Source organism: bacterium (assembly GCA_024742285.1).
GTDB lineage: Bacteria > Myxococcota_A > UBA9160 > UBA9160 > UBA4427 > UBA4427.
On sequence record JANSYR010000004.1, the window covers coordinates 114,432 to 344,234 of the forward strand.

Sequence of the window (229,803 nt, forward strand, 5' to 3'; positions counted from 1 at the left end):
CGAGCGGAACGGCGTGAATCCGCCGAAGTAGTCGATGGTCGAGACGCGCCCTTCGATCTGTCGCTTCTGCCATGCGAACTGCGGGATTCTCGTCGACGTCGAGGAGGGGCGGCCGGTTCGGGTGACCGGGGACCGCGCGAACCCGGCCTATCACGGCTTCACCTGTGCGAAGGGCCGGTCCCTCCCGGATCAGCACGCGCATCCGGACCGTCTGCTCGCGTCCCAGAAGCGCGGCGTCGACGGGACCTACTCGTCGATCTCGAGCGATCGAGCGATGGACGAGATCGCGCGCCGCGTCCGTGAGATCGTCGATCAGCACGGACCGCGGTCGGTGGCCCTCTACCCCGGCACGTACTCGGGGCCGCACCCGGCGTCGATCCCGTCCGGTGTCGGCTGGATGATCGGCCTCGGCTCGCGGATGGTCTTCACCTCCGCCGCGATCGATCAACCGGGCAAGCACGTGGCGAACGCGATCCACGGTCGCTGGCTCGGCGGCTCCCATGTCTTCGACGAATCCGACGTCTGGCTCCTCGTCGGGAACAACCCGCTGATCTCGATGTCCGGCGGGATCCCACCGTCGAACCCCGGCCGCCGCCTGCGCGAGGCGAAAGCGCGCGGGATGAAGCTGATCGTGATCGATCCGCGCAAGACCGAGGTCGCCCGCTTCGCCGACCTCCACCTCCAGCCGAAGGCCGGGGAGGATCCGACGGTCCTCTCGGCGATGCTCCACCTGATCCTGCGCGAGCACCGCTACGACGAGGCCTTCTGCGAAGCGCACGTCGCCGGACTCGACGCCCTCGCCGAACGCGTCGCGGACTTCGACCCCGAATACGCCGCCGAGCGCGCGGGGCTCACCGTCGACGAGATCGTCGCTGCCGCCCGGATGTTCGCCGGGGCCCCTCGCGAGGGCGAGACGCCTCGCGGCTGCGGCGTCGCGGGGACGGGGCCCAACATGGCGCCTCACGGCAACCTGACCGAGTACCTGCTGCTCGCGCTGAACACGGTCTGCGGACGCTGGCGCAAGGAGGGCGAGGTCGTCCCGAATCCCGGCGCACTCCTCCCCGAAGCGCAGGCGAAAGCGCAGGCGCTTCCGCCCCGCGCCGGCTGGGGCAAGGGCGAGCACCTGCTCTCGCGGGACCTGTCGAACTCCGCCGCCGGACTCCCGACCGGCGCGCTGGCCGACGAGATCCTCTACCGGGGCGAAGGCCGGATCCGCGCCCTCTTCTGTATCGGCAGCAACCCCGTCTCGGCCTGGCCCGATCAGCTCAAGACGATCGAGGCGATGGAGTCGCTCGACCTGCTCGTGACCCTCGACATGAAGATGTCCGCCACCTCCCGCTTCGCCGACTACGTGATCGCCCCGAAGCTCTCCCTCGAAGTCCCGGGCATCTCGGTCTCGAGCGAAGCCATCGAGCAGACCTACGTCGCCCATGGCTATCCCGAGCCCTACGCCCAGTACACCCCTGCGATCGTCGACCCGCCCGAAGGCGCCGACGTGATCGAGGAGTGGGAGTTCTTCTACGGCCTCTCGAAGCGCATGGGCATCGACCTCGTCGCCTATCCGATCCGCGCCGAAACCGGTGCCCTGCGCGGTCGGCGTGAAGCCTTCGCCTTCGACATGGAGCAGAAGCCCACGACCGACGAGGTCCTCGACGGACTGATGAACGGCTCGCGCATCCCGCTCGACCGTGTCCGCGCCGAGCCCCACGGCGCGATCTTCGACGACGTCGAGATCCGGGTGGCCCCCGCCGATCCGGATTGCGAGGACCGCCTCGACGTCGGGAACGTGGACATGATGAGCGAGCTCGCCGACGTTCGAGACGAGAATCCCGCCGGCGAGGCCGCCTATCCCTTCCGGCTGATCTCGCGGCGACTCCCGAACGTCTACAACTCGAGCGGCCGGGACATCGATCGTCTGAACGGGCGGAAGCCGTGGAACCCCGCGTTCCTCCACCCGGACGACGTCGCGCGTCTCGGCCTCGCGAAGGGCGATCTCGTCGAGATCCGCTCCCCGCGCGCTTCGATCATCGGGATCGTCGAGCCGGCCCGGGACGTCCGGCCCGGGGTGGTCTCGATGGCGCATTGCTTCGGAGAGACCCCGACGGAAGAGGAGGCGGTCGACGATGCGGCCCGCGCGCTCGGCGCGAACACGAGCCGGCTCGTCGACAACGAGGACGTGTTCGATCCACATACGGGCATCCCGCGCATGAGCGCGATCCCCGTCGCAGTGGAGCGCCACGGGTGAGCCTGCGCCCTGCGATCCTCCTCAGCCTCGCGTTCCTCGCCCTCGCCTTCACCGGCGTCGCCTGTTCGACCCTCCCCGGCCGTTCCGAGTCCCGCGGAGCGGACACGCGCCACCGCTACGCCCTGGCCGGCGACGAAGGGCCCGTCGTGGTCTTTGAGAACGGCCTCGGCAACTCGATGCGCGTCTGGACCCCGGTCTTCGAGCCGGTCTCGGGCTTCGCGCGCGCCTTCGCCTACGACCGGGCCGGCGTCGGCGGAAGCCGCTCCGAGACGGCGACCCGGGACGGCGCGACGATCGTGCGCGAGCTCCGCGCGCTGCTCCAGTCCCTCGAGCTCGAGCCGCCCTACGTCCTCGTGGGCCACTCCCTGGGCGGCCAGTTCGTCGAGCTCTACGCGCGGACCCATCCCGAGGAGGTCGCGGCCGTCGTCTTCGTCGACGCGCGGCACGCGGAGTTCGGAACCCGGTGTCTCGAGGCGCAGGCGGAGCGGTGCGCCGTTCCCTGGTACGCGCGGCTGCTCATGCCGAGCGGACCGCGGGCCGAGCTCGATGCCGCCGATGCGACGACCCGGGCGATTCGCGACGCGGGCCCCTTTCCGCCGATTCCGGTTCGCGTACTGACCGGCCGAGGGCAGCCACCCGAGATGCCGAACCTGCGGCGCGCCTGGGCCGAGTCCCAGGCGGATCTCGTGCGGCTCTCGCCGCTGGGCACGCAGGAGATCTGCGAAGACTGCGGCCACTACGTCCAACGCGACGCGCCGGAGCGGGTGATCGGCGCGATCCGGGCCCTCGTCGAATGATCCGTCGGGCGCTCGCCACGCTCACGCTCGCGGCGACCCTGCTCGTCCCCCTCGCCACCGCCGCCGCGACCTGCCCCCCTCCGCCCGGCTTCGAGGCGGCGCTCGCCCGCGCGATTCCCGAAATCGTCTCGGGTCGGCTCGACAACGGCCTCCGCTTCGTCCTCGTTCCCCGGGCGCACGATCCGGCGCTGTCGATTCGCGTCGCCTATGACGTGGGCGCGCGCGACGAGGCGATTGGACGCGAGGGCGTCGCCCACCTCTTCGAGCACATGATGTTCAAGGGCGGCGGACGTGTCCCCGACGGCGGTCATTTCCGCGTGATTCGCGACGTCGGCGGCTACACGAACGCGATCACCGACTACGACACGACCCAGTACTGGCAGAACGTCCCGCGCGCCGCCCTCGAACGAACGCTCTTCCTCGAAGCCGAACGAATGCGCGGGCTCCGGCTGAGCGAAGCGAACCTCGCGAACCAGCGCGCGGCGATCCGCGAAGAAGGCCTGGGGCTCGAAAACCAGCCCTATGTGAACGCGGCCCTCGCCTTCGGGCTCTCGCTCTTCGAGGGCACGCCCTACGCCCACAGTCCGCTGGGCACGCCGGAATCCCTCGCCTCGATGAGCGCCCCGGAGGCCGAGGCGTTCCAACGGCAGTGGTACGCCCCCTCGAACGCCGTCGTCGTCCTCGTCGGCGGCTTCGAGACCGAGGAGGCGCGCGCGATCCTCGAACGGACCCTCGGTGCCGTCCCCGCGCGTCCGGCGCCGCCCGAACGCGAGCGTTCGACGCTCGAGGGAACGCCGCGCAACGTCGTCGCGGAGGACCCCCTCGCCCCCTTCCCCATTCTGGCGACCGTCTGGAACGGCGTCGCCGCGGACGATCCCGACCTTCCGGCCATCGCCGTCCTCGACGACGTCCTGCTCGGCCATCCGGACGCCCGCCTCGTCCGCACGCTCACCCGGGACAACGCCCTCGAAGCGTTCTCGCTTCCGCTCGCGTTCCGCGACCTCGGCCTGTTGGCCTGGGCCTTCGTCCCCCGGACCTTCGTTTCGACGGCGACGCTGCGTGCGCGCATCCAAGAAGAGACCCGACGACTGCTCGATCGACCGCCGGACTCGGAGGAGACCTGCCACTCGGTGCAGCGGGTGCTCCGCGCGCGCCTCGCCCTCGTCGCGGATGCGGAAGGCGTCGGGGCCGCGCTCGCCCGCGCCGCGCTCTTCCAGGGCGATCCACGCGCCTTCGAGCAGGAGCTGTCCGCGATCGCACGGGTCGAGCCGGACCAGCTCGCGCGCGTGGCCGAACGGGTCTTCGAAGGACCGATGCACACGCTCGAAGTGGAGCCCGTCGGCCTCATGCGCTTCGTGAAGCGCCTGCTCGAGTGGCTGCCCGATGGCGTCGGCGCCTCGCTCGAGGGGACGCTCCTTTGATCCGCGGACGGGGGCGGTCTCGGGCAGCGTCGAGCGTCGTCTCGCTGCTCGTTGCGTGTGTGCGACCTCCGACGCCCGTCGAGCCCACGGCGCCGATCGTCGACATCGACCTCGCACCCCGTTGCCTCGAGATCGCGGATCTCCCGACCCTCTCGCGCGACCTTGGCGAGCGCGTGCCGACCGAGCTCGCGGCGCACATGCCATCGCCGGAGGGCGACGCGGCGATCTGGGTCGACGCCGACACCGCGTCGCCTTTCGCGCGGATCGCGATCGGCGTCCCCTGGCCCCGCGTCGAAGCGGACGACGCCGCGATCGCGGGACTCCTGCTCTCGGAAGGCTGGACCGCGCGAGATCCGGAAGGATTCCGGGCGCGCGCCGCCCGACGCGGGGCGCAGGTGCGCGTCGACACGACCGGGGATCGTCTCTGGCTCGCGGCTTCGGCACCCACGACGGAGGCGGCCGTACTGACCGATCTCCTCGACGAAGTCGTCGCGTTCGCCTCCGTGGACGAGGAAACCTTCGCCCATGCACGTCGACGCGCGCGCCTCGCCCGCCTGGCGGCCGCCGCCCTTCCTGCGACGGTCGCGCGTGATCGCCTCGATCGACTGAGAAGCGATCCGGCCAAGGGCGCCGCGAAGCCGCCCCGCGACCGGGCCGCGCTGCGAGCGACCCTGCGCACCCGATTCGTCGAGGCGCTCGATCGCACCCTCGTCTTCCAGGGATTCGCGAAGGACCGGGTCGCGGCGCTCGGTGAGTGGACCCGGGCTCGCGCCGGGTCGGCTCCCGACCGAGCCGACCCGGCGGAGCGCGTCGCGAGGGAGAGCGAAGGCGCCCTCGATCTCGCGCCGACCGACGTCCTCGTCGTCGGCCGAAGAGGCGCGCCCCAGGTCGAAATCCTCCTGGCGATTCCGAACGCGCCGGGCGGGCGCGACGATGCGCCGCTCCTCGAGGTCCTCGCGAGCGCCGTCGGCGGCAACGTCGGGGGCCGACTCTTCGCCGATCTGCGCGAGCGCCAGGGACTCGTCTACACGATCGATGCCGCACAGGATCCCGACGGTCTCTTCTTCGTCACGACCCGCGCCCGCGCCCCGCGCGTACCCGCCGTCGTCGCCGGTGTCGAAGCCCATCTCCGCGCCCTCGTCGACGTTCCCTTCCTCGACTGCGAGGTCGCGACCCTCGCGCAGCGGATGCGCGGTGAAGATCTGCTCGAACGTGCGGACGCGGACGCTCGCTATGCCGCGCTCCGCACGTGGCTCTCGCACCGGAGACGTCCGGCGGGGGTCGAGCTCCCCGCCCACCCGATCGGGTCGATCACGTCCGAGGCCCTCCGCGCCGTCGCCCATCGACACCTGAACGAAGCCCCGATCGTCGTGCTGGTCGGCGACGCCGATGCGATCGAGCGAGCCTTCGAGACCGTCGCGCCGGAACGCCGGCTCCGGACGATCGATGACGAGGGGCGGATCGACTGAGGCGAACGGCTTCGCCTAACGGTCGCGCCCCGTGCAGTCGATCCCGTCGAGGAAGGCGAGCGCCGTCTCGGAGACCGGATCGCCCTCCAGACTCATCGAGACGAGGATGCGTTGGTGGTTCTGGCCCGCGACCTCGTGGCGCTTCGAGGCCGGCGCGAGCGGCGAGACGACCTCGTAGAGCCGGTTCGACTGTCGCTCGAAGGTCGGTCCCTCGCCCTCCGCCGTCAGCAGGAGCGCCGGCGGCGTCGGCGGGTCGACGTTCGTCACGACCGAGGCCCGGGCCTCCCAATCGCCTTCGCCCCCGAAACGCTGCTCGAAGTAGGCGCGGCTCGCTCCCGCCTCGTAGGTCGCTTCGTCGGCCAGGTCGTAGCCCGCGCCGCTCACGAGGACGAGACCGCAGAGCCCGCGGCGATCCGTGCCGTGACGCGCGAGAGGCGCATCGTCGAGGCCGACGCGCGCGGCAAGCCAGGCGCCTGCCGAATGCCCGCCGAGGGCGATCGCCTCCGGGTCTCCGCCGTAGCGAGCGACGTTCTCGCGCGCCCAGGCGACCGCCGCCGCGACGTCGTCGACCTGAGCGGACCAGTCGACGCCGGGTTGCAGGCGATAGCTCGGCACGACGACGCCATAACCGCGCGCGGCGTAGAAGCGACCCAGGTTCCGGATCGGTTCGACCCCGAACGCGCCGAGGCGACGATCGCCGTGGGTCCAGCCGCCGCCGTGCACGAAGACGAGCGTCGGCCAGCCGGTCCTGCCTTCGGCGGGGAGGAAGAGATCGAGACGATGCTTCTCGTCGTCGAAGTCCGCGCCATCGCGATAGGCGAGGTCGAGCCGGACCCGCTCGCTCGGCCAGTCGGCCCCGCGATAGGCCATCGCCGCGCCCAGGGTCTCGCGCTGGGCCGCACAGCCCGTCAGGACGAGCAGACCCGCGACGACCAGCAGGACCGTCGAAGCGTTCTTTACCGTCACCTTCACCGCCACCGTCGCGGACGCCCCCATCTCAGACGCCCGGGATCGTGAACTGGACCGAGCCGACGGCGGCCTCGAAGTCGCGGACGAAGCGATCGAAGTAGTACTCCTCGGGCGCCATGAACTCGAAGCGGTAGAGCCAGTCACCCACCGGACAGCCGTATTCGAGGGTCCGCTTCTCGAGGCCGATCGCATTGCGGTGGCGGTAGTCGAGGCGGAAGCAGGTCTGGCCGCCGATCGTCGCCGGCCGATTCGACACGACCTCGAAGTTCCCGGTCCCGTCGTCGAGGCGACGACTGTCGAGGGAGATCTCGGAGATCTCCTGGACGGTGAGCGACCCGGCCGTGTTCCGGCCCGTCCCCTTCACGATCGCGCTCTTCGGGAAGCGCCGGACCCAGAACTCCTCGAGCTCGCTGCCGTGGACCGTGAAGAAGAAATAGCCGCCGACCGGCGCATAGTAGGACGACATCCAGCCCATCGGCATGTTCATGCGGATCTGCACGGGGGTCATGTCGAAGGGGCGCGGCGTCGTCTCGTCGATCGGCACCCAGGGCGGCGCACAGGCCATGAGCGAGAGGAGCACCACGAGGAGCGTCCCCAGGGCGAGCCCGCGCGCGATCGTTCCCGAAATCAGCCGGCCCATCATCGGCCTCCTTCCGAGAGCTCCCGGATGTAGCTCTCGACGTATCCCCGATCCTTGGCATTCGGATCCATCCGCAGGTAGCGACGGAAGCGGTCGAGCGCCTGCTTCGAATCCTCGTCGCTCCGACTCGTCCCGTTCGTCTTGTAGTAGGACATCGCCAGCTCGCGAACCGCCACTGCGCTCTCTCGATCCCGGCGAAGCGCTTCCTCGAAGGCCTCGCGGACCTGCGTGATCGAGGGCGTCGGTCGGTTCGGGATCGGCTTCGTTCGTTGCCCCGAGAGTGCGCGCCCCAGCAGGATCCAGGGCTTCGGGTCCCGCGTGTCGCTCTCGGTCGCGCGACGCGCCGTCTTCTCGGCGGAGAGGAAGAGCCCGGCCGCCAGCTCGAGCTCCGCCTGGCGGATCGTGACGGGATGGATTCGCCGCTCGAAGGCGGACGGATCGAGGAGCGGCGAACGCGTCGCCTGCTGGTCCGGATACTTCGTCTGGATCAGCGTCTTCATGCCCTGGACGCGCGCGACCACCGGGGCCGGCGGCACGAAGGGCACCCAGCCCCAGACGCCCTGCGCGTGGACCTCGCCGATATAGGCGATCGTCGTCTCGTAGAGGCGCGGCGTGTCGCCGACGGCGTAGCCGGCCTCGTCGAGAAACTCGAGACCGCGCTCGTCCGCGATCGTCTCGATCGTGTGGTGGAAGTTGACGGCGCTCGTCATCTGCGCGGCCTGCACGAGAAGCTTCGCGTTTCCGCCGCCCTCGACCATCGACGAGCCCACCCCGATCCACGCCATCGTGTCCGCGTTGCGTCGCTTCTCCCGCTTCGCCCGCAGCGCGTTCCGGTTCACGATGTGCGCCATCTCGCGGGTCAGCATCGTGGCGAGCATCGTCTCGTCGGTCATCTGCGCGAGCAACGCCGTGTGGATGTAGATCACGCCGTTCGCGAACGAGTAGCCGTCGATGTTGATGTCGGAGATCACCTCGATCCGCGGCTCGAGTCCCGCCTGCTTCATGCGGGCCGGGGTCGAGCGTTCGAGGACCTGCGCCAGGTAGGCGTCGACCGCGGCGTTCTCGAAGTGGAGGCCGGCGGATTCGATCTCGTACTGGATCGCCCGTGACTCCTTCCAGAGCGCCTGCTCGTCGGGATCGAGCTGCATGGTCGTCCGGTCGGCTCCCATCGGCGGGAGCGGCGGCGTCGCGCAACCGCCGGCGCCGAGCAGGACGAGCACGGCGAGAGAGAGAAGACCCCGTCGCGCCCTCATCGTTCGATCCCCTTGAGCGCCAGCTCGACCAGCGCCTTGTTGCCCGCCGGATCCCGCAGGTCCGCCAGCGGCATCGAGACCTTGTTGAAGAAGAGGATGTCCCCGGTCCGGGCTTCGACGAGAGCGACGAAGAGCTCCGCCGGCGTGGCTCCCGGACCGCCGTAGGCTCCGGTCACGAGGGTCGCCGCCGCTCCGACCGCCACCAGCGCCTGGCGCTCGCCGGTCGGCACGTAGTCCGTCGCGATCATCAGCACGTACGCGTCCGCACGCGTTCCGTCGAGGAGCACGCTCGACTTCGGCCCGAGCGTGTAGTCGAAGCGCTCCATCTGCGCGGGGAAGAGCTGCGTCATGTCATAGGTGTGCCGAAGGATCGATTCCTTCGCGGACTCCCAGAGGAGCCACGCCTGTTCGCCGTCGCTGACCGCAGGCTTCGCGTTCGGGTTCTCGACGCCCAACCGGAAATCCGGTCGCGGCGGATGGGTTCCCGCGTAGGGGACGAAGGTCTTGCCCGCGCGCTCGACGATCTCGCGCACCGCCGTCTGGGCGTGCTCGTTGGCCGCGTCGCTCCAGTCCTGCACTTCTTCTTCGATGTCACCGGAGGACATCGAGTAGACCGAGACGAGCGGCGGGATCAGCGTGATGCGGTCGAGATCGGCGAAGCGCACGCCGTAGTTCGCGGGCCCGCGATAGGGCGGCGGAACGGCGCAGGCGGCGGTCGACAGGACGACCAGGCACACGCCGAGCATTGCGCCCCGGGCGCTTCTCGTGCGGATTCGGATGGGCAAAGCGCAGGCTCTCCTCGAGCAACCGGGCCCGGGGGGCGTGGGACACGCGGTGTGCGACGACTATAGGGCAGTCGTCGCGCAAAGGATGCGCGAGGGCGGCGGGGCGGCGGGGCGGCGATCGATGGGGAGGGCCGCGGGCGCGCGATCGGTTCCGCGCGATCGCGCGCCGCGGAGCCGGACTCGGGGCGTCCCGTCGATCAGGCCGCGGCGATCATCCGGCCGAGCCGTCGCAGATGATGCGTCGAGCCTCCGAGGATCAGCTCGATGTGGCGGGCGTGGACGTAGTAGCGGTGGACGGGGTACTCGCGGTCGACCCCGATCCCGCCGTGGATGTGCTGGGCGGCGAAGGTCACGCGGAAGCCCGCCTCGCTCGCGAGGTGTTTGGCAATCGCGACCTCTTCGTCGGCCTCGCGACCGACGGCGATCCGCCAGGCCACCTCGAGCGCGGAGAGCCGCACGGTCTGCGTGTCGATGTACGCGTCGCTCTCGCGATGGGACACCGATTGGAACATCGCGATCGGCTGGTCGAACTGCTTCCGCGTCTTCGAGTACTCGGCCGTCATCTCGAGCGCGGCCTCGAGGCAACCGAGCAGCTCGTTGCAGAGGGCGGCGTTCGCACGCAGGTCGATCCACTCGATGATCTCGCGGCCCTGCGTGAGGCCGCCGAGGAGCGCATCGCCGGCGACTTCCACACCGTCGAGGGTCAGCTTCGCCTCGGGCCGATAGCTCGTCGTCTCGAGCGACTCGATCCTCACGCCGTCCGCCTTCGGATCGACGAGGAAGACCGCGGGCCCCTCGTCGGTCGCAGCGGAGACCAGGACGAGGTCCGCGATCTGGCCCGCCGGCACGTAGGACTTCACGCCGCGAAGCCGGAAGCCCGACTCCGTCGCCGTCGCCTCGACGCCGGGTCGCTCGATCTCGCCCTCTGGCTCGACGAGCGCGGCGGTCAGGATCTTCCGTCCCGCCGCGACCTCCGGCAGGATCGACTTCTTCTGCTCCTCGGTCCCGAACGCGGCGATCGGGAGCGCACCCAGCACGGCGGTCTCGAAGTAGGGGATGGCCGCCGTGGTCCGACCCACGTGTTCGAGGACCCCGCAGACCTCGAGGAACGAGAGACCGCCGCCGTCGTACTCGGACGGGACGGCGACGCCGACGAGCCCGGCTTCGCCGACGGTCGCCCAGAGGTCGGCGTCGAAGCGCGGACCGTCGCCGCGCTCGAGGGCCAGGAGCTTCTCTGCCGGGGAGCCTTCGGAGAGGATCTGCGACGCGAGGTCGAAGATCGCCTGCTGTTCTTCGCTGTAGCTGAAGTCCATGTTCGTCTCGCTCTCTATTCTCGTCTTCTACTACATGCGCGGGATGCGCGGCAGACCGAGGCCGAAGAGACCGATCAGGTCGCGCTGGATCTCGTTGGTGCCGCCACCGAAGGTCAGGATCAGGAGGCTGCGATAGAGCATCTCGACCATGCCGTCCGCGACCAGCTCGTCGGCCTTGCCGTCGGGCCGCAGATAGGCGCGCTGGCCCATCACCTCCATCATGAGCCGGAAGGCTTCGAGGAAGAACTCGGTCCCGTAGACCTTGATCGTCGACGCGTCGGCCGGGTTCAGCTTCCGCCCCTCGGCCGCCGTCCAGGCCACCTTCCAGTTGAGCAGCCGAAGCGCGTGCAGCCCCGCCTTCACCTTGGCGAGATTGACCTGGACCCACTCGTCGTCGATCACCCGGCCACCGTCCGGCCGCTTCGTGTCCTTCGCCCACTGGACGACGGCGTCGTAGGCGCCCTCGATCATCCCGGGCGCGCAGAGGGTCACGCGTTCGTGGTTCAGCTGGCCGGTGATCAGCTTCCAGCCCTGGTTGAGGCCTCCGACGAGGTTCTCCGCCTGGACGCGCACGTCGTCGTAGAAGACTGCCGCGATGTCGTGGCTCGAGAGCAGGTCGAGCGTGTCGACGCGGATGCCCGGCGTCTTCATGTCGACGAGGAACATCGACAGGCCGCCGTGCTTGTCGGCCTTCTGGTCCGTCCGAACCGCGAGCCAGCAGTAGTCGGCGTCGGAGGCGAGGCTCGTCCAGAGCTTCTGCCCGTTGATGATGTAGTCGCCACTCCCGTCGTCGGCGAGATCGGCGCGGGTCTGGAGCGCGGCGAGATCCGTACCCGCCTGCGGCTCGGAGTAGCCGATGCAGAAGTGGATCTCGCCCGCGAGGATCTTCGGCAGGAAGCGCTTCTTCTGCTCCTCGTTTCCGTTCACCATCAGCGTCGGCCCGACGGTGTTCACCGTCAGCATCGGCACCGGCGCCCGCGCCCGCATCGACTCGTCGAAGAAGACGAACTGCTCGATCTCGCTCCGCCCCTGGCCGCCGAACTCCTTCGGCCAACCGATCCCGAGCCAGCCGTCCTTGCCCATCTGGCGCGTGATCTCGCGCGTCGTCGGACCGATGCCGTGCTCCTTGGCGAGCTCGGCCTTGATCTCGGGCGTCAAGAGGCGGCTGTAGTAGGCGCGCAGCTCCTGGCGCAGCGCCTCCTGCTCTTCGTTGTATCCGATGTACATGGCGTTTCTCCAGCGAGAGCTGGAGGATCAGCGAAGCGTGCCCGGGGCGCCAGCGCGGCGACCGGCGAGCCACGGCTCGCGCGACTCAGTCGCTACGCGGGCGCGCGGCGCCCATCGCGACCAGCCCCAGCCCGAGCAGGAGCGCTATCGAGGGCTCCGGGATGACGAAGAGCACGTCGAGGCCCTGCGGGTTACCGCGGGTCCAGGGTTGCCGGATCGTGAAGTCATACCGCCCGGGCTGGAGTACGCCCTCACGGCGGATCGATTGATATCCGGCCGGCGCCCGTAGGCCGAAGATCGATTCGAAGTCATTGATCGGGAAGTTGGGATTCCGAAGAAGACCAATCCGGCCGTCGCCGGGGCCCGGCGGCGGCCGATTCACGCTCGTCACGTCGATCATGTACGGCGTCGGCTGGTCGATCTGGAGGACTGCGCGCAGCCAGGAGCGTCCGTTCCCGCCGGTTCGCTCGATCGTGAAGTAGTTCCAGTCGACGAGGTCGGGATCAGCGACGCCGACCGAGGAATCCTCTCCGATGCCCGTCACGCGCGTCGAGAACGCGATCCGCGTGGGCGTCACCTCCGACTCGAGCGCGATTCGACCGTAGCCGTCCGCCACGCGCTCGCTTCCCGCCATCCGTTCTTCGAGCGTGGGATTCCAGACTCCGAAGTCCTCGGATTCAGCCTGATGGGGCGAGAAGTCCGTGACGAACCCCCAATAGGGTTCGTATGTGTAGGACGCGAAGACCTCGATCTCGCGCCGCACCTCGACGATCGAGGCCGACGCCGGGCCGGACGCCAGAATGGCGATCGCCACCATCGTGCAACGGATCCACGCGCGGCCTCGAGACATGATTCTCCTCTGCTGGAGAGGAGTGGTCCCGAGGGGCCGATTGTGGGGAGGAAGTTCGCGGGCGCGCTCACGAATTCGCGATCGGCAATCTCTTCACGCCTCGCCGATCGCTCGACCTCCTCTTCACGCGTCGGGCAGCGGCCCCGTCCACTGCGCCCGTTGCGAGATCTCGAGCAGGTTCCCGTCCGGATCACGGACCATCGCCATCCGCGCCACCTCGCCGAGATTCATCGGGCGGACGACGACCTCACCCCCGGCTTCCTCGACCCGCGCCGTCTCGGCGTCGCAGTCGCGGATCTGGACCGTCAGGTAGAGCCACCCGCGCTGGGCCTGCGCGAATCCGCTCGGCGCGTCGTCGCGCTCCTCGAAGAGCAGGACCGAGTCGCCGCACCGCACGCGATCGCGCGCCTCCTCCGTGAAGCCCAGCACGTCCCGGTAGTACGCCATCGTCCGGGCGAGGTCGCGGACCGCGATGCGAACACCGATCTGTGTCACCCCCTCGGTCCCGGTCGGTACGAAGACGACGCGATTGCCGTCCGGATCCGCCATCTCGCGCGGGGCATCGAGCTCGTCCCGCGCGATCAGCAGCGCCTGAATCCCCGAGCGCTGGTCCCCCGTGAGCGCTTTGCGGACGTTCACCTTCACGACCGTCCCGCGTTCGTCGAAGCGGTACTGGACCTGATCCTTCACGACCGGGATCGAGTGGTCGAAGACGAGCCCCGCCTCGTCCCGCCAGAAGTCCACGACGGCGGGATCCTCGCTCACGAGGCCCACGTCGAGCTGGCTCTTCACGACCTCGATCACGCACTCTCCTCCGCGAGCGCCGCGTCGACCGCCTTCGCCAGGTCGGCCTGCGTCCACGGGCCGTCTTCCGGCGCTCTCGCCCCGACCGGCTTCTCCTGCACGATCGGGAAGAGGCCGACGTAGGGGCCGGAGGCAGTGAAGATCCGGCCGTTGACGTGCTTCGCCGCGTCGCTCAGCAGGTACGCGTAGATCGGCGCGCACTCTTCGGGCGGCGGCGAATTCAGGCTGATCTCGGCGAGCCCGTCCGACAGGATCCCCCGCGCCTCGAGCCCGCGGATCATCTCCTCGTAGTCGGGCCCGGTCGACAGACGGGTCTTCGCGCCGGGGCAGACCGCGTTGCAGCGGATCCCGACCTCGGCGAGATCCGTCGCCATGCACCAGGTGAGCGAGTTGATGCCGCCCTTGGCCGCGGGGTAGGCGCTTCCGCCGTACATGCCGAGGAAGCCGTGGCTGCTCGTGTTCACGATCACGCCGCCGCCTGCCTCCCGCAGATGCGGAATCGCGGCGCGGGAGCAGAGGAAGGTGCCGTCGAGGTGGACGGAGACGACTCGGGACCAATCGTCGATCTCGATCTCCTGGATCCCGTTCGCCGGCTTCCCGGGGATTCCGGCGCAGTTCACCAGTCCGTCGAGGCCGCCCCAGGTGTCGACCGCGGTCCGCATGATCGCCTCCGCCGCCGAGGGCTCCGCGACGGACCCCACGCAGGCGGCGCCCTGGCCTCCCGCCGCGACGAGCTCGTCGACGAGCCCGGCGAGTCGCGCCTCGGCCGCCGCACGGCCGCCTTCGCCCCCTCCGGACGCGTTCACGACGACCCGTGCGCCCTCGCTCGCCAGGCACAGGGCGATCGCCCTTCCAATGCCTTCGCTCGAGCCCGTCACCACGATTCGAAGCCCTTCGAGGACCCGCGTCATGAGTCGATTCCTTTCTCTATGATGGGCGCGCACCGTCGACCGGCGACGCAGCTCCGCGCGCCAATGAAACCCCAGGAATCCAGACCATGCCCATGCCCAGCGACATCCCGATCATCGACTGCATGATCGGCTTTCCCGCCAACGATTTCTCCCAGTACGAGTTCATCCGCAAGCAGCTGAAGGATTCGCAGTCGCGGGACTCGTTCGACTTTCCCGTCGAGTACATGTTCAAGAACGTGCCCAAGGAGCTCTACGGGACCGAGAACCCGATCGACGTGACGCTCCACGAGATGGACCGCTTCGGCGTCGAGAGGGGGCTGATCGGCGTGGGCGGCGACGTCTCGGCTAAGGCCTTGAAGGACCACCCGGATCGCTTCATCGCGAGCGGCTCCGTCGACCCGAACGAGGGCATGGACGGCATCCGCAAGATGGTCCAGCAGTACGAGGAATTCGGGGTCCGCGCGTTCGGCGCCTTCCCCGCCGGCTGCAACCCGCAGGTCGCGATCGATGCGCCGCAGTTCTATCCGATCTACGCGAAGTGCGTGGAGCTCGGCGTCCCGATCTTCGTCTGCGCCGGCGTGCCCGGACCGCGCTTCCCGATGGACTGCCAGCACGTCGAAAAGATCGACCGCGTCATGTACGACTTCCCCGAGCTCGTCTTCGTGACGCGCCACGGCTGCGAGCCGTGGGAGAAGCTCGCCATGAAGCTGATGCTCAAGTGGCCGAACCTCTACTACTCGACGTCCGCGTTCGCGCCCAAGCACTACCCGGACGAGATCGTGAACTACGCGAACACCCGCGGCGCGGACAAGATCATCTACGCCGGCTACTTCCCGATGGGCCTCTCCCTCGAGCGGATCATGACGGACATGCCGAGCGTGCCCTTCCGCGATCACGTGTGGCCGAAGTTCCTCCGAGAGAACGCCGCGAAGGTGCTGAAGCTCGACCAGTAGACGAGTCGCTCCGTCTTTCTTCACGCCCCCGCCCTACGCGATCCGCCCCGAGAATCCATGGACCGAACCGAACCCGACTACGACGCCCTCGAAGGCGCCGTCGGCGCCGTGCGCCGCCTGATCACCCATCTCCGCAAGACGACGGCCGATCCCGACGTGCTGCGCCGGATCGAGAAGGAGGCGAACGGCTTCGCCGACGAGCTGGCGCCCTTCGACCACGCCGGACCGTTTCAGCAGCGGAAGCTGATCCTCCGGGACGACGAAGACGGCAAGACCCCGCCGGAGACGAAGGACGCCGCCGAGTACTTCCCCTACAGCCCGGTCGTCGGCCCCCTCAATCCGATCGCCCCGAAGATCGAGTTCGAGCTCGTCGGCCGCGAGTACCACGCGACCCACGTCTTCGAGCCCCAGTACAACGGTCCGCCGACCGCCGTCCACGGCGGCGTCGTGGCCCTCGTCTTCGACGAGCTGCTCGGCGCCCTCGGCGCGATCCTCGAGGTCGGCGGCTTCACCGGCACGCTCGAGGTCGTCTACCGCTCGCTCACCCCGCTCCACCAGCCCGTGCGCATGCGCAGCTGGATCGACGGGGAGGAAGGCGTGAAGACCTTCATCAAGGGCACGATGCACACGACGGACCCGGACGGGACGGAGCGGCTGTGCGCCGAGGCGAAGGGCATCTTCATCCGCCCGAAGACCTCGTTCCTCGAGCACGCCCTCGCCCGCAGCAGCGCCGCGAAGGGCTAGACCCGCCCGGAGCCCACCGGGCGATTCGTCAGGAGCTCGCCGGCTCCGCGACCGTGAGCGCGCCCCACAGGTTGCGCCACGAAATGAGCCGGACGTAGCGCATCGGGCCGGGCTCGAAGCCCTTCTCTTCGAGGACCCCCGCGACGCCGGGCATGTGCATCGCGCCCCAGGGTACGACGACCACGCGATGCGTCTCGAGCTCGCGACCGATCGTGCGGAGCAGATGCTCGTTGCGGTACTGGACGATGTCGGACATCACGACCTGCATCAGCTGGGGCGACGACAGGTGCTGCTGGTAGAGGGAGAGCAGCACGCTCAGGGACGAGTCGGTTTCGTAGAGACGACCGACCCCGCCGATCCAGTCAACCGTCACTTCGCCGAAGTCGGATACGTCGACATCGGCATGAAGGAACTCCGGCAGAGACCCCGGCTCCTCGTTTCGCTCCACCGACTCCCACACGTAGCGCTCGATCGGCTGTTGCTGCTCGAGCCCGAGAACGGCCGCGACCCCCTCGTAGTCGAGCTCGCCTTCGAGCAGTCCCTGCTCGTCGGTCACGCCTTCGGTCAGGACGACCACGGAGTGATCGGAGCGGGTGAGGCCTTCGAAGATCGCGTCGTAACCCTCGCGCTCCCCGATATGCATCATGCCGATCAGGTGGACCCTTCGATCCCCTGCGTGATAGACGCGGTTCCCGATGAGTACGCCTCGCCCGTCGAAGCGGACGAAGTCGTCGGTGAGACGGGTGAGCGATGAGACGACGATGGTCAGCGAGAACGCGATGAACGCCAGGAGCGCGTAGGCGATCATGCTCGTTCCGACCAGGAAGAAACGCGGAATCGAAACCCCCGGCTTCTCGAACCACCCGCGATCGAAGAGCAAGCGCCCGCCGCCGCGCACGGCCCAGACCACCGAGTGCGCGTAGACGGCGATTCCCATCTGGACGCAAGCGGCCGGGATGCCGATGGCCGCGGTCGTGCCGAACACGTCGGCGAACGAGGCGACGAGGACGAAGCCCGTCGCGGAGACGATGATCGGTAGAAAGATGCGGAGCGGCAGCCTCCGGTCGAGGCTGACGAGCGGGATCGCGAGGACGCTGAGCCCGAGCGCGAGGTTCGCGAGATGGAAGCGAGGGGTCTCCAGGGCCGTCCAGCGGGTCAGCTCATGGACGAGGGAGACGGCCCCGTCGACGGTGTACGCCAGGAGGACCGCGTTCGCGAAGATCTGCAGGAGGCGAGGGGGCACGCGCTCAGCATAGGGCCCCCGCGATCCGCGCGCCTAACGTGGATCCAGCCGATAGACCCAGACCGTCCGCTCGGGATCGCGGTCCGCGACCGCGATGTCGTAGCGGGCTTCGATCGCCCGGCGCGCGGTCTCGTATTCCGCCCCGCCGTAGGGGAGCCGAAGCGCGCGGCGTTCGAAGACCTGGTCGCCGAGACGGATCCGCACCCGGTCGTCGTCGCTCACGTGGGCGACCCAGCTCCGGCCGGTCGGATCCTTCGGACCCAGGATCATCGACGTCGGCACGTAGAGCTTCCCGCCGACCGCGCCCCACCAGGTGTTGACCGAGTGGGGGTCGCCCGGGCGCGTCTCGAGCTGGGCGTTCTCGACCGCGTCCGCGAAGGACCAGTCGGCGACGACCGCGGGGCCGACTTCGCCGTCCAGGGCGCCCCCCGGAATCGGGCCGATCGGACCGCAGCCCGCGAACACGAAGGCGATGACGACCGCCCATTTCACGACCCAGAGCACCGCCGCCCCCGCCAGGCCCTGCCGGCCGCGACGACCGAGTCGGCCTTGCAGTCGCTCTCGCAGTCGGTCTCGCCACGTCTTCGCTTCGTCCATGCCACCCTCTCTTCGCCGATCCCGGGGCGCGGTGTCCGACGCCCGGCCGGGGCCCGCTTTGGACGCGGGAGCCGCTCGGGTGTGCCGATGGTGCCGCGTTCGGTTCCCGCATGCCCACGCCGCGGGGTAGGATTCGCGCCGACGAGCGAATCGACGAACGCGCGGGGAGCTCGGAAGAGCTAAGAGGAGTCCGGAGAGCGGGATGCGGGTCATGATGACGGGAGGGACGGGCTTCGCGGGCTCCCACACGGTCCGCCGATACGTCGAGGCCGGGCATGACGTCCGGCTCCTCGTTCGCGATCGCGAGAAGGTCCGAAAGGTCTTCGATCCGCAGGGAATCACCATTCCCGAAGCGGACGTGATCGAGGGCGACATCGCCGATCTCCCCTCCGTAGAGCGCGCCATGGAGGGCTGCGACGCCGTCTACCACGGCGCCGCCCTCGTCGACATGCGACGCAAGATGGCGGACCGCGTCCTCGAGACGAACGCGCGCGGCGTCGCGAACGTCGTCGGCCACGCGGTCAAGCGTGGCCTCCCGCGGATCGTCTACGTCTCGAGCGCGAGCATCTTCTTCCTGCCCGGCTCGGGCCCGATCCATCTCGACATGGCGATCCAACCCGGCACGACCGCCTACGCGAAGAGCAAGGCCCAGGCCGAGCAGGTGATCCGTACGCTGCAGGACACGGGCGCGCCGATTCGCGTGTCCTACCCCACCGGCATCGTCGGCCCCGACGATCCGGGCCTCTCCGACGCGAACGAAGCGGTGTACATCTTCTTCAAACAGACCGGCGTGACGACGTCGAGCGGCTTCCAGATCGTCGACGTGCGCGACCTCGCGAACGTCCACCTCCGACTGCTCGAGCGCGAGGGCGGCGCGGCCCGCGCCCTCGCGGCGGGACCGATGCTCGACTGGGCGTCGACGTACCGGATCCTCGACGAAGTGACGGGGACCCGTCTCTGGCGATTCCCCTTTCCGGGGGGACCCCTGCGCTTCCTCGGCAGTGTCGGTGACGTGCTCAAGCGCTTCGTCTACGACTTCCGATTTCCGCTCACCCGGGACGCGATGGAGTACGCGACGCAGTGGCCGGGGGCCAGCGGCGACGAAGCGGCGCGCGAGTTCGACGTGACGTTCCGGAGCGCGCGCGAGACGTATACCGACACGGTCCGCTGGCTCTACGAAGCGGGCCACCTCGAGGAGCGGCACGTCGGCAAGCTCGCCGAGGGGGGACGCGGAGCTTCCGCCTAACGTCCAGGAACGTGCTTCGAGAACTCGCCGGCGAGGTGGACCCAATCGCCGTTCGGCTTCTTCTCGAGGAGCACGCAGCCGAGATAGTCCATCGAGAGGCCGGCGACGTGCCGTACGTCGATCGCCCCGAGGACGACCGCGGCGTGCCGTAGACATCCGCTGTGCGCGACGAAGAGGCGTGCGACGTCCCGGGGATCGTCGTCCGGAATGGAATCGATGCTCGCCGCCACGCGCGACGCGACCCGGGCGCCCGCCTGCATGAGCGACTCCGCCCCGGGCAGCGGTAGTCGGAACTCGGGCATTCGACGCCAGCCCTCGGGCAGCGGTCCGAGGCGAGGATCCGTTCCGAGAAGCTCTGCGATCTCGGCGAAGGTCAGGTTGGCCGCGCTGCCGAGACCGCGCTCGATCAGCTCGTCGCGTTGGATCACGTGATGACTTCGGCCGGTCTCCGGCGCCAGCTCGGAGGCGAGCACCATCGCCGTCTGCCATGCGCGGAGCAGCTGCGAGGCCTCGATCCGCTCGTCGATCGTGAGCCCGTGATCGCGACAGAGTCCAGCGATCCTGGCCGCAGCCGCCCGCGCCTGCGCGTGGCCCAGCTGCGAGAGGGCGCGCGGCGAATGGGCGCTCGCCGTGTTCTCCGGTCGATTGAAGTCGCCGTGTCGAACGAAGGCCGCGATCCGCCGACCGCACCGAGTCTCGTTTTCCATACGTGCCTCTCGTCCTCGAGCCACCCGAGATTACACGGGCCCCCGCTTCTCTTCATCGGCCGAATGGTTCGAAGTACCTGAGATCGACGCGACTGCCGGTCGCTCTGGGCTTCGTGTCACATGGCACGATTGCGACACACTTGCACCCGAGGTGCTCATCTCCCGCGGGCGAGGCGTTCGAGTGCGCGCCGTCGCCGCCACACCGACAATCGCCTCGCCATCCGCTCGAGCCAGGGCAACCGGCGAGTCTCTCGCAACACACCCTTTGCGTGAACCTCGATCCGTTCCCCTTCGACCCGTTGCTCGATCCCGTCGGCGAGCAGGACCCGGAAGGGGCGATCGGGATTCTCGAGATCGGCGGTGTCGGTGATCCGAACCGGCATCTGACTGCGGTAGCGCTCGGCGATCGCCTGGAGCGCGGGCGAGGTGTCGAACGCGCCGGGGCGGACTTCGCGAATGGAGAGCTGGACCGCAGCACCCACCGCTTCGAGGTCGACGATTCCGCCGGTGCGGTCCGGACGCTCGTCGTCCTCGAGTCCGCCCTGCAGCCAGAGACAGTGGTAGCGGCGGCAGATCGACGGGCGCGTCTCGTGGATGCCGCAGCCGCCGCCCGTTCGCTGGTGCTCGCAGTCGAGGCCCGCCGGCTTCGCGAGCTCGTCGACCCGCAGCACGTGACAGCATGCCGAGCAGGGTCCGCAGCTGCGCTCGGCGGCACGCTCGAGGTCGGCAGAAAGCTGGGCCAAGGCGGGTGGACCGTTCCGCTACGCGCGGCTCAGAGGTCCGCGCCCGATGGACCGCCCGTGCCGAAGAAGACCAGGAGCGAGAGATCCTCGGTGATCTCGCTGAACTCGTGCTCGGTATCCGCGGGGACATAGAGGATCGAGCCCTGCCCGATCTCCTGGGGCTGACCGCTCAGGGTGATGCGGCCGCGGCCCTTGAGGACGAAGTAGACCTCGTCCTCGTCGTGGGTGGTCTGCGTATCCGTCGCGCCGGCTTTGAGGGTGTAGATTCCCGCCGACAGGGTCGGTACGCGCAGGAACTCGAGGTAGGGCGCGTCCTGCTGCTCCGCCATCGAGACGACCTTCGCCAGATCGAATGCTTTCCACGCCGCTTCTTCGCTCATTCGCGATCTCCGCCACCGCGACCGGATTCCGACCGAGGGGCTCACGGCGGAAAAGCTAGCTCTCGGCGATCCCCGTCGCACCGCGCAGCTCCTGTGCAGCCCGTACGCGCCCGGTTCCGGGACACATGGCCCCCCGCGCGAAGCCGAGGCATCCTCTGCTCGTGTCGCCTGATCGCAGCCACCCGACCTCGAACGTCCTGCTCGCGATGGCCTCGATCGTGGTCATCGTCGCCGGCCTCAAGGCCGCAAGCTCCCTCCTCGTGCCCTTCTTGTTGGCGGGCTTCATCGGACTCCTCTGCGCGCCCCTCCTTTTCTGGCTGCGCGACCGAGGTGTCCCCAATCCGATCGCGCTGATCATCGTCCTGCTGGGGCTCTTCGGAATCGGGGCCGTCTTCGGCGGACTGATGAGCACGTCGATCAACGAGTTCACCCGGCTGCTGCCGTCCTATCAGGAGCGCTTCGGCTCCCTCGTCGTGTCGCTGACCGCCACGCTCAAGCAATACGGGATCGACTTCGGCTCGAATCCCGAGGCGGCCAACCCCTTCGACCCTCAGGCGGCCCTCGGCATGGTCGGCGGGCTCGCGGGCAACCTGGGTTCGCTCCTCAACAACGCGTTCCTGCTCTTCTTGATCGTCTGCTTCATCCTGCTCGAAGCCGCGAGCATCCCGCGCAAGGTCCGCGACGCCTTCGGCGACTCCCCGGAGATGGAGACGCGGATGAACGAGATCGGCACGTCGATCCGCCGCTATCTCGGCATCAAGACGCTCACCAGCATGCTCACCGGGGTGCTCATCTACTGGTCGCTGTTCCTGCTCGAGGTCAAGTTCGCGCCACTCTGGGGGCTGGTCGCGTTCCTGCTGAACTTCGTTCCGGCGATCGGCTCGGTGATGGCGGCAATCCCCGCCGTCGCCCTCGCCATGGTCGACAACAGTCTCCAGACCGCCGCGGTGGTGACGGCAATCTACCTGACGGTCAACATCTCGATCGGCAACTTCCTCGAGCCGCGCGCACTCGGTGAAGGGATGGGGCTCTCGCCGCTGATCGTCGTCACGTCCCTGATCTTCTGGGGCTGGGTCCTCGGACCGGTCGGGATGGTTCTTGCGGTCCCGCTGACGGTCATCCTCCGGATCACGCTCGACAGCCAACCGCAGACCCAATGGGTCGCCGTGCTTCTCGGACCCGCTTTCCCCGTGCCGGCCTTCGGGATCGCCGCGAAGAAGAAGCGCTCTCTCGCCCAGGAGAAAGCAAAGGAAACGGAGGCCTCCGCATGAGCGGCCGAGAAGACACCCACTCCCTCGCGGTCGGCTACGTCCTCTGGATCTTCGGATTCACCGGCGCCCATCGCTTCTACTTCGGGAAGCCGATCTCCGGCACGATCTACCTGCTGACCGCCGGGATCTTCCTGATCGGCTGGATCATCGACCTCTTCCTGATGCCGCGGCTCGAACGTTCGGCGGAGCTGCGCTTCAACGAAGGGCCGCTCGACTACACGATCGGTTGGGTGCTCCTCACGTTCGTCGGCGTCTTCGGGATCCACCGCTTCTATCTCGGCAAGTGGGTGACCGGCCTGCTCTACCTCCTGACCGGTGGCCTGCTCTTCCTCGGCGTCGTCTACGACTTCTGGACGCTCAACGACCAGATCAGCGAGGAGAACGCGCACCGGGGCTAGACGCGATCCCTCATCTCTCGTCCGCGTCCCGAGGAGGCGAGCCCACGAAGCTCCACGCTCCGCTCGCGAGCCCGCCCGTCGCCCTCGGAGCCGAGCATCCGCCGGCGACGAACGAGTCGCTAGCTCGCCGCGGCGATCGTTGCGAAGGCCTGGATGACCTCGTCGGGGGCCTGGACCAGCTCGACGAGGACGCCCTCGGAGCCGATCGGGAAATCGTCGTTGCCCTTCGGATGGATGAAGCAGACGTCGTAGCCCGCGGCGCCCTTGCGGATGCCCCCCGGCGTGAACCGCACGCCCTGTCCTTCGAGCCATTCGACGGCGGTCCGCAGATCGTCGATCCAGAGCCCGATGTGATTCAGCGCCGGGTCGTGAACCTTCGGGCGCTTCTCGGGATCGATCGGCTGCATCAGGTCGACCTCGACCTTGAATGCGCCCGCGCCCGTCTCGCAGATGTCCTCGTCGACGTTCTCGCTCTCGCTCTTGTAGGAGTGCCCGTAGGTCAGTCCCATGATGTCGACCCAGAACTTCTTGAGCTTGTTCTTGTCGAGGCCACCGATGGCGACCTGCTGGACGCCGAGGACGTTGAAGGGGCGGGAATCGGACATGGGGGGTCTCCTGACTGGGGACGCGACGAGACGGACGCCGCTCGAGGGGCGCCGAGTCTAACGGATCCGCCACGGGGGCTCACGCACACGGCTCGCTACTCTGGCGGGAAGGAGTCGGCCATGACGCGACCCGCCCGCGACGACGCTCCGCCCGCACGCGCCGGCCTGCCTGGCGGCTGGCGGCGCATGCGGGCCGGCGCGGCGGGCCTCGCGCTCGGCCTGCTCGCGGCCTGCGGAATCGGACCCGGGGACCACGGCGGAGACGCGAAGTCCGAAGACGAGCCCCTCGCGGCGCTGCGCGCACGAATGGTCGAGGAGCAGGTCGCCGCACGCGGACTCCGGGACGAGCGCGTGCTGGCGGCGCTGCAGACCGTGCGACGCCATCGCTACGCAGGGGACACCGATCCGCGTCGTGCCTACGCGGACACCCCGCACCCCATCGGCCTCGGGCAGACCATCAGCCAGCCCTACATCGTGGCGCTGATGAGCGACCTCGCCGGGATCGAGCCGCCCTGCCGCGTGCTCGAGGTCGGCACCGGATCCGGCTACCAGGCCGCCGTGCTCGCCGAGATGGGCTGCGAAGTCTGGTCGATCGAAATCATCGAGGCTCTCGCGGAACGGGCGCGCGCGACCCTCCGGGCCGAGGGGTACGGTGATCGCGTGCACGTCCGCGCGGGCGATGGCTATCGCGGCTGGCCGGAGGAGGCGCCTTTCGATGCGATCCTCGTGACCGCCGCCGCGCCCCGGGTACCCGAGCCGCTCCTCGAACAGCTGCGGATCGGCGGGCGCCTCGTCGTTCCCGTCGGCGAGCCCTGGCAGATGCTCGAGATCCACCTCCGGACCGAAGACGGCTTCGAGAAGAAGGCGGATACGGCGGTGCGCTTCGTGCCGATGACCGGGGAGATCCGGGACGGGCGTTAGGTGAGGCGATCCGGGCGTGGGTCGCTCCGGTCGTTCGGCGGGCGCTTCCTCCGCTCGCCCTCTTCCCGGGTTCGCGTCCCCGCGTACCGTCGATCAGTGGCTCCCCGGGGTCTGGTCCCCTGCCGAGAGGACGATGTTAGAGTCCGGACGGGACTTCGAGAGTGTCGGATCACGCAGTGGCGCTCGGCCGACACGCACGCGGCCGCCTTCGCGCTCGGGACCCGCAGGTTCGTCGAGGGAGCGACTTCGCGCCGATTGGTGCGCGAGGACGTCGCGATCGACTGGTAGCGGACAGTCCAACGAATCGATCCCGGTACGCAGGTCGGGATTCGGGAGGGAACGTGCCATTGGAGAATGACGAGGGCGCCTGGTCCATCCATCCGACCTACGGGCAGATCCGAGCCGTCCTGGACACGCTCAATGCCGGCGTGCTGGTCCGCACCGTCGCAGGTCGGATCCTCTTCGCGAACGATCGGATGCTCCACTGGCTCGGCTACGCCGCCGCGGAGCTCGACGGCCAGGACTTCCGCATTCTCGTCCCTCCCGAGCTCAGGGAACCCCTCGAGGCCGAGCTCCAGGACATCCATTCCGGAGACGAGCGACTCCGCGTGACCATCATGCAACGCAAGGACGGTCGGACGCTGCCCATCGTTTCCTGCCCACACGTTCTCCGGAACGACGACGAGATCCTCGGCGTCGTGACCGTGGTGATGGACCTCGGCGAGGTGCAGACGGCTCGACACGTCGACACCGCCCGTCCGACCGGGCTCGTGGCGAGCCTGCGCCGGATCGCGGACGAGCTCCATACGATCAGCCTCTTCGCCGGCGGCGCGGCCGTGGGCGACGTTCCTCACGACCATCCCGATCTGGCGCTTCTGACGCCGCGAGAGCGTGAGATCCTGACCGAACTCCTCTCGGGATCACGCGTTCCCGCGATCGCGAGGAAGCTCTTCATCAGCCCCCATACCGTCCGCAACCACCTGAAGTCGATGTATCGGAAATTCGAGGTCGCGGACCAGGCGTCGCTGATCGATCGCATCCGCGCGCTCCAGAAAGGCTCCTAGACCGATCGATCGTCCCGCGATGGCCAATCGATTGGACCATCGCGGTCATCGTGGGAAATGAACGGAGTGCGAAGCTCCCGCCCGCCGTTCCCGTGGACCGCACGAGAGGGACGACGAGGAGACCTCGCCATGCATCAGCCGGACCGACACCGCGACTTCGACCGCCTCTCGCGCAGCGAGCAGGAACGACTCTTCCTGGACGTTCTCGCCAAGCCCGCGCACGCGACGAGCGGAACCTGGAGCGAGTGGTTCCACGCCTGGCTCGAGGACCAGTCTGCCGAGGGGCGACCGCTCGGCGAGATCGCAAAGCGGTTCGACCTGCCCCCGTACGACGACGGGAACGGTGACGCCTGGGAGCTACTGGTTCGACACGTGCGATGGATGGTCGCGTCCGGCCACGCCCGCGTGGTGCGGATCGAGGTCGTCGACTGATCGAGACACGGCGAGGACGAGGCGTCAGACGAGCCAACGAAGGAGCGCGGCGAGGGCGACGAGCACCAGCCAGACGCCCGATCCGAAGATCACCCCGAACACGAGACCTCGCATCGGGGAGGCCACCGGCCGGCAAGGGCGGATCTCGTCCGCAGACCGATCGTTCGTCGGGGTTCCCATCACGTGGGAAGCGTACGAGATACGACGGGAAGTCCGATGACCGACATGGGTCGTTCGCATGGCCGGGCTGGACCAATCCCGGCGCGACCGACACGGGCTCGCGGAAGACGCCAATGCGACCGACGTCGGAACCAGGAGGCTACTGCGTGCCGTCCACTTCGCGCCGAAGGATCTTCATCCGCTCGCCACCCTCGTAGATCTCGTGACCGAGGAGCCCGTTGATCAGCGCCGTCTCGGCGGGAGACCAGAGCGTCCCGGTCCGCGCGCCGAAGGTCGTGACGTCTTCGCCGCTCCGCGCGAGCTCGATCCGGAGGCGGTTCGTGCGGATCTCGGCCCGTCGGGCGGGATCGAGAGGCCCGAAGCTGCGCGTAGACAGCAGGATCGGCGGCGCATAGCGATTGCCCGCCGCGACCGGGCTCGCGCCGACGATCCGCCACGTCGACTCCGCGAAGGGGAAGAACGTCACGAGCGCTTCGACCTTGCCGCCGACGGGACCCGCGTGGATCGAGTAGCGGATGCCCTCGATCTCCCCGAGGCGGACCTTGTTCTTCTGCCGCACCTCGATGGAGACATCCTGGGAGAGCTCTTCCACGAAGTCGTCCGCGATCTCGACCAGGTCGCCCTTGGGCAGGTCCGAGGTGAGAAACACGACCGCGTCGCGGCGTGGAGACTGCGCACCGACGGCCTGGGCCGTGTTCTGGGTCGACCATCCGGGCGGGAAGCGCATCTGGAAGTCGAGCCCCGGGTGCAGGAAGTAGTCGCCGATGAAGACGCCGGTCTCCGGGCGCTCCCCGATCACCATTCCGTCGATCCGGTCGAGCAGCCGTTTGCGGGTGTCGCCGAGGGACGGGTCCGGTGACCAACGAAGCTCCCGGGAACGCATCGCGTTCATCGAGGCACGCTCGCGGGAACCGGGATGGGTGTCGTAGAAGGTGGGGTTGCGCGGTGCCCCGATCAGCAGCCGCTCCCGCTGGTCGAGGCGGCGCATGAACGTGGACATGCCCATCGGGTCGTAGCCCGCCGCCGCGGCGAGGCGCTGACCCAGCTCGTCCGCCTCCCGCTCCATGTCGCGCCCGTAGGCCGCGAGCGTTTTCGCCCGCGTCCAGGGCATCGAGAGTTTCGGCAGGCTCCTGGCCACGGCCTGCTGCTGTTGCGAATGCCGGCGCGCCGCGTGGATGATCTCGTGCCCGATGACGTTGGCGAGCTCGTCCTCGGTGTTCGCGAGAGCGAGGAGACCACGCGAGACGAAGACGTAGCCGCCGGGGAGCGCGAAGGCGTTCGGCTCCATCTGGTCCACGATCGCGAACTTGTAGGCGAAGTCTCGGTACGGCAGGCCACGCAGGAGCTTCTTGCCGATCCGCTCGACGTAGGCGACGAGCTCCGGGTCGTCGAGCGTGCCGATCTGCGCGGCGACCTGCTCCGCCCCTTCGCGGCCGACCCGGACGTTGTCCTGGGTCGTCATGATCACCGTCCGCCGACGTTCCTTGGCGCGCTCGTCGGCGGCTTCCTTGTTCCGCGAGCCCGACGACGCGCAACCGAAGCACGCCAGCAGAAGCGCGACGAGCACGACACCGACGAGGCGAGTCGACCTGCGAGAAGACCTCACGGCATCTCCGAGAGCCAGTCGCCCGCGCTCATCCAGTGCATCTTCAGCTGCATCAGCTCGCCCGTGTACTCGAGCGTGTTGAGGTAGTTCTGGACGAGGTTCGCGAAGAGCGGCGAATTCGGAGGGAGCGCCACCCCGAGTGGCTCGGTCGTGAACGGGGCCGGCAGGGACGCCAGTCCGAGCCCCGGATGTCGGGCGAGCTGGAACTGCACGAAGGGGACGTCGGCGAAGAGACCGTCGATCTCTCCCGAGCTGATCTGCGCGACCGCCGCCCCCGCGTCCTCGAGCGGTATGTAGGTGGCGAGGGGAAAGAGATCGAGGATCAGCGCCTCGCCGGTCGAGCCTCGGAGCGCCGCCCAGCTTCTCTCCGCGGCGTTCATCGCCGAAGCATCTGCCAGGGAGTCGACGAGGTCGGCGCGAGAGAGGAGCGAAGAGCCCGAGATCATGTACGGCCCCGCGAACGCGACGCGGGCGTTGCGGGCCGGCGTGATCGTCAGGCTCGAGATCACGAGGTCGATCCGACCTGCTTCGAGGTTCGGGAGCAGCTCGGCGAAGGGCGTCTCCACCAGCTCGAGGTCGACCTGCATCGCGTCGGCGAGGGCCTGGGCGAGCTCGATGTCGAGCCCGATCAGATCCCCCCGTTGGTTCTTCATCGTGAGCGGGGGCTGGGTTCCCGACGTGCCGACGCGAAGCGTGCCTCGATCGATGATGTCGTGCAGGGCCTCGCGGTTCGCGGCGTCGGTCCCGAGGATCGAACCCGCCCCATTGCAGCCGAGCACGACGAGGAGAAGGGCGAGGAGCACGACGGGCAGTCGTGCGATCCGTCGCAACGGCGATCGGGAGTTCGGGTTCATGGTCGAGCTTTCTCCGGGTGTTTCGCGGACGAATAGTGAATGGACGGTGCGACGACCTCAGGAGGGCGAGGACACCCGAACCTGGATCGTTCGGAGGACGGGGACCAGGCCCAGCGTGAGCACCGTAGCGAAGGCGAGACGGCCCGCGATCGGGACGGCCATAGCGTCGTAGAGGGGACCACGCGAGCGGCAGTCATGCGCGGGGTCCACTTTGTCGGTCGGGATCGGAGCCATCACTCCGGACCACGCGCGCCCGGCAGACCCTCGCGGATTCGGCGGGAGAAATCGAGTGCGTCCCCCGCCGCGCGGGCCCGCTCCCCGATCTCACTGCGCGCCCGCAGCTCTTCGAAGGGCAGACGGGTGTCGAGATTCCCGCGCTCGTACCCCATCTCGTCGATGTAGCCGTTCACCAGCAGACGCCAGTCGAGGGGATTGCCCCGGGCGACGTGCTGGACGTGGTGCCGGATCGTCGTCGTGCAGTTGTGCGAGGCCGCGTTGTACCAGACCGGCTCCGTGCCGAGCGCGTTGATCTCCTCGAAGTAGTCGAGCAGGATCGCACGCGCGACGTCGGCGCGAACCGTCAGGCGGTAGAGATAGACCGTCTCTCCCCGATGGTTGGTCCTCAGGCCGACCAGGTCCCGCTCGTCCGCCACCACGTAGTAGACCTCGAACTGGCGGAAGAAGCCGAGCACCGCCGAGTAGGCTTCCCCCACTTCCTTTCGCGTCTCGATCGAGATCGCGAGGGGGCGCCCGTCTCCGAAGTCCCAGCTCGCGATCGTATGCGCGATGTGCGGCGAGCCCCAATAGGACAGGAACAGGTCGACGCCCTGGAGCTTCGAGAGGTCGTACTCCCGGGTCTCCCAGCGCTCCGTGTAGTCCTCCTCGGAGCGGTACTCGAAGTTGCGTACGTTGTGGACGACGAGCCGGTCACCGTCGATCTCGGCACGCGGCAGCTTTGCCACGTCCCGCAGCCATTCCCGGTCGTTGCTGGGCGCGAGAGAGAGCCACCACGCCACCACCACGACGAAGGGCACTCCGCTCAGCAGGACCCGTCGAACCGGTCCCCGGCCGAGTCTCGCCGCACCCGCAGCGGCGACGCCGTAGACCACGATCGACAGGACGGCTGCCGCTCGATTCGTAGGCCCGTCGATCCAGATCGCTGCCACGCTCCAGAGATGAACGAGGAGCATTCCCGGAGCGAGCAAAAGCGCGAGGAAGTTCCTCACGGGAGGTTGAGCTCTTCCGGTCCGCGCCGTTCGAGACCCACGTGCGACAGCAGGATCCGCCGCAGCTCACCGATCGTCCACGGATGATTCAGGCAGGAATGACCGCTCGGCACGACGAGCTGAGACGACACGCCGTCGATCCGCGCGCTCTCGTACATCACGACGCCGTCGGAGGCCTTCCTTCGATCGCCCGCGTCCTCGAGGTCTGGATCGCCCCGTACCGCGATGATCGAATGGCTCGTGATCTGCGGAACGACCGGCTGCTCGACCAGCGCGGCGAGGAAGTCGTTCCCCGGCGACATGTTGTCGATCGAGCCCGAGGTGCGCGCGAGCTCGCGGCGCGACTGTGCCTCGGCGTCGTCCGTCGCGAGTTCGACGACCGCGTCGGCGACGGCGATCGGACTCCGCGCGAAACGACCGATCCATTTCGCGATGCTGCGATTCGCCATGTAGCTCCCGCGATGGGGCGTCGCGATGAAGACGACGCGCTCGACCATGGGCAGCGGATCGACCAGGAGCGAGCCTTCGAGGATCTCGCGACTCTCCGGGTCCAGCTCGGCCTCCGCGGGCGGCTTGTCGCTGAGGAGTTGCCAGAGCGAGAGGCCCGCATCCACCGCCATCAGCTTGGTCAACAGGCCACCCTGGCTGTGACCGACGACGATCGTGCGTTGGAGTGCCGGATCGAGGCCATCGGGATCGAGGCTCGTGACCAGGTCGTCGATCGCGCGGCGAAGCAGCCAGGCCGAGTAGGCGACCGGATTGCCCGTGTTGTAGTCGAAGACCCAGAACTGGAACCGACTGCGGATCTCCGGATCGTTCGTCAGGTCGTTCACGACCTCCGCCCAGGTGTAGGCGCTCGAGAACGTGCCGTGCACCAGGACGACCGGAATCCGGCCCGGTCGATAGGGATCGAGCGAGACGAGTCCGTCCCGTGCCTGGGCGAGATCGCCGGCGAAGAAACGCTTCAGGTCCCTCCAGAGCGGATTGCGATCCGTCATCATCGACGCGATGGACGACGTGGGCTCCATCTCCAGCGGAACGGTACGCCCTTCGATCTCGACCGTCTCGCCGTCCGGTGCCGCGTGGATCTCGAGTCGTGCGCGGACCACGCCAGTCTCGATCATCTCCTCGTTGCGCTCGAAACGAAGCAGCGCAGCGACGGGCAGGCGCAGACGCGGGCTCAGGTAGGCATCGCGACGATCATCGGGCGCGACCGGCTCGAGCACGGCAGCGAAAGGCGCGCCGAGGCCGCGCCAGCGATAGCGATTGCGAAGCCCGCGGACTTCGAGCTCGGACACGGGAACGAAGTCGACCAGCTTGCGATCACCCCAGACGAGACTCGACTCGTCCAGCGAGATCTCGAGCTCCCCGACCGGAAGCGGGATCGTCTCCGCCTCGAGGCGTACCTTGTCCGAGATCTGATCTACGAAAGCGAGCGTCACGCTCCGGTTGTAGAGATCAGCGGCGAGGCGCAATCGCGGATCGAAAGGATCGGGAGCCACGGCAGCGTTATTCGGAAAGAGGAAGAGCCAGGCGTAGAACGCGGCGGCAAGGAAATAGCGGCGGTCCCTGGTCTTCTCCGCGTGAGAAAAGCTCAGCTCCGCGAGGGAGATCAGGGTGCGCGCCGAGACGACTTCGCCCCGTTGGGCGTCTTCCAGAAGCAGTCGGTGCACGAGCTCGATCACGTCCGCGGGCCGCTTCGAGAAATCCGACTCGAGGTTGGCGAGACGCAGCACGTTCCGGGTCGGGTCGCTGAGATCCCTCGAATTCAGGATGCTCTGCGTGAGCTCGCGCTGGACGACGCGCGAATCCACGCGCTTGACGCCGATCGGCGAGGCGCAGGCGGAAGCGAAGAGCGCCACGACGAGGAGCAGGGCTGCGAACCGAACGGCCGGGACGGAGATGGATCGGGAACGCATGAGGCCTCGCTGTCCAGAGTCGCGCCGGGTGTCGGATGACCGCGAAGCACTGACCGCCCGATCTCCGACGGGTAGATTCTACCCTTCGCGATCGAACCCACCACGAGACGGAGGCGACCCGCGCTCTCGGTTGGCGCACGCGTTCGGGACATCCTCCCCTGACGATCGGCGTGACCGAGTGCCTCCTCTTCGTCCCGTTGCTGATCTACGGGATCGCGCACCCTCGCCCGGTCGCCGAGGGGAAGCGCTTCTTCGCCGTCGCGAACGGGCGCCTGCCCTTCGCCGTCACGATCCTGGTCGCGACGAAGGCTTCGATCGGGAACGGCTACCCGTTCCTCGCGACGTGCACGACGGCGCCCGGTTTCGACCAGGCCATGTGACGTGCGAGGCGCCAAACGTCACGAAACCGCGCTCTCGGATTCACCGTCCGCGCGCAGCCAGGCGAGAAGCAGGTCGTTCACGAGCACCACGACGATTGCACCGGTGAAGAGGCCGAGAAACCCACTCGCCGCGAAGCCGCCGAGGGCTCCGATGAAGATCACGAGCATCGGGGCTTCGACGCCACGACCCATCAACAGAGGCTTGAGCACGTTGTCGGCCAGCATGACCGGCACCATGTACGCCGCGAGCAGGCCGGCCTCGAGCACGGGCATGGCGGAGAACTGGTAGATCACGATCGGGATGACCACGATGCCCATGGGCAGCTGGATGATGCCCAGGATCAGGCAGACGAGAGCCCAGACGCCGGCGAAGGGGACGTCCGCGACGAGCAGCCCGAGCCCCACCAGGACGGACTGGATGATCGCGACGCCGACCACGCCGGCGGCGACGCCGCGGACCGTCTGCTCGCTGAGCAGGAGCAGGCGTTCGCCCGATTGGGGCGCCAGCCGATCGAAGAGAGCCCTCGCGAACCCGGTCGTCCGCTCCCGCTGGGCGAGCAGGAAGCCGGCCAGGATCAGGGAGCCCGCGAACTCGAGGAGCGCCAGCACGGCCGCGCCGGCCGCGCGCACCAGACTGGCGCCCAGCTCGACCAGGCGATTCGATGAGCGTTTCAGTACCGCATCGACGTTGGTCGAGGCCTGACTCCACGTATCGAAGACGCGCTCGCCGACCACGGGCCATTCCTTCACCGAAGCGGGCGGCGGCGGGATCTCGATCTCGCCGTCGGCGACCTCCTGGGCCACTTCGTACGCCGTCGTGCCGAGCGCGTCACCGAGCAGGAAGCTGGGCACCACGATGAAGAGCAGCGCACCGAGGGTGAGCACCGCGGCGGCTCGCCCGGCCGCGTCGCCCAGGCGCTGCTTCAACCAGAGATGGGCGGGACCGAGCGCGACCGCCAGGATGATGCCCCAGACGAGGATCTCGAGGAACGGCGCGATCGCACGGATCGTCATGTAGAGCAGGACGCCGAGCACGCCGAGTCGGATCACGATCTCGAAGAGCCGATGGGATTCGAATTCTCTCTCGGGCATGATCGGATTCCTCCGTAGGGTCGGCCTCGACCGACTCGTCCTCTCTCTTCTCTATATCGCGTTCAGAAGACCAGGCTGAGACCCACCGTCAACCGGAAGTCATTTCGATTCGGGCGCTGCCCGTCTTCGTCGCGCTCGGGCTCCTCGACTCGATCCGGATATCCGCCGACAGCCAGGTGGATGTCCTGGGGGAAGTCGAACCGGGTCCATGCTCGGTGGTTGTTCGCGGTGCCGTCTCCCTCCGTCTTGCTGAAGGCTCCGTTGGACCTCGTCGTCCACCGCGTGAAGGCGGTGCGCCGGTCCAGCTTCGCGCTGGCCGTCGAGGCTGCCTGGTCCGTTTTGCCCGAGCGAGCAGCGGGATTGGCCCGACCTGTATACGCCAGTCTCTCCGCTCCTCCTCCGAGGTGTAGTCGATGCTGCGAAGCTCGTCCGCCGAGAATTCGAGCGGCCCGTCCTGAGGCGTGACGACCCGAACGGTGCCGTCCCGCAGCTCGCCCGTCCCGGCGTAGATCCGGTCTCCCTCGATACGAAAGACCCGCGGTCGCGCGAGGCGCAGCTCGATGACGTTCTCCTCGACGGATCCCATGAGAGTCTTTCTGCGCCCCGAAGCGACGCCCGATACGAGGAAGCCAACGCTGGGTTCTCCGATCCCCGGACCGCAGGGAGTCGAGATGACCTCGACCTCCCGGTGGCCGACGGGAACTCTCGCGAACCAGACCTCGACGGCAACGCCTGTGTCCACCGGACCCCTCGGACAGCATGGCGTCCCATCCGATCGTCGAGGGCCCAGCTGCCACCAAAGCAAGGCGGGGGGACCACGGTCCCACGACCTCCAGGGTCGCGGAGCTATGCTGCTCGCGAGATGGCGATTATCCCTCCTTCGTCCGACCTGCTCCCCGCCCGAGCCGCCGTCCGCGGCCCGAACGCCACGCGACGCGCCGTCCTTCTCCTCGTCGGCGGTCTGGCGACCACGCTCGCCGGTTGCTCGGAGACCGACGTCATTGCCGACCCCGTCGTCCGGCCCGTCCTCGTCCATCCGGTCGCGCCCGGATCCGACGTGACGGAACGGCGCTTCCCCGCCCGCGCACGGGCTGGCAGCGAATCCGAGTTGAGCTTCAAAGTGGCGGGACAGATCCGCGAGCTCTTCGTCTCCGTGGGCGAGACCGTGCGCCAGGGTCAAGTCATCGCAGCGCTCGACGACAGCGATCTCAAGCTGGAGCTGCGCCAGGCGGAGGCCGGCTACGCCGAGGCCAGCGCCCGCGACCGCAACGCGCAGGCGGAGTACGAACGGACGAAGGTGCTCCATGATCGAGACGCGACCTCGGACAACCAGCTGGAGGCCGCGGAAACCGAGGCCGTGTCGGCCCGAGCCCACCTGCAGGCCCAGGCCCAGGCCGTCGCGCTCGCCCGCTCGAGGTTGGGCTACGCCGAGCTGCACGCGCCGACGGACGGCTTGATCGCTTCGGCGCCGGTCGAGCGCAACGAGAACGTGAACATCGGCACGCCGATCGTCATCCTCAACGCCGGAGGACGTCCCGAGCTCGCATTCACCGTACCCGAGAGCGTGGTCGGCTCCGTGGAGCGCGGGATGCCCGCCACGGTCCGCTTCACGACCCTCCCGGACACGGTCTTCCCCGCCGAGATCGTCGAGATCGGCGTCAGCTCGGGGCGTGTTGCCTTTCCCGTGACCGCGCGCCTTCTGAACGGAGACGAGCGCATCCGCTCGGGCATGGTGGCCGAAGTGACCATGCGATTCTCGCGTGAACGCGGCGAAGGTCCCCCCAAGCTGATGGTGCCGAGCTTCGCGGTCGCCGAGGACGCAGCGGGCCGGTTCGTCTACGTCGCCGAGCCGACCGAGGGCGAGCTCGCCCGTACGGAGCGTCGCGAGGTCGAGATCGGCGAGCTCACCACCGAGGGACTCGAGATCGAGAAGGGTCTCGAGGCAGGAGACCAGGTCGTGATCGCCGGGCTCCGCTTCGTCGAGCCCGGACTGACCGTCCGCATCATGTACCGCGAATAGCGGAGCGAGACCGCGTGGACCTCACACGACTCGCCATCGAGAAGAACCGCGTCACGATCGCCCTGCTCGCGGTCGCACTCCTCGGCGGACTGATCGCGTTCAATGGCCTGCCCCGCGCCGAGGACCCGGGCTTCGTGATCCGCACCGCGCAGGTGATCACCCGATTCCCCGGCGCAAGTCCGGAGCGCGTCGAAGACCTGGTCACCCACAACCTGGAGCGTGCGATCCGGGAGATCCCCGAGCTCGAGAGCGTCGAGAGCACCTCGAAGACCGGCGTCTCGATCATCACGGTCAACATCCAGGAGAAGTACAAGGAGATGCGTCCCATCTGGGACTCGCTCCGACGGAAGATCGAGCGCGAGGCACCGCAGCTGCCCAGGGGCGCGCTCGATCCGATCGTGAACGACGAGTTCGGCGACGTCTTCGGCATCGTGATGGCGCTGACCGGCGACGGCTTCAGCTACGCCGAGCTCAAGGAGGTCGCGGACGCGACCCGCGACCGTTTTCTCCAGCTTCCCGACGTCGCGAAAGTCGAGATCCTCGGCGTGCAGGAGGAGCGGATCTTCATCGAGTACGAGAACGCTCGACTCGCGGAGCTCGGTCTCGCCCCGACCGAGCTGTCCGACATCCTCGAGGCGCAAAACATCGTGACGCCGGGCGGCAGCATCCGACTCGGGCCCGAGCGCATCGTGATCGAGCCCTCGGGCAGCTTCGAATCCCTCGAGGACGTACGCCGAGCGATTCTCCAGCTTCGCGACAGCGACGAGGTCCTCTATCTCGAGGACATCGTCGAGATCCGACGCGACTACATCGACCCGCCCGTGGAACGCGTGCATACCGGACGAGGCGCCGTACTCTACCACGCGCTGGAGCCCACGTTCCCCGTCGACGACCCCAAGACCGCGGCGCTCGTCATCGCGGTCTCGATGCGCGAGGGGGGACGGCTCACGGCGCTGGGCGACCAGGTCGAGGACCTGATCCGCTTCTTCAACGAGATCTACCCGATCGGACTCCAGCTCGATCCGATCATCTTCCAGCCCGACGACGTCCGACAGGTGATCGACAGCTTCGTGTCCAATCTGGTGCAGGCGGTCGTCGTGGTGATGGCCGCGATGCTCGTCTTCCTCGGGCTGCGCACTGGCCTCGTGATATCGGCGCTGATCCCGATGGCCATGATGACGACGCTCCTCGTCATGCAGCTCACGGGGATCGGCCTCGACCAGATCTCCCTGGCGGCGCTGATCATCGCGCTGGGCATGCTCGTCGACAACGGCGTCGTCGTGGCGGAGTCGATCGTCGTCGGCATGCAGAGCGGCGAGAACGGAAAGGACGCGGCGATCCGATCCGCGAAGGAGCTCCGCGTCCCCTTGTTGACCGCGTCGCTCACGACCAGCGCCGCGTTCCTGCCGATCTACCTCGCGGAATCCGCCACCGGGGAGTACACCGCCTCGCTCTTCACCGTCGTCACGATCGCGCTCCTCGCTTCCTGGATCCTGGCGCTCACGATGACGCCGATGCTCTGCGCGACCCTGCTCCGCGCACCCGCGGACGAGACCGGACCGAAACGGTCGGGGGCCTTCTATCGGGCCTACCGCACGGTCCTGACGAACCTCCTGCGGCATCGAGCGCTCACGATCGCGGTCGTCGTGCTCGCGTTCGTCGCCTCGGTCTGGGGAGCGCGCTTCGTGCCGGCGCTCTTCTTTCCTCCCTCGGATCGACCGAGTCTGGAGGTCGAGATCGAGCTGCCGCCTGGCACCGACATCGAGTACACACGACACGTCGTCGAAGGCCTCGAGGCCCATCTCGTCGAGCATCAGCTCGTCGGCGAAGATCGAGACGAGGGCATTCTCGACTGGGGCAGCTTCATCGGGCGCGGCGGACCGCGGTACTACCTGAGCTACGGGCCCGAGCCCCAGAACCCCGCCTACGCGATCATGCTGGTGAGCACGACGTCCCACGAGGCGCGCGACGCCGCGATCGCCGACATCCGCGACTACTTCTGGACGCGACACCCGGAAGTCCTGGCCAACGTCCACCCCCGACGCCTCGGTCCCCCGGTGAGCCACCCGATCCAGATCCGGATCACCGAGGGAGGCTACGGCGCGACGACGCTCTTCGAGACCGTCGAAGAGGTGAAGGCGCATCTGCGGACCCTCCCCACCGCGCGCAACGTCGGCGACGACTGGGGCCTGCGCACGAAGAAGATCCTCATCACCGTCGACCAGGTGCGCGCCCGCAACGTCGGGGCGACGAGCCAGGACGTCGCCCTGTCGCTCCAGACCCTCTTCACCGGGCTCGAGGTCACGCAGTACCGCGAGGCGGAGAAGGTGATCCCGGTGACGATGCGCTCGAACGAGGAGGGTCGCCTCAGCCTGGACGCCCTGTCCGCCGCGAACATCTACGTCCAGGGCACGGGCCAGACCGTCGCGCTCAGCGAGATCGCGACCGCCGAGATCGTGTGGGAGCCCTCGAAGATCCTCCGCCGGAACGGGTCGCGCTCCGTCTCCGTCCTGTCGGACGTCGCGCCGGGCACCCTCGCCTCGGGGGTCACGGCGGAGATCGTGCCGTGGCTCGAGGAGACCTCGAAGCGCTGGCCCCTCGGCACGACCTGGGAGCTGGGCGGCGAGGACGAAGCCTCGTCCAAGGCGAACGCTTCGATCGGCGCCAAGTTGCCCCTCGGTGCCGGCATCATCCTGCTGCTGCTCGTCACGCAGTTCAACTCGTTCCGCAAACCGCTCATCGTGCTGCTCACGGTTCCGCTCGGACTGATCGGCGTCGTGCTCGGGCTCCTCGTAGCACGGTCGTATTTCGGCTTCATGACCTTCCTGGGTGTGATCTCGCTCTTCGGCATCGTGATCAACAACGCCATCGTCCTGCTCGACCGCATCCAGATCGAGATCGACGAGAACGGGCGCACGCCGGCGGAAGCGATCCCCCTTGCGGCCGAAGCGCGGCTGCGGCCGATCCTGCTCACGACCGCTACGACGATTCTCGGTCTCGTCCCGCTCTATCTCGGCGGCGGTCCGATGTGGGAGCCGATGGCGATCGCGATCATCTTCGGACTCGCCTTCTCGACGGTCCTGACCCTCGGCGTCGTGCCCGTGCTCTACGCGATCTTCTTCCGCGTGCGCACCGGGTGAGCCGCGCTCACTCCTCGAACGACTCGTCCTGTTCGTCGAGCTCGTCGACGCTCCGATCGAACCGGGGCGTCGTCGAAGACGAGCCTCCAAGCGTCTCCGCCAGCTCCGTCGAGCGACCACGAACGACCTTCGCCGTGTCGCCGCCCGGGATTCGAGCGAAGAGTGGCTTCCTGATCCGTTCGGGCAGCGTCGACTGCAGGTATTCCAGGGCGGTTCCGCGCGCATTCGGGTCGCCGAAGTAGATCGCGCGGAGCGTCGACGCCATCAGTTCGTGGCCGAAGAGCGCCGCCAGGGCGGTGAAGACGAGCTCCAGGTTTCGGTCGATGTGGACGAGCTCCTTCGCTTCGAGCAGCACCGACTCGTCGCGGGTCTGTCCACGGCGCCGCCCTCGCTGGTCCCATTTCCAGGGATCGACGGCGAGGGTCCGCTCGACCACCTCGAAGACGTCCTCACGGTCCGGCGTCTGTTCGGTGGCTTCGACCACGCGAAGGGCCGAACGGACGCACTCGAGCTCGACGTCGAAGTCCGGATCGCCGAAGCCGAGCGAAAGGCCCAGAAGCACACGCTCCCCAGGCGACGCCTCCAGAACGCCCGGAATCCGGCGACGAACCAGCGCCTCCTGCTCGGCGTCGAGCAACGCATCGACGAGCTGGCCCGTGATCCGATCGCCGAAGCCACGAAGAAACGACAGGGCCTCCTCGGCGACCGTGGGCCGACCCAGCATGGGGATGACGAGCGGCACCAGCTCGACGCGCGCTTCCGCCTCGGAGAGCGCCGCCCGAATCCGTTCCGGATCCGCGGACTCGAGCTCGCTGACCAGGGGCGCGACCGGGTCCCCCCTCCGCGTCTCCGACTCCGACGCACCGTCGACCCCGTCGCGAGCCGCCTCCTTGGCCAGATCGAGCTCGTGCAGACGCGCGATCAGCTCGGCTCGATCGATCGTCACGCGACTGTCGACGAGCGTATCCGGCTCTCTCGGCAACGGCGCTCCGAACTCGTCGCCGACCCGCCCGCCTTCGCGGAGATTCGTGGCGAGCTGCGACACGTAGCCAGCGTGCAACCGCAGGACGAGCAACAACGAAACCAGCGAGAGCGCGGCAGCGAGGGACAGCATCACCGACGTCGGCGCATCGCTGATCCAGGCGACCAGGAAGAGCACGAGACCGCTGCCGATCAGCTCCCCCAGACCGCTGGCGCCGACGTCGACGTAGATCTTCGCTCGGCGCTTGTCCTGTGCCGGCACCGGCGTCCAGAGAAGTTCGAAGCTCGCCTTGAAGAGGGACGTTCCCAGCACGCTGGTCGAAGCCCGTGCGAGGGTCGCGGTCGCGAGTTGATGGAACGCCGCAGCGCCCGCGCTCGTCGCGGCGACCAGTGCAGGAGCCAGTGCGAGGGTTCCCCCGACGCCGAGCTTGCGGAGCAGCTTCGGACCGACGCTCGTCTGAAGGACGAAGGCCGTCACGTTCGCGACCGTGTAGAAGACTGCGAAGAAGCGGACGAGGTCCGTCTCGCTCGCATAGGCATCGGCCGCCGCGGCCTTGAACGCGTAGTCGATCAGCTTCTCCGTCCCCTCGATCGCAGCGACGAGCATCGCCATCCGCAGAATCAGCGCGTTGGACCGCCATCCGCGCGAGTCCTCGTCGCGATCGTCCGTCTCGGCCGAGGGAGCGGGGGCCCCGAGCATCGGCCGCCCCAGACGGAAGATCACGAAGGCGGCCAGCAGGTGGAACACCGCGAAGCCAGTGAGCATCTGCTCGATGCCCACCCGGGGCGCGATCTCGGCCGCGACCGTGCCTCCGAGTACGCCTCCCAGGGCACCGAAACCGCTGATCCGAGGCACGATCGCCTTCGCCGTGTAGGGGTCGAAGCGCTCATTCACGAGGGACCAGAAGCCGCTGAAGAGAACGAGGGAGAGCGACGTCAGATGGAGGTAGACGGCGATCGCGCCGAGCCCCGGCGACGCGCGCACGAGCAGCCACTCGCCGAAGAGCAATCCCGCCGAAAGCGAGACCGTGAGGGGGACCGTTCGCGCGGGGCTGAAACGGGAGAGGAAACGGGAAACGGCGATCGCCGCGAGGAGCGAAGCCGCCGAGCCCGCGATCATCATCTTCGGCAGGTCGGTGACTTCGAAGCTCGAAAGGAAGAGCGTGTCGCGTACGGCCTTGCCCGCGACGTGCACGGCCACCAGAACGAGGGCTCCTGCCGCCGCGAGAATGGCGCCGCTCTCTCCCCGTGATGTCGGCATGGCACGAGCCTACCCCGGCCCGCTCGATCTCACGAGGCGGGGGTCCGCTCCGCGAGCTCGATCCCGGTAGGCAACGTTCCCGTGCTCGTCCCCGTCTCGCGTTCGATCCGCTTGGCCGCTTCCCGCTCCTTCCAGACCTGCCACCAGAGGCGAGCGTCCTCTGAGGTCCAGTCTTCGAGGACGACACACTCCTTGAAGCGAGCAAGGAGAACTCCCGCGTCCGACGGACGACGCTCCGGCTCCTTCGCGAGGCAATCGAGGATCAGCTTCTCGAGCGAGGACGACACGGTTCGACCGAGCGCCTCCGAGGGCGGGCGAGGCGTCTCGTGGACGTGCTTGATCATCACCTCCATCGGCGACTCCGCGGATAAAGGCGGCGTACCCGTGAGCAGCGTGTACGCGACGAGTCCCAGCTGATAGACGTCCGAACGTGTATCGAATGCCTCGGAAGATCGTACGGCCTCGGGCGGCATGAAGAGGGGCGTACCCGTGAGCGCGGTCGCATCGGTCAGCGCCGCATCCTTCGGCTGCTCGATCGGACGAACGAGCCCGAAGTCGAGCACCTTCGCGAAGTCGTGGAGTCCACCCCGAACGCAGAGCATCACGTTCGATGGTTTGATGTCCCGATGGATCAGGCCCGCGGCGTGTGCCTCGGCAATCGAACCGCAGATCTGCTCCATTACGTGCAGGACGCGCCTCTCGGGAAGGGGACCCTCCTGCTTCGAGATCTCGGCGAGGGTGCATCCTTCGACGTACTCCATCGCGTAGTAGAAGGTGCCGTCCGACGCGTGACCGTAGTCGTAGATCTCGATCGTGTTCGGATGCATCAGGGCCGCCGAGGTGCGCACTTCGCGTTTGAAGCGCTCTATTCCGTCCTTTCCCGCCCGCTCCGTATTCAACACCTTGATGGCGGTCGGACGTCGGAGCAGGGAGTGGCGGGCGAGGTACACCGTGCCCATTCCACCCTTCCCGATCCGGGACTCGATCTCGAAGCGTCCCAGACGACGGACTGCATCGGCCTCGCGACCCAGACGGCGACCCCACATCGCGTAGAAGAAGAGCGCCGTCGAAGAGAGGAGCAGGAGCCCCATCACTGCGACGAAGGATCGACGGACCGCGAGCACCGAGGCGTACGCCTCGTTCCAGTCGACCTCGCTCGCGAGGCCGAAGCCGAGACTCGGGAGCCACGTCCAGGCGCCCACGACTTCGACGCCGCGGTAGTCGCGATATCCGTCCGTGTCCACGCCGCTCTCGCCAGCGATCGCGCCTGCGGCGGACTTCGTGAAGGGCCGCGCGGCGACGGACCGTTCGGGAACGAACCCATCCGTCAGGTCGCCGCCGGGATCGCGGACCTGCACGTTCATGACCGAGGGCCGACCTTGTTCGAGCAGCCCCAGCCCGTAGAGCGCTTCCTCGAAGCGGCTGGGCGTCAGGAGCTGCCCGTCGCGGTCGAAGACGTAGGTCTCGCCCGATCCCGCCAGGCGTGCCGTCCGAAAGAGTTGATCGAACTCGGCGCCAGGATCGATCCGGTATCCGATCGCGCCGACGACGTTCCCCGCGTCGTCGCGAATCGGCGCGCCTGCGAGCATCGAGCGTCCCAGCCGCTTCGGCAACAACTCGTCGTCGTCGGTTTCGTCACTCGGAGGAAGAGGCGCGTCGACCTCGATCAGCACGGGGCGGGTCAGGATCGTCCGTCCCTGGAAGATCGGGGCGACGATCGGGGGCAGTCCCGGATCGAACGAGCCGACCCAGTCCGTCTCGTCGTGGGCGACGAAACGGCCGTCGAGACCGACGACGGCGTAGCCGGGGTGATCCCGACGCGGGTTGGAAGAACGCAGCTCGGCGGCCAGGACGGCCTGCGCCGGCGACGACAGCAACGCCCGACGAGCATCCGGCCCCGTTCGTCCGATCCGCAGGAGCTCGACCGCCGCTTCTCGTACGACGGGCTGGTCCACGAGCAGCTCGACGTAGATCTTCTTCTCTTCTGCCCAGATCTCGAGGGCGTACGCCGTGGTATCGCGGCTCGCGACGAGCTTGGATTCGAGCTCCTCCATCTCGGTGGTCCAGAGGCCGCGAAAGATCAGGTAGCCCGAGCCGCCGAGGAGCAGCGCGAACGAGAGGGGCAGAATCCATGCGTGGCGAAGCAGTAGGCGAGACATGGGACCGCAAAGTCTAGCCGCTGCGAGGTGGAACCGATCGGGAGATGCCAGCAGATGCGCTGCTAGCTTTCGCTGCATGGAAACCGTGCGCGCTTTCCTCGAGGGAAATCCCGTCGGGCTGCTCTTCCTCGTGATCGGCCAGCACTGGTGGTCCTTCTCGGGCGAGAGCAACCTCGACATCGACACACCGCTTGGATCGGTCAGCATCGATCGGCCCGGCGTCAACCTGACCGACGTACAGCCGGTCATCCGGTATCGACTCTCCCCCAAGACGAACATCGGGATGGCGCCCAACTGGCGGTACAACTGGAAGACCGAGCAACTGAGCCTGCCGATCGGAATCGGCGGCGACTCGCTGTTCATGATCGGGCCTCTGCCGGTCAAGCTCGGCGTCGAGACCTACTACTACGCCGTGACCGACGACGACTTCGGGCCGCGATGGCAGGTGCGCTTCCTCATCATTCCCGTATTCCCGTCGCCGGAGTGGTCGAGGAAGCCGATCTTCTGATCCTCGGCGCCCGAAGGAGACCGCCGCTGCGGAACGCTACCGCTGCGCCTCCGGGTAGTAGCGATTCAGATCGTAGATCCCGGCGTGGATCCCGTTGGCCTCGTCGGCGCGCGCCTGGAACCAGTCGTAGAGGGACCAGAAGCGCGGATCCGCGCGGCTCACCCCGAAGCGATCGAACTTCTTTCGGTACGCCTCGGAACCGTCGAAGTTCGCGAGCACGTCGAAGAAGTCGGGCAGGTGCTCGGCGGACACGTCGAGGAAGTAGTTCGGGTAGGACCCGATCGGTCCCGCGTGGAAGTCCATCGTGTCCTTCGAAGCGTCGAGGAAGAAGTTCTCGAGGAAGAGCGAGCTCACGTTGTCGTGCCAGCGGTTGATCACGATCGAGATGAACCGGTCCGATCCGCGGTAGTCGCGAACCCGCACCCACAGCACGTTCGCTTCCGACTCGTTCACCTCGCGAATGAAGCCCGTGCCGGGCGCGGTCAACGCCCGGAAGCCGTCGAGGACGTCCTCGTGGGTCTCGAAGGCGGTCGGCATCGGGACCGTCCCTCCGTGCCGCCGGTAGTTGAGCGGGTCGAATTCGATCCCCAGCGAGTCGAGGAGATGATCGTCGACCAGGCGTTCGACGAGCTCACGCTTGGGTTCGTCCGTTTCGTAGCCGACGCGCGTGGGTCGCCGCGCGTTCAGGATCTCCTGCGCTCGGGTCTCCTCCAGATCGTCGTCGCCGACGTACCAGGATCGGATCATCGGCTCGCGGACCGGCTGCGGGAGCAGCTGCACGAAGTTGAGCTCCCCTTCGACGCGGAGGAAGTCCATGTAGCGGCGGACGTTCACCTGGTGCGCGACGTTTCCGTAGACGTCGAACCCGGCGACCAGCGCGTAGTAGATCCGCTCGAGCTGGGTGAAGTCGATCACCCAGAGCGTGCGGGGCAGATCGCCGAGCGGCCCGCGATGGAGCGAAGCGCTGTCGAAGTGCCGGTAGACCGTGAGCAGCGGACTGTCCTCGGGCACACGTCCGCGCCACACCGAATCGATCGCCAGACCCTCCGGGCGCTGCTCGTCGTAGAGCCGCATCTTGGCGTCGTAGAACGCGCGATAGCGCTCGCGGTAGTCGTCGCTGAAGGTCTCGACGATCCGGCCCTCGCTGCCGAACTCGTTCGGCAGTCGTAGATTGCCCGCCTGCTCGGCCAGGAACGCCGGGTTCTGGACGACGAGGTCGGCGTCCGGGTCCATGAAGAAGACCCAGAAGTGGTCGTGGATGACGTTCAGCGCGACCTGTCCCTTGCAGACCGGCCCCTGCATGAAGCTCTGGATGAAGTACTGCGCGTGGTCCAGCAGGAAGGCGTAGCGGGAACGCGGCGGGATCTGCGCATAGACGACGAAGGGATTCGCGTCGACGACTTCCGAGTGCGGCAACACACGCGGCGGCGCGAGCCATTCCGGCTCGATGAACAGCTCGCGGTATCGAGCCAGCCGCGCTTCGTCGAGCTCCACGACCATGTGCGTCTTGTGGACGAGGGTCGAATGGATCTTCCGGAAGCGGTAGAAGACGCGGTCGACGCCCGGATCGTCGTAGGGTCGTACGCTCGCGATGACGGCGATCGGCTCGCCCGGACCGGACGTCGAGCGAACGATCTCGTAGAAGTCCTCGGAGTCCGAGTCGGCGAAGCGAAGGTGCGCCAGGAAGAGGTGCTCGTAGAGATAGCGAGCCGTCATCACGTGCTTGGCGTCGGGCCGATTGAGGAACGACTCCCACTCCGTGATCGCGCGCGCGTCCGCGGCGCCCGGCGTCACGAGCGCGACCTGCTCCTGCGGCGTCGGACCCGGCGTCCCCTGCGCCACCCAGGACGCGAGCACGCCGTACTCTTCGTCCGACAGCGCGGGGAAGCCGAAGGGCATCCCGCGGTCGGGGTGGAGCGCCAGGAAGACCCCCGCCTCCCGCGGACTCGACGGGCACGAGAGATCCGAGGCCTCGGGCCGGTACTCGCCGCGGGGAACGGGATCGCGGCGCTTCGCCTCGAGGAACATGAAGAGGAGCGCGTCGTTTCGCGGACCCTGAGCGCGATTCTGGAGCACGCTGTGGAAGCCTCTCGCGCGCCAGGCGTCCGTGGTCGGGGCGTCCGTGAACAGTCGCGTCGGTTCCGCCCGCCCGAGGCGCGAGCTCGAGTAGACCTTTTCCTTGGTTCCCCCGCGCTCCGCTCCCTCGAAGGAGCTCAGCTTGAGCTGGCAGGCCGCGTTGTAGCAGGAGTGGCAGACGACGCAGCGGGTGTCGAGCACCGGCTTCACGTCGTCGAGAAAAGTGACCGGACGCGCGAGCTGGGCGGGCTCGGGAAGGCCTTCGGGAGACGGTACGCAGGCGAGTCCGAGCAGAAACGAGCAGGCGAGGGCGATGACGATTCTCAGCATGATTCTCCCGGCTGACCCGCCGCCTTCTCAGCGACCGGCGATCGCCTCGCGCGCTCGTTCGAGCTCGGCGACGAGCTCCTGGCGGAGGAGCTTGCGGCCGATCGACCGCTTGGCCCCACCCCCGATGCCGGTCACCTGGGCCGTGTAGGTGTGATTCGTATAGAAGATCGCGGACCACGTCTCCGGCGTCGGGAGGACACCCACCACGATCTGAAGGGCGTCGTAGTCATGGCCGGAGTAAAAGCGCCGCTCGACGACGATCTCGCCCGCCCCCGCCTCCAGATAGAAGATCCGGTGGATCAGGACCGGCGCAGCGAAGTCGCGTCCCTTCGAGACGGCCCAGGACAGCACGTGACGAGCCTTGCCAGGACTCTTCGACGGAATCGTTTCGAGCTCGGCGTCGAAGACGGGATCGCGGGTCAGCTCGCGGATCGCCGCGTTCGCGTGCGCGAGGTCGAGCTTCGGAGAGCGATCGCTGCCCGCATAGGATTCGATTCCCGAGAGTCCTCGCTTCCAGTAGGCGGCGGCCCGCTCCGCGAGGGCACTTCGATAGGCGTCGAGCGCCGCCTCCGCCCCTCGTTCGGCGGCCGCCTCGATCCGGCGCGCCTCCGCCTCCGAGAGATGGAACGTATCTGCAGGCCGTCGAACCAGCTTCGCGAGGCTTTCGTCGGGAAGCTCCAGGTTCGCGAGCGAAGGACGCGCGGGATCGATCGTTCCGCTCGACAGCGTGAAGGTCTGGACCTCGGCCATGCGCTTCGCGTCGAGGAACTCGGTGACCGCACCGACGGGCGCGTCGAGCCGAGCGACCAGCGCCAACGCCAGGTCTTTCTCGCTGGATGCCGCCAGCTCCTCGGCGACGATCTCGCCGGCGATCACGCGTTCGATCGCCGCCGTCGAGAGCCCGATTTCCTGCGCGAGCTGCCCGGCGCTTCGTGGCTCCGCTTGCGACGACCCGACCACGGCCGGGGACAGCAGACACGCGATGAAGAGGGATCGGGCGAAGGTCTTCACGCAGCCAATCTAGCAGCCGTGTCCGTCCGTCGATCGCCTGAACGCGAAGAGCAGCCCGACGGACAGGGCGATCGGCGTCGCTCCCGTGGGCTCCGGAATCGACAGCGTCCCGATCGCGATATTGCGTCCGCGCGTCGGCGTGCACGGCACCGTGGGTGGCCCCGTCGCGCCCGCGCCCGAGCAGACGGGATCGAGCAGCGCGGACGCGAGCTCGCCGCCGTCGCGAAGCGGGTCGACGACGAGCCGGTCGGGCGATTCTGCACCGCAGCTGCGCCCTCGGGAATGCCGGGGTGCATCGGTCGCCGCTTCGCGTCAGCCCCGGAAGCCGCGCGCCACGAGGTACTTCTCCGTACTCCCCTTGCGCGTCGACTGGAGCTTCACGGTCTTCGCCTTCGCGAACGAGTCCTGGACGCGCTTCACGATCGTCTGGGCCTCGGGCCCTTCGAGCACCTTGACGACGAAGGACCCGCCCGGGGCGAGGACCTTCGGAAGCAGCGACTCGATCGCCTCGAGCAGGCGCTCCTCGTTCGCCCGATCCGTCTCGCGCACGCCCGTGAGCTTCGGCGCCGCGTCCGAGAGCACGACGTCGGCGGGCTCGCCGCCGATCGCTTCGAGCAGGCGCGCCGGCGTGTCCTCGGCTTCGAGGTCGCCGACGAGCGCCTTGGCGTTCGGCTGCGGGAGCGGAGGGTCGACCTCCGCGAGGTCGATGCCCACGACGACGCCGTTCCCGCCGACGAGCCGGACCGCGACCTCCATCCATCCGCCCGGCCAGCAGCCGAGATCCAGCACGCGATGGCCCTTCTCGAGGATCCGGAACTGCTTCTGGATCTCCTCGAGCTTGTAGGCGGCGCGCGAGCGCAGTCCCTCCTTCTTGGCCTTCTGGTGGAGGTGGTCTTTGCGTTGGTAGCGGGCCATGGGCGGCGGGAGGCTATCGGATCAAGCCCGCGGAATCAGCTTCTTCCGCTGCATCCACTCGATCCACCCGACGAGCATGTCTTCGGAGTCGAGACACTCGTCGAAGCCGGCCTGACGCAGCTTGATGGTCGAGAGCATGTTGGGTGGCGCCGGGTGTTCGCGACCGAAGCCGAAGTGGAGGTCGGCATAGACGAACGAGTCGCCGACGAACTCCATGAGTCCCGGCGCGCGCAGCCCGTGCTTCGCGACGATCGCGTCCCACACGTCCGCCTTCGCGGGCATCGTCTCCGCGAGCTTCTCCGGCGACGGCTCGCCGACCTCCATGCCGAAGGCCTCCGCGAGTCGCGCCCACACGTTCTCCCAGACGAACACGTCGCCGTTCGAGACGTTGAACACTTCGTTTCGCGCCGCTTCGTTCGAAGCGCCCCACTCGAGCGCCCGCGCGAGGAGCCGCGCATCCATCGCATCGACGGGTCCAGTCCGTCCCCCCGGCCAGCACAGCCCGCGCCCTTCGTGCTTCGCGATCGCGGCGAAGGTCGCGAGCGGTGCAATCGGATTCATGGGGGCACCGAACGCGTGGCCGTAGATGACCGGCGGGCGCCAGACCGTCCATGCATACCCCGCAGCGGCCGCCCGCTCCCGCAACAGGTCCTCCTGCAGCCAGTAGAAATTGGCGTGCTCGTGTCGCGGCTCGCGCTCGCGACCGGGCACGCGCATGCCTCCCACGTGCGCGCCATACGCCTTCGTGCCCTGCAGGAGCGAAACGTGCTCGAGGCCCCCGCCGGCTTCGACCCCGGCGAGCAGGTTCTCGAGCATTCGTCGGTTGATCTCCATCTGGTCCGGATCGAACCAACCTCCGACCAATCCCTCCTTCTCCTGGAGCGCCGCGAAGACGACGTGGGTGATCGGCGGAAGCGCGGCCAGGCCTTCGCGACAGGCCGCTTCGTCCAGAAGATCGAGCGGGACGTGGCGGCCGACCGAGAGATCCGGTGCGCGGCGCGATACGCCGTACGCCTCCCATCCCGCCGTCGCGAAGTGTTCAAACGCGGCGCGCCCGACGATTCCGCTGGCCCCGACGACGAGGACGCGTCGCGGCCGGCTCAAGGCGCCGGCGCCCCGAAGCGCTCGCGAAAATCGGTGAGCACGATCTCGTACTCCTCCGCCGCCATGAAGTCCTCGTCGCTCATGCCCTTCTGCTCGTGATCGCGGTACCACGCCACGTAGTCGGGCATCTCGCTCGCGTGCTTCCCGTAATGGGTCGAATACGTCCGCATCGCGATCGTCGGCGGATCGACCGTCGTGTCGAACTCGAGGAGTCGCAGCCAGCCGTCCCCGAGACCGACCGGCCCACCCCGCTGCGGATCCCGCGGCTGACCCGCGTCGAGGCCGACCTGCCCCCGATCCTGGTAGTCGGCCAGGACCGTGTGCACGTCGAATCCCGCGACGTTGGCCTCGCGGAGATACGCCTGCCCGTGGTAGTGGCCGCAGAGCACGAGGAAGATCTGCGACTCGAGCGCGATCAGCTTCTCGAACATCTGCTGCGGCGTGTTGTGGTTCTCCGCGTCCACGAGCGTGAAGTCGAGGAAGCCGCCGGAGATCCGGGTGGCTTTCGGACTCAGGTAGTCGTGGGTCGATACGATGGTCGGAATACCCGGGTAGTCGGCGATCACGCGCCGCGCCCAGGCCAGCACGTCGTCGCCGGCCTGCATCTCGAGCGCCAGGTGGAGGAAGCGATAGCCGCCGGCCTCGAAGATCTGCGCGCTGCTCGTCCCGCCTTCGAATGCAGCGACGTACCAGGGCGCATCTCTGAAGAAGGGAGAGGTCGCTCCGAAGGCGCCGACGAAGCCGCCGAGACCACCCACGTGCAGGAGCCCCAGGTCCTCGACCGTGAACGTGATCTCCTCCGGCGGCTTCGACAGGTTCGGCGGGTGGGTGTTCACGTTGTACATCGCGTCGTAGTCGTGGTTGCCCGGCGGCACGCCGAAGGGCAGTCCGGCGTCGGCGACCTGCTGGTAGCCCGCGATCGCCGTCGGGATCTCGACCTTCGCGACCTTCTCGCTCGGCGTGAAGTGGGCGTCGAAGTAGGGGTTCGGGACCCGCGAGTAGCCCATCGCGGCGTGCTCTTCGTCGATCGACTCGGTCGGGTGCTGCCAGGTGTCGCCGACGCTGGCAACGAAGACGATGTCGCCGCCCCGCGTGCGCGCGTTGTCCGCGACCCAGGACATCTGTTCCAGAAAGAGCGTCGAGGCGTCGATCGCGAAGCCCTCGGCCGTCTGGTGGGTGTAGTCGGTGTAGTTCTGGGTGTCGGGGATCATCGCGATCGTGAACCGATCGCCGCCGCTCCCCGCGCCCAGTCCTGCACAGCCGAGGGCGACGAGCACCCCGACGAGTCCGATCCATGCTCCGTAGCGCCGCATCCGTTTCCCTCCTCGCCGCGAGACCCGCCGCGGCCCGCGAAACGATCGCAGACCCCGGGTTTCGTGGCAGCGGTCCCAGAATCTGGCACGATTGGTGCCAATACCTGCGCCCCCGACGGAGGACCCCCGATGGCCATCGAAGCCCTGCGCACGCCGGACGAGCGCTTCGCGTTCCTGCCCGCCTTTCCGTACGCGCCGAACTACGTCGAAGACCTGCCGGGCTACGAAGGCCTGCGCATGGCCTGGTACGACGAGGGCCCTGCGGACGCCGAGACGACCTTCCTCTGTCTGCACGGCGAGCCGAGCTGGTCCTACCTCTACCGCCACATGCTGAAGGAGTTCGTCGACGCCGGACACCGGGTCGTCGCCCCGGACCTCTTCGGCTTCGGCCGCTCCGACAAGCCGGTGAACGACGCCGACTACTCGATCGACTTCCACCGCGGGAGCCTGCTCGCCCTGATCGAGCGTCTCGACCTCACCAACGTCACCCTCGTCTGCCAGGACTGGGGCGGGCTGCTCGGCCTGACCCTCCCGATGGATTGCGGCGATCGGTTCACGCGCCTGCTCGTCATGAACACCGCGATGCCGATCGGCGAGTTCGTCTCCCAGGGATTCCTGAACTGGCGGACCCTCGCGGCGACGGTGCCGGACATCCCTGTCGCCGGACTGATCGCGAGCGACGTGAAGGGCGACTTCTCGCCCCTCGACGCCATCGCCTACGACGCGCCCTACCCCGACGACACCTACAAGGCCGGCGTTCGCCGCTTCCCTGAGCTCGTGCCCGTCGAACCGGGCATGGCCGGCATCGAACTGTACGTGCGCGCCCGCGCCTTCTGGTCGACCGAGTGGACCGGCGAGAGCTTCATGGCGATCGGCCTGCGCGACGGCGTCCTCGGCAAGGACGTGATGGAGGAGCTGCGCAGCATGATCAAGGGCTGCCCGGAGGCCCTCGACGTGCCCGAGGCCGGCCACTTCATCCAGGAGTACGGCGGCCCGATCGCGAAGGCCGCCCTCGCCCACTTCGGACTGGACTGACGACCCTTGGACATCCAGGAAGCCCCCGACGCCGCCGTCCGCGCGCTCCCGGACTATCCGTTCGAGAGCCACTACGCGGCGGTTCCGCGCGAGCCCGGCTCCGCCGAGACGCTCCGGGTCCACTACGTCGACGAGGGGCCGCGGGACGGGCGCCCGGTCGTCTTCCTCCACGGCAACCCGGGCTGGACCTACATCTGGCGCGAACCCGTGAAGGCCGCCGCGGCCGCGGGCTTCCGCGCGATCGCCGTCGACCACGTCGGCATGGGCCTGTCGGACCGCCCGACCGAACTCGACGACTACACCGTCACGCGTCACGTCGAGTGGCTGCGCGCCGCCCTCTTCGACGTGCTCGACCTGCGCGACTTCGTCTTCGTCCTCCAGGATTGGGGCGGAATCCTCGGCTGCCGTCTGCTCGCCCTCGCGCCCGATCGCGTCGCCGGCGTCTGCTGCACGAATACCGGCTTCCCGGAGCGCGACCCCTCCATTCCGCTCCCCGACGACATCGAAGCCTCCGGCCCCTTCGTCGCCTTCCAGGCGATGGCGGCCGCCGCGCCGGTCTGGGAGCCCTGGAAGCTGCTCCCGATGGTCACGGTCACGCCGCTCTCGGAGGACGTCGTCGCCGGCTATCGCGCGCCCTACGCCGAGTCGCCCGCGCGCGGCAGCCAGGCCTATCCGGCGCTGCTGCCCACGCGACCGGACAATCCGATGCTCCCGGACAATTTCGAGGCGTGGAAGGTCGTCGAGACCTTCGACCGACCCTTCGTCACGATCTTCAGCGACCAGGACCAGATCGCACCCGACGGCTGGAAGCCGCTCGTCGCGCGGATCCCCGGCGCGAAGGACCAGCCCCACCAGATCCTCGAAGGCGGTGGCCACTTCCTCCAGGAAGACATCCCCGAGGCGTATACGAAGGCCGTCGTCGATTGGCTGACGACGACCTTCGCCTAGCATTCTCCTCTCGACCCGAACGGACACGACGACCCATGATCTACGTCAAGCAGAGCTACAACATCGACCCCGCTGCCCCCTCGACTCGCGATCGCGTGGTCGACGTCGTCGAGAAGTACGTCGTCCCCGCGAACGAGCGGTACGGCGCGCGGCTCGTCGGCGCCTTCTTCGCCCACGAAGAGTGGTACAGCCAGGTGATCCACCTGACGGAGTTCGACGACTTCGCCGCCTACCAGGCCTACCGAACGTCCGCCGCGACCGACGGAGACGCCAACGAGGGCGTGGCGCAGATGACGAATCTGGCCCCCGAACAACGGGTCGAGATCCTCGAGCCCCTCGGTCCGGTCGCCCCCGACGAGCTCCGGCAGGCGATCGCGGATTCGCTCGAGAAGCCGGTCGGCGTCTACACCTTCGCGATCCTCGACGTCACGCCGTCGAAGATCGAGCCCTTCACCGCGATGCTCAGCGCCGCCGCGAGCAATCTCCCGATCATCGCCGCCCTGCGCGACGTCTCCGGCAACCCCTACCGCGTGACCGATCTCTGGGCGACGGATACCGGCAAGCCCGGATACGCGCCCAACGACGATCAGCAGGAGTCCTTCTTCGGACCCCTCCGACAGGTGGCGCCGCGTGAGAAGATGATGCGGCTCCACGTCATGCCCTACTCGCCGCTTCGTTAGGTCGAGCCATGCCGAGCGCTCGACCCGACGACGCAACAGGAGACCCGCGGACATGAACGGCTTCGTGATCTGGGGCGGCGCGCTCCTCCTCTATCTCGGCTTCCGGGCCTGGTACGAAGGGCTGCGAAGGCGCCCGCTCACTGCGGCGGAGATCGATTCGCTCATGAAGCAGGCGGAGCGCTCGAGCATCAGCGAGGCAAGCTCGCTCGAGGAGATGCGCGACTTCCTCGAAGCGGACGACGGGAAGGAGTTCGTGATGCTCAACCTGGTGAAGCTCCACCCGGAGCCGGTCCCCCACCCCGACACCGGCGTCCCGACGAAGGCGCGCGCGATTCTCCAGGAATACATGGCTGACTTCCTGCCGACGCTCCTCAGGACCGGCGGACTCCCGCTCATGCAGGCGCGCAAGGTCGGACCCTACGTGGATTCCTGGAACGTCGAGCCCGACCCCGACTGGACGATCGTCGGCTACATGCGTTACCGGAGCCGGCGCGACCTGATGAAGCTGGCCGTGGACCCGCGCTTCCAGGGCGGTCACGGCTACAAGTTCGCCGCGATCCCGAAGACGCTCTCGTTCCCGACCCAGCCGAGCCCGATCGGATTCATGGGTCCGCGAGTCTGGGTCGCGCTCGTGCTCGCGCTGATCGCCGCGCTGCTCCACCTCGCGATCTCGTAGACACCGAGCGCTAGCGGAGACCCCGGGCCCAGCTTCGCGCCCAGCCGTCGAGGGGCAGCAGGTGCTCCGAGAGCGCGTGGGCCTGCTCGGTCAGGACGTAGCCCTCGCCTTCGCTCCGATCGACGAGGTTCGCGTCGCGAAGGGCACGCAGCCGCTCGTTCAGCACGCTCGGCGAGACGTCCTCCATCGCATCCCGCAGCTGCCGGAAGGTCATCGGCCCGGCCCGCAGCTCCCAGAGAAGGCGAAGCGTCCAGCGGCGACCGAGCAGGTCGAAGAGGACCATGATCGGTCGCCCGGTCCGGCTTCCGCGGACCGCCTTCGTCTTCTTCGCCGCCCTACCGGTGCTCTTCGCCGTCTTCGCCCGGGCTCTCGCTGCCATCCCGACTCCCCGTCCTTGCGCTTCGAAAAACGTAGCGTATGATCGCCGACGAAAACGCTACTGATTTCGTAGCGCGCCCGATCGACATCCCACGGAGACCGCGACCATGGCTCGAATCGAACCGCTTGCCCCGCCCTACTCCCCCGAGACCCAGGCACTCTTCGACCTCGCGATGCCGGAAGGGATGGCGCCCCTGGCCCTCTTCCGGGTGCTCGCCCGGAACGAGCGCCTGCTCCCGCGCTTCATGCGCTCGGGCGTGCTCGACCGCGGCCCGGTCCCGATCCGGGATCGCGAGATCGTGATCCACCGGACGACCGCGCGCTGCGGCGCGGAGTACGAGTGGGGCGTGCACGTGAACGGGTTCGGCCGGCCCCTCGAGCTGGGCGACGAGGTCTTGCGCGCGACGGTCGACGGAGACGCCGACGATCCCGCCTTCGACCCGCGCCAGGCACTGCTCGTGCGGATGGTCGACGAGCTGCACGACGACGCGACGGTCTCCGATGGGACCTGGCGGGCGCTCCGCGACGAGTACGACGAGCTCCAGCTCCAGGAGCTCATCTACACCGTCGGCTTCTACCACACGGTCAGCTTCCTCTGTAACGGACTCGCCCTCGAGAACGAGCCGTTCGGGGCGACCTTCGAAGAGCTGCGCGCGGGCCGCTGAACGAAGAAAGGCCACCGGGTCGCCCCGGTGGCCTTCTCCAGTATCCACTCGCGTGAAACGGGGCGCCGACGTTATTCGGCGGCCTCCTCCGCGGGGGCTTCGGCGTCGTCGCCGCCCACCTTCTGGCCGGGCGGGGTGCCGAGACCCTGGTCGCCCTTCTTGATGGCGGTGCGGATCTTGACGAGGCCGTTCTTGTGTCCGGGGACGGCGCCGCGCACGAGCAGGAGGTTGCGGTCGCTGTCCACGCGAATCACCTCGAGGTTCTGCGTGGTCACGCGGGCGTTGCCGTGCTGACCGGCCATCTTGAGACCCTTGATGACCTTGCCCGGGTCCGCGCCGGCGCCGATCGAGCCGCCGTGTCGGAAGAACTCGTGGGTACCGTGGCTGCGCTTCTTGATCGCGAAGCCGTGACGCTTGACGACGCCCGTCATACCGCGGCCCTTCGAGGTGCCGATGGCGTCGACGCGCTGGCCGGGGCCGAAGATGTCGACGGTGATCTCCATCCCTTCTTCGAGGGCTTCCGCTTCTTCCTCGGTCAGGCGGCACTCGGAGAGATGACGCTTCGGGGCGTCGACGCCGTGCTTCTCGAAGTGCGTCTTCTCGGCCTTGGAGAAGAGGCTCTCGCGGCGCTCGCCGAAGGCGAGCTGGACGGCGGTGTAGCCGTCCTTGTCGGCCGTCTTCTTCTGGACGACGACGTTGGGTCCCGCCTCGAGGACGGTCACGGGGACGGCTTCGCCGGAGTCGACGAAGACCTGGGTCATGCCGAGCTTCTTGCACAGCAGTTCGATGGCCATGGGATGGTTCTCCTCGTCCGGATTGGAACGCGCGTTCGTTGCTGCGTTCGTCGCGGGCGATGCTTCCCTGGTCGACTCACCCAGCGCTCGTCGCGGGGATCCTCTGGCGGGAGGGAAGGCGGGCCGAAGGCCGCGCCGCATCTTCGGTTTTCAGCGCTCGGGGACCACGCCGGAGAGCCCGTCGGGTCGCGAGAGCGCGGCAACTTACCACAGGGGATCGGGTGGGGCGACTTCGCTCCGAATACGACAAGAAAGCCAATTTGCGTCGCATTGCGTCGCCAGCGAGGTGTGTGCCTCCCTAGAGCGAGAGCGCGACGCGGACCAGCAGCGCGAAGAGCGTTGCCGACGCGAGCGCGAAGACGCTGAAGCGGACCATGATCGGGTTCTTCGTCGCCTGGATCAGCGAGTGCACGACCCGCAGCCCGACGTACGCCCAGGCCAGTCCGACCGACAGCCCATCGGTCGCGCCCGCGAGCTGCCCGCACAGCGCGACCGCGTAGAAGAGCGTGGGCTGCTCGTGCAGATGGTTGTAGTTGTCCGCGACGCGAGCGACCTCGGGCGGGAGCACGAGCGGCGCGCCGGTTCGCGACAACTCTTCCACGTCGATGTCGGCGCGCTGCATGGCGGGCACGCGCGTGACGTACATCCACACCCAGAGCACGAAGGTCCAGCCCACCAGGGCGAGGACCGGAGCAAGCATTCCGGCATCATTCATCTTCGATTCTCCTCGAGTCGACGGGGCGTCAGATCCGAACACACTGAATAACACCCGGGCGTCGATCACACCCTCGCTCTCGAAACCCGCCGAGGCTCCGAGTGGATCCCTCACCCGATCGACGGGGTCGATCGGCTAGGATCAAGCAACGCGTGGCGGGCCCTTCCCGCCGCTTCCCCGCCGAGAACCGCTCGGCCGAGAACCCCCGTGTCCCAGCCCGCAGCGCCCTCGCCTCCTCGATCCGAGATCGCCGATCGGCCCCTCCGGCCGGTCCTCGTCCTCGCCCTCGACGGCGCGACCTTCGACGTGATCGAGCCGATGGTCGCCGACGGCGAGCTCCCGAACCTGGCCGCGTGGATGAAGGAGGGCGGGTACGCCTCCCTTCCCTCGACGATTCCGCCGGTCACCTTCCCCGCCTGGTCTTCTTTCATGACCGGTCTCGAGCCCGCGGAGCACGGGATCTTCGACTTCACCCAGAAGCGCGAGGGCCAGTACCGCCTCCAGTTCGTGAACGCGACGGACCGCGCCGCTCCCTCGATCTTCGCGCGGGTGTCCGACGCGGGGGGCGATGTCCTCGTCCTCGGCATGCCCGCGACCCATCCGCCGGAGCCGCTCGCCGGACTGCTCGTCTGCGGATTCGATGCGCCGGTCTCGACGGGAACGGACGAGCGAAGCGCCTCGGACCCCGAGCTCTACCGCGCGATCGCCGACGAGGTCGGGCCCTGGATGCGGCCGGAGCTCGACGAGACCGCGAAGGCCGACGACTTCCACGAGCGCGCGGTCGGCACCCTCCTCTCGCGGATCGATCGCAAGTGCGACTTCGCCCTCGAGGCGATCGCGCAGATGCGGCAGCGGAAGGGCGGCGCGCTGCCGACGCTCACGATGGTCGTCTTCTCCGAGAGCGACACCGCCGGCCACCACTACTTCCGGGATCACGATCCGAGGTCGCCACGGCACGACCCCGACGCCGGACCCGCGAGACGCGAGGCGCTTCGCGACGTCTACCGGCGGCTCGACGACGCCTGCGGCGAGCTCCGCGCGGCGGCGCCGGAGGCGCTCTGCGTCGTCGTCTCCGACCACGGGATGGGCACGGCGACGGACAAGGTCGTCCACCTGAACCGCCACCTCGCCGAACGCGGTCTCCTCTTCCGGCGCGAGGGGGTCGGCCGCTTCGTCGACCGGCTCGCGCGGCGCGCTCGGGACACCGCCCTCGCCTGGCTGCCCGCGGTGATCGCCCAGGCCCTCTTCCGCCGGGCGCGCGCCGCCGCCGCGGAGCTCGAGAGTCGGGCCCGCTTCGGCGGGATCGACTGGCGCCGCACGGTCGCGTTCTCCGAGGAAGCGAACACGAATCCGGGCGTCTGGATCAACCTGGCGGGCCGAGAGGCCCGGGGATGCGTCCCGCCAGAGGAATACGAACACGTTCGCAATTCGGTGATCGAAGCCCTTCTCGACTGGAAGCTGCCCTCCGGCGCGCCGGTCGTGCGCCGCGCGCTCAAGCGGGAAGAAGTCCACCGCGGTCCCTTCGCGACCCGCGCGCCGGACATCGTCGTCGAGCTCGCCCTCGAGAACGGCCATGGCCTCTCCCTCGTCCCGACCCCGTGGTCCGAGGGCGAGCGACACGGCGAGGGCATTCCGAGCGTCCGGGTCCTCGAGGCCGACGACCACGGCGGCGGCCGCGGGCGCGGCATGAACGGCACCCATCGCGGGAACGGGATCTGGATCAGCGAGACGCGCGAGGGCGTCACGCCGCCCGCGCCGCCGACCCGGCTCTCGGCGGTCGCCCCTTGGCTGGCGAGGGCGATGGGCCTAGCCTGGGAGGGTGCCGCGGCGGGGGATGACGCGGTCGCGACGGGTCCCCGCCAGGCCTACGAGCCGGACGAGGAAGACATGGTCGCGGAGCGCCTTCGCGCGCTGGGGTACCTCGAATGAGCGCGCCGCTCGCGCTTGGCGCCGACACGCCCCAGCTCTCTCTCGTCTTCCCCGCCTTCAACGAGGCGGAGAACCTGCCGACGCTGCTCGAGAGCGCGACGAAGATCGGGGACCAGCTCGGCGTGGTCTTCGAGATCGTGATCGTCGACGACGGATCCGAGGACGAGAGCGCGACGGTGCTCGACCGTTGGATGGGCCGCGATCCGCGCATCCGGGGCGTTCATCACGGAACCAATCTCGGCTACGGCGCGGCACTCCGGGCCGGACTCCGCGAGGCGCGGGGCGACCTGGTCTTCTTCAGCGATGCCGATCTCCAATTCGACCTGCGCGAGATCGCCGACCTCCTGGTCCACGCCCACGACGTCGAGATCGTCGCCGGCTACCGCGCCCCGCGCCGGGATCCGTGGCTCCGCCGGGTGATCGCCCGGGTCTGGGGCGACCTCGTCCGCGCCCTCTTCGATCTCCCGGTCCGCGACATCGATTGCGCCTTCAAGATCTTCCGGCGGGAGGTCCTCGATGCGATCCCGATCGAATCGATCGGCGCCTTCGTGAACACCGAGATCCTGGTCCGGGCCCGGGCCGCCGGATTCCGGATTCGCCAGGTCCCGGTCACCCACCTGCCGCGCCAGTCCGGACGCCAGACCGGCGCCCATCCCCGCGTCATCTTCCGTGCGCTCGCGGAGCTGGTCCAGCTCTACGGTGCCCTCGGCAAGGCGACCCGCTCGCCGCATCGCCCCTGACCCGGGCGCCCACGATGCGGCTGCTTCTCGTCGGCGCCTTCCCCTACCCGCATCACCAGGGCTCCCAGGTCTACTTCCAGGAGCAGGCGATCGCGCTCCGCGCCGCGGGGGCGGAGGTCGAGCTGCTGACCTACGGGCGACGCGACGACGCGCCCCCGGAAGACCCGGAACGCTGGCGCGCGCTCGACGGCTTCGTCCACCACACGATTCCCCGGAGCGCCCGCCCTCGGTCTTCGGCTTCGGGGCCTTCGTTCGCGAAGCCTCGCGCCGACCAGGCCCTGCGCCGCGCCCTGCATGACGCGATTGCGTCAAGAATCGAATCCGACGCGTCATTCGATGCGTTGTTGACGCACAATGTCGAAGCCTGCGTCATTTCCCTGTCGGCGCGCGTCATGCGTTCGCAACCGCCGCCTCCGATCCTCTACTGCGTTCACACCCTCCTGCGTCACGAGCTGTCCGCGTACATCAAGCTCATTAAAAACAGGGACTTGAGCGGCTCCGAGACCCGCGTCATGAATTGGACGCGAAGCGTCAAGAACCTCGTCGACGGCGTCGGCTCGAGCCTCGATCGCTTTCTGGCCAGGCGGGCTGACGGATGGATCGCATTGACGCAATCCGCGTCACGCGTCATGCGACAGTACAGCGACCGCCCAGGCGCGATCATCGCGCCGCCCCTGCCGGACCCCCGACATCGCTTCTTCGACCACGATCCGGCGCCTTCGTCGCCCAGCGGGCCTTTCTTCCTGTACTCCGGCAACCTCGATCCGTACCAGGAGCTCCCACTGCTCGAGGGCGCCGCACGCCGTCTCGCGAGTCGTGGAGGACCCGTTCCCCGGATCGTCGTCGCGAGCTTCGACTCGAGCGTCGACGCACCGGGACGATCCTGGGCGCCCGGGATCGAGCCCCGCCACGTGACGAGCGAGGCCGAGATGCAGGCGCTGACGGCCGCCGCTCGCGCGACGCTCGTGCCTCGGCGCGCGGTCGGCGGGTTCCCGATCAAGCTGGCCAACAGCCTCGCGAACGGCACACCGGCCATCACCTTCCACGACCGCGAATGGGGCCTCGAGGACGGTCGGAACGTCCGCGTCGCGGACCGGGCGCGTCCGGTCGACGGACTCGCGGAGGCGATCGCCCGGCTCGCGGACGACCCGGAGCAGGCACGCGAAATGGGGGTCAATGCCCGCGCTCGCTACGAGGCCGCGCACCTCCCGGCGGTCACGGCGGATCAGACCCTGGGCCTGATCGAAGAGGTCCGGATCGCGGCTCGGCGACCCTGACCCGACCCGCTGGAAGAGAGAAACAGCAGGTCGACCGCCAGGGCCCTCGCTGGGGGGCGAGGTTCAGAGGCCGAGCCCGATCCGGTGCGGCGCGACCACGAGCGCCACCACCGAGATCAGTGCGAGACCGAAGACGATCAGCTCCGGCGGGAGTCCCGCCGAGGCGTTTCGGGCTTCGTCGGCATCGATGCTCGTCGTAGACGTGGTGGCCATGATCGCGTCCCCTCTCTGACCGGGCGGTGCGTCCCTTCCGCCCGATGGAGACAGGATCGCCGCGATCGGGGCGCCGCTCCGTGAAGGGCTTCACACAAGGGTCGATTCCGGGGCCCGGACGGTCGATCCGTCGAATGGCCGATCCGGCCGGAACATCCGGATTCCGCCGGCACACCCGTGCCAATCCCGGCGGGATCCCTACACTGCGGCGCGCCCGGTCCCCCCATTCGAGGGGAACCGGGCTTTCGGCGTTTCGCACCGCCCGGGATCCGGGTCCGGGCGATCGCCATCACGATCAGCAGCAGGACGACCGAGGACGACTCGCCGGGAATGAGTGCGGACGCGAAGACAGAAGCCGACGAGACGGCGGGGCCCGCGAAGGTCAAGCGCCGGCGTTCGCCCAAACGCGGCGACACGCCCTTCGACCGGTTCGTCCGCGAGACCGGGACCGACGCGCTCCGCCGCCTGACCGGCCTGCGTGGCGCCGCCGGCCGCGTGGCGGCCAGCCACCTGATCCGTGCCGCTGGCGAGGGCCCGGTCCTCTACGTGACGCCCCATTCCCGCGCGGCGGACGCCGCGATCCTGGCGCTTCGCAGCCTCCTCGGCGAGCGCGAGGACGAGAGTCGGATCCGCGCCTTCCCGCGCCACGACACCCTCCCCTTCGACCGCTTCTCGCCCCAGCCCTTCCTCGTCAGCCAGCGGATGGAGGTGCTGCACCGTCTCGAAGAGGCCGGGAGCGCAGACGCGACCGAGCCGCCGCCGATCGTCGTCGCTCCGCGCTCGGCCCTGTCCCTTCGCGTGCCTTCCCGTGCGCTCCTGCGCCGTTCGACCGTCCGCGTCTCCGTCGGTCAGGAGATCGACCGCGACGAGCTGCTCATCCAGCTCGTCGCCCTCGGCTACCAGCGCATGGCCCTCGTCGAAGAGCCCGGCGAGGTCGCGGTCCGCGGTGACATCGTCGACGTCTTCCCGCCGCAGCTCGTCACCCCGGTCCGGATCGAGCTCTGGGGCGAGGAGGTCGATTCGATCCGGAGCTTCGACCCCGCGAGCCAACGCTCCCAGACGAAGGCCTCGACCGCGCTGCTGCCCCCGCCGCGCGAGCTGATCTTCGACCGGGACGCCGTCATCGAGCGGTCCGACGCGCTCCGCGCGGAGGCCGCGGCGCAGTCCATCCCGGAGACGGAGGTCGACGAGCTGGTCGACGCGATGCTCCGCGGACACGTGCCCCCGGGCGCCGAGTCCCTGGCGCCGCTCCTCCAGCCCGAGCGCGAGCGTTTCTTCGACTATCTGCCGGAGAACACGCTCGTGCTGGTCGAGGAGCCGGAGGAGGGCGCAGCCCGCTTCGAGCAGGTCTTCGGCGAGATCGAAGCGAACCACGCCGCGGCGGTCGGCGAACGCCTGACCGTTCCGCTCGAAGATCTGCTGCTCGGGCCGGAGGCCGTGTGCGAGGCCCTCGAGGCACGCGGGCCGACGAGCTTCGAACGACTCGACGTCCTCGACGAGCAGGGCGAGGCCGGCCGCCACCTCGTCGACACCCGGACCCAGGACGATCTCCGTCGCGCCCTCGCGACGACACGGAGCCACGACCGCGCGCTCGCCCCCCTGGTCGACCAGGTGAACGCGTGGCTCGCGGACAAGTGGCGCGTCGTGATCGCGTGCTCGTCGCTCTCGTCCGCCGATCGCCTGAAGACGCTTCTCTTCGAATACGAACTCGAGGGACAGGTCGCGACGGACCCGCGCCCGATCTGGCACTGGTCGCTGCCGGGACGTCTCGAGTTCCGGGTCGCCCCGATCTCCGAAGGCTTCGTGTGGCCGGACCAGGCGCTCGCGATCGTGACCGACGAAGAGATCTTCGGCGTCCGGCAGAAGAAGCGGAACCGGACCGGATGGCGGGAAGGCCAGAGCCTCGACGGGATCGCCCAGCTCGCCCCGGGCGACTTCCTCGTCCACCACGACCACGGCATCGGGATCTACAAGGGCCTTCACGAGCTGTCCGCCGGCGGACGCAGCAACGAGCTCCTCGCGATCGAGTACCTCGGCGGCGACAAGCTCTTCCTGCCGGTCGATCGTCTCTCCCGCGTCCAGCGCTACGGCGCCGCGGACGGCGTGAAGCCGCGGATCGACAAGCTCGGCGGCGAGACCTGGGAGAAGGTCCGCGGCAAGGTCAAGGCGAGCCTCCGCAACATGGCGGGGGAGCTGCTCTCGCTCCACGCGGCCCGCGAGCTCGCACCGGGCTTCGCCTTCGCCGGACGCGACACCGCCCTCGAAGAGTTCGAAGCGGGCTTCGCCTTCGACGAGACCCCGGACCAGATGGCCGCGATCGACGAGGTGATCGGCGACATGCAGCAGGCGAAGCCGATGGATCGGCTCGTGTGCGGCGACGTCGGCTACGGCAAGACCGAGGTCGCGATCCGGGCGGCCTTCCGCGCCGCGCAGGACGGCAAGCAGGTCGTCGTGTTGACGCCGACGACCGTCCTCTGCCAGCAGCACTTCGAGAATTTCCAGAAGCGCTTCGAAGATCACCCGATCCGCGTCGACATGCTCTCTCGCTTCTGCACGACGAAGGAAGCGAAGAACACCCTCGAAGGCCTCGCGACCGGCCAGGTCGACATCGTCGTCGCGACCCACCGCATCCTCGCGAAGAACGTCCAGTGGAAGGACCTCGGCCTCCTGGTCGTCGACGAGGAGCAGCGCTTCGGCGTGTCGCACAAGGAACGGATCAAGAAGCTCAAGAAGACCGTCGACGTCCTGACCCTGACCGCGACGCCGATCCCGCGCACGCTCCAGATGGCGTTCACCGGGATCCGCGACCTCTCCGTGATCGAGACGCCGCCGGTCGATCGCCTCGCGATCCGGACCCAGGTCTGCAAGTTCGACGAGGGGCTGATCCGCGAGGCGATCCTCCGCGAGATCCGCCGCGGCGGGCAGGTCTTCTTCCTGCACAACCGGGTGCAGACGATCGAGGCGATGCGGGAAACTCTCGAACGCATCGTCCCGGAAGTCTCGATCATGATCGCCCACGGGCAGATGAAGGAGCGCCAGCTCGAGGACAAGATCCACGCGTTCATGCGCAAGGAAGCCGACGTCCTCCTCTGCACGACGATCATCGAGAGCGGCATCGACATGCCGAACGTGAACACGATCCTCGTGAATCGCGCGGACGCGCTCGGCCTCGCGCAGCTCTACCAGATCCGCGGACGCGTCGGCCGGAGCACCCGACGCGCCTACGCCTATCTGCTCGTCCCCACCCAGGTCGGCTCGCTCTCGGGCGATGCGCAGAAGCGCCTCGAGGCGATCCAGGACCTGAGCGAGCTCGGCGCCGGGTTCCGGCTCGCGAACCTCGACCTCGAGATCCGGGGCGCCGGTGACCTGCTCGGCTCCGAGCAGTCCGGGAACCTGCGCAGCGTCGGCTACGAGACCTACATGGAGATGCTCGAAGAGACCATCGACGAGCTCCGCGGCACGGCCCACGAAGAGTGGCTCGATCCCGAGATCAAGCTGCCGGTCGTCGGTCGCCTCCCCGACGACTACGTGGCCGACGTGTCGCAGCGCCTGGTCTTCTACAAGCGCTTGTCGTCGGCGCGGGACGAGAACGAGGTGGCGCTGATCCGGGACGAGCTGCTCGATCGCTACGGCCGGATGCCCTCCGAAGCGGAGAATCTGCTCGAAGTCATCCGGCTCAAGATTCTCGCGCGAAGGCTGGGCATCCTGCGGATCGAGACCCAGCGCGGCGAGCTCGTCCTGCAGGCCGCGGCGCAGAGTCGGATCGATCCGGACCGATTGATCCAGCTCCTGACCCATGCGCGATCGGGATTGCGCGTCACGCCGGACCAGAAGATCGTCGCGAAGGCGCCGGGGCCCGAAGGCGGACCGCCGGCGCTCTTCGACGCGACCCGTCAGCTACTCGGGCAGCTGTCGACGGCGTAGGCCCGCGAGCGAAGCGAGAACGCCCACCGTCAGTGCACTCGCCACTCCGGGTTCGGGAACCGCGAGTCGAATGCGCGCGTTCGTCGCGCCTTCCGAGACCGGCACCCCGAACTGACCGAGGATGACCCCGCCCAGGTCGTCTCCGGTCCCGATCGTGATCTCGGTGATCCCGTCGGAGAGGCCTTCGAAGGTCACGCTCGCATGGGCGTCACCACCTCCGAGCACGCCGTCGAGGCCGAAGTCGTCCGGCCCGCCGTCGGTCCCGACGACCGTGCTGACGTGTTGCCAGACGAAGAACGCGCGCACCCGCGGCTCGCCGACGAGCGGTACGCCGGGGAAGACGGTGTCTTCCACCAGCGTCCGGTTCGGACCCGGCAGGGCAGAGCCCGCGTAGTTCGGGAGGTCGTCCGCGCACGTCGGCGGTGGCCCGGCGAAGAAGCAGAAATTCGAGAAGATCTGCGAGACCGCCTGACCCCCGACGAAGCCGAGGCGCGCCCCGTCGTAGCCGTAGTAGGAGATTCCGAAACCGCTCCACACGCTGGCCGTCGGATCGCCGAGGCGGATGTCGACCGTGACCGTCTCGCCGACCGGCAGAAGCACGAGGTCGCCCTGGACGGAACCGCCCGACACGCTCAGATCCTCGATCGACACCTCGATCGCCTGCGCACTTGCCGCGAAGAGCATCGCCGTCGTGAGAAGGAGCGTCGCGGCCACTCGCTTCCCTTCGGCTCGCATGCCCATCACTGCCCCTGCGTCCGGATGCCGGTGAAGAGCTGTTCCCAGATCGCGAGGTCGCCGAGGGTGAGCTGTCCGTCGCCGTCGTGGTCGTAGATCAGCGCGGAGCCGACGAGCGGACCCTCTCCCTCGATGACCAGAGCCAACAGCGGCCCGTAGTCGCCGGTCGTGACGCTGCCGTCCTGGTTGTAGTCCGCATCGCACGCGTTCCCGATTCCGTCGAGGTCCGTATCGACCTGGTCGGACAGCTCGGCGGAGCCGTTGGGCGTGAGCGGGCAGTTGTCGCTTCCGTCCGGCACGCCGTCGCCGTCGGTCCCGGCGACCGCGACGGACGCGGTCAAGCCGACGATCGCCGCGACGGCGATCGCTCCGTGCCTCAGGAGAGTTCTCGGATTCGTCATCACACCGCTCCTCGTGGTTGGACTCGACCGCGAGTCTATGGCGGAAGCGGAATCGCATGCGAAAAAAGACCGGGGCACGCGCGGATCGGCGTCGAATCCGAGACGAGGCGGCGCTCGGCGGATTCGGACGGTGCCTCAGATCTCGCGGGGTCCGTTCGCTATCGAAGGCGCGCTCCGAGCGCGGGGTGGAGGCGAACGAGGGTGTCGACCACACCGTCCCGCCCGGCGCGGGACGGATCGTCGAGCCACCAGAGGATCGTGCCGACCTCCATCGCGAGATAGGCGCGCGCCGCGAGGTCCGGATCGAGGGCCGGGTCGACGCGACCTGCGGCCTGGAGGCGGCGGAGCCCGTCTGCGGTCGGCCGGGTCGACTCGGACACGACCGGCCCATGGGCCGTGGCTCCAGCACGCTCGCGGCCGAAGGTCACGCGATACGCCTGGGCATGCGACTCGGCGAAGGCGACGGCGGCCCCCGCCGATGCCCGCACCTGGGCTTCCGGATCGGTCCCGGCGCCGCGCGTCGCCTCGACCCGCGCGGCGCGCAGCGCGCCGACCGTCCGGTTCTGGATCTCCCGGAGGAGGGCGTGCTTGTCAGGGAAGTGGTTGTAGAAGGTGCCGACCGCCAGCTGGGCGCGTTTTGCGATCGCGTTCGTATTGACCCGCTCGGTCCCACGCCGGGCGAAGAGATTCAGCCCTGCGGCGAGCAGGCGGTCTTCGGCGTCTTCGATGCGGGGTCTCGGCATGCCTGAATCCTAATCGATTGATCTCTCATTATCGATCGACTCGGATTCGGTCGGGTGTTCTTTGGATCGATGCGCCCGAGCTCCTATATGATTCACCTCTCATAAACTGACTTCGCCTCCGAGTGTGCGAAGGCCGGCGCTCCAAGCGCGCTCGATCCATATCGATTGATTCCTCATTAACTTCTCGACCCGCTCAGTTCGATCTCACGCTCTCCGACACGAAAGTGCACAGTTTCTGCCGGCGTTCTGCCGATCAATCCGTGGCGGAATCTTCGGCTGCGACTTCGCGCCGGGAAGAGGGCGGAACGGGACTTGGGCAAGACGATCGGCATCATCCAGGCGCGAATGGGTTCGGAGCGCCTGCCCGGGAAGATCCTGGCGCCGCTCCAGGGGCGACCGGTCCTCGGACTGGTCGCGGACCGCCTCCGCGCCGCCCGCGTCGACGAGTGGTGGCTCGCCACGAGCGAAGGCCCCGCGGACGACGTGACCGAGGCCTGGGGCTTCGAGCTCGGGCTTCGGGTGTTCCGCGGCCACCGCACCGAGGTCCTCTCCCGCTTCGTCGCCATCGCCGAGGAGACGGACGCCGAATGGCTCGTCCGCGTGACGGCCGACAACCCCTTCGTCGACGCCCGCTGCGTCGACCTCCTCGTCGATGCCCGCGACGCGAGCGAGTGCGCCAAGCGGGCGGATCTCCTGAAGCTCCACGGCGGCCTTCCGCTCGAGAGCGAAGGCGGTGTCGAGACGACGCCGCGGTTGCCCGTCGGCTATGGCGTCGAGCTCGTGCGTCGCGATGCCCTGGTCGTCGCGGACCGCGAGATCCCGGCGAGCGAGCCCTATCACCGCACCCACGTCACGTCCTGGCTCGGCGCGAACGCGAACCACCACGCGGTCCCGACGCCCTTCGATTGGCCGGACCGACCCGACTGGCGCTGGACCGTCGACACCTACGAGGACCTCGCGATGGCACGGAGTGCCTTCCGGCTCTTCGGACCGACTGCTTCGACGATCGACTACCCGACGATGGTCGAACGTCTCGACCGCCATCCCGAGATCACGGCGATGAATCGACACGTCGAGCAGAAGAAGCTGGAGGAGGGATGACCTCGCGAGCGAGCCACTCCACCCTCGCGAACGACGCGCTCACCGGTCTCGGAATCGGCGTGAGCGGGGGTGGGACCCATCTCGGTCGCGCGATCGCACTCGCGCTGGCCGCGGCCGGCGCCGAGGTCGTCGTCTTCGGCCGGCGAGCCGAACCCCTCGAAGAGACACACGCCCTCGCCCGCGACCTCTCCGGCCACGTCCATGCCGAGATCGCCGACCAACATCTCGACGAGGATCTCACGCGCGTCTTCGATCGGATCGACAAGGAAGCCGGCTGCGTGCATGGGTGGGTGAACAACGCCTGTGGCGTCGCCGCCCACAGTCAGGGCGGCCCGGTCACGCTCGATCGCCTCGAACGCCAGGCCGTCGAGAACACCCTCGAATCGACCCTCTCCGACGTGATCCTGGCGACCGAGGCCGCCGCCGAGCGAATGCGGCGCTCTGGAGCCGGGCAGGGCGGTGCGATCGTGAACGTATCCTCGATGTACGGACTCGTGTCGCCGCAGCCCGCGACCTACGACGCACATCCGGGCTTCCACAGCCCGCCCGCGTACGGCGCCGCGAAGGCCGGTGTCGTCCAGTTCACACGTTATGCGGCCTGCCACTACGCCGGCGACGGGATCCGCGTGAACAGCGTGAGCCCGGGCCCCTTCCCGAGCGAAGCGGTCCAGCGCGACGCCGCCTTCCTCGCGCAGCTCGAAGCGCGCGTGCCGCTCCGACGGATCGGCGACGCGCACGAGATCGCCGGCCCCGTCGCCTTCCTGCTCTCGCCCCTCGCCAGCTACGTGACCGGACACGACCTCGTCGTCGACGGAGGATGGACTTCTTGGTGACCATGGACCTGACGACCTGGCAGGGGATGCGCGCTCGCGACCCCCGAAGACTGACCCTCGGTAGCGCCCAGTGGGGCATGCCGTACGGCATCGCCAATCACGCCGGACCGCCCGACGACGACGCACTCCGCGCCATGCTCTCGCGCGCACGAGACGCGGGTGTCCGCGCGATCGACACCGCCCGCGCCTACGGCGAGAGCGAGGCACGGATCGGGACGACGCTCCGGGACGTGCCCTCGAACGAGGGCTGGCGCGTCGTGACGAAGCTCGCCCCCGACGTCCACGAGACCGGGGTCGGCATCGCCGAATGCCTGGAACGCGTCTCGCAGAGCCTCTCCGAGAGCCGGATCGCTCTCGGCCAGGACGCGCTCCCCGTCGTCCTCCTCCACCGCTTCGCCCATCGCCACGCCTGCGGCGGGAAGCTCTGGCGCACCCTGCTCGCGGAACGCGATGCGGGCCGGATCGGCCAGCTCGGCGTCTCCGCTGCGACCCCGGAGGAGGCGTGGTCCGCCCTCGACGATCCCGACCTCGAGGTCCTGCAGGTCGCATCGAGCCTGCTCGACCTGCGCCTGCTCCGTCAGGGGTTCTTTCCTCGGGCCCGGGAGCTCGGACGCACGATCTACGTCCGCAGCGTCTTCCTGCAGGGGGTGGCCCACCTCGATCCGACGACCCTTCCCCGATTCCTGGATCCCGCGGCCGAAGCGCTCCGGACGATCCATGCCGCTGCCGCCCAGCTGAGCGTGACGCCGCGGGCGCTCTTCCTGGGCTTCGCCCGGGAATTCCTGCCGGGCGCGCATCCGATCGTCGGCTGCGAGACTGACGCGCAGCTGAGCGAGCTGCTCGACGATTGGTCCGACGAGCGGATCGATGTGGGTGGCCTGGCCGCGCTGGTGGACCGGCTGCCGACCCTGGAAGCCGACGTCGTGGATCCCTCCCGCTGGCCGACCGCGGGTTCGGAGCCGCGTACGAACCAGACGACCCCGCGGAGCGTCGCTACCATCCCGCGCTGATGCGGCCCCGGGGCCGCGCCCCGGAGGTTTCGTGCGCTTCCTTTCTCGTCCTCTGCTTCTGCTCTCGTCCCTGACCCACTCCCGTGCGCTCGGGGCGGTCACCGGACTCGCGCTCGTGCTCGCGTCCCCGGCCGTCGCCGAGGAGCAGCTCGTCGAGGGCATCGCCGCTCAGGTCGGCAACGAGATCGTCCTCGCCTCCGAGGTGATCGAGATCTCGCGTAGCGTCGAGGAGCGCATGCGCGCCGCCGGGGTGCCGCCGGCGGAGATCCTGAAAATGCGGCGCGATGCCCTCGAGCGGCTGATCGACAACAAGCTCCTGGCCTCGGTCGTCGAGCGCCTCGAGCTGACCGCGGATCGCGAGGAGGTCGACGGCGCGATCGAAGCGATCGCCGGCGAGAACGGCCTTTCCCTCGAGCAGCTGCTCTCGAGCGTGACGAGCCACGGGCTCTCCGTCGAGGAGTATCGGGCCAAGATCAAGGGCGAAATCGAACGGGGCAAGGTCGTGAACGCGATGGTCCGCTCGCGCGTCTCTCTCGAAGAGGAAGAGGTTCGCGCGCTCTTCGACCAGCGCTTCGGGGACCAGCCGAGTGGCGGCGAAGAAGTCTACGTACGGCACATCGTCGTGATGCCCGACGGTCGCGCAGCACGGAGCGCCGACGAGGCTTGCTCGCTCGTCGGCGACGCCCGCGCGCGAATCGAGCGCGGAGAGATCGACTTCGCCACCGCGGCACGCGAGATCTCCGACACCAACGTCGAGCGCGGTGGCGATCTCGGCTGGCTCCACACGAAGGACCTCGCAGGCTGGATGGGCCGCCCGCTGTCTTCGCTCCAGCCCGGTCAGCTCTCCGAGCCGATCTCGATGCCCTTCGGCTGCAACCTCCTCCATCTCGTCGATCGTCGGACCTTCACGCCCATCACCTACGAACAGGCCGCTCCCCAGCTCCAGCAGTTCCTGCTCGGTCAGAAGACCGAAGAGCAGTACATCGAGTGGATGGAAGTCCTCCGCAGCCAGACCTACATCGACCGCAAGGGCGCGTTCGGTGGCTAGCGGCCGACGTTAGTCCGCGTCGCGATGGCCGAAGGAAGCACGAACGCCGACGCCGCGGCGAGCCTGGTTCGCGACGCGACACCGGAGAGTGTCGTTGCCGCAGGCTGGGCGACGGGACCGGATCGACTCGCCGGGGACTTCGCGACGATCGCCGCGCTCGCGGAGAAGGGCGACCCCCAGGAGATCGCGATCCTCGGGGCGCGAACCCACAATCTCCGGAACGTCGACCTGCGGATCCCGCGCGGACGTTTCGTGGTCGTGACCGGCCCCTCGGGCTCCGGCAAGTCGAGTCTCGCCTTCGACACCCTCTACGCCGAAGGTCAGCGTCGCTACGTCGAGAGCCTGTCGACCTATGCGCGCCAGTTCCTCGACCAGCTCTCGCGTCCGGACGTCGACGAGATCGAGGGGCTCTCTCCCGCCGTCGCGATCGAACAGAAGAGCGTCGGCCGGAGTCCGCGCTCGACGGTCGGCACGATCACCGAGATCGCCGACCACCTCCGGCTCCTCTACGCCCGCGCCGGGACCGCCTACTGCTGGGAATGCGATACCCCGATCACGAGCCAGGGTCTCGAGGAGATGGTCGATCGCGTGATGTCCCTCGAGGCGGGCACGAAGATCCAGGTCCTCGCGCCGGTCGTGCGCGGGCGGAAGGGGCAGTACAAGAAGGAGCTCGACCAGTTCCGCCGGGACGGCTTCGTGCGCGCCCGGATCGACGGCGAGATCCACGACCTCTCGGAGGAGATCCCGCTCGCCCGCGGCGCCCGCCACGACATCGAGATCGTCGTCGATCGGCTGGTCCTCAAGGAGTCGATCCGCGCGCGTCTCTCCGAGTCCCTCTCGACGGCCCTCCGCCTGGCCGACGACCTCGCGATCATCGACGTCGTCGGGGACGAGCCCTGGTGGCTCTCCCGGAGCGGCGCCTGCCCGACCTGCGAGAACTCCTTCCCGGAGATCTCGCCCCGGCTCTTCTCCTTCAACAACCCGTTCGGCGCCTGCGACGGCTGCAACGGGTTGGGACAGGTGTCCGAGTTCGATCCGAAGCGCATCGTCCCCGACGAATCCGTCTCCCTCGCCGACGGGGCGATCGCCGCCTGGGATCTCGGCGAGGCCCGCGGCTACTACCGGCGGCTGCTCGAGACGATCGCGGCCGATCATCGGATCGATCTCGACAAGCCCTGGAAGAAGCTCACGAAGAAGGCGCGGAGTCTGATCCTCGAGGGCGCGTCGGACTACGAGATCGAGATGTCCGTCCCGGTCGCGGGGCGCGGAAGACGGCGACGCGCGCGAACCGAGAAGCTCGTACGCACCTACGACGGTGTCCTCGGGGATCTCGCGCGACGCGAGGAGGCCGCGAGCGGCGCTTCCGCGACGGCGCTCAAGAAGTTCAAGCGCGAGACGCCGTGCCCGGATTGCGAGGGCGACCGGCTCCGGGTCGAAGCGTGCTCGGTCCGGCTGGCGGAACACTCGCTGCCCGCGCTCTCCCGACTCCCCATCTCGGACGTGATCGCCTTCCTCGACGACCTGACCCTCCCGGCCCAGGCCGCGAGGGTCGCGGATCGGATCCTCGGGGAGGTCCGCGAGCGGCTCGGCTTCCTCGAGCAGGTCGGGCTCGGCTACCTGACCCTCGACCGGCGCGCGGCGACGCTCTCCGGCGGCGAGGCCCAGCGCATCCGCCTGGCCACGCAGATCGGCGCGCGTCTGATCGGCGTGCTCTACATCCTCGACGAGCCGTCGATCGGGCTCCATCCGCGGGACAACGACCGGCTCCTCGAGAGCCTCGAATCGCTCCGCGACCTCGGCAACAGCCTGATCGTCGTCGAGCACGACGAGGCCACGATCCGCCGCGCCGACCACGTGATCGACATCGGCCCCGGCGCCGGCATCCACGGCGGCCGCATCGTCGCCCAGGGCGCGCCCGCGACCCTCGCCGACGTCCCGGACTCCACCACCGGCGACTTCCTCGCCGGCCGCCGCGGCTTCGCGGTTCCGGAGCGCCGCCCCGTCGACCCGTCGAGGGTCATCCGCCTCGAGGGCTGTCGCGCCAACAACCTCAAGAACGTCGACCTCGAGATCCCGCTCGGCTGCCTGACCGTCGTGACCGGAGTCTCGGGCTCCGGCAAGTCGACCCTGATCAACGACACCCTCCACCGCGTGCTCGCCGGCGCCCTCCACGGCGCCCTCGCCACCCCGGGCGCCCACGACCGCGTCGTCGGCCTCGACCGGATCGACAAGGTCGTGGACGTCGACCAACGCCCGATCGGCCGCAGCCCTCGAAGCAACCCCGCGACCTACAGCGGCCTCTTCTCGGCGATCCGCAATCTCTTCGCCGGCCTCCCGGAGTCGCGGGTGCGCGGCTGGGAGAGCGGACGCTTCTCGTTCAACGTGAAGGGCGGACGCTGCGAGGCCTGCGAAGGCGACGGCGCGATCCGGGTCGAGATGCAGTTCCTGCCCGACGTGTTCGTGACCTGCGAAGTCTGCGGCGGTCGCCGGTACGATCGCGACACGCTGGCGATTCGCTACCGCGGCAAGTCGATCGCCGACGTCCTCGAGATGACCGTGACCGAGGCTCTCGAGCTCTTCGACACCGTCCCCGCCGTCGCGCGCCCGCTCCAGAGCCTGGCCGACGTCGGCCTCGGCTACATCCACCTGGGACAGAGCGCGACGACCCTCTCCGGCGGCGAGGCTCAGCGCATGAAGCTCGCCAAGGAGCTCGCCCGCAAGAGCACGGGCAGCACGCTCTATCTCCTGGACGAGCCGACCACCGGCCTCCACTTCGTCGACGTCGAGCTCTTGCTGGGCCTGCTCTCCCGGCTGGTCGAGCGCGGCAATACCGTCGTCGTGATCGAGCACCACCTCGACGTGATCCGACACGCCGATCACGTGATCGACCTCGGGCCCGAGGGCGGCGCCGAAGGCGGCGAGATCGTCGCGACGGGCACACCGGAAGCCGTCGCGCGTTGCGAACGCTCCCATACGGGCCGCGCTCTCGCGGGAGCCTTCGACTGATGTTCCCCTACCAGCCGCCCGAAGACGGAGGTCCCGATCCGAACGAGCCCTATCCCGGGATCGGTGCGTCGCTCATTCTCGTGATCATGGCGATGTTCGCGTCGGTGTTCACGGCGGTCGCGCTCCTCGGACTCGGCGAGATCGCCGCGCAGGGCATCGGCCGCACGATCGGCTTCGGCGCGGTCGCGAGCATGGCCATCCAGCGGATCGGCCCGCCGCAGGGAAGGCGGCTCGGGCTGCGTCGCCTCGAGCCGGACGCGATCCCGCTGATCCTGTGCCTGGTACCCGCCGTCTTCCTGATGAGCGAGCTCGACAACTACGCCTACGACTGGGCCCCGGACGAGCCGAACCTGCTCGAGAGCCTCGCACCGGCGCCCTCGCCGGAAGACGCGACGGACGCGGCCCCGGAGAGGGGTGCGTCCGGCCTCGCCGAAGCGGGGGAAGCCGATCCGACCGACTCCGACGCGGACGCAGGGGACGCGGGGGTCGGCGAGCGGAGACTGATCGACCCCGAGGATCGCTGGTCGGTGCTGCAGGGGCTGATCCTGATCGCCGGACTCGTGCCGCTGATCGACGGCTTCTTCTTCTTCGGCGTGATCCAGCAGGGACTGGTCCGCAAGCTCGGCCTCTTCCAGGGCGTCTTCTTCGCCGGGCTCTTCTGGATGTTGATGCGCGACTATCCCGTGACCGGCGCGACGCGCTTCATGGTCGGCACGGTCTCACTCCTCGGGATGGGCTGGCTCCTCGGCATGGTCCGCATCGCGACCGGCTCCGTCCTCGGGCCGATCCTGCTCTCGAGCGGCTGGGCCGCGATCGGTTTCGTCGCGGGCGCCTACGAAGGCGTGATCGAATGGCCCGGGATGAACGTCGAGGGCACGCACCTGCCGTTCACCCTGGTGCTCGCCAGCCTGGGGATCGTCGCCTGGGCAGGCTGGACGGTCGTCGGCGAAGCGAAGCGTCGACACGAGGCGTTCGTCGCGGCAGAGCCCGCGCCGGACGGACGGCGCACGCGCACGAACGTGCACGAGCTGCGTCCCCCGGACGAGGACGACTGACCGGCCTCCGGAGACGCCGCCGCCCCGCTCCTAGGGGTCGACGGTCCCGATCTTGGCCTCCACGACGTTCTCCACGTCGCGCGCGATCGACTCCTCGTCTCGATCGGCGTCGATCCGAACGAGCCCCTCGACGTCGAGCGCCGCGAAGATCGCAGCGACACGCTCTTGAAAGGGCAGGTTCTCGAAGACCGGCTCGCTCGTCCCGCCCCTCGCGTCGACCCGGGCGAGCCCGGCCTCCGGCGGGATCTCGAAGACGAGCACCAGATCCGGCCGCTCGAACTCGGCCTCGCTGTCGGCGAGGATCTTCTCCGGGTCGAGGCCGCGCGCGCCCTGATAGGCGACGGTCGAGACGTAGCTGCGATCCGACAGCACGATCCGGCCCGCCTCGAGGGCAGGGGTCACGACCTCGCGCATGTGTTCGCGCCGATCCTCGAAGAACCAGGCGAGCTCCGTTTCGGGCTCGACCGCCTCGCCGCTCCGGGCCATCGCCCGGATCTTGCGGCCCCAGGGTCCATCCGTCGGCTCCCGAGTGACGACCGGATCGAGTCCGCGCGCCCGCAGCGTGTCCGCCAACCGACGGAGCTGCGTCGACTTGCCGCAGCCGTCGATGCCCTCGAACACGATCAGTTGCCCGCGCTTCACGTCGCCTCCATGCCCCGCGGTTCACGATTCCCGGAACGCGCCGCCAAGACTAACGCTCTCGCGCCGCTCAGGCGCTCGCCACCGCGCGCCGACCCCCCGAAACGCGTTGGCACACGCTTCGCAATCCCAATCCACGTCGCCCTCGGGCGAGCCGCGCAGCACTCCTACAACGGGACCGGGAGCAAGCGCGGCCGAGAACGTCGGGCGGGAGCACAGGGTTCGAGTCGGGATTTTTCAATTACGGGGTGAAGCCCCGCCTCGAGCTCCCGCCCGACGTCTCTCCATCTCTCTACCGCGGACAGCAAGACCCGCCGAGCTGGAAAGTCGCTCCCCGAAAACACGAAGAGGGTCGAAGCCAAAGCTCCGACCCTCTCCGAAAGAGCACTGCGCTCAACCTCTCCCCAACCGCCAGAACGCGCAAAGCGCACGCCCCGCCGCGTCCCGAACGACGTCTGAGGAGTGGATTCGGGGACAGATCAAGGCAGGAATCGTAAGGCGTACTCTTCGTACGCCGTCGATTCCGAACGCAGAGCTGACCCCGAAGACGCCCTCAGATCTTTCCCTGGAGGAGGAAGGCGATGACGAGGCCGTAAATCGCGATCGACTCGATCAGGACCATGCCGAGGATGAAGTTCGTGAACATGCCGCCCGCGGCGCCCGGGTTGCGCGCGATGCCCGCGGTGGTGTTGCCCGCGGTGAGGCCCTGGCCGATGCCGCAGCCGAGACCGGCGAGACCGACCGCGAGGCCCGCACCGAGGCCGGGACCGGTGGCGTCGCCGTCGGCCGCGAACGCGACCGCGGGAACGGCGAAGAAGACGACGGCCCAGACGAGGGTGTTGAGGAAGCGACGCATGATGTTTTTCCTTTTTCTTTCGTAGGGACCCGGGCAATCGCCGTCGGATCCTTTCCTTTCGAAACCTGCCCGGCGGTCACCCACCGAGCCGACGAGCGGGGCCTGTCCCCAACCGTCTATTCCCTGCCGCGCGGATTCTTCCCGCGCACAGATTCTTTCGTTTTTCGTGTTCGCGGACTGCCGACCTTCCGGCGAGTGCCCGCAGCCGGAAAACCAGACGAGCGCCCGCAGCCGAAGGTGTCTAGTGCGGCTCCTCGAGCGCCTGTCCGATGTAGATCATCGTGAGCAGCGCGAAGACGAAGGCCTGCAGGAAGCTGACCAGCAGGCCGAGACCCATGAAGATCGCGGGGACCGCGATCGGCACGAGACCGAGCCAGACGAGGACGACCGTGTGGTCCGCGAACATGTTGGCGAGCAGACGAATGCCCAGCGTCAGGATCCGCGCGAAGTGGAGCGGAATCTCGAGGATCAGGAAGATCGGGGCGAGCAGTCGCACGTGATAGTGCTTTCCGCCGATCTCCTTGTTCATGATCGCGGGACCCATGAACTGGTAGATGTACTTCCAGCCGTGCTGCTTGATCCCGACGAAGTTGTAGACACCGAAGGAGATGATCGCCCAGGCGAAGGTCACGTTGACGTCGCCCGTCGATCCGAGCATGCCCGGGATCAGGCTCATCACGTTCGAGATCAGCACGAAGAAGAAGATCGAACCGACGACGGGGAAGTAGTTCCGCCAGTTCTCGCCGATCGTGGTCTCCCCCAGGTCGCCGAGGGCTTCGATCACGACCTCGACGACGTTGCGGATCGACATGCCTTCGTCGGGGACGATCCCGCTCTCGCCAGCCGCCGCGCGGCGGACCGACAGGCCCGCCATCAGGAGCACGAGCGCGGCGAAGATCGCGGAGAGATAGACCCACGGAATGTGGACAACGTGTTCGAGGCTATGGAAGAGATTCATCGGGTTTCTTCATCCTGCGCAGGGGCGGAGGGCGCGGCGTTCTCGTACGCCGCCCGCGCCTGCTCGAATTGAGACCGTTCGAGGGCCTTGTCGTCTGCGGCGAGCTCGGCCGCCGCTTCGCTGAGGAGATCATCGCGTTCGCTCGTGATGAGCCGGCCGGGCCGCCAGACGCTGTAGCTCTCCCAGAATTCGTCGTCGCTCTGGTCTTCGGCGAGCGCTGCGGGCCCAGAGAGCGCCGCGGCCCCGGAAAGCGCCGCGGCCCTGGAAAGAGGCGCGCCCTCGACGAAGGAAGGGAGCGTTGCCGGGTCGACCACCGCCGGCCGGTTCAGCCAGGCGTCGATCACCGTCGCCGGCATCGTGATCGAAAGACCGATCAGGAGCGCTGCGACGTCGGCGCCGGCCTGCATCGTCACGAAGATCGCGGCGGCCAGCGTGAGGAAGCGCATCGAGAAGAGCCCGATCCAGGTCCGCGCGCCTTCGATCTCGCCGGTGAAGAGTCGCTTCGCACCGCGATGGATCGCGCCCAGGTTCAGCGCCTCGAGGAAGGCGCCCGCGGCGAGGCTGCCGGCGAAGTGCGGCGATACCAGGGCGAGCGAAGCGGCGACGGCCCCGGCGGACAGTCCCAGATTCAGTCTCTCGACTCTGGCAAGCTCGAACTTCATGATTCGCGGCAGCTTCCGCTGCGCTTCCTCGCTTCTCTACTCGGGTCTTCGTCTTGGCTTCGGTCGATCGAGGACGGGGTGGGGCGCGTGCTTCCGGGCGTCGGCGGCGCGCTCAATCCTTCCGCGGGGTCGCGGTCTCGTCTTCGTCTTCCGTCAGGATGTCCGCCAGGCCCGCGTTCTCGCCGGGTCCCTCGCTCGCATCCCCTTCTTCAGGAGCCGGCGGTTGCGCGTCCGTCTCGCCCGTCCCGTCACCGTGGAGCTGCTTGCCCAGGCGAACGAGTCGGAGCACGAAGGCCGCGAACCCGATTCCTGCGCCGACGAGAACGCCGGCGGGTGTCGTTTCGTAGTGTTGGTCGAACCAGTATCCGAAGAGCGTCGCGATCAGGATCGCGCCGACTGCTTCGAAGGCGCCCTCGTACGCGCGACCACCGGGTGCCCCGGACAGCCGCTCGACTTTTTTCTCGAGCTGTCGACGACCGGGATATTCCGGGGGCGAACTCACGCGGGCTCCCCCTCGAGACCCCGCGCGACGAGCGGGTGCCGCCCGGCGAAGTCCCGAAATTCGGCGCGCAAAGTAGCCGTTCAGGCCCCTTCGCTCAACGCAACCGTGCGACGCGGTCGAAGGCGATTTCCGCCGCGTCGAGGGTCTCGGCGATGTCCCGGGGACGGTGGGCCAGGGACACGAATCCGGCCTCGTAGGCGGACGGCGCGAGATAGATCCCCTCGTCCAGCATGGCGGAGAAGAAGCGCTTGAAGGCGGCTGCATCAGATTGCTGCGCCTGGGCGAAGTCGTCGACGGGACCCGTGTGGAAGAAGAACCCGAGCATCCCGCCGACGTGGCGCGCGGTGAACGGGATGTCCCGGGCCTCGGCCCGCTTCGAGAGGCCCTCGACGAGGGCTCCGGCCCGGGCCGAGAGGATCTCGTAGGTACCCTCGGCCTCGAGGAGCGCCAGGGTCTGGAGCCCCGCGGCGACGGCGAGGGGATTCCCGGAGAGGGTTCCGGCCTGGTAGACGTCGCCCGCGGGTGCGATCCGGTCCATCAGGTCCCGCCGACCGCCATACGCCGCCGCCGGCAGGCCGCCCCCCACGACCTTGCCGAGGGTCGTGAGGTCGGGCTTGACCTTGTAGAGCCGCTGGGCGCCGCCCGGCGCGACCCGGAAGCCGGTCATCACCTCGTCGAAGATCAGCAGGGCGCCGAACTCGTCGCACAGCTCGCGGAGACCCTTCAGGAACCCGGGCACGGGCGGGATGCAGCCCATGTTGCCCGCGATGGGCTCCACGATGATCGCGGCGATGTCCTTTCCCCACTTCTCGAACGCTTTCCGCGTCGCGGCGAGGTCGTTGAAGGGCGCCACGATCGTCAGATCGGTCATCGCCTTCGGCACGCCCGGCGACCCGGGGATGCCGAGTGTCGCCACACCGGACCCCGCGCCGACCAGGAGGCCGTCGGAATGACCGTGGTAGCAGCCGTCGAATTTCAGGATCCGGTCGCGGCCCGTCACCCCGCGCGCCAGCCGGAGGGCGCTCATCGTCGCTTCGGTCCCGGAGCTCACCATGCGGACCTTCTGGACGGAGGGCAGCGCCCCGCGGATCGCCTCCGCGAGGTCGGACTCCCGGACCGTGGGCGCCCCGAAGCTCGTCCCGAGCTTCATCGCGTCCCGCACCGCCGCGAGCACCTTCGGATGGGCGTGCCCCAGGATCATCGGTCCCCAGGAACCCACGTAATCGATGAACTCGCGGCCATCGATGTCGCGGAGCCGGCAGCCCCTGGCCGACTCGACGAAGGGCGGCGTGCCGCCCACGGATCCGTACGCACGTACCGGGCTGTTCACACCGCCCGGAATGCTGCGCTTGGCGCGGGTGAACTCGCGCTTCGAGGCGGAGGGACGCTTGGGGCTCATGGATCTCTCTTCCGGGGCCTTCCGGGGCGACGTGGGCCGGACGTTAGCCTTCGGCAGAGTCCCCGCCCCCGCTTTCGCCGTCGTCCGCGATGTCCTCTTCCGCGAGGCGCGCGATCGACACCAGCTTCTCGTCGGAATCGAGACGCATCACGCGAACGCCCTGGGTCGCCCGACCCATCGACGAGATGCCGTCGACCGGGCAGCGGAGCACCTGTCCGCCGTCGGTGATCAGCATGACGTCGTCGTCGTCGACCACCTGCGCGATTCCGATCACCGGACCGTTCCGCTCGTTCGCGCGGATGTTGATGATGCCCTGACCGCCGCGCTTCTGCGGGCGGTAGTCGTCGAGGGGCGTGCGCTTCCCGTAGCCGCGTTCGGTCGTCGTCAGGATCTGCGCGTCACCGGCCAGGATCTCCATCCCGACGACCTCGTCGCCGGAGGCCAGGGCGATCCCACGAACCCCGGTTGCCGTCCGGCCCATCGCGCGCGCGTCGGTCTCCGCGAAGCGGATCGACTTTCCGAGGCGAGTCGCCAACAGGACGTCGTCGCCGCCGCCGCTGCGACCCGCCGAGATCAGCTCGTCGCCGTCGGACAGGTTGATCGCGATGATGCCCGCCTTGCGCGGATTCGAAAACGCCGAGAGAGACGTCTTCTTGATCACCCCTTGTCGGGTGGACAGGATGATGAACTCGTCCGCCGCGTCTTCGAAGCTTCGCACCGGAAGCATCGTCTGCACGGTCTCGCCTTCCTGGAGTGCGAGCACGTTCACGATCGCCTTGCCTTTCGCGGCGCGCCCGAGCTGCGGGAGCTCGTGGACCTTGAGCCAGTGGAGTCGGCCGAGGTTCGTGAAGAAGAGCAGGTAGGCGTGGGTCGAGGCGACCCCGAGATGGCGCACGAAATCCTCTTCGCGGGTCGCCATGCCCTTCGCACCCTTGCCCCCTCTGCGCTGCGCACGATAGAGGGTGACCGGATTACGCTTGATGTAGCCCTTGTGGGACAGGGTGACGACCATGTCCTCTTCGACGATCAGGTCCTCGTTCGTGATCCCGTCGATCGCCGGGGCGAGCTCGGTCCGGCGATCGTCGCCGAACTTCTCCTCGACCTCGCGCAGCTCGTCGATCACCACCTCGAGGATCCGGTCATCGCTCGCGAGCAGGTCCTTCAGGTCGGCGATCTTCGCGCGGAGCTCTTCGAGCTCGTCGAGGACGCGCTGACGCTCCATCGCGGTCAGGGCGCGCAGGCGCATGTCCAGGATGGCCTGGGCCTGTCGCTCGGAGAGGTCGTAGCGCTCCATCAACTGCGCGCGCGCCGTCGCGGCGTCCGCCGCCGCGCGGATCAGCGCGATGATCTCGTCGAGATGATCGAGGGCGATCGCGAAGCCCTCGAGGATGTGCGCCCGCGCCTCCGCCTGCGCGAGATCGTAGATCGCGCGCCGGATGACGACTTCCTTGCGGAACTCGATGAAGTGACGGAGCGCCTCCTTGATCGAGAGCGTCTGCGGCCGGCCGTTCACCAACGCCAGCAGGTTCACGCCGAAGGTCGTCTGGAGCGGCGTCATCTTGTAGAGCTGGTTCAGGAGCACGTCTTCCGACACGTCCTTCTTGAGCTCGACGACCACGCGCATGCCTTCGCGACTCGATTCGTCGCGCAGGTCGGAGATGCCTTCGAGGCGTCCTTCCTTCACCAGGTCGGCGATCCGCTCGAGAAGCAGCGCCTTGTTGACCTGGTAGGGGATCTCGGTGACGACGATGCGCATCCCGCGCTTCGTCTCCTCGAACTCGGCCTTCGCACGCAGCGTCAGGTGGCCGCGTCCAGTCGCGTAGTAGCTGCGGATCCCGTCGGTCCCGCAGAGCATCGCGCCGGTCGGGAAGTCCGGGCCGGGCATCTTCTCGAGCAGATCGTCGAGCCCGCAATCCGGATTCTCGGCTTCGAGAATCAGCGCCGCGGTCAGCTCGCGCAGGTTGTGGGGCGGGACGTTCGTCGCCATCCCGACGGCGATCCCCGCGGAGCCGTTCGCCAGGAGATTCGGGAATCGGGTCGGAAGAACGATGGGCTCTTCCATCTGGCCGTCGAAGTTGGGCTGGAAGTCGACCGTTTCCCGGTCGATGTCGCGGAGCATCTCTTCGGCGAGCCGGGCCAGGCGCGCCTCGGTGTACCGATAGGCCGCTGCGGAGTCACCGTCGATCGAGCCGAAGTTGCCCTGGCCGTCGACGAGCGGATAGCGGAGCGAGAAGTCCTGAGCCATCCGGACCATCGAGTCGTAGACCGCGGAGTCGCCGTGGGGGTGGTAGTGCTTGAGCACCTCGCCGACGACGCCCGCCGACTTCGAGTAGGGACGATTCGGGAGCAGCCCCTCCTGGTTCATCGCGTAGAGGATCCGGCGGTGGACCGGCTTGAGCCCGTCGCGCACGTCGGGGAGCGCGCGGCTGATGATGACCGACATGGAGTAGGCGAGGAACGAAGAGCGGACTTCGTCCTCGATGTTCACCGTCGGGAAGCTGTCGTCCGGCGGCGGGGGCCCCTGGCCTTCGCCGTCGGACGGATCTCTGGGTTCGTCGGACACTGGTGCGGTTTTCCCTGGCCGGCAGCGTGCCGGCTTCTATATCCGTTCTAGACGTCGAGGTTCGCGACGCTGAGCGCGTTGTCCTCGATGAAGCGGCGGCGCGGCTCGACGACGTCCCCCATCAGGGTCGTGAAGACGTCGTCGGCTTCGACGGCGTCTTCCACTCGAATCTGGACGAGGTTGCGGTTCTCCGCACTCATCGTCGTCTCCGCCAGCTGGTCGGGGTTCATCTCGCCGAGGCCCTTGTAGCGCTGGATCGAGAGCCCCTTGTTCGCGATCTCGAGGATGCGCGCGAGCAGGCTCGTGATCAGCGTGAAGTCCTCGGGCGCACGGTCGCCGTGGCGCAGCGTGTAGGGCGCCGGTCCGAGCTCGGCGAGCTCGCCGGTCAAGCGGATCATCTTCTGGAAGTCGCCCGAATCGACGAGCGACCGATCGAGGGCACTCCGAAGCGTCTGGCCGTTTCGGCGGGTCTTGGCGACCAGCTTGAAGCCGCTCCCGTCGAGCTCCGCCTCCGTCGTCCAGGCGAGCTCGTCGACCGTCTCTTCCCCGTCGGCCGGGCGGCCGCGCTCGATCTCCGCCTCGATCAGGGGGACGACTTCGTCGAGCAGGACCCGCTCGTCCTGCACGTCCTCCGCCGTCGGCCGTGCAACGTGGGCGGCCGCATCCACGATCCGCTCGTCGAAGAGTCGGATGTTGAAGTGGTCGAGGCATTTCTGCCGCGCGCTGGCGTTCTTGAGCAGCGTGTTCAGCGAATCGCCCTCGCGCTCATTCCCGTCTCCGCACGCGACGATGGCCCCGTCGAGGGCGAGGCCGAAGAGATAGTCCTCGAGCTCCGGCTCGTCCTTGAGGTAGCGACTCGTCTTCCCGCGCTTGGCCTTGAAGAGCGGCGGCTGAGCGACGTAGAGGTATCCGCGCTCGATCAGCTCCCGCATCTGGCGATAGAAGAACGTCAGCAAGAGCGTACGGATGTGCGAGCCGTCCACGTCCGCGTCGGTCATGATGATGACCTTGTGGTAGCGCGCCTTGTCGGCGTCGAAGTCTTCGCCGATCCCCGTCCCGAGGGCAGCGATGATCGCCTGGATCTCGGCGCTCGCGAGCATGCGATCGATCCGGGCACGCTCGACGTTCAGGATCTTTCCGCGGATCGGCAGGATCGCCTGGGTCTCGCGCGATCGTCCCTGCTTCGCGGTTCCCCCTGCGGAGTCGCCCTCGACGATGAAGATCTCGCACTTCGCGGCATCGCGTTCCTGACAATCGGCGAGCTTCCCCGGCAGACTGAAGTCGGAGAGCGCGCCCTTTCGGCGGGCCAGGTCGCGGGCCTTGCGGGCCGCTTCGCGGGCGCGCGCCGTGTCGACGATCTTCGCGACGATCGGCTTCGCAACGCGCGGATTCTCCTCGAGGAAGCTCGTCAGCTGCTGGTAGACGATCCCTTCGACGACACCGCGGACCTCGCTCGTTCCGAGCTTCGTCTTCGTCTGTCCCTCGAATTCGGGCTGGGGAATCTTGACGGAGATGACGGCGCAGAGTCCTTCGCGGAGATCCTCGCCGGAGACCGACGGAGAATCGTTCTTGCCCTTTCCGCCGCCCTTCGCGTTCGCCGCGATGTAGCGGTTGAGCGTTCGCGTGAGCGCCGTCCGGAAGCCGACGAGATGGGTTCCGCCTTCGACCGTGTTGATGTTGTTCGCGAACGAATAGACCGATTCGTTGTACGAATCGTTGTATTGGAGCGAGATCTCGGCATCGACGGTCACTTCGCGTCCATGGTCGTCGAAGCTGCGCTGGCCGTTCAGATAGATCGGCTCTTCGTGCAGCGGGTTTCGCTTCTCGTTGAGATGCTGCACGAAGGAGTTGATCCCGCCCTCGTAACAGAAGTCGTGATGCTTGTCGTTGCGGGCATCGCGGATGATGATGCGCACACCGGCATTGAGGAAGGCGAGCTCGCGGAGCCGCTTCGACAGGACGTCGAAGGAGAACTCCGTGACCGGGAAGATCTCCGGATCGGGATCGAAGCGGACGGTCGTTCCGGTCTCGTCCGTCTCTCCGATCACCTCGAGTCCACTCGTCGGCGTGCCGCGGGAGAAGGATTGGGTGTGGGTCTTGCCGCCGCGCTTGATCTCGATTTCGAGCTTCGTCGACAGCGCGTTCACGACCGAGATGCCGACCCCGTGCAGACCGCCCGACACCTTGTAGGAGTTCTCGTCGAACTTCCCGCCGGCGTGGAGCGTGGTCAACACGACTTCGCAGGCGGGGCGATTCTCGACGGGATGCATGTCCGTCGGAATGCCGCGACCGTTGTCGACGACGGTCACGCTTCCGTCGTCCTCGATCGTGACGTGGATCTCGCTGCAGTATCCCGCGAGCGCTTCGTCGATCGAGTTGTCGACGATCTCGTAGACCAGGTGATGCAGACCATCGGGGCTCGTCGAGCCGATGTACATCGCGGGTCGCTTGCGAACGGGCTCAAGGCCTTCGAGGACTTCGATCGAACTGGCGTCGTAGCTCACCGCGTTTCTTTCTCTACCTGGCTCTACCTGGCTCTTGGATTCGCCGTGTGCCGGCGAGGACCCGATCGTTCGCGTGCCGTTTCCGTCGCTCTTGGACCGTGAGTGGAACCGTGTCCTTCGGTCGCTCCGAGTGCGCAGCGCGAGCAGGGGAGATCCGTGTTCCGGGTTCACCGACCAGGCGTCGGACCCCTTCGAGAGTCCGTCCGCTCAGCGGGCGCTTCGGACTCCCCGGCTCTCGCGCGACCGACCGACCGACCGAATTTCCGAGTGTGCGACCGAAGCAACGGCAGAGGCTTCGATCCCGCTCGGATCGGCGTCGGCGCCGCGTCCCCAAACGCGTCTCAAACGCGCTGGGAGAGTACCGGAACCCCGAGGGTCGAGCAAAGGCGAGAACCGCCGCGTTTTTCCGACAGGCGGCATTCTCCGGCCCGTGGACCCGGGTTCTCGCCGAGTCGAGGTCTTCCCGAGGGGAAATCACGATCGGGCGGCCTGGAACGGCGTTTCGCAGTCGCCCTCGGATCGCGCGATCAGGGTCCGACCGCGCGCGCCGACCGACGGGGTCGATCCGGATCAGATCCGCATCGGCATCACGACGGCCAGGGTCTTCTCGTCCTCGGGCGGCGTGATGCGGGACGGCGAGAGCTCGTCCTGGAACGAGAACCGGATTTCCTTCGCCTGGATCGCGTTGATCGCATCCATCAGATAGCGGGCGTTGAAACCGATCGTGAGCTCGTCACCGGCGTAGTCGACGTCGAGCTCTTCGCGGGCGTCACCCAGGTCCGGATTGTTCGAGCTGATCACCAGCTGTCCGTCCGAGAGCTCGAGCTTGACCGCGCGACTTCGTTCCGATGAAAGCAGCGCGACCCGACGCACCGCCTGCACCAGTGAATCGGTCGGAAGCACCAGGTGACGAGTGAGATCCTTCGGGATGACCTGGTTGTAGTTCGGGAACTCGCCTTCGATCAGTCGCATCACGAGCGTGACGTCGCCCTTGCGCGCGAGGCCACTGTTGTTCGCGAACGCGAGCTCGATCTCTTCCGCATCGTCTTCGTCGACGAGTCGCTTCAGCTCGCCGAGTCCCTTGCGCGGAATGATCACGCCGCTCGCGAGCGCACTCGCATCGCCATCGATCTCGCGATCGGCACAAGCGAGTCGATGGCCATCCGTCGCGACGAGCCGGATTTCACCGGTCTCGTCCAGGACCTCGAGGTAGACGCCGTTCAGGTTGTACCGGGTCTCGTCGACGGAAGCGGCGTACATCGTCCGCTCGATCATCGCCGAGAGCACACCCGCAGAGACGGGAACCGTCTTCTCCGGGCTGAATTCGGGCAGTGTGGGATATTCCTCGGCGGCCGTGCCGGCAAGGGTGAAGCGGCTGCGATTGCATCGGATCTCGAGATACGAGTTCGCCGTCGCTTCGAGCTCGATCTTCTCGTCCGACAGCTCACGCACGATCTCGAAGAGCTTCTTCGCGGAAACGGTCAGACCACCGGCTTCGCTTACGTTCGCCGCATGCTGACTGCGGACGCCGACTTCGAGATCGGTCGCCGCGAGTTGGAGCAGTGCGTCTTCCCCGGTCGTCGGTGCCTCGATCAGCGTGTTCGCCAGGATGGGCATCGAGTTGCGCTTCTCGACGATCGATTGGATGCGTCCGAGACCGCGCAGGAATTCGGATTTTGTGATCGAGAGTTTCATCCGCTCTCTCTTCTGCAGGAAGAAATTTGAATAACAGTAGTCGTAGAGAGTGACAGTCGATCGGACAAAACACGTCCAACCCGGTACGAGGAAAGAGCTTCCCGGGTCGTCCGCACACTGTCGGGGGGAGGTCGATCGACAGGGCGAGGAGGGGGTGACGTCACGACTCTGCTTCTGTCGGCAGGGTAACACGCGGTCGGCGTTCCAAGCGCCCCGTCGTTGCGATTCCACGTCGGTCAGCCAGGACTTGCGGCGGGTCCGATGGATGGGAATTCCGCTGGCAGAACCCTTGTTTACTGCATTGACAGGGCCAGCGGCGCGTCGGTAAGATCCCGCGCTTCCCCGGTCGACCCCCGTTTCGATCCGCGTCGGGCGTCCGTCCGATGAAGTCGGGTCGTGGGTCTCCGGTCGATTCGAGCCCTGATTCGCCCGATTCGGCTGATCGGGGACCTGACCCTACGATTCCCCGCGTGTTCGAGGCCTTCCGTTCCTTCCGTCCGGCGACTGCCGGTGGAGGGGGCGTCTTCGACTCGAAGCGCACCGCGACCCGAGTTGCGGCGACCCGGAAATCCGACCGGCGCCGCCAGAAGAGAAGTGAGGATCCGCCCCGATGAAGCGGACATTTCAGCCCAGTCGAATCAAGCGCCTCCGCAAGCACGGTTTCCGTGAGCGGATGAAGACCAAGTCCGGCCGCGCGATCCTGAAGCGCCGCCGGGCGAAAGGTCGTAAGCGCCTCGCCGCGACCGTCGCCTCCAAGTAGCGGACTCTCCGTCGTGTCGCCCGACGGGACGACCGGCCCCTTCCGGCGGTCGGATCGCCTGCTCGATTCCAGGGATTTCCGTCGCGTTCTGCGCCGCGGGCGGCGACGTGCGTCCCGCGACCTGGTCGTCGTCACCGCGGATCCTTGGAGAAAACCCAACGATTCCGAAGACTTGGGTTCTGGAAGCCGGCTCGGGATCACGATCTCCCGCAAGGTGGGGAACGCCGTGGTCCGGAACCGCTTCAAGCGGCGGGTGCGAGAGTGGTTTCGCGCCCACCGGGACGAGCTCGGTGCGGACCTCGATCTCGTCGTGATCGCGCGCCGACCCGCAGGTCGGATGGGCCTCGGGGAGCTCGACGGACGACTTCGCGATCTGCTCGGGCTGGGCGAACGCCCCGCGACGGAGGCCTCTCGTGGTTGATCCCCGCGGGATGATGCTTCCTCGATCCGGCGAGTCCAGCGCGTACGTGGCGTCGGCAGCGTGCTGTTCCAGGCACACGCGCGCGGACGCCGAGGTTCCGGATCCGCCGGCCTGGGTGCGATTCCTGTTTCTTCTCTATCGCGGCGGACTCCGCCCGATCCTCGGAACGGGCTGTCGCTTCGAGCCGAGCTGCTCGCAGTTCACCGAGGAATCGATCGCGCGCTACGGCGTGCTCCGCGGGAGCCTCCTCGGCGCTCGACGCCTGCTCCGCTGCCACCCCTTCCACCCCGGCGGCTACGACCCCGTTCCCTGAAGTGCCGCGCCTCGGGCGCGAAGAGGTCTTCCAAGCTTGGACCGCAACACCGCATTCGCGTTCGCGCTCTCGATGCTCGTCTTCGCGGGGTACACGATGTACCAGACGGAGCGGCGCGCGGAGTACGCGCTCGAGCAGGAGGCGCTGCAGGCTCAGGAAGCGGCTGCGGTCGCCGAAGCCGGCACGACTCCGGCCGAAGCAGCCGAAGGAACGACGGGCGCGATCGCGGCGCCGACGGATCCGGCTGTGGCGCCGTCGCCGGCTTCGCCCTCTCCGACGCCGCCCGTCGCTCGCGCGATTCCCGTCCGGACGTCGATCCTTCGAAACGAGAACGTGATCGCGAAGATTTCGAACGGCCCTGCGCTGATCGAGAGCTGGGTCCTGCTCGACTTCTTCGAACGTCTCCCGGGCGGAGACGAGCCGATCGAGCTCTTGAGCGAGGGCGTACCGGTCTTCACGACGGACGTGGCGGGACTGTCCGGGGCGGACTTCCAGCACGCTCGGTTCGAAGTCGTGAGCGAATCGGACCGCGAGGTGGTCCAGCGCGCGACGAACGCGGCCGGTGTGCTCACGCGGACGATCCGGCTCGACACCGATGGCTATGGATTCGAGCTCGACCTCGCCTTCGAGAGTCGACGCAGCGATCCGGTGGATGCACGTTTTCAGGTCGCGATTCCGGCGCGCGTTTCGACCCGCCCGGATTTCCGGGAACAGTCCGTACTGGCGCACACGCGGGAAGACGAAGTCGAGCGTCACTTCGTTCAGGGGTTCGGTTCTTCGGGGTTCCTGGGCTTCGGCGGGACCGGGCTCGTCGAGCCGGTCGAGGCCTCCGCTGGCTGGGCGGGCTTCGACGTGCAGTTCTTCACGGGGCTCGTCATCGACGCCAGCGGACGCGAGCGCTTCGATGTCCAGTTCGAGGCGGTCGACGCGGGCGAGAGCGCGCGAGCCGTAGCGACGCTTCCGGCGCTCTCGGTGGGTACGGGAGGCAGCGCGCGCGAGCGGCTTCGCGGCTTCCTGGGGCCGAAGACCGAAGCGGCACTCGCCCGGGAGAACGCCGATCTCCAGGCTTCGATCGATCGCGGCTGGAGCTGGCTCGAGCCGCTGACGCGTTTCTTCGAGCTCGCTCTCGACTGGCTCTACAAGATCATTCCGAACTACGGCTGGGCGATCATCGTCCTGACGATCCTCGTTCGTCTGGTGACCGCGCCGCTCATGGTTCGCCAGATGCGCAGCGCCGAGCGGATGCGCGAAGTGCAGCCGAAGTTGAAGGCGCTGCAGGAGCGCTACGCAGACGATCGCCAGAAGCAGTCGGAAGAGATGATGAAGCTCTACCGGGAGGAGAACATCAATCCGCTCGGAGGTTGTCTGCCTCTCATGCTGCAGATGCCGGTGCTGATCGGACTCTTCTACGCGCTTCGGACGTCGATCGGGTTGCGGCACGCGCCGTGGATTCTCTGGTTCGACGATCTCTCGCAGCCGGCGACGATGTTCGAGGTCTTCGGCTTTCCGTTTCGACTACTGCCTCTGATCATGGCGGGCAGCATGTATCTCCAACAGAAGATGATGCCGCAGACCGGGATGGATCCGGTCCAGGCGCGCATGATGCTGATCATGATGCCCGGCATGATGCTGCTCTTCTCGTACACCTTTCCTTCGGGCCTCGTGCTCTACTGGACGGTCAGCAATCTGCTCGGGATCGTCCACCAGTACTGGGTCCGCAATCACTTGCAGAAGGCCTGATTCGAACAGGTCTGAGTTTCGGAGGCATTGTTCAAGCCTGTGCGCCCTCACTGCGGGCGCCGAATGGACGACGACTAACATCGCCGGAAGCCCCTTCGTTCGGTTCCGGCCCACCCGCCCGCGTGCCCTTTCATCCTTGTGGGCGGGCCTGAGAAAGAGAGACCGACATGTACGATCAGCGCCAGGAACCCAACGAGTTCGTTGCCGACAGCGTCGACGAGGCGACCGGTCAGGCGGCCGAGTTCTTCGGGGTCGACGCCAGTGAATTGAAGGTGGTCGTCGCGGCCGACGGAGAGATCTTCGGTGCGGGTGGCCGCACCGTCGTCGTCGCGGTGCCGAAGGAAGTTGCGGCGCGGGGACCGCGGCCGAGCAGCGGCGGGGACCGCGATCGCGACCGGGACGGAGATCGCGGCCGAGGCCGTGGGCGTGGCCGCGATCGGGATCGAGATCGGGATCGCGATGACCGTGGAGATCGCGGCGGGCGTGGCCGAGGTCGGCGCGAGCGGGGAGATCGCGGCGGGCGTGGGGACGACCGTGAAGCCCCGCGGGAGAAACTCGACCGCGAACCGCTCCAGGCGGTGGCGGATTCCAAGGGCACCCCCAAGGGGGAACTCGGCCCGATCGGTGAGTTCCTGCTCGGTGCGGTCGAGCGCATGAAGATCGGAAGCTTCGAGATCTCGGAATCGAGCGAAGGCGACTTCCTGATCTACCAGCTGAGTGGCCCGGCCGCGGACGCGCTGCAGAGCGGCGACGGTCGAGCGACCGACGCGCTCCAGCTCGTGGCCAACCAGGTCTCGATGCGTCAGAGCGAAGACTCGCCGCGGATCGTGGTCGATGTCGAAGGGGGCGGCGACGAGCGTGAACAGACGCTCGGCCGCCTGGCGGACCGGGCGGTGAAGCGAGCCAAGGAGACGGGTCGGTCGATCGCGCTGGATCCGATGAATGGTCGGGATCGCCGAACGATCCACATCAAGATTCGCGAGATCGACGACGTCGCGACGATGAGCATCGGCGAGGGCCGGTATCGTCAGGTCCTGGTGGTGCCGGAAGGTGCGCCGGAATACGACGAGGCGGTCTCCGAGTCGTCCTAGACGCCTGGGGGTGCGTGCAGACACTCTTCGGAGCGATCTCCGGTAGAGGGTTCCACGGGGAACGTTTTTCCGGTCCGACCGGAGTGTTCCACGGGGAACGTCGCGCGAAATCCCCCGAACGTTCCCCGTGGAACGCTCGGGTCGGTGGAAGCCGACCGGGCCGTTCCATTCGGGTTGAAACGTTCCCCGTGGAACGGAGTCCGGAAATGCAAGACGGCGACGCTCGAGAAGAATCCGAGGTCGCCGTCTTTGCCATTCTGGAGCAAGGCTTCGACTCCCTCCCGATCTCGCCGGCGCTGGAACAGCTGAACCAGCTCGTTGCCCTCGTCCTCCTGCTCGAGGCCTGGGCCGGCAAGATCAACCTTACGGGCCATCGCGACGCCGCCGCCATGACGCGCGGCCTGGTTCTCGACGCTGCTGCACTGGCGGCTGCACTCCCGGAGCTCGCGGACGCCCGCACCGCCGCAGACCTCGGAACCGGCGCGGGCTTTCCGGGGATACCCCTCGCCATCCTTTTCCCGGCGACCGAGTTCTTCCTCGTCGACTCACGGAAGAAGCGGAATCATTTCCAGCGCGAGGTGCGCCGCCGGCTCAGCCTTGGAAATGTCCGCCCGATGCTGGGGCGCTCCGATCGGATCGAACAGCGCCCCTGTGACCTGGTGCTGGCCCAGGCCATGGCCCAGCCTGCGGAAGCCCTCGTGCTGATGTCGCAGTGGGCAGGTCGATCGGGGCTCCTGGCACTCCCCGGATCCGAAGCCTCCGTGCCTCCCGATGTACCGGCAGGCTATCGAGAGGCGGAGCTCCGCCGATACCGCGTCCCGGAATCCGGGACCGAGCGCCGGCTCTGGGTCGTCACGAAAGACCTCTAGTCGGACCTCGGGCCTTTCCCTCTCGCATTCACACCCGGCTGTGTTACCAACCCGCGACGGCCACCCGTCCGTCTCCGTGGGGCCGTCGAGCGCCGTGCTTCGGGGGAGCGGTGCGGGAGACTCTCGCCCTCCGTGTCGATCGAGTCCGCACATGACCGCGAGCCCGTACGTCATTGCCGTCGTCAACCAGAAGGGTGGCGTCGGAAAGACCACCTCCGCCGTGAACCTCGGGGCCTGCCTTGCGGCCTCTGAACGTCCCGTGCTCCTCATCGACATGGATCCCCAGGCGAACGCCAGCAGCGCTTACGGAATCGTCAACGCCGAGCGCCAGGTGTACGACGCTCTGATCGATGAAGTCCCGCTCAAGTCTTGCGCCTATGAGACGGAGCTCGAGACCTTGCACGTCGTTCCGGCGGGGCGCGATCTCGTCGGCGCAGAGATCGAACTCGTCGCCAAGGAATCCCGCGAGTTCCAGCTCGATCGCGCGATCAAGGCGCTCGGCGACGCCTACGAGATCGTGCTGATCGATTGTCCGCCTTCGCTCGGACTCCTGACGCTGAACGCGCTCTCCGCAGCCGACGCGGTCCTCATCCCGCTTCAGTGCGAGTACTACGCGCTCGAGGGACTCGCGAACCTGACCGAGACGGTCGAGATCGTTCGACAGCAGCTGAATCCCCGGCTCGGCATCCAGGGAATCGTCCTGACCATGGCCGACCAGCGAAACAACCTCGCCCGACAGGTCGAAGCGGAAGTCCGAAGCCATTTCGGGGACAAGGTCTATCGCACCCGAATCCCCCGCAACGTTCGGCTCTCCGAAGCCCCGAGCCACGGACAGCCGATCCTGCTCTACGACATCCACTCGAAGGGTGCGGTCGCCTATCAGAAGCTCGCGGAGGAGCTGCTCGCACAGCTCGCGATCACCGAAGCGCCGCGCCGACCTCCGGCGCTGCCGGTCGTGAAGCACGCAGACGGAGCGGAGGACACCTCGCCCCTCTCCGCTGCGCCGACCAGGACGTCGAGCGCAGCCGCTCCGACTTCGTCCCCGCCCACGACGGCGAGCCGATGATGATCCCCCTCCCTCGAGCCAGCGCCTGGAGCGCTCGGGAGTCCTGACATGAGCCAGAAGAGAAGCGCCCTCGGACGTGGCCTCGGAGCCCTGATCTCGAGTCCGCCGCAGACGGCGGAAGTGCCGGCGCCGCCGCAACCCGTCCCGACACAAGATGGTGTCGACACAGTATTGAGTACGACGCCGGCGAGTTCGGCTGTCTCGAGCCCCCAGGAGCTCGAAATCGCACTTGTCGACCCGAACCCCGAGCAGCCGAGGCGGGAATTCGATCCCGCCGCCCTCCAGCAGCTCGCGGAGTCGATCGGGCAGCACGGGGTCCTCCAGCCGGTCGTCGTTCGCCGCGCCGGCGAACGCTACGAGCTGATCATGGGCGAGCGGCGCTTCCGCGCGAGTCAGCTCGCGGGTCGCACACGGATCCCCGCCGTGATCGTCGACGTCGATCCCGCCGAGCGACTCGAGCTCGCGATCGTGGAGAACGTCCAGCGCCAGGACCTGAATCCGATCGAGCTCGCCCATGCGTACCAGGCCCTCGCCGATGCCGGGCACACCCAGGACGACATCGGGCGGAAGGTCTCGATGGACCGATCCTCGGTCTCGAACCACATCCGGCTCCTGGACCTGAGTCGCGGCATCCAGACCGACGTCGAGAACGGCCGCCTCAGCATGGGACACGCCAAGGCACTGCTGCAGGTCTCGGACGTCGAGGCCCGGGAGGGCCTGCGCACGCGGATCCTCTCCGAATCGCTCTCCGTTCGCGCATCCGAACGAGCCGCGCGAGACATGAACGGAGGAGGGCGCAGGACCCCGCCGACCCGCGAGCCGAAGACGGCGGCACCGACGCTCGATCCCGACACCCGTGCGTACGTCGAGCGAATCGAACGCCACCTCCAGACCCGGGTCACGCTCCATCCGAACGCCTCGGGCGGCGGCCGCCTCGAGATCAACTACTTCAACCTCGAAGACCTCGAACGTCTGGGCGGGATGCTGCTCGGAGAATCCGAATGAGCGACGAGGCGAGCGCGCGGCGCCCTGAATCCGCCGCGACGAATCATGCGGGGGGCCCGCCGCTGGTTCCGGAAGAGGGCCTCTTCGAGGGGCAGATCGCCGTCGTCGGGACCACGCGGATCGCGGGTGCCGTGATCGGGACGCTTCGCGGCCCGGGCACCCTCGAGCTCGATCCCACGGCCACGATCGAGGGGCCGGTCGATTGCGAGGCGCTCGAGAGCGCCGGCCGGATCGTGGGGACCGTTCAGGTCCGCCATCGGGCGCACCTCGGAGCCGGGGCACACCTCGAGGGCGATCTCGTCGCCCCGGTCGTCGAGGTCGACGACGAGGCCGTCTGGAACGGAACGGCCCGAATCGGGGGCTGACCTGGCCCTCGGCCGGGTCCGTCCGCGACGCCCGTGAGCGCTCGAACCGGATCCGATCCCGACGCGCGCGCCGCGATCCCAAGACCCCGATCCGTGGGCGATTTCAGGCCCTTTCCCCGGTTGATTCGGGCCCCCGGCGGTGCAAGAATCCCGGCGGCCTGCGACCCGCCCACCGACCCGGTGCCGCGAGTCGGGAATTCCGGCCCGATCAGTCAACAAATCGTTGCGTCTCGCGCGTACTCGGTGCGAGCGCCCCGTGTTTCGTGGTACCCACCCCACCAGCACCCGGGCGCCCTGCCGGTGCACCGCGAGAACTTCGAGCCAACCTCCGCGAGCGACCGACCGCCCCGCGCGAACTCGACCCTCGCAGTCGCGAACGCAAGCCCGCCGCGACCCTCGACCGCGACCGACCGGATCGAAGACCGAATCAGAACAGACGGAACGATGTCCGCGCTGCTCGCTCACGCGACGCACGAGCGCAGACAGAAGCTCCGACCCAGCTTCCACACGACTCAACGGGAACGCGAAACGTGAAGAGCCTTCCTTCTCTACTCCATCGCGGCATCGATCGACGAGCGACACAGCATCGTGTCACCGCCCTCGTCGCGAGCGCGCTCGCCCTCGCGCTCGCCGCACCGGCCTTCGCAGCCGACCAGCTCGTCCTGATCCCCGACTTCGAGCTCCTCGGCGCGTTCGACGGTCTCTTCGGATACGAGTCCGGCGGTCGCCTCGGCATGCTGTGGGTCATGTTGATCGGCTTCATCGTCCTGATCTACCCGCTCAACTCGCTCATGTTCCAGCCGATCTTCCGCGCCCTCGACGAACGCGCCGAGCGCATCCAGGGCGCACGCGATCGTTCGACGCAGCTCCAGTCCGAGGCGGACGACGTTCTCGATCGCTACGAGACGGCGATTCGCGAGGCCCGCAGCCAGTCGGAATCCGAACGACAGACGGCGCTCGCCAGCGCACGCGACGAGCAGGCCGAGCTGACGACCCAGGCACGCGGCGACGCCGAGCAGGAGCTCGAGCGCGCCCGCGGCGAACTCAACCGATCCCTCGACGAAGCGCGCGCGACCCTTCGCGCCAGCGCTGACGATCTCGCCACGGCGGCCGCGGAACAGATCCTCGGTCGGTCGCTGTCGTGAGCAGCAGCCGCGAACGCGAGGCGACGACTGCGATGAACTCCATGACCGACAAAGTCCGCTTTCGCGGAGACCACTTCCGCGGACTGCTCCTCTTCCTGGCCTGTCTGACGCTCTCGGGTGTCGCGCAGGCGGCCGGCGGCGGAGACGCCGATCACGACCCGGTGAAGGAGGCGGTCTTCCAGGGGGTCAATCTCCTGATCCTCCTCGGGCTGATCGCCTACTTCGGTCGTGGTCCGATCTCCGCGTTCTTCAAGAGCCGACGGGAAGGAATCCAGACGGACCTGTCGGAAGCCGCCGCCCTCCTGAGCGCCGCCGAACAGCGGAACGCCGAGCTCCAGCGGCGGCTGGTCGACCTCTCGAGCGAGGTCGAGGAGATCCGGGAGGCCGCTTCGCGCCGCGCCGAAGAAGAGTCGGAGCGGATCCTCGCCGACGCGCGTGCGGCGGCGGATCGCATCCGGTCCGATGCCCGCGCGGCGGTCGACCAGGAGCTGCGCCGCGCCCAGACCGAGCTGCGTGAAGAGGCCGCGGAGCTCGCGCTCGAGATTGCGGCGAAGAAGCTCACGGACACGGTGAGCGAAGGTGACCGCGAGCGCCTGATGGACGAATTCATCACGCGCGTCGAGCCGGGCAGCGCCTCCGGCACATCCAATGCTTCCGAAGGAGCCAACTGATGAAGGGTGGAGCCGCCCATCGCTACGCGAAGGCCCTCTTCGGTCTCGCCCAGGACGAGCATCGCCACCGTGAGGTTCGGGCCGAGATCGAGAATCTCGCCTCCGTCTTCGAGGGCAACCGCGACGCGAGTGCCGCGCTGCTGACGCCGATGCACCCGGCGGACGAGCGGAAGGCGGCGCTCCGCGCGATCGGCGACAGCACCGGTCTGAGCCCGCTCGTCCAGAACTTCGTCGCCTTCCTGATCGACCAGCGACGCCTGATCAATTTCGCCGCGATCGTCGAAGCCTACGGCGAGCTGGCGGATGCCGCCGAGGGCATGGTGACCGCGGAGATCGTGTCCGCGAGCCCCCTCGACGATCGTCGCAAGGATCGTCTGCGCCGCGCGCTCTCCGAGCGCACCGGTCAGGAGGTTCGCCTCGAGATCAAGGTCGATCCGTCGCTGATCGGCGGCGCGATCGCCAAGGTCGGGGACCTCGTCTTCGACGGAAGCATCCGCACCCAGCTCGGACAGCTTCGCAACACGCTCACGAAGTCGGCCTGAACGACTTCCTCAAGTACACCTCTTGTTCCGCATCCGAACGGAGCACGGACGAAACCCCAAGAAGGGATCCTGAAAGATGGACATCAAGCCCGGAGAGATCACAGACATCCTCAAGCGGGAGATCAAGGACTACGATCGCGAGATCGACGTCGCAGAGACCGGCACGGTCCTGAACGCCGGTGACGGCATCGCCCGCGTCTACGGCCTCGACAACGCCCTCGCCGGCGAGCTCGTCGAGTTCGACGGCGGCCTGCGCGGCATGGTCCTCAACCTCGAAGAGGACAACGTCGGTGTCGCGATCATGGGCTCCGGCCGCGGTGTGAAGGAAGGCGACCTCGTTCGCCGGACAGGACGAATCATCGAGGTTCCCGTCGGGGAGGCGCTCCTCGGTCGCGTGGTCGACGCCCTCGGCGTCCCGATCGACGGCCAGGGCCCGATCGAGGCCGAGGCGACCCGCCAGGTCGAGCTCAAGGCCCCGGGCATCGTCGCGCGGAAGTCGGTGGACGAGTCGATGGCGACGGGCATCAAGGCCGTCGACGCGATGGTCCCGATCGGCCGTGGACAGCGCGAGCTCATCATCGGCGACCGCCAGACCGGCAAGACGGCGATCGCGATCGATACGATCATCAACCAGAAGGGCAAGGACGTGATCTGCGTCTACGTCGCGACCGGCCAGAAGCAGTCGACCGTGGCGCAGGTGACCGACAAGCTGAAGCAGCACGGCGCGATGGACTACACGATCGTCGTCGCGGCGACGGCGTCGGATCCGGCCCCGCTCCAGTACATCTCGCCCTACACGGGCGTGACGATGGCCGAGCACTTCGGTCACAACGGCAAGCACGTGCTGATCGTCTACGATGATCTCTCGAAGCAGGCCGTGGCCTACCGCCAGCTCTCGCTCCTCCTTCGCCGGCCGCCGGGCCGCGAGGCGTACCCGGGCGACGTCTTCTACGTCCACTCGCGGCTCCTCGAGCGCGCCTGCAAGCTCTCCGACGAGCTCGGCGGCGGCTCGATCACGGCGCTGCCGATCATCGAGACCCAGGGCGGCGACGTCTCGGCGTACATCCCGACGAACGTCATCTCCATCACGGACGGCCAGATCTTCCTCGAGACCGACCTCTTCAACTCGGGCATCCGCCCCGCGATCAACGTGGGTCTGTCGGTGTCGCGGGTGGGCGGTGCCGCTCAGGAGAAGGCGACCAAGTCGGTGGCCGGCCAGCTCAAGCTGAACCTCGCGCAGTACCGCGAGATGGCGGCCTTCGCGCAGTTCGGCTCGGACCTCGACGCCGCGACCCAGGAGCAGCTCGCCAACGGTGAGCGCCAGACGGAGATCCTCAAGCAGGGTCAGTACTCGCCGCTGCAGATGGAAGAGCAGGTCGTCTCGATCTACGCCTCGACCCCGCAGCCCGAGAACAACCGCCCGTCCTGGATCCGTCACCTCGAGCTCGGTGACATCCTGCGCTACGAGCGCGAGATGCTCGATTGGATGCGCTCGAACAAGAGCGACATCCTCGGCGAGATCAAGAGCAGCGGAAAGTTCGAGGATGCGACCGAGCAGAAGCTGATCGAGGCCCTCGACGAGTTCGCGAAGATCTTCGCGCCGACCCAGGCCAAGGGTTCGACCAACGCCGCCGGAGAGGCGGCCTAGCAAGTGGCGAACCTACGCGACATCAAGCGACGCATCGTGAGCGTCCAGTCGACGCAGAAGATCACGTCCGCCATGAAGATGGTGGCCGCGGCGAAGCTGCGTCGCGCGCAGGAGTCGATCGAGAACGCGAGGCCCTACGCCCAGCGCATGCGATCGACCCTCGAAGAAGTCTCGAAGGGCTCCCTCGAAGAGGGGCACCCGCTCCTCGACGTGCACGAAGAGCGCAAGAGCCTCGAGCTGGTCGTGATCACCTCCGACCGCGGCCTCGCGGGTGCGTTCAACTCGGCGGTGCTCAAGGAAGCCGAAGCGGTCCTCGCGGAGCGCGCCGGCGAATTCGAGACGGTCGGCCTCACGCTCATGGGCAAGAAGGCGGGCGAGTATTTCGTGCGCCGGCGACCCACGCAGATCAATCACAACGCCCCGATCGAGGGCGACGTCGAATACCAGCAGGCGGCGGACGTCGCGCGTGAGCTCGCGCGGCGATACGAAGCCGGCGATCTCGACGAGGTGATCGTGATCTTCAGCGAATTCGTCTCGACGATGACGCAGAAGCCGGTCCGCTCGCAGTTGCTGCCCTTCACGCCGCCCGAAGTGGAAGAGGGTGACGAGAGCGAAGACGCGGGCGGCTACGAGATCGAGCCCGATCCCGAGGCGCTGCTCAAGGCGCTCGTGCCGAAGGCGGTCGAGATCGAGGTGTTCCGGGCGCTGCTCGAGAACCAGGCCGGCGAGCACGCCGCGCGGATGACGGCGATGGAAGCCGCGACGAAGAACACGGAAGAGCTGATCGAAAAGCTCACCCTCGAATACAACCGCGCGCGTCAGGCGGCCATCACGGGCGAGCTCGTGGAGATCGTCACCGGCGCCCAGGCGTTGGAATAGTCGAGGCCTTCGGCTTCGCCGATTCCGATGTGCGCTTCACGCGCATGACAACACTCTACTTTCGCGGCCTTCGGCCGCGAGGACAGGACGAACCGCACAGCTGAGAGTGACCGATCAACGGACGCTGTGTGTGAGGAGATGACAGAATGAGCAATGGCAAGATCGTCCAGGTGATGGGCCCGGTGGTCGACGTCGAATTCGAGAGCGGTGACCTCCCGGAAGTCATGACCGCGCTCAAGACGACGAACCCCGCCATCGACGACCGCGCGGACAACCTGATCATCGAGGTCGCGCTGCACCTCGGTGAGAAGACCGTGCGCGCGATCGCCATGGATACGACCGACGGTCTTCGTCGCGGTCAGGACGTGTTCAACACCGGTTCGCCGATCACGATTCCGGTCGGCCCCGAGACGCTCGGCCGCATCATGAACGTCGTCGGCGAGCCCGTCGACGAGCGCGGTCCGATCGACGCCAAGATGACCTACCCGATCCACCGCGAAGCACCGGAGTTCGTCGACCAGTCGACGTCGGTCGAGGTGCTCGAGACGGGCATCAAGGTCGTCGACCTGATCGCGCCCTACAACAAGGGCGGCAAGGTCGGTCTCTTCGGCGGCGCCGGCGTCGGCAAGACGGTCGTCATCATGGAGCTCATCAACAACATCGCGAAGGAGCACTCCGGCTACTCGGTCTTCGCGGGCGTGGGTGAGCGAACGCGTGAGGGCAACGACCTCTGGCACGAGATGCAGGACTCGGTCCTCTCGGACGGCTCGACGGTGCTCGACAAGGCGGCGCTGGTCTACGGCCAGATGAACGAGCCGCCGGGAGCGCGTGCGCGCGTCGGCCTCACGGGTCTGACGGCGGCGGAGTACTTCCGCGACGAAGAGGGCAAGGACGTGCTCCTCTTCGTGGACAACATCTTCCGCTTCACCCAGGCGGTCTCCGAGGTGTCGGCGCTCCTCGGCCGGATCCCCTCCGCGGTCGGCTATCAGCCCACGCTGGCGACGGACATGGGTGAGCTCCAGGAGCGCATCACGTCGACCAACAAGGGATCGATCACCTCGGTCCAGGCGATCTACGTTCCCGCGGATGACCTCACCGACCCGGCGCCGGCGACGGCGTTCACGCATCTCGATGCGACGACGGTGCTCGACCGGTCCCTGACCGAGATCGGCATCTACCCAGCGGTCGATCCGCTCGACTCGACCTCCCGGATCCTCGATCCGCAGGTCGTCGGCGACGAGCACTACAACGTCGCCCGCGGCGTCCAGTCGACGCTGCAGGCCTACAAGGACCTCCAGGACATCATCGCCATCCTCGGAATGGACGAGCTCTCGGAAGAGGACAAGCTGACGGTCGCGCGCGCGCGCAAGATCCAGCGCTTCCTCTCCCAGCCCTTCCACGTCGCGGAGCAGTTCACGGGCACGCCGGGCGTCTACGTCCGCCTCGAGGACACGATCAGCGGCTTCCGTGAGATCCTCGACGGCAAGCATGATGATCTTCCGGAGCAGGCCTTCTACATGGTCGGCGACATTGCTTCGGCGGTCGAGAAGGCGAAGACGCTCTCCTAGCAGAAGCGGGCTTCGGCCTGCTCCGAAAGATCACGGACTCTTTTCTTTCGCGGCCTTTGGCCGCGAGGACAGGCCGGTACAGCAAGCAGGACGGGGCCGTGAAACGGGCGGCCGATTCGGATCAGCGGGCTGACCGGGATCGAGAAACGGATTTATGGCAATCGAACTCGTGGTTGTGACGCCGGAAGGCGAGGCGCTTTCCGAGACGGTCGAACAGGTCGTGCTTCCGGGGGAGGCCGGGGAGTTCGGTGTGCTCGAGAGCCATGAGCGGTTCTTGACGCCGCTGCAGCTCGGACCGATGCAGATCATTCGGGGCTCGGGCAACGAGTGGGCGGCGATCACGAGCGGCTTCGCCGAGGTCGACGGGACGCGCTGCGTCGTGCTCGTCGACTCGTGCACGCTCGCCAGCGCCGTCGACACGACCGCGGTGGAGTCCGCGAAGGCCGAAGCCGACGGGCAGCTCTCGTCGCTTCCCGATGACGACGCGAACGCCGGAGAACGCGCGCGCCTCGCTGGCGTCGTGGCCCGGGCCGAGCTCGAGCTCGACGTGGCGAGCCGCTGAGCGCGCCGGCCGAACGCACCCCGATCCAGCTTCATCGCGACCGCTTCCCGGGACGCGCCGTCTTCGACACGGCCGTCTCCCATGCGATGCTGCGCTCCGTCGCGACGGGGGCGCGTGGCGAGAGCCTCAGGCTCTACGCGCCGGACGACGCGATGCTCTTCTCGAGCCTCGACGCGCGTCGGCCGGGTTATCCGCGGGCCGTCGAGATCGCGCGCGAAGCGGGCTACGAGCCGGTCACCCGCCTCGCCGGCGGACACGCGGCGGTCTTCCTGCAGGCGAGCGTCGCGTTCGCCTGGGCCTCTGCCGATCCGGACGCCCATCTCCAGATCCAGCCGCGCTTCGAGCGCCTCACGGGTTGGATCGTCGACGCGCTCCGGCGGCTGGGGCTCGATGCCCGTGTGGGCGAAGTCCCGGGTGAATACTGCCCGGGGGAGTACAGCGTGAACATCGGCGGCCGCGTCAAGGTCATGGGCGTGGGCCAGCGGGTGATCCGCGGGGGCGCGCACGTGGGCGGCGTGTTGACGGTGGCGCAGACCGGGGGTCTCCGAGCCATCCTGGAGCCCGTCTACGAAGCGCTCGATCTCGAGTTCCGGCCCGAGACGGCGGGGGGCGTCGCGGATTTCGATGCGCGTCTCACGCCCGAAGTCGTGATCGCGGCCATCGTCGAGTCGGTGGAGGCCTCGGGAGCGGTCTGCGAGGCGGCGCGCTTCGGCAGCGACATCGAATCCGCAGCGGAAGCACTCGTTCCCCTTCATGGCGCGCGCCCCGTCCGGAATCCGGGCGCCGCGTTGCGCGCCGCGAGCGGTGGCAAGGCGATCGTGAACCCGGACAGCGGGTCCGGAACCTGAAGCTTCGAACGAACATGTGTTCGCGTGCACGAAACGCGACCGCGCTGACGATTGCGAGGCGCTGTGCTTCCCTTCCGGTCTACCCGATCGGAGGTCTCGATGGTTCGTACCGGCTCGCTTCGTGTCTTCTCCTTCGCGTCCCTGGCGGTCGCGATGGTCCTTCTTCCGGCTTCGCTCGTCTCCGCCGACGCACATGAATCGGGGGAGGCCCAGATCGAATACCGACAGAAGCTCATGTCGGCGATCGGGGCGAACATGAGCGCCCTCAGCGACATCCTGAAGAACCGGCTCGACGTGCCCGGCGGCGTCGCGAACCACGCCAGCCAGATGGCCGACGCGGCCGCGTTGATCGCCCCGGCGTTCAAGAAGCAGCTCACCGACGGCGCGACCGACGCGAAGCCCGAGATCTGGAGCGACTGGACGAAATTCGAAACCGCCATCGCGGACTACGAGGCGGCGGCCAGGGCGCTGGCTGCGGCGGCCAGTGGAGGCGACCCGAGCGCGGTCGGCCCGGCGATGCGCGGACTCGGAAAGAGCTGCGGCGGCTGTCACAAGCCTTTCCGCAAGCCCAAGGAAGAGTCCTACAAGAACAAGTAGGACCGTTCGCATGCGAACACGGCGAACCCGGATCGGGCTGTGCGTCGTCCTCGGTCTCCTTGCCGGCGCGAGCGCGTACGCGGCCGACACCGAGCGCGATCTGGACGCGATCGTCGCCGACCTCGACCGGGGTGAAAAGATCTTCCGGGCGACCGGAGGCTGCACCTGCCACACGAACTATCCCGCGGAGGGAGCGGACGCGCCGGAGCTCGCGGGCGCGCGCGCGATGGAGACCCCCTTCGGTGTCTTCTACAGCTCGAACATCACGCCGGATCCCGAGACCGGGATCGGCGGATGGAGCCGCGCGGACTTCGTGCGCGCCATGCGGGAAGGGCTCTCGCCGGATGGCGAGCACTACTTTCCGACCTTTCCCTATCCGTCGTTCTCCGGTCTGACCGACGAAGACCTCGTCGACATGTTCGCCTATCTGCGTGCACGTCCTGCCGTCCGAAGAGAGAACCGCGCCCCCGACGCGCCCTTTCCGTTCTCCTGGCGGGGTTCCGTCGCCGGCTGGAAGTTCGTGAACTTCACGCCGAAGTCCTTCGACGACGCGCCGGCGCGGAGCGAGGCCTGGCGTCGCGGACGCTACCTCGTCGAGGCAGCCGCCCATTGCGGCGAGTGCCATACGCCGCGGACCCTGACGGGCGGGCTGGATTCGACGATGCCGCTCGCGGGCTCGGTCGAGGGACCCGAGGGTCAGCTCGCGCCGAACATCACGCCGCACACCGAGACGGGAATCGGCGAATGGTCCCGCGCGGACCTCGTCTGGTACCTGCAGATGGGAATCAAGCCCGACGGTGACGATACGCAGGGACTGATGTCCGAGGTGATCGAGCACGGCTACGCGGAGCTGCCGCCGTCGGACCTGGAGGCGATCGCGGCCTATCTCGCGACGCTGCCGGCGATCGAGAATCGGGTGAAGGCGCCGGACTAGGTCCGCGTGCGTCGCCGGACCCCGAGCAGGCCGGCGGTGAAGAGCCACCCGACGAGGACGAGTCCGTCTCCGCCGCGGGCGTAGGGCGTCGGATCCGAGCGCGAGAAGATCGTCGCGCGAAGGGTCGCCGCCTCGAATGGCGGCGTCTGCGCGACGATCCGACCGCCGGGATCGACGACGGCGGAAGGTCCGTGAACGGCGGCGCGGACGAGCCAACGTCCCTGTTCGATCGCCCGGAGGCGTGCCAGGGCGAGGTGCATCGCCGGCTCCCGCGACACCCCGAACCACCCGTCGTCGGACAAGGTCACGATCACCGTGGCGTTCGAAGCCGTGACGAGCTCCGCCACGTCTTCGGAGTGCGTGACCTCGTAGCAGATGGGCGTCGCGATGCGATGCGGCCCGAGGGTGAGAGCGGTCGGTGCGTCGCCGGCGACGAAGCTGCGCGCGTGGGGCATCCACTCCCGCCGCCAGTCCGCGAACGGCTCACCCGGCCCCGTCTCCGCGAGAGGGACGAGTCGCCGCTTGTCGTAGGCCTGCGTGATCCGCCCGTCGCGCCCGATCAGGAAGGCGGAGTTGGTCGCGCCTCTTCGCGCCGGGTCGTCCGTCCTGCGGTTCGCGCCGAAGAGGAGCGGCACGCCGAGATCGGCGCGGATGGGCTGACCGTCGAGGGGAAGCACGCCAGGCAGGGCACGGGCGTAGGCCCCTTCGGGCCAGACGAGGAGGTCCACGGGACCCTCTGCCAGGAGGCGCCGACTCGCCGCGAGATGCGCGCGATGCCCCGGCGCGGCGTCCATGCGGGACGCGAGGGGATCCACGTTGGCCTGCACGAGGCCGATCGCGAGCGGCGGGTTCGTCGTCGAGTCCCCGTCGTCGAGGGAAGCAAGACGGATCGAGCCTCCGATCGCGACGCCCACCACGACCAGGACGGCGAGCAGCGCCCTCCCCGCCCGGGGTCGACCCGCGCTTCGCACGGCGTCGAGGATCAGGCCGTTCGTTACGGCGACGAAGGAAGTGAGCAGGAGGGGGCCGCCGAGCGCGGCCGGTTGTGCGAGGACGGGGGTCGTGGCGAGAACGGCCCCCACGCCGGCACCGAACACCTGCGGTTGGACCCATTCGACCAGGACGAGCGCGAGGGGTCCCGCGAACGCGCTCGGCCAACCCCGACGAAGCAGCGCAGACGAGACCATGCCCGCGACGCCGAATCCGATCGCGATCCAGGCGCCCTGCGCCAGCCAGAGCGCGAGGCCGACGAACGAGAGCCCTTCACCCGCGCCCGAGAAGCGCGACGCCGTCGGGAGGAGCCAAGCCATCGCGATCAGGTACGCGCTCGCGCCGAAGACGCACCCACTCCCGAATCCACGTGCGGGTCGCGCTTCCTTCAGGGCGGACCACCAGAGCGCGAGGCAGGCGAACGCCAGCGGCCACATCCCGATCCCGACCTGGGCGCAGCCGTAGAGGAGACCTCCCCCGATCGCGCGACCGGCTGCCGCGATCCGGTTCATCGGGGAGCGTGCACAGGCTCCGCCGAGACGAGCGAACACGCAGGGGCGAGGCCGCGCGCGCGATCCTGCGCCGTTCGTCCGCGATGATCCCGTCGCTCGGGATCGGCGCCGAGCTCGAGGAGCGTCTGCGCGGCATCGTTCGCGGCCTTCGCGCAAGCGCCGATCAACGGAGTCTCCTTCCGTCGATCGCTCACGTCGATCGCGGCCCCTCGCTCGGCCAGGAAGCGGACGGCCTCCGGATGATTGCCGATCGCGGCGTAGAAGAGCGGCGTTCGCCCCTGGTCGTCGACGGAATCGATCGTTGCGCCCGCGTCGATCAACACGCGCATCAGGTCGAGTCGGCCCCGGGCCGCGGACCACGAGAGCGGTGTTCGACCACCGACGTCCGCGCGGTCGGGCGCTGCGCCTCGCGTGTGAAGGAACGCCACGAGCTCGGGATCCTGCGCATCTCGCGCTGCGAGAAGGAGCGCGCTCCGCCCGAGGTCGTCCCGGCTCTCGACGTCGACGCCGAGCTCGAGCGCGCGCTCGACCGTCGCGCGGTCGTTCGTGCGAACCGCCTCGAGGAGTCGCTGCTCCCGGGTGAATCGCTCCGGCTTCCGGACTTCGCCGAGGCCCATCGCCCGGTTCACGTAGCCGGGCCGCACGCCCTCCGCCGGATCCGCAGCGATCGCGGTCCCCCCCGAGAGGGAGACGGCGATGGCCGCGATCAGCGATAGCGAGTGGACCCTCCGCCGAGCGCCCGCAGGCGACAAGCGGATCAGTTTCCGGAGATGGCCGCGTCGATCAGCGGTGCCACGATCTGGATGCCCGGATCCTGCAGGTTGTACTCGTTCCACGGTTCGACCCAGCGGATCACGTGCCCGTTCTCGATCCATCGATCGATGAATTGGTCCATGCCGTACTGCGCGACGCCGCCCGGGCATTTCCAGCTCTGGCTCCACGGCCACTGCCATCGCTCGTACCACCGCTTCTTGCGGACGTTCGGGCAAGAGTGGCTCCCGATGAAGGTGATGATGGTGGAGCAGTGGCTGTCGTTGATCTGCCGGGCCCACGGAATCGAGTAGCTGAAGTTCGGATGGTCGTTCATCTCGTCGATCAGCTCGGCCTGGTCTTCCCGCCAGAGCGCGAGGATGTCGGCCTGGCTGAGGTTCGGGTAGAACCGTTCGTAGGAGAACCGCGAGAAGTTGAAGTCGCTCGAGTAGCCGGTGTAGGCGAGCTGATCGTTCGGGAACTCCGTCGCGACGAGGTCCGTGGCGCTCCCGTAGTCGTTGATGTCGAAGCTCGCGGGCAAGGCGGCGAATACGGTCTCGAGGCCCCAGGCGTCGGTGATCGTGTCGTGGAGGGGTCGCGAGTTGTCGTTCGCGCTCTCCGCCGGAAAGAGCGGTCCCGAATCGTTCAGCATGAAGCCTTCGTTCGGATCGAGGGTCGTTCGCGCCTCGTAGTAGCCGGCGGCGGTCGCCACGCCGCCGGCGCTGAAGCCGGAGACGAGGAGTCGATCGATGTTCGGGAATCGGTTCGCCAGGTATGCGAGCGCGGCCTGCGTGTTGGTGAAGCCCGCGTGCCGGAACGTGATCGGTGGATTCTGGCCCGTCGGATCGGTGTAGGTCTGGACCTCGTTGCCGACGTGCACGTCACCGGTGCAGTAGGGCATGAAGACGACGTCCCAACCCTCGGTCGCGATCGGATCCTTGCTTCGCAGGGGCAGCCCCGGGTCCGCGCCGTTCATGACGGGGGAGACATACGTCGCCGCGAGCTGCGTCACGTAGTCGTCGGCGATCCCGTTCGGATTCGCGGCGCCGAGGATTCCGAGCTGTCCGCTGCAGGACTCGTAGTCCCAGCAGGCGCCGCCGCCCTCGAAATAGAGCACGAGATCGCTCGAGGCGAGGTCGTCGTGGACGAAGAACTTGTACTGGGAGCCGTCGCTGCAGACGGTGCCGGGGATCTCGATCCGTTCCCAGGCGTAGTCGTTGCCGCCGTTCACGACGTCTTCGATGCCGATCGCGCCGGCGACCGACGGCAGCCACAGGCAGACCGTCATGGCCACGCCGGCGATCCTCGCCAGCGTCCGCGTCTCCAGAAGCTCCTTCATGACCAGGCCCCCTCTCGCTTCGAGACGGTGCGTCTCCGCCTCGAAGACTGGCGCGGTTCGGATCACGATACGCCCGGCCGTGGCCGACTCCGCGCGCGCTCTGCAACGGAGATCAAACTAACACGGCGTCAGAGTCCAACGGAAGCCCGAACACGCGCCGTCGTGCGACCCCGGGACAGGTTTGACCGGAAGTCGGGGCCGATCCCCGCCGACGAGGACGGGAAGCCTGCGTTTCGTCCGAAAGACGTTTCCTTTCCGCGAAATCGCTCACCCGACGCCCAGACGCGGCGAGACACGCTACTCCGACGCGTCGCTCGGCGAATCGGTCTCACCGAAGGCCGCCTGGTCCGCCTTCCAGGCGGCGACGGCGTCGGCGTGCGCTGCGCGACGATCGAGGGCTTCCTGCAGCCGGCGTGGGAGCTCTTCGAGGCGCTGGCGATGCATGCGTCGGGAGAGCTCGACCAGCCCCCGATCGCGGTCCGGCAGGACCGAGCCGTACTCGTCGAGGAGCCGGGTCGTGAACGTCACGAGATCGCTCGATTCGCGTTGACGTTCGGCATAGAAGGCGCGGACGTCGGCTTCCTGCGCAGTGTTCGAGAGGATCCGACCCCACTCACGGTTCTGGACATCGCGCGCCTCGCGCCTCTGCGCGAGCACCGCCGGATCGTCGGTCGGCGCGGCGAGGGTCCAGAACGCGTTGTCCGGCATCTCGTCGCGGAGCGCGTCGAGATCGACACGGGACCACGCCCAGGCGGGGTCGTCCGGGGCGAAGAGATCGGCGAGCGCGTCCGCTGCCTCTCCGCGGATCGAGGGAACCGAGGTCGCGGCGGGCCCGGACGCCGTCGCCGCCACGGAAGTCCGAGTGTCCTCCGTGCCGGCGGACTCCTCGCGTTCGTTCGGGTTCCGTTCGAGGAGGGTGATTGCGCCGGCGATCGACAGGGCGATCGCGATCGCGACGAGAAGGAGCGCACGGCGCGGAGGGAGGGCGAAGGCCATGCTCCACCCCTACCAGCGCACCACGAACGGAGCAAGCACGATCGATGGGTGGCGCGTCCCGCCGACGTCAGCCCGCCGCGGCCTTCAGCTTCACCTTGCCGTCGGTGACGACCACCTTGAAGTCGACGCTGTCACAGCCGTACTTCTGCTTGATGGCCGCTTCCTGCTTGGCGATCGCCTTCTGCAGCTTCTCCGGCGTGAGCCCCTTGGTGTTCTGACCGGTCGCCATCATGGCGTCGCGATAGGTCTCGAAGAGCTCGCCGCGGTCATTGCCCTTCGCGCCGCCGCCCGTTGCGCTCGCGCTCCCCGGAGTCGCGCCGTCGAGGCCGCGCTCGCGATCGCGGAGGTCGGCCTTGAAGACATGGCGCTTGTAGGTCCCCGCCTCGATCTGGCGGAGCGTGTTGTCCCACTGTCGCTTGAACGCCTGGTAGCGCCCGTTCAGACTATTGAACTTGAAGCGCTGGGCCGTGTTCGTGATCCGCATGTTCGAGAACTTGAGGACGGACTTCTGGACCTCGGCGCGCTGCTGCGCGGGCTCGGTCGGGCGCGAACCGAGGAAGTACTTCTCGTACTCGAGCTTGAGCTGGGTCAGCCGGACCTCGAGGATCTTCAGCTCTTCTTCGGTGGTCGGGGGGGCCAGTTCCATCGACGGGTGGATCGGAGTTTCGCCTCGACGTCTTGATGGGTTTTGGCCCCGTTTCAGTTGGGCGGACCTTCTGCCCACCGGTTGCACGCGTTGTTCCGCGCGAATTCACGCTCTCTGCCACTCCGGGCCAGACCCTGTAGCCCTGTAGGGAAAGCGGCGATTCCGACGAAGGACCAGCCGGTGCGCGCGCCCGCGCCGGCTTCGTTCGGGACATCGCGCGCGGCGCTCGAGAGACGTGCGTCGAACGGCCGGGGCCCAGCGGGCCGTTCGACGGCTAGCTACGACCAGCCGAAATGCGCCCTCGGCGGGCGATGACGGCGAGACCGAATCCCAGGAGCAGCGCCGTCGAAGGCTCGGGAACGATCCAGATCACCTCCAGCGTTCCTTCGCCTGCCGCCGGGAGACCGACGATGTCCCCGTAGTCGAAGGCGCCGACCCGAATCGTCGATCCGGGGATCCAGAACATCGGCCCGCCGACCACGTCGAAGAAGAGCCGTGCGTGCGGACTGCTCGTGGTCCCGTCGAGCCCCAGGTCCTGTTCACCGGTTGCGGGGATCGGCGTCGGCAGGTCGATGTAGGCGAGGGCGGGTACGCTGGGGCCGCCGGGGAACGTGTTCAGCTCGGCCGGCTTTTGGTCCACCGTTCCGAATCCGGGATCCATGCCGCCCGAACACTGGGGAACCGAGGCATCGCAGAACGGCGCGAAGAGCCAGGGCGTCGCCTCGCCCGACGCGAAGGCGAGTCCGTTCGCGGCGTAGTCGACGGCCGAAACCTGCAACGCGAGGACGGTCGTCTCGTCCTTTCGCGCGCGCAGGTCGAGTTGGATCCGGTCGCCGGGTGTGAGAAACGCGCCGGGATTCAGGACCTCTCCCGACGCGTCACGCGGGGTGACGGTCACGGTGACCTGCGCGTGTGCCGCGGACGCGGACAGGAGCAGGACGAGCAGAGAAAGTCTCGACAGTGGAAGACGCATCGGATTCCTCGAGCAGAAATGAACGGCGCGGGCGCCTCCAAGCTACCCCGGCGGCGGATTCCGATGGGAGAATTCCTCGATCCGTCACGCGCGCTGCAAGGGCTCCGAGTGATCCCAGTCCGCGAGGATCGCGTTTAGCGCCGAGATCAGCAGCAGCGGCTGGTCGAGCATCAGGTGGTGGCCCGCCAGCGGGATCTCGATCACCGGGTTCACGCGTCCCATCAGGTCGTACATGTACCGGCCGATCTCCTTGTTCACGAGCCCGCACTCGGAGGCGAGGAGCGCCATCCGGCAGGTGATCTTCGGCAGGTAGGGGCGGGCGGCGACGCGCGGGTTCTCTTCGAACGCGCTGAAGGCGTTGTGGTCGAATTTCCAGCGCCAGCCCTCGGTCTCCTCCTTGAGGGAGTGCCAGCCGACGTCCGCCATGACGTAGTCGAGGTAGTGCTCCTGGGGCGGAACGGTTCGGAAGCGGGTGAGGCCTTCCTCTCGTGAGGGGTAGTGGCGCGGCTTGCCGAAGGCCTGGCCCATGCGATGGGCGTCGACCTCGGGGTCCGGGGCGCTGACCGGGGAGTCGCAGACGACGATGCCGGCGAGAGCGTCGGGGTGGAGCGCGGAGGTCGCGATCGTGACGAAGCCGCCCATGCTGTGGCCGACGACGACGGGCTTGCCTTCCATGCCCGAGTCGCCGACGACGGCCATGACTTCGTTCGTCCACTGCTCGAGGCTGTACTTGTCCCGGCGGTCCGAGTCACCGTGGCCCGAGAGGTCGATCGCCGCGACCCGGAACCGGTTCGCGTAGCGCGCGGCCACATGGGTCCACCAGTGGCTGTGCGCGCCGCCGCCGTGGACGAAGACGAGGCCGCGGCGGCCGCGCTCGCCCCAGGCGAGGTAGTGGATGGCGGCGCCGTCGACCTCGACCGTTTCGTCGGTTCGCGGGACGTCGATCGCGTTCCGGTACCACTCGGGGGCTTCGGGATGGCGGGCTTCGGTCATGAGTTTCCTTCTTCCGGGGCGCGGGGACGCAGTCTATCCGAGGTCGGCACCGCCGGACGCGACGATGCCTTCGAGGCGTGTGAGGCGGGTCCGCTCTGGTCCGTCGATCCGCTCCAGCCAGCCGCGGACGTAGTCGAAATCGAGGGGCGCTTCGCAGGCGAAGACGACGCCGGCGATGTCGACCCAGTCCTTGTGTCGATCGAAGGTCGCCTTGTAGACGATCAGGTCCTCGGCGGAGAGGACGTGGATCGCGTCGCCGAAGAAATCGACGCGTCGTCGCCGCGCCATCGAGCTCAGGTGGAGCGGGTCGTAGGCGAAGAAGAGGTCGACGGGCGTCGCGTCCCAACGGATGCGGACCTGCTCGTCCCGCTCGGCGAGACGTTTCAGGCCCGGGTTGTCGACCGCCGCGCCGAGATCGCCCAGGACCCCGAAGACGCGATCGACCTCGGTCACCGGCAGGAAGACGTTCACGTCGATGTCGTGCGTGGCGCGGATGCTCCCGTAGTAGGCGAGCGCGTGCGCTCCGCCGAACGCGTGGGGAATCCCGGCATCGTCGAAGGCGCGCTCGAGCGCGACGATCTGTTCGTCGAGGAGCACCGACCGGTCCTGGGCCTAGGCGGCGTCCCGATCCGTCGTGGACCGGAAGCGCGGAAAGGTGTCGGCGGCCGCCTCGCGGACATCTTCGCGGCCCTGCGCCGCACGACTCGCGGCGCGGGTGAGTCCGCGCAGCGCTTTCCCTCGCTCCGCCTCCGAGCGTCCGACCCACTCGGCGGCGTCGGCGAGATGCTCGGGAAGCGCACGCGATTCCTGCAGCGCGAGCGCGTCCTGGAGGAGCGAGACGACGGTCGGATCGAGCAGGGCACCGGCGCGCAGCTCCGCCAGGAGCTGGCGGGCGGCGTCGCTTCGACGGACCGTGCCGACGGGGATGCCCGCCGCGTGCGCACGCTCGACCACGAGTTCGCGGTCGAAGGGGCGCTGGGCGCGGGCGGCCGCGGTGTCGAGTACATCGGGCGTGAGGACACCGCGGAAGCGGGCGAGCACGACCTGCCGCGGACCGTCTTCGGTCATGCGGCACTCGCGAATCTCGGCGCGGTCGCCGCGGGCTCTGATCGAGGGCATGCGGGGTCTCCGTCTCCATGGGCACGCTCACTTCCGTCCCATCGGACAGGCGCCCGGATAGATTAGTCCAAATTGTACTAGAACGACACACACCCGCGGGGCAACTGCGAACGAGCCGATCAGGCCGGATGCGCGCGAGCACGCGGTGCCGAGGCTCAGCCCCCGAAGGGCGAGCGGTTCATGTACGCCGGCATCGGCTCATGCCGCTCACGCTCCTCGAGGGCGGTGTCCACCTCGCGCGTCAGCTGGCGCATCTGGCGATGCACCACCGTCTGCTCGGCGCCGTTGAGGATCGCGTGCGCGCGACCCTCCGGGTTCGTGTAGAGGGACTCGACCTTCGGACTGCGCGAAATGAAGGTCTCGAACACCGGGTACTCGAGACGTCGAATCTCCGTCAGGAGATGCCCCAGCACGTCCTCGGCTTCGCCGTCGCGATACTTCACGCGAAGATCCACGAGGGACAGGAGTACGCGTGCCGCCGATCGAGGTCGGCCGTTCGCCTCGAGCAGATCGAAGACGCGCTTCGCCTCGATCAGCGAGGCCTGATCCTTCACGATCACGACCGCCAGGTCGCTCGAGAGGATCGACGCCTGGGTCAACACCTCGAAGTCGCTCTTGGTGTCGAGCACGACGGTGCCCGTTCGATGCGACGCCAGCAGGATCCGCTGGAGGGCGGCGGGTCCGTCCAGGAGGGCGCGCAGCGTGGGGACGTCGCGACTCGAAGGCACGTACTCGACGCCGTACTGACCGAAGCGAACGACTTTCGAGAGCGTCCGCATCCGGAGCCCCGCCTCGAGATCCTCGCCCGCCGTCGGTGCGTCGAGGTCGAGGGCGAACATCCGGTCGAGGCTCGTCTGGTCGTCGAAACCGACCATCAATACGGGATCGTCCTCGCGAAGCGCACGGAGGTAGACCGCCAGGTTCGCGGCCACCGTCGTCTTCCCGACCCCGCCCTTGTTGCTCGACACGGACAGGACGCGGAACGGACGATCGCCGCGCCAGCCGGGAAGATCCTTCTGTCGGAGACCGCTCGCGGCGGCCGACTCCGCTCGCATCAAGGCGTCGAGTGTCCTGCTCATCGACCTCTACCCAGCGTTCGTGGCGAATCGATCAAGGTACTGTGTCGCGCCCTCGGTCGCGACGGGGCGTGGGCCCCCCGGTCTAGATCTCGCCCTTCGCGTGCTCTTCGTTCGGGTCGATCTCGAGGTAGTGGCTCAGGTAGTGGACCCCCAGGTAGAAGGGACCCGTGTCGATCAGGGCGATGGTCAGCTTGAAGACGTAGCCGGAGCCGATGAACACCCAGAGCTGGGGCCAGACGGCCTGGGTGGGATCGATCGGCAGCGCACCCGCATAGAAGTGCGTGATGGTGATGACGGCGAAGCTGTCCACGAACTGGGAGACGAGGGTCGAACCGTTGTTCCGGAGCCAGAGGTGGCGTCCGTTCGTGAGCCGCTTCCAGAAGTGGAAGAGGGTCACGTCGCAGAGCTGCGCCGTCAGGTAGGCGATCATCGACGCCGCGACCGCGCCCATCGTGAGGAAGCGGATGCGGTAGAAGGCGTAGTCGTAGGCGCCGGTCGGCGGGAGCCCGGTCGCCGCGTCGATCTCGACGGCCGGAGGCATGATCCCGCCCACGTAGAGGAACGTGATCACGTAGAGGTTGAGCAGAAGGCCGACCCAGACGAGGAAGTTCGCGCGCGCCTGCCCGTAGAGCTCCGAGATGAAATCCGTACACAGGAACGTGACCGGATAGGGCAGGACGCCGACCGCCAACGCCATCGGGATCGTCAGGTCACCGAGCTGGAACGAAAAGTCGATGAAGCGCGAGACACCCAGGATGTTGAGCATCGTCATCGACCCGAGGAAGAGACCCGCCAGCACGAGGAAGACGCGCTCGCGTCGCGCATGCAGCGCGCTCGCCTCGATCGGATGGAGGTCGTTCACGCGCTGACCTTCGCCGGTGCGCCGCTCGCTGGGGCAAGGGCGCCGCCAGCTGGGGAAAGAGTGCCGCCGGCGCGGGCCAGGCCGAGGATCGCGTCCAGCCCCGCGCTTCGAGGGTCGATCGTCGACGGATCGTCGGCCGGCAGGACTTCCCCGATCAGACGGTCGCCGAGCGCTTCGCGCAAGAGCTCGACGTTCTGCTCGTCCGCCTCGGACAGCACGCCGGTCGCGTGGCTGATCACGACGCCGACGACTGGAAGCGCTCGCCGCTCGCAGGCTTCGAGCGTGAGCAGCGTGTGGTTGATCGTGCCGAGGCTCGCGCGCGCGACGACGAGCATCGGCAGGGCGAGGCGCGCCGAGAGATCCGCCATGGTGAGCTTCGCGTCGAAGGGCACGAGGAGACCGCCCGCGCCTTCGACCAGCATGAAGGCGTGTCGCGCCGAGAGCGTCGCCCAGGCGTCGAGCACCGGTTCGAGCTCCACGACCCGACCCTCGAAGCGCGCCGACGCTTCGGGCGCGGCGGGCAGGTCGAAGCGGAGCGGACAGACGAGCTCGACCGCGTCGTCGACGCCGGCGGCCGCGATCAGGGCGCGCGCGTCCATCGGCCCTTCGGGCGGGACGCCCGTTTCGGCGGGCTTCATCACGCCGACGTCGACGCCCGCGTCGCTCAGCCCTCGGGCGAGCAGGCGGGTCACGAAGGTCTTGCCGACGTCGGTATCGGTCCCGGTCACGAAGATCCCGGCCATCGCGCTAGCCCTCCACCGCCCGGATCTCTTCGGTGATCGCGGCGGCGAGCGCATCGATCTCGGACTCGGTGTGGGTCGCCATCGGCGTGATGCGAAGACGCGCCGTCCCGGCGGGCACCGAGGGATGGCGGATGCCCTGGGCGTAGAAGCCGCGCTCGAGGAGCCGCTCGCAGACCGCCATCGTGGTCGCGTTTTCGCCGATCACGACGGGCAGGATGTGCGTCGTACTCGGGGCCGTCGAGATGCCCTCCGCTCGGAGCGCCGAGCGAAGTCGGTCGCAGTTGGCGGCGAGGCGCTCGCGGCGCCACGGCTCTTCGTCGACGAGGCGCAGGGAGACCCGGGCGGCCTCGACCTGCGCCGGCGCGAGGGCGCAGGAGAAGATGAAGCTGCGGGCGGTGTTCACGAGCAGCTCGCGGAGCTTCGCCGAGCCCGCGATGAAGGCGCCGAAGGAGCCGATCGACTTGCCGAGGGTGCCCATCAGGATGTCGACCTCTGCGAGGACGCCGGCGGCTTCGGCGGTCCCGCGACCGCGCGCGCCGAGGCAGCCCGTGCCGTGGGCGTCGTCGAGGAGCACGATCGCGTCGTGGTCGTGGGCGCGCTTCACGATCTCGGCGACCGGCGCGACGTCGCCGTCCATGGAGTAGACGCCGTCGCAGGCGACCAGCACGCGGCGGGCGTCGGGGCGGGCGCGCTCGAGGGTCTCGGTGAACGAGTCGACGTCGCCGTGGCGGAAGACGGCGACCTCGGCGCGGGCGAGGCGCGCGCCGTCGATGATGGAAGCGTGGTTCAGCTCGTCCGAGACGAGGACGTCGCCGGGGCCGACGATCGCGGGGATCACGCCGACGTTCGCCATGTAGCCGGTGTTGAAGGCGAGAGCGGCTTCGCGACCGAAGAAGCGGGCGAGCTCGGACTCGAGGGCTTCGTGGCAGGCGAGGTTGCCCGTGATCAGGCGTGATCCGCCGGCGGCGCAGCCGTAGTCGCGACTCGCGCGCTCGGCGGCCTCGACGACTTCGGGATGGCGCGCGAGATCGAGGTAGTTGCTGCCCGCGAAGAGCAGGACGTCGCGCCCGTCGACCTGCATGCGCGGCGCCTGCAGCCCGTCGAGCACGCGCATGCGTCGATGGGTCCCGCGTTCGCGGATCCCGTCGAGCACTTCGTCGGCGATCGCATCCAAGGGCGACGGCGCCGAGCCGTTCTGCTCGGCCGCCGGACTCACGTGCGCGCGATCTCCGGCTTGAGGAGCTGGTCGCTGCCGTCCGGGATCCGGAACTGGCCGCCGTGCTGGCCGCCGTTCTGGTGGGACTGCGCCTCGTGATAGGCGTCGTTGCCGTCGATCTCGAAGCCCGCGTCGCGGATCATCGCGTAGGTGTCCTCGACCGGGTCGCCCTTGGTCGTCAGGTAGCCCTCGACGAAGAGCGAGTTGGCCGGGTAGAGGCCCAGGGGCTGCATGGATCGGAGGTGGCCCTCGCGCCCACCGGCGATCCGGATCTCCGCGGTCGGGTTCACGAAGCGCATGAGCGCCAACGCGCGCAGGCAGCGCTCCGGCGTGAGCGAGCCGTCCTCCTGGACCTGGTTGCCGTCGATCGGAATCAGGAAGTTGACCGGGATCGACGGGACCTCGAGCTCGCGCAGCTTGTAGGCGACCTCGACGATGTCGATCGACTCCTCGCCCATCCCGACGATCATGCCCGAGCAGCTCTCGATGCCCGCGCGCTTGGCCGCGCCCAGGGTGGCGACGCGATCGGCGTAGGTGTGGGTCTGGGTGATCTCGGCGTAGCGGCGCTCGCTCGTATTCAGGTTGTGGTTCATGCGGTCGAGGCCGGCTTCCTTGAGGATCGCCGCGTGCTCGTCGCCCATCAGTCCCGCGGAGAGGCAGACCTCGATCGGCCAGCGCTCCTTGATCTCGCGAACAAGCTTCGCGATGCGTTGTGTGCGGTTGATAGACGGCCCACGACCCGAGAGCACCATGCAGTACCGGCTCGCGCCGGACTTCGCGGCGGCCTCGGCCTCGTCCATGATCTGCGCGTCGCTCTTCATGGCGTACTTCTTGATCGCCGCGGCCGAGTCCTTGTTCTGGGAGCAGTAGCCGCAGTCCTCGGGGCAGAGTCCGTTCTGCACGTTGTTGAGGACGTGGACCATGACCTTGCGGCCGAAGGCCCGACGGCGCGGCTCGAAGGACGCCTGTAGAAGAGGAAGGAGCTCGACGTCGTCGCCGTCGAGGATCCAGAGCGCCTCGGCTTCGGACGGTGCCTCCCCGGCGAGGGCGCGGGTGGCGAGTTCGGTGTAGCGGGCGAGCGAGGTCGGAGCGGGTGCGGTCACGGAGTCTCCAGGGAGGGACGGAGGGGGTGGCGCTGCAGCGGGGCCGCGAGTGGGCCTTCCGGCTGCTTCGGCGGAGCAGCCTACCGAGCCTCGAAGAGGGCTGTCAACCAGCGTTCGCGAGCGAGTTGACAGCGATTCTCCCCTGCCCAGATCGCGCGAGAGGGCCTATGTTCACCTTGTTTTCGCGCTTCGGGATCGCCTTCGAGGACGGGCCGGGCATTCTGCGAACACGGTCGCGATTTCGCCCGGGCGGGCGGTGCGGTCGGGAGGGGGGATCCGTCGATGGCGAAGCGCCGAACCGTCCACGCCTGCCAGGCCTGCGGTGCCCAGCATCCGCGCTGGCACGGCCGCTGCCCCGACTGCGGGCAGTGGGACAGCCTGGTCGAGGAGACCTACGCGGCGCCGAGTGCGAAGGAAAAGGGGACCGGGCGCGGGGCGAACGGCCTGGCGGCGCTGGTCCCGGCGGCCGACGACGAGAAGCCGAGGCGGCTCGGCGAGATCGATGCCGACGCGAGTCCGCGGATCGCGTCGGGCGAGGGCGAGCTCGACCGGGTGCTCGGCGGCGGCTTCGTGCCGGGCTCGGTCGTGCTGCTCGGCGGGGATCCGGGAATCGGCAAATCGACCCTCGCGCTCCAGGTCGCCGGCGGGCTCGCGGCGGCGGGACAATCGGTGCTCTACGTGAGCGGTGAGGAGAGTGCGGAGCAGATCCGGCTGCGCGCGGAGCGCCTGCCCGGGCTCGGCTCGGACATGCAGGTGCTGACGACGACGCGGGTCGAGGCGCTGGCCGGTCCCTGGCAGGAGCTCGCCCCGAGCTTCGTCGTCGTCGACTCGATCCAGACGATCCAGACCGACGCGATCGAGAGCGCCGCGGGCTCCGTCGCGCAGGTACGCGAATCGGCGGCGCAGCTCGCGGCGACGGCGAAGAAGGTCGGCTCGGTGCTGCTCTTGATCGGACACGTGACCAAAGAAGGAAGCCTCGCCGGGCCGCGCGTGCTCGAGCACCTCGTCGACGTCGTGCTGACCTTCGAAGGCGATCGGGCCCATGCATTCCGTCTCCTGCGAGCCGCGAAGAATCGTTTCGGCTCCACCCAGGAGATCGGCGTGCTCACGATGGCGGGTCACGGGCTCGAAGCGGTGGAGAACCCGAGCGAGCTCTTCCTCGAAGAGCGGAGCACGCGGGCACCGGGGAGCTGCGTGATTCCCATGCTCGAGGGATCGCGTCCGATGCTGGTGGAGCTTCAGGCGCTCGTCGCCCCGGCGCCCTACGGGACGCCACGGAGGACGACGCTCGGACTCGAGGATGCGCGAGTCGCCTTGTTGCTCGCGGTGCTCGACCGGCGGAGTCCCGTCGACATCCTTTCCCAGGACGTCTACGCGAAGGCGGCGGGTGGGGTCCGCGTAGCGGAGCCGGCGGCGGATCTCGGGATCGCGCTCGCGATCGCTTCGAGTCGTCTCGACCAGGCGGTCCCGGCGGATACCGCCGCCGTCGGAGAGATCGGACTCGGCGGCGAGGTCCGGCGGGTGTCGCGCCTCGACGTGCGCGTCGCCGAGGCGGCCCGGCTCGGCTTCAAGCGGTTGCTCGTTCCGGCGGTCTGCTTCGAGGAGCAGAGATCACGGGCGAAGGGGCGTCGGAAGGGAAGCGATCCGGTTTGCGAACTCGTTCCCATTGAAGAGGTGGCGCAGGCGGTCGACTGGCTTCGCGAGCACGGCGTCGGCTGAGACCGTGCGACGAATGCGTCGAGTCGTTGCACCCGATCTTCGAGAACGCTGGTAAACGTACGTTTTTGAAGCGTTTTTGGAGATTTCCAGCTTTGACACCCGGTTTGGGCGCGGCTAGATTGCCCGGCATGTCACGCCCCCTCTTCGACGCCGCCAACGAATCGCCCGCTTCTCTCGAGGAGAGTCTCGGTCTCGCCTTCCAGCGGATCGGTCCGGCGATGGAGCTGGTCGAAGTCGCGCTCCGCGACACGGTCGAGTCCCGCTCGCAGGTCGTCGGCGACGCCGGGAACCACCTCCTCGACTCCGGCGGCAAGCGGCTGCGCCCTGCCCTCGTGCTCCTCGCGGCCGAGCTCTGCGGCTACACGGGTCCGCGGCGGATCGAGCTCGCGGCCGCCCTCGAGCTCCTCCATACGGCGACCCTCGTCCACGACGACGTCGTCGATCTCGCGGACGTCCGTCGCGGTCGACCGTCGGCGAACGCGATCTGGGGAAACCGGCGCGCGGTCCTGGCGGGCGACTTCTTCTACGGCCGCGCTTCGTCGATCGTGATCCAGGACGGAAACCTGGCGATCGTCGAGAGCTACGCGGAAGCGATCCGGCTCCTGGCCGAGGGCGAGCTGCTCCAGCTCGAACGGAGCTTCGACGTCGACATCACGGAGAAGCACTACTACGAGGTGATCGAGCGGAAGAGCGCCGCGCTGCTCGCGACCTGCTGCGAGATCGGCTCGCTGCTCGGCGAGGTCACCCGTGGCGAACGCAACCGGATCACCGAGTTCGGCAAGCAGCTCGGAACCGCCTTCCAGCTGAAGGACGATTGCCTCGACTACAAGGCCGACCTCGCGACCATGGGCAAGGCCCCCTTCGCCGATCTGCGCGAAGGCAAGATCACGCTTCCGCTGATCCTGACGCTGAAGCGCGCCCGGGTCGCCGAGCGCGATCACGTGGCGAGCGTCCTGAAGAGCGCCGCGCGACTGGCGGACGAACACGGCGGCAAGGCGCCCGAAGGTGCGCCGGAGCTCGAGTTCGAGGAGATCGCCTCGCTCGTCGATCGCCATCACGGCGTGGTCGATACCCAGAAGCGCGCCGAGGAACACATCGGCCGGGCGCTCGAAGCGATCGCGCCCTTCCCGGACGGCCCCGCCAAGGAAGCGCTCTTCGCGGCGGCGAAGTTCTCGGTCCTCCGCGATCGCTGAACGCATGGGTCGCCTGCGGCTCATCGTTCGCCGGCGAGCGCTCGGCGAACAGGGTGCTCGCCCGACGTTCCGGAATTCCCCGTGAAGAGATTCGCCCCAGGTCCCGGGGAGATCGATTCCATGTCCTCCATCCACACGGGTGCCTCGCGGTCGCGTTCAGGCGCTTTTCGGAACGTGTTCGCATTCCTGCTGGTGGCGTTCATTCTCGGCTTCGGCGGAACCTCCGCCGTGGCCGCGGATGCGAAGAGCCCCCTCGACCTCAACGCAGCGACCGCCGAGCAGCTCGAGGCGCTGCCGGGGATCGGCGAGGTGAAGGCAGCGGCGATCCTCGCGGTGCGCGCGGAGCGCGGCGGCTTCCGCTCCGTCGACGAGCTCGAGAGCGTGCGCGGGATCGGGCCGGCGCTGCTCGGCAAGCTGCGCGGTCAGGTGAAGGTCGGGCCGCCCCGGGGCGGTCAGGCCCGGAAGGTCGCCACGAAGTGAGAGCGGACCGCCGGGGCCTCGTGCTCCGGCGGTCCTGCAGCCCGATCCACGCCGAAAATGCCGGGTTCGGGCGTGCCGACTATGATGGGCCGGCTCCGGCGGCGGGGCCGCGCGCGCTGTGCGCCGAGTCCGAGCCGCCTGCGACCGGACGCCACTCCCTCGGGCGCCCGCGCCAGAGGCCCCCTTGGTCCCGCTCCCCCGAAGCTCTCAGCGACCGAACGAAGTCCGTCCGCACCTCCTGGCGCCGGCGGCGGTCCTGGTCCTGGTCCTATCCGCGCTCTGCGCGCCGGCGCCGGCCGCTGCGCGCGAGGACGGGCGGCCTCCCCTTCCCCGCCTGATCTCCCTCAACCCGTCGTTGACTTCGATCATCGTGCGCCTCGGCGCGGCGTCGGCGCTCGTCGGGGTCGACGACTACTCGGCGCAGGTCGTGCCCGAGGTGGCCGATCTTCCCCGCGTCGGGGGCCTCTTCGATCCGAGTCTCGAGGCCGTGGTCGCGCTCGGTCCCGACCGGGTGCTGCTCGTGGCCGGGGTCGATCAGGAGGGACACGCTTCGCGACTCACCCGCGCCGGCGTCGCGGTCGACGTCTACCAGAACGAGCGTCTCGGTCAGGTCCTCGAGAACATCGAACGTCTCGGACGACTGCTCGGCCGCGAGACCGAGGCCGCGGCGCGAATCGCCGCGATCCGAGCCATGCAGGCCGCGGTCGAGATCGCCACGGCGGCTCGCCCCCGGCCGACGGCGATCGCGGTCGTCGATCGCTCGCCGCTCTACCTGGTCGGGCGCGACACCTTTCTCGACGAGATGCTGGCGGCGGTCGGAGCGGAGAACCTCACGCAGTCACTGGCACCGGGCTATCCCCGCGGCTCGATCGAATGGCTGATCGCCGCGCGCCCGGAGCTCGTGCTCGACATGACGCCGGGCGCGTCGGAGGCTCGCGCCTTCTGGAGCCGGTGGCCGAGCCTGCCCGCGGTCGCGAACGGTCGGGTCGTGACCGTCGAGGCGAGCCGGGTGAGCATGCCGGGGCCGGATCTCGACGCCGCGATCCGTGCGCTCGCGATCCTGGTGCACGGCGAAGAGATCGCTTCGCCGATCGACGCGGCGCTGACCGAGGCATCGACCGGGGCCCCCGACGCCCTCGCGGAGCCGGCTCCATGATGCGCCTCTCGCGATCCCGGCTCGTCTTCGTCCTCGGCGGGCTCGTCGCCGCCGTCGGCGCGATCACCCTCGTGGCGCTCGCGACCGGCCCCTCGGAAGTCGGCTGGTCGGACGTCGTCCGGATCGTCACGGGCGAATCGAGCGAGGTCGATGCGGCGACGCGGGACATCGTGCTCCGGGTACGCGGCCCGCGGGTGGTGCTCGGGCTTCTGGTCGGTGCGGCGCTCGCCACCGCGGGCGCGGTCTTCCAGGCCCTGCTTCGCAATCCACTGGCCGATCCGTACGTCCTCGGCGTCTCCGGCGGCGCGGCCCTCGCGGGCATCTCCGTGCTCGCGCTCGGAACCGCCTTCGCGCTTCCGACGTCTTCCGTTCCGATGGCGGCGTTCGGCGGCGGTCTCTTCGCGACGGCGCTCCTCTATTGGGTCTCCGGCGGTCGCGGTCGCAGCTCGCCGACGGGGCTCCTCCTGACCGGCGTCGTCTTCAATGCCTTCGCCTCCGCCGGGATCGTCTTCCTCGCCTCCGTCGCCGGCTTCTTCGAGGGCTCGCGCATCTTCCTCTGGCTGATCGGGCACCTCTCCGCCGTCGAGATCGACGCGGTCGGCGTCGTCGGCGCGAGCGTCGTGCTCGGGCTCGTGACCGCGTTCCTGCTCTCGCGCAGTCTGAACCTGCTCGCGCTCGGGGACGAGTCGGCGTCGCATCTCGGTGTCCCCGTCGAGGCCCATCGGCGATGGCTGCTGCTCGCCACGTCGCTGATGGTCGGCGCCGCCGTCGCCGTCTCCGGGCTGATCGGCTTCGTCGGATTGATCGTCCCGCATTCGCTCCGCCTCATGATCGGCAGTGACCACCGTCTCCTGCTGCCGGCGACGGCGCTGACCGGCGCGGGCTTCCTCGTCCTCTCGGACACCGTCGCGCGGACCGTGCTCGACGGGCGGGAGCTTCCGGTGGGCGCGGTGACCGCGATCGTCGGCGGGCCGCTCTTCATCTACCTGCTGCGGCGCGCGCAGGCGCGGGGTCCACTGGCATGAGTGTGGATCTCCTCTTCGACGGCGTGCGGGCGGACGTGGGCGGACGCACGTTGCTCGCGAATCTCGACTTCGCGGTCCGCGCGGGTGAGATCGTGGGGCTCGTCGGTCGCAACGGCGTCGGGAAGACGACGCTGCTGCGGATCGCGTCGGCGGCCCTCGCGCCCGGTGCCGGCCGCGTCCTGCTCGGCGGCGAAGACGTCGCGAGTCTGGCCCGCCGGACGCTGGCCCAACGGGTCGCCCTCGTCCCGCAGGATCTCCACGTGCCCTTCCCGTTCCGGGTGGGCGAGCTCGTACTGATGGGGCGCGCGCCGCATCAGCCACTCCTCGGCCTCGAGAGCGACAGCGACGTCGAGGCCGCCCTCGAAGCCCTCGATCGGCTGGGGGTCGGGGACCTCGCGGACCGCGAGATCACGAGTCTGTCCGGCGGCGAACGCCAGCTGACCCTCTTCGCCCGCGCGTTGGTCCAGGACCCGGAGGTCCTGCTCCTCGACGAGCCCACCGCGTTCCTCGATCTCAAGCATCGCGTCGAGGTCCTGGCCGAGGTCCGGGCCTTTGCAGCACGCGGTCGCGCGGCCCTCGTGGTGTCCCACGACCTGAGCCTCGCCGCGCGGACCTGTGACCGCGTCGTGCTGCTCGGGGAAGGCGGGATCGTCGCCGCCGGCACCCCGGCCGACGTCCTCCAGCCCGAGCCCCTGCGGCGCGCCTTCGACATCGAGGCGGAGAGCTTCGCGGCCCCGGACGGACGGATCGTCGTCGTGCCGCGGATTCCGGCCACCCGGGACTGATTCGCGCGCGAGCGGGAGGGCCCCACCTGCTAGACTGCGCGCGCCCGGGAGGACGGGGCCCGATGGCCTCACTGCGTCCCCGGCGCGCCCGAAGCGAATCCGCCGGCGAGGACCGCCTCGCCCGGTGCGCCGCTCGGGCCAATCGAAGTCGCCCGCGCGCGGAGCGCGGGAGGTCCCAGAGGAGAGAACGGCGATGGCGCAGACGAGCGTCGACCTTGTCCAGGGCAGGGAGATCCTGGATTCGCGCGGCAACCCCACGGTCGAGGTGGAGGTCGTGACCAGCGATGGCGTGCTCGGTCGCGCGGCCGTTCCTTCCGGGGCTTCCACGGGGGCGCGCGAGGCGCTCGAGCTCCGCGACGGGGACAAGGATCGCTATCTCGGCAAGGGCGTGACCCAGGCGGTCGCCTTCGTGAACGGCGAGCTGGCCGCGGCGGTGAAGGGCATGGCCCTGGGCGGCCTCGACGAGCAGGCGGCGCTCGACGCGAAGCTGATCGACACCGACGGGACCGAGACGAAGTCGCGCTGTGGCGCGAACGCCCTCCTCGGGATCTCTCTCGCCGCGGCGCACGCGGCGGCGAACGCGACGAAGACGCCGCTCTACCGCTTCATCGGCGGCGCCGACGCGAACCTCCTGCCGGCACCCATGATGAACGTGCTGAACGGCGGCGAGCACGCGGACAACTCCGTCGACGTCCAGGAGTTCATGCTCTACCCGCTGGGTGCGCCGACGTTCTCCGAAGCGCTCCGCTGGGGAGCGGAGGTCTTCCACACCCTGAAGAAGGTGCTCCTCGAGAAGGGCTACTCGACGGCGGTCGGTGACGAGGGCGGCTTCGCCCCGGACCTGAAGAGCAACGAGGAGGCCCTCGAGCTGATCCTCCGGGCGATCGATCAGGCGGGCTACACGGCGGGCAAGGACATCTCGATCGCACTCGATCCGGCGTCGAGCGAGTTCTACGAGGACGGGACCTATCATCTCGCCAGTGAGAACCGGAAGCTCGACAGCGCGGCGATGGTCGAGTTCTGGGCGGACTGGGTCGCGCGCTATCCGATCGTCTCGATCGAAGACGGCCTCGCCGAAGACGACTGGTCGGGCTGGTCGGCGCTAACCGCGAAACTGGGGAACCAGTGCCAGCTGGTCGGAGACGACCTCTTCGTGACGAATCCGAAGATCCTGAAGCGAGGCATCGAGGAGAAGAGCGCGAACGCGATCCTGATCAAGGTCAATCAGATCGGAACCCTGACCGAGACCCTCGAGGCGATCCGGATGGCCGATGCCGCGGGCTTCGGCTCGATCTCGTCCCATCGCTCCGGCGAGACGGAGGACACGACGATCGCGGACCTCGCGGTGGGCGCGGCCACCGGGCAGATCAAGACCGGGTCGATGTGTCGCTCGGATCGGATCGCGAAGTACAACCAGCTGCTTCGAATCGAGTCGCAGCTCGGCGCGGCCGCACGTTATGCGGGCGCGTCGCGTCTGGCGGGACAGGGATGATCCGCCTGGGGAGCCGGTCGCGGGCCGCGCGGGCGATCGTCTGGACGATCGCGGGGGCGCTGCTCGTGCTTTCGTCCGTGGCGTCCGCCTTCATTCCCGAGGCGGATCGTACGATCCGCGAGATCGCGAAGGTCAACCGGAGCTCCGGTCGCAGCCAGGCGATCCAGCTCGAGCTCACGATGCGGATCGGCGATCGCGAGCCCGTTGCGCGGGGCCAGCTGATCACCCATCCCTCGGGCCTCGCGCGTCTCGAGCTCCGCGGCTTCAACGGACGCATCGATCGCTACCTGCTCTCGGGCCCCGAGCTCGCGGGCGCGAAGGACGGATTGCGGATCGAACGTCCCCAGCCGCTCCTCCAGCCGCTCTTCTTCCTGCAGCCCTCGACCTCGTCGACGCTCCGGACGGCGCTGGAGTCCTTCGACGTCTCGAGCGACGTGATCGGACTCGCGACCTGCGGTGACGAGGACTGCTTCGTGATCGGCGACCCGCGACTCGCCGCGCCGCTCCCGGGGCCCGACCGCTTCGCGCTCGAAGGCGACGACGTGCTCCTCGATCCGCTCGGCGCCGACGGCGACGAGTATGCGCTGGCCGCTGAGACGCTCCTCGGCCCGGACGGCAAGGCCGTGATTCCCGCCGCCGACGCGTCCCTCGACGGGCCGGAGCTCGCGATTCCCGGGGACGTGCTCCTGCCCCGCCTCTGGGTCGACACGGAGGACCTCCAGGTCCGTCGGATCGACCGGGCGAGCGGCGTCTTCACCATCTTCGGCCCCGTCGTCTCTTTCGAACGCCTGATGGTCCCCGCCTGGTTCGAGATCCATGAGCCGGACGCGGAGCCGATCCGCTTCGAGATCGACCGCGCCGTTCAGGTGAACGCCCCGCCGCAGGCCTTCAGCCGCAAATGGCTGCTCGCGCCGGTCGGGGATCTGCCGAATGGGTCCGAGCCCGCCCCGGCTTCGCCCTGAAAAGCCCCCGACGCTTCCCCGGATCGTCGATTTCCGGCTTCGGGCGGAGCCCCGTCTCCGCGGAATGCCTGAAAGATTCCAATAAACCACTAATGCCGATCGGGTGAATCACCGATCTCATCGGCAAGTGATGCGCAGGAAGCGCGCAGCCCGTAGCGCGCCCGTCCTGCCCGACCCGAATTCTCCGTCCCTGGTGTGGGGCAGCGGCGGAGTTCCGGGTCGAACAATCCGGAATCTTTGGAAATGGCGAACCAGCAGACTCTCAACATTCTCGTCGTGGACTCGGAAGAAGAGGCCCGCCTACAGCTGAAGGACGTGCTCACCGAGCAGGGCTTCGGCGTCACCACCCTCTCCGAGCCGCTCCGCGCGCCGGAAGAGGTCCGACAGAATCGCTTCCAGATGATCGTGCTCGACGTCTCGCCCGGGAGCGGGGGGACCGAAGCGCTCGCGGCGATCCGCGGCTTCGACGACGACATCTGCGTGATCGCGACGACCGGCGTGGCCTCGGTCGAGGCCGCGGTCGCGACCATGAAGCACCAGGCGTTCCACTATCTCCAGAAGCCGATCGACAACGACGAAGTCCTCGCCGTCGTCCAGGAGGCGATCAAGGATCGCGGACTGCTCGTGGACCTCGAGACCCACCTCAATACCGAGGTCGGTCGCCGCATCCGCGCAAAGCGTCACGAATCCGAGCTCACGCTCAAGCAGCTGGCCAATCGAACCGGTCTGTCGGTCAGCCTGATCTCCCAGATCGAGCTCGGCAAGAGCGCCGCCAGTATGTCGACCATGCACAAACTGGCCGCCTCGCTCGGTGTCCGAATGACGTACTTCTTCGAAACGATCTGAGTCGTACCGGGCGCGCTGAGCACCGCATCTTTCCGCGCTTCTCACTACGCCCGTCCTCGACGTACGGGAGTACGTCTGCGGCGGGCTCCGTTCCGAGGCGCGAAAATCTACGGCACTCATCACGCCCTCAGGCCTTTGGGTCTGGGGGCGTAATGCGTTTCTGGGGCCCGAATCCGGGGCGCTCGCGAGCCCGCTATCATGCGTCCGCGCGCGGACCTCGCGCGGAGGATGCTTCCATTCGTTCCGTAGAGACTTCACGACCGAAGCCCGGGTTGTCGGTTCCGGTGCTTTCCATTCTCGACGAGGAGGGGAAGCTGATCGAGGAGGATCAGCGGGCCCTCGTGCGTCACGTGGTTCAGGACGGGTACGGGGCGGACATCCTCTTCTCGGCGGGGACGACCGGGGAGTGGGACAAGGTCGACAACGCGACGCGGCAGGCGGTGATCCGGGTCTGTGCGGAGGAAGTCGCCAAGCTCAATCTCGGGCTCGTCTCGAACGGGTCGAGCGCGGTCGAGAGCTGGGCGGGCGTCACGGCGCCGACGGCGGGGGATACGCTCGCGAACCTCGAGCATGCGATCGACTGCGGGGTCGATGCGGCGGTGATCGCGCCGCTCTCGATCGAGGGCGTGGCCGATCCGGTGCGCTTCATGCTGCGTGACGTGTCGGATCTGCTCGACACGAAGATGCGCCGCATTCCGATCTTCCTCTACGACAACGCCGATATCGCGATCGACCCCGCCGTGCCGCACATTCGCACGAAGCAGGTGAAGGCGATGAGCCGGCTCGACTTCGTGCGGGGGATCAAGGTCTCGGCGTCGAACAAGGTGCTCGGCAACTACACGCGCGCGGCCAAGAGCTTCAAGGATCGCGGCGAGTTCGGGATCTACGTCGGGAACGCGAAGCTGATCTTCGACATCTACCGTCCCTACCAGGGCTTTTTCGGCGTGATCCAGGAACACTGGGATCGCTGGCGGCGCGCGGGCGGGATGCCCGTCGGTGTCGTGGCGGGGCCGGCGAACGCCATGCCGCGCGAGTGGGCCTACGCGTGGCAGGTCTGCCGCGCCGGTGACGAGGAGCGCATGGAGGCGGCGCAACGCGTGGTCGATGCGTTCCGGGATCTCTGCGTGGTGGCGAGCGGCAAGCGCACGCTCGCCTGTCTCAAGCGGGCACTCTACGCCGAAGGCGTGATCTCGAGCCCCTGCGTGGCGCCGGGCACACCGGAGCTCGCGCCTGGCGAAGCCGAGGATTTCGATGCGAAGTTCGCCGTGCTCAAGGAGACGACGCGGCGCGAGCTCGGGGAAGTCGCGATGACGCGCTTCGAGAAGAGGATCGACTGACGTGACGGACTCCGGAGCGACGGACGAAGAGAAGCTCGAGCTCGTCGGCATCGGCAGCATGGTCCTAGACCGCATGCACCGGACCCGGCGCGTGCTCGGACCGAACGAGAAGGGCCTGCTCGACGACGTCGACTCGGGTGGCCCGGTCCAGACCTGCATCGGGGGCGTGCTGCTGAACCAGGCCGGCTGGGCTGCGCTCTTCGGTGCGCGCGTCGGCCTCTTCGGGCGGCAGGCGGACGACGACGCCGGACGGACGCTGCGCGCCGCCATGAAGCAGGCAGGGATCGAGACGAGTCTCGATCTCACCGGCAGCGCCAGCTCCCTCGCCGAGATCTTCGTCGACGCCGAGGGCGAGCGGGCGATCTACATGGCCGCGGGCGCCACGGCGGAGACGACCCCCGCCCACGTGCGCGACGACCACGCGGACTTCATCGCCCGCGGCGAACGGCTCACGACCGAGGTCTCGCAGCTGCCCCTCGACACGACCCTCGAGGCGCTTCGGGTGGCCCACGAGCGCGGCCTCGAGACCGTCGTCGACCTCGACGTGTTGCCGAGCGATGCGGTCCAGGGGCTCGGTGATCGAGAGACCCTCGACGCGGTCCTGCGCGAGGCGGATCTGCTCAAGCCGACCGCCCTCGCGGCGCGCGAGCTCTTCCCGGAGATCGATGCGCTCGAAGCGCTCGTCGCGGCGATTCGCGAGGCGTACGACATCGCGACGGTCCTGCTGACCGACGGCGAGCGGGGGGCGCTCTGCAGCGACGCGAGCGGTACGCGATGGATCGCGGCCTATCCGGTGCGCACCATCGTCGACACGACCGGCGCCGGGGACGCCTTCTTCGGCGGGTTCCTCGCCGGGCAGGCGCTCGGACTCGACGTGGACGAGGCCGCGAAGCTCGGAAACGCGTGCGGGGCGGCGTGCGTCGAACGGATGGGCGCGTTTCCCGAGGCCGCCGATGCGCTCCGCGCCCGGGCGATCGAGCTCTACGACGGCGCGACGCCGACCGACGAACGGTGGGCCTCGCTGACTGCGCGCGCGACGACCGAGTCCGTCCCGGGCGCCGCGGGGCGCCGCGTGCTCGACGTGGCGGCGCGGGAGCTCGGCGCGCTGGCGGAGCGACACGACGGTGTGTCGCTCCAGGCGGCGGCGGAGCTGATCGAGGCGGCGGAGGCGGCGGGCAATCGCGTGCACGTGACCGGCGTCGGCAAGCCCGAACACGTGGCGCACTACGGGGCGAGCCTGCTCTCCTCGACGGGCGTCCCGGCGACCTTCCTTCACGCGACCGAGTCCCTTCACGGCAGCCTCGGGCAGCTCGTGCCCGGCGACGTGGTGATCGCGATCAGCAACAGCGGGACGACCTCCGAATGCCTGCTCGCCGCCACCGCGATCCGCGGGTACGGCGGAAAGCTGATCGCCGTCACCGGCGGGCTCTCCTCACCCCTCGCCGAGGCGGCGGACGTGACCCTGGATGCGGGGGTGAAGGAGGAAGGCGGCCCGCTCGGCCTGGCGCCGCGCGCGAGCGTGGCGGCGGAGATCCTGGTGATCGCCGCGCTGGGGGCCGTCCTGCAGGAGCGCCGGGGGCTCGACCGAAAGGACTATGCCGCCCGCCATCCGGCGGGCGCGCTGGGGAAGCAGGCCCGGGGCGAGTAGCCCGCCGCGCATCCCCTGCCGGCAGCCGAAGTCGGCACGCCATCGCCGCGTCGGCGGTGCGCCTCGTTCCCGAGGGGCGGGCGCGGTGCTCGCCGACCCGGGACCGGCTGCCTGCCCCCTGCCATTGACGCTGGGAGGGCCTCGCTCTAAGGTCCGCCGCTCGAAATCTCGCGATCGCGGGGCGAATCCGCTTCCCAGAGCGGAATCACCGACTCCCGACGCGCACGAAACCACGCTCATGGGGCCGTAGCTCAGCTGGGAGAGCGTCGCGTTCGCAACGCGAAGGTCGGCGGTTCGATCCCGCTCGGCTCCACCATCTATGCGACGAGGAAGCCGCGGGCCTGATCGGCCCGCGGCTTCTTGCGTTTCGGGTGGTGCGTGGCGGCGAGGCGGGAGGCGACGCCGAGCGGGATGGGGCGGCTTGCTTCTCGATGGGCTGCGGGTCCTTTCGTTTCAGCGGGTGCGTGGCGACGCGGCTCGAGGCGACGCCGAGCGCGTCCTTGGCATGCGCCTCGCGGAGCGCGCGCCGAGGCGCTCCCCCCGTGAGACGTTCTCCCTGACCGTTCGCGCCGAGCTTCGCTTGTTAGGCGATCGCCACGTGCGCGAGGGTGGCCAGGCCGCCGGCGAGGAGGGCGCCGTCGACCGCCAGGTGGCCGTAGTGTTCGGTGGGGCGGAAGGTGGCGAGGGCGAGGAGCTCGAAGGCGGGGATCCAGGCCAGCGGGGTCAGGGCGTCGGGGACGAGGGCCGCGGCCAGCGCGAGGACGAGGGCGCTGCGGGCGAGAGCGAGGGCTCGCGTCGGATGGACGGCGGCTTCGTCGTCGCGCAGGTTCGAGGCGACCAGGTTGGCCCAGAAGGTCGGGAAGAGGATGATGGCGAGGGTCACGGCGTCGCTCGCGGTGGCGTCCGGGGCGGCGAGCCAGGGAAGGCCGACGCAGATGCCGGTCCAGGCGATCGAGACGTAGAGACTCTTGAGGGCGGGCAGACGCTTGAGGCGGCGGTGCAGGAGACCGAGGGCGCCGATGGCGATGCAGAGCGCGAGGCTCTCGCTCGAGCTGCCGACGGCGGTGATTCCGAGGAGGACGGTCGCGGCGGCGAGGGCGATCCGGAAGCCGGTGAGGTTTCGCTCGATGAACGCGGTTCGCCGGGGAGACGTATGACGATCCCGGTCGAGGTCGCGGAGGCGGTCCACGCCGTAGACGACGAAGCAGCCCGAGGCGGCGAGGACGGCCCAGCGGCCGAGATCCGCGGCCTCGATGACGGTCCCCACGGCCGCCGACAAGGTCGCCGCGACGGCGGCGGGGAGCCAGAGCGTGAAGGCGACGCGATCGGCCAGGGTCGTCGTCGCGGATCGGGTGTCGGGGGGGCCGAGCGACACGGGGAACGAAGACCTCGGGTGGGGAGCGGAGAGCGCGGCGCCGGGTGCGCCGTCGTGGCGGGGATTGCCCGGAGTATGCCAGCGGGTTCGCGCGTGCCCATGCGACGCGAAGGCGGGCCGCGACGCGCGGGTGGCGGACCTCGCGCTAGATTCCCGGTCGAGTGCCCGTTTTCGGGCGCTCGCCTGCGCGGAGTCGGACCGGATGTGGGTCAGCAAGATCAGTGAAATCATCGGGTCGAGCCCCGAGAGCTTCGAAGCCGCGGCGGCGGAGGTCGTGGCTCGTGCGAACCGGACCCTGCGCGGAATCACGGGCATCGAGGTGCTCGACAAGCGCGTGAAGGTCGAGGACGGCCAGATCGCCGAGTATCGCGTGCGCCTGCGCCTCTCCTTCGACGTCGCCCCGCGCGGCGAGATCCACTGGTAAGCGCGATCCCAGGAGTCGACCCCCGATGGCCATCGCTTCCGTCTCCACGATCACGAGCGCCTCGCCGAACAGCTGGCAGGAAGCGGTCGAGTTCGGCCTCGAACGCGCGCGCCAGACCCTTCGCGGGATCACCGGCATGAAGGTCCTCGAAGAGAAGGCGATGGTCGAAGACGGGGAGATCGTCGAGTACCGGGTCACCCTCCAGGTGATCTTCCTGCTCGACGAGACCGATCCGACCGAGGGCGGGGCCTAGCGTGGCGAGCGCTGCGCAGACCGCTCCGACCGGCCCCGCGACGCGGCCGGTTCCGGCGATCGTGACCGCCGGCGACAGCCGGGCGGCGAAGGCCGTCTACGGCAAGAGCAAGGTCTACCTGGAGGTCGACGGCCTGCCCCTCGTCGCCCACGTCGTGCGCGTGCTGCAGGACTGTCCGGAGATCTCCGCGGTCTGGGTGGTCGGGGATCCCGGTCGCCTCGAGAGCGCCCTCGGCGGAAAGCAGTTCCGGGCGTCGCTCTCCAAGCCCCTCTACATCGTCGAGCAGCAGCGCGATCTGATCGCGAATTGCTGGGAGACCTATCGGCGGATCCTCGCGGACGACCCGACCCGGGGCCACGACCCCGTGAGCGAGGCGGACATGGACCAGGAGGTGCTCTTCCTCTCCGGTGACCTTCCCCTCGCGACGCCCCAGGAGATCTCGTCGTTCGTCAAGCAGGCGCGGGTCCAGGGCGACGATCACGTCCTCGGTCTCTGTCCGGCGGAGTCCCTCGACGTCTTCCGCCCGAAGCACGAGGGCGAGGCCGGAATCACCGTCGCCTACTTCAATCTTCGCGACGGTCGCTTCCGCCAGAACAATCTCCACTACGCCCGCCCGGCCCGGATCGGCCGTCGCGAGCGACTCGAGGAGATGTACGAGATGCGCCATCAACGGCGCTTCTGGAACATGTTCACGCTCACGCTGCGCCTACTGCTCGATCGCGTCGGCGGGCTGAAGATCGCGTTCCTCTTCGGGATGATGCACATGGCGGGCGTTGCGGACCGCAACGGCCATCCGCGCCTCGCGCGGATCCTGGCGCGCTCGGTGACCCTCGACATCAACCGCACGACCATCTGCAAGCTGCTCGACACGCGATTCTCCTTCGCCGTGACCGAGAGCGTCGGTCCGGCCCTCGACGTCGACACCGAAGAGGAATACGACGCGATCTGCGAGAAGTACGACGAGTGGATGGCGGAGCAGCGGGAACGGAGCGAACGACTCCACGGCCCGATTCCGCCGCGAATCGCGCCGCCGCAGGGAGAGACGGGTGTCTGAGCACGAAGCGATCCAGGCCGTCCGCGAGCGCGCCGCGCTCTTCGACATGACCGGAGCCCGCGGACTGATCGAGGTCCGAGGGGACGACCGGACGCGTTGGCTGGACGGGATGATCTCTGGCGACGTGACCCGACTCGACGCGGACGGCGAAGGCGCGGGGTGTTACGCGACGCTGCTGACGAATCGGGGCGCGATCGTGGCGGACCTTCACGTCGGCCGCATCGCGGAGACCTACCTGCTCGAGAGTCTCGGGAGCGAGATCCCGCGGATCATCGAGACCCTCGAGCGCCTGCTGATCGCCGACGACGTGACGCTCACCGATCGCAGCGGTGACTTCGCGACGCTCGGGCTCGAAGGGCGCGGCGCGCGTGCGATCCTGGCCGCGGCGGTGGAAGGCGAGGCGCCGGCGCCGGAGCGCTGGGCCGCGCTGGAGCTCGGCGGCGCCGACGTCCTGGTCGGCGCCTTCGGTTGGACGGGCGAGTCGGCGTTCCAGGTGCGCTGCGCGCCCGGCGATCGCGACGCCGTCGAGGCCGCCCTCGACGCGGCGGCCGGCCAGGCGCTGGTCCGCGGCGACGAGACGGCCCTCGAGATCCTGCGCGTCGAGGCCGGGGTTCCGGCGCTCGGACGCGAGCTCGACGAGGAAGTGCTGCCGCCGGAGGCGAGGCTCGAGCGCGCGATCGCGACCGAAAAGGGTTGCTATGTGGGCCAGGAGATCGTGGCGCGTCTGCGGGCGCGCGGGCAGGTCAATCATCTGCTCGTCGGTCTCGATCTCGAGCTCGAGGGGGCGGAGACACCGGAGGTCGGAACGGCGCTCTCGGCCGATGATCGCGAGACCGGCGAGCTGACGAGCGTCACCGTCTCGCCCCGCCGCGGACCCATCGCCCTCGGCTACGTCCGACGCGAACACGCCGAGCCGGGAACCGAGGTCTGCTTCGACGGAGGAACCGCGCGGGTCGTCGACCTGCCCTTCGTCGAGGTCGGCGAGGCGCCCGCGTGACGCGTGGCTGGCTGATCGTGTTCGCGAAGGCCCCTCGTCCAGGCCTCGTGAAGACGAGGATGGCGCCGCCGCTCAACCTCGGTCAGGCCGCCCGGCTCTACGAGGCGATGCTCGCGGACGTACTCGACGCGAGCGCGCGCTTCGCCGCCGCGCTCGATCTCGAGGCGGTGCTCGCCTTCCATCCCCCGGACGCGGTCGCGGAGATGATCGGGGGGACGCCGCCCGCGTTCCGGCTGCAGGTCCAGCGGGGTGTCGGGCTCGCGGAGCGAATGGCGAACGCGTTCGCAGAAGCGGCCGCAGCGGGGGCGCCCTTCGCGATCCTGCGCGGGAGCGACAGCCCTGGGCTGGAACAAGCGCAGATCGAGGCTGCAACCCTACATCTCGACGGGAGAGCCGATGTCGTTCTCACACCCGATGCGAGCGGAGGCTACGCCCTCGTGGGTCAGCGCGCCCCCGATCCGCGGATCTTCGATGTGCCGATGTCGACCCACGACATGGTCGATCAGACGGTCGCGAGATGTGAGGCGCTCGGTCTCCGCGTCCACCAGACGAAACCCACGTTCGATCTCGATGAAGCCGGGGATCTGACCGCCCTGGATGCCTGGCCGCCGGAAAGATCGTCCGACCTTTGCCCCCTCACAGTCGAAGCGATCGCGGATTTGCGAAAATCTGGTGTGCTATAGATCACCCCCTCGGCGGACGACGCCGAAGACCCCCCGAAAACGAGCGGACCCGAGGCCGACGCATTCATCGTCGAAGTCGACGAATCGAAGCCGGCGCAGCGTCCAGCAAAAGCCCAACGGATCCCGAGCGCCGCGCTCTCCCCGACCCGGGGATGTGCGCCGAACGCTGACGCGGAACCGAATGCAAACGACCCCCCGTCGGAGCATGTGGCGAGCTTGAGTTTCGAGCCTCCTCGACAATCGAACGAATCGCGGCCGCTTTCGGCCGAAGCGCGCTCGCACGGGCGCGTGCGGATCGGTGTGCTGCGCCGCGATCTGCGCACCTGCCTCGCAGACGCGCACGCCATGGCGTTCGATCGGGCAGACCGCTTCTCAGTGGAACCCCCGGACGCCGCGTCGCCCACGTTGAGGGCCTTCTCGCGCGATTCCGGTGTCGGTTCGAGCCGGCACGGCACTTGCTCTTCCGAAGCGGGACGAAATCGTCCCGAACAAGATTCCTCCGCGCCCGTGGGCACGGAGTCAGGGGGCGGCTCGCCCCACACGATTCCCTCGGCGCCGCACGGGGATCCCGATTTTCGGGACCTCGCGAGGTTCGAGTGGAGAGTCCGACAACCTAGTAGGAGAGATTCCCAATGCGTTCCAAATTGATCACCGTCGTCACGGCGGTCGCGAGCACGTTGCTCGTGGCGCACGTGGCAGCCGCCGACCAGGTCCAGGAGCAGCTGATGCTCATGGAACAGCGAATGGCGGAGATGGAGGATCGTCTCCAAGCGACCTCCGACGAGCTTGCGGCCGCACAGGCCACCGTCGTCGAGCAGCAGGATCTGCTCATCGATTCCGGTCTCTACGAGGAAGAGGGGCTTCGCTCCGGCGCCGGCGGCTTCTTCGAGTCCGTCGATGTCTCGGGTGTTGCGGCGGCCAGCTACAACCACCGTCTCATCAAGGCCAAGGACGCCTTCAACGGGGCGACCCCCGGTGGCGGTGGCGGTAACGGTTCCTTCTTCAAGAACCCGAACGCGAACACGTTCCAGGTCGACCAGATCTGGATCACCCTCGACAAGGCCCCGACGGACGAGAGCCGCGGCGGTTTCCACGTCGAGTTCGCGACCGGTACTTCGTCCGCCGCCCAGGGTGCGCGGAACGGCAACCCGGACGTGCCGTACCTGTACTCCGGCTTCGTGAGCTATCTCGCTCCGATCGGGAACGGCGTCCAGGTCGACCTCGGTAAGCTCGGCACCGTGCTCGGCGCCGAAGTCGTCCAGACCAACGGCAACTACTTCATCACCCAGGGCGCGGTCTTCAGTCTCCAGCCGGTGACCTACAACGGCGTCTCCTTCTCGACCCAGCTGACCGACGAGCTCGGCTTCTCGGCCGGCGTCGTGAACGACGTCTACAGCGACACCGACGTCTCGGCGGACAACGACAAGGCCTACTTCGGTCAGTTCCAGTTCGCGGGAGACGGCTTTGGTCTGAACGTCGGCGGCATCATCGGCGACAGCGACGCGTCGAGCTGCGGTACCGTCGATGCGCGCAGCACGGACTGTCAGGTGTCGGTCGTCGACGTGGTCCTGACCGCGAACCCGACTGACAACCTGAGCCTCTGGGTCAACTACGACTGGGTGCACGTCAGTGGTCGGAACACGGGCGCGTCGACCTCGCCGGGCAACGTCAACGTCCACGGTGACACGCACGGCATCTCCGCTGCCGGTCGATTCGCGATCACCGACGATATGGGTGTGGCGACGCGCGTCGAGTACATCAACGCCGAAGACAACGTGAACGGCACGGCGGACGACGGTGAGCTCCTCACCCTCACGGGTACCGTCGACAAGACCCTCGCCGAGGGTCTCGTCGGACGGATGGAGCTGCGCTGGGACACGATCCTGGACGACACCGGCGCCGGATTCACTCAGAACGGCAACGGGGTGGGTACGAACAACGACCAGCTCGTCGCACTCTGGCAGCTCTACTACGAGTTCTGATGCCTGAGTAGTTGGACTCTCCCCCGGCCTACGCGGCTCGCCGCGTAGGCCGGGTGTCCAACGAGTTCCAACGAGAAGGGCGCGACGTCTTCAAGACGTCGCGCCCTTTTCGGTTCGGCTCCGCGCTTCGTTCGAAACCCGCGCGCTTCGCGGTTCTTCGGCCTGGACCGCGCGCGAGATGGGACGCGCTGCGACGATCGCGCAGGCGTCCGTCGAGTGGAGGGGATCCGCGGGGTCGGAGGCGACCCGCTCAGCCGCCGACGCGCCAGGTGGCGCTGATGCCGAGCTTGTCCATCTTGGCGTAGAGGGTCCGGCGGCCGATCCCGAGGGTTCGCGCCGCCGCCGATCGGTTGCCCCGACACTCCTTGAGCGCCTGGGTGATCCGGTAGGCCTCGGCCAGATCGAGCCATTCGCGAAGCGTCTTCTTGCTCGCGGCGGGGGCAGCGGGCTCCGAGCCGCTCGCTGAGCGGACGAAGCGGGTGAACTCCTCGAGGTGATCCAGGTCGTTCGGGGCCATTGGAGTCGAGTTCAGATCCATCGTGAGCCTTTCGGTCGGTCCGTTCCGGGGATTCGGGGGGCACCGGGCGAGCGGACGAGGCCGCCGACGCCGGTCGCGAGCATTCCGGGCGGAATGCTTCCACCCTGGAGATCGCAAGGGGCGTGCCAACGGGGAGGTGGGCCGGGTTCGGCCCGGTCGTCGGGTCCGGGCCCGTTCTCGAGGCAATGAGCGGCGTTTCAGCGCGGTCGCGCTCCGACCCTGTGCGCAGGCCGCTGCCCAGGCGAGCGGCAGTGCCCGAATCGCGGGCATCGATGATGCCCACTTGCGCCGCTTTCGGCACGCATGATCGGACCCGGGACCTCGGGTGGAGCGCCGCGGGGCGGGAGTGGTACCGTGCGGATTCCGGACGATGCCCGCGGGCGCGACCTCTGATCGTGCTGCCGCGGCTCCCCGAGAAGCCCAGAGAAGACGGTCATCCGAGCGTCGGAGTTCGCGCCCCATGAAGAAGATCGAAGCCATCATCAAGCCCTTCAAGCTCGACGACGTGAAGGAAGCCCTCGGCGGCCTCGGCGTCGAGGGCCTGACCGTGACCGAAGTCAAGGGCTTCGGGCGCCAGAAGGGACACACCGAGCTCTATCGCGGCGCGGAGTACGTGGTCGACTTCCTGCCCAAGATCAAGCTCGAGGTCGTCATCGACGACGACAAGTCGGACGCCGTGATCGAGGCGATCGTCGGCGCGGCGAACACGGGCAAGATCGGCGACGGCAAGATCTTCGTGATTCCCCTCGAAGAGGCGGTCCGCATCCGGACCGGCGAACGCGGATCGGCCGCGGTCTAGCGTGGCTCGACAGACGCGTGGGGCGATGGCGCTCGGGCAGGCGGCGATGCTCTTCCTCCTCGTCTGCGCCGGCGCGTCTTCTGCGTGGGCGCATCCGGCCCGGCAGCTCTACTGGGGCGACACGCATCTCCACACCTCCTATTCATTCGACGCGTTCCTGAACGGCAACCGGAGCGCCGACCCGGATACGGCCTATCGCTGGGCGAAGGGCCTGCCAGTCATCCACCCGTACCACCGGGCGCGCATCCAGGTCGAGACGCCCCTCGACTTCCTCGTCGTCGCGGATCACGCCGAGTATCTCGGCGTCATCCGGAAGCTCTATCTCGGGGACTACGAGCACGAGGGTGAAGAGCCCGAATTCGTACGGACGCTCCGAACGGCGATCGATTCCGGTCGTGGCGGCGCCATCTTCTCGGGCGTCCTGCCCGCAGCGACCGTCGAGCCGGGGGAGACCCGGAACCCGGTGAACGACGATGGTCAGCCGAACCAGCTGGCGGTCCCCGGTGGCGGCGAGCCGATCCGCGAGACGGCGTGGAGGGAGACCACGACCGCCGCCGACCGGCACAACGAGCCAGGTCGCTTCACCGCGATGATCGGCTGGGAATGGAGCTCGCTGCCGAACGGCGCGAATCTCCACCGCGTCGTGATGACGAGTGCCGACGGCGAGACGGCACGGCGCTTCATGCCCTACGCCTCGAGCGATTCGATGTACCCGGACGATCTCTGGGCCTGGCTCGACGAGACGACGAAGGCGACCGGCGCCGAATTCGTCGCGATCCCCCACAACCCGAACATCTCGAAGGGCTACATGTTCGGCGCGACGGCCCTGGACGGCACGCCGTACACGGCCGAGAGCGCGCGCACGCGCGCTCGCTGGGAGCCCGTCGCAGAGGTCACGCAGTACAAAGGGGATTCCGAGGCGCATCCGGATCTCTCGCCCGACGACCCCTTCGCGGATTTCGAGACCTACGAAGGCTACATCCAGACCAACGTCCAGGCGTACGAGGCGAGCGTCGGCGACTATGCGCGCTCGGCCCTTCGACGCGGTCTCGAGATCGAAGAGAAGGTCGGCGCGAATCCCTACAAGTTCGGGATGATCGGCGCGACGGACTCCCACTCGGGCCTGGCCGCCGCGGAAGAGGACAACTTCTGGGGCAAGATGGCCCTCGATTCGACGCCGGAGAGCAAGGGCCTGTTCGGGGTCGGTCGCGTCGTCGACGGCTGGAACATCGGTGCCCAGGGGCTCGCGGGCGTCTGGGCCGAGGAGAACACCCGCGAGTCGATCCTGGCGGCCTTCCGACGACGTGAGGTCTATGCGACGACCGGGCCGCGCATGCAGGTCCGCTTCTTCGGCGGCTGGAACTTCGGCGAGCGCGACGCGACCGCGGCGGATCTCGTCGAACGCGGCTACGCGAAGGGCGTCTCGATGGGCGGCGATCTCTCGGGCCCGCCGCCGGAAGGCGGCGCGCTCGCGCGGCTCTTCGGAGGTGACGCGGACGCGCCGTCGTTCCTGATCCACGCTGCGAAGGATCCCCGCAGCGCGAACCTCGACCGCATCCAGATCGTGAAGGGTTGGCTCGCCGAGGACGGGACCAGCCGCGAGCGCGTCTACGACGTCGCCTGGTCCGGTGATCGCACGCCGGACGAGAACGGCCGGGTCGGCGACGTCGGCAACACCGTCGACCTCGAACGCGGCACCTGGACCGACGACATCGGTGCCACCGAGCTGGCGCAGGTCTGGACCGACCCCGACTTCGATCCCGAAGCGCGCGCCTTCTACTACGTGCGGGTGCTCGAGATTCCGACGCCGCGGCACTCCCTGCTCGATGCGATCGCGCTCCAGGCCGAGCCCTCGGACAAGCAGCCGCCGACGCTCCAGGAACGCGCCTACTCGTCGCCGATCTGGTACACGCCGTAGCGACCGTCGTGGCGGGGCTGATCCGATCGCCGCTCGTGATCTTCGCAATCGCGGGGCTCGCGCTCTTCGTGCTGGCGCGTGCCTTCGGCGACCCGCCGGCAGAGGACGCGTCGACTCGTGAGGTGATCGTCGTCGAGCGGGAAGCGCTCCTCGACTTCGTGCAGCTCCGGAGCGGCGAGGCGGACGCGGTCGCGTTGGCCGAACGCTGGGACGCGCTCGACGACGAGGCGCGGCAGGTCTGGGTCGATCGCTTCGTCCGCGAGGAAGCGCTCGTGCGCGAAGCGCGCCGGCTCGGACTCGACCGGGACGACGACCTGATCCGCCGCCGCCTCGTCCAGCAGATGGAGTTCCTGGTCGCGGCCGACGCGGATGAGCCCATCGACGACGCGACCCTGGCCGCGGCGTGGGAAGCGAGCGCGGAGGATCATCGCGTCCCCGCGGTCGCGACCTTCGCCCATGTCTTCGTTCGCGATCCGGCCGCGCTCGCGGCGGGACCGGTGACGGAGGCGTTCGCGCGCGCGGAGGGTCTTCGCGTCCGGCTGAACCAGGAAGCGGTCTCGTTCGACGGCGTGGGTGGTCGCGGCGATCGCTTCCTCTACAACCGCGTCTACGTCGACCGGACCCTCGGTGAGATCCGCGCGCACTTCGGCTCCGACATGACGACGACCCTCGAAGCGCTCGTACCCCGGGAGAGCGAGTGGCAGGGCCCCGTCGCGTCGGAGCACGGCTGGCACGTCATCCTGCTTCGCCGTCGATCGGAGAGCCGGCTCCCGTCCCTCGACGAGCTGCGACCGGTGCTCGCGCAGGAGATCCGGCGCGAGCGGCAGGAGGCGAGCATGGAGCGTGGGGTCGTCGAGATCCTTTCGGGATATCCCGTCCGAATCGAAGCCGACGTGGGATCGCGCCGGGCTCCTAGCCCGCCCTCATGAACTCCGGCTCGTTGAAGACGTAGCTCTTCTGCTCCACGCGTTTCGCGATCCGCCAACCCGCGTCGGTCCGCACGTACTCGTCGTGGTACCAGAGGCCGCAGAAGAAGATGTGGCCCGTCTCCTCGCCTTCCTTCGGCGCGAGCTCCTGCGGGTTCCAGCACATGACCTTGCCGGTCGCCCTCGTCGCGGGAGAGTCCCCGTCGAGCTTGATCTGGTGGTTCGCGTTCAGGTGCTGGTGGTTCGGGAAGATCTTCATCGCCTTGTGGAGGAAGGCGATGGTCGATTCCAGGTCGCCCTTCGAGCCGCCGAAGGCGGAGTAGTCGATGAAGGCATCGGGGGTGAACACGTCGTCGCGAAGCGCGTCGAAATCCTTCGTGTCGATGATCTCGGAATAGCGCCAGGCGAGGTCCTGGATCTCGAGACGGTCGGAGATTTCCTGGAGCGAGAGCATGGGCGGGTCCTTTCGAGCGGTTTCGAGGGGACGTTCGCCCAGCGACCTACCCCAGTCGACCCCGGCGCCTGTGCGCGCAGCCGGAGGCCGTCCCGGCGAGTGCCCGCACGGAGGATGAGCTCAGCCGATGCCGAGGACCTGCTCGATCCGGTAGAGCCCCGGTTCCTTGCCGGCGAGCCAGGCCGCGGCGCGGACCGCGCCGCGGGCGAAGTGGCCGCGGGTGGCGGCGCGGTGGGTCAGCTCGACGCGCTCGCCGCCGCCGATGAAGTAGACCGTGTGCTCGCCGGGGTTGTCGCCGCCGCGGAGGGTCTGGATCCCGATCGCGCCTTCCGGTCGCGCCCCGGTCTCGCCGGCGCGCTCGAGGACGACGTGATCGGCGAGGTTCTTGCCCTGTCCGTCGGCGACGGCTTCCGCCAAAAAAAGCGCCGTCCCGCTCGGCGCGTCGCGCTTCTGCCCGTGGTGGAGCTCGAAGAGCTCGGCGTCGTAGCCGTCGCCCAGCAGGCGAGCCGCCTCGCGGGCCAGGTAGCCGAGGACGTTCACGCTGACCGAGAAGTTCGGCGCATGGAGGACCGGGATCCGCTCGGCGGCGCGAGCGATCTCGGCCTTGCCGGCCTCGTCGAAGCCGGTCGTCCCGGTCACGTAGGCGACGCCCGCGTCGGCCGCCGCACGAAGGTTCGTGAGGGTCGAAGCCGGGATCGAGAAGTCGATCACGACCCCGCAGCCTTCGAGCGCTCGCTTCGGGTCGTCGAAAAGGACGACCCCTCCGGAGCCCCCCGCGAGCGTCTCGCCGACGCGTTCGTGTCCCGGCCGTTCGAGCGCGCCGGCGAAGACGAGCGAGGGCTCCCCTTCGAGCGCCGCGCGGACTTCGAGACCCATGCGCCCCTCGGCGCCGACGACCATGACTCCGGTCGGACTGCTCATCTGAGGATCCCCAGGTCTTTCAGTACGACCTTCAAGCGTTCGAGGTTCGGCTCGGTGATCGGCGTCATCGGCAGTCGGATCTCTCCGTCGCACCAACCGAGCGCCGCACACGCGGCCTTCACCGGAATCGGATTCGTCTCGCAGAACAGCGCGTCGAAGAGCGGCAACAGCTCGTGGTGCAGCTTGCGCGCGCCCGCGGCATCCCCCGCCGCGAAGGTCCGGACGAGCTCGCTCATCCGTTTCGGCGCGACGTTCGACGACGTCGAGATCACGCCCTTGCCGCCGACGCTCATCAGCGGGAGCGTGAGCGCATCGTCGCCGGACAGGACGGCGAAGTCGTCGGGACAGGCCGCGACGACGTGGGCGATCTGATCGAGGTCGCCGCTCGCCTCCTTGATGCCGACGATGTGTTCGAGCTGCGCGAGACGGCCGATCGTCTCCGGCGCGATGTTCGATGCCGTGCGGCCCGGGATGTTGTAGATGACCAGCGGGAGCGCGGTTTCCCTTGCGACCGCGGAATAGTGCTCGTAGATGCCTTCCTGGGTCGGCTTGTTGTAGTAGGGCGAGAGCAGCAGCGCGCCGTCGGCGCCCGCTTCCTTCGCGTGCGCCGTGAGCGAGATCGCTTCCGCCGTCGAGTTCGAGCCCGTACCGGCGACGACGGGGACGCGCCCGGCGGCGGCGTCGATCGTGATCTCGACGACGCGGTTGTGCTCGTCGTGGGAGAGCGTCGCGCTCTCTCCGGTCGAGCCGCAGGGCACGAGACCGTCGACGCCGGCTTCGATCTGCAGCTCGACGAGGCCCCGGAGCGCGGGCTCGTCGACCTCGCCATCGCGGAACGGCGTGATCAGGGCGGTCATGACACCTTCGAACATGCTCCGTCCTCCCTCAGTCCAGCGGCCATTCGCCGGTGAAGACGGTGGCCGCGGGGCCCGTCATCCAGACCGGCGAGTTCTTGTCGGCCCAGGCGATCTGGAGCGTGCCGCCGCGGAGCTCGATCTCGACCTCGCGGTCGACCACGTCGCGCAGCATCGCCGTGACGCCGACGGCGCACGCGCCGGAGCCGCAGGCGAGGGTCTCTCCGGTCCCCCGTTCGAAAGTGCGCTGGCGGATGTGGGTCCGGTCGACGACCTCGATGAACTCGACGTTCACCCGGTTGGGGAACGCGACGTGGTTCTCGAGGGGCGGGCCGACGCGGTCGAGCGGGATCGAATCGATGTCGTCGACCTGGATCACGCAGTGCGGGTTGCCCATCGAGACCGAGGACGCGCGCAGCTCCGCCGGCGCCCCCGGCCAGTCCGCGTCCGCCGGGAGCTCGATCGGGACGTCCAGGACGGGGCCGGAACCGGTCGCCAGGGTGGTCGGGATCTTCTCGGGGATCAGGATCGGCAGGCCCATGTCGACCCGCACGAGCCCTTCGCCCGCGTACTCGGGATAGACGACGCCGCCGAGGGTCTCGACGCCGACCTTGGAGGCCGTGGTATGGCCCTCGTCGCGCAGATACTTGTAGAAGGCGCGGATGCCGTTGCCGCACATCTCGACCTGCGAGCCGTCGGCGTTGTAGATGTCCATGCGGAAGTCGGCTTCGGTCGACGGCCGGACGACGAGCATCTGGTCGAAGCCGACGGCGAAGTTGCGGTGGGCGATGTCGCGGGCGAGCTGGGACAGGTCGTCCGGCAGGTCGACTTTCAGTCCGTCGAAGAGGACGTAGTCGTTGCCTGCGCCATGCATCTTGGTGAACGGAAGCGTTCGGCTCATGGGAATTCTCTCGAGCATGGATCCGCGAAGCGGATCGGGAGGGGATCGCGGCCACCCTGGGTTCGAGGGCGGCACGACGGGATCGGTTCGCGCAGAGCGACCGATCGTCCGAGCGATCAGACCTCTGCGAGGAAAGAAGAAGACGGCAGGGCCGCCGGCGCCGTCCGGAACTGCTGAACCTCTCGTGCAGGTTCAGGAGTCGGACGCTTCGGCCGTCCGTATCGCCCACAGCCGCCCATTGTAGCCACGATCGCGACGATCGTGAGCAAGGCGACCATGGGCCCGGGCTTCCAGTGGGCCGAGGCGGGCTTCGTGGGTCGCGGGGTCATCGCGCGGCCTCCGCCTCGAGGCGCTCGATCTCGGCGCGCTCCGCCGCGAGCTCCCCGGCGACCTCGTCGAGGCTCGCCTCGACGCGGACCCGCGCCGTTCCGCCCGCGAGCGCGCGGCTCTCGAGGGAGCGTTCCAGGTCGAGGAGATCGTCGGCGCCGGCGTCGAAGGCCTCGTGGAAGGTCTGCATGTCGCCCTTGGAGAGCGAGCGCAGGTCGACGCCCTCACGGGTCACGTGCCCCACGATCTTCCCCACCACCTCGTGTGCATCCCGAAACGGGACGCCCGCCCGGACCAGGAACTCTGCGAGATCGGTCGCGAGCAGCATCGGATCCGAAGCCGCCTCCGCCATCCGCTCGCCGCGGACGTCGAGGGTCGCGATCGCGCCCGCCATGACCTCGAGGGAATCCCGCAGCGTCTCGACCGTGTCGAAGAGCGGCTCCTTGTCCTCCTGGAGGTCGCGGTTGTAGGTGAGCGGCAGGCCCTTCAGGACCGTGAGCAGCGTGACCAGGTTGCCGATCGCCCGACCCGACTTGCCGCGCACGATCTCGGGCACGTCGGGGTTCTTCTTCTGGGGCATCAGGCTCGAGCCCGTGGAGTACGCGTCGGCCAGCTCGACGAAGCCGAACTCGCTCGACGACCAGAGGACCAGCTCTTCGGCGAGCCGAGAGAGGTGAACCATCGTGATCGCGCCGTCGGCCATGTACTCGAGGGCGAGGTCCCGCGACGCGACCGTGTCCATCGAGTTCCGTGTCGGCGCCTCGAAGCCGAGCTCCGCGGCCGTCTCCTCCCGCAGCAGCGGCAGCGTCGACCCCGCCATGGCGCCTGCGCCCAGCGGACATCGGACGATCCGCGCCCGGGCGTCGCGGAAGCGCGAGGCGTCGCGGCCGAGGGTCTCGATGTGGGCGAGCCAGTGGTGAGCGAGCCGGACGGGCTGGGCCCGCTGGAGGTGGGTGTAGCCGGGCAGGACCGTGTCGACGTGCTCGCGGGCGCGCTCGAGCAGGACGCCGCGGAGCTCGAGCAGGCCGCGCTGGGTCGCGAGGGAGACGTCCCGCAGGAAGAGCGCGAGGTCCGTCGCGACCTGATCGTTCCGGGAGCGTCCCGTGTGGAGCTTTCCGGCGACGGCGCCCTGGTGGGTCCGGAGCCGGGACTCGATGTTCATGTGGATGTCTTCGAGGGCCGGATCGAAGGGGAAGCTCCCGTCCTCGATCTCCCCCGCCACCCGGTCGAGGCCGGCGACGAGCGCCTGGGCCTCGGCGTCGCTGATCAGCCCCGCCCGACCGAGCATCCGCGCCTGGGCCTTCGAGCCCCGGATGTCGTGGCGCGCCAGGACCTTGTCGAAGTGGATCGACGCGGAGAAGCGCTCGACCGTCGGGTCGGTCGCGTCGCTGAAGCGGCCGCCCCAGGGCTTCTTCCCCGACGCGGTCCCACCATTCTGTCCGGACGAAGGGCTCATGGCGGCCTACTCTCGCGGTTCTCGCGCCCCGGAGCAAGCCGGGGATCCGGAATTCCGAAGGAACGGCGCGCGGTTCGCGGGTTCCATGAAGGGGTCCGGTGTGACGCCGGTGCGGTCGGCCGCGTTCTCGGACGTGGAGTCCAACGGGGTTCGGGACGATCGGAGGTACCGTCCCGTGGGGCGGTCGGAACGGGCCGTGCGCCGAGCGGCCGGGCGATTCGGGGGGATCGGGACCACCACCATGCCGAGGGGCACGAAGCAAAAGCCGGGGCGGAAATCCGCCGCGAAGAAGCCGGCGCGAAAGAACGCGGCGAAGAAGCGCGGCGCGAAAGGCTCGGGCGGAGCCGCCCGCAAGGCGCCGCGCGGCAAGAAGCGCCCGGCCTCGATCGCGGCCCGGCGCGTCGGCCTCGTCGCGATCGCCCTCGCCTTCGCGGCGGGTCTCTGGTCCGCCCACTGGCTGCTCGATCTCGATCGGATCGTGGTGGATCGCTTCGAGGGGCGACGGTTCTCCGTTCCCTCCCGGGTCTTCGCGGCGCCGATCGTGATCTACCCGGGCGCCGACTGGCAGCGCCTCGACCTCGGCGGCTGGCTCACGCGGATGGGCTACCGGGAGCAGAACGAGGCGGGCCCGCTCGGCGTCGGCCACTACCGCTGGCTGCCCGGACGGTTGCGTGTCCACCTGCGAGCCTTCGAGCACCCCCAGCTCCCCGAGCCGAACCGCAAGGTCGAGTTCCGACTCGAGTCGGGGCGCGTGCGCGAAATCCGCGACGACCGTGGCCGGCCCGTCGATGTCGTGGCCCTCGAGCCCGAGCCGATCTCCTCCTTCTACGGCGAGGGCCGGGAGCAGCGCGACCTCGTCGAGCTCGCCGACGTGCCCGCCCACCTGACCGCCGCGATCACCGCCGTCGAGGATCGACGCTTCGAGGAGCACCACGGCGTCGATCCGGTCCGGATCGCCGGGGCCATGCTCGCGAACCTGCGGGCGGGCGGGATCCGTCAGGGTGGAAGCACGCTGACCCAGCAGCTGGTGAAGAACTTCTTCCTGACCCCGGAGCGGACGCTTCGCCGAAAGCTGACCGAAGCGATGATGGCCCTGATGGTCGAGGCGCGTTACGAGAAGGACCAGATCCTCGAGGCGTACCTGAACGAGATCTACATGGGGCGACGCGGCTCCACGTCGATCCACGGCGTCGGCGAGGCCGCGCGTTTCTTCTTCGGGAAACGCGTCGCGGACCTGGAGATCGACGAGTCGGCGGTGCTCGCCGCGGTCATCCAGAGTCCGAACAAGCTCTCGCCCCATCGTCATCCGGAGCGGGCGAAGGAGCGGCGCGATCTCGTCATCAGCCTGATGGAGAGCCAGGAGCGGATCACCACGAAGCAGGCGAAGCGGGCCCGGGCACGCCCGATCTCGACCGCCGCGATCGCCCTCGAGTCCGGACAGGACCGCTACTTCCTGGACGCCCTCGCGAAGCAGCTGCCGGAAGTCTACGACGAGCAGCTGCTCTCGGTCGAAGGGCTCCGTATCTACTCGACCCTCGACCCGACCGTCCAACGCGCCGCCGTGCGCGCGCTCACCGAAGGACTCGAGAAGCTCGAGAAGCGACTCGGACAGAAGACCGATTCCGAGGGTGAGCCGCAGCCGCTGCAGGGGTGCCTGCTCGCGATGCGCCCGCAGACAGGCGAGATCCTCGCGATGGTCGGCGGGCGGGACTACTCGCGCTCCCAGTTCAATCGCTGCACGATGGCCCACCGCCAGGCGGGCAGTGCGTTCAAGCCGGTGGTCTACGCGGCGGCCCTCTCGCCCGAGTCGGGTCCCCTCGTGACCCTCGCCAGTCGGATCGAGGACGCGCCGATCCAGGTCGAGACGCCCGACGGGCTCTGGGAGCCGCGCAACTACGACGACGAGTTCCGAGGCCCGGTCAGCGTCCGCGAGGCGCTCGAACGATCGCTCAACGTGCCGGCGGCGCGGATCGGTCAGGCCCTCGGGATCGGCGAGGTGGTCGAGATGGCGCGGCGGCTCGGCGTGGCGAGCGAGCTGCCCGACGTGCCGAGCCTCGCCCTCGGGACGGCGGAGGTCTCGCCCCTCGAACTCGCGGTCGTCTACGCGACCTTCGCCAACAATGGTCTGCGCCCCACGCCCCGCAGCTTCACGGGTCTGCTCGACGATCGCGGCGTGGGCCAGGAGCAGTGGCCCCTCGCCGGTGCCCGACGCGTCCTCGACCCGGGAACCGCCTATCTCACGACCTCGCTGCTGGAGGGGGTCGTCGATCGCGGGACCGGCGCGGGGATCCGCGCCCGCGGGCTGCGCGGGCCGATCGCCGGCAAGACCGGGACGACCGACGACGAGGTCGACCTCTGGTTCGTGGGCTTCACGCCGGAGCTCGTCGCGGTGGTGTGGATCGGATACGACGAGCCGCGCGAGATCGGCGTGCCGAGCAGCCGCGGGGCGCTGCCGATCTGGGCGGACTTCCTGACGGAGGTGTCGGGCTCGCGGGTCCGCGGCGTCTTCGCGCGTCCCGGTGGGGTCGAGCGGATCGAAATCGATCCGGTGACCGGCGCGCGCGCCCTTCGCGGCTGCCGGGAACGCCGGACGGAGTTCTTCCTGGAGGGCACGGCGCCCGAGGAGACGTGTCCGCGGGGGGGTCGCGACGGCGGGGGCGGCTTCTTCCGCCGGATCTTCGGAGGCTGACACCCGTCCGGTTTCCACACCGCCGTCCGTCGGTACGTGCTCGCCCGCCGCGAGTGTGCGAGCTTGGCCGGCCCCGAGAGGATCGAACGCGCGATGCGACCCCTGAGCCTGACCCTCGTGACCCTTCTTCTGGCCGCCGCCGTGTCGGGCTGCGCGGGGGGATCTCGTCTCGCCCCCGCCTTCGGTCCGACGGCCCGGCCGCTGACGGCGAGCGCCGCCCTCGGCCAGTACGACGCCGCCCGCGACGGATCTCTGCGACTCGTCATCGAAGGTCTCGACGAGGACCAGGCCGGGCGTCCCAGCCGCGCGCTCGCGAAATACCAGCGGGCGATCCGCGTCGACCCGACCAACCCCTTCGCGTTTCTTGCCCTCGCGCGTCATCACCTCGAAGGAGATTCGGCGGACGAGGCGAGTGCCTTCCTCGATCAGGCACGTGCGCTGTTCGAAGCACAGGGGGATCTCGGACCCTCCGTCGACGTCTGGGGTCTCGGGCTACGCGCGGGCATCGACCGTGCGCGCGGCCGACGCGAGAAGGCCGACGCGCTCTTGTCAGAGGCCCGCCGACTGTCACCCGAGATCTGGGGCGACGGTCGGTTGTCGGCCCGGGAGCTGCGCTAGCGGTGGCGGTCCTGGGGACGAAGCGCGCGGCGTTCCTGCCGATGGCGCTCGTCGCGCTCGCGCTCGATCAGCTGGGCAAGCTGCACACGGCGACGGTGCTCGATCCTGGAGATCGCGCGCCGCTCCTCGGGGACGTGCTCGGCTGGACGAACGTTCCGGCGATGGGCGGAGCCTTCGGCATCTTTCGAGACTGGCTCCCCGGCGCTCAGCTGATCGGATTCTCCGCCCTCGCGCTCGCAGCGACGATCGTGATCGGCATGTTCTATCGCGGCCTGGCCCCTGGGGAGCAGGGCAGCGCCGCGGCGCTGGGTGGAATCCTCGGCGGCATCGCCAGTCATACGCTCGACCGACTCCGCTACGGATCCGGCGTCGACTTCCTCCACCTGGGCCCGCCGACGGAGAACGTGCTGCCGGACTTCAGTCTCGCGGACGTGGCCATCGTGCTGGGGGTTGCGACCCTCATCATCGAACTGCTCGCCGCCGAGTTCACCGCCCGTGCATCGGAGCGGCCACAGCGTTAGCTTGGCTCCGCACGCGAGAGGACCGACGGCGCTCGAGGCCGTCGCCTTCGAAGGCCGCTGCAACGGCGCTTCGTCGCGCCCGTGCACCCCGCGGCCCATCGCGTTCCGCGCGGAGATCGCCGACTCCGGCGACGATCGCGAACGTTTCGCGTAAGAGATTCGTCGAGCGACGCGCGCCTTCGCGACGACTGCGTGGTAGGCGAAACATCCGAGGACGGCGACGAAGATTTTTTCTCGGTTCGTTTCGCGCGCGGGACCGCGTACGAAAATTCTTTTTGCGTCGGTCGGCTCCACCGCATCGCACAGACACTACATTGTGTTATTCACGAAATGGCCGCGTGACGGCGTTTCGAATTCGTTGACACCTCTCAGACGGTTGCGTTAGAAACTGCCTACCCCCTGGGCCTCACGGATCGACTACCCCCCGACGTGCTTCTTCGAACCCTTGCGGTTCGCTTCGATTTCTCCCTACCCGACCGAATTCGTTTCTGAAGCCTCGCCTGCGGAGTCGTCCTTCCTGTTGCCCTGACCATCGTGAACGCGTCGGCGGAGGGCCGATCGGGAACGCGGTGGTGAGTGCACCCTTTGTTTCGGATCGGTCTCGACCACCGAAGCGGGGACCTGCAGGAAGCGGAGCCGACCCGATGGCCAAGACGTCCAGCAAGCCGAAGAGCGAGTACGCGATCCAGACCGTGTCGAACGCGCTCCGAATGCTGGAAGTCTTCCACGAGGAGAGCGAGATGGGCGTGAGCGATCTCGCACGACGGCTCGGTCTCCACAAGAACAACGCGTTCCGTCTCCTCGCGACGCTCGAGCTCGCCGGATACATCCAGCAGACGCCGGCGACCGAGCTCTACCACCTCGGCCCGCGCTGTCTCGAACTCGGCCAGGCCTTCGCACGCAGCCACACGCTGATGAGTCAGGCGCGTCCGATCCTCGAGAAGCTCGCGGCGGACGCGGGCGAGACCGCGCATCTCGGTGTCCTCTCCGGTCGCGAAGTCGTCCATCTCGACGGGGTGCTCCCGGATCAGCTCGTGCTGACCGGCCTGCGCGTCGGCCATCGACTCGACGCCCACTGCACCGCCCTCGGCAAGACGCTGCTCGCCGGCGAGATCGCCAATCGGAGCCTCGGGCTCGGAACGGCGGCCGGCGAGAACGGAGAAGCGCCGGCGCTGGGCAGCCTCGAGGCGGAGCTCGCCGACGCGACGCTGTCCCGGTACACGGAGACGACCCTCGCGGACCCGACGAAGCTCGTGGAAGAGCTGCGCGGGATCCAGCTCCAGGGCTATGCCACCGATCTCGAGGAGTACGCCCCCGGGCTCCGCTGCGTGGCCGCGCCCGTCCGGGACGCCAGCGCGCGCGTGATCGGCGCGCTCTCGCTCTCGGGTCCCGCGATGCGCCTCGAAGAGAGCCGCCTCCACGGCGCGGTCGCGGACGCCGTGACCGGCGCGGCTGCGACGCTGTCGGCCGAGCTCGGCTTCGCTTCGTAGTCCTCGCTGAACTCGCGGTGCAGCCCGATCGGGTCTCCGCGTAGACGTCGGTCGCGATCCGCGCGGTATGCTCCGCGCCCATGGACTTCGAACTCGACGACGCCCTGCTGACGCTGCAGGACACGGCTCGCCGCTTCGCGGACGAGGAGATGATTCCCCACGCGGCCGAGTGGGACGAGAAGGGGGAGCTGCCGCTCCCGGTTCTCGAGAAGGCGTGGGAGCTCGGGCTCTCGCATACCGGGATCCCGGAGGAGCTCGGCGGCGTCGGCCTGCCGGTGAGCGCCGCGGTCGTCGGCGTCGAGGAGCTCGCGCGCGGTTGCGGCGGTGTGACGACGTCGATCATCTCGAACGATCTCGCGCTGAATCCGATCCTGCTCGGCGGCTCCGATGACCAGCGCAAGGAGTGGCTCGGTCAGTGCGTCGACGAGTTCAAGATCCTCGCGTTCTGTCTCTCGGAGCCCGGGGCCGGCTCGGACGTCGCCGGATTGCAGCTCCACTGTGAGCGCGACGGCGACGACTACGTCCTGAACGGCACGAAGGCCTGGATCACGAACGGCGGCTACGCCGACATCTACAGCGTCTTCGCGACCCTCGATCGCGGCTCCCGACACAAGGGCATGTGCGCCTTCGTGATTCCGAAGGGCACGCCCGGCCTCGCGCCCGGTCGCAAGGAAGACAAGATGGGCCACCGCGCGAGCAACACGACGCTGGTCCACTTCGACAACGTCCGGGTTCCCGCGAGCCAGCGCCTCGGCGAAGAAGGCGAAGGGTTCAGGATCGCGATGGCGACCCTCGACCGCGCGCGTCCCCAGGTCGCGGCCCTCGCGGTCGGTGTCGCGCGCCGTGCCCTCGAAGAGAGCCTCGCCTACGTCGCCGAGCGAAAGGCCTTCGGCCAGGCGATCGGAGAGTTCCAGGGCCTGCAGTTCATGCTCGCGGACATGGCGAAGAACATCGAAGCGAGTCGACTGCTCACGGCGCAGTCCGCCTGGCTCGTCGACCAGGGCCGGAAGGCCGCGAAGCAGAGCGCGATGGCAAAGCTCTTCGCGACGGACACCGCGATGGACGTCACGACCGACGCGGTCCAGATCTTCGGTGGAAACGGCTACACGAAGGAGTATCCCGTCGAGAAGCTGATGCGCGACGCCAAGCTGATGCAGATCTACGAGGGGACGAATCAGATCCAGCGCGTCGTGATCGCTCGCGAGCTGACGAAGGAATAGCCGGGGCGCTGAACGGGCCAGCCGACGTCCCCCCGGGCCGTCCCTGCGTGCCAGAGGCGGCTCAGTCCGAAAGCGGCCTCGCGGGCTCCGGTTGCGCTCCGACCTGCCGGTCCGAGCGGGACAGGAGTTCCCGTAAATTGTCGACAATGCTCGGAAAGTCGCGAATCGGGACACCGGATTCGTCGACGGGGCACCCACCTTTGGATAGGCTTCCCAGCCTTTCGCCGGAGCCGCGGCCGGTCCCGACCCCCGCGCTCCACCCTCTCCATCTGCGCCAGCTGTTCTCACGGTTGATGCAGTACGGAGGCGAGATCTGAGGGGATCTCCTCGGACTCGACCTGTGTACTGATGGAGCCATTTGCGCTCTCCAACCCTTCATCCACCACACCATCCCGGGACCGTGCCTCGACCGACGCTCGCAGCGCGTCAGCGGGCTGGCCTGGAGACAGACAAAGGATCCCGTTGTGAGCCTCAATGACGATGCCCTCGAATATCACGCCAAGGGCCGGGCCGGTAAGGTCAAGGTCGTCCCGACCAAGGAGTGCGTGACGGCAGGCGATCTCTCGCTGGCCTACTCCCCGGGCGTCGCCGCCCCCTGCCTCGCGATCGAGAAGAACCCGGAAGACGCCTACAAGTACACGGCGCGCGGCAACCTCGTCGCCGTGATCTCGAACGGCTCCGCCGTCCTCGGTCTCGGCAACATCGGCGCCCTCGCCGGCAAGCCGGTCATGGAAGGCAAGGGTGTCCTCTTCAAGCGCTTCGCCGACATCGACGTCTTCGACATCGAGGTCGACTCGCAGGACGTGGAAGAGATCATCCGCTTCTGCGAGATGATCTCGCCCACCTTCGGCGGCATCAATCTCGAGGACATCCGCGCCCCCGAGTGCTTCGAGATCGAGGAGCGCCTCAAGGAATCCCTCGACATCCCCGTCTTCCATGACGATCAGCACGGTACGGCGATCATCTCCGCCGCTGCGCTCCTGAACGGCGTCGAGCTCCAGAACAAGAAGATCGAGGACGTGAAGGTCGTCTTCTCGGGCGCCGGTGCTTCGGCGATCTCCTGCGCGAAGCTCTACAAGGACGTCGGCGTCAAGGCCGAGAACATCCTGATGTGCGACTCCCGCGGCGTCATGTACAAGGGCCGCGGTGAGGGCTTCAACAAGTACAAGGAAGAGTTCGTCGCCGAGACCGACGCGCGCACCCTCGAGGACGCGATGGTGGGTGCCGACGTCTTCGTCGGTCTCTCGCAGGCGGGCGTCGTGACGAAGGACATGGTGAAGAGCATGGCCGACCGGCCGCTGGTCTTCGCCATGGCGAACCCGGATCCGGAGATCATCCCGCCCGACGCGAAGGACGCGCGCCCGGACGCGATCTGCGCGACCGGCCGCTCGGACTACGCGAACCAGGTCAACAACGTCCTCGGCTTCCCCTTCATCTTCCGCGGAGCGCTCGACGTGCGCGCGACGAAGATCAACGAGGAAATGAAGCAGGCGGCGACCTACGCCCTCGCGGACCTCGCCAAGCGCGGCGAGGCGGTCCCGGACGCGGTCAAGCAGGCCTACCCGGGCGAGAGCTTCGACTTCGGCCCCGAGTACATCATCCCCAAGCCCTTCGACCCGCGCGTGCTGCTCTTCGTGGCGCCGGCGGTGGCGAAGGCGGCGATGGACTCGGGCGTCGCGACGCAGCCGATCGACCTCAAGGACTACGAGGCCAAGCTCCAGCAGATGCTGGGCGAGATCGCGTCGTTGTAGGAGGCGCAAGCGCCTCCCACAACGAAGGGACTCATCAGTGGACGCTTCGCGTCCACCAGGGTGGACCGGACGATCGCGTCTGCTGGGCCCGCGCGTGAAACGCGCGCGCCTCCGAGCGCCGAAACGTGCCCTTTCGATTGAGCGGCCGGCCGACCCATGGTTGTGGGAAGGCCGGCCGTTTTGCATTCTGGTTCCCTTCCCAAAGGCGGAGCCCCCATGTTCCAGAAGATCCTGATCGCCAATCGCGGCGAGATTGCCGTCCGTGTCATCCGCGCTTGCCGCGACATGGGGATCGCATCGGTCGCGGTCTATTCCGAGGCCGACGTGGACTCGATCCATGCGCGGATGGCGGACGAGGCGGTCTGCTGCGGGCCTGCGCGGGCGACGGAGAGCTATCTCGACATCGCGAAGATCGTGTCGATCGCCGAGGAGACCGGCGCGGACGCGGTGCATCCGGGCTACGGGTTCCTGTCGGAGAACGCGGACTTCGCGAAGGCCGTGACCGACGCCGGAATCACGTTCATCGGGCCGACGCCCGAAGTGATCGCCGCGATGGGACTCAAGATCGCCGCCCGTGAGCGCATGATCGCGGCGGGCGTGCCCGTCGTGCCCGGGGGCGACCGGATCGAGGATCCGCAGGAAGCGCTCCGTGCCGCAGAGGAAATCGGGTATCCGGTGCTCGTGAAGGCGAGCGCGGGCGGTGGCGGTCGCGGGATGCGCCGCGTCGACGACGAAGGCGAGCTCGAAGCGGCGCTCGAGCGCGCGTCGAGCGAGGCGGCGGCGGCGTTCGGGGACGGGGCCGTCTACCTCGAGAAGTTCGTCGACGGACCGCGCCACATCGAGTTCCAGGTGATGGCCGATTCGACCGGTCACGTGATCCATCTCGGCGAGCGGGAGTGTTCGATCCAACGACGCCACCAGAAGCTCGTCGAGGAGTCGCCGGCGTACGGGATGACGCCCGAGGTGCGCGCGGCGATGGGAGACGCGGCGGTTCGCGCGGCCCAGGCCGTGGGATACGTCGGCGCGGGCACGGTCGAGTTCCTGATGGATTCGAGCGGCGCCTGGTACTTCCTCGAGATGAACACGCGCATCCAGGTCGAGCATCCGGTGACGGAGGCGGTGACCGGGGTCGACCTGGTGCAGACGCAGATCCGCATGGCGGCGGGGGAGCCCCTCGAGCTCGCCCAGGACGACGTGTCGCTCGACGGTCACGCGATCGAGGTGCGGATCTACGCCGAGGATCCGGACAAGGGCTTCATTCCGTCGCCCGGGCCGATCGTCGCCTGGCGAGCGCCGGAGGGGCCGGGCGTGCGCCTCGACTCGGGCTTCGAGGGAGGGCAGACCGTGACGCCCCACTACGACCCGATGATCGCGAAGCTGATCGTCCACGCCGCTACCCGGGAGGCTGCGATCGAGAAGCTCGCGGGCGCCCTCGAGACCTTCACGATCGCTGGCATCCGGACGGGCCTGCCCTTCCTGCGACGCGTCTGCGAGAACGGGGTCTACCGCAAGGGCCAGTACGATACGGCCTTCATCGAGGACCACATGAGTGGCGAGCTCCCCGCGCTCGACGACGCGACGCGTGACCGGGTCTTCGCTGCCGTCGGCAAGCGCGCCTCCGAGGAGCTGACCGGGACTTCGTCGTTCTCGGTCGCGCTGCCCAAGCACGACGCCCTGGAAGTTCGCGTCGGCGACGACGGCGTCACCGTCGAAGGCCGCGCGATCGACCTCGATGTCGTCCGGGAGGACGGGCCGATCATCGAGCTCGCCGCCGATGCCTTCGTCCTCACCCTGGTCCCCCGCAAGAAGGGCGGCTACGACGTGGGCCTGCGCGACCGGGTGCTGCGCGTGAAATGCGAAGCGAGCGCGTGACATGATCCTCGAGGTCGCGATCCTCGACGTCCGCCCGGGCCAGAGCGATGCCTTCGAGCGCGACTTCGCCGAGGCTCGGGTGCTGGTCGCCGAGATCCCGGGCTACCAGCGACACGAGCTTCGGCGCTGTCTGGAAGACCGTGACCGATACCTGCTCCTGATCTGGTGGGACACCCTCGAGGCGCATACCGAGGGCTTCCGCGGCTCCCCGCAGTACGCGCGCTGGCGCGAGCTCCTCCATCACTACTACGACCCCTTTCCGACGGTGGAGCACTACGAAGTCGTGGATCTCGGGAGCGAGTCTGCCTGACGGCGCGTAAGTCCCCGCCGGCGGAACCGGTCGCGGACGCGGGGGGTTTCAGATCCTGGGGATCGGGGATGAGAGTCAGCCACCCCGAGGAGCGCCCCATGATCGACTGTCCCTTCGCCCGTCCGCCGAACGTCCTCCGTCCTCTGCTCTCCCTCGCCCTCGGATGGGCGATCGGATGTGCGAGTCCTCCTATCGCGCCCGAGGACGTCGCCCGCGAGAACCCGCCGCGGCCCGTGAATCTGCAGCTGGTCCCCAGCGAGACCCCCGTCCCGCTCTTCGACTGGACCGAGCGGGTCGACTTCGACGGCTTCCGCCACTGGTTCGGTCGTCGGGAGGACTTCGCCCTGCGCTGCGAGGGCGCGCCTTCACGAGAGGCCGCCGGCCATGCGTTGCTGCGCGGCGACCACGGCGAAGCCGAGCGATTGACCGCGCCACTCGTCGCGGCCTGTCCGGTCGATCCCTCCTTCCACCTCTGGCGCTTCGCCGCGCTCGCCGCCCTCGGTCGAACGTCGGAAGCCGATCTCCATCGCACCTGGTACCTCGGCCTGATCGAGTCGATCCTCACGACCGGCGACGGCCGCTCCGCCGAGACGCCGATCGTGACGATCTCGAACGCCGAGACCTGGGCGGTCCTCTCCCATCTCGGGCTGACGGCCGAACGCCATCGGACCGAGACCGGTCCGCCCGCCCTCGACATCGTCGAGGTCCGGAGCGAAGACGGCGCGCAGACGCGTCTCTACTTCCACCCCGCGTTTCGCGCGCTCCGGGCCTCCGCGAGCGCCGCCCGCTGAACGTGGGGGATCTAGAGCGCTCGCAACGCTTCCGCCGGCGGAATGCGGGCGGCACGAATCGCCGGAATCAGGCCGGCGACGATGCCGACGCCCGCGAGCGCACCGGTCAGGACGATGGCCGTCGCGGGATCCAGGAGCGGCGGCGAGACGAAGGCCGAGCCTTCTGGCAGCAGGAACTCGATCCCGCGGACGAGGAGCATGCCGAAGCCTGCGCCGACCACGCCGCTGGTGATCGCGACGAAGGTCGCTTCCATCAGGAACTGCACGAAGACGTCGCGACCGCGCGCGCCGATCGCCTTCCGGACGCCGATCTCCTGCGTCCGTTCCCCGACCACGACGAGCATGATGTTCATCACGCCGACGGCGCCGACGAAGAGCGTGAGCAGACCTGCGCTGATCATGAAGACGCGGATCCCGCCGAAGATCACGCGCAGCATGTTGAGGGGCTCCTGGATGTTGAAGGCCCACATCGCGGACTCGATCGACGGGTCGTAGCCTTCGCGGAGCGCGGTCAGCTCCCGGATGCGCCTGATCGCGTCCCAGCTCGCCTCCTTGGTCGTCGGGGCGAAGGCGAACTCGTCGACCTCGTCGTCGCGGGTGAACCAACGCTGAGCCGTCGTGTAGGGAACGAAGATCTTGAGGTCCTCGGGATCTCCGGAATTCATCAGCTGGTCACCCTTCTCCCGGGTGATTCCGATGATGCGGAACCGCTGTCCGTCCACGAGGACCGACTCACCCAGGGGTTCGACGTGTCCGAAGAGCCGTTCGGCGGCCCGCGGTCCGACGACGGCGACGCGCGCGGCGCGGTCGACGTCGAGCGGCGAGAGGAAGCGCCCCTTCACGATCGTGATTCCTCGGATGAGATCGCCGTCGTAGTCGAGCCCCGTGAGGCGGAGGAGCTTGGATCGTCGTCCGGCCCGGACGGGCATCGACCAGACGTGCACCTCCGGCGAAGCCGCTTCGACGTCGCGCAGGCGCTCGGTCCGCTGGACGTCCTCGTTCTCGATCTCGACCACGCGGGCGCCCCGCTCGCCCGTCCGGGACTTCAGGATCGTGCCCTTGCCCATCTGGACGACCCGGGGCCCGATCTCCTCGAACTCTCGGATGAAGTGCGCCTCGAAGCCCATCATGTTCGCCGACAGGAAGGTGAGCATGAATCCGCCCCAGGCGATCCCGAGGGCCGTGAGTCCGAAGCGGACCCGATGGGCGACGATGGAACGCCAGGTCTCGATCAGGACGTCGCGCACGGCTAGCCCTCCGCTCGCAACGTCAGAGCCGGATCGATCCGCGAGGCCATCCACGCGGGCACGAGTCCCGCTACCAGTCCGACACCCCCCATCGTCCCGAGCGCCATCGCCAGGACACCGAAGGAGAGCTCCGGGACCGGGATCAGATCGGGAAGTGCCAGGGCTTCGAGCGCGAGGCAACCGCCGACGCCGAGGGCGACGCCGAGTCCGCCACCGAACGCGACGATCGTGAGCGTCTCGAGAAAGAACTGAAGCAGCACGTTGCGTCGTCGTGCGCCGATCGCGAGTCGGATTCCGATCTCGCGTCGACGTTGTCGAACCGAGTCGAGCATCATGTTCAGCACGCCGATGCCTCCGATCACGAGCGTCGCGGCGGAGAGCGCGAACATCAGTCCGTCCTGCTGATCGAGCGGAATCATGCGCAGCGTCTTCACCGGGCTCCAGCCCACGATCGCCTCGTCGTCGGTCGGACTCACGTGGATTCGATCCGCGAGGATCCGGCGGAGCTCCGCTTCCGTCTCTTCCGCGAGATCCCGATGGGGCATTCGATAGAGCAGAAAGCTCACGACGTCGTCGTCGGTCCACTCCATGGGCCAGAACGCCAGATGCGTCGAGAGGGGAATCCAGACCTGATCGTCGACCTCCTCGCCGTCGCGCCCGAACTGCGTTCCGACGCGATCGAGAAAACCGACGACCTCGAAGTTCTTTCCGTCGATTCGCAGGCGGTCCCCCAGGCGGCTGCCGGGCCCCAGGAGGTCCGTGCGCGCGTCCGCTCCGAGGACGGCGACACGGCGGCGATGATCCAGGTCGGCGTGGCTGATTCCGCGTCCGGCGGCGAGGGGAAGCGAGCGAATCTGCTGGCTCACGATCTCGACGCCCCGAACCTCGACGTTCACCGCCTTCTGGCCCGCGGTGACGGGGAGATACCAGCGCTTCTCCGTCCCGACGAGCTCCGCGATCCGCGCGCGTCGGCGGACGTGCTGGATGTCCTGCCAGGTGAACCAGAGCTCGCGGCGGTCGACCGCCGGCGTGTACTCCTCCCCGATTCGACCGGCCCACATCTGGCCCATGTTCTTGCCGGTCTTGTTGAAGCCGTTCGTCACCATCGTCTTCACGCCGGCGCCCCAGCCCACCAGAAAGATCACCGCCGCCGTGCCCCACACGAGACCGAAGAGAGTGAGCACCGACCGGGCCTTGTGGGCCCGGAGGAGACGGAACGCTTGTCTGACCGATTCCACCTTCAGGCCCTCCCGTGTCCGTCGTCGCGGTTGCGGACGTCGCGGTCGATCAGGCCGTCGCGAATCGTGAGGCAGCGGGGCGCGCGGGCGCCGATCTTGGGATCGTGGGTCACGATCACCAGCGTGTTGCCGTCGGCGTGGACCTGGTCGAAGAGCGCGAGGACTTCTTCCCCGGTCTTCGTATCCAGATTGCCCGTCGGTTCGTCGGCCAGGAGGATGGCGGGGCGGTTGACGAGGGCCCGCGCGACGGCGATCCGCTGACGTTCACCGCCGGATATCTCGCTCGGGAGATGATCCGCCCGTCGCGCGAGCCCGACCCGATCGAGGGCCTCCATCGCCCGCTCCCGCCGTTCCCTGCGTGAGACCTTGCGGTAGGCGAGGGGCAGCTCGACGTTCTCGACGGCCGAGAGACGAGGGAGCAGGTTGAACGCCTGGAAGACGAAGCCGATCTCTTCGCCGCGGAGCTTCGCGAGCGCGTCGCTGTCGAGATCGGAGACCGCCTCGTTCCGGAGTCGGTAGGACCCTTCGCTCGGGCGGGAGAGACAGCCCAGGATCTCGAGCAGCGTCGTCTTTCCCGATCCGGACGGCCCCATCACCGTCACGTACTCCCCGGAGCGGATGCACAGATCGATTCCCCGAAGCGCGTGGACGTCGACGCGATCGGTCTGATAGCGCTTGTGGACGCCGGACAGATCGATGACCGGCGCTCCGTTGGAGTTCGACTCCGGAGAGTCGATCGACGTCGCTTCGCTCATGCGAGCGCTCCTGAACGCGCGAGGGGATGCCTCGTCTACTGCAAGAGGATGCGGGTGCCGGCCGGAAGGCCTTTCGTGATCTGGACGCGATCGCCGTCGATGATGCCGACCTCGACGACCCGGAGATTCGCGTCCGGCTCGGCTTCTTCGGCGGCATCCGCCTCGCCGTCGATGGCGGACTCGAGGTCCACCAGGATCTCGGTGCCCCGGTAGCGAAGGGCGGTCTCGGGCACGATCACGGCGTCCTCGACGACCTCGGTCACGATCTCGGCGTCGCCGGACATCCGCGGTCGGAGGAGCGTCGCGTCTTCGTCGACGATCTCGACCTTGACCTCGAAGTAGGTCACGTTCTGGATTCGTCGGCCCATCGGCGCGATCTCGCGGACGCGTCCGGCGAACTCGCGAGGTCCGAAGGCTTCGGTTCTGATTCGTGCCGACTGATCGATGGCGACGCGGGCGATCTCGTTCTCGTCGACGAGCCCCTCGAGATGGAGCGTCGCGTCGCCGGCGAGCGACAGGAGCAGCGTCCCCCCGGTCACCGAAGTCACCGGCGAGATCGCATCGCCTTCCTCGACGTGGACTTCGAGCACGCGGCCCGTCAGCGTCGACTCGATCGTCGCGTAGCCGAGCTGGGTCGAGAGGGTCTCGAGTGCGGCGATCGCGCTGGCCCGAGCCGCGCGAGCCTGCTCGAACCGCGCGAGGGCGTCGTCGTGGGTCTGATCCGAGGTGGCGCCGGTCGTGTGGAGCTCGGCCGTCCGGTCGCGCGCGATCCGAGCGAACTTGAGCTCGACGTCGGCGGCCTGGAGCTTCGCTTCGGCTTCGCGAACCCGCGAGGCGAGGAGCTCGCGCTCGATCTCGACGAGGGGTTGCCCCGGCTCGACCAGGTCCCCCTCCTCGACGTGGATCTTCTCGATGATGCCTGCGATCCGTGGACGGACCTCGACCTCCGTCGCGGGCTCGACGGTTCCGGTCGCGATCACGAGTCGCTCGATCCGTCCGCGCTCGACGACGTGGACCTGCCGCGCGGGAGGCGGATCGCTCCCGCAGGCGCCGAGAGACGCCACCGCGAGGAGGCTGACGATCGCCCGAGGCTGAGCGAAGCTCCAGCGGCCTCGGTGGGCGGTGCCCGATCCGGGCAGGCCACCTCCAGACCACGCGTCGCGCAGCATCGAGGGGGTGCGGGGGAGCAACGAGGCGGGATTCACGTTCCCTCCGGAGTTCGGGAGCGCGGCGCGGAAGAGCACTCTATCAGAGAAGTGTCGATCGGCGAAGCAGGGTTTCGCCCACCCAGGCAGATTTCAGCGCGATCCACGCCCACGATGGATCGGAGGGACGGATTTCCAATGTTGCGAAGACTCGGCGGAACCATGGCTCTCGGCGCGATGCTAGTCGTGCTGGTCACGGCGGGTGGACTGATGGCGGCGGATCCGTCGCCGCCCGGCACGATCCGGTTCATCGGCAAGAACGCCTTCGCGACGGCGGACGGGACCTTCCACGCCTGGCGCGTGGTCGATCGATCGATCGATCCCGCGGATCCCGCGGGCAGCTGGGCCGTCGTCGAGATCGATCTGGCGAGCGTCGACACCGGGATCGCGCGCCGGGACGACCATCTGCGCGATCCCGACTTCTTCGAAGTCGAGACCTGGCCGACCGCGCGCGTCCGCGCCCATTCACTCGCGCCGGCAGGCGCCAACGACGAGAACCGCCCGCGCTTCACCGCGAAGTTCGACGTCGAACTCCATGGCGTCCAGAACACGATCGACGGGGAAGTCGTCCTGGTCGAGACGAGTCCGACCACCTTCGAAGGCACGCTCGTCGTCGATCGCATGGCGTTCGGGGTCGGACCCAGGCCGAGTCGTTGGAACCCGATGTCGATCGACGCCGAGATTCCCGTCCGATTCCGCGTCGCGTTCTAGCGCGCGGCGCCTTCGAGGGCGGGTACCGCGTTGCCCGGAGGCGGGAGGCCGTCGGCGAGGCGACCCTTTGCCGCGTCCTGGATCAGCAGACCGACGCCGACGACGATCACTCCGACGAGCAACTGTCGACGGAATCGCGCGCGGGGATCGCGGCGTCCGCGAGCGCTCGGGCCGCGTAGACCGAATGCGTTCATCGCTCGTTTCCTGACGGGCGCGGGATCGAGGATACACGGGGCCACCGACGAGAACGAGTGCCGCGGCGGCGCGAGAGGTTCCGCACGCGCTCTCGAAGGGCTGCGTCTGCGCTCGCCTCAGCCGTCGGTCTTCGCGACGGCGCTGCCGGCACGTTTGGCTTCGCGCCGGGCCGGGTCGAAGAGCCAGGCGACACCCACGCCGGCCAGGTAGAGCACGATCAGCGGGACGGCCAGGAAGATCTGGCTGACGGGATCCGGCGGCGTGAGCATCGCGCCCACCACGAAGACGATCAGGATCGCGTAGGGCGTCGCGGAGAAGAGCTGTTTCGCACTCACGATCCCGGTGATCGAGAGGAAGAAGACGAAGAGCGGGAGCTCGAAAGCGACGCCGAAGGCGAGGAAGAGACGCGTCGTGAGGCTGAACACTTCCTTCATCGTCCACGCCGACACGACCCATTCGTTGTCCCAGCTGTTGAAGAACTGGAACACGATCGGGAAGACCATCGAGTATCCGAAGATCGCCCCCGACGCGAAGAGCACCGTCGAGAAGAAGACGAAGGGCAGGACCGCCTTGCGCTCGTTGTCGTAGAGGCCCGGCGCGATGAAGGCCCAGAGCTGATAGAACGTGACGGGCAGCGTCAGGACGAAGCCCGCGAGCAGCGCGCACTTGATGTAGGTGAAGAAGATCTCGGTCGGCGCGATCGCCTGGAGCTGGCCGTCGTTCTCGCCGAGCGCGTCGACCGCGGGCTCGAGCAGGAAGCCGAAGATCTGTTCCGCGAAGTTGAAGCTGGCGACGGCGCCGACGACCATCGCACCGACGACCCACATCAATCGCGTCCGGAGCTCGGCGAGGTGCTCCGTGATGGGGAGCGCGCGCTCATCCACGCTCGTCGTCCGTCGAAGCGGAAGGACCGGTGGGTTCGGCCGTGCGTCGGGGCGTGACGGTCCGGCCGACCGGGACGGTGCCGAGGCCTTCGTCCGCCGCGCTCGGTGTCGGCGACTCTGCCTCGCCTGCCTCGCCTGCCTCGGACGAGGTCTCGTCGTCCGCGTGGGCGTGCGGATCGAGGTCGTCGGGCAGCTCGCCCGGATGCTTCGCGTCGGCGGTCGCCCCCGCGTCCGCCTCGCCGGTCCCGGCCTCGAGATCGTCCCCGGCCTGCGGCGGCTTGTCGTCCGCCTGCGGCGCCTTCATCGGCTTGTGGATCGTGCCGGCGCCCGCCAGGCCGTCGCGCAACTCGTTCTGGATCTCGTCGAGGGCGAGGCTCTGTCGGAGGTCGTTGCTCGCGCGCCGGAACTCGCCGAGTCCCTTGCCGAGGGTGCGGGCGAGCTCGGGCATCCGCTTCGGTCCGAGGACCAACAGCGCGACGACCAGAATCAGTACGAACTCCATCGGTCCGATGCCGAACATGCGGGCAATCTAGCAGCCCGTCGGGAAACCCGTGCGGAGCCAGGTGCGTGGCTTCTGCGGCCAATCGAGGCGCGGAAGCGCCGCTGGGGCCAACCCCAGCAAGCTTTCGCAACGATGAGTGGACGAAGAAGACGCGTGCATGGCGACCACAGGGGTTTCGCGATGGGCTGCTCCAGCTCGGGAGCGGTGCTCTGTGACGAGCGTGGGGCAGGGTCTGAGGGGAGGACGCGGCAACCCCCCCGGTTTTCTCGCCGCGACCTCATTCCCTCAGCGGGAGGCGTCTCCGCCTCTCCTCCCCATGCACTCCACCGGGATCCGTGAGGGCCCCGGAGAAGAAGGGGGAGTCGGCCGCGCCCCCGATTCGATGCGGCCGACTCCCACGCGCGACCCACCTTGGGCCGTGCGTGAAACGATCGATCAGCGAACGCCTGCCAGGCCCTGCTGGCTCGGCGCGGGTTCCACCACCGCACGGCCGCGGACGCGCATCATTCGTCGCTGTCCGTTCTCACGGAGGATCGACACACCGGCGCGTGCGCGACCTCCCTGGGTCTCGTGGCACCAGACGACCCGGGCCAGGCCGTCGACTTCGACTTCGCCGTCGATGTCGCGCACGGTGACCTGGAGGAGCTCCCCCGGGCGCACGCGTTCGGGCAGGTCGAGGCCGAGGCCGCCCTCGGAGCGGTCCTGGGTGTAGGCGATCCGGCGGTTCTCGCTCGCGAGACGCCGCGGATAGTGGCTGTACTCGACGACGTGGACCACGCTCTGGCGGCTCTCGAGGCGGAGCGGGACGCCGGCGGAAGCGGTTTCGGGGGACAGGGTCATGCGGCACCTCGGTCGCGCTGCGGGGCGGGGTCCTCGGCCTCCGACAGCGTGCCCGCTTCGGTGACGGCGTCGGTCGCGCCGCTGATCACGAGCTCACGGAACATCCCGACGAGGTTCGGGTCGAATTGTCCACCGGCCTCGCTCTTCAGCTCGACGAGGGCTTCGTCGCGGGTGCGCGCGCGGCGGTAGGGGCGATCGCAGGTCATCGCGTCGAAGGCGTCGCAGATCGCGATGATCCGCGAGGCGAGCGGGATGCCTTCGCCGGCGAGTCCGTCGGGGTAGCCGGCGGCGTCCCAGCGTTCGTGGTGGTGGCGCACGTACTGCGCGATCGGCGCGGCGAGGCCGAGCGGCAGCAGCAGCCGCTCGCCGATGTCGGCGTGGGTGCGCACTGCTTCGAGGCGGTCGGGCTCCGGCAGGACGATGCCCTGGAGCACGTCCGAAGGCGCGCCGACCTTGCCGATGTCGTGCAGGAAGGCGGCGGTCCGGACGTTTCGACGCTCTTCGCGGGAGAGGCAGAGGGCGGCGGCGAGCAGATCGGCGTAGTAGGCCACGCGACGTGCGTGGCCGCGCATGAAGAGATCCCGACTCTCGATCGTCTCGGCGAGGACTTCGAGGAACTCGGTCGTCGACGGGCCGCCCACGCGGCTGCTGCCGGACTCGGGACCCATCGCCGGCTCTTCGAGGACCTGGCGCAGGCGTTCCTGGGCGAGGTTGCTCGCGCCGAGCTCTTCGAGGACGACCTCCGCGTCGCGGTTCTGACCGAGCACGCGGCTGATGCCTTCGAGGAAGGCGATCATGCGGGTACGGCTCTGACGTCGTTCGAGGGCGCGCTCTACGGAGGCGCTCACCTGCACGACGTCGAAGGGCTTGGTCAGGTAGTCGAAGACGCCGTGGCGGATGCCTTCGACGGCGGTCTCGACCGAGCTGCAGCCGGTGATGATGATGATCTCGGTCTGCGGAAACTCAGACCGGATCGTGCGCATCAGCTCGTCGCCCTTCATGCCCGGCATGTTGAGGTCGACGGTCACGAGGTCGACCGCGGTCGTTCGCAGGAGATCGAGGGCCTCCGCACCGCCTTCGGCGGTCGAGACGTCGTAGCTCCCGGAGAGGATCATCCGGAGCGACTCCCGCGGCCCCCGCTCGTCGTCGACGATCAGGACCCGAGCGCGCTCGGGCGCCTCGAGGGACGGGGTGTCGGGCGTGAAGGATTCGCTGACCATGCCCCGGCTTAGAGCAAGGGGCGTGCCACTCGTCACGGTCGCCGACGGAATCCCGCAAGTGTCTGGTTCGGCGGAGCTTTTCGGGGTCGGTCGAGGGAGGCGCCGCGCGCTCCCCGCCGGGTCTTCCGATCCCGGTGCGTACCGATTCGGACCGGACTCCGGATGGGCTCCCAAGTACCTGAAAATACTCGGTTTTTCGGGGTGTACGAATCGGAACGGGGCGTCGCCGGAATCGTTCCGGATCGTGCGGCCCGGATGTCAGGGGCAGGCCGCGCCGTCACAGAGGTTGCCACCCATGTCGACGCCCCCGGAGACGGCGACCGCGGCGTTGTTCGAGAGGACGTTGTCGGCGTAGCCGGATTCGATGCCGAGCTGGAGCCCGTTCTCGAAGTTCGAGCGGGAGGTGTTCCGGCGGACGTTGCAGCCGTTGAGACAGCTGATGCCGTCGTCGCCGGCCTGATCGCCATTGTCGAAGGACGTGTTGTCGAGGAGGGTGCAGCCGTTGCCGCACTCGATTCCGTCCCCGCCGTTGTCCCGCGCCGCGTTGCCGATCAGGCTCGCCGTGTCGCCACAGGAAATTCCGTCGCCGTCGTTGAAGCGCACGACCGTATCGCGGACCACCCCGAGGTCGCCGCACTGGACGCCGTGATCCGAAGGATCGCCGTCGCCGTTGTTCCGCGCCGTGCCGTCGTCGAGGCTGGCGCCGCCGATCAGGACGATGCCGGTGTCGCCGTTGTTGGTGGCGACGATCTGATCGAGCGTGCTGCCGGCGCCCGCGGACACGCCCGAATCGCCGTTCCCGATCGCGACGAGTCGTGTCGCCGTCACATCGACCGAGAGGGAGAACCCCTCTGCGCCGTTCGCCGTCGCCGAGCAGCTCACGACCCGCGACCCCGCATCGACACGGATGCCACCGGCGGCGTTCCACCGCGCGTGGACGTTCTCCACGTGGGCCCTTCTGCGGAGCCAGAGCCCGGTACCGTACATGCCGACCACGGAGCCGTTCGAGACGGACACGCCCTCGATCAGCGTGTTCGCTTCGATGCCGTTGGCGCCGAAGCTCGTCGTCGGCGTGCAGTCGTCGGCCGTGCCGACACAGTCGGGTGACAGGATCGCGAAGCCGCCGAGATCGAGATGGACGTCGTTCGCGGAGATCCGGATCCCGTCCGTGGTGATGGGGACGACCAGGTCGCCGGTCAGCCGAAAGCTGCTCGCAGGCGCGCTGGGCGTGATCTGGACCGGGAAGCCGGGCGTGTCTCCGGCGAAGCAACCCGTGTTCTCGGCGCAGGTCTGATTGATTTCGAGCACGCCGTCCGAGGCGCGTGCGAGCGGGCTCACGAGCAGGAGCGAGAGCAGAGCGAAGGTGGCGACGCGTCGATTCCGTTGGCGCTTCATGTCTTCGGACCTCGTGACAGGAGGACCGCCGGCGTCTTCCGTCCGGCGGTCCTCGGGGTGGAAGCCTTCGCTTCGAGCGGGCTCAGGGACAGGTCCCGCCGTTGCAGAGATTGCCCAGCGAGTTGACTCCGCCGCTCACCGTGCCCGCGCCGGGGTTCGCGGTCACGACGTTGTTCGCGTACCCGCTGTCGGCCCCGAGCGAGATGCCGTTGCCGAAGTTGCTGCCGCGAATCGTGTTGCCGCGCACGTTGCACCCCTGGCCGCAGGAGATGCCGTCGTCGCCGCTCTGGTCGCCGTTGCTGACGACCGAGCTGTCGAGGATGGTGCAGCTGTTGTCGCACTCGATGCCGTCGCCGTCGTTGTTGCGGACCGCGTTCCCGATCAGGGTGGAGTCGCCCTGGCAATCGATCCCGTCACCGGTATTCCCCTCGACGGCGTTGTTCACGATCATCGAGCCCGCACCGCAGCTGATCCCGTCGTCGATCGTGCCGCCGTCTCCGTTTCCGGTCGACGTCGAGTTCCGGACCGTGGTGTGGGACGTGACGCTGATGCCGCTTCCGTCGTTGCCGCGGGCCGTCACCTGGTCGAGGGTGGCGCCGACCGAGCCCGTCACGCCGGCGGACGCGTTGCCGAAGCTCGTGACCCGGGTCGCGGTGGAGTTCGAGCCGATCGCGACGCCCGTCGAGCCGTTCTCGAAGGCGACGACGTCGGAGATCGCGGCCTGGCCGGCGGTCGCGAGTCCGATGGAGCCGTTCCAGCGGACTTCGACGTTCGAGATCCGCGCGTTCTGACCGACGTCGATGCCGCGGCGGCCCATGCCGACGATCCGGCCGTTCGTGACGGCGAGACCGACGACGGGGGGAGACGTGATCGCGTCGATTCCGTCGCCGGCGGGGACGGCGCCGCCGCCGGGCGGAGAACAGTCGGCGTTCGTGCCGACGCAGGCGCCGCCGAGGATCGCGAACCCGCCGAGATCGATGCTCACGTCGTTCGCCAGCACCTCGATTCCGTCGGTATCGAGGTTCGACGGCACGAGGTCGCTCGTCAGGACGAAGCTCTTCGCGGGGGCGGCCGGCGTGATCTGCACCGGATAGCCCGGCCCGTCCCCGGCGAAGCAGCCGGAGTTGATCGCGCAGGTGGCATTGATCTCGAGGACGCCCGGGTCGGCCCAGGCGACGGAGGTCGCTGCGAGCAGCAGAGCGGTGGCGAGGCCGAGAGGCAGAAGGGTGATTCGAGACATCGGAGATCCTCCAGTGGAAAGGCCGACGGCGTCGGCGCGGGAAAGGGGTGCGGTCCGGCGCACGAACGAAGCGCGGGGGCGCTGCGCCTCGTCCGATCCGGGCTCAGCGCTCGGCGGACGCCTTGTGGCGACCGATGCGAGTCAGGGCGAGGAGCGCGATCGCGAGCGTCGGCAGCAGCGTCGGCTCGGGAATCTGGATCGCGTCGAGGTCGGCGGCGCGCCAGGCGGCGGCGTTCCCGGATCCGTCGGCCGACGCGTCGAAGGACGGACTCGTCGCCCAGGTGCCGGTCGCGAGGTCGTAGGCCAGGACGTCTTCGTCGGCGAAGACGACGCCCCCGACCACGCCATCGCTGTCGAAGCTCACGTGCAGCACGCCGGCCGCGTCGATGCTCGCGGCGTCGAGGTCGAGCCTCGTCGGCACGCCCTCCTCGGAGCCATCGAAGAAGACGCCCCACAAGCCGTCCGGCGTGAGACGCCCGAGGTCTTCGTCGGCGAACACGGTGCCGTCGATGTTCACGGTCACGTCGAAGGAGACGAGCAGGTCCCCGGTCGGCCCTCGGGTCACGGCATCGATCCGTGCGCCCGGCGGTACGCCCGCGGCACTGGCGTCGAGGACGATCTCGTAGCTCGCGCCGTCGAAGCGCACGACGTCGCCGGGACTGGCGACCACGCCCACCAGGGCGGTCGCGACGTCGAGGACGAAGAGACGCCGCCCGCCCCCTTCGTCGGCGAACCCGACGGTGTCGGGCGCCGGGTTCGCAACGAGCGGACCGCCGAGGGTCTCCTCGAAGACGAGTCCCAGCCGATTGTCGACGGCGACGTCCTGGTCGGCGAGCGGATTCGAAGCGCCTGGGACGAGATCCAGCGTGACGTCCGAGGAAGCCGAGAGGAGCTGGGCCTGGGCGTCCTGGATGGGCAGCGAGACGAGCAGACTCAGCAGGAACACGGAGCAGAAGGCGACCGGAGCCGCGCGGCGAGCGGCGGCCCGGGCGGCGAGGCGGGTCGAAGTGGTCGACATGAGAATCCTCCTCGGGGGCCGGCGCGGGTTCCCGACGCCGGCGGGATCGACGACGAGGCGCCACGACCCGCGTGGCATCGCTACGCCGGGACCCGCTCAGGGGGAGGGCCTCGGCGTCGACGGCCCCTCGCTCGAGGCGCGGGCCCACCCGATCAACCTCCCGGGGTGCCCCGCCAGCGCGCGGAGCGAGCGCTCCGCTTCCAGCCCGATCGCTCGGCGCCCGTGTCGCCGGACCAGCTCGATCGCCTCGGCGTGCGAAAGCCCGCCCAGGGACAGCACCTGCGGTCGCAGCGCCGCAAGATCTCGAGGGATCGCCGACGCGTCTTCGCCGGAGGCGATCAGGCATGCGCCCGAGGGGAGGCTTCGCGCCGGCAGGCCCAGGCGATCTCGTGCGTCCTCCAGCACGATCCAGCGCGGGTCGCGGTCGCCGCGCGACGGGGACCGGAAGAGCGCGGCGGCTTCGGCTGCGGAGAGCGGAGGGCGCTGGACCAGGCAGCGCAGGCCCCGCCAGGCCGCATAACGCGTCGCCTCGGTGATCAAGCGCGTCTTGCCGATGCCCGACGGCCCGGCGATCCAGACGGCTCGCCCGGAACCGACCGCCGTCCCTTCGATCGTTCGGATGAGCGCCGCGAGCTCTCGTCGTCGGCCGATCAGGCGCCCCGGGCGCCCCCGCCCTGCGTTCATCTCGCCCGTCAAGATCCCTGCCCCCGCATGCCCGCCGGGGAGGCGCCACTCGGGCCGTGGCATCGCCACGAAGATGGCCGCCCATGCCCCGAACCCGACGGCGGCTCGCCGCGGAAGCGATATCGAACGCCCCTCTCGCGCGTCGTTGGCGATAATCTGGAGTGCCATGACTTCCGACGATCCCGCCCCGACGCCGAGCTCCTCGCTCGAGCGATTGGCCACCAAGCCGTTCGTGGGCCGCACGGCCCTGCTCGGCGCCGCGCGGATCGCGATCGACGGGGCGCGCCTGGGACGAGGACAGTGCCTCCTCTTCAGCGGCGAGCCGGGCATCGGGAAGACGCGACTCGCCGACGAGGTCCTCGGTCTCGCCCGTCACCGCGGCCTCGGCACGATCGCCGCGCGCTGTCACGAGATCGAAGGCGCGCCGGCGCTCTGGCCCTGGCTGCAGGTCGTTCGCGGTGTGCTGGCCCGGCTTCCCGACTCGGAGCGCGAAGCGCGGCTGGCTGCCGACGGCGCGATCCTCACGCGACTGATCGACCGGCAGGCGGCCGGCCCGTCGGTCGAAACGTCCTCCCCCGATCGCTTCGCGGTCTTCGATGCGGTCACGCGGCTGCTCGATCGGGCCTCGTCTCTCGAGCCCCTCGCGATCCTGATCGACGACCTGCACTGGAGCGATCCCGCAAGCGCGATGCTCCTGCACTACGCGGTTCGCGAGCTGCGCCATGCGCCCGTGCTCTTCGTCGCGCTCTTTCGGCACACGGGCCTGAGCGAACGGACCTCCCTCGCGCACGTTCTCGAAGGGCTCGCGAGCGATGCAGAGTCGTTCGTCCTCGAGGGACTCGAGGAGGAAGAGATCCGAGACCTCGTCCGCGAGGTCATGGGCTACGAGATGGCGGACGTGTTCCACGCCGCGCTCCGAGCCCATACCGGCGGCAATCCGCTCTTCATGGTCGAGGTGATCCGAACCCTCGTGAGCGAGGGGCGAATGGGCTCGCCCGAGGAGGCGGTCCCCGACGCGATTCCGCTCCCCGGCAGCATCCGGACCGTGATCGAGCGAAGGGTCGACGCGGTGGGCGAGCTGGCCGCGCGTGTCCTGCGTCAAGCGAGCTTGTTGGGCCGTGAGCTCGACGTCGACCTGCTCGAGGCGACGGGCCTTTCTCCCGACGAGACGCGTTCGGGTCTCGACGCCGGGCTCGACGCGGGGCTGCTCGAGCAGGTGGACGGCAGTGCGCGCCGGGTCCGATTCACCCACGACGTGGTGCGAGAAGTGCTGGAGCGGACGCTCTCCGAGGCCGATCGTCTTCACTTCCACCGCCGCGCGGCGGACGCCCTGCTCGCTGCGCGTTCTCTTCGGCTCCACGAATGTTATGCCCAGCTCGCGGCTCATCTGCTGGTCTCGGCGCAGGCGGCGGGCGAGGGGGACGGGGCCCCGCGCGCGGAGGCCGATGCGCGCGCCGCCTTCGACTACGCGATGCTGGCGGCCCGGCAGGCCTATTCGAACTACTCCTTCGAGGTGGCCTGCGAGCTGCTCGAGACCGCGCTGCGTGCGCTCGACGCCGGCGGGTCCGGGCTCCCATCGGCGGCCGAGCAGGAACGGCTCGCCCTGCGCGGCAAGGCGCTCGTGCTGCTCGCGGACGCGCGCTGGCAGTCCGGACTCGCGGTGGAGGCCGCCGAGGCGGACCGGGAGGTCGAGCAGATCGCGCGCCGCCTCGGGGATCCGGCGCTGCGGGCGCAGTCGGTCCTCGGACTCGCGGGTCGCAACGACCTTCCCCTCGATCCACCGCCCGAGCATGCGCGCTGGCTGGCGGAGGCCTATGACGCCCTGCCGGAGGACGAAACCGTGCTGCGTCTGCGCCTGTTGGCCCAACGCGTTCGGTCGAGCTCGTTCGGAGACCTCGGCGAAGAGCTGATCCGCTGGGCGGAGGAATGCCAGCGACTCGCCGAGGAGCTCGACGATCCCTGGGCGCGATTCATCGCGCGGGATGCGATGCACTATGCGCTGCTGCCCGCGGAGCACCTCGAGGCGCGACTCGAGGTGGGCAGCTCGCTGCCGGATCTCGCGCGTCACCTCGGGTCCTCGCGACTCGAAGCGCTCGCGCTCCTCTGGCGGATCTTCGACCGGTTGCAGCTCCCGGATCGCGCTGGCGCCGATCGGGATGCCGGGCGACTCCGCGAGAGCGCCGAGCGCATGCGACGTCCTTTCTGGCGCTGGCTCTCCCTCGGCGTCGATGCTTGCCTGGCGCTGCTCGACGGCGATCTGCCCCGGACCGAGCGGCTCGTCTTCGAGGCGCTCGAGGTCGGACAACAGGCCCAGACGCCCAACGCGCTGATCTTCTTCGGAACGCAGCTCTTCCATCTGCGCGAAGCGCAGGGCCGTTCCGACGAGCTGCTCCCGCTGATGGAGCAGATCGAACGCGAGCGTCCGGGTCTGCCGGTCTTCCGGATCGGTATTCCGCTGATCCACGCCCTCGCCGGTCGTCGAGAGGAGGCGCAGCGCACCTTCGATTCCGTCGCCGCCGCCGATTTCGAAGACGTCCCCGACGATTTTCATCGTCTGCCGATGCTCACGTCGTGCGCCCGGGTGGCTGCCTACCTGGGCGACCTGCCGCGGGCGAAGCGACTGCGCGCGCTGCTCTCACCCTACGAAGGTCGAGTCGTGATGGCCGGTGTGGTCACGTTCTGGGGAGGATCGGTCGATCGCTTCCTGGGCGCTCTCGAAGAAGCGCTCGGTGACCTGGAGGCGGCCGCCCGACGCTACGAACGGAGTCTGCACATTGCCGAGCGGGCCGGCGCGCGGCTCGCGGCGGCGGCCTCGCGCCTCGACCGGGCGCGCGTCCTGCGGGCCATCGGCGGCGAGGCACCGCTCACCGAGGCGGCCGACCTCGAGCGCACGGCGATCACGTCGCTGCAGGCGCTCGGCGTCGAGCCCTCCGACCGTGCCGTCCCGCTCGCCGGGCGCGCGATGCCGGGTCGGACGACGCCGGCCGCCTCGGCGTCTATCGCGCGGTTCGCGCGTGGTGCCTACTCGTGGCAGCTGTCCTTCGCGGGCGACGACTTCGAGCTGCCAGACACCAAGGGACTCGCCTATCTGCATCAGCTGCTCGCGACGCCCGATCGCGAGATCCACGTGCTCGACCTCGTCGCCGCGGAGGAAGGCGCCGCGCCGGCCGCCCGCTTCGAAGGGAGCGGCGAAGCCGACGCCGGGAGCGTGCTCGTCGAGACCGAGTGGGAAAGCGTGGACGACCAGGCCCTCGCTGCCTATCGGGACCGACTCCGGCGCCTCGCCGAAGACCGCGCCGCGGCGGAGTCGGCGCGCGATCTCGGGCGACTCGAGGCGATCGACGAGGAGGCGGTCCGGATCGAGGACGAGCTTCGGCGGGTGACGGGACTCGGTGGACGCGCCCGTCCGGCGGGCTCTTCCGTCGAGAAGGCGCGCAAGTCGGTCTACAACCGGATCCGCGCGGCGATTTCGCGGATCGAGGTGCACTCTCCGGCGCTCGCCCGTCACCTGGAGCGATCGGTGACGACGGGACGTTCCTGCGTCTACCGACCGGAGCAGGCGATCGAGTGGACGCTCGAGCCGGACTAGAAGCGGGTCCCGGCTTCGTTCCAGGAACGGGCGGGCTCACCTCTGGCCCGGCTCCTCGATCGCCAGCTTGTCCATCTTCAGCTTGAGCACGCGCCGGGTGATGCCGATCGCGCTGGCCGTCTTCGTCTGGTTCCAGCCGTTCGCGGCGAGCGCCTCGCGAAGGATGTCGGTCTCGAAGCGCGCGACCGTTTCTTCGAAGCCGCGTTCGCCCTGGCGCCACTGTTCGCGGAGCGCCTCCGCCTGACCCGAGTGGCCGATCGCCGGCGGAAGATCCTCGCGGTCGATCGTGTCGCCCTCCGCCATCGCGAGGGCGTACTCGATCGCGTTCTCGAGCTCGCGCACGTTGCCCGGCCAGCCGTAGCCCTCGAGCGAACCGATCGCCGCGGGCGCGAGGGTCCGGTCGGGGCCGAGTCGCTCGAGGAAGTGCTGCGCCAGCAACCGGACGTCTTCTCGTCGTTCACGGAGCGGCGGAAGCGCGACCGGCACGACGGCCACGCGGTAGTAGAGGTCCTCGCGGAAGTTCCCGTTCTTCACTTCTTCGGCGAGATCGCGGTTCGTCGCCGTCACGATCCGCACGTCGACGCTGATCGACTGCGACGAGCCCACGCGTTCGAAGGTGCGCTCCTGGAGCGCACGCAGGAGCTTGACCTGCACCGCCTGGTCGAGCTCGCCGATCTCGTCCAGGAAGAGCGTGCCGCCGTCGGCCGCCTCGAAGCGTCCTGCGCGCCGTTCCGAAGCGCCGGTGAAGGCGCCCTTCTCGTGTCCGAAGAGCTCGCTCTCGATCAGCTCCGAAGGAATCGCACCGCAGTTCACCGCGACGAAAGGTCGCTCGGCCCGAGGAGAGAGATCGTGGATCGCTCGCGCGGCGAGCTCTTTGCCCGTGCCGCTCTCACCGGTGACGAGGACGGTCGCCTCCGCCTTCGCGATCCGTTCGATGGTGCGGAAGACGCTTCGCATCGCTTCGCTGCGGCCGACCATCCGGCCCAGGTGTTGACGTTCGTCGATCTCGTCACGGAGTCGCTCGACCTCGTCCTCGAGCTCGCGCTTCTCGAGCTTGTCGCGGACCTTGAGCTTGAGCGCGTCGAGCTCGAAGGGCTTCGTCACGAAGTCCGCCGCCCCGCGCTTCATCGCTTCGACCGCCGCGTTCACCGTGTTGGTCGCGGTCAGCACGATCACCGGCGCGCGGATCCCGCGCTCCGCGAACTCCTGGAGGAGATCGAGGCCGCTGCGTCCAGGCATGACCAGGTCGAGGAGGACGACGTTCGGTGTCGCGAGGGCGACTTCCCGGAGCGCATCGTCGACGTTCCCGGCGACGGTCACGTCGCCCTCGGATTTCAGCAGCATGCGCAGGGATTCCTGCACGCCCGGTTCGTCGTCGACTACCAGAATGCGAGGCATTCCGGGAGCTTACCACGCCTGTTGCGGATCCCCGCCGATTTCCCGCCGGCGGCGCCGCGGGGTCGGTCTAGGAAGGCGTCGGGAGGTCGACCAGGACCAGGGTCTCGGCGCTGTCCGTCGCGTCCACGGTCAGCTGGCCGCCGCCGGCCTCGACGATCGTCTCGGCGAGCACGTACTCGAGGACGTTCGCCGCGGCCGTCACGTCGGACAGGCCGCTCGTGTCGCCCGCACCGAGCGGGGCCGCCCCGCGCCGCTCCGGATCGTGGTGTCGGAGCAGGATCCGCAGCCGCGGGTTTCCGTCCGCGGCGCGATCGATCCGCCGGGTCGCGACGAAGAGATCGCCTCGCTCGGGCAGCGACGCGAGAGCGCGGTCGAGCAGGCCCGCGAGGGCGACCTCGAGTCCCGTCGGGTCCGCCCAGGCGATCGGTGCGTCGCGCTCGAGCTCCCGCAGCACGAGCAGCCTCCGTTCGCCGATCGAATCCCGACGATCGTCGAGGAGACGCTCGAGGAGGGCCGAGACGTCGATCGGAGACGCCTCGATCTTCTCGTGCGCCGAGGCGCTCGACAGCCGGCCGATCACCTCGTCGATGTGCGCGACATCGCGACCGACGAGCTCGCGGAAGCGGTCGCGGAACTCGGCGTCCTCGAAGTTGTCGTCGAGGAGCTCGGTGAACGTCCGGATCGAGACGAGCGGATTGCGGATCTCGTGAGACAGACTGCGAGCCAATCGGCGCCATTGGTCATGAGCCTGCGCCGGGGCCGCCAGGGGCGCAGCAGGTGCCGCCGGGGGCGTAGCAGGAGTAGGGGGCTCGGTCGCGGCGTGCGCGAACGTCTCCGCGCCGAGCTCCGTCGAGACATCCCCGTCGGCCTCGCCCGCGATCCGGGGTTCCGGCGCGTCGATGGCGGGCGGGGTCGCCTCCGGGAGCCCCTCGGCGAAGGCCCGCTCGAGGTCGGCCGTGGCTTCGCTCGGCCCGGTCGGAGCGTCCGACGCGGATGCGGGCGGGGACGTCGCCGGAACGCTCGGCGGGATCACCGGCGCGCCGGCGAATTGCGCGCGCAGATCATCGGGTTCGTCCGTCTGGACCGTGGCGAAGCCGTCGTCTTCGACCGATCGCGTCGCGAGCGCGAGGGCTGCACCCGATTCGCCGAGATCCGCCGCGCTCAGCGGATCCCGGGCCGTCGAGGCCAGCGCCGTCCAGAGAAGCGACTCCACGGCGCTGCGATCGCCTGCCCAGGCCTCACTCTCGAGCACGGCGAGGGCTTCGTCGTCGAGGCTTCGCCGCGGGCCACCGACCTGCGCCGTCCAGCTCGAGAGAACGTGCTCGGCGAAGGGTCGCACCGCCGCCGGATCGTCGGCGAGGCTCGGCACCTCGACCACCAGCGCCGCGAAGGCGCCGGCGAGCACCGGCTCGAGGGTCTCGCGTCCGGCGCCAGGCGCGGCCGTCGCGACCACGTGAAGGCGATCGCCGCCCGGACCGATCCCGAGTCGCATCCACTCGGCGAGCGCGCGCTGGGCTTCGGCCGGGAGGGCATCCACGTCCTCGATCCGCAGGGACCCGGTCGTCGCGATGCGTTCGGCGAGTCGTTCGGCGCCGTGGATCTCGCGGCCGTCGAGGCGGACCGCGCCGGTCGACGCGGCGCGGCTCCGAAAGAGCTCCGCATAACGTGCGACGAGACTCCGGCCACTCCCGGCGCGACCGCAGACCAGCAGGGGCAGGCCGGCGAGCGCGGGATCGAGGGCGCGCAGCAGACCGGGAACGTCGACCGAGCCGAACCAACCCGAGAAGCGCTCGGCGATCCGTTCGCGTTCGTGGCGCGCCGTGAGCGGCGCCGCATTGCGGTGGGCCGCGGCGCTGCGGACGAGCGCGCGCAGCGTGCGCGGATCCGGACGCTCGGCGCACGTCTCGTCCTCATCGGCGGAGAAGAGGCGCTGGATCTCGCTCGCGTCCTCGTCGCTCGCGAGGAAGAGTCGGCGGGCGGTGGCGAGGGCCACGCGGTGACGGTGGACGAAGTCGAGCTCCGCTTCGAAGTCGCCCCTCGGTGCGATCAGGAGCGCGAGGGGCGCACTCGCCGTCGCGAAGACGGCGTCACCGGGCGCGCCGATGACCAGACGCTCCGCCGGCAGACCCGTCGCACGGGCCAATGCGTTTCGCGGGGCGACCTCGCGGTCGACGATCCAGAACGTCTGAGGGAGGGAGGACTCGGTGGACATCTCGGGGTCTCCGTCCCACTCGGAGAGCGGACGGCCAGCAGGAACGAGGCGCGGAGCTCGAGACCGGACCAACGAGACCGGGGCGGACCGCAACGACACAGCAAACGGAACAGCGGGAACGACGGACGCACGCGCATCCGCCAGCGCGGACGCCTCGTCAGACTACCCCGTTCGGGACCCTGGAGGCCACGCGCGACGGCGTGTTCTCGCTGCGAATCGCGCCTCCCGGAAGCGGGCTTCGCTCGATCGGCAACGGGAGTGCAGGTACCGTGCAACTCGTCCACGCGGGGGCGGGAGCGACACGGTCGATCCGGGCGCCCGGACGGGAGGCGAGTCTGTGTCGGGTGAGCGGAGTGGCCGCGTGCGGGTCGCGCGGATGCAGGAGATCGATCGCGTCGCGGCGCTGTGGACGATGATCACGGAGCACCACGCCGGGCTCGATCCGCTCTTCCGCATGCGCCGGGGGACGGTTGCCGAGGGGGAGCTGCGGGAGCTCCTGCGGGCGATGGCGCGCGATCCCGATGCGGAGATCCTCGTCTACGACGCGAACCCGGACACCGACGCCGCGGGGGGCGCAGGGAGCGACCTCGTGGGCCTCTGCATCGTCCGGGTCGATCGCGCGCCGCCGATCCTCGAGGAGACCGAGCGCGCCGAGATCACCGACGTCGGCGTCCGCCCGACCCATCGTCGCCAGGGCGTGGCCCGGGCGCTCGTCGAGGAGGCCCTCGGCTGGATCCGCGACCGCGGGGTCGAGCGCGTCGAGCTCCAGGTCGCGAGCGGGAACGTCGAGGGTCAGGCCTTTTGGCGGGCGCTGGGCTTCGCGGATCTGATGACCGTGCTTCACAAGCGATTGGAATCCCGGTAACTTTCGCCGCCGGCGCGCCCGCGCCGGTTCCCCCTTCTCCCTCCCTTGTCGCGTGCCCCTGCGCGCACCCCCTGGTACCCCCATGTCCAAACTGAACCCGATCGCGCAGTCCCTGAACGAGCAGCTCGAGAAGGCCGCTCCCGAAGTCCTCGGGATGCTCTCCGAGTACGGTCGCCGTCTCTACTTCCCGAAGGGCATCATCTCCCAGACGGCCGAGGCGAAGCAGAAGGCCACGCGCTTCAACGCCACGATCGGGATCGCGACGGAAGAGGGCTCGCCGATGATCCTGCCCTCGATCTCGTCGCAGATCGGGGACGTCTCGGCGCAGGACGCCGTGACCTACGCGCCGCCGCCCGGACGGCCGGGCCTCCGTGACGCCTGGCGCGAAAAGCTCCTCGCCGAGAACCCGTCGCTCGCCGGAAAGAGCTTCGGTCAGCCGATCGTGACCAGCGCGATCACCCACGGCCTCGCGCTCGCGGGTGAGCTCTTCCTCGACCCGGGCGACGTGATGCTCCTGCCCGACAAGCTCTGGGGCAACTACCGCCTGACCTTCGAGGTCCATCACGGCGCCGAGATCCAGACCTTCCCGTTTTACAAGAGGGCCGCGGGCGCTTCCAAGGAAGCGGGCGGGATGGACACGGATGCCTTCGCGACCCGGCTCGGCGAGCTCGCCGAAGGCCGCGACAAGGTCGTCGTGCTCCTCAACTTCCCGAACAACCCGACCGGCTACATGCCGACCGAGGCGGAAGGCGACGCCCTGGCGGCGGCGCTCGAGGCCCAGGCCGAGAAGGGGACGAAGCTCGTCGTGCTCTGCGACGACGCCTACTTCGGCCTCTTCTACCACCTCGGTGGCCGGTCGATGACCGAGTCGCTCTTCGGGAAGCTCACGGGGCGCCACCCGAACCTGCTCGCGGTCAAGCTCGACGGCGCGACCAAGGAGCTCTTCGTGTGGGGCCTGCGCTGCGGCTTCGTCACCTTCGGCCCCGGTCGCGCGGATAGCGCCGCCGAGGTCTGTGAAGCCCTCGACGCGAAGACGCGCGGGGCCATCCGAGGCGGGATCTCGAACGTTCCGCAGCTCTCGCAGACCCTCGTCGAGCGGACGCTCCAGAATCCGGACCTCCGGAAGGAACGGGACGAGAAGTGCGAGATCCTGCGCGTTCGCGCGGAGCGCGTCTTCGAGGTCGCGAACCGGGACGAGTACGAGGATTCGTGGAGCGTCTATCCCTTCAACAGCGGCTACTTCATGCTGGTGAAGGTGAAGGGCGTGGACGCGGAGAAGCTCCGCGTGCACCTCCTCGACGAGCACCAGGTAGGCCTCATCGCGACGTCCGCCACGGACATCCGGGTCGCCTTCAGCTGCCTCGACGTGGACGATGTCGAGCCGCTCTTCGCGGCGCTCCATCTCGCGATTCAGGAACTTCGTTCCTGAGTCCGGGTCGGCGCTGTGCGTCTCTCGACGCGCCCTTCCCTCGAGCGCGCCTTGCGCTGAAGGCTCGGTAGCGAGTTGGCGGAGGCTTCTTCCGTCTCGATCCGATCGAAGGCCCGTACGATCTCGATCGTGAGGCGAATGCTCTCGACCAGCGCGTCCTTCGAGATGCGTTCGTCGATGCCGTGGACGCGGCGGCTCTCGTCGGCGGTGAGCGAGCGGGGCACGAAGCCGTAGCTCGTGATGCCGAGCTCGCGGAACCAGTGGGCGTCGGTGAAGCCGCCGATCAGTCGGGGGACGACGAGACCAGGCTCGGCCTGCTCGCCGGCGACCGTTTCGATCGCGCGGTAGAGCGGGCTGTCCGGGGACGAGGCGATCGCCGGAAAGCTCAGGAGCTCTTCGACCGCGACCGAGTCGTCGTCGACGACGCGCCGGATGGCGTCCGCGAAGCTCGCGCAGGATTCGCCCGGGAGCAGCCGCGCGTCGAGATGGGCGCGTGCGAGGGCGGGCGCGACGTTCGTCTTGGGGGCGCCCTCGAGGACCGTGATCGAGACCGTGTTGCGGACGAGCGCGTTCTGCGCGGGATTGCCGAGGAAGCGGCGCCGGAAACCTTCGTCGTTCTCGAGGGTCGTTCCGAGGAAGAGATATCCGGGGCGATCCCACTCCGCGGCGACCGGCGCGAGCGCCGTGAACATCTGCGCTACCTCGGGAATCACGCGGATCGGGGTCTCGACGCGCCGGATCCGGTCGAGGGCCGCTACGAGGCGCGGCACCGCCGCATCGGCCGTCGGCGAAGAGCTGTGCCCCGCGCGCCCGCTCGCAGCGAGCTCGAGCCAGCACGGTGCCTTCTCGACGATCGCCACGCCCCAGATCGGCGGGCGCTCGCTCTCGCGTCCGGCCGCGATCTGGACGCCCCCGCCTTCGGTCAGCAGATAGCCGACGCCCTCGAGCAGCTCCGGATGGTTCGCGACGAGCCAGCCCGCCCCGTCCCGCCCGCCGGTCTCCTCTTCGGGTGTGGCGAGGAAGACGAGGTCGCGGTCCAGGACGATGTCACTGTCGGCGATCGCGGCCATCGCCATCAGGTGGCTCACGCCGACGCCCTTCGCGTCGAGCGCGCCGCGTCCCCAGACGAAGCCGTCCCAGACCTCACCGGCAAAGGGATCGACACTCCATTCGGCGGGGTCCGCCGGGACGGTGTCGAGATGGGAGAGCAGGGCCAGGGCCGGTCGGTCGCCCCGACCGCGGAGCCGCCCCCAGACTGCGGCGCGGCGTGGGCCGCCGTCGGGGCCCGGCGTCTCGATCACGCGGGTCTCGATCCCGACCCGCCGGAGCTCCGACGCATAACGGCGCGCGAGGGCCCGCTCGTTGCCGGGTGGATTCGTCGTCCGGATCCGGATGGCGTCGGCGAGGACCTCGGGCGCGCGGTGGGACACCGGTCCGCGCTCGAAGATCCGGTCGAAGGGCCAGAGCGCCTGCGCTTCGTTCGCGAGTCCGCCGAGGGCCCCGAAGAGGAGCACGATCAGGACGAGACCGACGGCAAAGCAGGGGCCACCGGCGGATCCGAGCCGCGCGCGCCGGAGCGGGAGCAGCTCGAGGCGTGCCGGGCTCGCGGTGCTGTGTTCGAAATCGGCGGCCATGCCACTCCAGGAGGGGGGACCAGTCGCCGGGAGGCAGCGGGAGGATAGACCTCGCGGATCATCGGGCCAGACCCGGTGTGTCGCCGGTCGCCCCAACGGACACGAAGTGGGTCCATAAAGCAACACTTGATGGGTCGGAATGGGCGAAAGCGCTGCATCGGCGGACCCATCGGGCTAAACATTGCCGCGGAGTGAGATCCCCCAGGAGCATCTGAAATGCAACGCGATCCTTCCGACGGGGAAGGGCTGCGGACCGACTCGGTCTCGAGCCCTCCCGCCGAGCGCAGGACGATGGACGACCACGATCGTCCCCTGTTTTCCCGAAGCGGGATCGGGGGCCTGCTCGTCGTGTTGGCCGTGGTGCTCGGCTTCGGCATCGGAAGCGAGATCGGCTCCGCGGAAGACGGACAGCGCGTGGGCGCGAACGCCAGGGCGGCCGCCGTGGTCGCGGCCGAATACTCGAGCGCCGCAACGACCCTGGCCGCGCACACGCCCCAGACGCCGGCCGCGGCGACCCGCGTCTCCCTTTCACCCGGCGCGCGCCCGACGACCGAGAGCCTCGCGGCCGATCCGCCCGCCGGGATCGCGATCGACGATCTACCGATCCACCGCTCGCCGATCATCGAGGATCCGGTCGAGCACTTCACGATCGTGACCCGCGGCGAGATCGCGAGTGGCGAGAGCCTCGGTGCCTCGCTTCGACGTCAGGGCATCGCCCCTTCGACGGTGCACCTGATCGCGAAGGAGATGCGCAAGGTCTTCGACTTCCGCCGTTCGCGTCCCGGCGACACCTACCGCCTCGGTCAGGACGCCGATGGTCGCGTGCTCGACTTCCGCTACGCGCAGAGCCCGGAAGAGAGCTTCTATCTCGCGTGGGAAGGCTCGCGCTACGTCGTGCGCAAGGAGACCGCCGAGCTCCGCCCGCTCGTCGCCAAGATCGCGGGGATCGTCGACTCCTCCTTCTATGGCGCCGTCCTCGCCCTCGGTGAACAGAGCGCCCTCGCCAGCGAATTCTCGCGGATCATGGCCTGGGACATCGACTTCAGCCGGCAGGTCCATCCCGGCGACGAGTTCCAGATCCTCTACGAACGCCTCTACCGGACGAACGACGACGGCGAAGACGTCTACGTCCGCCCGGGTCGCATCCTCGCCGGTCGCTACGCCGGCAAGCACGGGGACCACACCGTCGTCTACTTCGAGGACGAGAAGGGCGAGGGCGCCTACTTCCGTCCCGACGGTACGAGCGTCCAGCGCGCGTTCCTCGCGGCGCCCCTCGAGTTCAGTCGGATCAGCTCGCGCTTCACCCGCGCGCGTCGCCACCCGATCCTGAACGTCACCCGTCCCCATCGCGGGATCGATTACGCCGCTCCGCACGGCACGCCGATCTGGTCCGTCGCCGACGGCGTCGTCGAGTACCGCGCGCGCGCCGGTGCCTCCGGCAATCTCGTCCGCATCCGCCATCGCGACGGCCTGACGTCCCACTACGCCCATCTCGCCTCCTTCGCGAAGGGGCTCCAGGTCGGGGATCGGGTCAAGCAGAAGCAGGTGATCGGGTACGTCGGCACGACCGGACTCTCGACCGGTCCCCACGTCTGCTTCCGCGTGAAGCGCCATGGCGTCTACGTCGATCCGATGAAGATCGGCGGTCCGGCGGGCGAGCCCGTCGATGCGTCCCGTTTCGCGGTCTTCAGGTCGGTGCGGGACCAGCTGCTCGCGGATCTCGGCAACGGCCCCGTCGCTCTCGCCGACGAAGCGCTCTAGCGCGCACGCGCCCACCGCGCCCGCTGCGGAGGAAGCTCGCCCATGAGTCTCGAGGAACGATTGAAGGCGATTGCCGAAGGCGTCGTCGAACGCGAGCGACGTCACGCCGACGACATGGCCCACGCGGCGGCGAAGCTCGGCGAGCTGCGCACGACGGTCGCGTCGGCGATCGATGCCTTCAACGCGGCGGTGGCGAAGGACGTGCCGCAACTCTCGATCGACGTTTCCCCGGTTCGACTCGACGAGAAGCATCTCCACGCCCACGAGTTCGAGCTCGCGCGCGGCCGCCACCGCGCGCTCGTGATCGCCAAGAGCAAGTCCGAGTTCACGCTGGTCGGCCCCTTCCGAACCGGCAAGAGCGAGGGCCCCTGCCGGACCTTCCCGTTCGCCGCCGAGTCCGATCTCGAGGACGCCCTGGAGGATTTCCTCGAGCGCTTCCTCGAAGAGGCGACCACGCCCTGACGTCCGGGTTCGAGACGACCTTCCGCCCGAGTGCCTCGCTGCGTGCGGTGCTCGAGGGGGCGGCGATCCGGGTGGGCACGGAGAACCGGGCCAAGCTCGGCGCGGTGCGCGACGCGTTCGAAGGCTTTGCCGCCGAGGAGGCTCGCCTCGAGCTGGTGCCGGTCGGCGTCGAGAGCGACGTCCCGGAGCAGCCCATCGGCTGGGACGAGATCGTCTCCGGCGCGCGCAATCGGGCGCGGGCGGCGTTCGCTTCCGGCCCCTGCGGCCTCGCCGTAGGGATCGAGGACGGCCTCGCGCGTCTCGACGAGGGACCGTCCCATTCCAGCGACCCGAGCGAGGGCTTCTTCAACGTGGGCTGCGCCTGGATCACCGACGGGACCCGCGACGGCCACGGCTTCTCCTCGGGCTTCGCCTACCCCGCAGGCGCGCTCCTGCCGGCGGTTCGGGACCAGGCACCGATCGGGGACCTCTTCGATGACCACTGGTCGCAGCACCGGCCTCCGGAGGCCGACGTGGGCATCTCGTCGGGGGGGCCCTCCGGCCGCAGCGGCGGCAACATCGGCCGCCTCACGGGCGGACGTCTCGATCGTTCGGCCTACGGAGCCCAGGCGGTCGCCTGCGCGCTGATTCGCTTTCTGCACACAGATCTCTACGATTAGGCCCGCGCGCCTCTATGATTCGACGCGCCTCTCTCTGATGAGGTGCGCCGCCGCCCGTTCCGCCCCGCCTCCGAGCGGGCGACGAGGAGCCCCCCGACATGAACCCGCAGGACCAACCCGCCCTGGGTGTGGGTGACCTCCTGGCCTACTTCGACGCGGCCGAGACGCCGCGCGAAGATTGGGCCGTCGGCACGGAGCACGAGAAGGTCGGCGTCTACGCGGACACCGGCGACCGTGTGCCCTACGAGGGGCCCTACGGGATCGGTGCACTTCTCGACAAGATCCACGCCGCCGTGGGTTGGGAGCGCGTCGAAGAGCGCGGTCGTGTGATCGCCCTCCAGAAGGACGGCGCGAGCATCACCCTCGAGCCCGGCGGGCAGATCGAGCTCTCCGGGGCCCCGCTCGTCACGACGAAGCAGACCTGCGCCGAGTTCAATACCCACGTCGATCTCGTGAAGGAGCTCTCCGACGACTTCGGGATCGCCTGGCTCGGTCTCGGCATCGATCCCTTCCACGAGGTCGACGACATCCCCCACATGCCGAAGGCCCGCTACGACATCATGCGCAGCTACCTGCCGACCCGCGGCGGGCTGGCCCTCGACATGATGCACGCGACGGCGACGGTCCAGGCGAATTTCGACTACGCGAACGAAGCGGACATGATCGCGAAGATGCGCGCCGCGCTGCTCGCGACGCCGGTGATCTCGGCGCTCTTCGCGAACTCGTCGATCTCGGGGGGGCGCGAGAACGGCTACGCCTCGAAGCGGCTCGCGATCTGGCGCGACACCGACCCGGATCGCTGCGGCCTGATTCCCTGGGTCTTCGATCCGGACTTCGGCTACGAGCGTTACATGCAGTGGGCGCTCGACGTGCCGATGTTCTTCCTGATCCGGGACCACGCGTACCACGCCGCGAACGGGCTCTCCTTCCGGCAGTTCATGGAGCGCGGCTTCGAGGTGGAGGGTGAGATCCATCGGCCGACCGTGCGCGATTGGGACACGCACCTGACGACGCTCTTTCCGGACGTGCGACTCAAGCGGATCATCGAGGTGCGCGGCGCGGACACCGTCCCGCGTGCCCACATCTGCGCGTTGCCCGCGATCTGGAAGGGACTGCTCTACGATGCGGACGCGCTCGACGGCGTGCTCTCGCTGCTCTCGGACGTGTCGATGGAAGCGCTCGACGCGGGCCAGCTCGACGTGGCGAAGCGTGGACTCCGGGCGGAGATGGCTGGGCGCAAGGTGATCGATTTCGCGCGCGAGCTCGTGAAGCTCGCCGACGGTGGCCTCGGGCGGATCCACGCGGAAGGTTTCAGCGATGCCGACGAACGGGGCTTCCTCGATCCTCTGCACGAGCAGATCGAGAAGGGGAAGAGCCCGGGCGAGGAGATCGCGGAGCGTTGGAAGGAAGAGTGGAACGGCGATCGGCAGAAGCTGATCGCGGCCACCCGATACTAGGCTTTCGCCTGCGAGCGCTCGGCGAAGGGGCCCCCGATCGTGGCGGGTCGCCGGATTCGGGGCCCTGACTGACCCGTGAGCCGAAGCGCTACTTTTGATGGAACGATGAGCAAGACGGAACGACCGCGCATTCTGATCGTCGATGACGAGGAGGCGATCCTCGAGACGATGACGTTTACCTTCATGGATCTCTACGAGGTCCTGACGACGTCCGATCCGACGCAGGCGCTCGGGATCATGGAAGACAATTCGCCGATCGCCGTGGTGATCACGGATCAGCGCATGCCCGGTATGACCGGCGTCGAGCTTCTCCGCGAGGTCTACGAGCGCTATCCCGAGACGATCCGGATCATCCTCACCGGCTTCGCCGACTCCGAGGCGACGATCAAGGCGATCAACGACGGCCACATCTACGGCTACGTGAACAAGCCCTGGGAGCCGGACGAGCTGAAGGCGCTGGTGCGTCGGGCCGCGGAGCTCCACGCGCTCACCCTCGAGAATCGGCGGCTGGTCGAGGACCTCCGCGACGCGAATCTCTTCCTTGCGGCGGTCATGGATCGACTGCGAACCGGGGCGATCGCGATCGATGCCGAGGGCGTGGTTCGCGCCGTGAACCAGCCCGCCAAGGCCTTCATCGGGATCGAGAGCGACATCGTCGGCAAGACGATCGGCGACGTGATGGAGCGCGAGGATCTCGAGGAGCTCTCGGAGCGCGTGAAGACCCTCGCCGACGAGGCGGGCGGGACCTTCGAGGAGCTCGAGCTTCCGGTCGGACCGGGACATCGCATCCGCGTCTCGGTCAACTCCCTCACGAACGACGACGGCAGCCCGCTCGGACGCGTGATCCTCTTCAAGGAGATCTCCCACGAGCCGCTGACGCGGGATCTCGAGGAGATCGTCGGGCGTGTCTCCGAGACGAAGGCCGCGGGCGCCGGTCCCCTTCGCGAGGCCCTCGAGAAGGCGCTCTCGGAGCTCGCGGATCTCTGCGAGCGAGTCATGGGCGCGGGCGTCGAGAGCGCGAACATGTCCGAGCTCCGAGAACGTGTTTCGCGAACCCAGACCGCGATCGGCAACTGGCTCGACGTCGACGACACCCTGGCGGGTGACGCCTATCCGGATGCCCAGATGCTGCGGGATCGGCTGAACGTGGCCGCCCAGCGCTGGCCGCGAAGCGAGGCGATGCCCGAGGGCGTGGTCGCGCTCTCGAAGGCAGTCGAGTCGTACTACGAGAGCGGGGAGAATCCTCGCCAGCGGATCCTCTAGTCCCGTGGCCTCCGCAGCGGAAACCGCGCGAGGGGTTCGGGACGAGGTGCCGTCCGTCCGCGGTGGCGGGACCGACGCGCTGCCGCGGCTCGAGCTCCGCGTCGAGCGTCTCCAGCTGACCTTCCGCTTCACCCTCGCGTTCCATGCCCGGGAGGTGCGCTTCGAGGTGGCACACGGGGACGGCCCCTTCGAGCGCATCTTCCCCGAGACCTTTTCGTTCCACGCGAGCCGTCACGATCCGACCGAGCTCTTCCTCCAGCTCGACGATCTCCTGACCAAGTCCCGGCTGCTCGGGGGGCGCGCGAGTCCGCGGGATCAGCGCAATCTGATGACCCGGATGCTCGCGGCGGCCCCGCGCTATCTCGACGGGCTGGTCGAGCATCTCGAGGGGGGCGATCGACTACGCGCGGACGCGCGCATGCGCTTCCACCAGGACGTCGCACTTCTGTCTCAGGTCCTTCTCCGCTTCATCGAGACCCATGAGATCGACGGCGGTCGTCAGATCCGAGTCGCCGGGTTCAGCCTGCGTCGGCGCATCTTCCAGTCGCTTCGCGTGCTGGTCGAGGATCGCGTCGAGCCCGACTACCTGTCCGCCTATCTGGCCGGCGAGGTCCAGCTCGTCGATCCCGGGGACGACCCGACCGAGAGCGGTTTCTTCCAGGTGCTCGAAGGCGGGGAGACCGAGGCCCAGAACCGGATGATCCTCCGGATGGCGGAGCGCGCCTTCTATCTCTGGCTCGAGGGCGTCTGCCTCGACGAGGAGAACCAGGCGTTCGAGAAGGAGGACTCGCCCTTCGGAACCCGCGAGGAGGAGGTCCTCGCCGCGATCCTCGGGACCGGCGCCGAACGGATCGAGCGAAGCGGCGATCTCAGCCCCTTCCTCCGTCGACCCGGAAGCAACTGCCGCCGGCTGCTGGGCAAGCTCGAGCACTGGTTCCTGCGCGTGTACGACATCCGCCATTCCTCGGCGATCATCAATCACGGGGCCGGGCTCGAGGGCGGGGCGGAGCCGAACGGCGCCGACCGCAGCCTGACCTGGCATACGCCGAAGATCCACCTGTCGGTGCTCCTCGGCCTGCTGCTCCCCTACGTCGGGGCGGCCTTCGCCTACGACCAGGCGCCCCGGGCCTTCGACCTGGTCTGTGCGGCGGAGGTCGTCTTCGTCTACGCCGCCGCGATCTGGTTCCTCCTCTACCGCTTCTGCTGGAAGCGGGACCTGTCCTTCTTCCACGCCTCGGTTCCCCGGATCGGCGCGGGGATCATCGTCGGCTACCTGCCGGTGTTCTTGATCGACGAGGTCTGGGATCTCGCGAGCCGCGCCCAGGTGGCGCTCGATTCGGTGGTGCTCCTGCTGGCGCTGGTGACGCTGCTCTACATCTACGTCGAGGTGGCTCGGCGGATCCCGGATACGGCGGTCGCCTTCTCCCGCGCCCGATCGATCTTCCTGCTCGGCGTCGTGGAGGCGTTCGGGGTCGGCGTGGTCATGACCAGCCTGATCGGGCCCTTCATGGCGACCCGGAACTGGTCGCCGGACACGGGCGAGGTCGGGATCGCGGTGCTTCGGGAGTCGATGGATCCGATGATCGGCCAGCTGCCCCACATCGTGGGCTTCGAAGGGATGTACGTCTTCCCCTCGGCGCTCCTGCTGATGACCTTCCTTTCGTTCTTCATCGGGATCTTCCTCCAGCTGATGTGGGAAGAGCTCCCGATCACGGAACCGCTCTGATCGGTGGGCGCTTCGCGCCCGCCGATCAGAGCGTTCAGGACTCTTTACCTCGGGCGCAGCGCGCCCTTGGGCTGAAGGCTCTGCTTGCCGACCAGGGGTCTCGGGCTGACGGACCCTCGGATCCGTGGCTTGGGTAGCGACGCCGTCGGGCTGGTCGTAGACTTTCGCGACTGTGCACCCATCTACGAAGGAAGCGTCTATGGAGAGCGAGCACCGACGCGTGCTCATCATCGGGAGCGGGCCGGCCGGCTACACCGCCGCCATCTACATGGCGCGGGCCGGCCTCGGGCCGCTGATGCTGGCTGGGCTCAACTTCGGCGGTCAGCTGATGATCACGACCGATGTCGAGAACTACCCGGGCTATCCCGACGGCGTGACCGGACCGATCATGATGGAGGAGTTCCAGAAGCAGGCGGAGCGGTTCGGGACGACGATCCTCTATACGGACGCGACGAGCGTCGATTTTTCCGAGCGCCCCTTCAAGGTCTCGACGGACAGCACGAACTACACCGCCGACGCGGTCGTGATCGCGACCGGCGCCTCGGCGCGTTGGCTCGGTCTCGATTCCGAGCAGGAATTCGTCAACAAGGGCGTCTCGGCCTGCGCGACCTGCGACGGGGCGCTCTTCCGGGACAAGCCGATGGCGGTCGTCGGCGGCGGCGACACGGCGATGGAGGAAGCGCTCTTCCTGACCCGCTTCGCCACCAAGGTCACGCTCGTGCATCGCCGTGGCGAGCTCCGCGCCTCGAAGATCATGCAGGAGCGCGCGCTCGAGAACGAGAAGATCGAGTTCGCCTGGCACTCCGAGGTCGACGAGGTTCTCGGTGGTGATTTCGTGACCGGCGTACGCCTCAAGGACGTACGCGACGCCTCGACCCGCGAGATCGATCTCGAAGCACTCTTCATCGCGATCGGCCACCAGCCGAACACTTCCCTGTTCAAGGGACAGCTCGAAATGGACGATGCGGAGTACCTGAAGGTGAAGCCGGGCTCGACGTACACGTCGGTCGAAGGGGTGTTCGCGTGCGGCGACGTGGCGGACCCGATCTATCGGCAGGCCGTGACGGCGGCTGGGACCGGTTGCATGGCGGCGATCGACGCGGAGCGCTGGCTCGCCGAACAGGGGATCGGCTGATTCCGGATCGACCGATCACCCCGCACCAGGAGTAGACGTCGCATGACGCTCTCGCGAGAACATTTCGAGGAGCTGACGAAGCGCTCCCCGGACATCATCGTGGGAACCGACCGCAAGGGCCGGGTCGTCTACTACAACGACGGGGCGCATGACTCCCTCGGCTACGAGAGCGACGAAGTGCTGGGCGAGTTCGTCGGGCTCTTCTACCCGAGCGTCGAGGAGGCCAAGCGCGTCGCCGAGGCGATGCGCGGTCCCGAGCACGGTGGTACCGGCGTCTGCAACACCCTCGAGACCCAGTTCGTCGCCCGAAGCGGCGATCTGATCCCGGTCGCGATCTCCGGCACGGTCCTCTACGACGAGAAGGGCGAAGAAGACGGTACGATCGGCTTCGCAAAGGATCTCCGCGAGATCCTTCACAAGGATCAGCTCGCGACCCTCGGCGAGGTCGCGATCGGCCTCTCTCACGAGATCAACAACCCGCTCTCGGTGATCGTGAACCAGGCGACGCTGCTCGAGAACGACATCGCGGGCCTCGCCGGCGAATCCGATTCCTCCGTCGAGAACGAAAGGCTCGATGCGATCCGCCGCGAAGTCGGGCGGATCACGGAGGTCGTCGAGCGTCTCGCCGACATGGTGAAGAGCGACAGCTACGAGACGACCAACTACGTGGGTCCGGCACGGATGGTCGATCTTCGGAGCGACGACCGGAAACGCCACGAGCCCGACGCTCGCCTCGCGGGACTCCGGATCCTGGTCGCGGACGACGACGCGGGTATCTGTCGCACGCTCAAGGATCTACTCGAGGTCGACGGCTGCGAGGTCGAGATCGCGGACAACGGCGCCCTGGCCCTCGAGATCCTCGAGCGCGAACGCTTCGACCTGCTGCTCTCGGACGTCGTGATGCCGAAGATGGATGGCCACGAGCTCTATCTGCGCGTACGGTCGGCCTACCCCGAGATGCCCGTGCTGATGATGACCGCGTTCCACTACGACAAGGACCACATCATCAAGCGAAGCCGGATGGAAGGTCTCGAAGGCGTGATCTTCAAGAAACCGGTCGATCCGGAGCGTCTCCGCCAGGTGATCGCGGAGTCCGTCGGTCGCAGTTGATCGGAGCGACCTGACGCGGTTCGCCGCCGGTCGTCTCGGCGTGATCTAGCGCGAACCATCGCCGGTCGTCTCGGCACGCGCTTCCGCGGCGATCGCCTCGACGAAGCTCGCCAGCGCAAGTACGCAGGTGTCCCCGTCCGCGTCGCCCGTTCGATCGCCGTAGAGACGGCCCTCTCCCGAGCCGTTCGCGTCGGTGTAGACGAGATCGCCGCTCAACGCGTCCGCGAAGAGCTTGAGTTCGGTTACCTCGATCCGCTCCTGCCCGTTGTCGAAGAAGCCGAAGGGGACCTCGATCCCGTCGGTGCGGGATCGTGCCTCGAAGAGCATCACCGACACGGGGATCGGCGAGCGCGGGCTCTCGAGGATCAGGCAGGAGTTCGCGTCCAGCAGGAGGTCGTCCCCGTCCGAGAGGTCGCCGCCGCGCTGCGTGTTGCGGACGATCCAGATCGGGTCGCTCACCTCGAGCGACCGGGACCCGAGGACGAGGGTGCCATGGATGGGCACGCCGATCTCCTGGACGCGGAGCTCGACGTCGTAGGTTCCGCGAACGTCGCCGCCACTCGAGCAGGCCGTGAGCGTCGCGACGAAAGCGAGTGTGAAGGCGAGTGCGGAAGCGAGGAGGAACGAACCGAGGCCGGCGCGCGAGGCGCGGCCTCTCGGCATGCGCGTCATGCGGCGAACCACCCCTGGATCCCGCCGATCAGGATCAGGTAGAGCGCGCGATAACCCACCTGGATCAGGTAGAGCCGCGCGCTCCAGCCCGAGAAGAGCGCATCGGACAGCATCGCCATCGCGACGATCCCGAAGCCGACGATCGCCCCGGCCAGGAGCCCCGGTCCGACCCCCGTGATCCCGAGGCCGCCGAGCAGCCACGCCATCGCGAGGGAGGCGACGAAGCAGGAGAAGACGCTGCCAGCGATCTCGCGACCTGCGGGCCCGGCGTCCCCCTCGTCGAGGCCGATCTCGGCCATCCACGCCGGCCCGAAGAGCGCCGGGGAATACCAGGCCGCTCCGAGACCACCGGCCACGACGGTGGAGAGGGCGATCGCGATCCAGTCGAAGTCCATGGGCGGTCCCTCCGCTTCGGAGTCCGCGTCACTCTAGGCTACCTTCGTTCGTCCCCGCTCCCCCGCTCCCCCGCGCCTGCCCCGAGGCTCCAGCATGACCGACGCCTGCTCCCCGGCTCCCGACGCCGGCCCGAAGTCGCCCCGGGCCTCGACGATCCGGCCGCCGATCGTGGTTCGCCAGCCGCGCCTCGAGCTCGGGAACCGGTCGACGTCCGAACGCCCGCCGATCGATCGGTACTGGTGGGGCGGAGACCCCTTCCAGACCCACTTCCTGAACGCGCTCTCGTCGACCTTTCCCTTCGGCGAAGCGTTCTTCGTTCGTTCGGTCCGCCACTACGCCGACCGCCTCGACGATCCCGACCTCGCGAAGGAGATCCGGGCGTTCGCCGCCCAGGAAGGCCAGCACAGTCGGCTCCACGACGATCACGTGGAGCTGCTCCTCGCCCAGGGCTACACCGCCCTCGAGACCCGCAACCGCTTCTTCGACCGAATCGTCCGCTGGCACAACCGCCGCACGCCTGCCTTCGCGCTCGCGGTGACCGCGAGCCTCGAACACCTGACCGCGCTGCTGGCGCGTCAGGTGCTGGACGAGGAGGCCGACTGGACCCGGACGATGGATCCGCGGATGCGGTCCCTCTGGCGCTGGCACGCCCTCGAGGAGTCGGAACACAAGGCGGTGGCCTTCGATACGTACCGTGCGATGGACCTGCCCTACGGGCTGCTCGTCTTCGCGATGGTCCTCAGTACCTTCGATCTCGCGATCGAGACCTTCCAGCGCATGCTCTACATGTTCTGGAAGGACGGCCGACTCTTCGATGGAGCGGCCTGGCGTCGTGGTGGGCGTTTCCTCTTCGGACGAGGCGGCTTCCTGCGCGGACTGGGAGCCGACTACCGGGCCTGGTTCCGCCGCGACTTCCACCCCGACCAGATCGACGATCGCGCGACGATCGAACGCCTCGGACCGATCGTCGACGCCGAGATCGCCGAGTGGGCGGCGGCGTCCGCCGCCCGCTGAAACAACCCGATACGGGAGACCGCCTTGTTCCAGAATCTCACGACCGAAGTCGAGGGGCCGATCGGTCGGCTGACGCTGACCCGCGGCGAGAAGCTGAATCCCCTGGGTACGGACACCCTCGAAGAGATCGCCCTCGCTGCACGTCATTTCGACGAGGAGACCGAAGCGAAGGTGGTGATCGTGTCCGGGGCCGGTCGTGCCTTCTCGGCCGGCGCGGATCTCGACAGTTTCTCGAAGAAGAGCGACAAGTCGACCCGCGAGGTCGCGGAAATCGGTCGTCGGATGGCGGAGGCAGTCGAGGCGATGCACGCGATCACGATCGCGAAGATCCAGGGGTGGTGCGTCGGGGGCGGACTCGTGCTCGCCGCGGCCTGTGACCTCCGCTTCGCAACGGAAGAGACCCGCTTCTCGATTCCCGAGGTGGATCTCGGGATTCCCCTCGCCTGGGGCGGAATCCCGCGCCTCGTGCGTGAGATCGGGCCGGCGCTGACGAAGGAGCTGGTGTTGACCTGCCGACCCTTCGACGCCGCCGAGGGCAAGGCTTCGGGTTTCCTGAACCGCGTCGTCCCCGCCGCGTCCCTCGACGCCGAGGTCGAGACGGTGGCTGCTTCCCTCGCGAAGAAGGCGCGTCACGCCCTCTTCTCCACGAAGCGCCACGTGAACGCCGTGACCGACCAGATGGTCGGAACGGGCCGGAGCTGGGCGGATGCGGACGGGCTGGTGACCGGCTTCTCGGATCCCGAGTGTGCCGAAGCGCGGCGCGAGTACCTGAGCGAACGTGCGAAGGGACGTTAGGCGACCGGGATCGTCGCCGACGATCGCTACTGTGCGGTCGGAACCGCCGGCGCGCCCGGTCCGGGCTGCACGCTCGTCTCGAAGCCGAGCTCGCGAAGGCGGGCGTCGATCGCGAGGTGGAAGGCCGGCGTGATTCCGAAGGTGACCTCCTGGAGCGCCGCCATGCTGTCCTGGTTCATCTGCCCCGAGGTCTCGAGACTCTTGCGTCCGAGGGGCGAATCCCAGAATTCGACGAGGGCTTCCATCTCCTTCTCGTCGAAGTACTTCGCGTAGACCGGCGCCATCACCTTCGTCAGGTAGTCGAGGTCACCGAGCTTCTCGCCGAACTTCGCCTGGGCCTCTTCGAGGACGATCTGCTGCATCTGCTCGGTGACCTCCGCCCCGCTCGCCGCGATCTGCATCAGCGTCTCGTTGGCGGCCTGATAGGCGATGCTGTCACCGTACGAGACGTAGGTGTTCTGGATCTCGAGGTAGGCGCGCAAGGACTTCCTGAACGCAGCCGAAGGGCCCTTCTCGTCCTCGGCGGCGGCGGTCGTCGCCCCGGCGAGGGAGACGACCGAGAGGATCGCGGTGGCGACGAGGAGGCGGGAGATTCGGGCGACGGACATGCTGGACTCCTGGCCTCGTTCTGCGAGGCGCGGCTGGACCGAAAGGCGTTCGGTTCGGATCGGCCGGATGGGGGCTTCCCTTTCGCGGACTCGCGGGCCGCGAGCGTAGAGGGCGCCCGAGGATAGGGGGCGCTCTCCGGAACCGCCTGCTTCCCGGGTCAGGAACCGCCTGCTTCCTCAGGCACCGCCCCGCGACTCCGAGTGCCCTCGCGAGGTCTCCTGCGGGTGACCGGGAGAGTGGCGGCCAGGGCGAGCCCGCGGACCTCGAGGGCGCCGGCTTCCAGGAGGGCGCTCGCGGCGGCTTCGAGGGTCGCCCCGGTCGTGAGGACGTCGTCGACGAGGGCGACACGGGGATCCCCCGGGAGGTTCCTCGGTGCCCGGAACGCCCGTCGGACATTCTCGCGCCGCGCCTCGCCCCGGAGTGAAGCCTGGGGGCGGGTCGGCCGGAAACGCTCGAGGAGATCCGGTCGGAAGGGCCGGCCGAGCCGGGCAGCGACCCGGCGAGCCAGGGCGTCGGCCTGATTGAATCCCCGCTCGCGCTGGCGTGCAGCGTGGAGCGGCAGACTCGTGACGAGATCGACGTGCCCGCCCGCTTCCCGGGCCACCCGTTCGCCGAGCGCGTCGGCGAGGGCGTCGATCGCGCGCTCGACGGCGACGGACGGTCGGCCCTGCGCTCGCTTGCTCGCCGGGATCCACCGCGCGATCGGGCCCGAGTAGCGAAGGGCGGCATGGCTCGCCTGGAGCGCGCTCCCCATCGCCAGGCACCGGGGACAGCCCGAAGGCCCGGTGCGTCGCCCGCCGCAACGCGGACAACCGTCGGCCCGCCGCCACCAGGGGAGCGCCCGCGCGCATTCGCCACAGAAGGCGCTCGGACGTCCGGGCGAGGGGGAGCGGAGGGGCTGCGCACAGACGACGCAGCCGGTGGGGAGGAGCGCGTCGACGAAGCGCGCCGATGCGCGGCGCCAGGTCCCGGTCATCGCAGGTTCTCGCCTCTTCCGCGTTCGCGGCGGGAGTCGGAGCGTCGTGACGGGATCGACGCGTGGCGGGACCGAGGTGGGGGAAAGCGAAAGGGACCGCGATCAGGCCGCGGGGAAGGCGCCCTCGTCGTCGACGTCGATCTCGTCGACGACCGAGGGATTCGGATCGACGCCCTCGATCTCGAGGTCGATCCTCGGCGCATCGCGCCAGAGGCGTTCGAGGTCGTACTGCTCGCGGGTCTCGGGGTCGAACACGTGGACGATCGCGTCGTTGCAGTCGATCAGGACCCAGTTTCCGTCGGATTCGCCCTCGACGCCGAGCGGCGGCTCGCCGTGCTGCTTGAGCACTTCGACGACCGCATCGGAGATCGAACGTACCTGTCGGTCGGAGCGGCCCGTCAGCAGGATGAACGAGTCGGCGTACGAAGTCAGGGTTCGCATGTCGAGGGCGACGGGACGCTCGGCCTTCCGGTCGAGGGCGGCCTCCACGATCCATCGCGCCTTGGTCTTGGGATCGGGGATTTCCAACGTGCTCTCCTGGAGGCCCGGCCGGCGGTGCCGGCGGGGCGCTCTCTCTAGGGTCGCGCTTGAAGCGGCCGCGGACCATAGCGTCCGCTGGATTCGATGCTCGCGCGGATCGATTCGGGGACGAGGAAGCGGATCGAGCGCCCGCTTCGGCAGGCCTCCCGGACCTTGCTCGACGAGATGTCGAGGGCGGAAATCGGGACCAGCTCGATCCGGGTGCCCGCTTCCCTGTGGGTGGCCGCGTGCCCGTCCGGCGACACGTCGAAGGCGTCGCGCACGATCTCGGGCATCCGCTCGCGGAGGTCGCCCATCTGTCCGGGCGGTCGGGTCATCACCGCGAGGTCCGTGAGCGCGAAGATCTCCTCGGGGGCGCGCCAGTCGCCCATCTCGGCGAAGGCGTCCTGGCCGACGATGAAGACCGTGCGACGGCGCCCGGCTTCGCGCTCGCGAATCGCGGTCAGCGTGTCGACGAGAAAGGAGGGCCCCTCCCGGTCGACTTCGATCCGGTCGACCGAGAACTGCTTCGCCTCGGCGATCGCGGCCTCGACCCAGGCGAGTCGTTCCCCGGTCGGGGCGATGGGGTCGGTCTCGTCCGCGGTCTTGTGCGGCGGAATCCGGCTCGGGATGAAGAGCACGCGCTCGAGGTCGAGGGCCTCCCGGACCTCCTCCGCTGCGCGCAGGTGTCCGAGGTGGATCGGGTTGAAGGTGCCGCCGAAGAGCCCGATCCGTTCCGGAAGGGCGGTTGCGGACGTCACCCGCGCAGCTGCCCTTCGCCCATCAGCACGAACTTCCGCGTCGTCAGCCCCTCGAGACCCATCGGGCCGTAGGCGTGGAGCTTCGAGGTCGAGATGCCGATCTCGGCGCCGAGGCCGAGCTGGAATCCGTCGGAGAAGCCGGTCGAACAGTTCACGCCGACGGTCGAGGAGTTCACGCGGCGCAGCCACTCCTGACTGTTCGCGTAGCTGTTCGTGATGATGATCTCCGTGTGGTCCGAGCCGTAGCGGCGGATGTGGTCGATCGCGCCGTCCATGTCGTCGACGATCTTGACCGCGAGGATCGGGGCGAGGAACTCCGCGGACCAGTCCGCCTCGGCCGCGGCGACCGCGTCTCCGAAGACTTCGACGGTTCGAGCGCAGCCTCGGATCTCGACGCCCGCCTCGTGGAGGTCCTTCAGGACGGCGGGGAGGACGGTCTCTGCAGCGCCCACGTGGCAGAGCAGCGTCTCGAGTCCATTGCAGACCGGCATCTGACGCATCTTCGATTCGTGCACGATCCCGACGGCCATGTCCACGTCGGCGCTCTCGTCGATGAAGACGTGACACACGCCGGCGTCGTGGGCGATCACGGGGATCGTCGACTCGGCCATGACCTTGCGGATCAGCCCTGCGCCGCCGCGGGGGATCACGAGGTCGATCGAATCGTTCAGCTTGAGCATCACGTCGATCGCGGCGCGATCCGTGGTCGGCAGGAGGGTGATCGCGTCCTCGGGAACGTCCGTGTCCCGTGCGGCCGCGCGGAGCTCTTCGCCGAGGGCCTGGTTCGAGTGGAAGGCCTCGCTCCCGCCGCGCAGGATCACCGCGTTCCCCGCCTTCAGGCAGAGCGCCGCCGCGTCGACCGTCACGTTGGGCCGCGCCTCGTAGATCATCGCGATCACGCCGAGCGGAATCGCCATCTGCCCCACGCGGAGGCCGTTGGGCCGCACGCTGTGGTTCGAGATCCGACCGACGGGATCCGGGAGCGCGATCACGTCGTGGAGTCCCTGGATCATGTCGGCCCACTTGCCGTCGGAGATGCCGAGTCGGTTGCGCATCGTCTCGGCGACGCCCTTCTCGGCCGCTTCCGCGACGTCCTTCGCGTTCGCCTCCATGATCCGGTCGCGCGCCGCCTCGAGTCTCTGCGCGGTCCGGGCGAGCCAGGCATTCTTGCGGGCGGTCGATAGCTCGCCCATGCGCGCACTCGCCGCCGCGGCCTTCGTCGCGAGGTCTCGGATCTCCCGGGCCAGTTCGTCGTTCGTCTGATCGGTCATGAGGGGAAGTCTCGGAGTTGAGGGGGCTGCGGGTCGGACCTCGTCGCTCGGCCGTTGGCTCTTCGACGACGATGAAGTCGTCGAAGGTTCCCCGGTGGATGAAGGGCTTGGACCTTCAGCCACGGATGAGTCTCAGTCGCGAACGACGACCATGTCGTCACGGTGCACGATCTCGTCGCCGTTCGAATATCCTAGCACCCGGTCGATTTCCTTCGTCGCGAGACCGGCGAGCTTCGCCACGTCTTCGGACGAGTACACCGTGAGGCCCCGGGCAATCTCGTCGCCGGTTTCGTTGACGCAACTCACCGAGTCGCCGATCTCGAACGCGCCTTCGACGCGCAGGACACCGGCAGGAAGCAGACTTCGACCGCGGTCCGCGAGGGCGCGGACCGCGCCGTCGTCGATCACGATGCGCCCCCGGGTCTTCGCCGTGTAGGCGAGCCAGTGCTTCCGACCGCGCAGGCGATTGCCGGGTGCGAAGAGCGTTCCGTGTTCCTCGCCGGCGACGAGCCGCTGGAGCACGTCCTTCGTTCGGCCATGACACAGGACGGTGGCGGCGCCCGAGCGCGCCGCGTTCTTCGCGGCCTCGAGCTTGGTGATCATTCCACCGCTGCCGAACCGCGTGCCGGCCCCGCTCGCAGCGCGCTCGATCTCGGGGGTGATCTCTTCGACCGTCCGGATCAGCGGCGGCGCGGGTTGGCCCGGCTGCGGTGCGCGTTCGTAGAGACCTTCGACGTCGGTGAGGATCACGAGCAGGTCGGCGGCGACGGCGTTCACGATCGTCGCGGCCAGGTTGTCGTTGTCGCCGAAGCGGATTTCCTCGGTCGCGACGGTGTCGTTCTCGTTGACGATGGGCACGACGCCGATCCGCAGCAGCTCGAGCATCGTGTGCCGCGCGTTCAGGAACCGCTCGCGATCCTCGAGGCCCGCGCGCGTCAGCAGGATCTGCGCCACGTGTCGGTCGAGATTGCCGAAGCGGCGTTGGTAGAGCTCGATCAGGCCGATCTGTCCGACGGCGGCCGCCGCTTGCTTCTCGCGGACGCTGTGTCCCGTGTGCTGCCAGCCGAGGCGGTGCGCCCCGACGGCGATCGCGCCGGACGAGACGAGCACGACCTGTCGTCCGCCCTTCATCAAGGCGGCGACGTCGCGGGCGAGGGCCGTGAAGCGATCCGGTTGGAGCTGGCCGTCGCGGGTGAGCGAGCTCGTTCCGACCTTCACGACGATCCGCTTCGCGCGCGGAACGAGATCCCAGGCGTTCGATTCCGTCATCGGCCCGCCTCGGTGGATTCGCGCTCCTTCTCGAGCGCACGCTCCGCCTCGACCGCGTCGAAGGTCTCGTGCAGCAGCGCGTCGAGCCCCTGGGTCGCGGCGGCGGAGATCCGCGTCGCCTCGATCCCGCGCGAAGCGAGCTTCGCTTCGAGGTCGGCGAGCAGCGCATCGTCGTGTACGAGGTCCGCCTTGCTGAGCACGACGATCTCCCTGCGATCGAGGAGCTCCGGTCGATAGCGCCCGAGCTCGCGTCGGATCGCGTCGTAGTCGTCGACGAGATCGCGCCCGAGCGTGAGCATCGCTTCGAGGTCCAGCAGGTGGATCAGGACGCGGGTCCGCTCGACGTGGCGCAGGAACTGATGGCCGAGCCCGGCGCCGTCGCTGGCCCCTTCGATCAGCCCGGGGATGTCGGCCACGACGATTCGCTGATCGTCCCGTTCGACGACGCCGAGGGAGGGGACGAGGGTCGTGAAGGGGTAGTTCGCGACGCGGGGACGCGCGGCGGAGATGCGTCGCAACAGCGTCGACTTGCCCGCATTCGGGAAGCCGACGAGCCCCACGTCGGCCATCAGCTTGAGCGAGAGACGCAGGCGTCGACCCTCGCCAGGCTTGCCCGGGGTCGCGAAGTCGGGGGCCTGGCGGGTCGAGGTCTTGAAGCGCGCGTTGCCGAGGCCGCCACGCCCTCCGCGGGCGACGACGACCCGTTGACCGGATTCGGTCAGGTCCGCGAGGGCGGCGTGTTCGTTCAGGTCGATGGGGTCGGAGGCCGCTTCGTCCTCGTCGCGCTCGTCGTCTTCCTCGAAGTCGTCGTCGCTCGTGGGCTCGGCGGGCTCGCCGAGGTCGAAGACGAGGGTGCCGACCGGAACGCGGATCTCCACGTGATCACCCGAGGCGCCCTTCTTGTCGGAGCCGCCCCCGTTCTGGCCGCTGGGCGCCTTGATCTTCTTCGCGCCCTTGAAATCGAGGAGCGTGCCGACGTTCTCGTCCGCGACCAGGATGACGTCGCCTCCGCGTCCGCCATCCCCGCCGTTCGGTCCGCCGTGCGAGACGAACTTCTCCCGCCGGAACGCGACGATCCCGTCGCCGCCCTTTCCGGAGCGGACTTCGATCTCGACTTCATCGACGAAGAGGTTGGCGTGTTTCATGGCGGTTTCCGAGCCGGGGTCCGAAAACGAAAGACGCGCTCCGCCCACTCTCGAAGAAAGAGGGGGGAGCGCGTCTATTCGATCTCGACAGACCTTGGGGCCAGCTAGCGACGAGCGCCTGCGGCCCAAGCGTGCGTAAGCACGCGCAAGGAACTAGTCCGCATCCACATGGGCCATCGTTCGGCCACGGGAGGTACCGAAGCGGACGGTGCCCGTCTTCAGCGCGAAGAGCGTGAAGTCCTTGCCGAGACCGACGTTGGTTCCCGGGTGGATCTTCGTGCCGCACTGGCGGACGATGATCGAACCGGCGTTGATCGCCTGGCCACCGAAGACCTTCACGCCGCGGCGCTGACCGTTGGAGTCGCGACCGTTTCGCGAGCTGCCCTGTCCCTTCTTATGTGACATGACCCTGTCTCTTTTCTCGATCGCAAGCACGGCGATCGTGTCGAATATCCTGGTGCAACGTCTTGCGGGTGCCGCGCCGAAGGCGCGGGAACCGACGAGGCGTTGAACTGTTAAGACGAGATGCCGTCGATGGCGATCTCGGTGTAGTCCTGGCGGTGGCCCTGGGTTCGGCGGTAGCCCTTGCGGCGCTTCATCTTGAAGACGCGGATCTTGTCGCCGCGGCCCTGGGCCGTGATCGTGCCCGAGACACTCGCACCATCGACCGTCGGGGTCCCGATCTTCACGTCGCCTTCGCCGCCGATCATCAGGACCTCGTCGAGGGTCACCTTCGAGCCGACTTCACCGGAGAGCTTCTCGACGCGCACCGAGCCACCGGGGCTCACGCGATACTGCTTTCCACCGCTTCGCACGACGGCGTACATAATCATTCACCTTCTTCTGGGAAGCCGGCTTGAGACGAGGGGGAGCCGGCTGGAACGGGGGACGAGCCGCAGGCGGCGGCTCATTCGGAGCGCGGGAGTATGCTGGATTCCTCTTCCGCGTCAACAGTTTGGACCGCTTCTGCCGCTTCGCCGGTCGAGACCGGGGCGGATGCCCCGAGGGGCTTCTTCGGCGCCTCGATCGCGTCGTCGGCGGATTCCTCGCTCCCATCCGCCTCGGCGTCGGCCGCCATCGCGGGCTCTTGGTTCTCCTCGGCTTCGACAGGGGCGGCCGCCTCGGTGGTGTCGGTGGACTCGGCCCCCCCGGCTCCGCTTGCGGCGTCCGCTTCGGCATCGAGCCGCTCGTAGATCGCCGCCGCGGAGGCCTGGTCGTCCGGCTCGTCTTCGCCTTTGCCTTCGCCTTCGTCGTCGTCTTCGTCGAGGGAGAGGCGGAGGGGGCCATCCGGCTTCCCGACGCGCGCCTGGATGTCGAGCCGCGCCGGTCCATCGTCTTCGTCCGCACCGTTCACCAGCGCGCCCTCGCTCTCGGCCACCGACCCCGCGGCGACGAGGGCCTCGCCGGCCGCGGCGGGCATCTCTTCGCTGGCCGGAGCCTCCTCGCCTTCGGGCGCGGCTCCGTTGCCGCCGCGTCCGCGACCGCGTCCGCCGCGCCGGCGTCCGCGCTTCGAGCCGCCCTCGCCCGCCTCCTGCTTCTCCTTCGCCTTTCGGGCGTCGGGATGGGTGTCGTTCAGCCAGCTGAGCTCGATCTCCGCCGGCGGTCCGGCTTCGAGCACCATCAGCTCGTACTGTTCCTGGTGCATGCCCGGTCGCGCGCGGACTTCGATGTCCTTGCCGATCGCCTCGGAGAGCTCGGCGAGCGCCGCCTTCGACTTCGACAGCAGCTCCTCGGCCACGTGCGGGTTGACCGCGACCGCGATCGATCGCCCGCGCAGCTTCGGCATGTGCTTGCGGATCTCGCGCAGGACGCGGAAGCCGACACTCTCCCGCGACAGGACGTAGCTCCGGCCTTCGCAGTAGCTGCACGGCTCGCAGAGCGTCTGCACGAGGTTCTCGCGCGTCCGCTTGCGTGTCATCTCGACGAGGCCGAGCTCGGAGATCTTGAGGATGTTGGTCCGCGCCTTGTCCGCGCGGAGCGCCTCCTGGAACGCGCGATAGACCTTCTCGCGGTTTCCCGCGCTCTCCATGTCGATCAGGTCGACGATGATCAGCCCGCCGAGATTTCGGAAGCGCAGCTGGTGCACGACCTCCTGGACCGCCTCGAGGTTCGTCTTCAGGACCGTCTCTTCGAGATCGCGCTTGCCGACGAAGCGGCCGGTGTTCACGTCGATGGCGGTGAGTGCCTCACTCTTGTCGATGACCAGGGACCCGCCGCTCTTGAGCCAGACCTTGCGCTCGAGGTTGGCGTGGATCTGTTGTTCGAGATCGAAGCGCTCGAAGATCGGCAGCCCTTCGTCGTAGTGGACGACCTCGGGCTTCGGGTCGGCGACGAAGCGGTCGACGAAGCTCTGGATGTGTTCGTAGAGCTCCTTGTCGTCGGACACGATCCGCTTGGTGTCGTGTCCCGCGAGATCGCGGACGACGCGAAGCGGCAGATCGTGCTCGGAGTAGAGCATCGCTGGCGCGCTCGTCTCGCCATGGCGATGCTGGATCGCGGCCCAGACCGTCGCGAGGTACCGGATGTCGGCTTCGAGGTCCGCTTCGGTCACGCCGTCGCCGGCGGTCCGGATGATGAAGCCGAGGTTCTTGGGACGCAGGCGCTCGACGATCTCGCGCAGTCGCCTTCGTTCATTGTCCGAGCCGATCCGGCGGGAGACGCCGACGCGGCGGGACCAGGGGGTCAGGACGAGGTGACGTCCCGGGATCGAGATGCTCGAGGTGATGCGAGCGCCCTTGGTCCCGATCGGCTCCTTGGCGATCTGGACGATGATCTCCTTGCCCTCGTGGAGGACGGTGTCGATCTTCGGCGGCGCATTGCGACCGCGGCCGCGGCCCTTCCGTCCCTTCGACGTCGGTTCGCCGTCGGTCTCGCCGGTTTCGAGGGTCGACTCGAAGTAGTCGCCGACGTAGAGGAACGCGGCCTTCTCGAGGCCGATGTCGACGAAGGCGGCCTGCATGCCCGGAAGGACCCGGCTGACCTTTCCTTTCACGACGTTGCCGACGACGCTCTTGTCGCGCTCTCGTTCGATGTGCAGCTCGGCGAACTGCTTGTCTTCCAGTAACGCGACCCGGGTCTCTCCGAGCTCCGCGTTGATGATGATCTCGTTCTGCATCGTTCCGCCTGAGGCGGCGATCGTGTCTGCCTGGGCCGCGGCCTTGGGTCGCGGACGAGCGAGACCGATCCGGTCCGCCTTGTTCCGGCGAGTCCGATCGATTCGATCTTCGATGTCGTGAGAAGGTCGCTGGCTGGCCATCGATCCCGGCGCGGCGGCCTCCAGAACGAGGGAGGGGCGACCGGGGGATGGTGGGTGCTGCTGTCGGGCCTCGAAGAGGCGCGTGGACTCGAGTCGCGATCGGTCGTGCGGGACCGGTCGCGCGGACGTCGACTTTCTACTCCTCCTCGGGTCGCCGGCCCGGAATCAGGGTTCCGAGGGTCCGGTGGCGCTGGTGGTCGACGGGTTTGATCAAATCGATGACTCGCACTGTGTTTTCTGAGTCTCGTTCGAGGGCCGGTCGTGGTCCCGGCCCGTCCTGGTTCTGATTGCGGGGGCGAAGGCCTCCGCGGTGTTGGGTCGTTGCGGTTGCGGCCGAACCAGTCGGTTCATCGTGGATTGGCTCGGGGAGATCTCGAGTCGGTTGCAGCAGCACCCTGCCACGTCCGTATCCCCCGGGTGATCGGAATCGACTTCGCTGGGTCGGCGCCGGCCTCGCGGGGCGATGGCGGGCGCTGCTACCACTTGGGCGTTGCCGACCCGATTTCCGGGGGCACGCTCAGGGCGGGTCTTCGAACTCCATCCATCAGGCATCCGGTCGATCAGATGATCAGATGGCAAGATGAATGGGCGACGGGTGGGGTCGGGCGATCCTTGGTTTGAGTAAGCGGCAGTCCCATCGGGTCGTCCGAAGGAGATCACCGCGCTTCGACCCCGGATCCCGGTCGCTGAGGTCTCGTTCCACCAGCGATTTCGATCCAGAACACGAACCGGTCTGGCCGTGTGAATACGGGATTGAGAGTATGGGTTCGCAGCAAAAGATCAACTCGGATCCCCGCCGGAATCTACCCTCCGTAGATCGTCTGATCGGACAGGTGAGGGATTCGAGCCCCGACCTTCCCGAATGGGCCGTGCTTCGCGCCGCGCGCGAGGCGCTCGACGCCATCCGAGTGGAAATTTCCGAAGAGAAATCGAGTTTTCGAGGAGAGCGCGCGGACATCGCCGCGCTGGAGCGCGACGTCGCCGACAGAGCGGCTCGGCTCGCCTCGCCGCACCCGCGACCGGTGATCAACGCGACCGGCGTGGTCCTCCACACGAATCTCGGTCGGGCACCGCTCGCACCGGCGGCGGCCGAGGCGGTCGCGCGCGCCCTCGACGGATACTCGAACCTGGAGCTCGACCTCGAGACGGGTCGCCGCGGCTCGCGAATGGGCTCGCTCGAAGCGAAGCTGCTCGCGCTCTCCGGAGCGGAGGCGGCCCACGTGGTGAACAACTGCGCGGCGGCGGTCCTGCTCGCGCTCAATACGCTCGCCCTGGGGCGCGACGTCGTGGTGTCCCGTGGTGAGCTGGTCGAGATCGGCGGCTCGTTCCGGGTGCCTGCGATCATGGAGCGCGCCGGCGTCCGCCTCGCGGAAGTCGGGACGACGAACCGGACCCACCTCGCCGACTACGAAGCGGCGATCGGTCCCGAGACCGCGCTCCTGCTCAAGGTCCACCGCAGCAACTTCGAGCAGCGCGGCTTCGTCGCCGAGGCCGACATCGCCGAGATCGCCCGCGTCGCCCACGATCACGGTCTCCCGTTCATGGAGGATCTCGGGAGTGCGACGCTCCTCGACCTCTCGTCCGAGGGACTGCCCTCGGAGGCGTTCGCACCGGGTCGACTCGCCCTCGGGATCGACGTCCTCTGCTTCAGCGGCGACAAGCTGCTGGGGGGGCCGCAGGCCGGCATCCTGCTCGGGAAGCGCCAGTACGTCGACGCCATGAAGAAGAACCCGCTCGCCCGGGCGCTCCGGGTCGACAAGCTCACCGTCGCGGCCCTCGACGCGACCCTCGACCTGATGCTCGATCCCGACCGCGCGCGAGAGGTCCCGACGATCGAGGGACTGCGCGCGGACACGAAGGCGCTCGAGCCGCGCGCCGCCCGACTCCAGCAGATCGTGTCCGGCGTGATCGACGCCGTCGCTCACGAGACGCCGTGGAAGCTCCGGGTGGCGCCGACGGAAGCCGCCGTGGGCGGGGGCTCACTTCCCGAACACCGCATCGCGGGTCTCGCGGTCGTGCTCGAGGGCGGTCCCGTCCACGCGCTCGCCGAGGGACTGCGGTCCGCCCCCGCCCCGGTGCTCGCCCGGCTTCGGGACGACGCGCTCTGGCTCGACGTGCGGACCCTGCGCGACGGCGATCTCGATCGGGTCGGGGATGCGCTCGCGTTCGCGCTGGAAGCCGGGCGCGAAGCGTCCTGATCGCGCGTCCGAAACGCCTTTCCCGGATACGCGAACGCCTTCGCAAGTCCTGCTTTTCTTGATGAACGGCGGGGGTTTGGGTACGTTCGCGTCTACCCCCCGAAAGCCCTGAAAGGGTTCCTCGTCCAACGAGGACTTCCCTGAGCTTCGTGCCTTCGATCGGTCCTTCGCAAGGAACGGCGTCGATCGGAGAGCGGAGCAAGAGAGGCGAACGTGAGCTCGACGACCGGCGTTCCGCGCCCTCCGTCTGCATCCGGGGATTCCGCGACCGATCGAAGCGGGGGCGCGCGCCTGCTCGCCATCGGCGGCGGCAAGGGCGGCGTCGGCAAGACGTTCGTGACCGCCAATCTGGCGACGGCGCTCGCCCGCCTCGGCAAGCGGGTCGTCGTCGTCGACGTCGACCTCGAAGGCGCGAACCTCCACACCACCCTCGGTGTGCAGACGCCGCAGCGAAGCCTCGCCGACTTCGTCTCCGAACGCGAAGAAGATCTGGGGAAGCTGCTCGTCGACACGCCGCTCCCGAATCTGCGATTGATCGCGGCGACGAACGGCAACCTCGCCGACGCACAGCCGAGTCACCTGCGTCGCGTTCGCCTGCTGCGCGGCCTGCGTCAGCTCGACGCCGACATCGTGCTGCTCGACCTCGGTGCCGGCTCCCACGCTTCGGTGCTCGACTACTTCCTGGTCTCCGACGACGGGATCCTGGTGCTGCAGCCCGAGCCGACTTCCGTCGAGAACGCCTACACGTTTCTGCGCGCCGCGTTCTACCGGCGCATGCGACTCGCGATGGTCGGGCACGGCGTGCGGCAGCTCGTCACGATGGCGATGGACCAGCGCAACGAGCGCGGGATCCGGACGCCGCTCGACCTGCTTCGCGAGATCGAAGCGACGGATACCGCGGAGGCGCGGCGCTTCGTCGAGACGATGCGCGTCTTCCGTCCGCGCCTGATCGTGAACGGGGTGCGAACCGCCGAGGACGTGAAGCTCGGCTTCGCGGTCTCGAGCGTGTGCAAGAAGTACTTCGGCGTCGAAGCCGAGTACATCGGATACGTGAACTACGACGACGAGGCGCGACAGTCGGTCTCGGCGCGTCGACCGATCGTGGACCTGCGGCAGGACGCCGACGTCTCGATCTATCTCCAGCGGATCGCCCGCAAGCTCCTGGGTCTCCCCTCGACCTCCGGTGCTGCGGCGACACCGTCTGCTGGAGCCGAAACCCACGCTGGAGGGAATCGATGAGGGGGATCGACGAGCTCGATCACTACGAGCTTCTGGAAGTCGGCCGCGCCGCTTCCACCGCGGAGATCGACCGCGCGTACCGGAACGCTCAGAATACCTATCAGGACGGATCGCTCGCGCTCTACTCGGTCTTCGATCGACTCGACGCCGCGGCGATCCGCGAGCGCCTCGACGAGGCCTACCGCGTGCTCGCCGACGCGGACCTGCGTACCGAGTACGACGAAGCGCTGCCCTCGGCGGTGGGACGAAGCGGCGCACCGGATCCGCGGCCCGAGGCGATGGCCGACGAGACCGACGCCGCGGTGTCGACCAGATCGCTCGAGGGCTTCGATCCCGCGGAGCAGCTCGATGCCGTCGATCAGGCCGTCGAGGAATTCGACGCGCTGGAAGACGACGGCGGCGGGGAGTTCGACGGCGTGCGCTTGCGCCGCAACCGTCTCTTCCGCGGCTACGAGATCGACGACATCTCGGACGTGACGAAAGTGAGCCCGGCCCACCTCCGGAACATCGAGGAAGAGAATTTCCTGGATCTTCCGGCGGACGTGTACGTGCGTGGCTTCGTGACCGCCTACGCGCAGACGATCGGGCTCGACCCGAAGATCGTCGTGCCGAGCTACATGGCGCGGGTCCAGGAATCCCGGAGCGAGCAGCAGCGGGGCCGCTTCCTCGCCCGACGTTAGGCCGCGCCATGCCCGACGCGGCGGCGTCTCTCGCGTTCACCGTCGACGAGGCGAGCGTCGGCGCGCGGGTCGATGCGCTGCTCGCGGAGCTGTCCGGCGTCTCGCGCGCGCAGGTGAAGCGTTGGATCGACGCCGGTCGCGTGACGGTCGGCGGTGAGGTCGTGCGTCCCAGTCGCAAGGTCGCGCTCGGAGATTCGATCGAAGCGCGTCCCCTCGAGCCGGTCGAGATGGCCCTCGCGCCCGAGGCGATCCCGCTCTCGGTGCTCTTCGAGGACGAGCATCTGATCGTGGTCGACAAGCCCGCTGGCCTCGTGGTCCATCCCGCGCCCGGACATCCCGGTGGAACCCTGGTGAACGCGCTCCTGGCCCACTGCGGGGACCTCGCCGGGATCGGTGGCGTCCTGCGCCCCGGGATCGTGCATCGCCTCGATCGAGGCACCTCCGGCGTGATGGTCGCGGCGAAGGACGACGAGACCCATCAGGGGCTCGCGCGTCAGTTCGCCGAGCACACGATCGATCGTCTGTACCGAGCGCTCGTCCGGGGCGTGCCGCGGGCGGACGCGGGTCGGATCGACCGTCCGATCGGACGTCATCCGCGCGATCGCAAACGGATGTCGGTCGAGGTGAAGGTCGGCAAGGAATCGATCACGAACTGGCGGGTGCTGCGGCGCTTCCGGAGCGCCATGACGAGCGAGCTCGAGGTGAGACCCGAGACCGGACGCACGCATCAGATCCGCGTGCACCTCTCCTCCGCCGGCCTGCCCCTCGTGGGGGACACCGTCTACGGTCGAGCGCGCGGAAGCGACGCCCGCCTCGGCCGACCGGCCCTCCACGCGGCGCACCTGGGCTTCGAACATCCGATCAGCGGCCGCCGTCTCTTCTTCGAGACGCCGCTCCCCGACGACCTGATCGCGTGGATCGCCGATCTCGGCCCGGAGGAGGTCGTCGAATGAGCGCCCCCCTCGATCGACCGCTGCACGATCCAGTCCTCGAGGCCCTCGGCATCGGCCACGGATTCGGTCAGCGAGGCACCGCCGCGCCGGCAGACTGCGCCTTCCCCACGCAGGTCCACGGCATCGACGTTCACGAGGTCGCCTCCGCCGAGGCACGCGCCGTCGCAGCGGGGATCGAGGCGGACGCGATCGTGACCCGGATGCCCGGGACGTCCATCGGGATCGTGACCGCGGATTGCGTTCCGATCCTCCTGGCGAGTCGCGACGGCGCCCGGGTCGGCGCGATCCACGCGGGCTGGCGGGGACTCGCGGCGGGGGTGATCGAGGCCGGGGTCGCGGCCGTCCTGGACGGCATGGACCCGGCGGACTGCGTGGCGGCGATCGGCCCGGCGGCGCGCGGCTGTTGCTACGAGGTCGACGAGCCGGTTCGCGCAGGGCTCGCCGTGCGGTACTCCGAGCAGCTGAAGGGCGTGCTCGTTCCAGGTCGCCCCGACCGTTTCCAGCTCGACCTCCCGCTGCTGGCAGAGCGGGTCCTGAACCGAATCGGGGTCGAAAGCCAACGGATCGGAACGGAGGCCTGCCTCTGCACCATCTGCGGGTCCGATCGCTTCGAGTCCTACCGGCGCGAGGGAGCGGCGGCGGGCCGATTGAGGCACTTCATTACCCGTCCGGAGGCAATCCCGCGTCAGGGTTGACAGTTTCTGGGGCCCCCCGTAGATTGATTTTCACTTCGACCCGTCCGGGTCCCCGGGCCTCCTGCCGGCCTCGATCCCCTGCGGATCCGCCCCTCTGTCGGGAGCAGTCCCGAGCCAAACCACCGAGATCGCACTGGTTTCTCGCTCGAAGTCCCCGTTCGACCCGTCCGGATCGGTCCCTTCTCCACCACTCCAGTCAACTTCGGCCGAAGTCTCGTCGATGGGCTGATCAGGCCCCTCTCCAGAACCATCGCCGGCCCGGCCGGTGAGCGAGATCCCGCCGAAGGCGACCCGAAGGTCGCTCCCGAAGTCCCCGCCCCCGCTGATCGCCCCACCGCTGGACGTTCCTCGCGCCCGGCGCCCGTCCGAACCCGGCCACGCCGCTCGGACGCCCTTCGACCCGCCCGGTCGACGACTCCCGAAAGCCCTCCCCGCCTGAAGATCCGATCGACCCAGACCAGACCACCCCCGCCCCGATCAGAAGAGAGACCGCCACGTGAGCAGTGAGCAGCGCGCGCCCGAGACCAAGGACGGATCCGGCTCCTCCCAGAACCGCGGCAATCGCCGCGGTCGCGGACGCCGCTCCCGGAGCGGCGGGGGCAATCGCGGCGGGCGCGGTCCCTCCGGCGAGCCGAAGCGGGACTACCTGCCGAGCGACGCCGAGCTGGCCGAAGAGGAAGCGTCGCTCGAGGCGCAGCTCGACGACGACGCGGAAACGATCGTCGTTCGCGAGCTCAAGGCGAAGGCGATGCCCGAGCTCCTGAAGATGGCCCAGGAGATGGACGTCGAGAACGCCGGCGGTCTCCGCAAGCAGGATCTGATCTTCGCGATCCTGAAGTCGCAGACCGAGAAGCGCGGGAAGATCTTCGCCGAAGGCGTGCTCGAGATCCTGCAGGACGGCTTCGGTTTCCTTCGGGCGCCCGACCAGAACTACCTGGCCGGACCCGACGACATCTACGTCTCGCCTTCCCAGATCCGCCGCTTCAACCTCCGGACCGGTGACTCGGTCGAAGGCCACGTGCGCCCGCCCAAGGAGGGTGAACGTTATTTCGCGCTCCTCAAGGTCTCGTCGATCAACTTCGACGATCCCAAGAAGGCGAAGCAGAAGATCCTCTTCGACAACCTGACGCCGCTCTATCCGCAGGAGAAGTTCAGCCTGGAGACGAAGGCCGGCGGGATGACGACCCGGATCATCGATCTGATCGCTCCGATCGGGAAGGGCCAGCGCGCGCTCATCACGTCGCCGCCCAAGGCGGGCAAGACGATGCTCCTCAAGGACATCGCGAATGCCATCACCGAGGGGAACCCCGAGGTCTACCTGATCGTGCTGCTGATCGACGAGCGGCCCGAAGAAGTGACCGACATGCAGCGCACCGTGAACGCCGAGGTCATCTCTTCGACCTTCGACGAGCCGGCCACCCGTCACGTGCAGGTCGCCGACATGGTGATCGCGAAGGCGAAGCGACTCGTCGAGCACGGCCGCGACGTCGTGATCCTGCTCGATTCGATCACGCGCCTCGCTCGCGCCCACAACACGGTCGTGCCCCATTCGGGCAAGATCCTCTCCGGCGGCGTCGACTCGAACGCGCTCCACAAGCCGAAGCGCTTCTTCGGCGCCGCGCGCAACGTCGAGGAAGGTGGCAGCCTGACGATCATCGGCACCGCGCTGATCGACACCGGCTCGCGCATGGACGAAGTCATCTTCGAGGAGTTCAAGGGGACGGGCAATTGCGAAATCGTTCTCGACCGCAAGCTCGCCGATCGTCGCACCTATCCGGCCATGGACATCAATCGGTCGGCGACGCGTCGCGAGGAGCTCCTGATGAGCGACAACTCCCTGAACCGCATGTACATCCTGCGCAAGGTCCTCGCGCCGCTCTCGCCCGTCGACTCGATGGAATTCCTGATGGGGAAGATCGAGAAGACGGACAACAACGAAGACTTCCTCGAGTCGATGAACTCGTGAGCCGGCGAGGGTTCTCGACGGGCCGAGAGCTCGCGACGGACCGAGGGCTCCCGTCGGACTGATGGAGTCGCTGCTCGACGGCACGGGCCTCGACGCGACGGCCTTCGCCGTCGTCTTCTCGGCCGCCTTCATGGGCGCGCTCGTCCAGGGCTCGATCGGCTTCGGCTTGAACCTGATCGTCGCGCCGATGATCGCGGTCTTCGTGCCGGAGGCGCTGCCCGCGGCGGCGATCATTCTCGCGCTGCCGATGACGCTCGGCTCCGCCTGGCGCGAGTTCACCCATATCGACCGTTCGGCGATCCTCTGGACGACGCTCGGGCGCGTTCCCGGGATCGCCGTCGGTCTGTGGATCGTGATCCGTCTCGACGCCGAGGCCCTGGCGACGGCGACCGGGGCCATGGTCCTCTTCGCCGTCGTGATGAGCGTGTCTTCGCCCCGCATTCCGATCACGCCGGCCACGCAGGCGGCGGCCGGCTGGCTCGGCGGCGTGATGGGGACATCGTCCTCGATCGGGGGACCGCCCCTCGCGCTCCTCTACCAGCACTCCCCGGGCCCGGTCGTCCGGTCGACGCTGGGCGCGGCGTTCCTCGTCGGAACCGGCTTCTCGTTCGGTGCGCTGCTGGTCGCGGGGGAGGTCGGAGCGCTCCACTGGCGGATCGGGCTCGCTTTGGTTCCCGCGGTCCTCGCGGGGCTCTTCGCGAGCCGCGCCCTCCACGGCTGGCTCGATCGCGGCTGGCTCCGGCCCTGCGTGCTCGCGCTGTGTGGGCTCGCCGGTGCGGCGGTGGTGATCGACGGGCTCGCCGGCTGAACGTCGCGCGAGAGGCTACGGCTCGTGGCTGCGTTCCTCGACCGCGAGGCCCGCCGGTTCGATTCGATCTGCTTCGTGGTCGAGGTCGATCTCGGTGATCTTCTGGTCGACGTAGGCGAGGAAGCGATCCGGATGGAGAGCGCGTTCCGCCGCTTCCCGCCACTCCATGGCGGTCGGGGAAGCGAGGGCTCGAGTGAGCGCGACCTCCGGACGGGGCGCGTACCCGCCGATCGTGCCGATTTCGCGCTGGATCCATTCGGCGTCGAGCAGCCCCCAGCGCGTCGCATGGTGGTTCGTCGAGCGGATCCGCTCCTCGTCGTCGAGGGCTTCGCCGTTCGACGGACCCGCGACACGTGCGAAGATACCTGGACGGAGGATGCGAACGATGCGAACGCGCGGATGGCTCCCGACGATGGTCCTCACCCTTCTGATCGCTGGATGCGCTTCGGTCCCGACGGCAGAGGGTCCGATCGACTGGTCCGAGGCCGACGAGCGATGGTCGGTCCTGGTCGTGACCGTCGATCCCGATGGCGACGAACGGGTGACCCGGATCTGGCTGGCGCTCGTCGACGGCGAGGCCGTCTTCCGGACGAACGAGAGTCGTTGGTGGGCGAACCTGGAGCGCTCGCCGCGCCTCGGCGTTCGCCACGCGGGCGAGCAGCACGCCTTCGCCGTGGAGTTCGTGGAGGATCGATCGGAGCGGGAAGCGATCGATCGGGCCTTCGCCGAGAAGTACGGCTGGATGGAGGCGTTGATGTTTCCGCAGCCGCCCGGCGAGACCCACGAACACTATGGCCGTCTGAGCGGGCCGGCGGCCTCGCCGCCCTCGTGGCCGCGCTAGGCCGTCGGGCCCTGCGGATCGAGGCGGAGGAAGAGCCGGGGCGGGAAGCCGGTGATGAACTTGAACAGGAAGGGGTGGGCGAACTTCGTGTCGAGGCGCTCCCACTCCGCGGCGTCTTCGATCGGAACGGCGACGTAGGCCCCCTGCTCGCCGTCGATCGAGACCTCGACGTTCGGGTTCGTGATCGCCTCGTTGTACCAGGCGCGCGGCCAGTGGTTGGCGCTCACGAAGACGGTTCCGTCGTCGTCGAGCCAGGCGAGGACGCGATCGTTCGCGACGCCGTCGTCTCCCGTGGTCGTGATCGTGAGGACCTGCCCCTGCTCGGGCTGCAGGATCCCGATCATCGACTCGAAGGCGACGACGAGAACGACGTATCCGATCAGGATTCCGAGGACGATCTTCGCGGGCTTGGGCATGGCGGGCTCCTTGGGTCGCTTGGCTCGATGCCGAGAGGCTCGCGCGTCGGTCGCGGCGGCGCCAGGGGCGACCGTCGTCGGCATCGATCGGATCGAGGAGCGGAGCAGCCGAAGTGGCTCGCTCGGACTAGACGGTTGACGGTCGGCTTCGATCCCGTGCAGCCGCCTCGCCGCGACGACCGGCGATCGCGAGGCCGGCGAGACCGAGCCCCAGGAGCAGCGCCGTGCCCGGCTCGGGCACGACGGTGATACCCAGCGAGGCGAGCCCGATGCCGGTCACGTCGAGGTCGACGAGTTCGAGCTCGTCCTGACCGATCCGCACGATCTCGCGACCGGTGAAGAACGTTCCGTAGGGGGCGTCCTGACCGGCCGGCCCGCCGAACGTGAGCGTCGTCGAGCCGATCGATCGGAGGAGCAGATCGAGCGTCCCGATTCGGTAGGTCCCCGGCTGGATCGTGCCGTCCCCGAAGAACTCGATCAGCTGGTCGTCCGTGATCAGGGCCGACGTCATCTCGAAACCCCAGAGTCCGGTGGCACCGACGCGGGTGTCGCCGAAGGGGCCATCGTTCGAGAAGGACATGCCATCGCCGAGCTGGTCGTCGGGGTCGAAGACGCGCCAGGTCGACGCGCTGAGTGGGGAGAGCGGAATGTCGCCCGCGAAGATCGTGCCCGGTTGCGTCGCGCCGACGACGTCGAGCACGTTCCCGCCTTCCAGGTCCCAGACGAGCGATGGGTCGGCGATCGTGACGAACTCGTCGTCGCCGATCGTGAGGTCGACGCCGATCGTCAACACCTGGCCGACGAAGCCGGTCGCGGAGCCACCGACCGGGGTGAGCGTGACGCCGACCGCCCCACCGATTCCGGGGATCAGGAGCGTCAGCAGGAAAGAGGTGAAGAAGGTCGTGGCGCCAATGGGCAGGCGGGATCGATCGCGTTCGGGCATCGCTTCGCTCCTTCGATTCTCGGGATCGGGGCGGTCGTCGTTCGCGACTCCCCGTCCTGGAGTGGTCACGACGTCGGCGTCGTGGCTGGGGATTTGGGGATTCGCGCCGAGGCGCGGTGCTTTCGGAACGGAAAAGTGCTCTCCCTGCGAATCGAGCCCGAGGGCACCCGACGATGGCTGGGCGTCGAAGGCGGCGCGGAGCCGGGTCCATCAGGCCACGGCGCGCGGGATCTTCGAGCCGCTCCACGGCGCGCGCTCGAGGCGTCGGCGGTCAGGCCTGCGCCGATCCGATTCTCTCCGGTGACCAGACGACGACGTCGATGCGGCGACTGAAGTGAAGCGTCGCGGGGGGACCCGCGAGGGCCAGACCATGGGGTCGACCGATCGTATTCGTCGACACGGAAGCGGTCGCGTCCTGGAGCGGCCAGGGGACGTGGTGGACTTCGGCCCGGAGGAGATCGCCTCGCGGTGAGCACGCATAGAGGCAGTAGCGCTCGGTCAACCAGTGCTCGAGGCTACCGGCCCGCGACTCGCGAACGTCACTCGAGGGCGCGTAGGTTCCTTCGAAGACCGCGTCCGCGTCACGCCGGTGACAGCGATAGTCGTAGGTGTCCCCGGATCGTGTGATGTCGATCGTCGCGTGCTCGTAGGGCAGGTGGAAGAATCGGCGCGCGGCCCAGACCGCCAGCGGATTCGTCGCGTCGAGGCTCAGGAAGAAGACGCCCGGCCGGCCCTCGTACTCGACGTAGAGGCGCAGGTTCAGCTCCGGGAACGCGGAGATCCACGGAAGATCGGGCAGCGGTCGCCGCATGACGCCGGCCATCCGAAAGGGCACGACGCCGACCCAGGACGTGCCCTCGAAGTCCTGCAGCTCGAGGGGGGCCGGGACGAGCCGCGTGAGCTCGGCGGCCGGGACCGGCCAGTGGGCGAAGAGGAGGTCGCGCCACGATTGGCGCCAGGTCCAACGCTTCGCGGGGATCGGCCACGGACGGTGGTCCTGTCTCGCGAGGGAGGAGTGCATCGATCAGTGGGCACCGCGGAGCGACCGGATGAAGTCGAAGAAGTGCTCGCGGTTCTTTTCGTAGGGTCCGGGGGCACCGGCGTAGTAGACGAGGATCGGGCCGTTGTTCCCGGCCCAGGAGACCATCTCGCTGTGGATCTTCGCCTCTTCGTCGAAGCGCTTGCGTGAGCTCAGGCCGTCGATCGGGATCGGCACTCGCTCGCTTCCGGTCTCGAAGCCCAGGGCCTTGCGCCAATACGACTCGAATCCCCCGCCGACCTGTCCGGGCCCTACGAACAGGCGGATGGTCGACTGGGAATGGCCGGGCAGTCCGTCGTGGCGGATCGTTCCCGTACCGAGCATGACGAGCTGGGTCCGCGGGCCGTTCTTCGTGTCGAACTCCGCGATCGCGAAGGGCATGAACCAGAAGGGGAAGCGAACGCTCCAGCCGCCCCGCGCGGAGCGAAGCAGGAGCAGGTCGCCCTCGAGCGAAGAGGTGAAGGACTCCGGCAGCGGAACGAGTGCGGGCATCTCGGGAACGTTCTCGAGACCGCTCCGCGCGACGAGTTCGTTGTACACGTGATGGGCGCCGTACACGCCGAGGGGTTCCGCCCAGGAGAAGACCGTCCGCATGAGCAGATCGTCCTCGAGAGGCAGGAGCGGCTTGCCCTCGGTGTGGCGCTGGGCCACGTAGGACGAGAGCAGCGAGTAGAGCGCCTCGCGGACCGATTGGCGCCGCTCGGGATCGAGCTTCGCATGGTTCTCGATCAGCCAGTTGTTGAGTCGGGCGATCTCGGTCGCGATCTGTTCGCTGGTGAAGATCGGATCCGTGAGCGGCGCGGCCGCGTAGCCGTTCTCCAGCCGCTCCGACGCCCCCGCAGCCGACGCGACCCAGATCAGCAGCGCGACGAGCCACGCGGCCGGGCCTCGCGAGCGATCTCTCCTGCGTACGGCGGGCGGCATGGCGACCATGGTGCGGGCGATCCTTTCGGAAGCGTCGGACGAAGGAGCGGGTGGGTCAGGAGGGTTCGGGGGGACCGGCTCGGAGGATGGCGAACGCCGCCGCGGCGACGGCGAGCTCGCCTGCGAGGAAGAGCCACATCCAGACGTTCGGACCGCCTTCGGTGACGATGCCGATCGTCCGGCCGCCTGCCATGCAGAGCATCAGCACGAGAACGCCGCGGAGACCGACGCGGTGGAGCGCCGGATCGCGGGCGAGGGCCGCGAGGAGGAGCCCGACCGCGACCGTCATGCCTCCGTAGGTCGCCCGGAAATCGATCTTCGCCGCCGAGGTCTGCGGCGCCCCTTCGGTGATCGCCGTCGCGACGACTTCGGGCGCGACCACGAAGAGAAGACCGTAGAAGAAGAAGAGGCCGGCGTTCAGCCAGACGAGGATCGGTCCGAAGGAAGGCATGGCGGAAGGTCCTCTCGCGTTCAGCTCTTCTTCGCCCGCTGAGCGAGCATCGTCGCGAGGAAGAGGGTCTCTTCGGGATCCATCCGGCCGACCGGCGAGCTCGAGTAGGTCGAACTCATCACGCGACCCGACTGCGTCAGCAGGAACTCGCTCGGCTGGATGAAGTCCCGCTTCTCCTCCCACCATGCGCCGATGGCGTCGCCGATCTCGCGCGTGACGCCGTGGGCGACGGGGAAGCCGAGGTCGGCGGCGACCGCGGCGGCGTCCTCCTCCGCGTCGACGGTGGCGGCGAAGAGACTCACTCCGATGTCCGAGAACGCGGCACGGCGTTCTTCATATCCGGCGAGGAGCCGGCGGCAGAAGGGTCACCAGTGGCCGCGATAGAAGAGGAGGATCGCGTACGGCGTCTCGATCTGGTCGGGGAGCGTGACGCTGCCGTCGCCGACGAGGGAGAGAGTGATCGACGGGAAGGTCCCACCGAGGTCGAGCTTGTCTGCCATCGGGTGTCTTCTCCATGCGCTGCGGACGGGGAGTCCGGTTGCGTTTCGCGACGATACCCCAGCTCGAAGCGCCCCTCGTTCCCGGCTTCGTATCGTCCGATCCTGGAAGGCCGGCTCGAGACGACGAGCCGGAAGCGGAGCGAATCCGTTCAGCGCCGCCGCTTCCGCTTCTTCTGGAGGTGATAGGTGAGCGCCTCGGCGATGCAGAAGCCGAGCGGCTCACGAGGGAGCGTCCCGGCGATGGGAATCCGGATGGCGCGGTTGCCCTCGAACTCCAGGAGTCCGTCGAACTCTTCCCGGAACCGCTCGATCAGCGACGTCTGGCAATGGACGTAGAGCTGGATCGAGTCCGGGGACGCGTCCTTCCAGTCGATTCGGACGGTCGTTCCGCTCTTCGTCTCCGACGTGACGTAGGCGGGCTCGCTCCACTTGAGCGTCTCTTCGAGGGGCCCCACGCCATCGGTTTCGCGCGCGGTGCGGAAGATCAGCGCCCGGAGTTCGAGGAGGCGTCGACGCGCCTTCGGCGGGTAACCCTCGAAGATCGCCGCGATCTTCTCGTCTTCGAAGGGAGGTTTCGCCGTCTTCGTCATGGTGATCAGACCGGGCGGAGCGAGACGAAGAGACGGACGAAGCCGAATCCCGCGCAGCAGGGGAAGCCGATGACGGCGAGCAGGGTTGCCCGGGGATCCTTCGCGATTCGGGCCCTCTTCGCCGAAGTGACGCTCGTGAACATGCGGACGACGTCGGCGGTCCCGTCGAAGCAGACGGGGACCGTCACGGGCGAGCCGTCCTCGCGAAGCGGACTGAGCATCCCCAGGCGGGGTCGAGAGAGAAACTGCGTACGTTCTTCCTCGGTCATCGCGGCCATCGGTCGACTCCGTGCGTCGATTCGCCAGTCGAACGATCTCGCCCTCGCGACGGCCTGTCAATCGTTCCGGAGGAGCCTCGACGACGACCGCGGGCCGGGCCGCGTGTGCCGCCGAGGGCGTCGCGGCCGTCATGAACGGTCGGTGCCCTTCTCCAGTCGTCTCGCACCGCCCTGGCGAGGAGCGCGAGGACGAGGGTGGGTGGGCCGATCCAGAACGCCTCGTTCGCGAGGATCGTGAGGCCGCGTCCCTGGAAGAATGCCGAGACCGAGAGCGGCGAGGTCATGATCGGTCGGAACGGCGCGAAGAAGCGTGTTTCGTCGAAGGGAAGCAGGAGGCCGATTCCGAGGCCTGCGTCGGTGAACAGATCGAGGAGTCCGTGGGAGAGGACGGCGGCGCCCGTCAGGACTCCGGCGAGGGCGGATCGTTTCGCGCCCCATCGCCGCCAGATCGGCACCGAAGTGGCCCCGACGAAGACTGCGAAGAAGATCGAGTGGGTGAAGCCGCGGTGGCCGAGGGGCTCGTGATAGGCCACGCCCAGCGTGTGGAAGACCACGTCGAGATCCGGTGCGGCCGCGAGCACGGCGAGCGTCGACACGAACAGGCGGGGGCGCGCCGCAGTGGGCAGGGCCGTCGCCAGGGTCGCGCCGACGGCAGCATGGGCGAAGGCGCTCGGCACGCAGTTCTCCTCGATTCGAGAGACGACCGGAGGCGATCGACCGCGAAGGCTAGTCGTTCGAGTCGAGCATCGACGAGAGTCCCTCGCGGTCGCGCAGCGTGATCCGACCGTAGGCGACCTCGATCCAGCCCTCGCGCTCGAAGCGCTTCAGGTGGCGACCGACGGCCTCGCGGGTCGCCCCGACCATCGCCGCGAGATCTTCCTGCGGCAGATGCACGTCGATCAGAGTCCCGCCGTCCTCTGCGGGTTCCCCGTGATCGCCCGCCAGCTCGAGGAGCCGCTTGGCGAGGCGTGTCGGCAGATCGAGCAGGACCGCGTCTTCGAGGAGCCCGAAGAGCATCCGTACGCGGTGGCTCATCAGCTCGGCGAAGGGCGGCCAGAACTCCGGATGCGCGCGCAGCAGCGCCTCGACTTCGCGGGAGTCGACGGAGAAGAGCTCGGTCTCTCCGATCGCGACGTTGTCGTGCGTACGAGGCAGGCCGTCGAAGAGGGAGAGCTCCCCGAACCATTCTCCAGGGCCGAGAACCGTGAGCACGAACTCGCGGCCGTCCGCGCCGTGGCCGAGGACCTGGACGCGGCCTGCGGCGACGCCGAAGAGCCCGTGTCCCGGATCGCCGCGGCGGAAGATCACGTCCCCGTCCGCGAAGCGCCGGCGAACGGCCCGGGCCTCGAGCGCGGTCGTGATCGCCTCGGGGAGCGTGCGTAGAAAGTCCTTGTGAATCAGGAGCTTGTCGGCCATCGAGACGTCCAGGGAGATTCTTCGGGAGACTGCGATCCGGATCGCAGTGTGCCGGATCGACGCGGCGTAGGCTGCCTCCATCGACCCCCGAACGAGGAGACCTGCGATGTCCGCCGCCGAAAACCTGACCGAGCCCCGAATCGACTGCTCGCCCGAGGAGTGGGCCGTCCGCGTCGACCTGGCCGCCGCCTATCGGCTGGTGGCCCTGCACGGCTGGGATGATCTGATCTTCACCCACCTGTCCGCGCGCGTGCCCGGGACGGACCACTTCCTGATCAATCCCTACGGCCTTCTCTTCGAGGAGATCCAGGCTTCGAGTCTCGTGAAGATCGACGTCGAGGGAAACAAGATCGACGACTCACCGTATCCGGTGAACCCGGCCGGCTTCACGATCCACAGCGCCGTCCACATGTCGCGCGAGGACGCCCACTGCGTCGTCCATCTCCATACGGTCCAGGGTCAGGGCGTCTCGGCCCAGCCGCAGGGCCTTCTTCCGATCACCCAGACCGCGCTCCAGATCCACGCCGACGTCGCCTATCACGACTTCGAGGGGATCGCCGAGGATCTCGACGAGCGTGAGCGGATCGTTCGGGACCTGGGTGACAAGAACGCGCTGATCCTCCGCAATCACGGCACGTTGACCGTCGGCGAGACCGTCGCCGACGCCTGGCTTCGCATGTACATGCTCGAGCGCGCCTGCGAGGCCCAGATCGCGGCGCAGGCCGGGGGGACGCCGCTCGAGGCGCCGGCGGAGGCGGCGGAGAAGACCGCGGCGATCGTGAAGCTCGGACTGCCGACGATCGGGCGGGAGCTCGCCTGGCCGGCGCTGCTGCGACGCGTGGATCGGGAGAACCCGGGCTACGAGGCCTGAGGGCCGACGCCCCGCGAAGCGCCGACCGACTCGGTCCGGATCGTGGAGTCATCGCTGCTCATCGCGCGAGCCCCAGTCGTTCGTGCCACGCTGCGATCGACTCCTCCGGATAGCCGCCATGCTGCCGGTCCTGCGGGTCGGCGTGCACCTCGACCCAGGGTGCCTTCGAGTCGATCATGAGGTGGGTGCGTTCGGGCGGAATCGGAAGCGGGGTGTCGATCGCGCTCGCCAGGGGATGGATGAGCTTCGGCCAGCGGGGGTCCCAGAGCCAGAGATGCGTCCCGCACTCGCCACAGAAGTGGCGTCGCGCGGGACTCTGCGAAGGCGCATTCTCGCCCTCGCTCTGAATCATCGCCTGGTAGACCCGGACGTGCTCCTCGCCTTCCACAGCGAGGGTCTCGAACTCGCCGCCCAGATTGATGGCGAAGCCCCCGCCGCCCGTCGTCTTCCGGCAGATGCCGCAGTAGCAGACGTTGAACGGGTAGGGGTGGGGCGATTCGAGGTGGAAGCGGATGGCCCCGCAGTGGCAGGAACCTTCGAGATGCATCCTGGGCGCTCCTCCCTTTATCAGTCGATCGCGAACCTCTCCGCGGGGTCGAAGCTCACCCGGGTCCGTCGTCGCCGATCAGTCGATCGACCTCCGCCGCGAAGCCGGGGTCGAACTCGCCCCGGCTCGTCTCCCAGAACGCGCGGCCGCCGGGCAGGCCGAGCATCCGGGTCAGGATGTGCTTCTGCGCCGTCCAGGACTCGCGTCCGCCGAGCTGGGACTGCGCCCACGCGTTCCAGAGGGCCCAGAGCGCATTGGTCAGGATGAGGCGAAGCCGTTCGCGCTCGATCTCGTCGAGGCTGTCCGGGTCTCGGAGGCCGCGGTAGTAGAGCTCGGTCACCACGGGATCCGAGGCCATCAGGGAGCGGATTTCGTTGCCGACCTGCGTCGTCGAGTCGATGCTCGTCACGCCGAGCGCGCGCGTGTTCTGGCGGAGCTGGCTGGCGAGATAGAGGAGCGTGATGATCACGCCGAGCGCGCCGATGATCTCGCCGATCGCGCCGATGGCTTCCCAGTTCATCCGGTCGACTCCGTGCTTGCGACGGAAATCACGTCGCGTTCCATGAAGGCGACGAACTCCGAATCGAACCACGCCTTCTTGTCATCCCAGTGATCGCGGAGGCCGATCGTCCTCCACTGCCAGCGGTAGCCGTCGACGGGCAGGCTGTCCGTCGGGTAGATCCCGTCCTGGACGCGCAGGTACTCCCAGTTCCAACGGAAGAGCAGGGAAACGGCGTGCGCTTCATGCTGCCGGAAGCGAACCTCCTCGTCGGTCAGGTCGACACCGTAGACCGTGCGTACGAAATCCGCGTTCTCCGCGATCTCGTCGAAATAGCGGATCTGGTTCTGGAGCATGTGGTACTGGGCCTGCTCTCGCGTGACGATGTTGCTCTGCCGTACCTGGACCGCGAGATAGGCGAGGGTGACCAGGGTTGCGATCGCGGCGACGAACTCGCCGATGTTGCCGAGCTGCTCGAGGGTCACGCGGCTCAGTTCGCTCCGTCGACCGGGAGACCGGCGCTCATCCAGGCGGAGAGCCCTCCCTCGATGTGGAGGACGCCGTCGATCCCGAGCGCCAGGAGCGCGGCTTCGCCCTTGCGCGCGCGTGGCCCGACCATGCAGTAGAGCGCGACCCCGTTGGGCGCGTCGAGCGCGGCGATCTTCTCGGGCTCTTCCCAGGAGATGTTCACCGCGCCCGGGATGTGTCCCCGCGCGAACTCTTCGGGGGACCGCACGTCGACGACGATCGGTGCGTCTCCGGCCGTGCGGCGCGCACTCAGCTCGCTCGGGGAGATGCTCGGCGCGAGTCCGGGCTCGCCTGATTGTGCGCCTGCGGTGGACGCAACGACAAGGGCGAAGGCGAATGCCAGAAAGAGAAGTCGCATGTCGATCTCCGATGGGGTCGGCGAGATCGCATCAAGATAGCCGTCCCGGCGGATCGATGAGCCCTCCACGGTGAAGACACCGCCGCTTTCGACGAAGCGCGAGGGGGACGCGTGTCATGCTGAATCGCCTGCCGACGGCAGCGTCTCCAACCAGGTGGTCGAGTCTTCTGCGACCACCTGCTCGAGCGCCCGAACGAAGTCCGCCTCGTAGAACCCGCAGATCGCCTTCCACGCCTGCCGACCCCCCTCGCTCCGCAGGACGAGGGCGACGCCCAGGACGTAGGTGTCCACCCAGTCCATGCCGGGAATGCCTCGCTTGCGCGCGAGCCAGCCGTCTTCGGTCTGGTTGATCCAGGTGAAGAGCCAGAGCATCCAGGTGACGCGCTCGGTCTCGGCCAGCGCGAAAAAATCGCGCTGGCCGCGCACGTGCAGGTCGGCGAGCTCCGGGTTCCGGGTCAGCTGGTGGAACGCCTCGTTGTTATGCCGCTTGATGTCGCGCGTCATCTGGCGGGACAGCTCGGTCCGCGCGCCGCGGACCTGGAAGATCAGGATGACCAGGGTCACGACGACGGCGATCGAGCCGACGAATTCGCCCAGCGAGCCCAGCTCTGCGATCGACAATTCCGTTCTCCCCAGAGTTCGATCTTCGTCCCGTCTATCGCGCCGGTCGCCACATCGGTGTGACCAGTGGCCCCGCACCGACCCGGATCTCGCCCATGCGTTCGAAGCCATGACGCTCGTAGAGCGAGATGTTGCGCGGATTCGACGACTCCAGGTAGCACGGCAGTCCGTCGGCATCGGCGCGCTCCGTCGCGTGGCGCATCAACGCCGCGCCGATCCCCCGGCCCTGCGCGTTCGGCTCGACGCCGATCAACGGCAGGTACCAGTGGTCCTCTTCGGGATGCCAGCGGTCCATCTGCTCGAAGGTCTCGAGGAGCGCGTCGAGGTGCTCGGCCTGCGCGGTCTCGCGGAAGGCCTGCTCGAGGGCCTCGCCGTCCGGGTGGACGCCCGGCGCCATCCAGAGGCCGGCGCCGTGGAAGGCGTCCGCGACGTCGGTCGTCCCCTCGGCAACGCTCGCGCCGCCGAAGGCCTCCGCCGCGCGCGGCATGCCTTCCAGGTACTGATGCGGCGAGGGCCACGCGAAACGGCAGAGCGGGTCGGCGATGAAGGCGGCCACGATGCAGGCGACCGTCTCGCTCGTCTCCGACGGGCGAGCGCTGCGGATCTGCGGATCGATCGTGGTCATGGTCGGTCTCCCGGTGGGCCACCGGGCGTGCCCGATGAGATCCGTCCCGACGGTATCCCAGCCGAGGCTCCGTGATTCACGCCCGTTCGGGTCATGCCTCACCGTCCGTCCTTGCACCCTCCCCGCCCCCCGATTAATCTCCGCCGCGCCCGCCCTGCCCCGGAACCCCCCGGAATCGCAGCAGGAATTGCGGGTTCGCGCCCGGAGCTCCCGCGCCCTGAAGCGCCCCGTTCCACTCCGCGGCCCGCCCCACGCCCGACTCCGAGAGCCACCGTGCCCGATTTCCTCGAAAGAATCGCCGAAGCCGAAGCGCGTTCGCGCGATCTCGAGAACCAGCTCTCGGATCCGGACGTCGGCAAGCAGCCCGGTGCGATCGAGAAGATCGGGAAGCGGCTCGGGGCGCTGCGTCCGCTCCTCGAGACCGGCGGGAAGTACAAGGCGGCGGTCGCGGAGCTCGACGACGCGAAGGCGATGCTCGAGGACGACGATCCGGAGATGCAGGAGCTCGCGCGCGACGACGTCGAGCGTCTCGAAGCGCTCGTCCCCGAGCTCGAGACCGAGCTGCGGATCCTGCTCACGCCGAAGGATCCGAACGACGAGAAGAACGCGATCTTCGAGATCCGCGCCGGGACCGGCGGCGACGAGGCGGCCCTCTTCGCGGCGGATCTCTTCCGCATGTACACACGGTACGCCGAGGGACTCGGCTGGAAGATCGACACGATGTCGTCGTCCGAGACCGATGGCGGCGGCTTCAAGGAGATCATCGCCTCGATCTCCGGAACCGACGTATTCAGCCGCTTCAAGTACGAAAAGGGCGTCCATCGCGTCCAGCGCGTCCCCGCGACCGAGAGCCAGGGACGCATCCACACGTCGACGGTGACCGTCGCCGTGATGCCGGAAGCGGAAGAGGTCGATGTCGAGATCAAGAACGAGGACCTCCGGATCGACGTGATGCGCGCGGGCGGTCCCGGCGGCCAGAGCGTCAACACGACGGACTCCGCCGTACGGATCACGCACATCCCGACCGGCCTCGTCGTCCAGTGCCAGGACGAGAAGTCGCAGCACAAGAACAAGGCGAAGGCGATGACCGTCCTTCGTTCGCGCCTCTACGAAGCCGAGCAGGAGCGCCTCGCGGCGGAGCGCTCGAGCGAGCGACGCTCGCAGGTCGGAACGGGGGAACGTTCCGAGAAGATCCGGACCTACAACTTCCCGCAGTCCCGAGTGACCGACCATCGCGCCGGTGTCACCCTCCACAAGCTCGACGCCGTCATGGCGGGCGAGATGGAAGAGCTGCTGAACGCGGTCCACTCGAACATCGCCGCGGCGAAGGAGGGCGAGGTCTCGCCCGGTGGCGACGAGGCCGCTTCGTGAGCGCCGCCGGCGCCAGTGGCAAGGACAAGACCTGGACCGTTCTCGAGCTGCTCACCTGGACCACCGACTACTTCAAGCGGTCCGGGATCGAGAGTGCGCGGCTCGACGCGGAGGTCCTGCTCGCCCACGCCCTCGAGACCGAGCGGCTGCGCCTCTACATCGACTACGAGAAGCCGGTCCTGCAAGAGGAGCGGGACGCGTACCGGGCGCTCGTCCAGCGGCGGGCCCAGGATCGGATCCCGGTGTCCCAGCTGCTCGGGGAGCGCGAGTTCTGGTCCCTGGCCTTCAAGGTCACGGGCGACGTCCTGACACCCCGGCCGGAGACCGAGACCCTCGTCGAGTGGGCCCTCTCGAAGGCGAACGGGGCTTCGCAAGAAGCGGCGCAACTTCCTGAAAAGGAAGGAACCCTGCGGATCCTGGATATCGGGACCGGGTCGGGTGCGATTGCCCTCGCTTTGGCGTCGGAGCTTCCCCACGCCGAGCTGGTCGCGAGCGACTTGTCCCCCGCGGCGCTTCAGATTGCAGCGGAAAATGCCGACGAGTTGCGTACGGGAGAGAGGATCCGCTTCGTGGAAGGCGACCTCTTCGAGCCGGTGGCAAAGGAGCATTTCGACCTGATCGTTTCGAACCCGCCCTACGTGGCGCGCGCGGACGAGGGGTCGCTTCCTCCGGAGCTTTCACATGAACCCGAGATGGCGCTCTTCGCAGGGTCGGACGGGCTGGATGTGATCCGGCGATTGGTGGCGGAAGCAGGCGATCATCTCTCCCCGGGTGGCTGGCTCGGAATCGAGCTCTCCCCCGAACAGGCAGACGAAGTCGAAGGGCTGTTGAAAGAAGCAGGATTCACGGACGTGGAACGGCGATTCGACCTGGCGAGCAGACCCCGGGTCGTGGGAGCCCGCTGGCCGTAGACGAAGGATCGACGAGACAATCGCCGGCATCGACCGGCCCGAACCAACGCGATCCGCGGGAGCGGACGCCGTCGCGAAACGGGGCATCGAAGGAGAATCAGGCTCGCCCCGCCGCGACAGGAGGTAGGCAGACATGGCCGCCAAAGCGACGAAATTGATGCGCGTCTTCAAGAGTGACGACGCGAAGTTCGCAGACGACTGGAAGTCGGTCTGCGATCGGCGAGTGGACTCCGTGCTCGACGTGGAAGAGGACGTGGCGAAGATCATCGCCGCCGTCCGCGACAAGGGCGACGACGCGCTCCTCGGCTTCGTGAAGAAGTTCGACGGCGCCGCCCTCGACGACCTCGAAGTCACGCCGGAAGAGTGGGAACAGGGCTGCGACCAGGTCGACAGCGCGGATCGCGCGGCGATCGGCAAGGCCGCGATGCGCGTCCGGGAGTTCCACCGCAAGCGGATCCCCTCCTCCTGGGAGATGCGCGAGGAAGGCGGCGGGTACATGGGACAGCGCGTGCGTCCCCTCGCTCGCGTCGGTCTCTACGTTCCGGGCGGCAAGGCGCTCTATCCGTCTTCCGTCGTGATGAACGCGATTCCGGCCTCGGTCGTCGAGGTGCCCGAGATCGTGATGGTCACGCCGCCTCGCGAAGACGGCTCGATCACGCCGGAGGTCCTGATGGCGGCGAAGGTCGCGGGCGTCCACCGCGTCTTCAAGATGGGTGGGGCGCACGCCGTCGCTGCCCTCGCCTACGGAACCGACTCCGTTCCGCGCGTCGACAAGATCACCGGCCCCGGCTCCGTCTGGGTCGCGACCGCCAAGAAGCAGGTCTTCGGGCAGGTCGGAATCGACAGCGAAGCCGGCCCGACCGAGGTCTGCATCGTCGCGGACAAGAGCGCGACGCCCGCGTGGCTCGCCGCGGATCTCCTCTCGCAGGCCGAGCACGACGAGCTCGCCCAGGCCGTGCTGATCACCCACGTGAAGGGTCTGATCACGCGCGTCCAGGAGCAGCTCACGCGGCAGCTCAAGGATCTCGACCGCGCCGACATCGCCAAGAAGTCGATCAAGGCACGGGGCGCGATCATCCAGACCAAGAATCTCGAGGAGTCGATCCGGCTCTCCGAGGAGTACGCGTCCGAGCACCTCGTCCTCGCCGTCGAGGATCCGGAAAAGATCTCGAAGGAGATCGAGAACGCCGGCGCGATCTTCCTGGGCCACTACACGCCGGTCGCCGTCGGCGACTACATGGCGGGCCCGAACCACGTGCTCCCCACAGGGGGCACGGCGCGCTTCTTCTCTCCGCTCTCGGTGGAGGACTTCCTCAAGCGCACGAGCTTCATGAAGTTCGAGCCGCCCAAGCTCCGGGAGCTCGGCGCGGACATCGTCCGCCTCGCCAACGTCGAGGGCCTGACGGGTCACGGCGCGTCGGTCGAGCTCCGGCTGGCCAAGATCCGCCGTGCACGACGTGAGCGGGAGGCCGCACGGGACCTCGAGCTCTGATTCGCGCCTTCAGCGAGTCGATCTCGAAGCCGGCGGCGTCCCCAGAGGGCGCCGCCGCTTTCGTTTCCGCCGCCGCACGCGGCGGCTCTGCGAGAATCCGAAAAAGCCTGTAAGATCCCGACGTTCCGGGCCTTCCCGCCCCCGGGCGCCCGCCCGAACGACCCGGAACTCGAGCACGCCCCGTCACCATCCCCCGTCAGGGGGGCCTCCCCCCGCCCCTGGAGCCATCCCCATGTCTTCGACTGCGCAGGACGCGGCCGGCGCGCGCCGTGTCGCGACGATCGCCCGCAAGACCAAGGAGACCGACATCCGGATCCGGATCGATCTGGACGGCACCGGTCAGTACGACATCTCGACGGGGATTCCCTTCTTCGACCACATGCTCGAGAGCTTCGGTCGCCACGCCCTCTTCGACCTCGAGGTCCAGGCCAAGGGCGACATCGAGGTCGACCTCCACCACACCGTGGAGGACGTCGGCATCTCCCTCGGCCAGGCCTTCCGCGAAGCGCTCGGTTCCGCGACGGGGATCAAGCGATTCGGATCCTGTCTGCTTCCGATGGCCGAAGCGAAGGTCGAGGTCGCGGTCGACGTCTCGAACCGTCCCTATCTCGTCTACCAGCTCGAGATGGACAACCCGATGATCGCGAGCTTCGACGGGACGCTGACCGAAGATTTCATGTACGCCTTCAGCCAGAGCGCCGGTCTCGATCTCCACATCGAGAAGCGGTACGGCAAGAGCCCCCACCACGTCGTCGAGGCGGCGTTCAAGGGCGTGGCCCGCGCGCTCCGCGAGGCGGTCGCGATCGATCCGCGCGAGACGGGACTGCCGACGGTGAAGGGGGCGCTCTAGCTTTCGATGGCCGCGAACAAGCCCCCCAGAATCGCCCTCGTCGACTACGGCGCAGGGAATATCCGTTCCGTCGCGAAGGCTCTCGAGCGAAGTGACCTCGAGCCGGTCGTGACGAGCGATCCCGCGGTCGTGCGCGGAGCGGACGGTGTCCTGCTTCCGGGGGTCGGCGCATTCCGGGATGCGGTGATGGCGCTCGAAGCCGCGGGTCTCACCGATGCGATCAAGGAAGTGACGAGCGGCGGGCGTCCCTATCTCGGGATCTGCTTCGGCCTCCAGCTCCTCTTCGAAGAGGGCACCGAACACGGGATCACCCCCGGCCTCGGTCAGCTCGCCGGTCGCGTGACGCGCTTTCCCGAGAAGGACGAGGACGGTCGACCGCTCGTCGTCCCGCACATCGGTTGGAACGAAGTGATCTATTCCAGGGGCCGCGGCGCTTCCGGCGACCACCCGATGGTGCAGGCGCTGCCCGAGCGCGACGTCTACTACTTCGTCCATTCGTACCGTCCCGAGCCGACCGACGAATCGATCATCGTCGGTCGCGCGGAATACGGCGGGACGTTCACGGCCGCGGTCGCCAAGGGGAACGTGTTCGCAATTCAGTTCCACCCGGAGAAGAGCCAGTCCGCAGGCAAGCGTCTCCTCGATGCCTATCGCGCATGGCTGGACCAGAGCTGATGGCAGGTTTCGAACTCATCCCGGCGATCGACCTGCTGGAGGGCTCTGCCGTTCGCCTCGCCCAGGGCGACTACGACCAGGCGACCGTCTACGACGCGGATCCCGCGAACGTCGCGAAGCGCTTCCACGCAGCCGGAATCAAGCGTCTCCACGTGGTCGACCTGGAAGGGGCGAAGGCCGGACGCCCGATGGCCGAGGAGCCGGTCCGTCGCATTCTCGCGGAGGTCGGCGACGTCCCCGTCCAGCTCGGTGGCGGCCTTCGAGACATGGCCGGGATCGAGACCGCGCTCTCCTGGGGACTCGATCGCGTGATCCTCGGAACCGTCGCGCTCCGCGATCCCGAGCTCGTGCGGAAGGCGGCCGCGGCACACCCCGAGAAGATCGTCGTCGGGATCGATGCACGGGATGGCAGGGTGGCGGTCGAGGGTTGGCTCGAAGCGAGCGAGACGACCGCCATCGAGCTCGGCAGGCGTTTCGAAGACGCCGGCGTCGCCGCGATCGTCTACACCGACATCGCCCGCGACGGCATGTTGACCGGACCGAACATCCCGCAGACCGCCGCCCTCGCGGAGGCGCTCACGATTCCCGTGATCGTCTCGGGCGGCGTCGCGACGGTGCAGGACATCGTCGACTCCGCCGCCGAGCGTTCGAAGGGCATCTGCGGCGTGATCGCCGGTCGTGCGATCTATACCGGTGCCGTCGATCTCGACGAGGCGCTCGCGGCGGTGGCCGCGCTCGAAGAAGGAGGCGCCTGAGCGAGCCATGAGCGAGCGCGCCGGACACGGACTCAGGAAGCGCATCATCCCCTGCCTCGACGTCGACCAGGGTCGCGTCGTGAAGGGCGTGAAGTACGTGGACCACGTGGACGCCGGCGACCCCGTCGAAGTCGCGAAGCGGTACGACGAGCAGGAAGCGGACGAGATCACCTTCCTCGACATCACCGCGAGCCACGAGGAGCGGAACATCCTGCTCGACGTCGTGGCGAGGACCGCGGAGAGCGTGTTCATGCCGCTCTGCGTGGGCGGCGGCGTGCGCTCGCTCCAGGACATCCGTGATCTGCTGAACGCGGGCGCGGACAAGGTCTCGATCATGACCGCGGCGATCAAGAATCCGGATCTGGTCGACGACGCCGCGGCCAAGATCGGCAGCGCGAATCTGGTGGTCGCGATCGATGCCAAGCAGGTCTCCGGCGAGGGCGAGACGCCGCGTTGGGAGGTGTTCACCCATGGCGGTCGGAACGAGACCGGAATCGACGCGGTCGAGTGGGCGGCACAGGTGGCGGAGCGCGGCGCCGGCGAGATCCTCCTGACCAGCATGGATCGCGACGGGACCAAGAGCGGCTACGACCTGGCGATGCTCCGGGCCGTCGCGGATCGGATCACGATCCCCGTGATCGCGAGCGGTGGCGGTGGCAGCGCGGCGGATCTGGCGACCGCCCTGGACGACGGGCCGGAGGGCGGCCACTGCCAGGCGGCGCTCGCGGCCTCGATCTTCCACTTCAAGGAGACGACGGTCGGCGAGGTCAAGGCGGAGCTCCTCGCCGCGGGCATCCCGGTGCGACCCCCTGCGGGGGAACCGGGCTGACACGCCCCGTCCCCTTCGGGGCAAATTGAGCCGTCTGAACCCCTCTGCTAGGGTCTGCGCCTTTCGCGCCCACGACCACCTCGGGGTGGGAATGGCCCAGCGATCGCGGGTGACCGGGATCTCCGGGCGCGAGAAACAGACGATCATCCGGCCGTACCTCCGCGAGGGGCGGCCGATCAGGAACACGGAACGACAAGAGCGCCGTAGAGGCAGCCGAAGGGCGGCCAGGAGGCAACGAACACGCGAGCGTGGCGCGGCGAACGGATTCGCCTGCCACGAAGAGGACCCCCGGGTTACTCACACGAGTCCGCGCGAGAGCGCGTCGGACGAACGCGTGTTGGTTGGTTCCCTTCGACGGCGAGGGAGAAGAACATGCCGGTGATCAAGATCAAGGAAAGCGAATCCTTCGAAGGCGCCATGAAGCGCTTCAAGAAGTCCTGCGAGAAGGCGGGCATCCTGACGGAGCTGCGGCGGCGCGAGTACTACGACAAGCCGAGCATCCGGAAGAAGAAGAAGGAAGCGGCGGCGCGCAAGCGCGCGCTCAAGAAGATGCGGCGC

At 68.6% G+C, this 229,803-nt stretch carries 217 protein-coding genes, 1 tRNA gene and 5 pseudogenes (2 of these 223 running past the window's edge); 112 read left to right on the forward strand and 111 right to left on the reverse strand.

Going from position 1 to position 229,803, the window contains the following annotated elements; all coding sequences use genetic code 11:
• The 5 genes in view from nudC to NXI30_09370 are tightly spaced (at most 59 nt apart) and all read left to right on the forward strand, a layout consistent with a single transcriptional unit that may run on beyond the window.
• A protein-coding gene (gene nudC / locus NXI30_09350; GenBank protein ID MCR9094411.1) for an NAD(+) diphosphatase crosses the window boundary here: on the forward strand, positions 1–31 show its 3' end. It extends 809 nt beyond the left edge of the window; 31 of the gene's 840 nt are visible here — the last part of the coding sequence; its start codon lies off the left edge, out of view; its stop codon occupies positions 29–31.
• Between the two features lie 3 nt (positions 32–34).
• Positions 35–2,245 (forward strand): molybdopterin-dependent oxidoreductase, encoded by a 2,211-nt coding sequence (locus tag NXI30_09355; GenBank protein MCR9094412.1) that lies wholly within the window; start codon positions 35–37, stop codon positions 2,243–2,245.
• A complete protein-coding gene (locus tag NXI30_09360; GenBank protein ID MCR9094413.1) occupies positions 2,242–3,042 on the forward strand; it encodes an alpha/beta hydrolase in 801 nt (266 codons plus the stop codon). Before NXI30_09355 ends, NXI30_09360 begins: the two co-directional genes overlap by 4 nt.
• A complete protein-coding gene (locus tag NXI30_09365) occupies positions 3,039–4,463 on the forward strand; it encodes an insulinase family protein (GenBank protein ID MCR9094414.1) in 1,425 nt (474 codons plus the stop codon). The genes NXI30_09360 and NXI30_09365 overlap by 4 nt, the downstream gene beginning before the upstream one ends.
• Positions 4,464–4,522: 59 nt before the next feature.
• Positions 4,523–5,932: an insulinase family protein gene (locus NXI30_09370; protein ID MCR9094415.1), complete on the forward strand. Its 1,410-nt coding sequence runs from the start codon at positions 4,523–4,525 to the stop codon at positions 5,930–5,932.
• Positions 5,933–5,947: 15 nt separating this feature from the next.
• Here the strand turns inward: NXI30_09370 and NXI30_09375 are convergent, their stop codons facing one another.
• The 9 genes from NXI30_09375 to NXI30_09415 all read right to left on the reverse strand — a co-directional run bounded on the left by NXI30_09375 (position 5,948) and on the right by NXI30_09415 (position 14,684).
• Complete coding sequence (locus NXI30_09375; protein ID MCR9094416.1) at positions 5,948–6,898, reverse strand: alpha/beta hydrolase; 951 nt, start codon at positions 6,896–6,898, stop codon at positions 5,948–5,950.
• Between the two features lie 31 nt (positions 6,899–6,929).
• Positions 6,930–7,541, reverse strand: coding sequence for a hypothetical protein (locus NXI30_09380; GenBank protein ID MCR9094417.1), 612 nt, complete (start codon positions 7,539–7,541; stop codon positions 6,930–6,932).
• Positions 7,541–8,794: a M48 family metalloprotease gene (locus NXI30_09385; GenBank protein ID MCR9094418.1), complete on the reverse strand. Its 1,254-nt coding sequence runs from the start codon at positions 8,792–8,794 to the stop codon at positions 7,541–7,543. The genes NXI30_09380 and NXI30_09385 overlap by 1 nt, the downstream gene beginning before the upstream one ends.
• On the reverse strand, positions 8,791–9,579 hold the full coding sequence (locus tag NXI30_09390; protein ID MCR9094419.1) for a hypothetical protein: 789 nt from the start codon (positions 9,577–9,579) through the stop codon (positions 8,791–8,793). Before NXI30_09390 ends, NXI30_09385 begins: the two co-directional genes overlap by 4 nt.
• Positions 9,580–9,776: 197 nt before the next feature.
• The gene (locus NXI30_09395) at positions 9,777–10,892 is read right to left on the reverse strand and encodes an acyl-CoA/acyl-ACP dehydrogenase (protein ID MCR9094420.1); all 1,116 of its coding nucleotides are present in this window, start codon (positions 10,890–10,892) and stop codon (positions 9,777–9,779) included.
• A 30-nt stretch (positions 10,893–10,922) separates the two neighbouring features.
• Entirely contained in the window at positions 10,923–12,119 is a 1,197-nt protein-coding gene (locus tag NXI30_09400) for an acyl-CoA dehydrogenase family protein (GenBank protein ID MCR9094421.1), read from the reverse strand.
• An 85-nt stretch (positions 12,120–12,204) separates the two neighbouring features.
• A complete protein-coding gene (locus NXI30_09405) occupies positions 12,205–12,969 on the reverse strand; it encodes a PEP-CTERM sorting domain-containing protein (GenBank protein MCR9094422.1) in 765 nt (254 codons plus the stop codon).
• A gap of 123 nt (positions 12,970–13,092) precedes the next feature.
• A complete protein-coding gene (locus NXI30_09410) occupies positions 13,093–13,773 on the reverse strand; it encodes a VOC family protein (GenBank protein MCR9094423.1) in 681 nt (226 codons plus the stop codon).
• A complete protein-coding gene (locus NXI30_09415) occupies positions 13,770–14,684 on the reverse strand; it encodes an SDR family oxidoreductase (protein ID MCR9094424.1) in 915 nt (304 codons plus the stop codon). The genes NXI30_09410 and NXI30_09415 overlap by 4 nt, the downstream gene beginning before the upstream one ends.
• An 86-nt stretch (positions 14,685–14,770) precedes the next feature.
• Here NXI30_09415 and NXI30_09420 point away from each other — a divergent pair, with 86 nt between their 5' ends.
• Positions 14,771–15,637, forward strand: coding sequence for an amidohydrolase family protein (locus NXI30_09420; GenBank protein MCR9094425.1), 867 nt, complete (start codon positions 14,771–14,773; stop codon positions 15,635–15,637).
• Positions 15,638–15,694: 57 nt separating this feature from the next.
• On the forward strand, positions 15,695–16,381 hold the full coding sequence (locus NXI30_09425) for a PaaI family thioesterase (GenBank protein ID MCR9094426.1): 687 nt from the start codon (positions 15,695–15,697) through the stop codon (positions 16,379–16,381).
• A 28-nt stretch (positions 16,382–16,409) separates the two neighbouring features.
• Here the strand turns inward: NXI30_09425 and NXI30_09430 are convergent, their stop codons facing one another.
• Both NXI30_09430 and NXI30_09435 read right to left on the reverse strand, forming a co-directional pair.
• Positions 16,410–17,624 (reverse strand): TraB/GumN family protein, encoded by a 1,215-nt coding sequence (locus NXI30_09430; protein MCR9094427.1) that lies wholly within the window; start codon positions 17,622–17,624, stop codon positions 16,410–16,412.
• Between the two features lie 33 nt (positions 17,625–17,657).
• On the reverse strand, positions 17,658–18,221 hold the full coding sequence (locus NXI30_09435; protein ID MCR9094428.1) for a hypothetical protein: 564 nt from the start codon (positions 18,219–18,221) through the stop codon (positions 17,658–17,660).
• Between the two features lie 202 nt (positions 18,222–18,423).
• Here NXI30_09435 and NXI30_09440 point away from each other — a divergent pair, with 202 nt between their 5' ends.
• Positions 18,424–19,467 carry an SDR family NAD(P)-dependent oxidoreductase gene (locus NXI30_09440; protein MCR9094429.1) on the forward strand — a complete coding sequence of 348 codons (1,044 nt, stop codon included), beginning with the start codon at positions 18,424–18,426 and terminating at the stop codon, positions 19,465–19,467.
• Here NXI30_09440 and NXI30_09445 read toward each other — a convergent pair.
• The 3 genes from NXI30_09445 to NXI30_09455 all read right to left on the reverse strand — a co-directional run bounded on the left by NXI30_09445 (position 19,464) and on the right by NXI30_09455 (position 21,297).
• The gene (locus NXI30_09445; GenBank protein ID MCR9094430.1) at positions 19,464–20,174 is read right to left on the reverse strand and encodes a histidine phosphatase family protein; all 711 of its coding nucleotides are present in this window, start codon (positions 20,172–20,174) and stop codon (positions 19,464–19,466) included. The genes NXI30_09440 and NXI30_09445 overlap by 4 nt on opposite strands.
• Before the next feature lie 155 nt (positions 20,175–20,329).
• Positions 20,330–20,917 carry a hypothetical protein gene (locus NXI30_09450; protein MCR9094431.1) on the reverse strand — a complete coding sequence of 196 codons (588 nt, stop codon included), beginning with the start codon at positions 20,915–20,917 and terminating at the stop codon, positions 20,330–20,332.
• A 29-nt stretch (positions 20,918–20,946) separates the two neighbouring features.
• A complete protein-coding gene (locus NXI30_09455; protein ID MCR9094432.1) occupies positions 20,947–21,297 on the reverse strand; it encodes a cupin domain-containing protein in 351 nt (116 codons plus the stop codon).
• Positions 21,298–21,458: 161 nt separating this feature from the next.
• Here NXI30_09455 and NXI30_09460 point away from each other — a divergent pair, with 161 nt between their 5' ends.
• On the forward strand, positions 21,459–22,568 hold the full coding sequence (locus NXI30_09460; GenBank protein MCR9094433.1) for an AI-2E family transporter: 1,110 nt from the start codon (positions 21,459–21,461) through the stop codon (positions 22,566–22,568).
• Entirely contained in the window at positions 22,565–22,966 is a 402-nt protein-coding gene (locus tag NXI30_09465) for a TM2 domain-containing protein (protein ID MCR9094434.1), read from the forward strand. The genes NXI30_09460 and NXI30_09465 overlap by 4 nt, the downstream gene beginning before the upstream one ends.
• Before the next feature lie 119 nt (positions 22,967–23,085).
• Here NXI30_09465 and NXI30_09470 read toward each other — a convergent pair whose 3' ends face one another.
• A complete protein-coding gene (locus NXI30_09470) occupies positions 23,086–23,571 on the reverse strand; it encodes a VOC family protein (protein MCR9094435.1) in 486 nt (161 codons plus the stop codon).
• Positions 23,572–23,691: 120 nt separating this feature from the next.
• On the opposite strand from NXI30_09470, the gene NXI30_09475 reads away from it, so the two are divergent.
• From NXI30_09475 to NXI30_09485, 3 genes are all read left to right on the forward strand, one after another.
• Positions 23,692–24,492, forward strand: a complete 801-nt coding sequence (locus NXI30_09475; protein ID MCR9094436.1) for a protein-L-isoaspartate(D-aspartate) O-methyltransferase — start codon at positions 23,692–23,694, stop codon at positions 24,490–24,492.
• Between the two features lie 347 nt (positions 24,493–24,839).
• Positions 24,840–25,556, forward strand: a complete 717-nt coding sequence (locus NXI30_09480) for a LuxR C-terminal-related transcriptional regulator (protein MCR9094437.1) — start codon at positions 24,840–24,842, stop codon at positions 25,554–25,556.
• Positions 25,557–25,685: 129 nt separating this feature from the next.
• A complete protein-coding gene (locus NXI30_09485; GenBank protein ID MCR9094438.1) occupies positions 25,686–25,988 on the forward strand; it encodes a hypothetical protein in 303 nt (100 codons plus the stop codon).
• A 24-nt stretch (positions 25,989–26,012) separates the two neighbouring features.
• Here NXI30_09485 and NXI30_09490 read toward each other — a convergent pair whose 3' ends face one another.
• The 5 genes from NXI30_09490 to NXI30_09510 all read right to left on the reverse strand — a co-directional run bounded on the left by NXI30_09490 (position 26,013) and on the right by NXI30_09510 (position 31,773).
• A complete protein-coding gene (locus NXI30_09490; GenBank protein ID MCR9094439.1) occupies positions 26,013–26,168 on the reverse strand; it encodes a hypothetical protein in 156 nt (51 codons plus the stop codon).
• Positions 26,169–26,307: 139 nt separating this feature from the next.
• Positions 26,308–27,774: a M48 family metalloprotease gene (locus NXI30_09495; GenBank protein MCR9094440.1), complete on the reverse strand. Its 1,467-nt coding sequence runs from the start codon at positions 27,772–27,774 to the stop codon at positions 26,308–26,310.
• Positions 27,771–28,628 carry a transporter substrate-binding domain-containing protein gene (locus tag NXI30_09500; protein MCR9094441.1) on the reverse strand — a complete coding sequence of 286 codons (858 nt, stop codon included), beginning with the start codon at positions 28,626–28,628 and terminating at the stop codon, positions 27,771–27,773. The genes NXI30_09495 and NXI30_09500 overlap by 4 nt, the downstream gene beginning before the upstream one ends.
• Positions 28,629–28,861: 233 nt before the next feature.
• Positions 28,862–29,818, reverse strand: coding sequence for a DUF4105 domain-containing protein (locus NXI30_09505; protein ID MCR9094442.1), 957 nt, complete (start codon positions 29,816–29,818; stop codon positions 28,862–28,864).
• Positions 29,819–29,850: 32 nt separating this feature from the next.
• Positions 29,851–31,773 carry an alpha/beta hydrolase gene (locus NXI30_09510; protein ID MCR9094443.1) on the reverse strand — a complete coding sequence of 641 codons (1,923 nt, stop codon included), beginning with the start codon at positions 31,771–31,773 and terminating at the stop codon, positions 29,851–29,853.
• A gap of 170 nt (positions 31,774–31,943) precedes the next feature.
• Here NXI30_09510 and NXI30_09515 point away from each other — a divergent pair, with 170 nt between their 5' ends.
• The gene (locus tag NXI30_09515; GenBank protein ID MCR9094444.1) at positions 31,944–32,153 is read left to right on the forward strand and encodes a hypothetical protein; all 210 of its coding nucleotides are present in this window, start codon (positions 31,944–31,946) and stop codon (positions 32,151–32,153) included.
• Positions 32,154–32,171: 18 nt separating this feature from the next.
• On the opposite strand, the gene NXI30_09520 is transcribed toward NXI30_09515, so the two are convergent.
• Positions 32,172–33,245, reverse strand: a complete 1,074-nt coding sequence (locus tag NXI30_09520; GenBank protein MCR9094445.1) for an AI-2E family transporter — start codon at positions 33,243–33,245, stop codon at positions 32,172–32,174.
• Between the two features lie 862 nt (positions 33,246–34,107).
• Here NXI30_09520 and NXI30_09525 point away from each other — a divergent pair.
• Together NXI30_09525 and NXI30_09530 are read left to right on the forward strand one after the other, a co-directional pair.
• Positions 34,108–35,265: an efflux RND transporter periplasmic adaptor subunit gene (locus tag NXI30_09525; protein MCR9094446.1), complete on the forward strand. Its 1,158-nt coding sequence runs from the start codon at positions 34,108–34,110 to the stop codon at positions 35,263–35,265.
• Positions 35,266–35,279: 14 nt separating this feature from the next.
• The gene (locus NXI30_09530; GenBank protein MCR9094447.1) at positions 35,280–38,405 is read left to right on the forward strand and encodes an efflux RND transporter permease subunit; all 3,126 of its coding nucleotides are present in this window, start codon (positions 35,280–35,282) and stop codon (positions 38,403–38,405) included.
• 7 nt (positions 38,406–38,412) lie between these two features.
• On the opposite strand, the gene NXI30_09535 is transcribed toward NXI30_09530, so the two are convergent.
• A complete protein-coding gene (locus NXI30_09535) occupies positions 38,413–40,647 on the reverse strand; it encodes a hypothetical protein (protein MCR9094448.1) in 2,235 nt (744 codons plus the stop codon).
• 29 nt (positions 40,648–40,676) lie between these two features.
• A complete protein-coding gene (locus NXI30_09540; GenBank protein MCR9094449.1) occupies positions 40,677–42,806 on the reverse strand; it encodes a serine/threonine protein kinase in 2,130 nt (709 codons plus the stop codon).
• Positions 42,807–42,882: 76 nt separating this feature from the next.
• Here NXI30_09540 and NXI30_09545 point away from each other — a divergent pair, with 76 nt between their 5' ends.
• Positions 42,883–43,314 (forward strand): hypothetical protein, encoded by a 432-nt coding sequence (locus NXI30_09545; protein ID MCR9094450.1) that lies wholly within the window; start codon positions 42,883–42,885, stop codon positions 43,312–43,314.
• A gap of 36 nt (positions 43,315–43,350) precedes the next feature.
• Here NXI30_09545 and NXI30_09550 read toward each other — a convergent pair whose 3' ends face one another.
• From NXI30_09550 to NXI30_09570, 5 genes are all read right to left on the reverse strand, one after another.
• Positions 43,351–45,720: a fatty acid cis/trans isomerase gene (locus NXI30_09550; GenBank protein ID MCR9094451.1), complete on the reverse strand. Its 2,370-nt coding sequence runs from the start codon at positions 45,718–45,720 to the stop codon at positions 43,351–43,353.
• A gap of 27 nt (positions 45,721–45,747) precedes the next feature.
• On the reverse strand, positions 45,748–46,731 hold the full coding sequence (locus NXI30_09555; protein ID MCR9094452.1) for a hypothetical protein: 984 nt from the start codon (positions 46,729–46,731) through the stop codon (positions 45,748–45,750).
• Positions 46,732–47,043: 312 nt separating this feature from the next.
• On the reverse strand, positions 47,044–47,646 hold the full coding sequence (locus NXI30_09560; protein ID MCR9094453.1) for an RlmE family RNA methyltransferase: 603 nt from the start codon (positions 47,644–47,646) through the stop codon (positions 47,044–47,046).
• 21 nt (positions 47,647–47,667) lie between these two features.
• Positions 47,668–48,750, reverse strand: a complete 1,083-nt coding sequence (locus NXI30_09565; GenBank protein ID MCR9094454.1) for an SDR family oxidoreductase — start codon at positions 48,748–48,750, stop codon at positions 47,668–47,670.
• On the reverse strand, positions 48,747–50,063 hold the full coding sequence (locus tag NXI30_09570; GenBank protein MCR9094455.1) for a serine/threonine protein phosphatase: 1,317 nt from the start codon (positions 50,061–50,063) through the stop codon (positions 48,747–48,749). The genes NXI30_09565 and NXI30_09570 overlap by 4 nt, the downstream gene beginning before the upstream one ends.
• Positions 50,064–50,192: 129 nt before the next feature.
• Here NXI30_09570 and NXI30_09575 point away from each other — a divergent pair, with 129 nt between their 5' ends.
• The 4 genes from NXI30_09575 to NXI30_09590 are packed head-to-tail and all read left to right on the forward strand — an operon-like array spanning position 50,193 to position 53,402.
• A complete protein-coding gene (locus NXI30_09575; protein MCR9094456.1) occupies positions 50,193–51,098 on the forward strand; it encodes a haloalkane dehalogenase in 906 nt (301 codons plus the stop codon).
• Between the two features lie 6 nt (positions 51,099–51,104).
• Positions 51,105–52,046 carry a haloalkane dehalogenase gene (locus NXI30_09580; GenBank protein ID MCR9094457.1) on the forward strand — a complete coding sequence of 314 codons (942 nt, stop codon included), beginning with the start codon at positions 51,105–51,107 and terminating at the stop codon, positions 52,044–52,046.
• Positions 52,047–52,081: 35 nt separating this feature from the next.
• Entirely contained in the window at positions 52,082–52,726 is a 645-nt protein-coding gene (locus NXI30_09585; protein ID MCR9094458.1) for an NIPSNAP family protein, read from the forward strand.
• A 52-nt stretch (positions 52,727–52,778) separates the two neighbouring features.
• A complete protein-coding gene (locus NXI30_09590) occupies positions 52,779–53,402 on the forward strand; it encodes a hypothetical protein (GenBank protein MCR9094459.1) in 624 nt (207 codons plus the stop codon).
• A gap of 10 nt (positions 53,403–53,412) precedes the next feature.
• On the opposite strand, the gene NXI30_09595 is transcribed toward NXI30_09590, so the two are convergent.
• A complete protein-coding gene (locus tag NXI30_09595) occupies positions 53,413–53,781 on the reverse strand; it encodes a helix-turn-helix transcriptional regulator (GenBank protein ID MCR9094460.1) in 369 nt (122 codons plus the stop codon).
• Positions 53,782–53,887: 106 nt separating this feature from the next.
• On the opposite strand from NXI30_09595, the gene NXI30_09600 reads away from it, so the two are divergent.
• Positions 53,888–54,445, forward strand: a complete 558-nt coding sequence (locus NXI30_09600) for a carboxymuconolactone decarboxylase family protein (GenBank protein MCR9094461.1) — start codon at positions 53,888–53,890, stop codon at positions 54,443–54,445.
• Positions 54,446–54,516: 71 nt separating this feature from the next.
• Here NXI30_09600 and rplC read toward each other — a convergent pair whose 3' ends face one another.
• Together rplC and NXI30_09610 are read right to left on the reverse strand one after the other, a co-directional pair.
• The gene (gene rplC / locus NXI30_09605) at positions 54,517–55,239 is read right to left on the reverse strand and encodes a 50S ribosomal protein L3 (protein MCR9094462.1); all 723 of its coding nucleotides are present in this window, start codon (positions 55,237–55,239) and stop codon (positions 54,517–54,519) included.
• Positions 55,240–55,537: 298 nt separating this feature from the next.
• Positions 55,538–55,954 (reverse strand): MAPEG family protein, encoded by a 417-nt coding sequence (locus NXI30_09610; GenBank protein ID MCR9094463.1) that lies wholly within the window; start codon positions 55,952–55,954, stop codon positions 55,538–55,540.
• A 207-nt stretch (positions 55,955–56,161) separates the two neighbouring features.
• Here NXI30_09610 and NXI30_09615 point away from each other — a divergent pair, with 207 nt between their 5' ends.
• The 3 genes from NXI30_09615 to NXI30_09625 are packed head-to-tail and all read left to right on the forward strand — an operon-like array spanning position 56,162 to position 59,900.
• Positions 56,162–57,883 carry an alkaline phosphatase family protein gene (locus NXI30_09615; protein ID MCR9094464.1) on the forward strand — a complete coding sequence of 574 codons (1,722 nt, stop codon included), beginning with the start codon at positions 56,162–56,164 and terminating at the stop codon, positions 57,881–57,883.
• Positions 57,880–58,623: a glycosyltransferase family 2 protein gene (locus NXI30_09620; protein ID MCR9094465.1), complete on the forward strand. Its 744-nt coding sequence runs from the start codon at positions 57,880–57,882 to the stop codon at positions 58,621–58,623. Before NXI30_09615 ends, NXI30_09620 begins: the two co-directional genes overlap by 4 nt.
• A 14-nt stretch (positions 58,624–58,637) precedes the next feature.
• Complete coding sequence (locus NXI30_09625) at positions 58,638–59,900, forward strand: glycosyltransferase (GenBank protein ID MCR9094466.1); 1,263 nt, start codon at positions 58,638–58,640, stop codon at positions 59,898–59,900.
• A gap of 63 nt (positions 59,901–59,963) precedes the next feature.
• Here NXI30_09625 and NXI30_09630 read toward each other — a convergent pair whose 3' ends face one another.
• Positions 59,964–60,113: a hypothetical protein gene (locus NXI30_09630; protein ID MCR9094467.1), complete on the reverse strand. Its 150-nt coding sequence runs from the start codon at positions 60,111–60,113 to the stop codon at positions 59,964–59,966.
• 330 nt (positions 60,114–60,443) lie between these two features.
• Between NXI30_09630 and mfd the strand changes: the two genes are divergently transcribed.
• Positions 60,444–64,037 (forward strand): transcription-repair coupling factor, encoded by a 3,594-nt coding sequence (gene mfd, locus NXI30_09635; GenBank protein ID MCR9094468.1) that lies wholly within the window; start codon positions 60,444–60,446, stop codon positions 64,035–64,037.
• Here mfd and NXI30_09640 read toward each other — a convergent pair.
• From NXI30_09640 to NXI30_09650, 3 genes and pseudogenes are all read right to left on the reverse strand, one after another.
• The gene (locus NXI30_09640) at positions 64,011–64,772 is read right to left on the reverse strand and encodes a hypothetical protein (GenBank protein MCR9094469.1); all 762 of its coding nucleotides are present in this window, start codon (positions 64,770–64,772) and stop codon (positions 64,011–64,013) included. The genes mfd and NXI30_09640 overlap by 27 nt on opposite strands.
• 176 nt (positions 64,773–64,948) lie before the next feature.
• Positions 64,949–65,086, reverse strand: a pseudogene (locus NXI30_09645) (thrombospondin type 3 repeat-containing protein).
• A gap of 245 nt (positions 65,087–65,331) precedes the next feature.
• Positions 65,332–65,916 (reverse strand): TetR/AcrR family transcriptional regulator, encoded by a 585-nt coding sequence (locus NXI30_09650; protein ID MCR9094470.1) that lies wholly within the window; start codon positions 65,914–65,916, stop codon positions 65,332–65,334.
• Positions 65,917–66,228: 312 nt separating this feature from the next.
• Here NXI30_09650 and NXI30_09655 point away from each other — a divergent pair, with 312 nt between their 5' ends.
• The 6 genes from NXI30_09655 to NXI30_09680 all read left to right on the forward strand — a co-directional run bounded on the left by NXI30_09655 (position 66,229) and on the right by NXI30_09680 (position 73,969).
• Positions 66,229–67,017, forward strand: a complete 789-nt coding sequence (locus tag NXI30_09655) for an NTP transferase domain-containing protein (protein ID MCR9094471.1) — start codon at positions 66,229–66,231, stop codon at positions 67,015–67,017.
• Positions 67,014–67,850 carry an SDR family oxidoreductase gene (locus tag NXI30_09660; protein ID MCR9094472.1) on the forward strand — a complete coding sequence of 279 codons (837 nt, stop codon included), beginning with the start codon at positions 67,014–67,016 and terminating at the stop codon, positions 67,848–67,850. The genes NXI30_09655 and NXI30_09660 overlap by 4 nt, the downstream gene beginning before the upstream one ends.
• Complete coding sequence (locus NXI30_09665) at positions 67,835–68,860, forward strand: aldo/keto reductase (GenBank protein MCR9094473.1); 1,026 nt, start codon at positions 67,835–67,837, stop codon at positions 68,858–68,860. Before NXI30_09660 ends, NXI30_09665 begins: the two co-directional genes overlap by 16 nt.
• Positions 68,861–68,891: 31 nt before the next feature.
• Positions 68,892–69,908 (forward strand): peptidylprolyl isomerase, encoded by a 1,017-nt coding sequence (locus NXI30_09670; protein MCR9094474.1) that lies wholly within the window; start codon positions 68,892–68,894, stop codon positions 69,906–69,908.
• Between the two features lie 183 nt (positions 69,909–70,091).
• Entirely contained in the window at positions 70,092–72,914 is a 2,823-nt protein-coding gene (gene uvrA / locus NXI30_09675; protein ID MCR9094475.1) for an excinuclease ABC subunit UvrA, read from the forward strand.
• A complete protein-coding gene (locus NXI30_09680; protein MCR9094476.1) occupies positions 72,914–73,969 on the forward strand; it encodes a CPBP family intramembrane metalloprotease in 1,056 nt (351 codons plus the stop codon). Before uvrA ends, NXI30_09680 begins: the two co-directional genes overlap by 1 nt.
• A gap of 30 nt (positions 73,970–73,999) precedes the next feature.
• Here the strand turns inward: NXI30_09680 and tmk are convergent, their stop codons facing one another.
• The 9 genes from tmk to dnaN form a co-directional block, all read right to left on the reverse strand.
• Positions 74,000–74,611 carry a dTMP kinase gene (gene tmk / locus NXI30_09685; protein MCR9094477.1) on the reverse strand — a complete coding sequence of 204 codons (612 nt, stop codon included), beginning with the start codon at positions 74,609–74,611 and terminating at the stop codon, positions 74,000–74,002.
• Positions 74,612–75,161: 550 nt separating this feature from the next.
• Positions 75,162–75,464, reverse strand: a complete 303-nt coding sequence (gene atpE, locus NXI30_09690; protein MCR9094478.1) for an ATP synthase F0 subunit C — start codon at positions 75,462–75,464, stop codon at positions 75,162–75,164.
• A 241-nt stretch (positions 75,465–75,705) separates the two neighbouring features.
• Positions 75,706–76,422: a F0F1 ATP synthase subunit A gene (locus NXI30_09695; protein MCR9094479.1), complete on the reverse strand. Its 717-nt coding sequence runs from the start codon at positions 76,420–76,422 to the stop codon at positions 75,706–75,708.
• Entirely contained in the window at positions 76,419–77,084 is a 666-nt protein-coding gene (locus NXI30_09700) for a hypothetical protein (GenBank protein MCR9094480.1), read from the reverse strand. Before NXI30_09700 ends, NXI30_09695 begins: the two co-directional genes overlap by 4 nt.
• A 112-nt stretch (positions 77,085–77,196) precedes the next feature.
• Complete coding sequence (locus NXI30_09705) at positions 77,197–77,586, reverse strand: AtpZ/AtpI family protein (protein MCR9094481.1); 390 nt, start codon at positions 77,584–77,586, stop codon at positions 77,197–77,199.
• Positions 77,587–77,680: 94 nt separating this feature from the next.
• Positions 77,681–78,985: a glutamate-1-semialdehyde 2,1-aminomutase gene (hemL, locus tag NXI30_09710; GenBank protein ID MCR9094482.1), complete on the reverse strand. Its 1,305-nt coding sequence runs from the start codon at positions 78,983–78,985 to the stop codon at positions 77,681–77,683.
• 43 nt (positions 78,986–79,028) lie between these two features.
• Positions 79,029–81,473: a DNA gyrase subunit A gene (gyrA, locus tag NXI30_09715; protein ID MCR9094483.1), complete on the reverse strand. Its 2,445-nt coding sequence runs from the start codon at positions 81,471–81,473 to the stop codon at positions 79,029–79,031.
• 122 nt (positions 81,474–81,595) lie between these two features.
• Positions 81,596–84,052: a DNA topoisomerase (ATP-hydrolyzing) subunit B gene (gene gyrB / locus NXI30_09720; protein ID MCR9094484.1), complete on the reverse strand. Its 2,457-nt coding sequence runs from the start codon at positions 84,050–84,052 to the stop codon at positions 81,596–81,598.
• A gap of 570 nt (positions 84,053–84,622) precedes the next feature.
• Complete coding sequence (gene dnaN, locus NXI30_09725) at positions 84,623–85,747, reverse strand: DNA polymerase III subunit beta (GenBank protein MCR9094485.1); 1,125 nt, start codon at positions 85,745–85,747, stop codon at positions 84,623–84,625.
• Between the two features lie 610 nt (positions 85,748–86,357).
• On the opposite strand from dnaN, the gene rpmH reads away from it, so the two are divergent.
• The 19 genes and pseudogenes from rpmH (at position 86,358) to NXI30_09820 (ending at position 102,771) form a co-directional block, all read left to right on the forward strand.
• On the forward strand, positions 86,358–86,507 hold the full coding sequence (gene rpmH, locus NXI30_09730; protein ID MCR9094486.1) for a 50S ribosomal protein L34: 150 nt from the start codon (positions 86,358–86,360) through the stop codon (positions 86,505–86,507).
• A gap of 13 nt (positions 86,508–86,520) precedes the next feature.
• Positions 86,521–86,928: a ribonuclease P protein component gene (rnpA, locus tag NXI30_09735; protein MCR9094487.1), complete on the forward strand. Its 408-nt coding sequence runs from the start codon at positions 86,521–86,523 to the stop codon at positions 86,926–86,928.
• Between the two features lie 115 nt (positions 86,929–87,043).
• Positions 87,044–87,241, forward strand: a complete 198-nt coding sequence (yidD, locus tag NXI30_09740) for a membrane protein insertion efficiency factor YidD (GenBank protein ID MCR9094488.1) — start codon at positions 87,044–87,046, stop codon at positions 87,239–87,241.
• Between the two features lie 36 nt (positions 87,242–87,277).
• A complete protein-coding gene (gene yidC, locus NXI30_09745) occupies positions 87,278–88,981 on the forward strand; it encodes a membrane protein insertase YidC (protein ID MCR9094489.1) in 1,704 nt (567 codons plus the stop codon).
• 167 nt (positions 88,982–89,148) lie between these two features.
• On the forward strand, positions 89,149–90,072 hold the full coding sequence (locus NXI30_09750; GenBank protein MCR9094490.1) for a hypothetical protein: 924 nt from the start codon (positions 89,149–89,151) through the stop codon (positions 90,070–90,072).
• A 206-nt stretch (positions 90,073–90,278) separates the two neighbouring features.
• Positions 90,279–90,941: a class I SAM-dependent methyltransferase gene (locus NXI30_09755; GenBank protein ID MCR9094491.1), complete on the forward strand. Its 663-nt coding sequence runs from the start codon at positions 90,279–90,281 to the stop codon at positions 90,939–90,941.
• Between the two features lie 151 nt (positions 90,942–91,092).
• Positions 91,093–91,848: pseudogene (locus tag NXI30_09760) on the forward strand (AAA family ATPase).
• Positions 91,849–92,055: 207 nt separating this feature from the next.
• Positions 92,056–93,012 carry a ParB/RepB/Spo0J family partition protein gene (locus tag NXI30_09765; protein ID MCR9094492.1) on the forward strand — a complete coding sequence of 319 codons (957 nt, stop codon included), beginning with the start codon at positions 92,056–92,058 and terminating at the stop codon, positions 93,010–93,012.
• Positions 93,009–93,377, forward strand: a complete 369-nt coding sequence (locus tag NXI30_09770) for a polymer-forming cytoskeletal protein (GenBank protein MCR9094493.1) — start codon at positions 93,009–93,011, stop codon at positions 93,375–93,377. The genes NXI30_09765 and NXI30_09770 overlap by 4 nt, the downstream gene beginning before the upstream one ends.
• A 530-nt stretch (positions 93,378–93,907) precedes the next feature.
• On the forward strand, positions 93,908–94,522 hold the full coding sequence (locus NXI30_09775; GenBank protein MCR9094494.1) for an ATP synthase F0 subunit B: 615 nt from the start codon (positions 93,908–93,910) through the stop codon (positions 94,520–94,522).
• 41 nt (positions 94,523–94,563) lie between these two features.
• Complete coding sequence (gene atpF, locus NXI30_09780) at positions 94,564–95,193, forward strand: F0F1 ATP synthase subunit B (protein MCR9094495.1); 630 nt, start codon at positions 94,564–94,566, stop codon at positions 95,191–95,193.
• Positions 95,193–95,735 carry an ATP synthase F1 subunit delta gene (atpH, locus tag NXI30_09785; GenBank protein ID MCR9094496.1) on the forward strand — a complete coding sequence of 181 codons (543 nt, stop codon included), beginning with the start codon at positions 95,193–95,195 and terminating at the stop codon, positions 95,733–95,735. Before atpF ends, atpH begins: the two co-directional genes overlap by 1 nt.
• A 76-nt stretch (positions 95,736–95,811) precedes the next feature.
• Positions 95,812–97,383 carry a F0F1 ATP synthase subunit alpha gene (gene atpA / locus NXI30_09790; GenBank protein ID MCR9094497.1) on the forward strand — a complete coding sequence of 524 codons (1,572 nt, stop codon included), beginning with the start codon at positions 95,812–95,814 and terminating at the stop codon, positions 97,381–97,383.
• A gap of 3 nt (positions 97,384–97,386) precedes the next feature.
• The gene (gene atpG / locus NXI30_09795) at positions 97,387–98,262 is read left to right on the forward strand and encodes an ATP synthase F1 subunit gamma (protein ID MCR9094498.1); all 876 of its coding nucleotides are present in this window, start codon (positions 97,387–97,389) and stop codon (positions 98,260–98,262) included.
• Positions 98,263–98,408: 146 nt separating this feature from the next.
• Entirely contained in the window at positions 98,409–99,830 is a 1,422-nt protein-coding gene (atpD, locus tag NXI30_09800) for a F0F1 ATP synthase subunit beta (protein MCR9094499.1), read from the forward strand.
• Between the two features lie 154 nt (positions 99,831–99,984).
• Entirely contained in the window at positions 99,985–100,392 is a 408-nt protein-coding gene (gene atpC, locus NXI30_09805) for an ATP synthase F1 subunit epsilon (protein ID MCR9094500.1), read from the forward strand.
• 86 nt (positions 100,393–100,478) lie between these two features.
• Positions 100,479–101,240, forward strand: coding sequence for a lipoate--protein ligase family protein (locus NXI30_09810; GenBank protein MCR9094501.1), 762 nt, complete (start codon positions 100,479–100,481; stop codon positions 101,238–101,240).
• Positions 101,241–101,339: 99 nt separating this feature from the next.
• Complete coding sequence (locus NXI30_09815; GenBank protein MCR9094502.1) at positions 101,340–101,837, forward strand: cytochrome c; 498 nt, start codon at positions 101,340–101,342, stop codon at positions 101,835–101,837.
• 10 nt (positions 101,838–101,847) lie between these two features.
• A complete protein-coding gene (locus tag NXI30_09820; GenBank protein MCR9094503.1) occupies positions 101,848–102,771 on the forward strand; it encodes a cytochrome c in 924 nt (307 codons plus the stop codon).
• On the opposite strand, the gene lnt is transcribed toward NXI30_09820, so the two are convergent.
• The 14 genes from lnt to bioB all read right to left on the reverse strand — a co-directional run bounded on the left by lnt (position 102,768) and on the right by bioB (position 116,092).
• Positions 102,768–104,273 carry an apolipoprotein N-acyltransferase gene (gene lnt, locus NXI30_09825; protein MCR9094504.1) on the reverse strand — a complete coding sequence of 502 codons (1,506 nt, stop codon included), beginning with the start codon at positions 104,271–104,273 and terminating at the stop codon, positions 102,768–102,770. The genes NXI30_09820 and lnt overlap by 4 nt on opposite strands.
• Entirely contained in the window at positions 104,270–105,025 is a 756-nt protein-coding gene (locus NXI30_09830; GenBank protein ID MCR9094505.1) for an ankyrin repeat domain-containing protein, read from the reverse strand. Before NXI30_09830 ends, lnt begins: the two co-directional genes overlap by 4 nt.
• 5 nt (positions 105,026–105,030) lie before the next feature.
• Positions 105,031–106,362, reverse strand: a complete 1,332-nt coding sequence (locus NXI30_09835) for a pectinacetylesterase family protein (protein ID MCR9094506.1) — start codon at positions 106,360–106,362, stop codon at positions 105,031–105,033.
• A gap of 297 nt (positions 106,363–106,659) precedes the next feature.
• On the reverse strand, positions 106,660–107,358 hold the full coding sequence (locus NXI30_09840; GenBank protein ID MCR9094507.1) for a hypothetical protein: 699 nt from the start codon (positions 107,356–107,358) through the stop codon (positions 106,660–106,662).
• Positions 107,359–107,425: 67 nt separating this feature from the next.
• The gene (locus tag NXI30_09845; protein ID MCR9094508.1) at positions 107,426–108,004 is read right to left on the reverse strand and encodes a hypothetical protein; all 579 of its coding nucleotides are present in this window, start codon (positions 108,002–108,004) and stop codon (positions 107,426–107,428) included.
• A 274-nt stretch (positions 108,005–108,278) separates the two neighbouring features.
• Positions 108,279–108,977 carry a PEP-CTERM sorting domain-containing protein gene (locus NXI30_09850; protein MCR9094509.1) on the reverse strand — a complete coding sequence of 233 codons (699 nt, stop codon included), beginning with the start codon at positions 108,975–108,977 and terminating at the stop codon, positions 108,279–108,281.
• A gap of 84 nt (positions 108,978–109,061) precedes the next feature.
• On the reverse strand, positions 109,062–109,970 hold the full coding sequence (locus NXI30_09855; GenBank protein MCR9094510.1) for an alpha/beta hydrolase: 909 nt from the start codon (positions 109,968–109,970) through the stop codon (positions 109,062–109,064).
• 33 nt (positions 109,971–110,003) lie between these two features.
• Positions 110,004–110,567 carry a hypothetical protein gene (locus NXI30_09860; protein MCR9094511.1) on the reverse strand — a complete coding sequence of 188 codons (564 nt, stop codon included), beginning with the start codon at positions 110,565–110,567 and terminating at the stop codon, positions 110,004–110,006.
• 15 nt (positions 110,568–110,582) lie between these two features.
• Complete coding sequence (locus NXI30_09865) at positions 110,583–111,089, reverse strand: hypothetical protein (protein MCR9094512.1); 507 nt, start codon at positions 111,087–111,089, stop codon at positions 110,583–110,585.
• Between the two features lie 155 nt (positions 111,090–111,244).
• Positions 111,245–112,168, reverse strand: a complete 924-nt coding sequence (locus NXI30_09870) for a ParA family protein (GenBank protein MCR9094513.1) — start codon at positions 112,166–112,168, stop codon at positions 111,245–111,247.
• Between the two features lie 82 nt (positions 112,169–112,250).
• Positions 112,251–113,030: a queuosine precursor transporter gene (locus NXI30_09875; protein ID MCR9094514.1), complete on the reverse strand. Its 780-nt coding sequence runs from the start codon at positions 113,028–113,030 to the stop codon at positions 112,251–112,253.
• Positions 113,027–113,773, reverse strand: coding sequence for a dethiobiotin synthase (gene bioD / locus NXI30_09880; GenBank protein ID MCR9094515.1), 747 nt, complete (start codon positions 113,771–113,773; stop codon positions 113,027–113,029). Before bioD ends, NXI30_09875 begins: the two co-directional genes overlap by 4 nt.
• A 4-nt stretch (positions 113,774–113,777) precedes the next feature.
• Positions 113,778–114,989 (reverse strand): 8-amino-7-oxononanoate synthase, encoded by a 1,212-nt coding sequence (bioF, locus tag NXI30_09885; GenBank protein MCR9094516.1) that lies wholly within the window; start codon positions 114,987–114,989, stop codon positions 113,778–113,780.
• Positions 114,986–116,092 carry a biotin synthase BioB gene (gene bioB / locus NXI30_09890; GenBank protein MCR9094517.1) on the reverse strand — a complete coding sequence of 369 codons (1,107 nt, stop codon included), beginning with the start codon at positions 116,090–116,092 and terminating at the stop codon, positions 114,986–114,988. The genes bioF and bioB overlap by 4 nt, the downstream gene beginning before the upstream one ends.
• A gap of 282 nt (positions 116,093–116,374) precedes the next feature.
• Here bioB and radA point away from each other — a divergent pair, with 282 nt between their 5' ends.
• The 12 genes from radA to NXI30_09950 all read left to right on the forward strand — a co-directional run bounded on the left by radA (position 116,375) and on the right by NXI30_09950 (position 129,051).
• Positions 116,375–117,811 carry a DNA repair protein RadA gene (gene radA / locus NXI30_09895; protein MCR9094518.1) on the forward strand — a complete coding sequence of 479 codons (1,437 nt, stop codon included), beginning with the start codon at positions 116,375–116,377 and terminating at the stop codon, positions 117,809–117,811.
• Between the two features lie 128 nt (positions 117,812–117,939).
• Complete coding sequence (locus tag NXI30_09900) at positions 117,940–119,004, forward strand: polyprenyl synthetase family protein (GenBank protein ID MCR9094519.1); 1,065 nt, start codon at positions 117,940–117,942, stop codon at positions 119,002–119,004.
• A 192-nt stretch (positions 119,005–119,196) separates the two neighbouring features.
• Positions 119,197–119,484: a helix-hairpin-helix domain-containing protein gene (locus NXI30_09905; protein MCR9094520.1), complete on the forward strand. Its 288-nt coding sequence runs from the start codon at positions 119,197–119,199 to the stop codon at positions 119,482–119,484.
• Positions 119,485–119,668: 184 nt separating this feature from the next.
• Positions 119,669–120,640, forward strand: coding sequence for a helical backbone metal receptor (locus tag NXI30_09910; protein MCR9094521.1), 972 nt, complete (start codon positions 119,669–119,671; stop codon positions 120,638–120,640).
• Positions 120,637–121,665: an iron ABC transporter permease gene (locus NXI30_09915; protein ID MCR9094522.1), complete on the forward strand. Its 1,029-nt coding sequence runs from the start codon at positions 120,637–120,639 to the stop codon at positions 121,663–121,665. The genes NXI30_09910 and NXI30_09915 overlap by 4 nt, the downstream gene beginning before the upstream one ends.
• Complete coding sequence (locus tag NXI30_09920; protein ID MCR9094523.1) at positions 121,662–122,450, forward strand: ABC transporter ATP-binding protein; 789 nt, start codon at positions 121,662–121,664, stop codon at positions 122,448–122,450. The genes NXI30_09915 and NXI30_09920 overlap by 4 nt, the downstream gene beginning before the upstream one ends.
• A gap of 193 nt (positions 122,451–122,643) precedes the next feature.
• The gene (gene eno / locus NXI30_09925; protein ID MCR9094524.1) at positions 122,644–123,942 is read left to right on the forward strand and encodes a phosphopyruvate hydratase; all 1,299 of its coding nucleotides are present in this window, start codon (positions 122,644–122,646) and stop codon (positions 123,940–123,942) included.
• On the forward strand, positions 123,939–124,904 hold the full coding sequence (locus tag NXI30_09930) for a hypothetical protein (GenBank protein ID MCR9094525.1): 966 nt from the start codon (positions 123,939–123,941) through the stop codon (positions 124,902–124,904). Before eno ends, NXI30_09930 begins: the two co-directional genes overlap by 4 nt.
• A gap of 243 nt (positions 124,905–125,147) precedes the next feature.
• Complete coding sequence (locus NXI30_09935) at positions 125,148–125,750, forward strand: response regulator (protein MCR9094526.1); 603 nt, start codon at positions 125,148–125,150, stop codon at positions 125,748–125,750.
• A 152-nt stretch (positions 125,751–125,902) separates the two neighbouring features.
• Positions 125,903–127,087: a dihydrodipicolinate synthase family protein gene (locus NXI30_09940; GenBank protein ID MCR9094527.1), complete on the forward strand. Its 1,185-nt coding sequence runs from the start codon at positions 125,903–125,905 to the stop codon at positions 127,085–127,087.
• A gap of 1 nt (position 127,088) precedes the next feature.
• Positions 127,089–128,735, forward strand: a complete 1,647-nt coding sequence (locus NXI30_09945; GenBank protein ID MCR9094528.1) for a PfkB family carbohydrate kinase — start codon at positions 127,089–127,091, stop codon at positions 128,733–128,735.
• Between the two features lie 240 nt (positions 128,736–128,975).
• Positions 128,976–129,051: transfer RNA gene (locus NXI30_09950), tRNA-Ala, on the forward strand.
• 267 nt (positions 129,052–129,318) lie between these two features.
• Here NXI30_09950 and NXI30_09955 read toward each other — a convergent pair.
• Positions 129,319–130,110, reverse strand: a complete 792-nt coding sequence (locus NXI30_09955) for a hypothetical protein (protein MCR9094529.1) — start codon at positions 130,108–130,110, stop codon at positions 129,319–129,321.
• Positions 130,111–130,312: 202 nt separating this feature from the next.
• Between NXI30_09955 and NXI30_09960 the strand changes: the two genes are divergently transcribed.
• The 6 genes from NXI30_09960 (at position 130,313) to NXI30_09985 (ending at position 135,503) form a co-directional block, all read left to right on the forward strand.
• Entirely contained in the window at positions 130,313–130,534 is a 222-nt protein-coding gene (locus NXI30_09960) for a dodecin family protein (GenBank protein MCR9094530.1), read from the forward strand.
• A 25-nt stretch (positions 130,535–130,559) separates the two neighbouring features.
• Positions 130,560–130,787, forward strand: a complete 228-nt coding sequence (locus NXI30_09965) for a dodecin family protein (GenBank protein MCR9094531.1) — start codon at positions 130,560–130,562, stop codon at positions 130,785–130,787.
• Between the two features lies 1 nt (position 130,788).
• A complete protein-coding gene (locus NXI30_09970) occupies positions 130,789–131,841 on the forward strand; it encodes an NTP transferase domain-containing protein (protein MCR9094532.1) in 1,053 nt (350 codons plus the stop codon).
• Positions 131,834–132,838 carry a hypothetical protein gene (locus NXI30_09975; protein MCR9094533.1) on the forward strand — a complete coding sequence of 335 codons (1,005 nt, stop codon included), beginning with the start codon at positions 131,834–131,836 and terminating at the stop codon, positions 132,836–132,838. The genes NXI30_09970 and NXI30_09975 overlap by 8 nt, the downstream gene beginning before the upstream one ends.
• Positions 132,835–133,521 (forward strand): TIGR04282 family arsenosugar biosynthesis glycosyltransferase, encoded by a 687-nt coding sequence (locus NXI30_09980; protein MCR9094534.1) that lies wholly within the window; start codon positions 132,835–132,837, stop codon positions 133,519–133,521. Before NXI30_09975 ends, NXI30_09980 begins: the two co-directional genes overlap by 4 nt.
• Before the next feature lie 632 nt (positions 133,522–134,153).
• Positions 134,154–135,503 carry a porin gene (locus NXI30_09985; GenBank protein MCR9094535.1) on the forward strand — a complete coding sequence of 450 codons (1,350 nt, stop codon included), beginning with the start codon at positions 134,154–134,156 and terminating at the stop codon, positions 135,501–135,503.
• A gap of 250 nt (positions 135,504–135,753) precedes the next feature.
• Here the strand turns inward: NXI30_09985 and NXI30_09990 are convergent, their stop codons facing one another.
• Entirely contained in the window at positions 135,754–136,020 is a 267-nt protein-coding gene (locus tag NXI30_09990; protein MCR9094536.1) for a hypothetical protein, read from the reverse strand.
• A 481-nt stretch (positions 136,021–136,501) separates the two neighbouring features.
• Here NXI30_09990 and NXI30_09995 point away from each other — a divergent pair, with 481 nt between their 5' ends.
• Genes NXI30_09995 through NXI30_10005 form a run of 3 tightly spaced genes read left to right on the forward strand, consistent with a single transcriptional unit; the run spans position 136,502 to position 139,687 of the window.
• Positions 136,502–136,840 carry a P-II family nitrogen regulator gene (locus tag NXI30_09995; protein ID MCR9094537.1) on the forward strand — a complete coding sequence of 113 codons (339 nt, stop codon included), beginning with the start codon at positions 136,502–136,504 and terminating at the stop codon, positions 136,838–136,840.
• Positions 136,841–136,865: 25 nt separating this feature from the next.
• Entirely contained in the window at positions 136,866–138,758 is a 1,893-nt protein-coding gene (locus NXI30_10000; protein ID MCR9094538.1) for a DUF3604 domain-containing protein, read from the forward strand.
• A 35-nt stretch (positions 138,759–138,793) separates the two neighbouring features.
• Complete coding sequence (locus NXI30_10005) at positions 138,794–139,687, forward strand: hypothetical protein (GenBank protein MCR9094539.1); 894 nt, start codon at positions 138,794–138,796, stop codon at positions 139,685–139,687.
• On the opposite strand, the gene NXI30_10010 is transcribed toward NXI30_10005, so the two are convergent.
• The 5 genes from NXI30_10010 to argH all read right to left on the reverse strand — a co-directional run bounded on the left by NXI30_10010 (position 139,671) and on the right by argH (position 144,597).
• Complete coding sequence (locus NXI30_10010) at positions 139,671–140,138, reverse strand: nuclear transport factor 2 family protein (GenBank protein MCR9094540.1); 468 nt, start codon at positions 140,136–140,138, stop codon at positions 139,671–139,673. The genes NXI30_10005 and NXI30_10010 overlap by 17 nt on opposite strands.
• 120 nt (positions 140,139–140,258) lie before the next feature.
• Positions 140,259–141,059, reverse strand: coding sequence for a 4-hydroxy-tetrahydrodipicolinate reductase (gene dapB, locus NXI30_10015; protein ID MCR9094541.1), 801 nt, complete (start codon positions 141,057–141,059; stop codon positions 140,259–140,261).
• On the reverse strand, positions 141,056–141,931 hold the full coding sequence (gene dapA, locus NXI30_10020; GenBank protein MCR9094542.1) for a 4-hydroxy-tetrahydrodipicolinate synthase: 876 nt from the start codon (positions 141,929–141,931) through the stop codon (positions 141,056–141,058). Before dapA ends, dapB begins: the two co-directional genes overlap by 4 nt.
• Positions 141,932–141,944: 13 nt before the next feature.
• Complete coding sequence (dapF, locus tag NXI30_10025) at positions 141,945–142,814, reverse strand: diaminopimelate epimerase (protein MCR9094543.1); 870 nt, start codon at positions 142,812–142,814, stop codon at positions 141,945–141,947.
• 325 nt (positions 142,815–143,139) lie between these two features.
• Positions 143,140–144,597 carry an argininosuccinate lyase gene (gene argH / locus NXI30_10030; GenBank protein MCR9094544.1) on the reverse strand — a complete coding sequence of 486 codons (1,458 nt, stop codon included), beginning with the start codon at positions 144,595–144,597 and terminating at the stop codon, positions 143,140–143,142.
• Positions 144,598–144,838: 241 nt separating this feature from the next.
• Between argH and NXI30_10035 the strand changes: the two genes are divergently transcribed.
• The 9 genes and pseudogenes from NXI30_10035 to NXI30_10075 all read left to right on the forward strand — a co-directional run bounded on the left by NXI30_10035 (position 144,839) and on the right by NXI30_10075 (position 155,859).
• Positions 144,839–147,286 carry a PBP1A family penicillin-binding protein gene (locus tag NXI30_10035; GenBank protein ID MCR9094545.1) on the forward strand — a complete coding sequence of 816 codons (2,448 nt, stop codon included), beginning with the start codon at positions 144,839–144,841 and terminating at the stop codon, positions 147,284–147,286.
• A 93-nt stretch (positions 147,287–147,379) separates the two neighbouring features.
• On the forward strand, positions 147,380–147,904 hold the full coding sequence (locus NXI30_10040) for a tetratricopeptide repeat protein (GenBank protein ID MCR9094546.1): 525 nt from the start codon (positions 147,380–147,382) through the stop codon (positions 147,902–147,904).
• Positions 147,905–147,906: 2 nt separating this feature from the next.
• Positions 147,907–148,425: a signal peptidase II gene (locus NXI30_10045; GenBank protein ID MCR9094547.1), complete on the forward strand. Its 519-nt coding sequence runs from the start codon at positions 147,907–147,909 to the stop codon at positions 148,423–148,425.
• Between the two features lie 644 nt (positions 148,426–149,069).
• Positions 149,070–149,915 (forward strand): IclR family transcriptional regulator, encoded by an 846-nt coding sequence (locus tag NXI30_10050; protein MCR9094548.1) that lies wholly within the window; start codon positions 149,070–149,072, stop codon positions 149,913–149,915.
• 80 nt (positions 149,916–149,995) lie between these two features.
• Positions 149,996–151,135 (forward strand): acyl-CoA dehydrogenase family protein, encoded by a 1,140-nt coding sequence (locus tag NXI30_10055; GenBank protein ID MCR9094549.1) that lies wholly within the window; start codon positions 149,996–149,998, stop codon positions 151,133–151,135.
• A 464-nt stretch (positions 151,136–151,599) separates the two neighbouring features.
• A pseudogene (locus tag NXI30_10060) lies at positions 151,600–152,826 on the forward strand (NADP-dependent malic enzyme).
• A 276-nt stretch (positions 152,827–153,102) separates the two neighbouring features.
• Positions 153,103–154,443: pseudogene (gene accC, locus NXI30_10065) on the forward strand (acetyl-CoA carboxylase biotin carboxylase subunit).
• A 316-nt stretch (positions 154,444–154,759) separates the two neighbouring features.
• A complete protein-coding gene (locus NXI30_10070) occupies positions 154,760–155,068 on the forward strand; it encodes an antibiotic biosynthesis monooxygenase (protein ID MCR9094550.1) in 309 nt (102 codons plus the stop codon).
• 98 nt (positions 155,069–155,166) lie between these two features.
• Positions 155,167–155,859 (forward strand): DUF4919 domain-containing protein, encoded by a 693-nt coding sequence (locus NXI30_10075; GenBank protein ID MCR9094551.1) that lies wholly within the window; start codon positions 155,167–155,169, stop codon positions 155,857–155,859.
• Positions 155,860–155,870: 11 nt separating this feature from the next.
• On the opposite strand, the gene NXI30_10080 is transcribed toward NXI30_10075, so the two are convergent.
• Genes NXI30_10080 through NXI30_10095 form a run of 4 tightly spaced genes read right to left on the reverse strand, consistent with a single transcriptional unit; the run spans position 155,871 to position 160,163 of the window.
• Positions 155,871–157,106, reverse strand: a complete 1,236-nt coding sequence (locus NXI30_10080) for an ABC transporter permease (GenBank protein MCR9094552.1) — start codon at positions 157,104–157,106, stop codon at positions 155,871–155,873.
• A gap of 2 nt (positions 157,107–157,108) precedes the next feature.
• Positions 157,109–158,344, reverse strand: a complete 1,236-nt coding sequence (locus NXI30_10085) for an ABC transporter permease (protein ID MCR9094553.1) — start codon at positions 158,342–158,344, stop codon at positions 157,109–157,111.
• A gap of 2 nt (positions 158,345–158,346) precedes the next feature.
• Entirely contained in the window at positions 158,347–159,099 is a 753-nt protein-coding gene (locus NXI30_10090) for an ABC transporter ATP-binding protein (protein ID MCR9094554.1), read from the reverse strand.
• Positions 159,100–159,134: 35 nt separating this feature from the next.
• Complete coding sequence (locus NXI30_10095; GenBank protein ID MCR9094555.1) at positions 159,135–160,163, reverse strand: efflux RND transporter periplasmic adaptor subunit; 1,029 nt, start codon at positions 160,161–160,163, stop codon at positions 159,135–159,137.
• Between the two features lie 279 nt (positions 160,164–160,442).
• Between NXI30_10095 and NXI30_10100 the strand changes: the two genes are divergently transcribed.
• Positions 160,443–161,015, forward strand: coding sequence for a YceI family protein (locus tag NXI30_10100; protein ID MCR9094556.1), 573 nt, complete (start codon positions 160,443–160,445; stop codon positions 161,013–161,015).
• Here NXI30_10100 and NXI30_10105 read toward each other — a convergent pair.
• From NXI30_10105 to NXI30_10145, 9 genes are all read right to left on the reverse strand, one after another.
• Positions 161,012–161,209, reverse strand: coding sequence for a hypothetical protein (locus tag NXI30_10105; GenBank protein MCR9094557.1), 198 nt, complete (start codon positions 161,207–161,209; stop codon positions 161,012–161,014). The genes NXI30_10100 and NXI30_10105 overlap by 4 nt on opposite strands.
• Positions 161,210–161,326: 117 nt before the next feature.
• On the reverse strand, positions 161,327–162,094 hold the full coding sequence (tatC, locus tag NXI30_10110; GenBank protein ID MCR9094558.1) for a twin-arginine translocase subunit TatC: 768 nt from the start codon (positions 162,092–162,094) through the stop codon (positions 161,327–161,329).
• Positions 162,087–162,614 carry a twin-arginine translocase TatA/TatE family subunit gene (locus NXI30_10115; GenBank protein ID MCR9094559.1) on the reverse strand — a complete coding sequence of 176 codons (528 nt, stop codon included), beginning with the start codon at positions 162,612–162,614 and terminating at the stop codon, positions 162,087–162,089. Before NXI30_10115 ends, tatC begins: the two co-directional genes overlap by 8 nt.
• Positions 162,615–163,031: 417 nt before the next feature.
• Positions 163,032–163,436 carry a PilZ domain-containing protein gene (locus tag NXI30_10120; protein MCR9094560.1) on the reverse strand — a complete coding sequence of 135 codons (405 nt, stop codon included), beginning with the start codon at positions 163,434–163,436 and terminating at the stop codon, positions 163,032–163,034.
• Positions 163,433–164,656, reverse strand: a complete 1,224-nt coding sequence (locus NXI30_10125) for a response regulator (GenBank protein MCR9094561.1) — start codon at positions 164,654–164,656, stop codon at positions 163,433–163,435. Before NXI30_10125 ends, NXI30_10120 begins: the two co-directional genes overlap by 4 nt.
• 258 nt (positions 164,657–164,914) lie before the next feature.
• Positions 164,915–166,051, reverse strand: coding sequence for a hypothetical protein (locus NXI30_10130; protein ID MCR9094562.1), 1,137 nt, complete (start codon positions 166,049–166,051; stop codon positions 164,915–164,917).
• A gap of 82 nt (positions 166,052–166,133) precedes the next feature.
• Positions 166,134–167,291 (reverse strand): right-handed parallel beta-helix repeat-containing protein, encoded by a 1,158-nt coding sequence (locus NXI30_10135; GenBank protein MCR9094563.1) that lies wholly within the window; start codon positions 167,289–167,291, stop codon positions 166,134–166,136.
• A 103-nt stretch (positions 167,292–167,394) separates the two neighbouring features.
• Entirely contained in the window at positions 167,395–168,309 is a 915-nt protein-coding gene (locus NXI30_10140; GenBank protein MCR9094564.1) for a hypothetical protein, read from the reverse strand.
• 96 nt (positions 168,310–168,405) lie between these two features.
• The gene (locus NXI30_10145; GenBank protein ID MCR9094565.1) at positions 168,406–169,161 is read right to left on the reverse strand and encodes an ATP-binding protein; all 756 of its coding nucleotides are present in this window, start codon (positions 169,159–169,161) and stop codon (positions 168,406–168,408) included.
• Between NXI30_10145 and NXI30_10150 the strand changes: the two genes are divergently transcribed.
• Complete coding sequence (locus NXI30_10150; protein MCR9094566.1) at positions 169,160–172,582, forward strand: AAA family ATPase; 3,423 nt, start codon at positions 169,160–169,162, stop codon at positions 172,580–172,582. The two genes, NXI30_10145 and NXI30_10150, sit on opposite strands and share 2 nt — an antisense overlap.
• 36 nt (positions 172,583–172,618) lie before the next feature.
• Here NXI30_10150 and NXI30_10155 read toward each other — a convergent pair whose 3' ends face one another.
• Positions 172,619–173,980 carry a sigma-54 dependent transcriptional regulator gene (locus NXI30_10155; GenBank protein MCR9094567.1) on the reverse strand — a complete coding sequence of 454 codons (1,362 nt, stop codon included), beginning with the start codon at positions 173,978–173,980 and terminating at the stop codon, positions 172,619–172,621.
• Positions 173,981–174,047: 67 nt separating this feature from the next.
• A complete protein-coding gene (locus NXI30_10160) occupies positions 174,048–176,192 on the reverse strand; it encodes a hypothetical protein (protein MCR9094568.1) in 2,145 nt (714 codons plus the stop codon).
• A 361-nt stretch (positions 176,193–176,553) separates the two neighbouring features.
• Between NXI30_10160 and NXI30_10165 the strand changes: the two genes are divergently transcribed.
• Positions 176,554–177,057, forward strand: coding sequence for a GNAT family N-acetyltransferase (locus NXI30_10165; GenBank protein ID MCR9094569.1), 504 nt, complete (start codon positions 176,554–176,556; stop codon positions 177,055–177,057).
• Between the two features lie 91 nt (positions 177,058–177,148).
• Entirely contained in the window at positions 177,149–178,486 is a 1,338-nt protein-coding gene (locus tag NXI30_10170) for an aminotransferase class I/II-fold pyridoxal phosphate-dependent enzyme (GenBank protein ID MCR9094570.1), read from the forward strand.
• Here the strand turns inward: NXI30_10170 and NXI30_10175 are convergent.
• Positions 178,468–180,120: a M20/M25/M40 family metallo-hydrolase gene (locus NXI30_10175; protein ID MCR9094571.1), complete on the reverse strand. Its 1,653-nt coding sequence runs from the start codon at positions 180,118–180,120 to the stop codon at positions 178,468–178,470. The genes NXI30_10170 and NXI30_10175 overlap by 19 nt on opposite strands.
• A 216-nt stretch (positions 180,121–180,336) precedes the next feature.
• Between NXI30_10175 and NXI30_10180 the strand changes: the two genes are divergently transcribed.
• The 8 genes from NXI30_10180 (at position 180,337) to NXI30_10215 (ending at position 189,693) form a co-directional block, all read left to right on the forward strand.
• Positions 180,337–181,881 (forward strand): M23 family metallopeptidase, encoded by a 1,545-nt coding sequence (locus NXI30_10180; protein ID MCR9094572.1) that lies wholly within the window; start codon positions 180,337–180,339, stop codon positions 181,879–181,881.
• Positions 181,882–181,923: 42 nt separating this feature from the next.
• Complete coding sequence (locus NXI30_10185; protein ID MCR9094573.1) at positions 181,924–182,343, forward strand: hypothetical protein; 420 nt, start codon at positions 181,924–181,926, stop codon at positions 182,341–182,343.
• Positions 182,344–182,414: 71 nt separating this feature from the next.
• On the forward strand, positions 182,415–183,002 hold the full coding sequence (locus NXI30_10190; GenBank protein ID MCR9094574.1) for an inosine/xanthosine triphosphatase: 588 nt from the start codon (positions 182,415–182,417) through the stop codon (positions 183,000–183,002).
• A gap of 98 nt (positions 183,003–183,100) precedes the next feature.
• Positions 183,101–184,459: a glutamate--cysteine ligase gene (locus NXI30_10195; protein ID MCR9094575.1), complete on the forward strand. Its 1,359-nt coding sequence runs from the start codon at positions 183,101–183,103 to the stop codon at positions 184,457–184,459.
• A gap of 105 nt (positions 184,460–184,564) precedes the next feature.
• On the forward strand, positions 184,565–185,722 hold the full coding sequence (locus NXI30_10200; protein ID MCR9094576.1) for a response regulator: 1,158 nt from the start codon (positions 184,565–184,567) through the stop codon (positions 185,720–185,722).
• Between the two features lie 46 nt (positions 185,723–185,768).
• Entirely contained in the window at positions 185,769–187,448 is a 1,680-nt protein-coding gene (locus NXI30_10205) for a hypothetical protein (GenBank protein MCR9094577.1), read from the forward strand.
• A 199-nt stretch (positions 187,449–187,647) separates the two neighbouring features.
• Positions 187,648–188,583, forward strand: a complete 936-nt coding sequence (gene trxB, locus NXI30_10210) for a thioredoxin-disulfide reductase (GenBank protein MCR9094578.1) — start codon at positions 187,648–187,650, stop codon at positions 188,581–188,583.
• Positions 188,584–188,625: 42 nt separating this feature from the next.
• The gene (locus NXI30_10215; protein ID MCR9094579.1) at positions 188,626–189,693 is read left to right on the forward strand and encodes a response regulator; all 1,068 of its coding nucleotides are present in this window, start codon (positions 188,626–188,628) and stop codon (positions 189,691–189,693) included.
• Between the two features lie 45 nt (positions 189,694–189,738).
• On the opposite strand, the gene NXI30_10220 is transcribed toward NXI30_10215, so the two are convergent.
• Both NXI30_10220 and NXI30_10225 read right to left on the reverse strand, forming a co-directional pair.
• The gene (locus NXI30_10220) at positions 189,739–190,356 is read right to left on the reverse strand and encodes a hypothetical protein (GenBank protein ID MCR9094580.1); all 618 of its coding nucleotides are present in this window, start codon (positions 190,354–190,356) and stop codon (positions 189,739–189,741) included.
• Positions 190,357–190,361: 5 nt separating this feature from the next.
• Complete coding sequence (locus tag NXI30_10225) at positions 190,362–190,760, reverse strand: DUF1761 domain-containing protein (GenBank protein ID MCR9094581.1); 399 nt, start codon at positions 190,758–190,760, stop codon at positions 190,362–190,364.
• Positions 190,761–190,854: 94 nt separating this feature from the next.
• Between NXI30_10225 and NXI30_10230 the strand changes: the two genes are divergently transcribed.
• On the forward strand, positions 190,855–191,775 hold the full coding sequence (locus NXI30_10230) for a metal-dependent hydrolase (protein ID MCR9094582.1): 921 nt from the start codon (positions 190,855–190,857) through the stop codon (positions 191,773–191,775).
• A gap of 24 nt (positions 191,776–191,799) precedes the next feature.
• The gene (locus NXI30_10235; protein MCR9094583.1) at positions 191,800–192,570 is read left to right on the forward strand and encodes an enoyl-CoA hydratase/isomerase family protein; all 771 of its coding nucleotides are present in this window, start codon (positions 191,800–191,802) and stop codon (positions 192,568–192,570) included.
• 26 nt (positions 192,571–192,596) lie between these two features.
• On the opposite strand, the gene NXI30_10240 is transcribed toward NXI30_10235, so the two are convergent.
• The 10 genes and pseudogenes from NXI30_10240 to NXI30_10285 all read right to left on the reverse strand — a co-directional run bounded on the left by NXI30_10240 (position 192,597) and on the right by NXI30_10285 (position 202,235).
• Positions 192,597–193,178 carry a DUF2059 domain-containing protein gene (locus NXI30_10240; GenBank protein ID MCR9094584.1) on the reverse strand — a complete coding sequence of 194 codons (582 nt, stop codon included), beginning with the start codon at positions 193,176–193,178 and terminating at the stop codon, positions 192,597–192,599.
• A 158-nt stretch (positions 193,179–193,336) separates the two neighbouring features.
• The gene (locus NXI30_10245; protein MCR9094585.1) at positions 193,337–194,155 is read right to left on the reverse strand and encodes a phosphoribosyltransferase family protein; all 819 of its coding nucleotides are present in this window, start codon (positions 194,153–194,155) and stop codon (positions 193,337–193,339) included.
• A 102-nt stretch (positions 194,156–194,257) separates the two neighbouring features.
• Complete coding sequence (gene rsfS, locus NXI30_10250; protein MCR9094586.1) at positions 194,258–194,683, reverse strand: ribosome silencing factor; 426 nt, start codon at positions 194,681–194,683, stop codon at positions 194,258–194,260.
• 47 nt (positions 194,684–194,730) lie between these two features.
• Positions 194,731–195,435 carry a nicotinate-nucleotide adenylyltransferase gene (gene nadD / locus NXI30_10255; GenBank protein MCR9094587.1) on the reverse strand — a complete coding sequence of 235 codons (705 nt, stop codon included), beginning with the start codon at positions 195,433–195,435 and terminating at the stop codon, positions 194,731–194,733.
• A complete protein-coding gene (locus tag NXI30_10260) occupies positions 195,432–196,706 on the reverse strand; it encodes a glutamate-5-semialdehyde dehydrogenase (protein ID MCR9094588.1) in 1,275 nt (424 codons plus the stop codon). The genes nadD and NXI30_10260 overlap by 4 nt, the downstream gene beginning before the upstream one ends.
• 132 nt (positions 196,707–196,838) lie before the next feature.
• Positions 196,839–197,975: a glutamate 5-kinase gene (gene proB, locus NXI30_10265; GenBank protein ID MCR9094589.1), complete on the reverse strand. Its 1,137-nt coding sequence runs from the start codon at positions 197,973–197,975 to the stop codon at positions 196,839–196,841.
• Positions 197,972–199,120 (reverse strand): GTPase ObgE, encoded by a 1,149-nt coding sequence (gene obgE / locus NXI30_10270; GenBank protein ID MCR9094590.1) that lies wholly within the window; start codon positions 199,118–199,120, stop codon positions 197,972–197,974. The genes proB and obgE overlap by 4 nt, the downstream gene beginning before the upstream one ends.
• A 153-nt stretch (positions 199,121–199,273) precedes the next feature.
• Complete coding sequence (gene rpmA, locus NXI30_10275) at positions 199,274–199,525, reverse strand: 50S ribosomal protein L27 (GenBank protein MCR9094591.1); 252 nt, start codon at positions 199,523–199,525, stop codon at positions 199,274–199,276.
• 110 nt (positions 199,526–199,635) lie between these two features.
• Positions 199,636–199,947: a 50S ribosomal protein L21 gene (gene rplU, locus NXI30_10280; protein ID MCR9094592.1), complete on the reverse strand. Its 312-nt coding sequence runs from the start codon at positions 199,945–199,947 to the stop codon at positions 199,636–199,638.
• Positions 199,948–200,735: 788 nt separating this feature from the next.
• A pseudogene (locus NXI30_10285) lies at positions 200,736–202,235 on the reverse strand (Rne/Rng family ribonuclease).
• A 974-nt stretch (positions 202,236–203,209) separates the two neighbouring features.
• Here NXI30_10285 and selA point away from each other — a divergent pair.
• From selA to NXI30_10320, 7 genes are all read left to right on the forward strand, one after another.
• On the forward strand, positions 203,210–204,574 hold the full coding sequence (gene selA / locus NXI30_10290) for an L-seryl-tRNA(Sec) selenium transferase (GenBank protein ID MCR9094593.1): 1,365 nt from the start codon (positions 203,210–203,212) through the stop codon (positions 204,572–204,574).
• 213 nt (positions 204,575–204,787) lie between these two features.
• On the forward strand, positions 204,788–205,813 hold the full coding sequence (locus tag NXI30_10295) for an AAA family ATPase (protein MCR9094594.1): 1,026 nt from the start codon (positions 204,788–204,790) through the stop codon (positions 205,811–205,813).
• A complete protein-coding gene (locus tag NXI30_10300) occupies positions 205,810–206,493 on the forward strand; it encodes a helix-turn-helix domain-containing protein (GenBank protein MCR9094595.1) in 684 nt (227 codons plus the stop codon). The genes NXI30_10295 and NXI30_10300 overlap by 4 nt, the downstream gene beginning before the upstream one ends.
• An 8-nt stretch (positions 206,494–206,501) precedes the next feature.
• Positions 206,502–207,446, forward strand: coding sequence for an RluA family pseudouridine synthase (locus NXI30_10305; protein MCR9094596.1), 945 nt, complete (start codon positions 206,502–206,504; stop codon positions 207,444–207,446).
• Entirely contained in the window at positions 207,443–208,141 is a 699-nt protein-coding gene (locus NXI30_10310) for a polyphenol oxidase family protein (GenBank protein MCR9094597.1), read from the forward strand. The genes NXI30_10305 and NXI30_10310 overlap by 4 nt, the downstream gene beginning before the upstream one ends.
• 718 nt (positions 208,142–208,859) lie before the next feature.
• Positions 208,860–210,107, forward strand: a complete 1,248-nt coding sequence (gene rho / locus NXI30_10315; protein MCR9094598.1) for a transcription termination factor Rho — start codon at positions 208,860–208,862, stop codon at positions 210,105–210,107.
• A 61-nt stretch (positions 210,108–210,168) separates the two neighbouring features.
• Complete coding sequence (locus NXI30_10320; GenBank protein MCR9094599.1) at positions 210,169–210,915, forward strand: sulfite exporter TauE/SafE family protein; 747 nt, start codon at positions 210,169–210,171, stop codon at positions 210,913–210,915.
• Positions 210,916–210,930: 15 nt separating this feature from the next.
• Here NXI30_10320 and NXI30_10325 read toward each other — a convergent pair whose 3' ends face one another.
• Complete coding sequence (locus NXI30_10325) at positions 210,931–211,338, reverse strand: hypothetical protein (GenBank protein ID MCR9094600.1); 408 nt, start codon at positions 211,336–211,338, stop codon at positions 210,931–210,933.
• Between NXI30_10325 and NXI30_10330 the strand changes: the two genes are divergently transcribed.
• A complete protein-coding gene (locus tag NXI30_10330; protein MCR9094601.1) occupies positions 211,328–211,756 on the forward strand; it encodes a DUF2255 family protein in 429 nt (142 codons plus the stop codon). The genes NXI30_10325 and NXI30_10330 overlap by 11 nt on opposite strands.
• On the opposite strand, the gene NXI30_10335 is transcribed toward NXI30_10330, so the two are convergent.
• The 11 genes from NXI30_10335 to NXI30_10385 form a co-directional block, all read right to left on the reverse strand.
• Positions 211,753–212,172, reverse strand: a complete 420-nt coding sequence (locus NXI30_10335; protein ID MCR9094602.1) for a nitroreductase family deazaflavin-dependent oxidoreductase — start codon at positions 212,170–212,172, stop codon at positions 211,753–211,755. The two genes, NXI30_10330 and NXI30_10335, sit on opposite strands and share 4 nt — an antisense overlap.
• A gap of 127 nt (positions 212,173–212,299) precedes the next feature.
• Positions 212,300–213,115 carry a PEP-CTERM sorting domain-containing protein gene (locus NXI30_10340; protein MCR9094603.1) on the reverse strand — a complete coding sequence of 272 codons (816 nt, stop codon included), beginning with the start codon at positions 213,113–213,115 and terminating at the stop codon, positions 212,300–212,302.
• A gap of 271 nt (positions 213,116–213,386) precedes the next feature.
• Positions 213,387–214,136: a DUF2071 domain-containing protein gene (locus NXI30_10345; protein ID MCR9094604.1), complete on the reverse strand. Its 750-nt coding sequence runs from the start codon at positions 214,134–214,136 to the stop codon at positions 213,387–213,389.
• 3 nt (positions 214,137–214,139) lie between these two features.
• Positions 214,140–215,087, reverse strand: coding sequence for a hypothetical protein (locus tag NXI30_10350; GenBank protein MCR9094605.1), 948 nt, complete (start codon positions 215,085–215,087; stop codon positions 214,140–214,142).
• Between the two features lie 46 nt (positions 215,088–215,133).
• Complete coding sequence (locus NXI30_10355) at positions 215,134–215,529, reverse strand: DUF4345 domain-containing protein (protein ID MCR9094606.1); 396 nt, start codon at positions 215,527–215,529, stop codon at positions 215,134–215,136.
• A 20-nt stretch (positions 215,530–215,549) separates the two neighbouring features.
• Positions 215,550–215,831: a hypothetical protein gene (locus NXI30_10360; protein MCR9094607.1), complete on the reverse strand. Its 282-nt coding sequence runs from the start codon at positions 215,829–215,831 to the stop codon at positions 215,550–215,552.
• A gap of 63 nt (positions 215,832–215,894) precedes the next feature.
• Entirely contained in the window at positions 215,895–216,029 is a 135-nt protein-coding gene (locus NXI30_10365) for a hypothetical protein (protein MCR9094608.1), read from the reverse strand.
• A 149-nt stretch (positions 216,030–216,178) separates the two neighbouring features.
• Positions 216,179–216,619 (reverse strand): DUF1801 domain-containing protein, encoded by a 441-nt coding sequence (locus tag NXI30_10370; GenBank protein MCR9094609.1) that lies wholly within the window; start codon positions 216,617–216,619, stop codon positions 216,179–216,181.
• A gap of 5 nt (positions 216,620–216,624) precedes the next feature.
• Complete coding sequence (locus tag NXI30_10375) at positions 216,625–216,897, reverse strand: pyridoxamine 5'-phosphate oxidase family protein (GenBank protein ID MCR9094610.1); 273 nt, start codon at positions 216,895–216,897, stop codon at positions 216,625–216,627.
• Positions 216,885–217,574 carry a metal-dependent hydrolase gene (locus NXI30_10380; GenBank protein MCR9094611.1) on the reverse strand — a complete coding sequence of 230 codons (690 nt, stop codon included), beginning with the start codon at positions 217,572–217,574 and terminating at the stop codon, positions 216,885–216,887. The genes NXI30_10375 and NXI30_10380 overlap by 13 nt, the downstream gene beginning before the upstream one ends.
• A gap of 49 nt (positions 217,575–217,623) precedes the next feature.
• Positions 217,624–218,313: a Crp/Fnr family transcriptional regulator gene (locus NXI30_10385; GenBank protein ID MCR9094612.1), complete on the reverse strand. Its 690-nt coding sequence runs from the start codon at positions 218,311–218,313 to the stop codon at positions 217,624–217,626.
• Between the two features lie 106 nt (positions 218,314–218,419).
• Between NXI30_10385 and NXI30_10390 the strand changes: the two genes are divergently transcribed.
• A complete protein-coding gene (locus tag NXI30_10390; GenBank protein ID MCR9094613.1) occupies positions 218,420–219,184 on the forward strand; it encodes a class II aldolase/adducin family protein in 765 nt (254 codons plus the stop codon).
• A 58-nt stretch (positions 219,185–219,242) separates the two neighbouring features.
• Here the strand turns inward: NXI30_10390 and NXI30_10395 are convergent, their stop codons facing one another.
• From NXI30_10395 to NXI30_10420, 6 genes are all read right to left on the reverse strand, one after another.
• Positions 219,243–219,731: a GFA family protein gene (locus tag NXI30_10395; GenBank protein ID MCR9094614.1), complete on the reverse strand. Its 489-nt coding sequence runs from the start codon at positions 219,729–219,731 to the stop codon at positions 219,243–219,245.
• 55 nt (positions 219,732–219,786) lie between these two features.
• Positions 219,787–220,251, reverse strand: a complete 465-nt coding sequence (locus NXI30_10400) for a hypothetical protein (GenBank protein MCR9094615.1) — start codon at positions 220,249–220,251, stop codon at positions 219,787–219,789.
• Entirely contained in the window at positions 220,248–220,715 is a 468-nt protein-coding gene (locus NXI30_10405) for a hypothetical protein (protein MCR9094616.1), read from the reverse strand. The genes NXI30_10400 and NXI30_10405 overlap by 4 nt, the downstream gene beginning before the upstream one ends.
• A 5-nt stretch (positions 220,716–220,720) precedes the next feature.
• On the reverse strand, positions 220,721–221,116 hold the full coding sequence (locus tag NXI30_10410; protein ID MCR9094617.1) for a rhodanese-like domain-containing protein: 396 nt from the start codon (positions 221,114–221,116) through the stop codon (positions 220,721–220,723).
• A gap of 114 nt (positions 221,117–221,230) precedes the next feature.
• Positions 221,231–221,737 carry a hypothetical protein gene (locus NXI30_10415; protein MCR9094618.1) on the reverse strand — a complete coding sequence of 169 codons (507 nt, stop codon included), beginning with the start codon at positions 221,735–221,737 and terminating at the stop codon, positions 221,231–221,233.
• Positions 221,738–221,771: 34 nt separating this feature from the next.
• Complete coding sequence (locus NXI30_10420) at positions 221,772–222,362, reverse strand: GNAT family N-acetyltransferase (protein ID MCR9094619.1); 591 nt, start codon at positions 222,360–222,362, stop codon at positions 221,772–221,774.
• Between the two features lie 273 nt (positions 222,363–222,635).
• Between NXI30_10420 and prfA the strand changes: the two genes are divergently transcribed.
• The 8 genes from prfA to rpsU all read left to right on the forward strand — a co-directional run.
• Positions 222,636–223,733 carry a peptide chain release factor 1 gene (gene prfA, locus NXI30_10425; protein MCR9094620.1) on the forward strand — a complete coding sequence of 366 codons (1,098 nt, stop codon included), beginning with the start codon at positions 222,636–222,638 and terminating at the stop codon, positions 223,731–223,733.
• Positions 223,730–224,644 (forward strand): peptide chain release factor N(5)-glutamine methyltransferase, encoded by a 915-nt coding sequence (gene prmC / locus NXI30_10430; protein ID MCR9094621.1) that lies wholly within the window; start codon positions 223,730–223,732, stop codon positions 224,642–224,644. The genes prfA and prmC overlap by 4 nt, the downstream gene beginning before the upstream one ends.
• Positions 224,645–224,801: 157 nt before the next feature.
• Complete coding sequence (gene hisD / locus NXI30_10435) at positions 224,802–226,136, forward strand: histidinol dehydrogenase (protein ID MCR9094622.1); 1,335 nt, start codon at positions 224,802–224,804, stop codon at positions 226,134–226,136.
• Between the two features lie 232 nt (positions 226,137–226,368).
• The gene (gene hisB, locus NXI30_10440; protein ID MCR9094623.1) at positions 226,369–226,986 is read left to right on the forward strand and encodes an imidazoleglycerol-phosphate dehydratase HisB; all 618 of its coding nucleotides are present in this window, start codon (positions 226,369–226,371) and stop codon (positions 226,984–226,986) included.
• A gap of 6 nt (positions 226,987–226,992) precedes the next feature.
• Positions 226,993–227,661: an imidazole glycerol phosphate synthase subunit HisH gene (gene hisH / locus NXI30_10445; protein ID MCR9094624.1), complete on the forward strand. Its 669-nt coding sequence runs from the start codon at positions 226,993–226,995 to the stop codon at positions 227,659–227,661.
• Complete coding sequence (gene hisA, locus NXI30_10450) at positions 227,661–228,416, forward strand: 1-(5-phosphoribosyl)-5-[(5-phosphoribosylamino)methylideneamino]imidazole-4-carboxamide isomerase (protein MCR9094625.1); 756 nt, start codon at positions 227,661–227,663, stop codon at positions 228,414–228,416. Before hisH ends, hisA begins: the two co-directional genes overlap by 1 nt.
• 7 nt (positions 228,417–228,423) lie before the next feature.
• Positions 228,424–229,245, forward strand: a complete 822-nt coding sequence (hisF, locus tag NXI30_10455; protein MCR9094626.1) for an imidazole glycerol phosphate synthase subunit HisF — start codon at positions 228,424–228,426, stop codon at positions 229,243–229,245.
• A 372-nt stretch (positions 229,246–229,617) separates the two neighbouring features.
• Positions 229,618–229,803, forward strand: partial view of a 30S ribosomal protein S21 gene (rpsU, locus tag NXI30_10460; protein MCR9094627.1) — the 5' portion only. Its footprint extends 12 nt past the window's final position; the window shows 186 of its 198 coding nt (coding positions 1–186); its start codon is at positions 229,618–229,620; its stop codon lies beyond the right edge, outside the window.

Bases quoted from the DNA above. Each gene is read 5' to 3' on its own strand.
- NXI30_09995 (MCR9094537.1), top strand. From the start codon at position 136,502: ATGAAGAAGATCGAAGCCATCATCAAGCCCTTCAAGCTCGACGACGTG.
- NXI30_09400 (MCR9094421.1), bottom strand. From the start codon at position 12,119: ATGTACATCGGATACAACGAAGAGCAGGAGGCGCTGCGCCAGGAGCTG.
- hisF (MCR9094626.1), top strand. From the start codon at position 228,424: ATGAGCGAGCGCGCCGGACACGGACTCAGGAAGCGCATCATCCCCTGC.
- NXI30_09940 (MCR9094527.1), top strand. From the start codon at position 125,903: ATGCGTTTCTGGGGCCCGAATCCGGGGCGCTCGCGAGCCCGCTATCAT.
- NXI30_09610 (MCR9094463.1), bottom strand. From the start codon at position 55,954: ATGAATGATGCCGGAATGCTTGCTCCGGTCCTCGCCCTGGTGGGCTGG.
- atpF (MCR9094495.1), top strand. From the start codon at position 94,564: ATGACCGACAAAGTCCGCTTTCGCGGAGACCACTTCCGCGGACTGCTC.
- NXI30_10105 (MCR9094557.1), bottom strand. From the start codon at position 161,209: ATGAACGCATTCGGTCTACGCGGCCCGAGCGCTCGCGGACGCCGCGAT.
- NXI30_10040 (MCR9094546.1), top strand. From the start codon at position 147,380: ATGCGACCCCTGAGCCTGACCCTCGTGACCCTTCTTCTGGCCGCCGCC.
- hisA (MCR9094625.1), top strand. From the start codon at position 227,661: ATGGCAGGTTTCGAACTCATCCCGGCGATCGACCTGCTGGAGGGCTCT.
- NXI30_09525 (MCR9094446.1), top strand. From the start codon at position 34,108: ATGGCGATTATCCCTCCTTCGTCCGACCTGCTCCCCGCCCGAGCCGCC.
- NXI30_10215 (MCR9094579.1), top strand. From the start codon at position 188,626: ATGACGCTCTCGCGAGAACATTTCGAGGAGCTGACGAAGCGCTCCCCG.
- NXI30_10355 (MCR9094606.1), bottom strand. From the start codon at position 215,529: ATGCCTTCCTTCGGACCGATCCTCGTCTGGCTGAACGCCGGCCTCTTC.
- NXI30_10375 (MCR9094610.1), bottom strand. From the start codon at position 216,897: ATGGCCGCGATGACCGAGGAAGAACGTACGCAGTTTCTCTCTCGACCC.
- NXI30_09765 (MCR9094492.1), top strand. From the start codon at position 92,056: ATGAGCCAGAAGAGAAGCGCCCTCGGACGTGGCCTCGGAGCCCTGATC.
- NXI30_09435 (MCR9094428.1), bottom strand. From the start codon at position 18,221: ATGGACGAAGCGAAGACGTGGCGAGACCGACTGCGAGAGCGACTGCAA.
- hisB (MCR9094623.1), top strand. From the start codon at position 226,369: ATGTCTTCGACTGCGCAGGACGCGGCCGGCGCGCGCCGTGTCGCGACG.
- NXI30_10055 (MCR9094549.1), top strand. From the start codon at position 149,996: ATGGACTTCGAACTCGACGACGCCCTGCTGACGCTGCAGGACACGGCT.
- NXI30_09855 (MCR9094510.1), bottom strand. From the start codon at position 109,970: ATGACCGAAGCCCGCCATCCCGAAGCCCCCGAGTGGTACCGGAACGCG.
- NXI30_09930 (MCR9094525.1), top strand. From the start codon at position 123,939: ATGATCCGCCTGGGGAGCCGGTCGCGGGCCGCGCGGGCGATCGTCTGG.
- NXI30_09700 (MCR9094480.1), bottom strand. From the start codon at position 77,084: ATGAAGTTCGAGCTTGCCAGAGTCGAGAGACTGAATCTGGGACTGTCC.
- NXI30_10300 (MCR9094595.1), top strand. From the start codon at position 205,810: ATGAGGGGGATCGACGAGCTCGATCACTACGAGCTTCTGGAAGTCGGC.
- NXI30_09755 (MCR9094491.1), top strand. From the start codon at position 90,279: ATGCAAGACGGCGACGCTCGAGAAGAATCCGAGGTCGCCGTCTTTGCC.
- radA (MCR9094518.1), top strand. From the start codon at position 116,375: ATGGCGAAGCGCCGAACCGTCCACGCCTGCCAGGCCTGCGGTGCCCAG.
- NXI30_09600 (MCR9094461.1), top strand. From the start codon at position 53,888: ATGGCTCGAATCGAACCGCTTGCCCCGCCCTACTCCCCCGAGACCCAG.
- NXI30_10155 (MCR9094567.1), bottom strand. From the start codon at position 173,980: ATGCCTCGCATTCTGGTAGTCGACGACGAACCGGGCGTGCAGGAATCC.
- lnt (MCR9094504.1), bottom strand. From the start codon at position 104,273: ATGAACCGGATCGCGGCAGCCGGTCGCGCGATCGGGGGAGGTCTCCTC.
- NXI30_09590 (MCR9094459.1), top strand. From the start codon at position 52,779: ATGAACGGCTTCGTGATCTGGGGCGGCGCGCTCCTCCTCTATCTCGGC.
- NXI30_10400 (MCR9094615.1), bottom strand. From the start codon at position 220,251: ATGAACTGGGAAGCCATCGGCGCGATCGGCGAGATCATCGGCGCGCTC.
- NXI30_09420 (MCR9094425.1), top strand. From the start codon at position 14,771: ATGCCCATGCCCAGCGACATCCCGATCATCGACTGCATGATCGGCTTT.
- NXI30_09415 (MCR9094424.1), bottom strand. From the start codon at position 14,684: ATGACGCGGGTCCTCGAAGGGCTTCGAATCGTGGTGACGGGCTCGAGC.
- NXI30_09595 (MCR9094460.1), bottom strand. From the start codon at position 53,781: ATGGCAGCGAGAGCCCGGGCGAAGACGGCGAAGAGCACCGGTAGGGCG.
- NXI30_10245 (MCR9094585.1), bottom strand. From the start codon at position 194,155: ATGACCGGGACCTGGCGCCGCGCATCGGCGCGCTTCGTCGACGCGCTC.
- NXI30_09870 (MCR9094513.1), bottom strand. From the start codon at position 112,168: ATGAGCAGGACACTCGACGCCTTGATGCGAGCGGAGTCGGCCGCCGCG.
- NXI30_09620 (MCR9094465.1), top strand. From the start codon at position 57,880: ATGAGCGCGCCGCTCGCGCTTGGCGCCGACACGCCCCAGCTCTCTCTC.
- NXI30_10180 (MCR9094572.1), top strand. From the start codon at position 180,337: ATGCAACGCGATCCTTCCGACGGGGAAGGGCTGCGGACCGACTCGGTC.
- atpD (MCR9094499.1), top strand. From the start codon at position 98,409: ATGAGCAATGGCAAGATCGTCCAGGTGATGGGCCCGGTGGTCGACGTC.
- NXI30_09650 (MCR9094470.1), bottom strand. From the start codon at position 65,916: ATGCCGAGACCCCGCATCGAAGACGCCGAAGACCGCCTGCTCGCCGCA.
- NXI30_09625 (MCR9094466.1), top strand. From the start codon at position 58,638: ATGCGGCTGCTTCTCGTCGGCGCCTTCCCCTACCCGCATCACCAGGGC.
- NXI30_09385 (MCR9094418.1), bottom strand. From the start codon at position 8,794: ATGAGGGCGCGACGGGGTCTTCTCTCTCTCGCCGTGCTCGTCCTGCTC.
- NXI30_10050 (MCR9094548.1), top strand. From the start codon at position 149,070: ATGGCCAAGACGTCCAGCAAGCCGAAGAGCGAGTACGCGATCCAGACC.
- NXI30_09475 (MCR9094436.1), top strand. From the start codon at position 23,692: ATGACGCGACCCGCCCGCGACGACGCTCCGCCCGCACGCGCCGGCCTG.
- NXI30_09630 (MCR9094467.1), bottom strand. From the start codon at position 60,113: ATGGCCACCACGTCTACGACGAGCATCGATGCCGACGAAGCCCGAAAC.
- NXI30_10120 (MCR9094560.1), bottom strand. From the start codon at position 163,436: ATGACCCTGTCCCCCGAAACCGCTTCCGCCGGCGTCCCGCTCCGCCTC.
- NXI30_09865 (MCR9094512.1), bottom strand. From the start codon at position 111,089: ATGCCCTCGATCAGAGCCCGCGGCGACCGCGCCGAGATTCGCGAGTGC.
- NXI30_10220 (MCR9094580.1), bottom strand. From the start codon at position 190,356: ATGCCGAGAGGCCGCGCCTCGCGCGCCGGCCTCGGTTCGTTCCTCCTC.
- NXI30_10230 (MCR9094582.1), top strand. From the start codon at position 190,855: ATGACCGACGCCTGCTCCCCGGCTCCCGACGCCGGCCCGAAGTCGCCC.
- NXI30_09695 (MCR9094479.1), bottom strand. From the start codon at position 76,422: ATGAATCTCTTCCATAGCCTCGAACACGTTGTCCACATTCCGTGGGTC.
- NXI30_10335 (MCR9094602.1), bottom strand. From the start codon at position 212,172: ATGCCCAAGCCCGCGAAGATCGTCCTCGGAATCCTGATCGGATACGTC.
- NXI30_09640 (MCR9094469.1), bottom strand. From the start codon at position 64,772: ATGCGAGCCGAAGGGAAGCGAGTGGCCGCGACGCTCCTTCTCACGACG.
- NXI30_09365 (MCR9094414.1), top strand. From the start codon at position 3,039: ATGATCCGTCGGGCGCTCGCCACGCTCACGCTCGCGGCGACCCTGCTC.
- NXI30_09535 (MCR9094448.1), bottom strand. From the start codon at position 40,647: ATGCCGACATCACGGGGAGAGAGCGGCGCCATTCTCGCGGCGGCAGGA.
- NXI30_09990 (MCR9094536.1), bottom strand. From the start codon at position 136,020: ATGGCCCCGAACGACCTGGATCACCTCGAGGAGTTCACCCGCTTCGTC.
- NXI30_09470 (MCR9094435.1), bottom strand. From the start codon at position 23,571: ATGTCCGATTCCCGCCCCTTCAACGTCCTCGGCGTCCAGCAGGTCGCC.
- NXI30_10145 (MCR9094565.1), bottom strand. From the start codon at position 169,161: ATGGCACTCCAGATTATCGCCAACGACGCGCGAGAGGGGCGTTCGATA.
- NXI30_10035 (MCR9094545.1), top strand. From the start codon at position 144,839: ATGCCGAGGGGCACGAAGCAAAAGCCGGGGCGGAAATCCGCCGCGAAG.
- atpH (MCR9094496.1), top strand. From the start codon at position 95,193: ATGAAGGGTGGAGCCGCCCATCGCTACGCGAAGGCCCTCTTCGGTCTC.
- NXI30_09440 (MCR9094429.1), top strand. From the start codon at position 18,424: ATGCGGGTCATGATGACGGGAGGGACGGGCTTCGCGGGCTCCCACACG.
- NXI30_09915 (MCR9094522.1), top strand. From the start codon at position 120,637: ATGATGCGCCTCTCGCGATCCCGGCTCGTCTTCGTCCTCGGCGGGCTC.
- NXI30_10115 (MCR9094559.1), bottom strand. From the start codon at position 162,614: ATGTTCGGCATCGGACCGATGGAGTTCGTACTGATTCTGGTCGTCGCG.
- NXI30_10330 (MCR9094601.1), top strand. From the start codon at position 211,328: ATGGTCCTCACCCTTCTGATCGCTGGATGCGCTTCGGTCCCGACGGCA.
- NXI30_09560 (MCR9094453.1), bottom strand. From the start codon at position 47,646: ATGGCCCGCTACCAACGCAAAGACCACCTCCACCAGAAGGCCAAGAAG.
- NXI30_09750 (MCR9094490.1), top strand. From the start codon at position 89,149: ATGTACGATCAGCGCCAGGAACCCAACGAGTTCGTTGCCGACAGCGTC.
- dapF (MCR9094543.1), bottom strand. From the start codon at position 142,814: ATGAGCCGAACGCTTCCGTTCACCAAGATGCATGGCGCAGGCAACGAC.
- NXI30_10410 (MCR9094617.1), bottom strand. From the start codon at position 221,116: ATGCGACTTCTCTTTCTGGCATTCGCCTTCGCCCTTGTCGTTGCGTCC.
- NXI30_10185 (MCR9094573.1), top strand. From the start codon at position 181,924: ATGAGTCTCGAGGAACGATTGAAGGCGATTGCCGAAGGCGTCGTCGAA.
- proB (MCR9094589.1), bottom strand. From the start codon at position 197,975: ATGACGGAATCGAACGCCTGGGATCTCGTTCCGCGCGCGAAGCGGATC.
- NXI30_10225 (MCR9094581.1), bottom strand. From the start codon at position 190,760: ATGGACTTCGACTGGATCGCGATCGCCCTCTCCACCGTCGTGGCCGGT.
- NXI30_10135 (MCR9094563.1), bottom strand. From the start codon at position 167,291: ATGTCTCGAATCACCCTTCTGCCTCTCGGCCTCGCCACCGCTCTGCTG.
- NXI30_10390 (MCR9094613.1), top strand. From the start codon at position 218,420: ATGTCCGCCGCCGAAAACCTGACCGAGCCCCGAATCGACTGCTCGCCC.
- NXI30_09965 (MCR9094531.1), top strand. From the start codon at position 130,560: ATGGCCATCGCTTCCGTCTCCACGATCACGAGCGCCTCGCCGAACAGC.
- NXI30_10395 (MCR9094614.1), bottom strand. From the start codon at position 219,731: ATGCATCTCGAAGGTTCCTGCCACTGCGGGGCCATCCGCTTCCACCTC.
- NXI30_10125 (MCR9094561.1), bottom strand. From the start codon at position 164,656: ATGGTCAGCGAATCCTTCACGCCCGACACCCCGTCCCTCGAGGCGCCC.
- trxB (MCR9094578.1), top strand. From the start codon at position 187,648: ATGGAGAGCGAGCACCGACGCGTGCTCATCATCGGGAGCGGGCCGGCC.
- atpE (MCR9094478.1), bottom strand. From the start codon at position 75,464: ATGCGTCGCTTCCTCAACACCCTCGTCTGGGCCGTCGTCTTCTTCGCC.
- NXI30_09770 (MCR9094493.1), top strand. From the start codon at position 93,009: ATGAGCGACGAGGCGAGCGCGCGGCGCCCTGAATCCGCCGCGACGAAT.
- NXI30_10195 (MCR9094575.1), top strand. From the start codon at position 183,101: ATGAACCCGCAGGACCAACCCGCCCTGGGTGTGGGTGACCTCCTGGCC.
- NXI30_09985 (MCR9094535.1), top strand. From the start codon at position 134,154: ATGCGTTCCAAATTGATCACCGTCGTCACGGCGGTCGCGAGCACGTTG.
- atpC (MCR9094500.1), top strand. From the start codon at position 99,985: ATGGCAATCGAACTCGTGGTTGTGACGCCGGAAGGCGAGGCGCTTTCC.
- NXI30_09520 (MCR9094445.1), bottom strand. From the start codon at position 33,245: ATGCCCGAGAGAGAATTCGAATCCCATCGGCTCTTCGAGATCGTGATC.
- NXI30_10320 (MCR9094599.1), top strand. From the start codon at position 210,169: ATGGAGTCGCTGCTCGACGGCACGGGCCTCGACGCGACGGCCTTCGCC.
- hisD (MCR9094622.1), top strand. From the start codon at position 224,802: ATGCGCGTCTTCAAGAGTGACGACGCGAAGTTCGCAGACGACTGGAAG.
- NXI30_09510 (MCR9094443.1), bottom strand. From the start codon at position 31,773: ATGCGTTCCCGATCCATCTCCGTCCCGGCCGTTCGGTTCGCAGCCCTG.
- NXI30_10370 (MCR9094609.1), bottom strand. From the start codon at position 216,619: ATGACGAAGACGGCGAAACCTCCCTTCGAAGACGAGAAGATCGCGGCG.
- NXI30_09920 (MCR9094523.1), top strand. From the start codon at position 121,662: ATGAGTGTGGATCTCCTCTTCGACGGCGTGCGGGCGGACGTGGGCGGA.
- dapB (MCR9094541.1), bottom strand. From the start codon at position 141,059: ATGAGCAGTCCGACCGGAGTCATGGTCGTCGGCGCCGAGGGGCGCATG.
- NXI30_09355 (MCR9094412.1), top strand. From the start codon at position 35: ATGGTCGAGACGCGCCCTTCGATCTGTCGCTTCTGCCATGCGAACTGC.
- NXI30_09960 (MCR9094530.1), top strand. From the start codon at position 130,313: ATGTGGGTCAGCAAGATCAGTGAAATCATCGGGTCGAGCCCCGAGAGC.
- obgE (MCR9094590.1), bottom strand. From the start codon at position 199,120: ATGAAACACGCCAACCTCTTCGTCGATGAAGTCGAGATCGAAGTCCGC.
- NXI30_09815 (MCR9094502.1), top strand. From the start codon at position 101,340: ATGGTTCGTACCGGCTCGCTTCGTGTCTTCTCCTTCGCGTCCCTGGCG.
- NXI30_09395 (MCR9094420.1), bottom strand. From the start codon at position 10,892: ATGGACTTCAGCTACAGCGAAGAACAGCAGGCGATCTTCGACCTCGCG.
- NXI30_09550 (MCR9094451.1), bottom strand. From the start codon at position 45,720: ATGCTGAGAATCGTCATCGCCCTCGCCTGCTCGTTTCTGCTCGGACTC.
- atpA (MCR9094497.1), top strand. From the start codon at position 95,812: ATGGACATCAAGCCCGGAGAGATCACAGACATCCTCAAGCGGGAGATC.
- NXI30_10130 (MCR9094562.1), bottom strand. From the start codon at position 166,051: ATGAAGCGCCAACGGAATCGACGCGTCGCCACCTTCGCTCTGCTCTCG.
- NXI30_09835 (MCR9094506.1), bottom strand. From the start codon at position 106,362: ATGAAGGAGCTTCTGGAGACGCGGACGCTGGCGAGGATCGCCGGCGTG.
- rplU (MCR9094592.1), bottom strand. From the start codon at position 199,947: ATGTACGCCGTCGTGCGAAGCGGTGGAAAGCAGTATCGCGTGAGCCCC.
- NXI30_09845 (MCR9094508.1), bottom strand. From the start codon at position 108,004: ATGGAACTGGCCCCCCCGACCACCGAAGAAGAGCTGAAGATCCTCGAG.
- dapA (MCR9094542.1), bottom strand. From the start codon at position 141,931: ATGTTCGAAGGTGTCATGACCGCCCTGATCACGCCGTTCCGCGATGGC.
- rpmA (MCR9094591.1), bottom strand. From the start codon at position 199,525: ATGTCACATAAGAAGGGACAGGGCAGCTCGCGAAACGGTCGCGACTCC.
- NXI30_09810 (MCR9094501.1), top strand. From the start codon at position 100,479: ATGCTGCGCTCCGTCGCGACGGGGGCGCGTGGCGAGAGCCTCAGGCTC.
- NXI30_10100 (MCR9094556.1), top strand. From the start codon at position 160,443: ATGTTGCGAAGACTCGGCGGAACCATGGCTCTCGGCGCGATGCTAGTC.
- NXI30_09500 (MCR9094441.1), bottom strand. From the start codon at position 28,628: ATGAACCCGAACTCCCGATCGCCGTTGCGACGGATCGCACGACTGCCC.
- hemL (MCR9094482.1), bottom strand. From the start codon at position 78,985: ATGAGCCCCAAGCGTCCCTCCGCCTCGAAGCGCGAGTTCACCCGCGCC.
- NXI30_09545 (MCR9094450.1), top strand. From the start codon at position 42,883: ATGGAAACCGTGCGCGCTTTCCTCGAGGGAAATCCCGTCGGGCTGCTC.
- NXI30_09570 (MCR9094455.1), bottom strand. From the start codon at position 50,063: ATGCGGCGCTACGGAGCATGGATCGGACTCGTCGGGGTGCTCGTCGCC.
- NXI30_10420 (MCR9094619.1), bottom strand. From the start codon at position 222,362: ATGACCACGATCGATCCGCAGATCCGCAGCGCTCGCCCGTCGGAGACG.
- NXI30_09455 (MCR9094432.1), bottom strand. From the start codon at position 21,297: ATGAGCGAAGAAGCGGCGTGGAAAGCATTCGATCTGGCGAAGGTCGTC.
- NXI30_10385 (MCR9094612.1), bottom strand. From the start codon at position 218,313: ATGGCCGACAAGCTCCTGATTCACAAGGACTTTCTACGCACGCTCCCC.
- NXI30_10310 (MCR9094597.1), top strand. From the start codon at position 207,443: ATGAGCGCCCCCCTCGATCGACCGCTGCACGATCCAGTCCTCGAGGCC.
- NXI30_09820 (MCR9094503.1), top strand. From the start codon at position 101,848: ATGCGAACACGGCGAACCCGGATCGGGCTGTGCGTCGTCCTCGGTCTC.
- NXI30_10200 (MCR9094576.1), top strand. From the start codon at position 184,565: ATGAGCAAGACGGAACGACCGCGCATTCTGATCGTCGATGACGAGGAG.
- NXI30_10175 (MCR9094571.1), bottom strand. From the start codon at position 180,120: ATGGCCGCCGATTTCGAACACAGCACCGCGAGCCCGGCACGCCTCGAG.
- NXI30_10260 (MCR9094588.1), bottom strand. From the start codon at position 196,706: ATGACCGATCAGACGAACGACGAACTGGCCCGGGAGATCCGAGACCTC.
- bioD (MCR9094515.1), bottom strand. From the start codon at position 113,773: ATGGCCGGGATCTTCGTGACCGGGACCGATACCGACGTCGGCAAGACC.
- rplC (MCR9094462.1), bottom strand. From the start codon at position 55,239: ATGGCCATCGAACTGCTGTGCAAGAAGCTCGGCATGACCCAGGTCTTC.
- dnaN (MCR9094485.1), bottom strand. From the start codon at position 85,747: ATGAAACTCTCGATCACAAAATCCGAATTCCTGCGCGGTCTCGGACGC.
- NXI30_09680 (MCR9094476.1), top strand. From the start codon at position 72,914: ATGTTCCCCTACCAGCCGCCCGAAGACGGAGGTCCCGATCCGAACGAG.
- NXI30_10160 (MCR9094568.1), bottom strand. From the start codon at position 176,192: ATGTCCACCGAGTCCTCCCTCCCTCAGACGTTCTGGATCGTCGACCGC.
- NXI30_09900 (MCR9094519.1), top strand. From the start codon at position 117,940: ATGTCACGCCCCCTCTTCGACGCCGCCAACGAATCGCCCGCTTCTCTC.
- NXI30_10075 (MCR9094551.1), top strand. From the start codon at position 155,167: ATGATCGACTGTCCCTTCGCCCGTCCGCCGAACGTCCTCCGTCCTCTG.
- NXI30_10345 (MCR9094604.1), bottom strand. From the start codon at position 214,136: ATGCACTCCTCCCTCGCGAGACAGGACCACCGTCCGTGGCCGATCCCC.
- hisH (MCR9094624.1), top strand. From the start codon at position 226,993: ATGGCCGCGAACAAGCCCCCCAGAATCGCCCTCGTCGACTACGGCGCA.
- NXI30_10140 (MCR9094564.1), bottom strand. From the start codon at position 168,309: ATGTCGACCACTTCGACCCGCCTCGCCGCCCGGGCCGCCGCTCGCCGC.
- NXI30_09840 (MCR9094507.1), bottom strand. From the start codon at position 107,358: ATGGCCTTCGCCCTCCCTCCGCGCCGTGCGCTCCTTCTCGTCGCGATC.
- NXI30_10305 (MCR9094596.1), top strand. From the start codon at position 206,502: ATGCCCGACGCGGCGGCGTCTCTCGCGTTCACCGTCGACGAGGCGAGC.
- NXI30_09585 (MCR9094458.1), top strand. From the start codon at position 52,082: ATGATCTACGTCAAGCAGAGCTACAACATCGACCCCGCTGCCCCCTCG.
- NXI30_09380 (MCR9094417.1), bottom strand. From the start codon at position 7,541: ATGGGCCGGCTGATTTCGGGAACGATCGCGCGCGGGCTCGCCCTGGGG.
- NXI30_09660 (MCR9094472.1), top strand. From the start codon at position 67,014: ATGACCTCGCGAGCGAGCCACTCCACCCTCGCGAACGACGCGCTCACC.
- argH (MCR9094544.1), bottom strand. From the start codon at position 144,597: ATGAGCCCTTCGTCCGGACAGAATGGTGGGACCGCGTCGGGGAAGAAG.
- NXI30_09465 (MCR9094434.1), top strand. From the start codon at position 22,565: ATGAGCGGCCGAGAAGACACCCACTCCCTCGCGGTCGGCTACGTCCTC.
- NXI30_10350 (MCR9094605.1), bottom strand. From the start codon at position 215,087: ATGGTCGCCATGCCGCCCGCCGTACGCAGGAGAGATCGCTCGCGAGGC.
- eno (MCR9094524.1), top strand. From the start codon at position 122,644: ATGGCGCAGACGAGCGTCGACCTTGTCCAGGGCAGGGAGATCCTGGAT.
- NXI30_09575 (MCR9094456.1), top strand. From the start codon at position 50,193: ATGGCCATCGAAGCCCTGCGCACGCCGGACGAGCGCTTCGCGTTCCTG.
- NXI30_10150 (MCR9094566.1), top strand. From the start codon at position 169,160: ATGACTTCCGACGATCCCGCCCCGACGCCGAGCTCCTCGCTCGAGCGA.
- NXI30_09425 (MCR9094426.1), top strand. From the start codon at position 15,695: ATGGACCGAACCGAACCCGACTACGACGCCCTCGAAGGCGCCGTCGGC.
- NXI30_09405 (MCR9094422.1), bottom strand. From the start codon at position 12,969: ATGTCTCGAGGCCGCGCGTGGATCCGTTGCACGATGGTGGCGATCGCC.
- NXI30_10070 (MCR9094550.1), top strand. From the start codon at position 154,760: ATGATCCTCGAGGTCGCGATCCTCGACGTCCGCCCGGGCCAGAGCGAT.
- NXI30_09935 (MCR9094526.1), top strand. From the start codon at position 125,148: ATGGCGAACCAGCAGACTCTCAACATTCTCGTCGTGGACTCGGAAGAA.
- NXI30_10340 (MCR9094603.1), bottom strand. From the start codon at position 213,115: ATGCCCGAACGCGATCGATCCCGCCTGCCCATTGGCGCCACGACCTTC.
- NXI30_10240 (MCR9094584.1), bottom strand. From the start codon at position 193,178: ATGTCCGTCGCCCGAATCTCCCGCCTCCTCGTCGCCACCGCGATCCTC.
- NXI30_09445 (MCR9094430.1), bottom strand. From the start codon at position 20,174: ATGGAAAACGAGACTCGGTGCGGTCGGCGGATCGCGGCCTTCGTTCGA.
- NXI30_09850 (MCR9094509.1), bottom strand. From the start codon at position 108,977: ATGCGTCTTCCACTGTCGAGACTTTCTCTGCTCGTCCTGCTCCTGTCC.
- NXI30_10365 (MCR9094608.1), bottom strand. From the start codon at position 216,029: ATGGCAGACAAGCTCGACCTCGGTGGGACCTTCCCGTCGATCACTCTC.
- NXI30_10000 (MCR9094538.1), top strand. From the start codon at position 136,866: ATGGCGCTCGGGCAGGCGGCGATGCTCTTCCTCCTCGTCTGCGCCGGC.
- rpmH (MCR9094486.1), top strand. From the start codon at position 86,358: ATGAAGCGGACATTTCAGCCCAGTCGAATCAAGCGCCTCCGCAAGCAC.
- mfd (MCR9094468.1), top strand. From the start codon at position 60,444: ATGAGTGCGGACGCGAAGACAGAAGCCGACGAGACGGCGGGGCCCGCG.
- NXI30_09665 (MCR9094473.1), top strand. From the start codon at position 67,835: ATGGACTTCTTGGTGACCATGGACCTGACGACCTGGCAGGGGATGCGC.
- NXI30_09490 (MCR9094439.1), bottom strand. From the start codon at position 26,168: ATGGGAACCCCGACGAACGATCGGTCTGCGGACGAGATCCGCCCTTGC.
- NXI30_09505 (MCR9094442.1), bottom strand. From the start codon at position 29,818: ATGCTCCTCGTTCATCTCTGGAGCGTGGCAGCGATCTGGATCGACGGG.
- NXI30_10010 (MCR9094540.1), bottom strand. From the start codon at position 140,138: ATGCTCTCGCTCCAGGAAATCTCCGACCGTCTCGAGATCCAGGACCTC.
- NXI30_09485 (MCR9094438.1), top strand. From the start codon at position 25,686: ATGCATCAGCCGGACCGACACCGCGACTTCGACCGCCTCTCGCGCAGC.
- NXI30_10090 (MCR9094554.1), bottom strand. From the start codon at position 159,099: ATGAGCGAAGCGACGTCGATCGACTCTCCGGAGTCGAACTCCAACGGA.
- NXI30_09540 (MCR9094449.1), bottom strand. From the start codon at position 42,806: ATGTCTCGCCTACTGCTTCGCCACGCATGGATTCTGCCCCTCTCGTTC.